Raw genomic sequence first — 230,686 nt, 5'->3', positions numbered from 1 at the left:
TTATTGAGCATCGTTGGATTCTCCATATAGAACCGGATATTCGCTACTTCATCATGCTGCTGACGAATTTCATTGAAGTCAGTGTACTCCCGATAAGCAGCTACTACTTCGTATGTCGATTCATAACGACGGTTCGTAACGGTCTCCAGTCGTCCGTTATTTTCCAATCGATAGGCACTGTCGTACGCGACATTCATTAGCTCGGTTGTTCTTGCTTTCACACGTTGTACGTTTGTATGTGTCTGCTCCATCGCGTTATCCAGCGCCATATTGCGCAGCTCGTTAGTCAGGAACACGCCAACAATCAGAATTGGAATGAAGAGGACTACGATACAGGATAGGATGAGCTTTGTTCTCAGTTTCACATTATTAAGCAGGTGTGAGAACATATGAAACATCTTGCAAGCCCCCTGTCACCAGAACAGAAAATTTGATTGCGTTTACATTCTAGGCGTTTAAACGCTAATTGTACAGGGATTTTATCTCCAATTGTTCGGGTATGAACTGGAACTCCCACATGTTAGAATCGTTGAAACCCCTTACAATTTAAAGGAGCTGACCTTTTTTATGACCCAGAATTATCCATTCCAAAACCCCGACCTGCCACTTGAGCAGCGTGTTAATGATTTGGTTAACCGATTTACACTCGAGGAAAAAATCAATCTAATGTGTCAGTACCAGGACGAGATCACTCATCTTGGCGTCAAAGCATACAAGCATGGAACCGAAGCTGCACATGGTATGGCATGGCTTGGCGAAGCAACTACGTTCCCACAGCCAATTGGTCTTGCTTGTACATGGGACAAAGATTTATTGAAACAAATCGGCAGCGTGATCGGCGATGAAGCACGCGGCTTCTATCACCAGAATCCTTCGCATAACGGTCTGACCTTATGGGCGCCTACTGTCGATATGGAACGTGACCCACGCTGGGGCCGTACCGAAGAGGCTTACGGTGAGGACCCACATCTGACTGGCAAGCTGTCAGCTGCAATCACTCAAGGTATTCAAGGTGACCATCCTTTCTATGTGAAAGCAGTCGCTTCGCTTAAGCATTTTATCGGCAACAACAACGAGATTAACCGCGGAGAATGCTCCGTCAGCCTGGATCCACGCAACAAGCATGAATACTATTTAAAAGCCTTCGAAATTCCATTCAAAGAAGGTGGAGCACTGTCGATGATGACAGCTTACAACTCTGTGAATGGTGTCCCTGCCAACCTTAATACTGACGTAAATACGATCGTCAAGCGGGAATGGGGCATGAACGGTTTTGTTGTCAGTGATGCGGGCGATGTACTTGGCACAGTGAATGATCATAAATACGTGGATACGTATAAGGAAGCTGTAGCCCTGACCATTAAAGCTGGTGTAGACAGTATTACCGATGATCATCCGATCTCGAAGCAAGCTATCCGTGAAGCCCTTGCAGATGGCATGTTAACGGAGAACGACCTGGATATCGCCCTTCGCAATACGTTCCGTGTCCGGTTCCGCCTTGGCGAATTTGATCCTGCATCCCGTAACCCTTATGCGGCGATTGATGATTCCGCAATTATGAAGCCTGAGCATGCCGAGCTTGCACTAGATTCTGTTCGTAAAAGCATCGTGCTGCTTAAAAATGACGGCATCTTGCCCCTGCATTCGGATAAATTGTCCAAGGTTGCAGTTATCGGCCCGCTTGCCGGTATTGTATACCGCGACTGGTATAGCGGCTTGATGCCATATGCGATTACACCATTTGAAGGCATTAAAGCCAAAATGAATGGTCCTGAGCAAACCGTAAGCCTTGCTGCCGCAAGTAATCGGGTTAAGCTGAAATCGCTCAAAAACGGCCGTTACGTTACGCTCACAGATGGTGAGAAAAACCCACTTGCCGCAAATTCACAAGCATCTGACTCAGCAGAAGTGTTCGAGACAACAGATTGGGGTTGGGACAGCCATACGATCGTCGCAGAGAATAATAAGCTCTATTTATCAACGGATGATGAGCAGGTCACTGCATCCTCTGAGCATATTTGGGAGTGGTTCACGAAAGAAGTGTTCCACGTTCGTCCGCAGCAAGATGAGAATGTCGTAACCTTCACTACATGGAATAACCGCCCTGTTACGGTTAACGCGGAGACCGGCGCTCTTGAAGTGCAAGACGGCGATGCTATTATTGCCGAACCCTTCGCAGTTGTAAAAGAAACCGACGGCCTTCAGGAAGCTGTAGAAGCTGCCCGTCAAGCAGAGGTTGCTGTCGTTGTTGTCGGTAACCACCCGCTCATTAACGGCAAAGAAACCATTGACCGTCCTGACTTAACGCTTGCTGCTTACCAAGAAAAATTGATTCGTGAAGTGCATACTGTGAATCCAAATACGGTTGTTGTTATTGTTGGCAGCTATCCATTTGCGATACCTTGGATTCAACAGAACATTCCAGCAATCCTCTATATGTCACACGCAGGTCAAGAGCTTGGCCGCGCACTAGCAGATGTCTTATTCGGCGACTACAATCCTGCAGGACGAGTAAACATGACCTGGTATGAGTCAACCAATCAGCTTGGCGAATTTATGGACTATGATATTATTAAAAGCGAGCGCACTTATCAGTATTTTGCAGGCAAACCACTTTATCCATTTGGTCACGGCTTGTCATACAGCCGCTTTCAATATGAAGCTCTTAACCTTGAACAGTCTGCTGATTCGGTAACGGTAAACTTCCGTGTAGCGAATGTCAGCGATGTTGACGGCGAAGAGGTTGTCCAGCTTTATACGAGAGCGCTTGATTCACGTGTTAAACGTCCGCTCAGACAGCTGCAATCGTTCGAGAGATTGGCTTTGGCTGCTGGTCAATCAACTGAAGTCCGCTTCGAGCTGGACCGTTCCGAGCTGGCATTCTGGGACGTAACACGAAACAAAATGTGCGTCGAGCAAGGCAATTATGCGTTCCTCGTTGGTGCATCCTCCGGCGATATCCGCTTGGAAGGAACATTAAGTGTTGCTGGCGAAACGATCCCACCTCGTGATCTATGCCAAGTAACTGCTGTCGTAAACTATGATGACTATTCCAACGTTATCGTCAGCGACAACACAGAAGGCGGAGACAGTGCTGCAACAACAGCGTCCGGCGCATGGCTTCGTTACGATGATGCCGTGTTTGGCGAAGAAGTCTGCTTCTTCGAAGTAAGAGCGCAGGCAGTTAGCGGTGCAACAATTGAGATTAGATTGGATACGCCAGATGGTCCATTAGCTGGCAGCTGCACGTTGCAAGCTGGGACTGCGAATTGGCAATCGGCAACCTGCTCCATTGAGCAAACGGCCGGTCACCACAGCGTGTATCTGGCTGTACAAGGCGAAGGTGAAACCAAGCTAGGCTGGTTCCGCTTCGGTAAATAATAAGGAGTCCGGAAGTGTGAAAGGCGTGAGCCTTAAGCCTTCCGGGCTTTTTTTATACAAATAAAGCAAATTCGCAAACAGCCGCTTACTCGATTGAGTAAGCGGCTGGTCGTGATTCAATTACAGGTTAACAGTAATCTTTTGTCCGTGAGGCGTAAGCTTCAAGCCTTCTTGGCTTGTTTGTGTGCCTGCGCCTTCAACAGAAGCTGCTTGCTCGATACCACGCAGAACAGCATGCCATGGCTTGCCTGTTCCTTCATAGCTGATCACGATTGTGCTGCCTGTACGAACAGCCGAAGCAGTTGCTTGCGGCTTACCGCTCAGATCATGGATAACAGCAGTAGCTGTTGCACCGTCTTCGAGCTCGAACAGGTGCAGCGTAACGTTATCTGCATAGTCGTAGTCAGGCTTTTGGTTGTCACTGCCAATCGCAAGAAGCGTGTTTGGACGAACAAGCAATGGAATCGAGCTGTAACCGTGATGCTCTTCTACCCATTTGCCGCCTTCAACTGTAGTGCCATCGATCAAGCTTGTCCATTTGCCTGCTGGTACATAGTATTTAACCGTACCTTCAGTATTGAAGATTGGAGCAACAAGCAGGTTTTCACCCAGCATGTATTGACGGTCCAAATAATGAGTAGTTGGGTCTTCAGGGAACTCCAGAACCATCGCACGCATCATTGGCAGACCTTTCTCCGTTGCTTCTACCGCATGATTGAACAGGTATGGCATCAAGCTGCTCTTAAGCTCGGTGAAGTAACGAAGCACATCAACGGACTCTTCGTCGAACAGCCAAGGTACACGGTACGATTCATTGCCGTGCAGACGGCTATGCGAGCTGAGCATACCAAAGGCAACCCAACGTTTGTAGATGTCTGGTGGTGCTGTCCGTTCGAAGCCGCTAATATCATGGCTCCAGAAGCCGAAGCCGGAGAGACCAAGCGACAGACCGCCGCGAAGGGATTCCGCCATCGAGTCATAGTTCGCAGAGCAATCGCCGCCCCAGTGAACGGGGTATTGTTGACCGCCGGCAGTAGCCGAACGTGCAAACAGCATTGCTTCACTTTTACCACGGTTTTCCTCAAGCACTTCAAATACCGCTTTGTTATACAACTGTGTGTAGTAGTTGTGCATCTTCATTGGATCAGAGCCGTCGAAGTAAACAACATCCGTTGGAATCCGCTCGCCGAAGTCTGTTTTGAAGCAATCAACGCCCATGTCCATCAGACGTTTCAGATGGCCTTTGAACCATTTCACGGCATCCGGGTTCGTGAAGTCAACAAGGCCCATGCCCGCTTGCCATTTATCCCATTGCCATACGCTTCCGTCTTTCGTGCGAACGAGGTAGCCGTTCTCCATACCTTCTTGGAACAATGGCGATTTCTGAGCGATATAGGAGTTGATCCATACACAAATACGAAGTCCGCGCTCTTTCAAGCGGCGAAGCATGCCCACTGGATCCGGGAACATATCTGCATCCCACTCGAAGTTACACCATTCATATTCTTTCATCCAGAAGCAGTCGAAGTGGAAGACATGAAGCGGAATATTACGCTCTGCCATTCCTTCGATAAAGCTGTTAACTGTCGCTTCATCGTAATCCGTTGTGAAGGACGTAGTCAGCCAAAGACCAAACGACCATGCTGGCGGCAATGCTGGCTTACCAGTCAGCTTCGTGTAGTTGTCAAGAACGTCCTTCAATGTTTTACCGCCAACGATGAAGTATTCCAGATGTTCGCCCGGTACGCTGAAGCCAACCTTCGATACCACTTCAGAACCAACCTCAAACGATACGCGTTCCGGATGGTTAACGAATACGCCATAGCCTGCGCTGGACAGATAGAATGGTACGTTTTTGTAAGCTTGCTCAGAGCTTGTACCGCCATCCTCATTCCAGGAGTCTACAACTTGACCGTTCTTGATGAACGGGGTGAAGCGCTCGCCAAGTCCGTATACTTGCTCGCCTACACCAAGATCAAGCATTTCGCGGAAGTAAGCTTTTCCTTCGTCTTTCACATAAGCAGCGGCTTTATGCGCTGTGCCTGTCATCTTGCGGCCATTCTGGTGGAACTCCAGGCCCCATGATGGCGATTTGCGAATGCGAGCCTGCAGGCCGCCGCTAGTCAAGGTTGTGTACTGCTCGTCACTTTCGACAGTAACGTTATGGTTAGCATCTTCGTTAATTTCAAACTCTGGGCCAATTTGTTTAACGCCCGCATGATGGATCCAGCGTACTTTGATAACGTCTGGAATTGGAGAGCTGATCTCTGCTGTCAGCAGGGTGCCGTTCAGCGTATCCCCTTTAATATTAATCGGCTTCGTTGCACAGTAAGCTGTCAGCTTGCCGTTCTTTTCTTTCACTTCACGTACATCTACCGGATGCTGCATCTCTACGCCTTCGCGAATTTGCCAATAACCATCTGTAAATTTCATTGAATTGAACCTCCTAAAATGAATTGTGAAGCAATTCATACTTCGTAAGCATTTTTCCCCACTTAGTAGCTTCTCGTACCTTGTAAGCGGTTATGTTATAATAATATTGTCTTATCTTGTTTAACTCTGCCTAAATATTGCCCATTATTATCACGATTTTGACATTTGTCATCCGAATCGTTAGGAGTTCTTATAAATGGATAAATCAAGACTAAAAGAAGCGCGAAAACATGGCAATCCGATCTATCCAGTAAGCTTGTATGACATTACTTGCCCACCGGATGCACCACTGCTTGACCTGCATTGGCATGATGAACTTGAGCTTCTGATGGTGACGGAAGGAACGGCTGTATTTCGCGTCGATATGAATGATTACGAGCTTCAAGCCGGCGAAGCGATCTTCGTAAATTCAGGGGAACTGCATTCAGGGAATGTTGTTGGCGATCAGCCATGCTCCTTCTCTGCTGTGGTGTTTCATTCCAGCTTGTTCAACAGCGGATCAATTGATTATTTATTCGACCGTTATATTTCTCCTGTATTGGAGAGAAGATATGATGTACCTGCTCATCTGCAGCAGGAGCCTGGAGACATGCAAGAATTGTTGAATATGTTGGATCAATTGTTTGAAGTTAATCGCATGAGCCTGGCGGCTCCAGAGCTAATGATTAAAGGATTGCTGTACGGTATTATCTCTAAGCTGATTAACCTCGGAGGAACGGCTGCCCGGGCAAAGCCTGAGCAGGAAGGGTATCGGATTGAAAGACTCAAGACTGTAATCGAATATATCGAGCAGCATTACGCCGATCCTATCCCCTTACAGAAGCTTGCTGAGCTTGCGCGAATGAGCGAATCTTATTTTTGCCGATTTTTCAAACGGATAACAACAAAAAGTCCAATCGAATACATGAATAACTACCGCGTTCAGCTGGCAGCCAATCGCCTGCGGCAGTCCGATGCAAAAATTATGGAGGTTGCCCTTGATGTAGGGTTTAACAGCCTTAGTTATTTCAATACCGTGTTCCGCCAGCGTTACGGCTGTACGCCTCGGCAGTTCCGAAGCCGAACGGAGGGACAGCGGTCATAATTCACTTATTGGTCCAAATAAAAAGAGCCGATCCTGATGGATCGGCATGACCTAATCTATTCCTATTCGATTAATTCAAACAGCGCGCCTTGCACTTCCTTGGAGTTACCACCGATAAATACAGTGAACTCCCCTCCTCCGCACAATAACGAAGCTGCTTATCATGATACTTCAAGTCTTCTTCTGTAATCTGGAAGCTTACTTCCTTCGTCTCGCCTGGTTCAAGATCCAATTTTCTGATCTATTGTCAGCTGTCCAAGCAGCTTGCCTACTTGCACCGCAATATCTTCATCCGTCCGTGGCTTGATTGGTTCCATTGGGCGATAAGCTTGCAGGGAATCCTGCCAGGTTCTCGTCGACAGCCTATTTTCGTTCATTCCAAATACCCCTTCCGGTTGTAAACGCTTAATTCCATAGTAGAAGAGTGTCATGAAATGAACTATCCCTAATATTCGGTTTTAAGAGGGATGATTTTCGGAACATAAAAAGGATCGAAAAGCGATGGGCTCTTCGATCCTTTGATTCTTGAATGGCTGCTTAATTAACAGGCTTGTATTCCGAATTTGCTGTATCCAGCATCGATTTCCAGCTGTTAAATTTCGTTTCTCTTGCCACATGACGATCAAACAATTCCTCATGGATGTTATTGATTTCAGCTTGCGTCGTAGCTTGGAAGTTACCTTTTTCCAGAAACTCCGCAAAACTATCGAAACTCGAATACTTTCTCATAAACGATCCATTAAACAATTTGTCTAATGAAATATTGTTCGGGTCTTCCTGCAGGTTTTTTTGTCCTTGAAGATCCTTCAACAGGTCTTCCATAGACATCGGTTTTTGTTTTCTCAAATAAACACTCCTTTTCGTTTAACCTATCTTTTGGATAAAGATGTCCAAGTCGATTCCAGCCAGCTATCAAAGTCTGCACCCTTGACACCATCATAGGCATCATACACATCAAGTCTCATTTTTCTTAGCTTTTCTTTAAACTCTTCGTAGGAATGACCTTCTGGCAAGCTTTTCTTAATACGAACCAGAATTTTTGCGGTTCCTTTAATCGGATCGCCTTTTTTTTGTGCTGGCAGCTGAACATCCTCACCAAATGCCTTGAGCTTACGATAAGCAGCTTCTTGAACGGTGTACACGGAATCGTTATTCAATCTATGCGTTAGTACATCGATGATTTTCGGATGGCTCGACTGGCCCAGTTCTTCGACTGCATCCAGACGTTCTCTCCAATTAGATCGATTAGCTGCTGCTTTTAATTCATCATAATTCTCAGGCAATTCATTGTTAAATCCACGTTGACTCAAATGATCCCATCCGTTCTTTGAATATTTCACTTTTATAATTACCGGATATTACAACGTTATCCTTAACTTGCGCCGTTGACAACCCAATGTAATTTATCCTTCAGTTCTTTATAGTAACACACAATTCATCATCAGACTTGACTATTTGGTCATTAAACTTTTAAATTTAACAACTTTTCGTTGCTTCGCAATGCCTTTCTTTCCATTATCGCCATCCAAGCAGGCAGAATAAACTTTGCAACGTACATTTTGACAATGTTTGACTGTATCCTCGTGCTCTCTATATGGTAAAATTATCTAATACTATTTGCATAAAGAAAGGGTGGCCGCTTTTGATCGGAATAGATAAAAGCCAAATGATTAGTACGGAAGCTGAACTTCGATCACTTATTGGTTTTCCAAGCGAACTGGTGGAGCATAAGGTTATTCCTGCAATTGATCATAACTGCCGGGACTTTATCAACAAATCCCCTTTTGTAATCCTTTCAACGTCTGATTCTCATGGTAAATGTGATGTCTCGCCTAGAGGGGATGCCCCCGGATTTGTACATGTCCTGGATGACAATCATCTCGTAATCCCGGAACGTCCAGGCAACAAAAGAATCGATACCTTACGCAATATTTTGTCTAATCCTCATATCGGTATGGAGTTTTTGATCCCTGGTCTTGGTGAGACACTTCGAATAAATGGCCGTGCATCTATTACGAAAGATATGGAGCTCCTGAAGCAGATGGCCGTAAAAGAACGAATTCCTCTAATCGGAATTATTGTTGAGGTTGAAGAATGTTATTTGCACTGCGCCAAAGCCTTCTTCCGCTCACAGCTCTGGAAGCCCGAAACATGGTTAGGCAAAGAGCAGCTTCCTTCTCCAGCTAAGATCATTTCCGAGCATGCGAAGATTGACGGAGCAACACCCGAAGTGGTTGCTGCAAGGCTTGACGATGGGTATAAGAATCGGTTGTATTAATAAACAAGCAATCTGATATAGCCCAGCGGCTCATCTGATTGCTTGTTTATTTTATCACTTCTTTCATTCAACAATGATATCTTCTAGTATAACCTCTTCTTGTTCCTTATCTTTTCCCTGTTGTACCGTACTCTCCTCATCAGATCCTTCTCTCGTCATTTCCACTGAACCATGATTATCAGAGGTATGATTATATAAAGAAAGCTGAGGAGTAATAATAAGCTTCGTTGCTTTAGGATCTAATTTCTCAAATGTTTTACTCCAGCTCATATCATATCCCTCTTTATCCCCTGCGCCTCCATTACCTTGACCTGAATAATAATTCCCTAAATCATCTTTCACTTTTATTCCAATATCTACGGCATCCCATTTCATTCTCACCTTCTGGTTAACCACTTGATTGTAATAAATAATAAAAGACATTGGTGTAACCGTTATTTTATCAAGATGAATGGTAACCCCGTCATGCTCAACACTGCGGTCAATCTGTTGTGTGCTGCTTTCGGTTGCCTTTAGCTTCAGAGCAAAATTCCAATTCCCTGTTATTTTCTCTTTACTGTCCTGCTTCCATATATTTTCAATATTCCATTTGATATTTGCGATTTCTCGATTCTTATCGTGACTAAAGCTGGTTCCCGTCATTAAGCCTACGTATTTGTTATTTCCAACTTTAGAAATTTGGTTGCTGCCCGCTACACCATCTGCACCCTTCATATCCAATAAACTGTGCACAACAGGATGAGCCCCTAAATCCTGATTACTCTCTAAAGAATAAGTTAAAAATACGGTTTCGCCGTCAAATACCGCATCATTTATAGTGATTTTAATGCCGTTATTTTCTTCTGCTATGTCCATTGGACTGGAATACTCTTTATAGTGATCAAATAGCCCCGATCTTCCCATATCCAAAAATCTGAAAATATTATCGATTACAGGGATGCTGTTAGCGTAAGCGGGGAACGTCATCCCAAGCAAGGCAGTTGATAAACCGGCTAAGAGGAGAGCTGCCGCAGCATTCCTTGTCCATCGTCTTTTTCTTGGGTGGATGGAGGACATCACTGCTCTTTTAACTTTAGTCCGTTCTAACTCACTAACTTCCATTTCCACAAATTCGTTCTCATCTATGTCCATGTCATTTATTAATTCATAGATATCCTTCATCATAATTGACCTCCAGGATTTACCTTGTTATAAAGTTTCTTCTTCCCTCTATAGATTCGATTGTCTATCGAGGCTCTGGTCAGACCAAGTTTGCTGGATATATCGTCCGTCTTTAAACCCAGAAAAAATTTCATAACAAAGATATTCCGATCAAGCGGCTCTAACAAATTAATGAGTTGGATAAGCTCTTTTTTATTTTCGCTCACAATAAGTTCATCTTCTGCCGACATCCCATGCTGGAGCTCCACATCCGTTGAGGTAAACTCCACTTTCTTACTGGCCCGTCTGTAGTAATCGATAGCTTTAAACTTAGCAACCGCACAAATCCATTTTTTAAAATCAGTGGAGTCTCCATCAAATTTACTCGAATTATTCCATATAGAAAGAAAAATATCGTTGATACATTCCTCTATCATTCCATCGTTATCCAAAGGGGAAAGAACTTTATAGGTTACCCCTTTTATAAGCGGTAAGTATTTATCAATAATGAATTCTAGTGCATCTTCTTTTTTACGCTGCAGCCGCTGGATAAAGTTATCCTCATTCGATCTCAATTACGGTCCTCCTTTATATGTAAAACTAACACTCTATATAACGAAATAAAATGTTGCTTCTCTCACCTCAATTCTATTTTACAGATAAAAAAAGTGCCTCTCGAATAGGAGGCACTTTCTATATTAGAAGCTTTATCCTCACTGCTGCTTAATAATCGCCCGATACAGAAGCGAGATTTAACCATATTTTTATCTATACCGCCCAATCCTTAGTTTAACCCGCTCCAGCAATGGCTGAGCCATCGCTCTTGCCTTCTTGGCTCCTGCACTCAGTATCTCGTCAATCTCATTTCGAGAAGCCATTAGCTTATGGTACTTTTCCCGCGGCTGCTCCAAGTACGCGTTCATGACCTGGTACAATTCTTGCTTGGCATCTCCCCAACTGATACCGCTATGGAATTTGTCTCTTAACTCTTCTACTTGAGCCGCTAATGCAAACTCTTTGTACAACAAGAAAATATTCGACGAATCAGGATCTTTAGGCTCGTGTGGAGCGGTTGAATCTGTTTTGATTCTGCTGATCAATTTCTTCAGATTCGCGGCCGATTCGAACAGCGGGATTGTATTGTTGTAGCTTTTGCTCATTTTCCGGCCGTCCAATCCTGGGATAACCGCTGTTTGATCATCAACGATATAGTTAGGTAATTTAAGAGTGTCTCCATAATTTCTGTTAAAAGCTTCTGCAAGATCTCGCGCGATCTCTACATGTTGGATCTGATCCTTGCCGACCGGCACTACATCGGTTTGGAAGAGCAAAATATCCGCCGCCATCAAAATCGGATACGTGAACAACCCCAAATTAACGCCAGTGTCCATATCGAGTCCCAGTTGTTCGTTTTTATCAACGACAGCTTTATAGGCATGAGCACGATTCATCAGTCCTTTTGGTGCAAGGCAGGATAGGATCCAGCTAAGCTCGAAGATTTCCGGCACATCCGACTGTCTATAAAAAATAACTTTCTCCGGATTCAGACCTAATGCCAGCCATGTCGCGGCAATCCCGTATGATAATTCATTAAATTGCTCACTCTCTTGAATGAACGTAAGTCCATGATAGTCCGCTACAAAATATAAAGCGGTACAATCGCTATTCTGGGCAATCTGCAAAGCAGGCTTGATTGCGGCAATGTAGTTTCCTACATGGACTTGCCCTGTTGGTTTAATTCCTGTTAATACGATCTTGTCGCTCACGTTATCCTATCCCTCCTCGATCTAAATAAAAAAGGGGCTCCCGTCCTGAAAAGGACGAGAAACCCCGTGATACCACCTTAATTAGCCCGAATGTTGATTCGGACTCACTTTAACGTATCGAAACCTAATAGCGGTTTGAATACGCGTCTCTTGTAACGACGAGACTTTCGCCAAAGCCTACTCGACTAGCTTTCGGTTTGGATGCTCAGAAGCCCACTTCGGCATAATCCCTGCACTGATTCGCACCATCCATCAGCTCTCTGGAGTATTCGTTATGCTTACTCTCTTCATCATCGCAATTTGGTATAAAATTGTATTAGTATATTTTTACAACAGAATGCGCCATTTTGTCAAATACTTCCTTATATTGTCTAAGGCTATTACGCTGGTTCTCCTTAACGATGTCGCACATTGTTAAGCATAGTTAAAATAATAGGGATAAAATAATAATCAGTCCCAGAAGCATCTCTGCTTCTGGGACTGTTCTATAAAAAAAGGCGATACAGGTGTTAAACCTGTACCGCCTTTTTCGTTAACACCTTTTCAAAGGCATCATTAAAGTATTGCATTACATACTTCGCTACATGACATTCAAAGGATGCGTAATCCGTCAGTACCTCTGAAGGATTCTGGATAAAATCATAGACCTTATCAGATACGAATTGAGGCTGATCGATAAACAACGTATTCGTTGCTTCAGGAACAACGATTACAGACGAATGCATCAGAAGCTGCGATGATAAAGCAGTTGACGATAAATAGATGGAATCATCGGCACCAACCAAGGCTAGTGTAGGATGAGAGAGTGAGGCAAAATCCTCATTCGTCCCGGCTCCTGCATACAATTCAAGAGCTTCAAAATACGTCTCCGGCTGGACTGTCATATAGGCCGTTACCATCTTCTTAAATAATGAGCTGTCTGGTGGCAGCTTCGAAATCCCCTGCACCATACTTTCCGCAAGTGTAAGCATATCCCCATTACTCGTCAGTTGCTTGCGGCTTTGGATGACCGAATCGACCGTTTCCCTTGGCAAAAAGGCAGGAACTGCAAGTAAGACAAGACTTTTCACCAGATCAGCATGCTGGAGGCTGAACTTAACCGCCAATGTGGCACCAAAGCCATGGCCCATCAGATGAACAGCACCCAGCTCTACTTTGATAATGAACTGGAACAGATCTTGTATAAATAAATCCCAGCTAAGCAGCTCTGTACCTCTCTCTGTGCGGCCATGTCCGCGCAGATCGAGTACAACAACCCGATAATGCTGCTGAATAAAAGGAAGGATTGGCTCCCAAATATCCTGGTTATGTCCCAAATCATGTATAAATACAATGGTTTCCATCTTAGAATTGGCATTATAGATCTGATAGTTAATCGAGATCTCTCGCACTTGGATAAGTGGCATAAAATCCTCCTACGATTATGAACTTCATATGAACCTCACTCTATGATATCTCGATTCTCCCTATACGTCTGTTGACTTTAAGTCACATAGCAGATAATCTCAAAATAGACTACTAGATTCTGGAGGTCCTGGTTATGGATATTCGCCTCGAGTTTGGACAACGAATTAAAGAGTTACGGGCCCGGAGCGGCATGTCGCAAGAGCATCTCGCCTATCGCGCAGGATTGGATCGGAGTTACATAAGCGGAGTTGAACGCGGTGAGCGGAATGTCAGTATTGTGAACATTGAGAAAATAGCCGCCGCGCTCCAAATTACAGTAGCCTATCTGTTCTCAACTGAGCGCTTCTCTCTTACTCAAGCCTATCAACCTAAAGAATTTATAATCCCATTTAAAGATAGAGTTCAATATACGGTTGATCCGGACAAGAAACTACTCTCCTTCCAGGTCAATGGACTAGCTTCCGGCAAGCAGGATGTTGAATACATGTCCTCCATCGTCCTTGGAATTTGTTCAGCTTTCGGTAAAGATGAACTCGATGTTTTGGTTGATCATCGCGGCATGATCACTTCTGATGGCCAGCCTGTTGTCTACTCACCTGAGGTTGCAGAGAGGGCTGTACAGTTCCAGCAAGAGCTTACAGCTTACAGCAAGAAGGTTATTGTCCTATGCAATTCAGAGTTTATGGTTGAGCAATTAAATCATGTAGCGAAATTCAGCGGGATATACGATAAAGCGACTCATCTATTCGAGAAGGACCGGGATATGGTCGGCAAAGCCTATGAAATGCTGGATATTCATGATCATCAATTTATCCAAATGAACAAATAAAACCGCCTGGGTGGCGGTTTTATTTGTTAGGTGTTCTATTAGGTGTTCTATATAGAGGAACTTTGCAGAGGGCGTGGTCGATTCACCATGTAAATACTGAAAAGCACGAATACAAGCCCGATCAAAAGGGTAAAGGTAAACGGTTCATGAAGGAATATCGTTCCGATCAAGATTGCCACAAGAGGAATCAGAAATGTATAAGAAGCTACCTTGCTCGCTTCACCTGAATCCATCAGCTTGTAGAAGACCAGCCAGCCGAGTGCAATAACAAAGATCGAAATAAATAACAGGCTGACGATAAACCCGCCGCTCCATTTCACATCCGACCAGCTTTCTGTCACAGAACCAAGCCCCGTCATGAATAAACCGCCGATCATTAACTGCAAAGTAACTAACCATATATGGTCTACCTTAGCACTGGACTTCTTCACATAAATGGTGCCAAGCGCCCAGCTGAGCGCTGATCCAAGTGCCAGCAGAACACCTGCAATCGAGATATGGCCGGATGCGCCGCTCGCTCCACTGGATATAATCCCCACACCAGCAAACCCCAGTACAAGGCCCGTAACCTTCAACCCGTTCATAAGCTCACCGAGCCATAACCAAGAGAAAATACCTACAAGAACCGGCTGCAAGAATACGATCGCCGAGAACAATCCGGCAGGCAAATATTGAATACCAATGGTTTGCAGACCGTAGTACAATACGACATTGACAATAGCAGATATGACATAAATAAACCATGTTTCCTTAAATCGCAAACGGCGGTATCTTGGAATCGCCGCAACTAGGAGAAGTAAGCCACCCAGTAATGTTCGGACTCCCGAGAACAACACAGGCGGCATAAAATCTAACGCATATTTGGATAATGGCCAATTAATACCCCAGACCATAACCAAAAATATAATAAGAAAAACGGTCTGTTGTTTAGATAATTTTTGCACGCGAACCCTCCCTCTCGGATGTTTACAATAGCAGCGTTAATGCCCCAGTACAAGCGGCGTCAAGAATAGCGTTATAACGGCTGCCAATATCATGGACACACTGGATACAGTACCGGAAATACTCCCCAGCTCAAATGCCTTGGATGTACCCGCTCCATGTGCACTTGTGCCAAGCAGCACACCTTGTGCAACAGCATTACGGATCCGGAACAAACGTATCAATGGCGGACCAATTAAGGAGCCGAAAATGCCCGTAATCATAACCGCAACAGCCGTAATCGTCGGAATACCTCCAATCGACTGCGATACATTCATAGCAATCGGTGTTGTGGCAGAATGAGGAATCAGGCTGTATGTTATTTTCTCATTGAGACCTAATCCCTTTGCGAGCCACAAGGAGGATGCAACTGCCGTCGCAGATCCCGATAATACACTCACGATAATTTGAGCGGCATGTTTCTTTATCAGATCATAATGTTTCGACAGTGGAATAGCAAAAGCTATTGTCGCCGGGCCTAACATATCGGACAGCCAATGTGCACCGGCATTATAATCATCATAACTGGTTCTCGTGACTGTCAGCAGTATGATCAGCACGACTGGYGTAAGTATAATTGGTGATAAGAGCATATGGTTTTTTTGCTTATAAATCCTTTTGGCAGCTACATACACAATAATCGTAATAAGAAGGCTTGCTGCTGCAATTATCATAACCGCGAGCCCTCCTTCCGCTTGGCAACCTGCTGAGCAACCAACCCGCTGCACAGCATGACGATGATTGTCCCTAATCCAATAACCAAAGCAATTTGTACACCTTCATTAAGGATGAGCTGACGGTACCCTATTATTCCAACGGCTGGCGGGATAAAAAAGAGCAGCATTGTAGCGATGAGCCAATCCGAGCCGGATTCTATATATTTGCGGGGAATAATCTTCATTTGCAGCAGCCCAAATAACAGGATCATGCCTAGAATACTTCCAGGGACTGGAATGTGAAGCCATAAGACAAACTGGTTCATGATCCATGAGAATACAATAAAGAACAAAATTTGAATGCTGATTTTCGATAAGAAACGCATAACAGCCAACTCCCTTTAATGGAAGTGTACAGCAGCCATTATCATAGGTAAAATACATTTACAGAATGTTTTTCATTCCATTTATCTATGGATAAGGAGAAGTTTACGAATGGATATCCGACATTTACAATATTTTGTTGAGGTTGCCCGCCTGCAAAGCTTTACGAAGGCAGCTCAATCCCTCTACATCACTCAGCCGACCATTAGCAAAATGATCAAAAACCTCGAAGAGGAGCTTGGCGTCGTCTTGTTCGAGCGTACCGGGAAAAGAATTGCGTTAACCGATGCCGGCTCTATTCTGTTGACGCAAGCGCAGCAAATGGTCCAGTCGTTCAGCAATATGAACTCCAGCTTGTCCGAATTAATGGAGCTGAAGGCTGGCCATATCCGTATTGGCCTGCCTCCGATGGTAGGCGTCAGTTTTTTCCCTCGTATTATCGGGCTGTTCAGAGAGAAATATCCGAAGATCACGATGCAGCTGTTTGAGCATGGGGCTAAGAAAGTCGAGGCAGATGTCGGCTCAGGTGAGCTGGATATCGGAGTTATTCTGCTGCCAGCAAATGAGGAACGGTTTGACAACTTCTGCTTCGTTCGCCAAAGCTTGATGCTTATTGTTCCGATTTCTCATCCACTAGCAGACCGCAAGGACGTTCCTCTGCATGAATTGAAAGATGAACCCTTCCTGTTGTTCCATGAGGAATTCACTCTTCATGACCGAATTATTGCTGAATGCGAGAAGCTTGGTTTCCAGCCCAATGTCGTGTACAAAAGCACACAGTGGGATTTCATCAGCGAGATGGTGGCCGCTAACCTCGGTATTGCAATGCTGCCCGAAGCGATCTGCCGCGAGCTTGATCAAGAGCGTCTGCGGGTCATCCCGCTGACCAATCCAAGTATTCCTTGGCATCTAGCTATGATTTGGCGAAAAGACAGCTATCTTTCATTTGCCGCAAGGGAATGGATTGCTTTCGCGAAAGAGACGCTGGTTTAGTTCATAACACCAAACAGAAAGAGGTTGCCCATAGGGACAACCTCATTTGTTTTATTTAGTTCGGTTACTCCTTGGTCCTGGCGGCATTCCGCCAGGTCCTCCCGGCATTCCGCCAGGTCCTCCCGGCATTCCGCCAGGTCCTCCTGGCATTCCGCCAGGTCCTCCTGGCATTCCGCCAGGTCCTCCTGGCCATTGTCCAGGTCCTCCTGGTCCGCCAGGCCCCCATGGACCACCCGATCCTGGACCAGCCCACGGTCCTCCCCATGGCGGACGCGGCGGCGGCCCCCAGCCCCACCATGGTGGACGAGGTGGCTGCCACCCCCAAGGTTGAGGCTGCCAGCCCCATTGTGGACGAGGCGGCGGGAATCCGCCACCTTGAGGGAAAAATCCCCGATTCGATTTTGTCATTTTGAAATTACTCCTTTTTTTAAAAAAGTAATTTAATGCATGCGTTAGCGTATGTGAATACCCAATGGGATGTATAGGCAAACATAACACCTTCTAAGGATTAGGTGAATATCCTGTAGCAACTTGGTTTATTTGGAGGAACAAAATGATCCCGATATATCCTTATTACAGTCAGGAGACAAAATGTAAGCAAGTCCCCATTACTTTCCCGCCCCAGCATCAGGACCAGCAGCCTGGTCTCGAGTATTTAATGAATCCTACACCTATTTCGGATAACCCCGAATATAAAGGCAGCGGTAAGCTGAAGGGTAAAGTGGCCATCATTACAGGTGGTGACAGCGGGATTGGCCGTGCGGTTGCAATTGGTTTTTCCAAAGAAGGCGCGGATGTGGCGATTGCCTATCTGTACGAAAGAGAGGACGCACTTGCGACGAAGCAAATGGTGGAGACATACGGCGGCCGTTGCTTGCTGATTGAAGGTGATTTGAGGAAGCCTGAGTTCTCCTCGGAAATTGTCCGCCAGACATTGGAGTGCTATGGCTGTCTTGACATATTGGTGCTCAATCAAGGTGTGCAATTCCCGCAATCCTGTATTCTGGACATTACAAATGAACAGCTGGAGGACACGTATCGCACAAATATTTTTCCTCATTTCTATTTAACCAAAGCAGCCCTGCCCCATCTCAAACCGGGAAGCTCCATTATCAGCACGGCATCAGTTACCGCTTATGCGGGTGCGCCCTTACTTGTGGATTACTCCTCCACGAAAGGTGCAATTGTCTCCTTCACCCGCTCCTTGTCGCTCCAGCTTGTAAGCTGCGGCATACGAGTGAATGCCGTAGCTCCCGGTCCAATCTGGACGCCGCTTATCGTATCCAGCTACTCTGCCGAATACGTCAAAACGTTTGGTCTTGAAACACCAATGAAACGTGCCGGTCAGCCATTCGAACTGGCTCCAACTTATATCTATCTCGCCTCTGACGACTCCTCCTACGTTACGGGCCAAGTGCTCCACGTAAACGGCGGAGTAATGACGGAGACATAGGCAAAGAACGTCAAAAAGCCTCCAAATCCACATTGTATTGGGATTGGAGGCTTTTTTATCTTGCATACTATACCGAAGTCATGCCCTTCTTCAGCACCAGACTGGATTTTGTACAATAGAATTCTACCTCAACGCGAAATATGTACTCTACGTTGGATTCCGTACATTCAAATTAACACCTTATAGACATTTCCCAACTAGCAGAGACGATAATACTGGATAGAATCCAACATACCGCCACCATACAGCCTACGCGGTATTTTTCATTGTACGTAATCCAACGTAGACATTAAAGACTACACCAGTTGCTACACGTATTAAATACCTTTTTCCATCGCATCCGCCAAAGCGACAAGCTTATTAACGGTATTCCAATTGCGGACAGTCGTATGACCGCCAAGCTTGTCAGCTTTTACTGCGAGCTTGGAATTACGGACGCTCTGATTAAACAAAAGGTAAAGATTCCGCCCAGCGCTTTCAAATGTCTCCTCTTCCGACTCGAAAGAGCGGAGCTTCTCAATCTGCTCGACGGTCGGCTCCTCATGCATCATCGACACATACAAATATTCGCCTTGCGCACTTGCTGCAGCATCTGCCATTTGCTTCTCCGTGAAGGGGCAGCTGGAAGCAATCGTACGCATCTCATCCGCCGTCCGCATAATCACTCTGATCGACAAGCCAAACACTTTCTCAATTTGCTGCTCGATACGTTGCCGAAGTGCAGCCTCATCCTCTTCAGAGGTGAACAAGATATTGCCGCTCTGAATATAGGTCTGAACATCAGACAATCCTATAGAAACCAGCGCTTCTCTTAAATCGGCCATCTTGATTTTATTTTTACCACCGACATTTATCCCTCGCAGTAAAGCAATATATATGCTCATACAACACCTCATCTTATCTTTAATGACTTTCGGTGAATGATTTCCGTTCAAACTGCTTAGCATGTAAATCTTTGTATACCCCACCCAGTTCGAGCAGCTCGTCATGTTTTCCTTCTTCTACAATCGTCCCATCCTGCACGACCAAAATATGATCCGCTGCCATTATGGTGGACAACCGATGTGCAATAACGATACTCGTCTTATCCTGCAGCAGGACACTCATCGCCTTCTGAATATAATACTCGGATACCGTATCAAGCGAAGAAGTTGCTTCATCCATGACGATAATCGCCGGATTTTTAAGAAGCACCCTTGCTATGGAAATACGCTGCTTCTCACCGCCCGACAGTTTCATCCCCCGATTACCAACAACCGTGTCATATCCCTCAGGAAGCCCCATTATGAAGTCATGAATATATGCCGCCTTGCATGCATTCTCCATCTCTTCCTCCGATGCCCCGTCATTGGCATACATCAGATTCTCTCGTATAGTCCCGTTAAAAAGATAGCTGTCCTGCGTCACTAGTCCAATCTGCGACCGAAGCGACTCCAGCGTCATATCGTATATATCCGTGCTTCCGATCCGAATATTCCCCGAAGACCGTTCATACAGCCGCGGCAGCAGATTCGTTATCGTTGTTTTCCCAGCTCCACTTGGCCCAACAAGTGCTGTCATCGTACCAGCCACAGCGGTGAAGGAGATATGCTGCAGCGCAGGTTTATCTCTTTGATAGGCAAAGCTTACATCCTCAAACACAATGTCTTGCCTAGAAATATCAATCGGCAGCGCTTTAAGCTTGTTCACAATAACCGGCTCCATATCGAAATAATCAAAAATCCGTTCAAATAAAGCAACCGACCGATTAATATCGACATACAAGTTCGTTAGCTGCCCCACCGGACCGTAAATTCGGCCAAGAAGGGCGACAAAGCTGATGATGGCCCCGATCGTAATCTCTCCTTGAATAAAAAGATAACCCCCATATAAGTAGATCAGCATAGGCCCTATCGTTGTAAAAGTAGACAGTACCATCATAAACCAGCGGCCAGCCATCGATTCTCTAATTTGAAGGCGCGTCGATTCGGCATTAACTGCTTTGAAGCCGTCAAATTCCTTCTGTTCCTTCGTGAACAGCTTCATCAGCAGGTATCCGCTAATACTAAGCGTTTCCTGAATGATATGGTTTTGATCGGACATTTTCTCCTGGGTCTGCTTGGCAATGTTCCAGCGGACACGGCCCATTTTCCGAGTTGGCATAATAAAAAGCGGAACAACAAGCATACCCAAAATGGCAAGCTTCCAGTTCATAAAGAACAAGGTGCCAAGCGTTGTCGCCAAGATGAATAAGTTACTTGCAAAATTGACAACCGTGCTGTTGAATACCCCTTGGATCCCGGCGATATCGCTCGTCATTCTCGTAATGACCTCGCCCTGCTTCACATTGGAATAGAACTGCAGCGGCATTTGCTGCAAATGCCGGTACATTTGATTTTTCATATCATAGACAATATTTTGCGAGATATAGGAATTCAGATAGCTTTGCAGCACACCAATTAAGCCTGAGGCTACGGTAGCGGCAAGTGAAATAAGCACCAGCTCCACAAGCAGCCCCATATCTTTATTCGGGAGAGCGTCATCAACAATATGCTGAATAAAGATCGGCGGCAAGAGGCCCAGCCCCGAGGAAACAAGCAGGATTAGCAGCACAACGATCGTCTGTTTCCAATAGGGGATAAAATAACTGGCGATACGAGTAAGCATAGCTTTCGAAATATTTGGCTTAGCCCCATCATCGAACTTCAGCTTGTTAAAACCCATTCCTCCAGGTCCTCCATACATTTTGGACATTGCGGGACCCCTCCGTTCATAAATGTTTCAAAATTTGCTGATGCAGTTCAGAAAGCCGGTCAACGTCTTCCTTCTGCAAATGTGCAAGCGCAGCGCTCAGCGCCTTATACGACGCGGCTTCCTGTTTATATACCTGACATAACTCTTCTCCGGCAGACGTAATAAACAGCAGAATCTCTCTCCGATCCTGCTCGGAGGGCTCACGAAGGACAAGCCCCTTCTCCACAAGCTGGTCGATATAAACGCTGACCCTGCTTTTCGCAAAAACAAGCTTCTCCGTTAATTCCTTTTGCTTCTGACCCGGATTCAAACGAACGGACTCCAGAATGTTGATCTGGTGAACAGTTAAGCCTAAATCAGCGGCGCTTTGAAAGGCCAGCTTTTTTAACTGACGCGCTATTTTAAAAAACGATTGGTATATGTCCATCTCTTTCGCATTTGAATCCAACTGCCACTCCACCTTATTAGTTATGTTTGTAAACAGTTACGTTTGTGAACTAATTATACATAAAAAGAAGAGAGCTTTCCAGCTCCCTTCCGTGCTTCCTAATATAGTGGATATTTCTGACGAAGATCTTCCCGATGAAGGACATGTGAATCCTCACGAATGTAGTGGCAAACATAGGAACGGCGCCATCTGTCCGTGCTTCTATTCTTGTTCGAGGAATGAATAAGCAGCTCGCTGAAGAGGAGGATATCACCCTTTTCCATAATGACCGGTATTTGCTTCGTTGTATCCACGCCTTCTGTCTCCTCGGTCCAATGCTCATGCTCTTCGATATTTTTTACAGCCCCATGCGGCAGGAGTCCCAGCTTATGTGTGCCAGGCATCACCCATAAGCAGCCATTCTCGATATCAACCACATCCTCCATAGCTGTCCACGCGGCGATCATCGTCATGGGATCATTTTTAATATAGTAGTAATCCTGATGAGCGGCCTGTCCGGGGGAACCTGGTTCCTTGTAGAAATACATGCTTTGCACGCAGACCGCTTCTTTCCCCATCAATTGCGCCAGCGCCCCGCGTACGATCGCATGCTTCATCAGTTGTCTAGACATGCTGTCATGCTTATGCGGATTAAAGAGTCGCAGAGAATATTTCTTGCTCTCCTCACATGTCGCCCATTCCGGCATCGGGGATTGGTTTCTTATATCATAGATGTGTCCGTTAAAGGCATCAATCAGATCGCAGGACATGCCTTCTTTCCATAACAAATAACCATTTTCCTTGAAAAATTCAATTTGTTCTTCCGAAAGGGGAGTAAGAGGAGCTGTATAAGTTATATTCACTGTTCATTCTCCTTTATCTTTTATTTGCTCGAGCGATAGCTTTATCGTACTCCCCCTCCTTAGGTCGGAACAATGGCTGCCATTTGCCTTTTTGTATCTGTGATTGATATTCTGCTTTTCGTGGCAGTAGAATATAGACAAGAGGTGATCTCATGCTCGTAACATCAACAGTAGCAGGCTCCGTTGTATACCCGCCTGGCGGAAAATTTGGTCCCCGCATCCAGCCGGATATCCAGCTCGTAATGCTCTACACCGGCGAGATGTCTGTATCCATTGACGGCCGGGAAATTCATGCCCAGCCTGGTCATGTCGTGATTCTTCTGCCCGGTCATGAAGAACAGTTTGTCTTCTCCAAAACCGAAGATACCTGGCACCGCTGGATTGCCGTACATGTACCCGAGTTTGATGAGGAGGCGCGGGAGTCACTCCGATTATTACCCGAATGCCTGCCGCTTACCGAAGACATGAACCGTCTGACGGATCTCATTCTTCGCTTGCAGCGGGATACATCCGCCAGTGACCCTCTCTTACTTCAGCTTGGTCTCGCGGCCTTACATCTGTACCCGGTTGAATCAAAGCGGGTCATGCAGCAGAGGGAGAAGCATCCTGCCATTTACTCTGCATTGTCTTGGATTCAAGAGCATTATGCCGAAGACGTCGCTTTAAAGGATATGGCTGCATCCGCGAACGTATCGCCAGAGCATTTGGTCCGGCTGTTTAAGCAGTATGAGTTGACCACTCCATTTCAATATTTGTGGAGCTACCGCATTAACAAAGCAGTCGAATTGCTGAACAATACAGGTCTTACGATTACCGAAATCGCTTCGCGCTGTGGATTTAAGACTTCCCATCATTTTGCAAGACAGCTTAAAGAGGCAACAGGCCGAACCGCATCTGAGATTCGCCAATTATCATGGAGTGGTCTACGGAAAGCATAAAAAAACACCGGAGTCCGGTGTTAAAGGATCGCTTCCTCTTGCGATTGCAAGGGGGTGAGCACCCCTTCCAAATAGGCTTTATTATGTAGAATGGATGGATGGTTCGGACGATAGGCCCGGGCAATCTCATTATGCTCATAAGCTTTCAACCATTGACCAAGCTTATCGTAACAAACACAAAGCTGTAGGTGAGGCAGCCAGGTGGAACAGGATGTATTTTGCAAGGACCATGCCTCATCCTGTTTGGGAGTATGCAGGGCCGTATTATACCAGTACGCCGCCGTTTCGAAGGCGCCAGATTGAAGATGGTAATAGCCGATTCGGCAGCAGTTCTCAGAGCGGGGACTCCCGTATTGAAAGGAGCGAAGCGCAGATTCCATGGCAGACTCCTGATTCCCTACAGCCGCGTAACAATCTGACAGCTTCCCGCAAGCCGCAATATTATCCTCTACCCAGCCTTTTTTCGTACCAAGGAAAAGATTATAGTATTGGATAGCTTTCTCGTTACGACTGTGATCCTTCAACTCATTTGCATAATAATACAGATCCCTTGGACTGAATTCTTCCCCCTTGGCTAGCCGTGCTCATAAATACGCAGATTTCGCTCACTATCATGTCGTGTGCTGGCATGTGTAACGGCGATATCTGATACAAGCGAAACGCCATATACCTCTAAATACTCATGAACAGCGCCTATCCAACGGAACTGACGGTCTCTTCGAACTAATCGATTGCGGCGAAGCCTGCTCGTTATCATTCCATTCTCGTCCTGCGACAAACAATAGAACATCGATACGGTATCGACCTCAGGGGAAATGGTTGCTTTCAGCTCCAGCAGCTTGATCTGATCCAGCTCCAGCAAAATATCGTCCGCATCCAGCCACAAAATATATTCGGAAGTCGCTTTACCAAACGCAAAGTTACGCGCTGCAGCAAAATCATCTATCCATTCAAAGTCATATACGTTATCCGTATAAGAAGAAGCAATCGATCTGGTCTCATCCGTTGATCCCGTATCTACTACGATGATTTCGTCCGCAATACCTTTTAACGAATCGAGGCAACGAGCCAGAACATCCTCTTCATTCCTCACAATGAGACAAAGACTAATACTTACCATAGCCTCCACACTCTCCTCCTTTAGAGTTATTCCACCATCAATCGACGCCTTTCGATGGACTTGCCCTCTTTTACTTCAGAGATAAAGAATATTACTAATTTATGGAACATATTTTTCATTATTCCATTATTCAGGTATGCGATGAGGTGAAGGAGAAGGATGATCTACAACAAAAAAGCACGGAGCAGATGCTCCGTGCTTCCCCTATTAGTTATTGTAAGGATCAATCGTTTGGATTGTACCGTCTTCGTTATACTTAAGCTCAGTGAATTTCACACTGCGCTTATGATCCACGCCACCTGACAGCGACGCATCATGGTAGAACAAGTACCATTTGTCTTGGAACTCCACAATGGAGTGATGAGTTGTCCAACCCAGTACAGGCGTCAGAATCGTTCCTTTAAAGACAAACGGGCCTTGAGGAGTATCGCCAATCGCATAAACAAGCTTATGCGTCGAACCAGTAGAATAAGATAAGTAGTATTTGTCGTTATATTTGTGCATCCAAGGACCTTCGAAATATCTGCGTTCTTCGTCGCCAGCTAGAAGAGGATTACCTTCCTCGTCAACAATAGAAATCTCGGTAGGTTTATTCTTAAAGGTAAGCATATCGTCGCTCAATTCCGCAACGAGAGGTCCAAGCGCAGGACCATTCACATCCGGATCAGCAGCATCAGCAACAAACTCACCTGTCGTCCACTTCTCCAATTGTCCGCCCCAAAGTCCGCCGAAATAAATATATGCCTTGTTATCTTCATCCACGAGAACAGCCGGATCGATACTAAAGCTGCCTGGAATATAGTTTTCTTCTGCTTTGAAAGGTCCCGCAGGAGTGCTACTCGTCGCTACACCGATACGGAAGATTCCATCCTTGTCTCTAGCAGGGAAATACAAGTAATACGTATTGTTCTTGAAGGCCGCATCTGGCGCCCACATTTGCTTCGAAGCCCAAGGTACATCCTTCACATGAAGAGCTTCACCATGATCAACACATGGGGAATTTACATCGTCCATAGACAGGATGTGGTAATCCTCCATTTGGTATTGATCGCCGTTATCGTTCGTTGGGCCGTCATGATCCAGGTCATGGGAAGGATAGATATAGATTTTACCTTCAAATACATGCGCAGAAGGATCTGCTGTAAAAATATGCGTTACAATCGGTTCATTAGGTTTTGTCATGATCACGTTCTCCTTTTCGCACATAACTGATTCCATTCTAATTTATCTTTTTCATTCTAATCCGAAATCGCTTGCCGTAAACTACATAAATTAAAGAATATAGCGTATAAAATATAGTTTTGCCTATAAAAAAATCCACACAATCTCTAGATACGCGGATTTTGTATATGTTTTACATTAAGAATCTATTTATTACCAACATGTAGAACAATACGTCCTCGACCATGGCCTTTTTCCGACTGCATATGTGCCTGCTCTGCCTCACCGAGAGAAAATACAGCTTGAACCTCTGTTTGAACGATTTTCTTGTCCATCAGTTCCACTATGTCGATTAAATCCTGCTTTGTTGCAATCGCTGAACGAAGAACACGAACACCCTCTTCTTGTCCCCGCTCAAGCGGCGGCTGACCTGCAATCGTCAAGAGAGCACCTCCCCGCTTCACAACCTCCCAGGAACGTTCAAGCGTTTGTCCACCAATCGTATCCAGGACAAAATCCACTTTCTCCTCAATCTGCTTCTCAAAAGGCTCAGTCGTATAATCAATAGCCATATCTACACCGATGGAACGAATATATGCCATATTCGACGGTCCAGCCGTCCCGATTACATGAGCACCTCGCCATTTGGCGAACTGTACAGCGAACAGCCCGACACCTCCCGCCGCTCCATGAATAAGGACACGATCACCCTTTTTCACATCTGCATTCTTAATACCACACCATGCTGTTGTTGCTCCGCCCGATAAAGTCGCTGCTTCCTCAAAACTGATGGATGCCGGCTTAAGTGCAATAGATTCTGCAGGAGCTGTCGTATACTCGGCATAGGTCCCATTCATACTTCTGCCAAACACCTCCTGCCCGACCTGCAGATCGTTCACATCCGGTCCTACCTCCTCAACAATACCTGCAAATGCTGTGCCTGGAATCACTGGGAACTTGACCGGCATCGGGAATAAGCCTTTACGAATCTTCCAGTCGATCGGAAGTACACCTGCGGTTACAATACGAATAAGAACCTCACCTGCTTGTGGTACTGGCCGAGGAGCCTGCTCCAGCCGCAGCACCTCCACACCTCCATGCTCATGGTAGCGGATCGCCTGCATCATTTGGGTCATCTTTAAACATCCTCCCTATTCGAAATATTTGAAGTAACATTAGGATTCGTGTAAAATCAAACTACAGAACTAACACATATTGTGTATACTCAGTATTTTATTGATATAGCGAGTATAGATATTTTGCTTGTTAAAAGTCAAGGAGGATTTATGCCTACATCCGAATCAGTACCTGCAGCAGGCCTCTTATTGGAAACGCTGCTTCGAACTACCCATCAGCTTCATCTTCAATTTGAATCGCATCTAACTGATCTCGATATCCCGGATTATTTATCAGGACCGCGGCTGCGCTTTCTCGTCTCTGTATCGGAATCTGGACAGATCCGAATGAGTGAGATTGCTGCCAAGCTTGGCATTAAACCACGCACGGTTACCCAATTCGTGGATGCTCTTGAGCAAGAGAAGCTTATTGTGCGGATTCCGGATCCGGATGACCGCAGAGCGACCTTTATCAAGCTATCCGAGACTGCTCCGCCACTTATACAAAAAGCCAGACTCGCCATGAGCGAATCTGCCGATATAGTACTGGCTTCTTTATCGCCCGAAGATCGAGGTCAACTGCTGCGCTTGCTGCATCAAATAACCGAGCAAAAAGAAAGGATTCTATAACGATGAGCTTTCAATATACGGATGATGATGTCCGAGTATTGTGCGGCAGATTTGCTTTTGAAGAAGGGGAATCAATCTGGCAGTCCGGCGGTGTAACCATTCTGCGTTATGATCCGGACAAACCCTTCTGTGAGGCGAATGTCAGAACGAATCGCGATCTAATCGTAACCGCAACGAGCAGCCGTGGTGAGATTATCGCTACCTGCACCTGTCCGGACTTTGACCCTGAAGACAAATATTGCGAGCATGTTGCTGCTATGCTGCTGCATCTATTGGAACTGCCAGAGCTGCCCGAAGAGGCTCTTAATCTCGCCCGCATATCTGCAAGCGACCAGCTGTTGTCTAACAGCATTCTAGACTTATTTAATAGCCATGATCGTGAACAGCCTTCGCTCATCAGCCGCACAAGATACGTTAGAGATACTCGAACTCCTGTTGAAGTTCAGTTTACTTGTGTTATCTTCACAAGCGGCTACCGGAATTATCGGATTGGGATAGAGCTTAGAATTGGTCTTGGCAGATTGTATGTCGTACCGGATATCCGGGCTTTCATCGAAGGTATGGCTCTCAATGTTACTCGAACATTCTCCAAGCATTTCACCTTTAACCCGGCAGAGCATTGTTTCAGGACGGAAGATCATGCTGTGCTAAATGAACTTGCCCGAATCAGCAGGAATGAAGCGCTGTACCAGGAGGGTGCACAGCCTTTACCTGGGCGAGCTCGCCTGAAAAATGCCGATCGAATGCTCATGATTCCGCCTGCAGATTGGCCAGCCCTGCTGCCGCTTCTTGCTGCATGCCCATCCGTTCTGATCGATCAGGAGGGCACCATCACCGCCGGCTTGCAGATTAGTGATGAGACCACTCCTATCCGCTTTGGATTTGGCGATCATGACGGGAATGGCTTTCAACTCGAGGTCGAAGGACTTGATCAGATTATTGTTTTGTCCGCCTACAATATGGTTCTCAGCAAAGGCCTGATCATCAAGCTGCCCCCAGATGCCTGTAAACGGCTAGCGGATCTCAAAAATATGCTGGATGCCTCCCGCAGGCAGCATGTCATCATTTCCTCGGAGCAAATTGAACCGTTTATGGAGAAGGTTGTTCCCGAGCTGATGAAGATTGGGCAGGTTCAAGTTACGCGAAGTGTATCGGAGCGGATCGTGCAGACACCTCTGAAGGCTAAGCTGTATCTGGACCGTGTCCGGGAAAGACTTCTAGCCGAAGTAGAGTTCCAATACGGGGACATTAGGATCAATCCTCTGGCGGCAAACACTGATTATAAGAACACGGACCGGATTTTACTAAGAGACGGCGACCGTGAGAATCAGATCCTAGATATCATGGACCAAAGTGGGTTTGTTACAACCGAGCTTGGTTACTACATGCAGGATGAAGACAGTGAATTCGAGTTCCTGCGGCATACCATTCCAAAGCTTGAAAAATTGCTTCAGATTCATGCAACAACGGCCGTTAAGACAAAGATTGTTGTCCCTAACTCGCCTCCTAGCTTAAAAGTTGAAGTCGATGAACGAACTGACTGGCTGGAATTTAAATTCGAATTGACGGGGATATCGGATAACGAAATTCGTAGTGTGCTGCGCTCTATTGTGGAGAAACGCCGCTTTCATCGCCTTCAGGATGGAGCTTTTCTGCCGCTGGAGGGCAAAGAATATGAAGCTATCACAAGAATTATTAATGAAACAGGCTTCTTGCGTTCGGAGCTCAACAACACCACGTTCCGCATCCCGCTTGCACGGGGACTACACCTTGCGGATATGGAAAATGACGGCCGAATTATTCAGCTCGGCAAATCATTCCGTAAGCTGCTTGCCCATATTCGTAATCCGGATCATCTGGAGTTCGAGGTTCCTGCCAGCCTTCAACACGTGCTGAGGGATTACCAGAAATACGGCTTCCAATGGATGAAGACACTTGCTCATTACCGGATGGGCGGCATTCTGGCCGATGATATGGGACTTGGTAAAACCATTCAAAGTATAGCCTTCCTGCTGTCCGTATTACCGGAGATTAGACAATTCGATCAGCCAGCCATCATTGTTACGCCAGCATCACTGATGTACAACTGGTTAAGCGAGCTGAAGCGCTTCGCTCCGGAGATCTCGGTCATTATCGCAGATGGAACACGGCCAGAGAGAGCGGCAAAGCTAAGATCGTTAAAAGGTGTGGATGTCATTATCACTTCCTATCCCCTTCTGCGGCGGGATATTGATCTGTATGTCACACGCTTTTATCATACGGTCGTACTGGATGAAGCTCAGGCGTTTAAGAACCATACGACTCAAACCGCACAAGCGGTAAAAGCCCTTCAAGCCAAACACCGTTTCGGGTTAACCGGAACGCCGCTTGAGAATAAGGTGGAGGAGCTATGGTCGCTCTTTGGAGCCATTTTTCCGGAACTGTTCCCTGCCCGTAAAGTATTTGCAGATATGCCAAGAGAAAGCATCTCCCGCCGTGCACGTCCCTTCCTGCTTCGCCGCTTGAAGTCCGATGTGCTCAAGGAGCTGCCCGATAAAATCGAAACCATGCAGGCCACCAATTTACTGCCGGAGCAGAAGAAGCTCTACGTCTCGTATTTGGCAAAGCTGCGGACGGAAACGGTCAAGCATCTGGACAATGATCGCAGCTTCCATCAGAACCGGATCAAAATATTGGCGGGCATTACTCGACTTCGCCAAATCTGCTGTCATCCTGCACTGTTCGTAACGGACTATGAAGGCAGCTCAGCCAAGTTCGAGCAGCTGTTCGAGATTGTGGAGGAATGCCGAAGCACTGGCAAACGGATGCTGATCTTCTCCCAATTCACACAGATGCTTGGTCTAATCAGCAAGGAGCTTGTCCGGCAAGGTATACCATACTTTTATCTCGACGGCAGTACAAAAGCTTCTGAGCGAGTCGAATTATGCAATCGATTTAACGATGGTGAGAGGGATATCTTCCTCGCTTCTCTGAAAGCTGGCGGCACAGGACTTAATCTAACTGGTGCGGATACGGTCGTCTTATACGATCTGTGGTGGAATCCTGCAGTCGAGCAGCAGGCCGCAGACCGTGCTCACCGAATTGGACAAACCAAGGTTGTTCAGGTTATCCGTCTTGCTGCTCATGGCACGGTTGAAGATAAGATGTACCAGCTTCAGCAGCGGAAGAAAAATATGATCGACGACATCATCCAGCCTGGTGAAGAGCAGCTGTCATCCCTTACCGAATCTGATATTCGGGAAATTCTCGCGATAGGTGCCAATGAACGGGATTTATAAAAGGATCGAAGAAGCCTCCAAGTTCACTTTACTTGGAGGCTTCTTTTGGCATGACGGCTTGYATATCAGCGTAAGTTATAAGGTCAGATCGTAATATATTCCGATAAGAGGGGGAAATTGGGATGCTAAGGGAAGACGTTTGCAGGTATGAACAGCATAGTGATTTCCCCTATTTCATAAGCAGCAATGAGGGCAAAGAAACGATTGTTATGCTGCATGCTGCATTTGCGGACTATACCTTGTTTCAGGAACAGGTTTCTTTTTTGGAAAATAACTACCAGCTTATCCTTATTAATCTGCCTGGGCATGGGGCCGGAGCTTCTGCCAAATCTAAGGTTACGATAAAAGATATACCTGCTGTCATCAGCCGTATTTTGGCGGACAACCGGATCGAAGCCTGTCATCTCCTTGGTGTATCGCTTGGCTCGCTGATCGCACAAGCCTTTGCGGACCGCTATCCGGAGCAAACACGCTCCGTTATTATTGTTGGGGGTTATTCCATACATAAAGCCAATAAGCGGATCAAAAAAGAGCAGCAAGCCGAAGCGCTCAAATGGATTGGCTACATCCTATTCTCCATGACAAAATTTAAACAGTATGTTCTTCGCGTATCCTGTTCAACAGAACAAGGACGTATATTATTTGACCAAGGGATCCGGCACTTCAAGCGGCGGTCATTTGAGGCAATGAGCGGTATGGGCTCCTTCTTTACCGATCGATGGAAACCCATGCCGTATCCGATGCTCCTAATTGTTGGTGAGCATGACCGGGAACTGATTCATGAAGCCTTAAATTTACTTCACCAGCTGGAGCCGCGTTCACAGCTTGTAACGATCCCGGGAGCAGGTCATTGTGCAAATGCAGACGCACCGGAAGCTTTTAACCAAGTTATTGCCGATTATTTATCTACAATCACACTTTCACCATCGGCTGGAAACAGAACCTGATCCATCAATCCCTCAGTTTGCAATGCACGAGAGAGAACCTCTCTTGTCACCAGGCAGTGATTGATTGTATCCATATGAACCGCGATAACTTTGGAATAAGGCGCATAGCGGCAGACGCGAATTACATCTTCAACATTCATCGTAATCGGATCCCCAACGGCAAATTGTGCACCACCCGCGTTGACAATCGACACATCCGGCTGAAAGGCGTCCAGCGCCTGCCTTACCTCATCGCACCAGATCGTGTCACCTGCGATATAAAGGGTCGGATGTCCTTCTGCTTGAAGGACAAATCCGGACACCTTCCCCATTTTTTGTCCGATCTCACCTGTACCATGCTGACCGCTTGTTCTTGAAATCGTGATGCCTTTATATATTGTCGACTGCTCAATCTCCGTAACAGAAGAAAAATGCTGGGCTGTTATGCTGTGAGCATCACCAGGCTGACAAAATATGAGCGTCGACTTAGGCAGTGCTTCTGCCGCGGCAGTATCCCAATGATCCTGATGAAGATGTGTGACGAGAACAGCATCCGGCTTCACCAGCTCTTCCTTAGAGATTGGCAGAGGCACAAGCGGATTGCGCCTCTCATTCGTCGAGTTGTTGATTGGCGGATTCACTCCAGCTTCACTAAACATTGGATCTACGAGCAACCGTACTCCTGCATATTCCAGCCATAGGGTGGCATGTCGAATCAATTGAATGTTCATATTTGTAAAACCTCTCTTCCCTTTAAGTCTATCTTAATTATAAAATAAGGTTCATCTGGCACGAATAACCTCATGAAACAAAAAGGCCTCGATTATTTTCACAATGAAAGGATTTCCTATAACATGTCAAATCAATATGGAATCGATGACATTGATATTCAGATCTTAAATCGTTTAATTGCAGATGCCAGCCAGTCTCACAAAGTGATTGGAGAACATGTGCATTTGACCGGCCAGGCTGTTGGTGCTCGTGTTCGGAAACTCCAGGATCTTGGCATTATTGAAGGCACAACCGTTCGTTGGGATCCTAACAAAATTGGCCTGACCGTTCATGCTTTTGTTACCGTCTTTATGAAATCCAGCACTGCCCATCAAGCCTTCCAGGCCTTCGCTCAGCAAAACAGCAATGTAATAGAGATCCATAGGGTGAGCGGAGAAGGCTGCTATTGGATGCGGGTACGCGTAGGCTCACAGCTGGAGCTGAATGATTTTCTAGATGAGTTATTATCGTTTGGGAACTACAAGCTGAGCTTGTCTATTGGTCAGGTGAAGTAAAAAATGGAGGTTGTTCATAATGAGTACAAGCATTGAAGAACGATTAAGCAATTTAGGAATTATCCTTCCTGAAGCAAGTGATCCCGCTGCAAATTACACAAATTGCGTAATGGCGGGTTCTCTACTTTTTGTAGCTGGTAAAGGCCCATCAGGGAAACCAAAAGGGAAATTAGGACAAGCCTATTCCACAGAGGAAGGCTATCAATTTGCCCGTAGTGCGGGAATTGAAATTCTTGCTGTTGTGAAGCAGGCTTTAGGCAGCTTGGATCGAGTAGCTCAAGTGGTTAAACTGCAAGGGTTCGTTAATGCGGATCCTTCATTCGAACAACATCACCTCGTACTGAATGGCTGTTCCGATCTCATGCGGGAAGTATTCGAGGATAACGGCATTCACAGCCGCTCCGTTATGGGCGCCAATTCCTTACGAGACGATCTGCCTCTTGTTATTGATTCGATATTTGAGATTAAACCTTGATGATGTGCACATCGTTAAGCATAACAAAAGGCTCATTTCACCCATCATTCAGGGGAAATGAGCTTCTCCATTTAATCAAGGACGGTTTTGTATCGGTCCGGCTTATAGCCTGCTTTTTCCGCCATAATAGCGGTCAGGTCTTTGCCCTGCTCACGCAAGTCATCCATGTAGAGGTCCGCCTCAATTCGGCCCCTCGACATAATAAGTGCCCGGTCAATGACCGTTTCAATCTCATCGAGGTGATGAGTCACGATCAGGATTGTTTCATCGCCCTTCAGGTTGCCAATCATCAGCTTCAGGAAGTCGCGTCTTGTAAACATGTCTTTCCCAAGGAACGGCTCATCCATCAGAATATATTTGGCGCCCTTCGCCATACCCGCGCTAATCTCAAGCTTCGATTTCTGTCCTCGCGAAAACGTCCGAATTCTCTTGTTTGGTTCAAGCTCGTAAAATTTCAGCAGCTTATTATAGTACACAAGATCAAATCTTGGATAAAAAGCCGCTAAGAAATCTGCATACTGGAGAGGGGTTAGCTTCGGGATGTAGCTTCCTTCTTCCGTAATAAAAGCAAGCTGGTCGTATTGCTCCTGAACGGGACGACCATTAATGAACATATCGCGGTATTTCACTTCACCAAGCCCCATGATCGCTTTGAGCAAGGTTGTTTTCCCGCTTCCGTTCTCGCCTAATACGCCAACAATCTCTCCGCTAGGAATCGTCAAATCCCGGACATGCAGCACTGGACGTGCATCTCCAAATGATTTCTCTACATATTTTAGCTCCAGCATGCTATTCCTCCTCTCTTGCCTGCAGCTTCAGATGGTAGAACATACGGTTATCATCCGGCTGTGTTTCATAGGGCTGGCCACTTGCCATGTTAAGCGTATTTATCCTGTCATCATTCAAATCCGACACAAGCTCGCCTTCATATAATAGCTGATTGTCATTGTACACCCTGATGAGCAGTTGAATCGGCAGGTAGCTGTCAGCAAAATATTGGTCATCCGGCCTTGGCTCCGTTGACGTATAAACGACGTAAAGCTGACCACTACGGTAAAGCATCGTCATCCGGCTGCGCAAAGTATCATGCCAATTCCTTTCATAATCCACATTCGTCTTGTCAATCAACTGCATGCCGCTATTGAAATCAATGCTCCATACTGCTTTATGAGCACGGATATCATAGTCGGTGACGGACCTATTCTGAAAAACAAGATTCAAAATCTGATCATTGTCAAAGACTTCATATTGGCCGGAATATTGGACATCCGTCTGATCAAGCACGATGTTGCCAAGCTGCTGCCCACTATTTGGATCGTAGCCCCGCACGACAGGATGCCCATTCTCCATAAGTATAAGGGCCAGCTTATCTCCCACTGCCTCGAGCCCCCACACTTCAATAGAACGCCCATCTTTATTCTGGTCAAGACTGTATTCAACAACAGTCCGTGTCGTACCGTCCTCTTCAAAGGAAAGCTCATAAATGCCGTTAGTCCCTGTACTGTCGGCCGTTGTTGGCACGGTAAAATAAACATGATCGCCAATCTTGGCAAGTCCGCTCTCTAATGCGTTTGTATAATTATTATTGCTTTGAAACACAATCCTGGTATTGATGAGAGAAGATTTCCTGCCACTTCCCTGAATGTTCGGATCATCAGAGGTAACGTAGAAGGTATATTCTCCTCTAACCTCATAATCAAGTCCATCCATTCTTTTTTTCAATCCTTGGACGTACTTATAATGATCCGGCAGAACAGGAGGATCGGACACCTCTGTATGCTTGTTTAATTGGCCATTCAAAAGTTCAAAACTTGTACTTGCATACTGATCACTGATCTCACCTGAGAGAATAATCGGCGCAACCGCTGATCGTTCTCCGAGATGATCCTTGATATATAAAGTTCCTGAATTCTTATGCGTATGGTTAAGTAAAGCGAAAACTCCTATCAAAAGCAACGCAGCAAAGCCAACAGGAATCGCAAGATGACGGGATAGTTTTTGAATGGTCACCATCTTAACAAGCTCCTTTGGCCCATTGGATAACGATATGATCAAATGTTCGGTATTGCGAAGTGTCGTTCGTGAACGAGTCTTTGGTATAATTCATGGCCCTTATCCAATCGTCATTCATGTCTGTTGCCAGCTCCCCTTCATAAAGTAGCTTTCCCGCCTGATAAACTTGAATAATAAGCTGCTTAGGCCTGTAGGGGTCAAATAAGATCTGCTCATCCGTCTTGCCATCGAGAATAGAATGGTCATGGACGACATAAAGCTTACCGTTCCGATAGCTGATTGCTTTCATATTGCGTTTGTTGAGTTCGATACTATCGTTATAGCTGATCGTTGTCTCATCCAGCAGCTTTACGCCGTCCGATAGATTGAAGCTCCAAATTGTTTTTTGAATACTGCCGTAATTATTACTCTCGTCAGAAGTACTCCGAAAAGCGATACTTAGTTGGTCTTCATCTATAAAAGCTTCATAGTCTTCATGAAAAGACCTCTTCTTCTCGCCCAAATGGGAACTAGGTATTGTAAAATTATTTGCTGCTGCCTCTCCCAAAAGCTTACCACTCCTGCTGTCATAGCTCCGCACGACGAGCTTCTTATTCTCTTCCAGAATCAAAGCCAACTTGTCGCCTACAGCTTCTAGGCCAAGCACTTGTATCTCGGAAGAAGCCGGCTCTTTATTTTTATCCAGGCTATATGTGGCAAGCGCTTCAGATTCCGGTGCGTCAGCCGGGTTACTCCGGCCATCTATGAAATTCAGTTTGTAAATCCCATTTGTACCGACATAAGTATTCCCTGATGGGACGGTAAAATAGATTTGGTTCCCGATCTTTGCAAGCCCATACTGCACCGAGTTTGTGAACGTGTGACTGTTATGCATCGTTTGATGCTTGTCATTGTACTCCACGAATTCGAGAGTGAAATACGCTGTTTTATAAATGCTTGAATCCCTTTGATCCCAATAGTCAATGGCGAATGGTTCAAAGCCATTCAAATCAAATTTTAAATCCCCCTTCAACTTATCAGGCGTTCGATCATCATACCAAATGTTTTTTGGAGAATCGTAAATTTGAGTATCCGTAGCTATGCTCCCACTGCTGCCAGCCAGTTCGAACGACGACTTATGAAATCCATCCCCCAGTTCCCCGCTAATTGTCACATCCGCTAGCGCCGAACGATCACCTTGATGATCCTTTAAATAAAAAGTTCCTTTATCACGGTCCGCATCGACTTGCATGAATTGGGATCCGATAAGAAGCAACGCAATTACGAGCGCCGGAAGCACCAAGTGCCTTGCTGATTTCTTCCATAATACCTGTATCATCAGGAGATAACTCCTTTCCGGATTAGCCGTATGCTATGCCAGATGAAGAAGCCGTTCATAATAAGCAGAATAATGCTGTACGTATAAAGCTTACCTATTGTCCAATCCGAAGAAGGAGCAGATATCTGAGCATTCACAATATGCCGCATAATCAAGCCCACAGCAAATACGAAGATAATAAACCAATGACGCCTGCTGCGCTCACAGAGGAATGCGTAATATAAGCCGATAGCCGCTGTGAGGAATACGCTGATCGACGCAAACCAGCCGCTAATGCTCCACGGTAATATAAGCTTCAGGAAATTCGAGCGGATAAAAGCCAGAAACAACCCGTTATGCATGACGAACTTGCCATCGGCGTAGCTGCCGATATGATCAACAACAGCGGAATACCCCCATCTTATCGCAACCAGATGAGCCACAAGAAGAAGCAGTAATCCTATGATAAAAGACAGCAGATTGCTCCAGTAATACGATTCTCGTTTCACTGGCAAGGTCAAATACGTATAAATGCTCTTGCTCCCCCAATACGCGTTATACTGCTTCACCAGGAAATAAACGCAGAACGCAGCAATAAATACATATAACGCCGTCTTGCATCCGGACGTATAATACAAGCTTTCAAACCGCGGATGCATCGAATTCTCATTCAAATGCTCAACCGCGGATTGCAGCAGCATATATGGCGTCAGCAGCATCCCCGCTGTCAAAATCAATAAAACAGGCAGCATCGACGCAAATTGAATATTTAAAAGCCGGTAAAATCCTTTCACTTTCCTGCACCTCCTGTATTAATGCACTAATACAATGAATGTATAAAAAGCCTATTCCCAAAGCTCACTAATCAGCTCAACCGTTTTCTTAAACGAAAGGTTCGCTTCCTTAGCTTGTGCTATAAATTCCGCCACCATTTCCTTTGTAAGCTCTGACTCAATACGACCATAGATCTCATCATCCAGATAAATAACACTTCCTAATGTACTGCTCGTTCGAACATAACCCTCATCCTCCATCAGCTTGAACGCTTTCTGGACCGTGTTTGGATTAATGTTCAACTGCATAGCAATATCTCGCCTGGAAGGAAGCTTATCGCCGGACACCGCCCATTTGAGCAAAATACGTCTCTTTACATACAAGGCAATCTGCACGTAGACCGGCATTTTATTATTTAATTGTAAATCCTGAAAAGTCAGCAACTCCATCACCTGCCTCATGCTATGACTGTATTATGCCAGTAATACAAGAAGACCACAAGAGGCAATTGAGAAAAATCCTCTGTTATAAAGTGTTTGCAAGACATAGAGGTTTTGTTACTATTAAACTAAAAACAGACAAAGGAAAATATCACTATGTCTTCTACTTCTCTGGAAACCGTTGCTTATCGTGAAATACGTGAACGAATTATGCGTGCGGAATATATGCCTGGCTCCATGTTGTCCGAGAATGAGCTTGCTGGACTTCTCGGCATGAGCAGGACGCCTATCCGCGCAGCCATCTCCTTGTTAGAACGGGAAGGACTAGTTGGATCTTTCCGGGGACGTGGAGTTATGGTGAAGGAAGTATCCGCCCATGATTTCAGCGGAATGTATGAAGTACTCGTCTCGATGCAGCTGTTCGTACTGGATACCGCTGTGAAACGCCAGCTTAACTTCGATCTGGAAACGCTGAGCCAATACCTCGAGCAGCAGCAGGCAGCTATGGAGCAAAGTGATTTCTACAGTTACTATAACAGCACCCTGCTCTTCACTGAGACCATCCTTCGGACTATTCATAATGAGAGCATGCTGCAAATTATGGAGCTTTACCGGGGAAGATATGTATTCCATACCGTCTCCTACCGCAAAAAATATCCCCAATACCAGCCAAGCCGATCTGTTCAAACGAACCGCCGGATTTATGAGGCGATTAAGACTGGTGACATTGCTGCAGCAAAAGCTGCCGTCACCGAGCAATATTCGGATGTCCATGAGCAGTTTATTCTTGGTGGATTATTGAAATAAACTACTCATAATGATCAAACCGGGAGCCTTATGGCCTCCGGTTTTTTTGAGTTGTATTTACAAATACTTAAGCTCGCTATTACACACAACTTACATACAAGTTGCATACTTAACTTGAAGTTAAGAAGATGACAATCCTAATTCGTGAAGGGAAGATTCCAATGAAGCCAATCCTGTTCGCACATCTGACAGACACCCATGAAGCAAAGGAGATTAGATAAATGACAACTAACATTCAAGAATCTCAAAAGAATCGAGTAGTAAAGCTGGATGGCGCCTATAACATGCGTGATCTTGGCGGTTATGAAACAAAGGACGGACAAGTAACAAAGTGGGGAAGAATTTTCCGGGCCGATGGTCTTCACAAGCTGACAGAAGCCGACCAACGCCATATTCTGGACCAGAATGTAAAGTTGATCGTTGACCTGCGCCATACTCAAGAGCTGGAGAAAGATCCTAACGTGTTCGCAGCTTCCGAAAAAGTCGCTTACCATCATGTCAGCCTGATCAATCCCGCTACACCAGACGTCCTGCATGTCCAAAGCTTGGGTGAGCTCTATGTAGATATGCTGGACAAATCTCAATCTCAACTCCGTCAGGTGTTCGAGCATCTTGCAAACGAAGCTGAAGCTGTTTCACTCTTCCATTGTACTGCAGGCAAAGATCGGACCGGTGTTGTCTCCGCCTTGCTTCTTGATACCGCTCAAGTCCCTCATGAAACGATCATTAACGACTATAGCCTGACAGCAGAGTGTCTCGCACCTATGGTCGACGAAATGCGTCTGAAGCATCTTGGCAACGCAGATGCCGCAGCGATTGAGATGTTCGAACGCTTCATGGGCAGCGCTCCGGATAATATGGTCATGATGCTTGAGCATCTGTACAACCGTTATGGTTCCGCAGAAAAATATTTGCTCACGATTGGTATAACGGAAGAGCAAGTTGCCGTGTTAAAAAGTAAACTACTTGGTTAGTTTGCTGTAAGAATAAAAGCCTGCACCGGACTTGGTGCAGGCTTTTCCTTTTGGACGGTAAGATTTGTTGTTCTGATGCTCTGCGTTGTATTTACTACAGCAGAATAATAGTTGATTGGTGTCGATCTTAGTCTACGTTGTATTCTCTACAGTATATTTCACCTAATTGGTCTGCTAGTAACTCTAGACGGCAGATTATACTGTACACAATACAATGTAGCTAGTTACTCGGATGAATTAACCTCAGTACATTGGAAGGAATCCAGTCTGTGCCTAGTACACAAGAACCGCTCAACCCCAGGATAGAGCTCTCCAAGACTTTCAATATGAAAACCACATGTGCGATAAAATCCTACCGCATCCTTATCCGTCTCAGCCTTTAAAGCAGTCATCTTGTGCAATGACATCACTTCATGGGTTAAAGCACGGCCAATGCCTTTTCCTCGCATCTCTTCATCTACAGCGATATGTGAAATAACTATCTCCTCAGGTTTGATCAGAAGACCAATAATCGCAGCAATACGGCTGCCATCATCGTAAGCATATAACACTCGGTTAGCATCTAGATTGTATAGTTGAACGATCCCGTTCATTTTCTCTTCTGTAGGGTTATATACACATTGAGCAATAACGGAGACAACTTGTTTTGAAAATCCCTTTACCTGTCTAAGTTGAAACATTCCCTATCACCTCTAATTCATTTCACCTTTTATGGGGCTGCTGGGCAGATTAAGCGTTAATTCATTTTCCGAACCCTCTTCTTTCCACAGAACGCTTACAGTTGTTTCATTAAGAAATTGTTTGAGATCTGCTTCGTTTGCGAAGGTGTATGTGATGTAATACTCATATGATTCGTTTTTCTTCAAAATACCGTTCGTATTCCCCTCACTTCCCGAGCTATGTACATATTTCATCGGGAGAGGCTCATTAAACCTAATTTTAATAGATTCAGCGATTTGTTCTCCTATATTAGTCATCTCTAAATAAACTCGCATCATAACCGGATTCTTTAATGAATCACTGACGTGATCTATTTCATTTATACTTTGCCTCTCTCTTATAATTTCGTAATTAAGTGAAGTAGACAGACTAACTCGATCATCCCTTTGATCTTTAAATGAAGTAACATCTGTCTGGTTGCTGCTGCAGCCTGCTAATAGCGATAGCAATAATAAGATGCTAATTAAAACCCCTCTCACGATAACACCCTCTTCGTTTGTAAATATGGTATTTATTACAATTATGCTGATGCCTACGCAAAAAGAAAAGCAAAAGATAACTTTAATCCTGTCTCTTTGCCCCCGTCTTAGGAGAAAAGCATTAATCCGATTAAATATTTTTGATAGATATTACCTAAACTGGTTCCTTCTTACGAACTGTGCCTATATACTTGAATTGTGAGTAATTTCATAATTTTCTCAAAGTTAATCTCATGTAATGTAAGGATTTCCAAAAGCAGAAATTCTTTTTAGGAGGCTTCAGATGGAAAGAACCTTTTCGATTTCCCGCTATCCTGATGTAAAGGCTGTGACGAGCCAGCTCGATCAGCTCATCTCAAAGCCCATTTATTCAATCAAACCGGAAGCATTAAAGCAGTACGAAAAGGATTATTTTGAAGCCAAATGTGCAAAATCGAAGGAAATGATAGACGTTGCCAAGGAGATTATTCCCGGCGGCGTGCAGCATAATTTAGCGTTTAATCATCCGTTCCCCCTCGTATTTACGAAGGCCGAAGGGGCATACCTCTATGATCTTGACGGCAATCGTTATTATGATTTTCTGCAGGCAGGTGGCCCAACGGTACTCGGAAGCAACCCGCCCGAAGTACGCGAGAAGGTCATCGAACTTCTTAATGATTGCGGTCCCTCAACCGGACTATTCCATGAATATGAATATAAATTAGGCAAAAAAATTACCGACAGCATCGATTCCGTCGAAATGTTTCGCATGCTTGGCTCCGGAACGGAAGCCTGTATGGCGGCCATCCGCGTAGCACGTCTTGCAACCAAGAAGAAAAAGATTATTAAAATGGGCGGCGCTTATCACGGCTGGAGCGATCAGCTTGCTTACGGTATTCGGATTCCCGGCTCCAAATGGACACAGGCGCATGGCGTTCCACGTTATATCTTTAAGCATACGCAGGAGTTTTTCCCAAATGATCTTAACGATCTGGAAAGAAAGCTTCGCTTCAACCAGCTTCGCGGCGGAACAGCAGCCGTGCTGATCGAACCAGTTGGCCCGGAGAGCGGCACAAGGCTGGTTGATCTGGATTTTAACAAAGGGGTAGAGAAATTATGCCGCAAATACGGCGCTCTCCTCATTTTCGACGAAGTAGTTACCGCCTTCCGAATCGGCATGTCCGGTGCCCAAGGCTATTATGGCGTATCGCCGGATCTTACGATCTTTGGTAAAGTTGTTGCCGGTGGATATCCAGGAGCGGGCGGTCTTGGCGGCAAGAAGGAATATATGAAATATTTGTCCGCGGGCATCGAGGCTGGCAGTAACCATAAGAAAGCTCTTGTTGGGGGTACAATGGCTGCCAATCCGCTCAGCTGCGTGGCCGGTTATTATACGCTCTGCGGGCTTGAACGAACGAATGCCATCCAAAGATCAGGCCAAATGGCCGATCGGCTGACAGCAGGACTGCAAGCCCTGATCAGCAAATACAAGCTGCCGTTTGTCGCCTATAATCAAGGATCAATCTGCCACCTAGAAACAGTAGGTACGATGCATTTTTCCATCAACTGGTCGAAGCCTTGGCAAATTCCGAAGGTGCTCTCCGAGACGTCTAAGCGAAAAAAAGAAATGGAGCATATGGGAGCGGCATATATGGCCGAAGGCCTTGTGACTCTGGCAGGCAGCCGGCTGTACACAAGCGGAGCATATACAGAAGAAATGATTGATGATGTACTAGACCGCTTCGATAATATCTTTAAAAATGTAGCCTTAATTTAAGGAGTAAGGAGACGACCATGACCGCTGTCCAAGTAGCCAAGCAACGCGTTATTCAAGCAGGAATTAAGCTGATGGAAACAGGATTGATCGCCCGCACATGGGGCAACGTCAGCCATCGCATCGATGGCGGGCAGTTCGTCATTACACCAAGCGGCCGGGATTACCGGTCTCTGAAGCCGGAAGATATTGTGACCGTTCAGATCGCTGATTGCAGCTACAGCGGCACCATCAAGCCTTCTTCTGAGAAGGGCGTTCATGCCGAGGTGTACAAACGTTTTTCAGATATAAATTTCGTCATTCATACTCATCAAGAATACGCTTCTGTTATCAGTGCCTGCGAAGTGGATGCCATCCTCATTGAAGAAGGCCTGCTTGCGGGGAAAGTCCAATTCGGAGCCTATGCCCTCCCAAGCACAAAGAAGCTTCAGCGTAACGTTGCCAAGGCGCTTACTCACTCCGTGAACCAAGCGGTAATTATGAAAAATCACGGTGCGGTCTGTTACGGCGCTGACGATCAAGAAGCTTTCGAAGTGGCACTTGAGCTGGATCAAGCTTGCCGACAATATATCGATGATACTTATAAAAGCTTAAGTGGTGAGCAAGAAGCAAATGCTGTCGAGTTAAGCTGCTTTGCCCTTGGACTTGGTCAATCTGCCTCCATGCAATCGCAGTCTTCAGCAGGCAACCTGCTTTATCACAGTCGTCGAGTGGAAGACGGTTTCATTCTTTTCGATGACTCCGGCTCCGAGATTCAGGTCCGTTACGATGAGCTCGACGGCACAATGCCTGAGGAAGCATGGGTGTATCAGCACATCTATCGATCACATAAACACATTCATCATATCCACTGGAGCGGGAGTCCGGAGGTTATCGCCTTTTCCCAAACGGCTCAGTCTTTAAAGCCGCTTCTGGATGACTTTGCTCAGCTGATTGGAACCTCAGCGAGAAGTGTTGACCTCTCTCCTGCAGAGGCTGCTGCTGCTTTGAAGAGATCCTCGGCTGTCTTAATCCGTGGTATGGGAGCGTTATGCTGCGGCAGCACAGGTGACGATGCCCTAGCGACACTCATGGTTCTTGAGAAAAACTGCAAAGCCCATATCGGAGCCAAGCTGCTTGGCCATGTGAAGCCTATTCATTACTTGGAAAGCCTCTTAATGCGATTCGTTTATTTGAAGAAATATTCGAAGCTGAGCAATCGCTAAGAAAGGTGGAATTTATATTAAAAGAATCGATCATTCACTCATGAAATGGATCATTCTTTTATCGATCGTACCGGTCATCGTATCAACCGAAATGATGTGGCTCTCGCTCGCCCCGATCTCAAGTCTTGCAGAAGATTTCTACGGAGTAGGCAGCATGTCCATCACTTTATGCTCCATGAGCTTTATGATAATGTTCATTCTGTTCTCTTTGCCCGCTTCCTGGGTCATTGATAAATGGGGATACAAAGCCTCTTTGTTAATCGGTGCAGGGATAACGGCAGTGTTCGGGACGCTTCGCGCTCTGTTCGCAGATGATTTCACACTTGTTCTGATCATGCAGTTTATTCTGGCGATCGGTCAGCCTTTTCTTCTTAATATCGCGACAAAGGCAGCCTCCGATTGGTTCCCGCTTAAAGACCGGTCAACGGCGGCAGGCATTCTGACGTTAGCCCAGTATATCGGATTTATTGTTCCAATGGCCATAGCACCTGCGATTGCAGAATCATCAGGCATCCCCACACTCTTCAAGTGGTTTGCCAGCTTCGCGATCATATCTGCCTGTTTGGCCGCTGCCTTCGTGAACAGGAAACCTCCCGCTTCCCTCACCAATGTCTCTCCTGCTAAACAAGAGGTTTTACGATTCGAATCGATTCGACTTCTTACAGCGAACAAAAGCTACGTCCTCATTCTATTAATCAGCTTTATCTCCATTGGAATTTTCAACACCATATTAACGCTTCTTGAAACGATTCTTATCCCGCGCGGATTTACATCTGAAGAAGCCGGCTTGGTTGGAGCCGTATTTATCGTTGCCGGAATCATAGGGGCTGTTGTTCTCCCCATTCTATCGGATCGATACCGGATTCGAGTACCATTCTTTGTTTCCGCTATCGCCATACTGATTCCCTCCTATGTTGGTCTTACCTTCGTTGATCAGCCTGTTCTGGTGTCCATCATCGCCGGAATTGCAGGCTTTATGATTATGGGCGTAGCACCAATCTTGTTCCAGCATGGTTCGGAGGTTGCTTATCCCGTCCAGGAAGGAACATCTCTTGGCATGATTTTATTGATGGGGCAGGTATCCGGCATCGCCTTTGTCTACTTATTCGAAGTGCTAAATGATGCTTTGGGCACGATTGTCTGGCCGATGCTTCTGTTTGTGCTTTTAACCATCATCATGCTTCCTATTACCTTCCGGATTAAGGAATCTCCCTTACCGGTTCCGACGAAGGATATGGGGAACAATCAGCCTATGTAAAGGCAGGTGCAAGCTATAGGTACTTATGTACTCACTTATGATGTAGGAACATCTGGTGTCAAAACATGTCTTTATCATCTTACGGATTCGATTAAGCTTGTCGCGAGTGCTTTGTTTAGCTACGAGCTCACTATCCTGGATAACGGAGGCGCTGAGCAGGATCCGGCCGACTGGTGGAACGCCATGCAGCATACGACCAAGCAAGTTCTTCAGGACAGTTCTATTCCAGCCGAGCAGATTGGAGGTATCTCCTTCTGCGCTCAGATGCAGGGAATGATCCTCGTTAACCGTGAAGGTCAGCCTATTCGCAAAGCGATGAGTTATATGGATACCCGCGCAGCCAAAGAGCATCGAGAAGGTATCATGCACGGTATGAAGATAGCAGGAGTTAATGTCTTTAAGCTTGCCAAGTCGCTTGCGATTACACGCGCTGTCCCGGCTAGTGTGAAGGACCCCATCTGGAAGTACACATGGGTAAAACGTAATGAACCGGAATTGTTCCGCAAGGTGTACAAGTGGCTGGATGTAAAGGAGTATCTCCTCTATAAATGCACGGGTGAATTTGTGATGACTGAGGATAGTGCTTATGCCACTTTGTTATACGATTCGAGAAAAGGAAGAAAGACGTTCAGCAAGCAAATGTGTAAAATGTTTGGCGTCGAGATCAATCATTTCCCAAGGGTCATCAAGTCTACGGATCAGGTTGGAACCTTGTCCGCACAAGCCGCTGCTGATCTTGGACTCTCGCAAGGGACTCCGGTATTTGGCGGAGGCGGAGATGCTGCGCTGATTGGCGTTGGAGCTGGCGCTGTAGCTGAAGGAGATACCCATATCTACCTTGGCACCTCGGGCTGGGTATCCACTGTCGTCAACCGGCAGTTAATTGATACAACCAACATGATTGCATCGATCGTAGGAGCTATCCCTGACCGTTATCATTATTTCTGTGAGCTTGAGACAGCAGGCAAATGCTTGGAATGGGTCAAGAATCATCTTGCCTTGGATGAGATCGGAATCTATCTGGAGAAAAAACAAATCTCCGAAACCCAGGAGACAATGTACCGGAGCTTGTATGACTACATGATGCATGCGATCAAAGACGTGCCTGCCGGAAGTAACGGCGTCATTTTTACACCATGGCTGCACGGGAATCGCTGCCCGTTTGAGGATTCGAACGCACGGGGACTATTTTTCAACATCAGCATTGATACAGGTAAGACCGAGCTGATTCATGCGGTGCTCGAAGGAATCTGTTACCATCTCAGGTGGCAGCTGGAATCACAAGATCGGAAAATCAAGACGTCCAAGACGATCCGCTTTGTTGGGGGCGGCGCATTAGCTCCTCTCACCTGTCAGATTCTTGCCGATATTCTCGGACGAGAAATTGAGACGGTGGACAGCCCGCAAAATGCCGGTGCCATTGGTGCAGCTGTTGTCGCAGCTGTTGGACTTGGCATGATCCCAAGTATACATGAAGCCAAAAGCTTGGTGACTGTCCAAGCAACTTACAAGCCAAACCCACGGAATAAAGCTACCTATGACATCTATTTCGAAGTATTCAAGTCCCTCTACAGCAGGAACAAGAAAGCATTTGGCATCCTAAATAATCTCAGCAGCCATCCGGATGTTTTTCATGCTTCGCTGTGATACAATACTGGAATTGATGGGCTTACAAACTAGGGGGCTTTAAGAACAATTATGCTTATTATTGGTATTGCAGGCGGCACTGGTTCGGGGAAAACCTCGGTGGCACGCTCTGTTATAGAACGCCTTGGCGCAGACAAGGTAACCTTCATCTCGCAAGATAATTATTACAAGGATCATCCCCATTTGACATTCGCTGAGCGCGAAGGGCTGAACTATGATCATCCACTTGTCTTCGACAATGATTTATTGGTCGAGCATTTGAAACAACTGAAGTCTGGAGAAGGCGCCGAGGCTCCTGTCTATGATTTCACGTCGCATTCCCGCTTTAAGGATAAGACAGTAGAGCTTAAGCCATGCAAGATCGTGGTCATAGAAGGTCTTCATGTCCTCTCCGATGAAAATTTGCGGGCGATGCTCGACATTAAAGTATTTGTGGACACCGATCCCGATGTCCGAATCCTGCGCCGTGTATTGCGGGATATCGAAGAACGTGGACGCTCCATTCAATCCATACATGACCAATACCTTAAGACGGTCAAACCGATGCATGAAGCTTTTATCGAACCGTCCAAAAAATATGCCGACATCATCATTCCCGAAGGCGGGAAAAATGAAGTTGGCATCCAAATGTTATCGATTCTGATGGAGAAATACTTCTAAAATAACAAAGGACGCAGCCATGATGGCTGCGTCCTTTGTTTAATTACGCTAATTACCCGGGTAATACTACCCACCTTAAACAAGCTTATGAGCTTGTACTCTTTTACGATAAGACGAGTAATACCAGCCCAGCATCACAATCGCAATAACCGGACATAGGAATAGCAGCTGGTACACATGGTTGTACGCATGTTCCAGAGAGGTGTTGCTCATCTTATGGAGCAGCAATCCACAGATCGCCACCGACAAAGATCCCCCGAAAAATTGAATAAGCTGCATCATCCCCATACCAGAACCAATCAGATGCCTCGGCAGAATGCTGGAGGTCTGATTATTCAGCGAAGCCAGCGTTGCCGAGAAGGCAGGAGAGAAAAGCAAGTACCCGCACATAATAACAAACGGCGATCGTCCTACAAAGGTCATGAATAAGGCAACGACAGCTGTCAGGATCACTGTTCCGATAAACAAGAACCGGATATTGCCGTAACGGTCAAGCCAGCGCCCAACAAACGGTGTAAGCATCGCGGACAGGATTGCTCCTGGTGCAATCAGGAAACCAATCAGGAGCTCTGATTTGTGGAACAAATTCGCGAGAACAAGCGGCATCAGGAACAAATTGCCCAAGTTAATAATCAGCAGACAGAAACCTACAGCAAGCAGGCGGTTATATCCGGGCTGACGGAATACTTCCGGATTAACAAAGGTCCCTTCGCCTTTCGACTTACGAATATGTAGCACATGCAGGACGATCGTCACTACACTTGCTGCAAACCAAATCAAAGACTGCTGGGTTACGGCAAGTAATAATGTCGTTGCGTTGATGACTGTCCATGCCGCCCCGAAATAATCGAATTTTGCAGGCTTTGGATTTTCTTTTGGCAGCAGCTTCAGCAAGATCGGCAGGATGACTAACACGAGGCAAGTAACGACAAACAGACCATTCCATCCAAAATATTCGCTGATCACACCACCTACGATTGGCCCAAGCCCAAACGCCATCGCACTGCCAGCTGCTATCATCGAAATAGCCTTGCCTCTTCTCTCGATCGGGATGTATCGGCTTGCCAATACAAGTCCAAGGCCCGCCATCGCACCCGCTCCAGCCGATTGCAAAATTCTTGCTGTCAGCAGCAGAGCGAAACTATGAGCAAAAATACCTAGAACGGATGATAATCCTAATATGAGCAGCCCTATCGCAACCAGCCTGCGGATCGGAGCAATGTCTGACAAGCGGCTGTAGATGACGGTTGATAAAGCATATCCAATCGAATAACTGGATACAATCCATGATCCGAGATCAGATGAGATACTCAAATCGTTAATAATACTTGGTACTGAGACGTTAAACATTGTCGTATTCATGACAACGACAAACAAGCCCAGCATCCACACGGGCATCACAATTCTGTCATTCAAGCTGTCCACCTAGTTTCCTTACGAAGTCACTTTACTTTACTTTGTTTAGTATAACACAAAAAAAGATGAAGCAAGGATCGGCCCCTTGCCTCATCTTCTATTGCGTTCCCTTAAGAATTCGTTACTTGAGGGGCATGACTCTGACGATAAGCCAAAGGGGTCATCCCCATCTTGCGCTTAAATACCTGGAACAGGTAGTTCGTATTCGTAAAGCCATGATTCACTGCAATTGATTCAACGGTATTTGACGTCTCCACCAGCTCTTCGCAAATACGCTGCAGCCGGAAATCCTCCAAATAACTGCTGAAGGAGCTTACCCCATAACGGTGAAATACTCGCTGCAGCTGTCTTGTGCTGATCTGAATACGGTCCGCAACCTCCTGTAAAGTAAGCGGCCTTGCGTAATTGTCGTAAATATACTGCTGTGCCATCTCGAAGCGATGCGCCTGAATATCTCGGGAAGGCAGCATCTGCTGCCCTTCCCGATCAACAGTCGCTTTTGCCGCACGAAGCAAAATTTGGATTAATGATTGCCGTATCGTGGTGTAAGCGCCAAGTTCTCCGGATCGCCAAGCTATATAAGCCTGCAGAAAACATGTCATCGCATCATGCTGATCCATAAATGGACGAAGAGGAAAATCGATCAACGCCTGCATGCAGGCCTCCGATTCCTTATTCTCCCACTCCGCTCCCCATTCTTCTGTGCTTGACTCATCCGGAAGACGAGTAATATCGACATGCAGGCATAACTCTTCCATTCCGGACCGAGCATCGGCTGTCTGTTGATGAACAACACCGGGACCGGTCAAATAGAACATGCCGCTGTTCAGCTTATAGATGTGGTCGATAAGGGTAACGGTTCCCTTGCCTCGAGGTATAAAATGAAATTCAAACTCCGAATGTTTATGAAATTTGATGACATGCCCCGGCTTGAAGGTAGTCAAATGCCATTTTAACACTCGTATGCCGTAACGTCCCCATCTAAAATGCAGATCAAGCCGTTCTAGCGCATCCATCTTATCTTTCATCACTGCATAAGGATACGGTCTCGCATTTACTTTGCTGTCTGACTCTGCTGCCTGCTCCCGCTCATCCCCGCCGGATGTCATTTCAGTTGAGCTCTTCAAGACGTACAGCTCTCTTCTCTGCAACCGAGCGGTTAGAAGCTTCCATAAGCATCGTCAGCTCTTGTGCCATACGGATGTTATCTACAGCTACTGTATTGCTTTGAATATGCTCTGCCCATTGCTCGAAAGCTTTGTTACGGCCACTTTCCTGCTCTGCTGCGATCCACTCTGATTCGCCGTTTTTATTGCTGCGAACCAAAACTTTGGCATCTGGTGTTCCGTACAGCAGCGAACCTTCTGTACCATGCACCTCAATTGTAAATGGAGAATGCGCATTAACAAAGCCCGCTTCTACAATACCAAGCGCACCATTCGCCGTTGTCAGAATCGATACCGCGTTGTCCTCTACTTTTTTACCGGTTACATAGCCGAATGAAGCTTGAACCTGTACAGGCAATTCGCCCAGGAACAATCTTGTCAGATACATCGGGTGGCATCCCAGATCAATCAGAGCGCCGCCACCGCATTGTTCGAGATTGTAGAAATGCTCAGGAAGCCAGTTGGCAGTTGCACCATTATGCGACAAACGGACACGGACCATGGTAACTTTTCCGATATCGCCAGACTCCAATACCTTCTGAATAGTTGCAGTATACCAATCATTTAATCTTGGCAGTGAAACGGTCAGCTTCACACCTGCTTCTTCGACAGCGTTTACAATTTCATTCACTTCTTTTGTTGTAAGCGCAAGCACTTTTTCTGTGAAAATATGCTTGCCCGCCTGAGCGGCCTTCACCATTACGTCACGGTGGATGTTTGTTGGCGTATCCACGATTACGCCGTCAATATCTTCTCTAGCAAGCAGTTCATCCAGGTTTGCAATAAAAGGAACGCCTAATTTACCCGCAGCTTCTTCGCCTCTTGCTGGGATTTCATCCCATACTGCTACAATTTCCGTATTCGGATGTGCCTGTGCCTCTCTCGTATAATCCCATGCATGTACATGCCAATAGCTCAACATTGCGACTTTAATCATATAACGTCCACTCCTTAAATAAAATGATTGCGATCACTTCATATTCGCGACTTATTTCTAAGGTAGCACACCAATCCCTAAAGGAAAACTAGAACATAAAGACAATCTGACTATAATTTTGCGACATAGACAAGAACATTTCTCTAGACTTATTGACTCCAAATATCGGTCAAACCTATAGTAATGGCATAAACATATTTTACTTATAACGGAGGCTGAACATGAGTAAATTATTGAAAATTGGTATTATTGGTTGCGGCGGTATCGCCAATGGCAAGCATCTTCCTGCTCTTAGCAAAAACAAGAACGTAGAAATCGTTGCTTTCTGTGACATCGTGGAAGAACGCGCTGCAGAAGCACAGCAAAAATACGGCAAAGAGGGCTCCAAAGTATATACGAACTACCACGAGCTTATTGCCGATCCGGCAATTGATGTTGTTCATGTGTTGACGCCTAATGATTCCCATTCCTTTATTACAATAGATTCCCTGGAAGCCGGCAAGCACGTAATGTGTGAGAAGCCAATGGCGAAGACAGCAGCTGAAGCTAGAGAAATGCTGGCCGCTGCAAAACGCACGGGCAAAAAGCTGACAATCGGCTACAACAACCGTTTCCGCCCGGACAGCCAATATTTGAAAACAGTATGTGAACAAGGCGAGCTTGGCGAAATTTACTATGCTCGTGCTCATGCAATCCGTCGCCGTGCGGTTCCGACTTGGGGTGTTTTCCTTGATGAAGAGAAACAAGGTGGTGGCCCACTTATCGATATCGGTACACATGCACTTGATTTGACGCTGTGGATGATGGACAACTATAAGCCGGTATCGGTAACAGGCTCCGTATTCCATAAGCTTGGCTCGAAAGAAAATGCCGCTAATGCTTGGGGACCTTGGGATCCTGCGAAATTTACGGTAGAAGATTCAGCAGTAGGCTTCATTAAGATGGAGAACGGCGCAACGATTACGCTTGAAGCAAGCTGGGCGCTGAATACCCTTGATATTGATGAGGCAAAATGTACGCTTTGCGGTACAGAAGGCGGAGCAGACATGAAGAATGGCCTCCGTATCAACGGCGAAGCGAACAGCCGTTTGTTCGTCAAAGAGGTTGACCTGAACGCTGGCGGCGTAGCATTCTACGACGGCGCATCGGAACGCGATATCGATGTTGAGTGTGCTGCTTGGATCAATGCGATCCTAAATGATACGGATCTGGTTGTTAAAGCCGAGCAAGCCCTTGTTGTAACGGAGATTTTGGAAGCGATTTACGAATCCGCTCGTACAGGCGAGACCGTCTATCTCAATCGCGAAAAAGTAGCGAAATAAATCATATAAAAAAACACGTCCGGAAACGGGCGTGTTTTTTGTATGATTCACTCTTTTAAGCTCTATGCTTATGCATTCGGCAAACTCAATTGCCACGATATACCGAACCGGTCGTTCAGCCAGCCGAACCGTTTGGCGAACGGATATTCACCAAGAGGCATTAATACACTGCCGCTAGTTGAAAGTGCTTCAAACAACCGGTCAACCTCTTCTTCGGAGTCACAGGTTAGAAATATGGAGAATGATGGCGTGAACGTAAATGCATGTTTCACATAACTGTCGATGCACATAAATGACTGACCTTTCAGAGAGAAGCTGGCTTGTATAACACTGCCTTCTTTACCAGGCCCATCGGCGCCGTAACGTGTAATGCTTGTAATCTCCGAATTTTCAATTAATGAAGTGTAAAACGTTATCGCTTCTTCTGCATCGTTACCTTGAAACATGAGGAATGAACTTACAGCCTTCATTGGGCTCAAACTCCTTTAATCGTCATTTTGTTTGCAGCTTCGCAAGCTTATCCGGATTCCGGACAATATAGATTTCCTGTGCTCTGCTATGCTTCAATTGAATAAAGGTCGCAGTAGTTACGATTCCATCCTGCCGTAAAAGAATACCGACCTCACCGCCAAATGTCGCAAGCTCCACAGAAAATCCTCCTTCCTCCTGCTCTGCTTTACGAATTGTGCCAAGCAGGAACTGGGCTACGCGTCCAGCAGATACAATTGGCCGAATAGCTGAAGTAACTTTTCCGCCTCCATCTGAGAATAGGGTGGCATCCTCGTGAAGCAGGGAAAGGACCTCATCCACTTTGCCTTGCGATAGTGCACCAAGAAATTGCTCAATCCATTGCTGCTGGACAGCGCCACGCTTGATCAGCTCTTCTTCTGTTATTCCCATCTTTGCTTTTGCCCTGCTCATGATCTTACGGCAGTTTAGCTCGCTCTTGTCAGTCAACTCAGCGATTGCAGGATAGTCAAAGCACAGCGCTTCGCGAAGAACAAAGACGGCTCGTTCGGCAGGTGTTAGTTTCTCGAGCAGGACCAGCATCGCATAAGAAAGCGTTTCATGACGTTCAGCTTCTTCAAAGCTGCTATCGTCAAAAACCGGTTCCGGCAGCCATGGTCCGATATATAACTCTCGTCTTTTACGTGCGGACCGCAGCTGGTCAATACAATGATTGGTCATCATTTTACACAAGTAGGCCTTAGGCTCTTGTAGCCGCTCCACACTCCTATTCTGCACTTTGACAAACAAATCCTGCACGGCGTCTTCCGCATCTGCAGCCGATCCTGTTAATTGATAAGCAAGGCGGAACAGCAGTTTTTGATACTGCTTATACAGTTCAACCATGTCATAGCTCCTTATGATTTCAGCATACTGGAATAATCCCACACAAAGCTCTTAATTTTGTAAGCAAGCCTGCCCGAGATGATTATATCAAGCCCCCATTTATGCGTCCACAGCAGACCGCGTCCCGGCCCAAGCCCAATGACAAAGGCATCCATAACCGCTTTATGCTTAGGCGCCTCGCCGCCTGTCAAATCTGCCGCAACAATTTTACCTAAACGCTGTGCTTGTGGAATTGCTTCTTTACAGGTCATCTGACTCGTCTTACCGCTCGCCCGCTCCACAATAAATGCATTATCACCAATGGCATAGACACCGTCCATGCTCGGAACCCTGTAGCATTCATCTACAATCACCTGCCCATTACCCGTCAGAGGCAGTCCCATTGTACGAAGAACAGGATTTGGCATAAGACCAAGCGTCCATACGGTGAGGCCCACCGGCAACAAATCACCATCGGATAAAAGAAGGCTGCCTCCCTCCTCCCGAATTGCTTTCCGTTTATGGTGCACCGTAACTCCGCATTCCGAAAGGTCCTGTTCCAGCTTTTGGCTGACTTTGGCTGGTCCCTCCAGAAACAGCTGTTCATGCGCATTAATGAGACGAACCTTGACCTCTAATGGATGGAATCCATATTTGCCAGCTTCCGCCCGCATAGCAAAAGCAAGCTCAGCAGCTGTTTCAACACCAGATATGCCTGCACCTACAACAGCTGCTGTCAGTAATCTCTGCCGTTCTTCCTTGCTCTTCCCTTCAGCCGCTCTTCTCATATTATCCTGCCATAGGTCGTAAATCTGTGAAGCAGCGCTCACACCAGTTAACGCAATTCCCCCATGTTCCGGCTCTAGCCTGCGGGCAACACTCCCGATCGCCATAACAAGAACATCATAGGCAAGCTGCTGCTGGGTCCCTTCATAATCGATATATAAAAGATTTTTATTCTCCGTCTCTACATGCTCTGCCGAACCCTGGATAAATATTGTATCCTCCGGAAGCAGCTGCTCCCAAGGAACGGTAATATTGCTGCCGCTAACGGCAGGACGAAATAGTAGCACCTTCCGTATATGATACGGCTGCTGATCAAGCAAGATCAGTTTAAGCTTTTGCCCATTGCCAATTGCTCTATGAGCTTTCTGAATCGCCTTCATCGCATGAATACCAGCGAATCCTCCTCCAACAACTATGCAGGTCAATTCTTTCATCTGTAACCTCTCCTTTAATACGTTTGCACATGTAACGAGAAGAGGCCGTTTTTTGTGACATTCTTTTGGCAAATGACATTTACTAGCACGAAGTTAACGTTGACGTACATTAAAGAAATCTGAATCTATGTTTAATCAACCTATTGCCGTTTGGGCTATTGCGTTCGCCAGTATTATGGCTGCGTGCAGGCTGGGGTCTTGGTAATGCCTTCTTCGTTGTAACGGCATTGTCGGCCATCGTATCGTTATCCCGTGTCTGAAGCTGGCTCTGAATTAAAGATTCAGCTTGTTTCTGTTATAGTTTAGACACAAGCTGGCTCACGAGTCAGCTTGTTTTTTTATCCGATGGGCTACAATATAGAAATAAGACATTACATGGAATAGAGGTTGCCTATTGAAGAAGATCGTTCTGATCCGTCACGGACAAAGCAATTGGAACGTCGAGAACCGATTTACAGGATGGACCGATGTTGACTTATCATCACAAGGGCTGGATGAAGCAAGAGAGGCGGGGAAAATATTAAAAAAACATGGCTACGTCTTCGACACTGCCTATACTTCCGTCCTGAAACGCGCCATTCGGACATTATGGATTATCCTTCATGAGATGGACCTGTTATGGATTCCGGAGCATAAGACCTGGATGTTAAATGAACGGCATTACGGCGCCCTGCAGGGGCTGAACAAAGCCGAGACAGCTGCGAAATACGGAGAAGACCAGGTATATCTATGGCGCAGATCCGTTGATATCCGCCCTCCCGCGTTGGACAAATCCGATAAGCGTTACGAGGCAGCCGATCCACGTTATAAGGACCTGAAGGACGGAGAAGTTCCTTTAACGGAAAATCTGGAAGATACGGAGGCTCGTGTGCTTAGATACTGGAATGCAGAGATAGCTCCTGTTATCTCCGCTGGAGGCCGCGTTATTATTTCTGCTCACGGCAACACCCTCCGGGCATTAGTGAAATACCTAGATCAAATTCCGCCTGACGGTATAGCAGACCTGAACATTCCAACAGGCATTCCACTTGTCTATGAATTAGATGATGAATTAAAACCGATCCGCCATTATTATTTAGGCTGGGAAGGTCCCTATCCTGAGGGCCAGATTCCAGCACATATGACCCATTAACTATAAATTGGAGCCGGCTGTAAGCCGGCTCCAATTATACTACCCGAATATGAGAATTATGCTATTACCTTCCCAAGAACAGCTTAAAGATTCATACCACCTGAAGCTTCGATACGCTGCGCGTTCACCCAGCCGAGCTCTGGCGTACATAATGAGGCTACAACTCCGCCGATATCATCAACTTCACCAACGCGGCCAAGTGCCGTCAGCGAGCCGAGATGATCACGAATGTCCTGATTATCCCTCACAGCTCCTCCTCCAAAATCTGTCGCTATTGCACCAGGTGCAACCATATTTGCACGGATGCCGCGTTTTCCAAACTCCTTCGCCATATATTTTGTCAGCACCTCAATTGCGCCTTTCATAGCCGCATACGCGCCATAGCCATCTGTTGTAAATCGCGTTAATCCGGTAGACAGATTGACAACTCCACCATGATCAGCAATACGAGAAAGCAGCTTTTGCGTTAAGAAAAAGACTCCTTTGAAATGAACATTCATCAGAGAGTCGAATTGCTCTTCTGTTGTACTTGCAATTGGCGCATTAATGCCAAAACCTGCATTATTAATCAGGAAGTCGAATTGGTTTCGACTCCACTTTTCTTTTAGCAGATCACCTAATCGCTCGGCAAAGCTGTCAAAGGTAGACACATTACCCGCATCAAGCTGCAGCGCAGCCGCTTTACAGCCATTTGCTTCAATTAGTTGTACAACCTCTTCTGCTTCTTCCTTCCGGGAAAGATACGTTACGATAACGTCGATCCCTTTCTTCGATAAAGCGATAGCCGAATTTCGCCCAAGGCCTCGGCTTCCTCCTGTGACAAGTGCGATTTTATGATTCGTTTCCATGATTATAGTCTCTCCTTTTACCCCGAAATTTGAACCCTTGATTATTGTAACCAGTTGTTCTAAAGTGAGATTACTCCTTCGAGTTAACTCTAAGTCAAGCTAAAGGGTGAAAAAAATGAATTATACGATTAATGAGGTCGCAGCCAAGTTTGGACTGTCCGCCCATACGCTCCGTTTTTACGATAAAGAAGGCCTTCTTCCCTTCATCACAAGAACCAAATCCGGTAACCGAACCTTTACGGAGATGGATCTGGATTGGGTCGCTCTGATCTGCTGTCTGAAGGATACAGGCATGCCAATTAAGGAAATCAAGCTGTACAGCGATTGGTGCAAACAGGGACGCGGAACAATTGATGAGCGTAAAAAAATGCTTGCTGACCACCGCAGCGAGGTGCAAAAGCAGATCGAAGAGCTTAACAAAAACCTTGAGCTGATCGATAAGAAGCTGGATTGGTATGAAGATCCTGAAATGCTTCGCAAGATCGACGAACATGTAGAAAAAGCAGCGTTGGAAAAATAATGCTTTGAATTTCCTTTATTCTTCCCCTACAATAGTACTAATATTGCGTATAACCTCGGCAATACGGGCCGAGGGTGTCTACCGGGAACCGTAAACTCTCGATTACCAGCATGCTTATTTCAGCATCGATGGTGATCGGGAGTTTTTTATTTTCTATGCTTTCGAAGTAAGAATTGCTCTACCTCGGCACGAAGTGCCGATAATACCACAATTCTTTAGGCTTATGCTTTCGAAGTAAGAATTGCTCTACCTCGGCACGAAGTGCCGATAATACCACAATTCTTTAGGCATATGCTTTCGAAGTAAGAATTGCTCTACCTCGGTACGAAGTGCCGATAATACCACAATTCTTTTTAGGAGAGAATAGATACATGAAAACAAATGAACGGCTTAAGAGGCGTATCGAGGTCGCGAGCAAACGTGCCGCAGCGGATGTTGTCATCCAAAATGGCAGCATTGTTAATGTATTTACAGGTGAGATCATGACAGGCGATATCGCGATTGTTGATGGTGATATCGCGGGAATTGGCGAGTATACTGATGGTGCAAAGATCGTTGACGCAACTGGTCAATGGATCATTCCAGGCTTAATCGATGGACATGTACATATTGAGAGCTCGATGCTTACTCCTCGGGAGTTCGCTAAAGTCGTCCTGCAACATGGAGTAACAGCAGTCGTTACCGATCCGCATGAAATCGCTAATGTAATGGGCAGCGCAGGTATTCAGTATATGCTTGACCAGTCTGAAGGACTGCCGCTCGACATCTATGTCAATCTGCCGTCCTGCGTCCCTGCAACTCCCTTTGAAACAAGTGGCGCACAGCTGGAAGCTGCGGATCTTCGACCATTCTACCAGCACCCTAAAGTGTTGGGTCTAGCCGAAGTGATGGATTTCCCCGCCCTTGCCGCAGGCAGCCCCGGAATAATTAATAAACTGTCTGACGCTATTGATCATCAAGCCCATATCGACGGTCATGCAGCCGGCATAACACGCGAGCAACTAAATCTGTATATGGCAGCAAGTATTCGTACAGACCATGAATGCATCAATGCTGAAGAAGCCAAACACCGTCTTGATCTGGGCATGTACCTAATGATACGTGAAGGAACCGTCGCGAAGGATTTGGAAGCCATCCTCCCTGTCGTCACGACGAGGAACAGCCGAAGATGTCTATTCGTAACCGATGACAAGTTAATTGATGATCTCCTTACTGAAGGAAGTGTCGATTACAGCATCCGTCTGGCCATTAGTAAAGGTCTAGATCCGATAACCGCTGTCCAAATGGCTACTATAAATACGGCAGAATGCTTTGGCCTTCGTGATCAAGGCGCAATTGCTCCTGGTTACAAAGCCGATCTTGTTATTCTTGATGATTTGCAGCAGCTGGTCATTAATCAAGTATACAAGCAAGGTGTAAAAGTGTATGAGAATGGCAAACTTGATGAAGAAGCTTTTCCCGCTCTGATATCCGATTCTATCAGTAACAGTAAACAGAACGCTGCTGCGCTTCGAAACGGAATAAAACCGCTGCAGCCAGATGCTCTCCACCTCCCTCTTCAGTCCGAGCTTGTCAATGTCATTGGGATTATTCCGAATTCTTTAGTGACCCGTCATTTGAGGGAAGCAGTAGAAAGGGATCATGAACAGCATTTTGTAACATCAGTAAAACAGGATCAGTTAAAGCTTGCTGTGGTGGAACGCCATCATGCAACAGGGAATATCGGACTTGGCATCATAAAAGGGTTCCAATTCCACAAAGGCGCAATAGTTTCCTCTGTTGCCCATGACTCGCACAACATCATTTGTGCCGGGGTTTCCGATGAAGATATGCTTATAGCAATCGAGCATGTCGTTACGATGAACGGAGGCTTAGCGGTAGTTGCCGAGGGCGAGGTACTATCTTCCTTACCATTGCCTGCCTTTGGTCTCCTGTCCGAGCAAAGCTACAACGAAGTCAATGAGCAAATGCTCGGGCTATATGCAGCACTTCGCGAGATTGGCGCCCCAGATACCTTTAATCCTTTTCTAACTTTATCGTTCCTGGCGCTTCCGGTTATTCCAGAGCTTAAGATAACGGACAAAGGCATGTTCGAATTTGCTTCCAAAAATCATATCAGCATGGAATGCTAATAGATTCCTATTCCTTCTAATTGATATAATAAGGAAGAGAGGAGTGGAATCGGATGACTAGATGGGTAGATCAATATATTCGCAGTGAGGAACAAAGAACCCGGGTTACGGAAATCGATAAATTAGCGGCTTGTTTTGCGGAGAGAGCGTCGACGCATGATCGTGAAGGCTCTTTCCCCTTCGATAACTTCGCGGATTTGCGCGAAGCGGGTTACTTGAAATTGACAGTGCCTAAAGCTTTTGGCGGGGATGAGATTTCTCTCTATGATCTCGTTATGCTGCAGGAGCGTTTAGCATACGGAGACGGATCAACAGCTTTGGCTGTTGGCTGGCATATGGGACAGATTATCCATCTTCGGACGACGCAAAAATGGCCGCAGCCTATTTTCGTAGAATTATGTCAGGCTATCGTGAATGAAGGCGCAATGATTAACACCTTCGCCAGCGAAGCTGCTTCAGGCAGTCCAAGCCGGGGAGGCAAACCCGAGACAACGGCAGTTGCAGTTGATGGCGGGTGGCTCATTACTGGCCGCAAAACCTTTAGTACGTTGTCGCCGATCCTCGACCGTTTTGTTGTAACGGCTTATATCCCTACTGAAGACTGTGCCGGTGACTTCCTAGTCACACGCGGGGAGCAAATAAAGCTCATTGAAACCTGGGATACGCTTGGCATGCGTGCTACCGGAAGCCATGATGTTGTACTTGATCAAGTATTTGTCCCTGCTGCTAACCGGCTTATCAGCCAAGGAACAGATGACGGAGGAGGCTGGCTGCTGCATATTCCAGCCTGCTATTTGGGAATCGCATTAGCTGCAAGAGATTTTGCCCTAGAGTTTGCAAACAGGTACCGGCCAAACAACATGGAGAAACCCATCTCTGCTATCCCATCTGTTCAACACTCGATTGGTGAGATGGAAGTTGAGCTTCGAACCGCTCATACGATGCTCTATTCGATCGCCGACCGCTGGGATCAGGAAATAGAAAATAGGCCCGCTTTGAAAGCGGACCTCGGCCTTGCCAAATATGTCGTAACGAATAATGCCATAAAAGTTGTAGATATCGCCATGCGGATTGTTGGCGGTACCAGCTTATCCCGGCAGCTGCCGCTCGAGCGCTATTACCGAGATGTCCGGGCTGGATTACATAACCCTCCGATGGACAATGCTGTGATTCAGAACCTCGCTGCCGCAGCTTTAGGCGAATTCGTAAAATAAGTTGATGTAGAGGCGCTAGAACAGATCGTCATGGTCACGTCTTAGCGCTTCTTCATTTCCTTTAATAAAATATTCATAGTCCCCTAAACGCCTCATCGCCTGTTGATCTGACAGCCACACCCATTCATCAATCTCCGTCTGACAGCGGTGTGCACGGAACGCCGCAAGCTTCGCTTTCTTCTGCCCGCTGACGTTGATCTTGGCAATGTCCTTTTTGAAGTATCCATACACTTCAGGGTATTCCATAGCATCGCCGAATGAAATGAAATACAAAGCTTTCTTCAGCCCTGTTCGATCCAACGCTTCCATCGTCGCTTTGCCAATAGCACAATGATCAGGGTGCCCGCCCCAACGTTCATGGAAGGTGAGAACAACATCGGGATCTACATCTCTAATCAAGCCTGCAATACGATCAGCTAATTGATCAGGATCAGCAAACTCTACAGTTTTATCACGGATATCGAAGAAATGAAGGTGTTGAATGCCAAGGCACTCGCAGGCTTCGCGCAGCTCCAGCTCACGTGCTGCCGCCATCGTCTCCCGGTTCAAATATGGCGGATTGCCCATTCTCCGTCCCATTTCACCCCTTGTTGCGCTGACAAGCGTGATCTCAACTCCAGCACTTGCATACTTAGCCAAGGTACCACCGCAAATAAAAGACTCATCATCGGGATGAGCAAATACAGCAAGAAGCTTTCTTATTTGTGAGCTCATTCGGCAAACGGCTCCTTTCCGATATGTAAAGCGACATTCATCCGCCCTCTGTCATCGTAACCGGCAAGTAATAGACGGCTTTCTTTGTCAAGTTCATAATGCGTGAGTGCTTCCATACGCAGCCAGCCAATCTGATCAAATCGGAAAGCCATCCGGTACGGACCGTCTCCTGCTATTAAGGCCTGCGATAGCTTCACCTTGAAATTGCGTACAAATACATAGGAGGTTGCCTCGCTATGGACGTAAATATCTTCGCCAATAAAAGCCCGAAGCAGCTCTTCAACTTCTAATGGAATAATAGGATTCATCGTTGGATTCCCCCAATTTCTTATTCATTCACTGTTGCCTTAAGCCGATCCAGACAAGCTTTGCATACGCATGCTTTCCCTAATAATTCAGGAGGAATGTTCTCAAATATCGCTTGCGGAAAAGCTTCCTTGCTGCACCAGCATGCTCCGGCAGGCAAACCTGCCAGATTACCGCACTGGTTGCTTCCGTTACAGATTGGACAACGGGCTGTTAATTCTTCAGCCATCTCTTCACCTACTTTTCTTGCTATTCGCTTTAATCATACTGCTTGAACCCTATAATTGCATCCTCTCAAAACAAAATGCCCGAATGGATATACTCCACTCAGGCACTTGGGCATTATTAGCTCCTTACTATTTTACAATACCCTTACTGGCTCCTTTTCACCAAGGGTTCTTAAGTAGTTGGCAATGACCCTTGCCAGCTGCTCAGGTGCTTCCACAAGACTCATATGAGCGACGCCTTCAAACGTATTTTCCTGAATATGCGGGTAGTCATACGTCGACTTTGGCGTCTGCCTCTCATTAACGGAGAATGTATCATCTGGTGAGATCACTTCATCATCCGCACCAGCTACTAGCAGAACCGGGAAGGTTGCTTCATGCAGCATCGCACTCCGGTCCGGCCGCATCATCATGCCTTCCAGTGTATGAATAGCTCCTTTCGCAGACATCCTTAACCCTGCCTGCTTGACCCGTTCAACTTCATCTGGCATATCCTGACGCTTCGATTCCTTGAACAGCTTTGGAATCAGATCGTGCACATAAGGCTCGATCCCATCCTTCATAATGAAGGAAATATCCTGATACCTTTTCCGCTTCACTTCTTCCGTATCCGGGAGGGCAGTAGAATGAATAAGGCCAAATCCGGACAGTTTTTCTGGATATTTATCTGCAAATGCCAATGTGACATAGCCGCCAAGGGAATGGCCAAATACAACTGTTTTATCTATTCCCAGCTTTTCTACTAATCCATTTATATCATCTGCCATCGCTTCCATTGTATATATATTGTCTGGTACCGATGTCTCGCCATGACCTCGCAGCTGCGGCATGATTACACGATAGTGCTCGGTCAATAGCGGACAAACATTATGCCAGTAATGGGAGGAGCCGCAAAAACCGTGAATCAAAATAATCGTTTTTTCGTTTTCTTGACCACATTCTTCATATACCATATCGATGCCGTTAACATGAACTTTATGCTTCTCCATCGATCCCACATCCTTTTCGATTTGGAATTGCTATCATGTTATTACTTAACCAGCCATCGAACGGATGAAACATAATTTATCAGATAATTCTGAATATATTTGATAACTTTTTACCTTATCTCCTTTATTATTGATTATATTAATGAAGAAAAATTTCTTTTCCTAGTAAATCAGACTTTTTTACAGATAAAACTGTTTCATATCCATGCATGCTGGTTAAGTATCTATCAAGCAAGACAAGCAAACAAATAAACAAGCCAACTGAAAGAAAGGTGATTCCGATGTTAGGATGGGCTTTACTCTTCTTCATTTTCGCAATCTTAGCCGGTATATTTGGATTTCTAGGTATCGCATCAGCGCTTGCCGGCATAGCGAAAATTCTATTCGTAGTCTTCATCGTTCTCTTCATTGCATCTCTTATTTTTGGAGGACGAAGACGAGCATAACAGCATTACAAACCATTAATTAAAAATCGAGGAGGAATTACAAATGACAACTCAAACCATGACGACAAGAGTACACACGGTTAAAAACATGCTGGAGGTACAGGAACAGGTTCACCGTTTTCAACGTGACGGCTATGAGAGAGAGAACATCTTTGTACTAACTCACGATAAAGACCGTACAGCACGCATTGCCAACAGAACCGATGCCGAGCAAATCGGGGTCTCCGCCGAAGGAGTCGGAACGGCTATTGCTAACATCTTCCGTTCCACAGGCGATGAGCTTCGCGCTAAGATGAGATCACTTGGGATTTCGAAACAATACGCCGAACATCTGGAAGAACAGATGGACAGGGATAAAATTCTGGTCATTGCCTGGGGCGGCAAGGAATATAAAGATGATGAATTTGACTCCTCCGTCTATTACTACCCAGAATATCGGATTTAATTAGTAATCATCCTATTCCATAGCACTTAACAAACGAAGACCTATCCGTACGGGTAGGTCTTTGAACTATGGTATAGTAAAAGAAGCTGCTGACGAAAGGAGCGCTTAGGATGAGTATCATCATTGTTGACGATAACACGACCAATCAGTTAATTGTGCAAACTATACTAAATAAAGCCGGCTACCGAAACTTACTGACGGCGTCTTCTGCGGTCGAGCTGTATGATTTGCTTGGTATTGGCGACTCAGCACCGTCTTCGGATACTGATGTTGAGTTAATTCTAATGGATTTGATGATGCCTGATATTGACGGCATCGAAGCATGCAAAGCCGTGCTGCAGAACCAACGTTATAAAGATATTCCAGTCATATTTGTAACAGCCGTTGGCGATTCCAACAAAATGGCTGAAGCGCTTGACGCCGGAGCTAGTGACTATGTAATGAAGCCGATCAACCGTATGGAGCTTCTTGCCCGTATCCGTTCTGCCTTGAGATTAAAGCAAGAAATCGATCGTCATAAAGAACGGGACGAGAACATGCGATACAATTTGGAACTAGCCAAGCAGGTACAACTCAGTGTGCTTAGCACAGCCATCGATGACGAGAATATTCGAATCAATGCAGCATACCAGCCTTCCTCCGAGCTTGCCGGCGATTTTTACAACTGGTATCGGATTGATAAGCATCGTTACGGCATCATTTTACTCGATATGATGGGTCATGGCATTTCATCTTCCCTTGTTTGCATGTACATTTCTTCCGTGCTGCGTGATACGATTACACGTATCTCTGATATGGAGCAGGTGATGCATGAGCTTAACCGTTATATGAATCAGTTACATATGCAAGATGAATTAATGAACTACTACTTTACTGCCATTTACTTGGTGCTGGATGTAGAGGAAAAAACGATTGAGTACGTGAATGCCGGCCACCCGCCAGGCATCGCTTTCCTCGATGGCAAGCCTGCCTTGCTCGAGCCATGCTGCAGTGCTATCGGCTTATTTAATAAGCTGAAAGTCAGCAAAGGCAAGCTTTATTATGATCAAGAAGCTGCGATTACTCTATATACGGACGGGTTAACAGATGGTATGGCAAATGGCCAAGAAATATCCACCCAAACACTAATTGACCTCATGAGAAACGAACAACAGCTGGAACCAGGTGAACTAGTAGCCTCCATTCTTCCAACTAACAACTGCATTCAGAAGGACGATATATGTCTTGTAATCCTTCAAACCAAATAAAATTTCTCCTTCCTTGTTTCAATCATTGTCTTAAAGGGTAATCAATAACATGGCCAATGATAAAGGTTGGAGGGATAGCGCATGAAGAATACATTCGTTCTTTGTTATCTTGTAGGAGGGATCCTCCTTGGCGTAGTACCGCTTGCAAATACATCTCTTCCTCATCACGTACAAGAGCTCGATTCAACAGAGACTGGATTAGCCACTGTCTCGCATGCTGACTATGACTTATCAGAATCAGCGATCAAGCTGGAATCCGTAAACGGACTGTCACTTTATGATGATAAAACAACAGTACAGCGTTTGCTCGGCGAGCCTGTACAAGTGTCCCATGATACGCTATTTACGGAATTTGAGACTTATGAATATCCAAATATGAACATCATCTTCTCAGATGGCGTCATACAGGAAATTAAGGTGAGCGGCAGCGCAAACACCATTTGGATTGATGACCAAGAAATCCCGGTTTCGATTGAAGCGTTAATTAAGACGCTTGGCGAGCCTGATTATAAGGCGGATGATGGGATTGTCTATCAACGACAGGAGAACGTGCTGAAGCTGTTCATTGACTATGATACAGGAACGCTCGATTCCATCGCTTATTACCACATTTCTTCTGTATAACCTATAATGATGATCGGAGTGAATCTAATGAAGCACCAGCAATTTCAGATCGAACAAACAGAAACGAACGACAGCTATATTTTATCCCTTAGCGGTGAACTCGACCTTTCGGTCGTAACTCAGTTAAGAGCCGCTTTGGAGCCTGTTATGGAGCGTACAGATCGCGCTTTGGTGCTGAATCTTAAAGACTTAAAATATATCGACAGTACAGGAATAGGCATTATTGTATCCGTACTAAAATATCGTGACGGGATTAACGCCTCTTTATCCGTGCAGGAAATCCCGCCTACCATTCAACGATTATTTGATCTAACTGGCATTTCCGGATATTTAACGGAAGGGACAGAACAACAAACATGATACGATTACAAATCCCTTCCCATGCCGACTATATCGAGATCGTCAGAGTATGTCTTTATGGTATTGCGTCCAAGCTGCCCTTCTCCTATGAGGACATTGAGGATATGAAAGTAGCCGTCTCAGAAGCTTGTACCAATGCGGTGCTTCATGGCCGCTCTCAGAATGATGGCGGCGGCTTAATCGATGTTTGCTTTCAGCCCTCGGAGGCTGGTATGACCGTCATTGTTAAAAATGAAGGGGAACCATTCGAGCATTCCGAAACTATAACTGATGAGAATACTCCACCTCTTCAAGGTATCGAGATTAGCGAACTTCCCGTTGGCGGGCTGGGCATTTATCTAATGGAGGCTCTTATGGATGAAGTAACGGTTCAATCCACGGACAGCGGAACGGAAGTCATCATGACCAAATATATCAGTCAATAACAAAAGGCCGGCGAATACTCGCTGGCCTTTTGCATTTTTCATTAACAATTGTATTCTTACTATCTTTCTAAAGCTTTTTTATAAAAAGACGTTCGCCGTCCGCTAGCTCCTCATAATGCTGCTTCCAAGGAGCAATGAGGTATTCCATGCTGCCCAAAGCCAGAATGCCTTCTGCCGATAAACTGTCATGGAACAACTTATGGACACGATTTTGCAGCTCGGGGTCGAAGTAGATCATCACATTACGGCATAAGATCACATGAAATTCATTAAAGGTGCTGTCCGTAGCCAAATTATGCTGAGCGAATATCATTTGGTCCGCCAAGGAACAATGAAAGGTCGCGTAGTCACGGTCTGTTGTATAATAAGCGGAAAACTCCTTTATTCCGCCGGCATGCAAATAATTTTTCGTAAAAGCCTGCATCCGCTTCAGCGGGAATTTCCCTGCCTTAGCCTGCTCGATAGCCCAGTCACTCATGTCAGTAGCGTAAATTTTAGCCTTTTCCAAAAGGCCCTCCTCTTGTAGTAAGATCGCCATGGAATAAACCTCTTCGCCTGTCGAGCAGCCAGCATGCCATATTCGAATCTCCGGCAGCTTCCTAAGCATCGGAACAGCCTTCTCGCGAAACGAATGGAAGAAGCTTGGATCACGGAACATCTCCGTTACCTTAATAGAGAAGTCATTCACCAGCTTATTCATATAACCAGGCTCATGGAGCACCTTCCCTAGCAGCTCTGTCACAGTAGCAACGCCGTCCATACACATCCTGTTTCGAATGCGACGGCGGATCGAGGAGCGTAAATAATGGCGGAAATCTTGACCATACGCACGATATAACCCCTCAATCAACAATTCAATCTCTATGCTTTCCCATTCACTAACCGGAAGTTCATCCGTCGACATATCTAATGCATCATGATCCATTAATTCCCCACCTGCTTCGTTAACCATACCCGCATCAGTGAGAACAGCTGGTCCATCTGTAACGGTTTGCTAATATAGTCCGAAGCCCCAGCTTCCAGACATTTATCACGGTCTGCCTTCATCGCTTTCGCAGTTAGTGCAATAATCGGCAGCGATTGCAGCTGCGAATCCTTCCGCATCTCTCTCATCGTCTCATAACCGTCCATAAGCGGCATCATAATGTCCATCAACACTAGATCAAAATCGCTCTCGCTGCGTAAAATCTCCAGACACCGCTTGCCGTTGCCAGCTACGGTTACCTGCATATTTTTGCTCTCAAGCGCATGCACAAGTGCGAACACATTACGAGCATCGTCTTCAACCAGCAGTACCTTTTTACCAGCAAACTCGGAAGTTCTGGCCTTCTCCGTAATCTGCAGTGTCAATTCCTGTTCAAGGCCTTCAGATTCAGCGGCCATCAGCTCCGCGGCCGCTACTGCTTCTTGCTGTGCAAGAAGAATAGAATCAAGCTTCTCTTGACTAAGCGGCGGTAAATATACCGTGAAGCAGCTTCCTTTATCTAATGTACTGTTCAACTCAATCGATCCGCCGAGCAGCTTCACAAATTCACTGCAGATGGATAAACCAAGCCCTGTTCCTCCATATAACCGGTTTGTATTGCCGTCAACCTGCTGGAAAGCCTCAAAGATCAGCTTTTGCTTATCCTTCGGTATGCCAATTCCGGTATCGGTAACCGATATAGCCAGCATGTCTTGACTAGTATGCTCAAACCGCAAATGAACAGTGCCTTTATCCGTAAACTTGAAAGCATTGGACAACAGATTTTTAAGAATCTGCTGCAATCTCTGCCCATCCGTATACCAGACATTAGGCAGATCAGCATCCATGTCTATGACAAACGCAATATTCTTTTTCTCCGCAATAGGGTTAAAAGTCAGTTTCATAAGCTCTGGAATCTCAGTCAGGTTAACCTCGTCTACGGTAAGAATCAATTTCCCAGCCTCTATCTTCGACAGATCGAGAATATCGTCAATCAGCTTCAATAGATCCGTGCCGGACGTATGAATTACTTTTGCAAAACCTTCTTCATCCTCGCTTAATGTTCGGTTCTCATTCTCAGCAAGCAGTTGGGACAAGATAAGAATGCTGTTAAGCGGCGTCCGAAGCTCATGAGACATATTCGCAAGGAAATTCGTTTTGTATTGCGAGCTTTTCTGCAATTGCTCAGAATAATCCTCAAGCTCTTCCTTCGCTTTCTCCAGTTCCTTTGTTTTCTGCTCAGCGATCAAATACTGCTCCTCGAGATGTTCGGTTGTCATCCGCATTTCCTCTTGCTGCATTTGGAGTTCTTCCGTTAGTACCTGCGATTCACTAAGCAGCCGCTCTACTTCCATTCTCCCAGCAATATTGTTGACGGCAATCCCGAAATCTTTCTCAATCTCCTCCAGCAGCTTCAAATGAAGGGAAGTGAATGATTCTAACGAGGCAAATTCTATTACTGCCTCCAGTCGGTCTTCATATTCAATCGGCACCATGAGGACACTGCGCGGTTCGAAATCTACTAGCCCAGTCTTAATAAGAGGAGCTTGCTCCTTCGGCTGATTAATAAGGAACACTCGTTTTTCCAATGCACATTGACCAACCAGCCCTTCTCCAAACCGAATAGAAGCTTTACCAGTCTCCTCCCCGGAGCCCGCATAAGAGGCTAATTTCTCCAGCCGTTGCTGCTCCCCTGTCCCTTTGCGAATATAAAATACGCCATAAGTGGCATTCACCATAGGGGCAACCTTCGTGAGGAAGGATTGTGCCAAGACCTCAAGATTATTAATACCTTGCGTCATTGTAGCCATTTCGGCCACCTTGGATTGAATCCAGCTTTGTGCCTCAAGGCTTGATAACAACTGATTAGTCGCATCACCAAGCTCTTTGATTTCATCTTTGGTGTTCACATGAATTCTTGTTGCAAGACTGCCGCCGGATGAAGCAATTTCCGTAATCGTACTGACGACCTGTTTAATTGTCTTCACAATAGAACGTGAAACAAAAGAAACGATCATAAACGAAATAATTGATGCAATCAGCAGCAGAACATAAATGCCGATAGTGAGCAGTCTGTTCTTATTTTCCAAATCAATAATATGCAGCTTCGTGGACTGGACCTCTTGATTGCCGATTTCGTCAAACTTCGTACGCAGGTCATCCATCTGCTGTTTGCCGATATCATTTTGGAAAAAGGCAATAATATCATCTTCCATATCTTGCTTTTTCATCGCAATCGTAGGCTCTCCTGCCTTACTGATCCATTCCTGAATCGTGACTTTAATTTCTTCAAGCTCCTTCTTCGTGCTGGGATTATCAGAAATATAAGCATACAAACTGTTGTAATTGGCTTCCCATTGGGCTTTCCCTTTATTGTAAGGTTTCAGATAACTCTCATCTCCAGTCAGCAGAAAGCCGCGCTGGGAAGTCTCCATACTGATCGCATCATACTGAATGGAAGCAATCAAATTATGAATTTCGACATCTCTGGTCGTAATTGTCTCAACTTCGTTTTGCAGCGCCTCAATACGGTCCGTAACCGTCACAATTGAAACTCCTAAGCAGATGAGAATTAGGAAATACCCGATTGCAATCTTGCTTCGGATATTAAATTTAAAGGCTCGAAGCATATCAATTCTCCTTCTCTTCTTTTCTCTTCTATTAAGTATACCATTATCTCTTTAATCAAACTGTTGTTTCAATGCTATAAATCTAGGGTATTTATGAAACAAAAGAGGATGTGAATTCCATGGATCTCTACATTCAGATCAGTATTATTGTCATTACAGTTGCTATTGTCATTCTCATGTACTTCCTCATTCAGACAATGAAAGTGCTGAAAGCCGCCTTGGAAGAGGTTCGATTAACCGTTGGTGAATTAAGAAGCGATGTATCTCAAATTTCAGTTGATGTCAAAGAAATGATTCATAACACGAATGAAATGACACTTGATGTTCGCACAAAGCTAAGATCACTGGACATCCTGTTCACTACCGTCAATGACGTCGGACAAGCCGTGCATAGCTTCACAACCGTCATGAAAGAATCTGCCGCCAGTTTGGTTACAACCATAAAAGGCAAGGAGCAGCATGAGGTATACGATTCCGTGCCGGTTCATTCACACAAAACCAAAACGATCAGCGCCGTAACTGACGGTATTATGTCTTCCATACGAATTTGGCGAAAGCTCAAGAATAATTAAGTTATAATAGGACTAGCAGAGAGGAAAGAAAATAATGATGAAACCATGGATAAGCTTAACCATTCCCGCAAAAGCCGAATATATCGATGTCGTAAGACTGACCTTGTCAGGGTTAGCTGCCAAAGAAGGCTTTTCCTACGAGGAAATTGAAGATATGAAAGTAGCCGTTACAGAAGCATGCAGCAACGTTGTCCTTCACGCTTACAACGGCAGCGATTTTGGCATTATGGAGATTGTATTTGAAATGGAGCAGGACTCCCTTCAAATCAGGGTGAAAGATTCCGGAAACAGTTTTCTGTTTGAACCAGCCATTATTGCAAATGCTTCCCTACATCACAAACCATTGAGCGATGCAAATGTGGGAGGACTCGGCCTTTTTCTGATGCAGGCTTTGATGGACCATGTGGAGGTCCGCTCAGAGATGGGTACAGAGGTGCTTCTCTCTAAGCGACTTGGTAGGAAAGAGGAGATGGCATGAAATCACATTCATCCTTCCTAAATCAAGAGCAAGCAGCAGAGCTGCTTCAGCGATATAGGGAAACGAGCTGCAATGATGCCGCTACGGCATTATTGCAGCATTATGAGCCGCTTGTTCGAATGGCCGTATCCAAAATTTCACGAAACCGTCCTGATTTATATGAAGATCTATACCAGGTTGGTCAAATGTCGATGCTGCGGTTATTTAAGCAATTTGACAGTGAAAAAGGTATACCTTTTGAAGGCTATGCTATGAAAAGCGTCATTGGCCAGCTTAAAAACTATTTGCGCGATAAATCTTGGTATATACAAGTGCCTAGAAATATGAAGGAAAAGGGCTTGCTCGTTCAGAAGACCATTGATGAACTAACAACTAAGCTTGAGCGCTCACCTAAGATGGATGAAATTGCGGAGCATCTGGGATTAACGATGGAGGAAACGATCGAAGTGTTATCTTCCAGGGAATCTTATCAGTATGTTTCCCTTGATACTCCTCTCTCGAGTGAAGCTGACAGTGCCACCATTGGAGATGTCATCAGCGATCATACGGATGACTACCGCCATGTTGATAATCGTATGGCTTTGAATGAAGCCTTGGAACAGCTGAAGGAGGAGGAGCGCAAGGTGCTTCTCCTCGTCTACCAGCATGGACAATCCCAGCGGGAAATTGCTGATCAGCTTGGGGTTTCACAAATGAGCGTTTCCCGCTTCCAAAAGAGAGCCCTCGATAAGCTAAGGCAGCTGTTTCAACCGCCGCAAAGCGAAGGAGGCTGATCCAGGGGCCGTCTCAAAAGGGATTCGCTCGCTGGAGAAACGTCTCGCATCAGTGTAATTTTTATAAAAATAGCAGTGCTCCCTGCACTGCTATTTTTGTTTAGATCTCTTGCTGCTTTCGRCAAGCCTCGAAGCAGGAACCGACKGAATCYTMGGTTATTCTTTATTTGCCCAAACACACTCTCCGGTTCGTGCATGCTTCGAACCAATAAGGCATGCCCATCTTCACTCTTAAGGATTGGCTTCTTTTTGTTTGAGTATTTCATGAACAGGTTAAAGACAGACGGAGCAATTAAATGATGCTGGAGAAGCGTAGTTGATGCTTACGAAGCAGCTTTCTTTCAGAAAGCTTTTAAGCGTTCGCTTTTGTGAGGGGATTCCAACCTTACTTCATTGATTCAAAGGAATCCCCGAGCAATGGCGATTGGAAGAACATTCGAATGCGCACAGAAAAAAGCTGTCCCGCAGGACAGCTTTTTCTTATGATAACAGTCTAATTGGAGGAAGATCTGAACTTATCTTTCATATCATCTTTTGCAGCGCTTAAAGCATCCATCACATGCTCATTGGATTTTCTCGCGTGATTGGCCAAATCCGAGGTTTCTTCCTTCACACCGGATAATACATCCTTCGTTTTATCGCGTGCTGTGGAAGCAAGATCCTGTGTTCTTTGGCTGAAGGCTTGGAACTTATTCGAGATATCCTCCCTCAGCTTCTCACCTGATTTTGGAGCAAGCAGCAGTGCCCCAACCGCACCTACCGCAGTCCCGACAATTGTACCTACAAGCATTCCGTTACCTGAGTTTTCCTTTGGCATAGATATCTCTCCTTTATTCAGCAGTTGTATTCGAAACCATTTTCGATCTCGTATTATCTATTACACCAATTCGGCTGTTCTGAAACGCATGGTCCCATAAAATTTGTATGCAGATAAGCAAAAAAAGTCGTTGCGTCTTCTATTGTTTATATCATATACTGTTTATATAATAATCAGTGTACACCGTACACAGAAATGAGGAATCTTGTGAATCAAATGGCGATTGAAGTATCCGATTTGCGGAAGAACTTTGGCAAGCAGATTGTGCTTAATGGTATCAATCTCTCGGTACCTGCCGGAACCGTCTTTGCCCTGCTTGGTCCAAACGGTGCTGGAAAAACAACCCTTATTCATATTTTATCTACCTTAATTGCACCGGATGAAGGAAAAGTACGTGTAGGCGGGTATGATGTCCTAACGCAGCAGGATCAGGTAAAACAAACCATTAGCCTTACTGGACAATTCGCCGCCGTAGACGAGGTCTTATCAGCGGAAGAGAATTTAATCATGATCGGCCGGCTTTCCGGCCTAACAACCGCAGAGTCCCGGCAGCGTACAGTTGAGCTTCTCAAGGCATTTGATCTTGTGGACGCGGCCAAGAAAAAGGTGAAAACCTATTCCGGAGGTATGCGGCGAAGACTCGATCTTGCGATAAGCCTTGTTGTCAGCCGCCCTGTTATTTTCCTCGATGAACCCACTACTGGCCTTGATACAATAAGCCGGCGCGCCCTATGGGAAATTATTAAGCAGCTTGCCAAGAATGGCATGACGGTCTTCCTAACTACGCAATATTTAGAAGAAGCGGATCAGCTTGCAGACAGGATCGGAGTTATTAACGGTGGACGGATCGTTGCGGTCGGAAGCTCGGAAGAGCTGAAGTCACATGTCGGCGGAGAAGTTATAGAATTGCTAAATTCCGATGATGAGGTTATTCATACCATCCCTACGAGCGGCAGCATCGAGGATATCAGCCGCATCTTAAATGAACTGGTCCGCTCGGTTCCACTAGGATCGCGTGTCCATATTCGCAGACCAAGTATGGACGATGTATTTGTTGCCTTAACTTCTAATGCAAAGGAGACTATGCACGTATGATCACGACCAACAAGCCGGTTAAGCCGGCATCACTTGCTGTTACAAACCTTGTTTTTATTGGCCGAAGCATCCGACACAGCCTGCGTAATACAGAGGCGCTGCTTATGGCCATCATGCTTCCTGTTATGCTTATGCTGCTCTTTACTTATGTATTTGGAGGAGCTATCGATTCAAGCGGTGACTATGTCAATTACGTTGTTCCCGGCATTATTTTATTATGCGCAGGATTTGGTTCTTCAAGTACAGCTGTAGATGTATCCAATGATATGACCAACGGCATTATCGACCGATTTCGGACAATGCCCATTCGAAGTCTTAGTGTCGTAACTGGCCATGTGGTGGCAAGTCTTATCCGTAATTTGTTCGCCACCGGAGTTGTCTTTGGTGTTGCTCTGCTCGTCGGGTTTAGGCCAACAGGAAGCCTGGTGGACTGGATCCTTGCCATTGCTGTCATTACGTTGTTCATTCTGACCTTCACCTGGCTCTTTGCGGCTATCGGATTAGTTGCCGGCAGTCCATCCGCAGCAAGTGGATATGGCTTTGCGCTCTTGTTCCTCCCCTATTTATCCAGTGCCTTCGTCCCAACGGACACGATGCCTACATGGCTGCGAGGCGTTGCGAACCATCAGCCGATTACACCTGTTATCGAGACAATTCGGGGGCTGCTAACAGGCACGCCACTCAATAATAGTCCATGGTGGGCTGTCGGCTGGTGCCTGCTCATTCTGACCGCAGCCTTCATATGGAGCCTCTCCTCCTTCCGAAAAAAAGCCGGCCGCCGGTAATTCTGTTAAAAAAGACAGCAGCTCGATGAAATTAATCGAGCTGCTGTCTTTTCTATTTCTGTGCTTTGGACGCAAGATAATGCTCAATCCCGTCCATGATACGCTCTAATCCAAAATCAAAATCATCACCAATCGGATTATCCGCTGGATTTTCCTCCGTGTAGACACCTGAAGCTACAATCGGTTGTAAATCTGGATAATCCTCCGCTTTAACAAGAAGCTTGAGTGCCTTGCTATAATTTTGACCGCTGAATGCCCCTGGTGTGGCGCCCCCTTTAATCGCCCGTACCATATCCCTTTGCACCATACCGACTGACCGCGCGTAGCTGCTGATCAGCAGGACCATTGACATTTTCTCATAGTCATTAAGCGGGAAGTCCCGCATCGGACGCAGTGCCAAATCCACATAGAGCAGGTTGTTGGGAGTTACGGGTACACCTGCGATCGGAACCTCTCCATACCATGGATGCTCAACGAACACCTTAATACATCCACGTACATACTGACGAATGCCTTCACGCCAATCCGTTATCTCTTCATTCATCTGCACAGCGGATTTGCAGACGGCCTCCTGCATCAGCAGCAATAGATCATCTTTACTTTCAACATATCGATAAAGAGACATTGCCGTAAAGCCTAAAGAAGCAGCAACCTTGCTCATGGATACTGCCGCAAGACCTTCGTTATCCGCGATAGCGACTGCCTTCTCAACGATTTGGTCAATCGTTAATTCCCGTTTTGGTCCTCTTTGTGATTCTTTCACGAGGCCCCATGCTAACGCAACTCCGCGAGGCAGGCTTTTTAAAACCTCAATCTCATCTTCATTTTGCATCCTATCTTACCTCCATGCCCAACCTCGAATATAATTGTTTACTATGTATACAGTATAACACAATCTAATAAAAAAACGGCCTCAATTACGAGGCCGTTTTTCTTTAATCCATGCCATGCTCTGCCCGAATTTTGTACAAACCCTTCAGGAGCAATTCCGCTGGATCACGATTGATCAGCAGATGCGTATACAACAGATGAAGAGAGAAAGCGCAAACATTATTACCGTCAGAAATAGCCGGGAAGCCCGTTTCAAACACTGGGCCTTTCAACTCTTCGTTCCAAGCAAGTCCTGCGTGAACCTTCTCCTCAGGGAATTCCTCTTCAACAGCCTTAATGCAATGCGGGATTAATACCTTATCGATTAATGCTTTGGCATCGTCTTCGCTTGCAGGTGGTTGAGGAAGCGGTTTGCCCCCTTCGACTTTCATCAATTCATAGAAAAACGAAGCCATCCATTCTGTTGCCTCTTCGTTGCCTGCCTGGAAATTCGCAATTAACTCACGAAGGAAAAAACCGCATACGTAATCGCTGCCCGATTCATCCTTCACTTTGTAAACAAACACGGGACCATAAAGCTCTTGATTCAATACTTGGCCTTGGACGTCCTCAAAATGCTGTCTCAAAGCGACAAAACCGTTATGCTGGACCGCATTGACCAGCTCAGCGAATTGCTTCGCTTCTTCTTCTTGACTGCCTTTAATCTCTTCGTTTGTCGTCTCGTTATTCATTCGCTTCACCCGTATTCATCATATCATTCCACTAATTAATCAGTCTAGTCCATTTCCAACAAAAGAAAGCCGTCCCAAGGGACGGCTCTACTACTATAATTAGTTAACATCATGCTTCTCGCGAAGTTTGGTAAGTGCAATAAGAAGGGTATCAGAAGGATCGCGGTTCAATTGCATCATCTTATACAGGTAATGAATCGGGAAGACGCATTTCTCCGATGGAATGTCCACGAATCCGAGCTCCAGAACTGGCGTATGATTATCATCCAGCCCTCTTTTTCCCGTAATCCTGAGAGGAGCAAACTCCTCGCTGACCGCACCAAGGCAATGAGGGAACAGAACATGATCAATAAATTCTTCTTCCTTCTGTTCGTTCTCATGTGGTCCAGGCAGTTCTTTACCGCCCTTCGTCGTCTTCATCAGCTCATAGAAGAAAGATGCCATCCATTCTCCTGCATCTCGGCCGCCGTCTTGGAACTGTTCAGCTAGTTCGCGAAGGAAGAAGCCGCAGTCATACGACTGTTTGAAATCGTTTGTCACCCGATAAATGAAGATTTGTCCAAATTTCTCATCGTTTACAATAAGGCCTTCTACATTCGGGAAAAACGGTCTTAAAGTTGCGAGACCCTTCTGAAAGATCGTCTTCATTAGGGAGTCCCATACTTCCGTATTATCGTTATTATCCGTATTCGTCATTTCATTATTCATCTTGTAATCACCCTCAAGCATCATATCATTCTGCGCTTTGCACCGTCCAGTGCTATACTTTAACAGTCTTATCCACGGCTTACGAAGAAGGGAAGCTTCTCGATGCCTGCCAGACGCAAATAAGTAAACAGTTGGCCTTTATGATGAATCTCATGATCTTTTGCATTTTGGAGCAAAGCAAAGCCCGGAACCGGATTGCCAAAGAAATCAATCGATTGCGCAAGCTGCTCCGGGGTAAGCGTGCGAAGAATCGCTTCTGTTTGTTCTGTAGCTGCAGCTACACCGGCTCTTAGTTCCTCTGCACTTGCAAATGACTGCTTGCTGCCTGGCGTGTAAACACCATGTTGTACCGTCTTTGCGAACATATCCATCGCACCGGTAATATGTAGGACAAGCTCCGCGACCGTCATGCCTTTTTCCCATGGCTTGAAGGACAATTGCTCCGTTGTTACCTCTGCCAGCATGTCATGCAATACGTTGCGATGGCTCTTCCAGCCCGCAATAAACTCATTGATGTTCGTCATCTTATGATCTCTCCTCTGATTCATTATTATCACTATTTATTATAATGGCTGTAACTTTCAATTTCATCTTTTATGCCTTTTCCCGGTTGCACCAATCCGCGATAAAAGCGATCATAACCTTCGTATAATCTACAAGCTCCCTTATATCCAAGCTTTCGTCAACGGCGTGAGCATTGCTCAGTTCACCTGGACCATAGATAACAGCTGGAATTCCTGCCCGTCCAATCCATCCTGCATCCGTAACAGATTGGCTCATGCCTACATCAGCTGCACACCCAAATATCTGTTCATGATTCGCTTTTAGCGCCTGTATGCCTTCACCTTCTGTATCCAGCTCCAAGGATGGGAATATCTCTCCACGCTCTTCGATCATTGACCGGCCACCCCAGCGGAACATAGGCGGATTGTCCTTTAGCCAAGGATCACCTTGTGCGACACGCAGCAAATGATCCTCCACTTCAGCAGCAACCGATTCATAATCCTCATCCGGGTAAAAATGTACCGTTATCCATAATGAACACTGATCTGCAATAAAGGCAGCATGGCGCCCCCCTTCAATAACTGCGGGGTTTATCGTAGTTGAACCTGCAGCAAACCCCGGATAAGATTTCGTTACCGCCCAATGACGCTCCAGCTCCTGCAGTCCTGTAATCAGCTTGGCCATCTTTTCAATCGCGCTTGCCCCGTGCACACCTCCACCTGCGTGAATCATACGCGAGCGCATGGCGTCATGATAAGTAACCGGACTTTGCACGGTCACCCATCCAGTAATAACACCACCTTGTCCTTGTATAACCAAGTTGCTTGTATCTGCTACAATTGCAAAATCAGCTTCGCATCCCCGCTCCATACAAGCTCTTGTACCAGCCTCACCAGCTTCCTCACCTATAACGGACTGGAATAGTAAATCACCTCTCAGCTCTACTCCCGCTTCCGTTAACAGCTTTATGGCAAATAACATGGCGGCAACCCCGCCCTTCATATCTGCTGTTCCGCGGCCATATACACGTCCATTCTTAATGGTTAATTGGAAAGGATCCACCGACCATTCTGAGCTGTCGCCAACTTCAGCAACGTCCATATGCCCATTAAGCAGTAAGCTTCTATAAGAATGGCTTTGCGTGCCTCTTCTAATAGAAGTAACATTCGGGTCGCCCGGATATAGCTCCCACAAATCTGTTTCGAAGCCATACTGCTTAAGCGAATCTTCTATAAAGCACTGTGCCTGCATCGTATTACGTGCTGGCGGACTTACTGTAGGAAAAGCAATAAGTTCAGCGAGCAAGGCAAGCAGCTCATCCTGTCGCTCATCCACTTGACTCTTCAACTGTTTCAAACTGAAATCTCTCATCTATAGAAGTCTCCTTCAGCCTATTGGCAAATTTATCCTTACTATAGAGGATTCGTTCAAACTCGACAACTTTAACACGATTCAAAAAAATTTACATTGCGTTAACATGAATAGGGTTTTCCGTTTACGTAGCCCAACTACAATGACTCTTGTAAGGAAAAAAACAAAAACGATAGTTTGGAAGGGGAACCTACTTAAATGAAAAAATCTCTAATCGTTACTATGGCACTGACATTGTCCTTATCCCTCGCAGCATGTGGCAACAACTCGAACAACAGTGCAAACAACGGAAACGCAGCCGCTACGAACAATGCTTCAACAAATAACACTGCATCCGCTGATCTGTCCGGCTCGATTCTGGCATCTGGCTCCACAGCGCTTCAACCACTTGTTGACCAAGTATCGAAAGAATTCATGGACAAAAACAGCGGTGTATCGATTCAAGTACAAGGCGGCGGCAGCGGTACTGGCTTGACTCAAGTATCCGAAGGCCAAGCACAAATCGGTAACTCCGACGTATTCGCTGAAGAGAAGCTTGACGCAGGTAAAGCAGCAGAACTGGTTGACCATCAAGTAGCGGTTGTAGCAATGGCTGCTGTTACAAATAAAGACGTAGGCGTAGACAACCTGACGAAACAACAACTGGTTGATATCTTCACTGGTAAAGTTACGAACTGGAAAGATGTTGGCGGCAAAGACGAGAAAATCCAAATCGTTAACCGTCCATCGAGTTCTGGTACTCGCGCAACATTCGAGAAATTCGCACTTGGTACAAAAACAGAAGACCTTGCAGGTTCGATCCAAGAGGATGCTTCCGGTACAGTTAAGAAACTCGTAAGCGAAACTCCTGGCGCAATCGGCTACCTGGCCCTTTCTTACCTGGATGATTCAGTAACCTCCCTGAAATACGAAGGCGTAGACGCTAATGAAGACAACGTAGCAAACGGTTCTTACCCAGTATGGGCTTACGAGCACATGTATACAAAAGGCGAGCCTGATGCAGCGACAAAAGCATTCCTAGACTACATGGTTTCTGAAGAAGTTCAAAACGGCGACGTTGTAGAATTGGGCTACATCCCAGCAAGCAAAATGGAAGTTAAACGCGATGCAGCAGGTGCTGTAACGAAATAACGGATCAGATATAAATAAAGGCAAAGTCAAGAGACGGGCCAGCTCGTCTCTTGACTTCATGCCTATATGTAAACTAAGTAAAGGGTGGTCACGATGAAGAAGTCTAATGATCGAGAAGTAGCCACGCCGCATCTTGCGGAAGAATGGGTTGGCAAAGTATATACATTCATCTGCATCTTGTTTCTTATCATCACCATTTTTTCGATGGTTTACTTCGTCGCTTCAAAGGGACTTAGCACCTTTATCGTAAACGGCGTAAGTGTAAAAGATTTGTTAACAGGATTGAAATGGAAACCAGACAGCGATACGCCAATGTTCGGCGCATTGCCGTTTATTTTCGGATCGTTTAGCACATCAATTCTTGCAGCTATTATCGCTGCTCCGCTCGGATTTTGCGCAGCTGTGTTTATGGTTGAGCTTTCTCCAAAAATTGGCCGTACGTTTATGCAGCCCGTAATCGAACTGCTTGCTGGCATTCCATCCGTAGTATATGGATTTGTTGGTCTTAGCGTTGTCGTTCCATTGTTCCGTGATATTTTCCCTGGTCAAGGTGTCGGGATTGCGGCAGGCTCGCTTGTACTCGCCTTTATGATTTTACCTACTATTACGACAATAGCAACGGATGCGCTGGCCTCGCTGCCGTCGGGCCTCAAAGAAGGTTCCTACGCACTTGGCGCTACCCGTTGGCAAACTATATATCGCATCGTTCTGCCAACTACGCTTCCTGCGCAAATGACAGGTATCGTACTCGGTATTGCTCGGGCATTCGGCGAAGCGTTGGCTGTTCAGATGGTCATCGGCAACGCGCCGCATATCCCTCATTCCTTATTTGAATCAACTTCTACCCTTACAAGTGCCATTACGCTCAGCATGGGCAATACGGCAATGGGATCGGTTCAAAATAATGCATTATGGTCGCTCGCATTAATCCTCATGATGATGACCTTTGTATTCGTCTTTATTATTCGCTGGCTGGAAGGAAGGAAAAAGCTATGAGTGCCAAAACGGCAGATAAAATCGCAACCGGCATTATTATTTTTATAACAGGCTTAATCGCTCTCGCCTTACTTGGCTTGCTGGGCTACATTTTGTTCCGTGGACTTGGTCATATCAGTTGGCACTTCCTTACGTCCCCGCCAGAAACGATTCGTAAAGGCGGCGGTATTGGTCCGCAGTTGTTCAACTCGATCTTCCTGCTCGTCTTGACAATGGTTATTACGGTACCGCTTGGTATCGGTGCAGGTATTTATATGAGCGAATATGCAAAGGCAGGCAAGATCACTTCTGCTATTCGTCTCGTCGTTGAAGTATTGTCTTCTTTCCCTTCGATTATCGTTGGCCTGTTTGGCCTACTTGTTATCGTAAATAAGTTTAACCTTGGCTTCTCCTTACTGTCAGGTGCATTAGCTCTTACCATCTTCAACCTGCCTCTGATGGTCCGTATTACGGAGCAGGGTCTCCGCAGTGTTCCAGTTCAGCAGAAGGAAGCAAGTCTTGCCCTTGGTATTTCCAAATGGAAAACGATTCGTTCGGTACAATTGCCGATCGCATTGCCGATCGTGCTCTCCGGTTCGATTCTGGCAGCAGGCCGGATCTTCGGCGAAGCAGCAGCGCTTCTGTTCACCGCTGGCATGAGCAGCCCGCGTCTTGATTTTTCCGACTGGAACCCGCTCCATTCTAACTCACCGCTTAATCCGATGCGTCCCGCTGAGACATTAGCTGTTCATATCTGGAAGGTCAACTCGGAAGGTCTGGCACCGGATGCAACGCAAATTGCTGCAGGCGCTTCAGCTGTACTTATTATTACTGTACTACTCTTCAACTTAGGCGCTAGAGCGCTTGGACGTTATATGCACAATAAATTTACCGCATCGAAATAAGCTGATGCTTACGAAGTAAGAATCACCACAAATGGCCTAGACTTGGCATTTGGGTGATAATTCTTTTTAGGAGGTCCAATTCATGGGAGAAATCGCCTTATCCTCTAAGAAATTAAATGTTTACTATGGTGAGAAGCATGCCGTACATGATGTCTCGCTTGATTTTGCAGCAAAGGAAGTCACTGCACTGATCGGACCTTCCGGCTGTGGCAAATCGACGTTCCTAAGAAGCTTGAACCGAATGAATGACCTCATTCCTTCCTGCAAGGTTACCGGTGAAATCTTAATAAATGACCGCAATATTAACGGTACGGATACAGATGTCGTTGCGCTTCGCAAAAAAATCGGCATGGTATGGCAGCGTCCGAACCCATTTCACAAATCGATTTATGAAAATATTGCTTTTGGACCACGTTACCATGGCATAAAAAATAAGAAACAGCTCGATGAAATTGTTGAGCAATCGCTTCGGAAAGCTGCAATCTGGGAAGAAACGAAGGACCGTCTTCACAAATCAGCTCTTGCCTTATCCGGCGGCCAGCAGCAGCGTCTATGTATTGCCCGAACCGTCGCTGTTAAGCCAGATGTTATTCTGATGGATGAACCAGCTTCTGCCCTTGACCCGATCTCGACCTCGAAGATCGAGGAGCTGATCTCCGAGCTTAAGCAAGACTACAGTATCGTAATTGTGACACATAACATGCATCAGGCAGCACGCGTATCGGAAAAGACTGCTTTCTTCTTAAATGGTCATGTGGTTGAATACGATCTGACTGAAACAATCTTCACTAATCCGACTCATCAAAGAACGAACGACTATATAACAGGTCGTTTCGGCTAAGTAAAACAGGGACACCCCCATAGTCATTTAAATGACTAATGAGGAGTCCCTGTTTTTCATTTATTGCTTAGTAGCCGAGGACACTCTTCGTTTTTCCGAAAATTTCGTTAGCCATTTGCGAGTAACGGTTGCTGCCGTTTGCTTGCGTTTGTTTTACATAGCTGTCGAAGTTGTCCATCTTCTCTTGGCCTGTGATGAATTTAAGCGTCATCGTGCTTACATAGTCCATTAGCGGCTTCGAGATCAGGTTCAATTGTTCGCTTTCGTCTGCCGTAGCCATGATTGGCGGTGAAAGTGGACGCGCCGTACGGTTGTTCAGAATACGATTATTGAAGTCTTTTTCGCCGTCTGTCATTTTCGATTGTCTCAGCTTTGTAGTACCGCCGTATGCGAATACGCCGCCGCCGAAGCCAAAGTCTGCATTCAGTTTTTTCGTTGCTGTAGGGTTCATACCGTTGTACGTAATATCTGGATTAAGTGTAATATTGCCATTTGCGTCCTTCGAGTAAGTCTCGCCTTCTACACCCCACAGGCTGAGAGTTTGACCCTCATCGGAGTACCAGAGCCAGTCGATGAAACGAAGCATTTTAATAAATTTCTCTTCGCCAAGATCTTTCAGAGCGTTCTCACTGATCATGACGCCGTTCTCAAGACGGGAGTTTTCAACTTGCAGTTGGCCTTTAGGACCGCCTGGAGGCGTGATCATCATCAGCTCTGCACCAGGATCCTCCATCTTCGTTTGGAGGTCAGTAAATACTTGGTAGTTGGCGTTGATCACATAGGTATCGCCTTTGTAGAATTTCGCTTTAGCTGCATCGTCTTCTTGCGTGAACGATTCAGGGTCCATAAGACCTTCTGTTACCAGTTTATTAAAGTACGAAACATAATCCTTGAAGTCTTGTGTATTGTCGGCGAATTCGAATTGTTTCGAATCTTGGTTGAAGCGCATACCGTTTGCTTTACCCCAGCCAGCCGTTACACCGTATTCTACAGCTGCAATATTCAAAGTCGATTCACCTTTGGATTGATCAGAGAATACATATTTTTTGCCTGTAAACTCTTTAACCTTCTTCATTGCTTGGTAGAAATCTTCGTAGGTCCAGTTGGTTTCTTTGGACAGATCAACGCCGGCTTTTTCGAAAATATCTTTGCGGATGACATAAGAGTATCCCCCGCCTGCTGCTTCCCACATACCAGGAAGAACATAATATTTGCCATTCGCTTGCAGCTTCACCTTCAGGTCATCTTCCATACCCCAGTTTTTAACTGCTTTTTGATAGTTAGGCATGTATTGCACATAGTCGCTGATCGGCACGATTTGTCCGCCCGCAACAAATGCAGTTTCATCATAAGTTTTAGGGATAATATATGGAGCATCGCCGCTGTTTACAAGGAGCGATTTTTGGTTCTCGTATTCGGTTCTAGCTACAACAGACAGGTCAAACGAAACGTTTGTTTTCTCCTGGATTGCACTCCAGATTCTCCAGTCTTTCTTGTAAGGATAACCTTCGTTGTCACTGAACATCATGGAGTACTTAACGGGCTCATTTGAATGGAACGTGACGTCCTCGCCAAATGCGTAATCCTCGGCAGGTTTATCCGATGCTGCAGGTGAAGCGCCATTATCCGCTGTTGGCGAAGCCGCGTTATTGCCTGACTTCCCATTGTTGTTTCCACTACATGCTGCCATTACGAACATGATCATAATGACCGATAAAATCAATCCCATTGCTCTACTGAATCTTTTCATGCCGTGCCTCCCTTTTACTATTTATATATAACAGAAGCTGTCTAGCGGCAGTTCCGTTCTATATCGCGTTTACCCTTTCACTGCGCCAATCATCATCCCTTGCACGAAATACTTTTGTACAAATGGATAGATACAAATCATAGGCAGTGAAGTTAATACCATCGCAGCAGATTTAACTGTCGCGGCAATCTGCGTCGTTTGTTCAGCGCTTGCTCCAAGTTCAGCCGGACTAATAGCCGTTTCAATAACTTGCCGTAAATAAAGGGCTACCGGCCATTTTTCTTTCGACTGCAAGTACAGAGAAGCATCAAACCAGCTGTTCCAAATCCCTACGATAACAAACAAGAGCATCGTTGCGAGAATCGGCTTGGATAAAGGAAGCGTAATGCGAAGGAAGATCCCGTAGACATCAAGCCCGTCAACTTTTGCCGATTCCTCCAGTTCATTAGGCAGACTTGAGAAAAAGGTTTTCATCAATATAACGTTAAAGGCGCTAATTGCACCGGGAATCACAAGAGCCCAAATCGTGTTGCGCATATCCAGCGTTTTGGCCACCAGAATGTAGTTCGGGATAAGACCACCGCCGAAATACATCGTGAAGAGGACAAACGGGATAAAAAATTTGTTAAGACGGAGTTTTTCTTTCGAGAGCGGATACGCCATTACAGCTGTCGCGGATACGGCAATAAGCGTACCAACAACTGCATACAGAATCGTGTTGCCGTAGTACTGAAAGAAATCCGGCTTACTCAAGATAACTTTATAAGTAAGTGTCGTGAACTCTACAGGATAGAACGTTACCTTCCCGCCATAGACAGCAGCCTCAGAACTAAAAGACTGCGCAATAAGATAAACAAACGGATACAAGGTAAAGAGTACGACTAGCGTCATAATTAAGGCATTGATGCCATTAAACAATCGAGAACCTGAAGTTACTTTCACGCTTAAGCACTCCTTCCTACCACAGACTTGATTTCGTCGTTTTTTTCGAGATTGTATTCGCTATCGTTACCAGAATTAAGCCGATAACCCCTTCGAACAGACCGACAGCTGTTGCATAGCTGAAGTTAGCGTTCGTAATACCCATCCGGTAAACGTAGGTGGAAATAACGTCCGCCGTTTCATAGGTAAGTGGATTGTACAAGAGCAAGATTTTCTCGAAATTCGAGCCCATTATGCCACCGATATCTAAGACGAGAAGCGTCATAATGGTAGGTAAAATACCTGGGATCGTAACATGCCATGCGAGTCTGGTCCGGCTGGCACCATCAATCCGGGCTGCCTCATACAACTCGGTATTGATACCTGTCATCGCTGCGAGGTATAGAATCGTACCCCAGCCAAGACCCTGCCACATACCGGAAGTCACATAAATGGTAGAGAACCATTGTGGCAGTGAAATAAATGCGATCGGCTCAATGCCGAGGTGTCCAAGCAAAGTGTTGATCGGACCTGAGGCGGACAACATCTCTTTCACCATACCCGCCAAAATAACCATCGATATAAAATGCGGCAAATATGAAACCGTTTGAACGAATTTCTTCAGCTTTAACCGCCGAATTTCATTAATCAACAAGGCAAAAATCAATGTTAATGGGAAACGTACAACCAGATAAGAGATACTTAAGAACAGATTGTTGTAAAATGCCCGCCAAAAGGTTGGATCCTTCATAAACATCCTGAAATATTGTAATCCAACCCATTCCGAACCAAGGAAATTCGGTCCGCCGCGATACTTCCGGAAAGCGATTACATTTCCGATCATAGGCGCATACTTGAAGATGATGAAATAGATCAGAGGAATAATAAGGAATGAATACAGCTTCCATTCTTTTCTGACATGCCTCCAAAGAGGGGATGCGTCCAATGCCTTGTTCGTGCCTTCCATTTATCTCCACTCTCCTCTAGTCCATTTTGTCTACATTGCCCTTAAATATAGCTATATTCAACTATTTAAGTTGCAACAAATAACGGACTATACTATGAATACATGCCATTTTAATGTCATCCTTCGACAAATGTATTCGCTTTCATTGGATTCATTATATCCCTAATTGATTTCTCCCTCTTCGTAAATATAGCTTTTCACTTCTCATATATTGCCTTTTTTGATAGACTTATTGCTTTTCGGTTCACAGGATGCCATTATCTGATAGGTAGCAATCTGACTAACGAGAGGAAGAATGATTGATGATCCCAGTCCTTAACGGTGCCAAAGAAACAGTTTCATACGGTGAACATTCCGGAATTCGAGTTTTCCTCAACAAGGAAGTCGAGAATTATCCGATTCATTGGCACACTGCGGTGGAAGTCATCATGCCGCTGGAAAACATCTACACGGTAATCGTTGATGAAACAAAGCATGTCCTCTATCCAAACGATATTCTAGTTCTGCCTCCAGGAGAGCTTCATGAGATTTTTGCACCGGATTCCGGAACTAGGCTGATCCTGCAATTTGACAGCTCGATGCTTTATGCGTTAAATGGCTTTGATTCTACCTTCCATTTGCTTCGTCCTTACCTGCTCATTACCGCTGAACAGAATAAGGTGCTTCATGGCCTGTTACGACCTATGCTTTTAGAGCTTGTGAACGAATATTACAGCCATACGATGTTGAAGGAGGCTTCTGCCTACGCGAAGCTTATCTCCTTTTTTGTTACGCTGGGACGTAATTTCATGCATGAGGAACGTCGTTTTCCCCGTACAAAAAGCCATAAGCAGCATAAATACATCGATAAGTTTTTGCAGGTGTGCAACTATATGAACGAGCATTGCACTGAAGATATTCACGTTGATGAGCTTGCCGAATTGTCGGGCTTCAGCAAATATCACTTTACCCGTATGTTTAAGCAGTACATGGGATTATCCTATTACGACTACCTGATCCAGCACCGTATTATGCATGCCGAGAAGCTTCTTACTGATCCTCATCTGTCCATTATGGAAGTGGCGATGAGATCCGGCTTTGGCAGCCTGCCAACCTTTAATCGCGTGTTCAAAACGTATAAGAAATGTACGCCTTCGGAGTATAAGGCTTTGCATGGGAGGAATCATTAAAGACGGTATAGGTGCAAGCTGCGCATTCGAATGAGGTGGACGGTATAGGTGCAAGCTGCGCATTCGAATGTTCTTCCGAGCGCCATTGCTCGGGGATTCTTTGGAACAATTCCAATTGGATTGGAATCCCCTCACAAAAGCGAACGTTACACTTCTCCAGAATCATTCGAAATGCTCCGCTGCACTTAACCGTTTTTTTGGGAGAACAAAAAAACAAGTGGTCGTGCTGTATAAACCTGCACGGCCACTTTCGTTATAAGCCAGTATGCTTTACACTCGGGCAATCTGTCTGCTCTTTCTAATGGACACAGCCGCTGCGACAAGGGCGAGAACTAGAACAATGCCTGCTACTAATGGATTGTAAAGGACCGTATCGTTCCAATCTACAACCATTCCGCCAACACCTGCGCCGGCAGCAATCCCAACCTGAGTTACTGAAATGTTCAAGCTGATGATGAGATTCGAGGATTGAGGAGCTCTCTCGATGAAATAGGTTTGTGTAGCCGGACCTAATGTAAACATCGACATGATCCACAAGGACAGGAGTGTAAGAGCGAGCGGGAAGGAATGGATGGCTAAAGGCAGAAGAAGAAGAGCTACGACATGGATCATGACTCCAATCATAATTAATTTGGCACTGCCCCATTTGTCTACAGCTGAGCCTCCAATCCGTGCGCCAACCGCACCTGCAATACCGAGCAGCAGCATCATCATGCCAATTTCAGTTGTACTTCTATGAAGAATTGAACTAAGGAATGAAGCGATATACGTAAACATAACGGAGTTGCCAGCTTCTCTAAACAAAACAAGCAGCAGTGCGAAGAAAATGACCGGATTAGCTAATACACCTAACTGCTGCTTGAAAGGAACCGAGGAATCACCTTCAATCTGCGGCAGCAGAAGAGTGAGGCCAATCAGAACCACAATCCCTCCTGCTCCGAGGACCAGAAAGATCATCTGCCAGTTAAACATATTGGTTAGAGCAACTCCAAGCGGTACACCAAGAATCATAGCGCTGCTGAACCCGAGAATGATCGTCCCCATTGCACTGCCGATTTTTTCAACCGGCACCAGCTTTGCTGCTGCGCTGAATGCCGCCACCATAAAAACACCTGAGCTTACACCTAGGATCATCCGTCCTGCCATTAATACAATAAAACTGGTGCTTACAATTGAAATCAAATTGCCTAATATAAAAACGGCGATTGCCATAAGCATTAGCTTTTTTCTCGGATATTTGACTGTCAGTGTGATAATAATTGGTGTTCCAATGGCAAAAGCGAGCGAATAAGCCGTTATAAGCTGTCCAGCAAGGCTTACCGATATTTGCATTTGATCCGCTAATACATTTAAGATTCCAGCGATCACGAGCTCCGAGGTTGCGGTAAAGAATACCGCTATCATTAAGACATAAATGACCATTCGATTCATAACTGCACTTCCTTTCTTTCCTCTTCATTTGCTTGCTATATTCGGATTATAACGAAGCAACTTACTTTTAGTAAGAACGCAATTTGTTTTGCTATAATCCATCTATTTGGAGTAACTAACCATTTGGTAAGTAACTGTAACACAAAAACCGCAAGAGCACGAAGCTCTTGCGGTTTTAAGGAACCTTCTATTTAAGTACGATTATGCCTTGGATGAGGTGAGTCGCCCCATTTTTGAACCCATTTCTCCATCTCTCTGAGTGCAGCTTGAAAATCTCTGCCCTTCTCCGTCAGCGAGTACTCCACGGATACGGGTACAGTTGGGAACACTTGGCGGAAAACAAGACCATTGTTCTCCAGATGACGAACCGTATTCGTTAAAGATTGGGTCTTCACGACCGATATATTCCGTTGAAGCTGATTAAATCGAAGTGGTCCATTCATCAGCTCCTCAAGCACGAGGAAAGCCCATTTCGCTCCTAAAATCTGCAGAACTTCACAAATGCTTGAGCCTGTATTTTCATTGTTGATTGCTTCATTATTGGCTTCCATGTTTTCCCTCCTACTATCATCAGCTGCCCACACTATCAATGGGTATCGCTTTTCCATTCTTAATGACTTGTATACTATCAGTCTTTTGATTTTTATTAAGCTTGTAAATAAAAAGTTTCTTCAACCGTTCATCGTGGAGATCAGATGTCTCCTGTTCATTCATTATAATTGTAAAGACTTGACCGCGGATCTCCGCATGAATGTCTTCCAGGAATTTCTTCGGCTCACCTTGCTGAATTGTTGCATAGTTCACGATAAAGTATTCTTCTTCACCTACTCGAGAATATAAGAAGATCCCATTCCGGTCTTTGAACTGATCAACAAATGCCCTAACCTCTTTATTCAGATGGTTGAAGTTTACTTCCTCCAATAAGGATGAAGAACGATTGCATCCAGTAAAAATAACGATAACCAATAAAAGAATACAGCCTATCTTGTTCAAATGATCCCTCCATGTACAATGGGATTCGCCGCTATATGCTGACTTTACCACAATTAACCAATTCTGCACACTACTTCTGAACCCATCCTCGCGCACCTTATATATCCGTTTACGCGCGAAAAACCTCACTATTAGTGAGGTTTTTCGCTTTCTATTCCCCTGAAAATGATGATTCTTCAGCAATAGTGAGGATTTCCGCCTTATTCTCACGTCATGCCTCACTAAGAGTGAGGCTGCCCTCATTATCGTCAAAATCCGTTGCTGTAACTGCCTTTTGACGGCGGTTTAGCTCACTAATTAATGAGCTTCCCTCACTCTAAACAGCCAGCCTGCATCAGCGACGACTACTCAGGCTAAGTTACCCCTTAATCGAACCAAGCAGCGCGCCTTTCGCAAAATGCTTCTGAAGGAAAGGATATACTGCCAGGATCGGCAGGGTAGCGACTACGATAACCGCCATCTTCACCGCCTGATCTGGTGGAGGTACGGCCCCGTCAAGACTGGAGCTGTAATCAAAGCCGCTTGCGAGAACAACGATCTGACGCAGCAGCACCTGAATCGGCCACATTTTGCTGTCGTTCAAGTACAAAATCGCATTCAAGTACGTGTTCCAATAGGTTACAGCATAGAAAAGTGAAATGGTCGCAATAGCCGGCATTGACAGCGGGAGCACAATTCGGAACAGGATACCAAAATCGCTGCAGCCGTCAATCTTCGCCGATTCCTCCAGCCCCTCCGGTATGTTCTGGAAGAAATTGCGGAGAATGATCATGTTGAACGCACTAATCGTGAGCGGTAAGATAAGCGCCGCGTACGTATCGATTAAATGAAGTTCTTTTACAACAAGAAAGGTAGGTATAAGTCCCCCATTAAACAACATGGTGAATACGACCATAAACATCAAGCCCTTGCGGCCATCGAGATCTTTGCGGGACAAGCCGTATGCCATCATCGAAGTAACAAGCATACTGAAGGCTGTACCGATTAGGGTTATTCCGATCGATACCGCAATGGAACGGAATATCGTATTCGTCGAGAAGACGAAGCGATAAGCTTCAAAGCTTATATCTGTCGGGAAAATAATAAATTTCTTGACTGCCATCTCCGCGCTTGTCGTTAAAGAGCCGGCCACGACATGGATGAACGGGAGAACGGTGGCTAGCGAAAAGATCGCGAGCAGCGTAAAATTCACGATGCCAAACAGCCGGCTTCCTAATGTGCGATCCTGTATCATGCTGATTCCTCCTGGTCATAGCTTAATAGATTCCTTCTGATCCGAATTTCTTGGAAAGCTTGTTTGCAGAAATGACCATGACAAGCCCAATAACGGATTTAAACAGTCCGATCGCTGTACTATAGCTGAACTTCCCTTGCTTTAATCCCGCCGTGTATACATACGTATCAATAATTTCCGCCACATCCCGGTTCATCGCATTCAGCAGCAAATAGACATGCTCGAAGCCAAGCTCCAATACATCGCCGATCTTCAGAATGAGCAGAACGATGATAACGCTGCGAATGGCTGGAAGCGTAATATGCCAGATTTGTTGGACTCGTCCCGCACCGTCCATACGTGCTGCTTCATACAGCTGCGGGTCGATCGCTGCCATAGCCGCCAAATAAATAATGGTTCCCCAGCCAGCTTCCCGCCAGATGACCTGAATAATGTAAGTTGGACGGAACCATTCCGGGCTAAGCAGAAAATTGATTTTTTCCAATCCGAACTGTTCAAGGACCGCATTTACGATCCCTCCATCCATCGTCAGCATCACATAGCTGATCGATACGATAATGACCCATGACATAAAATGCGGCAAATAGATTAGGGTTTGGAACAATCGTTTGAATGAATTCATCCTTAGCTCATTCAGCATTAAAGCCAGTACAATCGGAATTGGAAAATAAAACAATAAATTAAAGCCAAACAAGATTAACGTGTTACTCAATATGTTTAGAAAATCGGGTTCGGTAAATAAACGGTTGAAATGCTCAAAACCTACCCATTCACTTCCTTTGATCCCCTTGAAAGGTTTAAAGTTCTGGAACGCAATAATCAAACCGAACATTGGCGCATACTTGAAAATCAAAAAATAGAGGAGTCCCGGCAGCACCATGACATACAGCCATATATTGCGGCGAAGACGCCTCGTGATCCCGCTTCCTGTTCTAGGCGCCTGCACTTGCTCCGGGTGAACGATCACTTCCCGCATCCTGCTTCTTCCTCTCTTCATGTGTAGATCGAAGAGGCGGTTGACGGATCAGCCAGCCTCTTCGGCTTTCCCTGCTTGGAACGAATTATTTTTTGTACACCGCATTAAACTCTTCAATAATTTTGTCGCCGCCGCGTTTTTTCCACTCTTCGACCGCTTTATCAAAGCCGGCTTTATCGATTTCACCGTAAATATATTTGTAGGTCGCATCCGTAATGAGAGTTTGCAGCTCTACCCCTTTTTCTGTGTAGGTCGGGGAATCAAGTGCTGCCGTCGGATCCATGATGGCAATTTTCTCATTCTCTTTCGTAAACTCTTCCGCATGAATGCGTCCTGGCAATGTATAGAACCCTTCGTACATGCCATTGGTCTCTGCTTCACCAATCAGACTGTCCTTGAACCCTTTCACTTCACGTTCGATCAGATCGCCATCCTCCGTTACCTTTGCCTTGCCCTCTTCAACGGTATAATGCGTACCTTCAATTCCCCAGAACATGGTGTTCGCAACTTCAGGCGTCATTAATTTGTCATAGAACGCCAGTACTTTCTTTAACGCCTCTTCATCTTTGATTGCAGATTTAGGGAACAGGACAACGTTGTTGTAGCCTGGAATCGCCCAAGTAGCTTGCTCTCCGTTTGGCCCTTTAATAAGCGCTAATGTATCAACATCTGCTGTTGGAACGTTTTTGATCAGGTCTTTATTCAAAGAATCGATGTCCGACATGGAGCCGATGTAAAGGCCAGCCTTGCCGCTTGTGAACAAGCTGATTTGGTCGGTTTTGGATGTTGCTGCAAAATCTTTGTTCATGGCCCCAGCATCACGAATTTGCTTCATCGCGTCCATAGCTGCTGTATATTGTGGGAAGGTGAAGTCTGGCTCCAGCTTTCCATCCTTTTCGCCCCAGTTATTTGGCGTAGCGTACCAGGAGGCAATCGTCTTAAATGCACCATAGACCAAGTCATTCCGATCGGCGAGTCCAATCGTGTTTGCTTTTTTGTCCCCATCTGGATCCTGTTCGGTAAAAGCTTTGGCCATCGCAATCACTTCATCTACCGTCTCGGGCGTCTTAAGTCCAAGATTGTCCGCCCAGTCCTTGCGGTATATAATGCCTTGACGGGCAAGAGGCCTGCCGATATACAGCGAATACAGCTTGCCGTCTACCTTCGTATTGTTCAAGATGAGAGGCTTCAGCTTGTTGAGATTCGGGAATTCGCTTAACAGAGGCCCGATCTCCCAGAACTGACCGTCACGGATCGCACCTTTCATTTGAACGAAAGTCGCTTGGTTTTTCAAATACGTAACTTGCGGGAGACCACCGGTAGCCAAGGTCGTGTTCAGTTTATCTTCATAGGTGTCAGCCGGGAAAAATTGATACGTCAGCTTCGTATTCGTCAGCTTCTCGATCTCATTCTTAATCGTGTCAGGTGGTGTCTGTGCAACGTTAAGCGGGAGCATAATCGTAATCTCTGTTGGCTCCTCCGCTGCTGGTTCCGATACCTCCGGTGACGCTTCCGTACTTGTGGTTGGTGTTGCTTGATTGCCCCCGTTATTCGCTGGACTGTTATTATTGCTGCTGCATGCAGTAAGAACCATGCTGAGGCTCATTACCGTTCCTAATAGAAAAGCAAACCCCTTTTTGTTCATGCTCATTGGCCTCCACCTCGATATTGGATGTGCTGCAGATCAACCATACCTCCCGCCCATTCATTACGGATACAATCATTCGTACACATTAACCGCTCATCTGGCCTGATCTGAAGAAATGATTATGATCCTCTCGAATGACAACAAAAAAATCCGCCTCACAGACACGAGGCGGACTTCTTACCCTTCTATTCAAAATAGGATTTCGTATATTCCTCAATAATCTGCTCGCCGCCGCTACGCCGCCATTTCTCGATCTCTTGATCAAATCCCGCTTCATCCATTTGACCGAGAATATATTGATAGGTCGCATCGCTGATGATCTGGTTCAAATCTTCGCTATGCTCGTCAAAAGCAACGGATTCAAGGTTCACGGTTGGATCCTTGACGATAAACTTCTCATTATCGACGCTCAGCTTCTCAGCTAACGCTAGCAGCGGATCTTCCTGTGCGACCTGCATCAGATTGGAATTACTCAGATCTGCAATCATCAAAGAATACAGCGGGCTGACTTCGTCAATACGCAGCTGTTCATTCTTAACAGGAAGCTGCACTTCTTTGCCTGCCAGTGTATAATGTCTGCCTTCTATTCCATATTTCATCAAGTTTGCGGCATCTGCTTCCATGGTTCGGTCAAAAAAGCCAAGCACCTGCTTCAACTCATCCTCCGTCTTAATCGCGCTCTTCGAGAACAGGAACAGCCCATTGAAATTCGGAATCGACCATACCTTGTAGCCTTCAGGTCCTTCAATCCGGTTCACGACTGTAAAGCGCGCCTCTGGATTAAACTGCTTTGCTTCATTCGATAGCCGCTGTACATCCGTCATACTGCCGATATAAACACCAGCTTTTCCACTAATGAGCATATTTCGCTGAATATCCTTGCTTGTCACGACAAAATCCTGGTTAATGAGCTTCTCATCATACAGCTTCTTCATAAAGTTCATCGTATCTTTATACTGCGTTGTCTCGAACTCAGGAATAATACGATGATCTTGAGCCATCCAGTTATTTGGGGTGCCAAAATAGGAGCTAAGCGTCTTGAAGGCCCCAAATACAAGATCATTCCGATCTGTTAACCCGAAAGTATCATCCTTTCCGTTCTGATCCGGATCTTTGACTGTAAACTGATTCAATACGTTATAGAGCTGGTCAATTGTTTTCGGAGTTTCAAGCTGGAGATTTTCCAGCCAATCCTCCCTTAGAATAACACCTTGCCTGGAAGATGGCCGCTCCGTATACAAGCCATATATTTTACCATCAACAGCCGTTTGGCTTAGTATATTATCATTTAACCTTTTAAGGTTAGGATATTCGTCCAAGTATGGCCCAACCTCCCAGAACATGCCGGAGCGAATCGCGCTCTTTAAAAATATGTAATCGGTATATTTCACAAACGTCGCTTTCTTGAGTGAATTCATCGTTAATGCCGCATTCATCTTATCCGTATAAATCTCGTCGGGAACCCAGTCGATCATGAGCTTTACACCCGTCATTTCTTCAAGCTGCTGAACGAGTGATGAATCCGGACCCTGCGGAAAATGAAGTGGAGCCATAATCGTGATGACTGGCCGGGATTGACTCTTCTCTAATCCTTCTGATCCGGTTTGATTGCTGCATGAACTAAGGAAAATCGCCGCTATCACTATTCCGCAGATTCGCTTCTTTCTGCTGATTACATCCTTTAGAAACATCGAAATTCCCCCTGAATCTGCAATAATGATTACTCTAGGATCTAATGATTATTGTCCAATCGATGGTAAATGACCTACAATGTAGACATATAAAGAGGATAAGGTGTTGGTAATTGATGCGCTCTTTTAGCTTTCTAACCAAAATGACCGTCTTCGGTTTCTTGTTAAGCACATTGCCCGTATTATTCATCGGCATCTTTTCATACGTCACTTCATCAAACGAAATCCAAAAAGATGTAAATAAAGGAAAATATCAACTTCTTGTACAAATTAATGCCAATGTAGATCAAATCCTGACAACTGTCAACCATACTTTAAATCAGGTCATCAACTCCAACGTCTTAAAAAAAGCGATGAACAGCCCTTTAAATGTAAGCGATTTCACTCTATATGACAACTTGCGTGATGAGCTTCTTCATATGCAATCCTTTGATACAAAGCTGGAGGACGTCGTGCTGATCAATAGCCGCCATAACTGGATGATCAAAAATTCCGGTCTATATCGGTTTGATCAATATGCTTACCATGAACAGCTTTCAGCTCTCATTCAATCCAACGAGGATACCGCATGGACGATGAATCCATCCGTCTGGTTCTATAGCGAAGAAAGCGCAGACAGCAACAAATGCGAATATAACATTAGCCTGATCAAAAAACTGCCGGTCACTGAACGCAATCCATACGGGCTCATCATGGCTAACATCCCTTCCTGCAGCTTGCAGACCTTACTGCAATACGATCCCGAGCAATCGGATACAACGATGGTTTTGGACGACAAGCATCGTATCCTGCTTCACCCCGACCATTCAGTGATTGGTCAATCCGTATCGGTTACCGGTTTTACTGATGCAGAGAAGCTGAACGAGCAATCCGGGCAATTCATGTCGCTCATTAACGATCAGAAGTACTCGGTCACATACTATAAATCGCCAACCAACGGCTGGATCTATCTCTCATTCACCTCTATTGCCAGCTTGACGAAGGAATCGCAAAAGATTGGTATCTATACTCTTGTCCTATGCTTATTCATGCTTCTTGTTACGATGCTGCTCGCATGGATTGGCTCCCGCCGGATGTATTCCCCTATTCAAATGCTGCTGAAGCAGATGGACGTTCGCACCCCGGAGATTCGGCAGAACCGTAAGAATGAATTCCAAGCGATAGGCGAACAGATTCAACAGCTCTTTCAATCCAAGACCCAGCTGGAGAGTGAGCTGCAGCAGCATCTTAAGCAGGTTCGTACATTATTCCTAGCCAAAGCGTTCCAAGGTCAGGTTAAAAATAACGATCTTACTGAACAGCTGGAGAGGTTTGGCTACAGCACGCAGCTTCAGGCTTGGGAATCGCTGGCTGTTGTCACCTTCCAGATCGATTCACTGGATGGGACCCGCTATGAGAAACGCGATACAGAGCTGCTGTTATTCGCCATTCATAATATGATTGAAGAACTTATTCCTGCAGGCAACAGGCTTGGTTCAGTGACGATCGATCATACCGTAGCGACTTTATTTGGCAGTGCAACGGTAGAGATAAACGACTTCAAGACCGCCTTATTTGAATTAACCGAGCATTTGCAGCAGCAAATCCAAATGCTGCTGGAGCTAAAAGTCAGCATCGGTATCAGCTTGCCTTTTGATTCAATAGCGCATATCTCACTCGCCTATCAAGAAGGCTTGGATGCGCTGAAGCATCGTCTCAAGTTAGGGGAAGGCATTGTCATTCAGTACGAGAACGTCAACCAAGGCAAGCATTATTTGAATATCAGCTATCCGAGCCATCTAGAGAACGAGCTTGTTGATGCGATCAAAATAGCAGATAAGGATAAATCGAAGGAGCTGCTCCGCTCCTTTCTTGGACCTGTCTTCTCAGATCAGATGTCGCCGCAAGAATATCATCTTCCGCTAGTTCGATTGTTGAATAGTCTATTGATTGTGAAACAAGAATCAGGGATTAGCCTTAATCAGATTCATCCTGGCAAAAGCTCTTTATTTGAGGATCTGCTTCATTTGAATACGGTGCCGGAAATCGAGGAGTGGTTCTGGACGAGAGTAATTCATCCGATGATACAAATCTTCCGGGATCGGCAGGATGCTCAATATCATAATATATCGGAGAAAATCATCGATCTGATTCATCATCATTATGATAGTGATCTTTCGCTCGAGGAATGTGCTTCAAGGCTTAATTATAACGCCAATTACTTGAGCAGCGTTTTCCGCAAAGAGACAAACAGCTCGTTCAGCGAATATCTGGCGACTTACCGGTTCAGCATGGCCAAGAAGTGGCTGAGAGAGACGGATATTTCGATCAAAGACATTGCCGCACGTCTTTGCTACAACAATCCGCAAAACTTCATCCGTTCGTTCCGTAAGCTGGAAGGGATTACGCCTGGGCAGTACAGAGAAAAACATGTTTCATCGTGATAGTTAGAGCAGCGCACTGCGCATTCGAATGTTCTTCCGATCGCCATTGCTCGAGGATTCCTATGAATAAGCTAAATTAGGTAGGAATCCCCCGAGCAAAAGCGAACGCTTGAAAGCTTTCTGAAAGAAAGCTGCATCGTAAGCATTAACTCTGCTTCTACAGAATCATTCGAAATGCTCCGTTTGCCCTTAATCCGATTTTTCAACACATAAATCCAATAAGGTAGAATTATCTCCTTCCTTATTGCTGAGCAAACTGAGCATGCAGATCATCAAACAAACCTTTAAGATTAGCGGCGGCGTTTTCGGAGAACATCAGCTTCAAATTGTCATCCGATCCTTGAGCGGATTCCGAGGAGTATTGATACATGTTTTCCTCATAAGCTAGGATTGCATCATCGATATCGTCGTGTTCCACAATAGCAAGCGCAAGTTTAGCCGCATCAAGCATCGCCAGATTTACGCCTTCTCCTGCGAAAGGAGACATCAGATGGGCAGCGTCTCCAATCAGTGTGACCCCTGGTTTCCGTTCCCACTTCAGACCAACTGGCAGCATATAGATCCGTCTAGGCAGAACCGTATGATCTGCATATCGAATATAATTTTTGAGCATACCGTCCCAATCTTCGAAATGCGTTAGCAGCTGATTTTTCGCTTCCTCAGGCTGGTCGAACGGAATACCGCAAGTATCGATCCACTCCTGCTCAGCCGTAAAGGTTAAGTACACTTTGATTTTTCCGTCCCCGTTTAATTGAGCCAAAATCCCCTTACAATCGTCCAGTGCAAATACTTTGCCTCTCGCATTAAAGGCAGCAAGATCCGGATGTTCATTTGTATCCACATGGAGCTCTACCATACTAAGCCCTGTATAGGTTGCCTTGGCATCCGTCAGAAGTGGTCGAATACGAGAGAAAGCACCATCCGCCCCAATAACAAGATCAGCAAGCTCTGTCTCTCCATTGTCAAAATGAAGCTCATGTCTGCCGTCAGTCAGCGGAATCGCTTCTGTAAACTTATAGCCGTAACGAATCGTTTCCGGATTCAGATCTTTCAGCAGGAGATCACATAGATCGCCGCGGTCAATCTCTGGGCGGCCGCCGTCTCTATCTTCCTCTGCCACTTCATCCATATAAATGTTGCCGGACTTATCAAACAACCGGAAATCTTCACCTTCATAACGGGCAATGGCCTGGAATTGCTCAAGCAGCCCAGCCTCCTTCAGTGCGAACTGTCCAGAATCCTCATGAATATCGAGTGATCCACCACGCTCAGCATTGCCCTCCACACCGCCACGTTCATAAATCGTTGCTGCAATGCCATGCTTCTGCAAAATTAAAGCGAGCGTAAGTCCACCAGGTCCACCACCGATAATTGCGATTTTTTTCTGTGAGTTAATTGTTGTCATAATAATCAGCTCCTATATGAAGTAATGTTAGTTTGTTGTTGCTATATGACTATAATAACCTGCCTACTTAAACCGAATTTAAACGGAAATAAAATGACACGTCCTGTCGTAGGACGTGCCATTTTAATCCTTTATAAAATCAGCAGAAGCGATTGTCTTGTCCCACTCTACTTCCACTTGGTACGAACCCGCTAGTAAATGCACGAATGTCTTCCCATCCGTAAACTCTCCTCCAGGCTCCAAATCAATATAATCTTTAACGGGTACAGAGCCTTCCTCAATGATCTCATGATCAAGGAGCAGCTTGTAGTGAGCTCCTCCAATAACGGTCACCTTTGTGTTGCTTTGATTTTTGAACGTGTAACTAACCTTTGTTTCTGTACCTATGTTTTCGACTTTCACAGTACCGATCAGGTCAGATTCCACTGACGATGATTCATTTTGTGTTGGAGATTTTGAAGGGGTTTCCTTCGAGCAGCCTGTAGCTAAAACCAAAGAAAGCCCCAAAATAAATACGGATATGTATTTGAACATTGTCTGTTGTCACCTCTCAACATAACCAACGTTTCGTTTGCTGTTTAAGTTGCTGGAAATGAACGTAACATATAATAAACGCACCAAGTCTAGGACTCGATGCGTTTGTTTGTTTAATTCCTTTTATAACTTACTATAGGCTTCATCATCAACAGCTTCTAACCAATCCGTCTGTCCCGGAGTAATGGCTAAGTGTACAAACCAGCTGTCTTTTGTCGCGCCATGCCAATGTTTCACATTTGGTTGGATATTCACGACATCACCAGTCTTGATTAATTGCGCTGGTTTACCTTCTTCTTGATACCAGCCCTCACCGCCCGTCACTAACAATACTTGTCCAACTTTATGAGTATGCCAGTTATTGCGAGCTCCTGGAGCAAAGGTTACATTTCCGATTGGTGCATTAAGTGGGGTTGGATCCGTAAAAACCATCTGCAAGAATGCATCCCCGATAAAATAATTTGGATCCACTTTTTGTCCCAAAGGAAAGATTGTACTATTACTTAATTGTTCGTTTGCCATTGAGGCTACCAACTTTCTTCTTTTATTCGATTTATTAAATATCCAATTTACGATTGCTGATCCATTTCACCATCTCAGGATCACGGTGTGAGAAGAACAGGCTCTCGTTCGTATCTAATGCTGTAATTGACTCCATATCTTCTTGGTTTAACTCAAAATCAAAGATATTGAAGTTTTCTTTGATTCTTTCTATACGCACAGACTTCGGAATAACAACAACATCTCTTTGGGTTAACCAGCGTAATACCACCTGGGCAACAGATTTATTGTACTTTTCAGCGATGGATGCCAATACTTCATTCTGGAACAAGTTGTTTTTCCCCTCAGCAAAAGGCGCCCAGGACTCAATTTGAACATTGTTCTCTTTCATGAATTTTGCATTATCAATTTGCTGATTGAAAGGATGTGTTTCAACCTGGTTAACGGCAGGAACAACTTCATTCTGAATAATCAAATCAATCAGGCGGTCGGGATGGAAGTTACTTACGCCAATCGCTCTAATCTTACCTTCACGATATAGCTCCTCCATTGCACGCCAAGAACCGTGTACATCGCCAAATGGCTGATGTATTAAATAAAGATCCAAATAATCCAATTGCAATCTAGCTAATGCTTTTTCGACTGCTTTTTTTGTTTTTTCATAACCCGTATCTTGAACCCACAGCTTCGTGGTAATAAACAGTTCTTCTCTTGCCACGCCACTTCGCTTGATCGCTCTGCCAACTGCTTCTTCATTCATATAAGAGGCTGCTGTATCAATCAGCCGATAGCCTGCCATAATAGCGTCATAAGCGCTTTGTTCACATTCATTTTGATCCGTCATCTGAAAAACACCAAAACCGAGTATAGGCATCTGAACACCATTGTTCAAAATTACATTTTTCATATTATATCCTCCTGTCGATCTTTTTCACCTCTTTATTATGTACCAGATGTCTTAGCCACCGTTATCTTAATCATCTCAAATGCTTGCCTAATCCTCTCGGTTCAAAAAAACAAAGGCGGTTCAGGACTTAAATTCGTCCTAAACCGCCTCTTCATTTATTATGTCCGACGCATGTAAGCACGCACGGTAATTGGAGCAAAGACTGCAACAATGGCAACTGCGCCAAGCAGAGAGATACCAAGATCCCAGCCAACTGTACTCGAGTTCGTTAATTCCCGGACAGCAGACACGACATGCGTAACCGGATTGACGTTTACAAACCATTGCAGCCATTTCGGCATGGTATCAACCGGAACAAATGCATTGGACAGGAAGGTTAATGGGAATAATATAAGCATGGAGATCCCTTGTACGCTGGAAGCCGTACGAGCAATGACACCAAAGAATGCAAAGATCCAGCTAACCGACCAAGATACAAATATAACAAGCAGCGCGGACAAAAGAACATTTTCAAAGCCGCCGTCTGGACGGTAGCCCATGATATAGCCCATAGCGAACGTAAGTACAGTGGCAATCGTATACCGAATGGTATCCGCTAATAAGGCCCCGGCTAGTGGAGCAATACGAGCAATTGGCAGTGATTTAAAGCGGTCAAATACGCCCTTATCCATATCTTCCCGAAGCTGGACACCCGTTACGATAGAGGTTGAAATAACGGTTTGAACAAGAATACCGGGAATAATAACCGGCAAATAGCTCTGTACATCACCGGAAATAGCTCCGCCAAAAATATAGGTAAACATCAGCGTGAATATAATCGGCTGCAGCGTTACATCAAATAACTGCTCTGGGGTGCGGCGAATTTTGAGTACGCCGCGGTACGCCATCGTAAGTGAATTTTTTACGGATTGAATAAAACTCGTATGGTTTTTTAAATGACCTGTTTTTACTGAAGTGCTCATACCGTTACTGCCTCCGCTCTATTTGTATCTTTGGTTTTCTCATCTTCAACGCCATGTCCCGTAATCGTCAGGAATACTTCGTCGAGAGTTGGCTTCTGCACACTAACCTCAGACAATGTAATTCCTTTTTCACGAAGGGCAATTAAGAGGTCTGTAATCAAATCCGCATTCGCCATAGGCGCAGTAATCTTCGCTGCTTCACTCGTCAATGTAGCCGGAACTTTAAGAACCTGTTCCACCGTTTGCCGGGCGTTCTCGATGTCGGATTGATTCTCTACTCTAAGGTGCAAAGATGAAGTTCCCACCGATTGTTTCAATTCATCGCCAGTTCCTTCAGCCACAACTTTGCCGCGGTCAATTACCGCAATCCGGTCCGCCAGCTGGTCGGCTTCTTCGAGATATTGTGTAGTCAGCAAGACCGTTGAACCTGTGTTGACCAAGCGGCGAATGGTATCCCACATTTGCGAGCGTGTACGGGGATCAAGTCCTGTTGTTGGCTCATCAAGGAAAATAAGCGGTGGCTGTGCGATAAGGCTTGCAGCCAGATCCAGACGTCGTCTCATACCGCCGGAGAAGTTTTTTAGCGGACGCTTTGCCGCTTCGGTTAACCCAAATTCCTCAAGCAGTTCTGCCGCTTTCTTCTTCGATTCCGCACGTCCAAGTCCAAGCAGTCTGGAGAAAATAATTAAGTTTTCCGTTGCGCTAAGGGATTCATCTACCGAGGCATATTGCCCTGTGACACCAATTAATTGGCGAACGATTTGCGATTCCTTTACCACGTCATGTCCAAAGATTCGAGCCGAGCCTGCATCCGCCCGAAGCAGCGTTGCCAGCATTCGAATGGTTGTTGTTTTGCCTGCCCCGTTTGGCCCAAGAACTCCATAAATCGTGCCTGCTTTCACATGCATATCAACCCCGTCCACTGCACGGTTGTCGCCAAATATTTTGACGAGCCCTTCTGCTTCAACAGCCCAATCACCATTGTTTGGCTGTTTCGAATTAACTCTATAGTCCATTTCCTGTTTCCTCCCAGAAATTGTTGATGTGATGAGCTTATCGTACATTTTTAAACTGAATTTAAACGATCAACCTTACATTTTATAATCCGCCAAAAATATGTTCTAAGCTTAAACCAAATCGTTTACTACTAAATCAGCCTGCAGATGTATTCCTTAATCGTCCAGAGAATGAAAACTGTCCTAAAAAAAGAAAACCGCCCGAAAGAATCGGGCGGTTAGCCATTAATTCGATAAGCCGGCGTAACGTAATGTCTTCATGACTAGCACAGTTGCCTGCTCCTTAGTTACATGCGCTTGTGGTGCAAGTTTGCTGGTGGATACTCCGTTCATAATGCTGCTTTCTACTAGAAGAGCAATGGAGGTCTCTGCATAGCCGGACACAGCAGAGTGATCAACGAACCGACTTAGAACAGCTGGATCCGCTTGTTTCGCAGCTCCTGAGTACGCAAGAGCCTTCGCTAGAATAACTGCGGTTTCTTCACGGGTAATGGCCGCGGAAGGGTCAAACCATCCGTTCCCTTTCCCGTTTACAAGACCAGCTTTCTGCGCTGCCGCAATATCTGCCGCGTAGGTCGAACCAGTTGGAACATCCTTGAAGGAGGAAGCCGAATCATCAGGCAAAATACCAAGTGCTCTCACGATTAGTGAAGTGAATTCGGCACGAGTCAGCTCACGCGAGCCTCCGAACTTGCCATCTGACTCTGCCTTAACGATCAGCTTGGCTGCCGCCTGCCATACGTCCTTTTGAGCCCAGCTCGCCAATGTATCGGTAAAGGAAACTTCCGTTTTCACCAAACCGTATATGCTGTTGCCTTTCCGCTTCAGTTCAGCCGTTACTGTCCCATCAGCATTCTCCGTGTAAGTAACCGGTACTGACCGCAGTTCATTGGATTCTGGTACGTAGACTACACCAGCCGTCTGATCTTTATTGATAGCTGACCCGTTCAAAGTAAAGGAATGCGAGAGGAAATAATCTCCGAAGTCTTTGATTTCACTAAACGTTCCATTCGTATTTTTGCTTTCAATTGTAAAAATAAGTGGCGTTTCAATTAAAGATATACCTTCCTGTTGTAAAAGCTTCTTCCACACATTAACCGTTTCAACTGCCGGGACTTCAATGGAGATGCGGATATCCGTACCAGCAGGCAATGCTGCTGCCGGAATTCTGAACTCTGCTCCGCTCCAGCGGACAATAATCGTCGAGTCTTTGCCTTTGGCTGCAATTGCTGCAGGTATTTCTTTAGACAGCGTAACTTCGATCTGCTTGCCTTCACCAGTTACAATAATCGGGAATTCTGTAGACGTGGAAGCAGCGATTTCTTTCAGAACCGTTTCACTTGGCAAGCTGACCAGCAGCTTATCTCCGTCTTTCGTAACATCCGTATCCAGCCCTTCATGTGCAGCAGGCTGTGATGAATCAGGTGATGCAATCTTCACTGGTGCTGTCTTCGTTGTCAGCAGATTACTAAAGGCTGATACATATTTCAGCGTTTCTCCTTCTTTTTCAATGGCAAGAACTTCAATAGAATATCCTGTATCAGGCTTGAGGTCCGAGATCGCAAACTCTGTTCCTGCTGTTGTGCCAACATGTGCTTTATTCACATACACTTCATAAGCTGTCGCCTGCTCTGCCGCATTCCATTTAACCTTAATGCTGCGGCTGCCTAGCGATATAGACTGCAAATCAGTTGGCGCGGAAAGGGCATCACTTTCAGGAGTTCCTGTGATCGGAAGATCCTTGGCAAGACGTGTTGTAAGTGTCCGATTGCGGTCGCCGCTTATATCCCAGCTCATCACTCCTGACAAATCGAGCGACTTCGCAAGCGAAGCGATATACATCATCGATGATTCATCATTATAGGTGAGAAATACACCATTTTCCGCATTGTAGAGATAAGATACTTTGGCTTCATCGTTCCAATAATGGATATAACCTTCATGATTCAGGTAGTTGTCTTCAATATCGGTATAATCAAAAATGCCGTTCTCCCATGTACCAAATGGCGTAGCGCCTGTACACGTTTGATACTCACCGCTTGCAGGACAGCCAATCCATCCTTTGCCGTAGAATGGAATGCCTATATTTATCTTATAATTGGGTACCCCGCCATTCAGATGCCCAAGTACGCCTCCAAGCACATTATTACGTTCTGCATAATCCTTCGGATGCTTCTTATCATAATAAAGCGGAGAGTTGTGGTGAGCAAGGTTATCCCAGCTGCCGCTGTAGTCGTAAGTCATAATATTGATAAAATCAAGATAATCGGATGATTGGCCGAGATCCGAATTGGCAACAAAGTTATCGCCTTGCCCTGAAGCTATCGTCTGCAAATAATACTTGCCGTCTTCCGATCCTGCAGCGTCCAGTGCATCCCTTACCGCCTGAGCCATCAGACCAAAGTTTGCCTTGTCCTCAGGACTACGTGAGTTATCATCCTCGCCGCCTTCCACTGGATATTCCCAGTCGATATCGACGCCATCCAGCTTGTAGGTCCGTAGGAACTTCACAACGGAATTGGCAAAAGCGCGCCGTGTCTCTTCTGTACTGGCCATATTCGAGAAGTTATTCGACCACGACCAGCCGCCCACGGAAATAATCAGCTTCAGATGGGGATTAGCTTCCCGGATAGCTGCCCATTCCTGGAACAGATCAAGATCCACTGAAGGATCTCCAACTATGATTTCACCGTCAAAGACATAGTTGGTTTGGGTAGGAACATCAGCATTCTGGCATGCTGCAGTACCGGAGCCAAATCCTCTCCAGCATATATCCGCAAAGGCCAGATTTACATGTGTAATCTGCGATGCATCTACGTCCGATGGATGGAAGTTGCGTCCCGTGCTGCTCGGAGACCAAAGCGTATAATACGAGACAATATTGTAATCAGAGCCTGGAACAACGGTTATCTCTTCACTGTCAGACGAACGCCAAAGCGCGTTTTTTGCAACAACTTTAAAGCTATAAGATTCCCCTTCATTAAGTCCCGTTGCTGCATATCTATTCTCGCTGCTGGAACCAAGAAGTTGTCCGTTGGCGTAGATGTCATAGCCAGTTGCTCCTGCTGTCTCCGCCCAACCAAGTGATGCCACCGTTCTAGTTGTCGTCACTGCCTGAAGCCCTCTTGGTGCAGCGAGCTCTCCCCATGTAATCGTCACAGGATTGCTGTTTGCCGATACCTTCGGAAGGTTCTGAGCTCCAACCTCGAATTTATAGCTGGTACCGTTTGTATTCCCTCCTTCGGGAAGCGTGTACGTCACGGTATTCGAGCCATCCCAGATTCCTTGCTTCCAGCCGCCATTCACATAAAGATCATAACCATTGGCACCAGGGCTGCCCGACCACTTCAGCGTAATGCTGGAATCGGTAACCGCTGTTGTCTGCAAATGACCAGGTGGAGAAAGCGGAGGCTCGGGATATTCGCTTGTATCGGCAGCTGTCGTAAATTCAATCACATTACTCTTATATTCAAGCGACGGCCGGTCGGCAAACCACGTAATATAAACACGGTAGGTCGTTTCCGGCGTTAATGCGCCGATTTCTTGTTTACTCCGGTCTCCCCAAGTCATCCATGCATTGGTATCTGCATTCCAGACATCGATGTCATTCTTATTCGTTTCATCACCAATCATGTCCCATGCAATCTTAACCGAGTTATGCGAGATGATATCCGCTCCATTATCGTCTTTTGCAATACGCAGATTAGCTGGCCCTGTCTTCACAGGAGCATCAGCCCCTTCCTCCGCATGAGCATTTGGGGTAAATGCCAGTATACCGGTCAATATCGAAACCACTAATAGCAAGGGGAGATTCCAAAATGATTTTCTCATCATAGATAAATGCAATGATTTCACCTCTATTGGATTGGATTTGGATTTGTAGTCGGCTCGCTGCTTGACTCCGCTGCAGATCAATCGCTCCATAATGTCGGCAATCTTCCCATTTATCACCACCATGTTAGTTAATCTCATTAAAGTTGTTAATTTCTAGTAAATCTATCATGGAACAGGAAGGGCAAATTGCTAAGGTGGAAATTTCCATTATGAAGGGATATTATAACGTTATAAGGTTTGGAAGAGGGGGAATATATGATGATACAAAAAAAGACGTTTCTCCCTCGACTCGAGAGATAACGTCTTCTTCATAAGGTTTGCCTGTTGGTTACTTCACCCACAACTCAAATAATCCCTCTGTAACCCCAAGGTTGTACATATAATAAAGGCCGAATAAAAAGCTGATTGTACCGGCAGTCTGCATTAGACCGCGGTTCCATCTAAAGTTCGACTTGCTGTATACAAAAGGAATACCTAGTATCGTTGTAAAGATCAGCATGCCTGTAATGGTTCCAACACCAAACACTAGAATATATAACGCACATTCCCATACTGACTCGACGGTAGACAAGGTCAGAATAACCATCGCCGCACTTCCGGCGAGACCGTGTATAAAGCCGATGATCGTCACTTTCACGAGGGAAGATTTCTCATGCTGATGAGAGTGCTGATAGGCGACTTTAACCGAAACAAAGTTTTTGTAGCCCAGATAGACCAGCATGATTCCTACCAGAAATTCAAGAGACATCGCCCATACTTCAGGCAGCTCTCCCTTTAACAGAACGAGCACCATTCCAACAATAAATAAAGTGCAGGTATGACCGATTCCCCAGAAAATACCCGTCAGCGTCGAACGCCATAGCTTCTTCTGGTTGCTTACCATCGTTGAGACCGCAATAATATGGTCGGGTTCAATCGAATGCTTGATCCCGAGTACCAGGCCAAGAAGCAGTACCGTTATTAAACTCCCCATCCAAATAAGCCTCCTAAGCCTTCTTGTCTATCTCTCTATAACCATTTTGTTCCATTCGAACTCTATCATAAACTTGTTTAAGAGGAATGCCAAGAGAATTTGCAATCCGTTTACAATCTTCATACTCTGGCGCCCACTGGACAACTTCTCCCCGATAGAGACCTTTCTTCACGGTAACGGAGCCCCATTCGGTCATGACAGACTCAAATACCCGCTCCAGCCGATGAACCGTTAACGGATAATACCGAATGCCAAGCGTTGTTGTCTCACGGAACAAAATGTCCTTCATAGCCTCCACTTTATCCTGAGCGCATAACAGTTGCAGCATGGTTCCGGGTCTATTCTTCTTCATATAGATTGGCGTATAAAAAACATCGTTAGCGCCTTCCTCAAACAGCAAGTCCATCACGTAGCCAAGCCACTCGCCCGGAATATCATCCAGGTTTACTTCCATTTTGAGCATTCCATTGTCTTCATGCTCATACGCCGGCTGATTTATCATTTCCGCCCGACTCCTATTCTAAAGAGAGCTACTCGCCAATCACGACACGCAAAACATTAGGGTGATCCGGGAACGTTTTGGTCCCTGCACCGTAACCGATTGCCTCAACCTTGAACGAAGGCATTGGTCCAAAGCTCTCGGCAAGAACAGCTGCAATAGCTGCTCCGGTAGGCGTCGTCAGCTCCGCCCTGATCGTAGACTGCTCGATCGGAATTCCTTTCAGCATTTCGAGAGTTGCCGGAGCTGGCACTGGATAAATCCCATGGTCAATCCGGATTTTACCAACTCCAACCGGTACAGGAGCACATTTCACCGTTGTAATCTGCAGCTGATGAAGCAGAATAGCAGCACCAACGATATCCACAATGGAATCAACAGCTCCTACCTCGTGAAAATGAACCTGTTCCAGCGGAAGACCATGGATCTTCCCTTCGGCTTGGCCGATTTTCTTGAATATCTGAAGTGCCGTCTGCTTGACCGCATCAGCTAAAGTTGACTTCTCGATAAGCTGGACGATGTCCTTGTATGCGCGATGATCATGGTGATGGTGGCCGTGATCATTCGAATGACTGTGCGAATGGCTGTGATGATCGTGATCGTGTGTGTGGCCGTGTTCGTGCGAATGGCTGTGACTATGGCTATGCTCATGATTGTGCTCTTGGTGATGCTCGTGACTATGTCCGTGTCCGTGATCATGCCCATGATCGTGAGTGTGATCATGTTTATGGCTATGCCCCTGATCGTGTTCATGGCTATGTCCGTGATCGTGATCATGACTGTGGCTATGCCTCTCTTGCTTCAGCTCGACATCAAACTTAAGCGCTTTGATACCGTTTTTCATCACATGTTTCCAGGTAAGAGCGTACTCATCGCTGATTTGGAGCTTTTTCAGTTCTGCCTGCAATAAAGCGGAATCACCACCTGCATCAAGAAGAGCGCCGATAAACATATCTCCGCTAATGCCGGAGAAGCAATCAATATATAAGGTTTTCATTACTGAGCGACTCCTTTATTTATAAGCTGATGGATAAGAGCAGCATTATAGCCGCCGCCAAATCCGTTATCTATGTTGACTACACTGATGCCGGAGGCGCATGAATTCAGCATCGTAAGAAGAGCCGATAATCCGTTAAAGCTGGCACCATAGCCCACACTGGTCGGTACCGCAATAACCGGATGTGCAACTAACCCGCCTACTACGCTGGGCAGCGCGCCTTCCATTCCAGCCACAACAACCGAAACAGCTGCCTGCTGAATCTCTTCCGCATGATGCAGCAGGCGATGTATGCCTGCCACACCAACATCGTAGAAGCGGCGCACTTCACTTCCAAGCACTTCAGCCGTTACGGCTGCTTCTTCCGCAACAGCTAGATCCGACGTACCGGCTGCCACAACGGCAATATATCCTTTAAGCTTGCTCTTCTTATTGTCGGCATGCTTCCAGAATAGCAGCCTAGCTACAGGATCATACCTATAATCCGTGCATACACTCTGAATCTGCTCAGCCTTTTCCTGCGATATCCGGGTAATAAGCACCTCATGGTTTTGCGCTTGTAAAGCCTTCGCAATCCCAATAATCTGGTCTGCCGATTTGCCCTCTCCATACACAATTTCAGGGAAGCCCTGGCGTTTCTTGCGGTGATGATCAACCTTCGCAAAGCCTAGATTCTCGAAAGTCGCCAGCTGTTTAGCTGCATCCTCTACGCTAAGCTTGCCACCCTGTACCTGTCTCAGCACATCTTCTAGCATCTATTCACCTCTTAAGCCGCATCAGATCTTTAGAACAATGCTGCTATACTCGCTGCCAATTTCTCATACCGGTTATAAATAGTTTTATAAATCCAGCTGTTCTCAAGATTCGGAAACACAGCCTCTCCCATAGGGATATTGTGCTTAATTGAAGTCAAATCTTTCTCTTCCCCAATGGCAACAAGTCCAAGCCAAGCGGCACCCCATGCTGCGCTGTGGTGATTCTCGGACACATAAATCTCCGCTTCAAAAATATCAGCCATCATCTGCAGCCAGATTGGTGATCGTGCTAAGCCGCCGTTGACATATATCTTTTGGGGAGGACCCGCCAGCTGCTCAAGCGCTCGGCCGATTTGATACAGATTAAACGTAATGCCTTCCAGCACGGCCCGTACATAATGAGCTTTGGTATGTGCAATCGTCATGCCGTAGAAATTACCTCTTGCCCGTTGATTCCACAGCGGTGCTCTCTCACCGTTAATATACGGAAGGAATAGAAGCCCCTCAGCTCCCGGAACAGATTGTCCTGCTTCTTCAAGAAAGCTTTCGTAGCTGCCTTGATCATTGAGCAATTGCTTCAGCCACTGCAGAGCAATACCGCCGTTATTGGTAGGACCGCCAATAATGTAGGAGTCCTGCGTGAAGGAATAACAGAACGTCTCGCCCTTGCTGCTTACTTTCGCCTGATTGGTCACTTGTCGGATCGCTCCACTTGTTCCAACCGATACCACAACTTCACCTGGAAGCAAAGCGCCTATACCCAGATTGGACAACTGACCGTCGGCTGCACCAATGGCAACAGGCAGAGAAGGAGCAATACCCATCTCTTCTGCGATTTCTGCTTTCATTCCCCCTAACAGGGTGGTTGGCGCTACAATCTCTGACAGCTGACTTGCCGAAATGCCTGTGAGCTCCAGTAACTCTGCATCCCATGCCATTGCAGAAGGGTTAAATAATCCCGTAGCGGATGCCATCGAGTAGTCAATGACTCTTTTGCCAAACCAGCAATAGATCAGATATTCCTTGATAGACATGAAGAAAGCAGCATTCTGATAGGGCTCAAATCCAGTCTCTTTCATCCACAGCAGCTTCAGGAAAGGTGTCATCGGATGAATCGGTGTACCCGTCTTCGCATAAAAGCGCTGACGGTCTCCCTCCGATAAGCGTTCCACTTGATCCGTCCCTCGGCTGTCTGACCAAATAAAGGCAGGCGACAACGGAAGGCCATCTTCGCTTACAGGTAAAAGGGAATGCATAGCCGCAGAGAAGCCTATTGCAGTCAGCTCATCTGCTTCTATTCCTGCTTTGTGAATAGCTTGCTTAACAGCTAATACCGACAATCTCTCTATAGCTGCAGCATCCTGCTGAACCCATCCTACCTGCGGATATTCGGATTGAATGAGCTCCTCAGATTCTGCAACAAGATTGCCAATTCGATTAAAAATACAGGCTTTTACACTTGTCGTACCAACATCAAGCCCGATTACGTATTTAGACATTCGATAAACCTTCCTTTTCTACGGCCAGTTCCATTTATAAATGTAATGATCGATTCATACTACCGCTTCGATAGCCAAGCATATCAAGCGTAACGTATTTATAACCAAAAGCTTGAAGCTGCAAAGTGATAGCCTCATGATGTGTAAGAACAAGCGGCATATCGCTTGGCTCTACTTCTATTCTAGCAATCTCTTCATGCGTACGCACGCGCACTTGGCGAATATGGAGCGACTTCAGGTAAGCTTCAGCACGTTCCACCTTCTGGAGCTTCTCATTGGTAATTATCTCGCCATAAGCGATCCGCGATGACAAACAGGCAAAGGAAGGCTTATCCCAAGTCGGTAGACCAAAGGCATTCGACAGCTCTCTAATCTCTTGTTTATATAAATCAGCCTCTAGCAGAGGACCTCTAACTCCTCTTTCCTTTGCTGCAATCATTCCCGGACGATGTTCATTTTTGTCATCTGCAATAACCCCATAAACGAGATTGGAAAAAGATCTTTGCTCCAATAGAGGAGTCAGATGATCAAATAAGCTGCTTTTGCAAAAATAACACCGGTTCTTGTTGTTCTCCGCATATCCCGGTATAGCAAGCTCTGAAGTCGAAATCACTTCATGCTGCACTCCGATCAACGCTGCTAATTGCTTCGCTTCCTCAAGCTCGCTGGTCGGATAGGACTCCGAATCTGCTGTCACAGCCAAAACATTCCCTGCTCCAAGTGTTTCCACGGCCGCTTTAAGCAAAAAGGTGCTATCGACCCCACCGGAGAAGGCAACTACAACAGATCCCATCTCGCGAAGGATCTCCTGCAAGGCAACATATTTTTCATTAGGCACTTCCATTCCCCTCTCTAGATCGTCATGCTGCCGAAACCGCCATCTACCCGCACTAACGTTCCTGTTACAAAGCCAGAAGCCTTCTCTGAAGCCAGCCACACTGCTGCACCTTGCAGCTCCTCAGGCGTTCCAAACCGGTTCATCGGCGTGTGCTTCATAATGGATGCTACACGCTCTTCACTTAGGATTTTACGATTTTGTTCAGCAGGGAAGAACCCTGGAATAATGGCATTCACCCGAATTCCTTGCTCGGCAAATTCACGCGCGAGGAACTGCGTTACACTGTTAAGTCCTGCTTTGGACACCGAATAAGTAAATACTCTGGATAACGGTGTAGTCGAGGATACTGAAGAAATATTAATGATACTGCCTGTTCTTTGCTGCTCAATCATACGCTTCGCAAAAATCTGGCAGGTAAGGACAATTCCCTTCAGATTAACCTCCATAATGTCGTCCCACTCTTCCATCTCAAGCTCGAAGAATGGGGTTGCGCTGTTCTTGCCTGGTGCATTCAGAAGAATGTCGCAGCCGCCTCTCCATGCTTCAATCTCAGACTGCAGCTGAATCAAGGACTCCTTGGAAATAACATCTGCCTGGAAGGCCTTCGCGCGGCCGCCGCTGCTAATAATGTCATCAACAACTTGCTGCGCTTTATCCAAGTTACGGCCAACTATGGCAACATGAGCGCCATGTTCAGCAAGTCCCGCTGCCATCGATGAACCAAGCACACTGTTTCCTCCAATAACTACTGCTGTTTTCCCCGTCAAATCGAATAAACTTGTCATTATATTTTTCTCCCCTGTGAGTTATGATTTAGAACAAGTTACCGCTCTTGTCAAAAGAAAGCTCATACAAATCTTCCACAACTTCCATCCGCGGATGCTGCTTTACATATTCCAGAAGTGCCTCGGACACTTCGATCTCGCCAATCTCCAGCGTGTTTTTAATCCTTACCATCTTCACTTGATCAAAGTACAAAATATTGCAAGTCTTAATCGATGCTTGAATCGTTTCACGGTCATTTGGAAGTGTCGTGGCAATTTTGGTCGGTGCGACTACGGTTGATGTCAAACCATTCGCATACGTTTTTTCCAAGTCCATTTTGTCGACTAATCGCTGCGTCGTGAAATCTGCTGTTCCTACGCCGTTTGCATTCCCTTCGGTCTGATGGGTCAGATCAAGCACCGCCATCTTGTTAACATCAGGACCTCCATGCGCATAAGGAGTTGGATAGCGGCCTGTAATATTCGGATCCATACCATCACCACTAATGTTCTTTCCGATTTGATCAATAACAAGAACGTCCAGCTGTTCGAAAAACAGCTTTGGCAGCAGCTCTTTCGCCATAGCAAGATATTGCGGCTCGCGCTCTACAATCTCATCCGGCGTTAGAGTGTCAACAAAAGTGACTTTATCGAAGGCATTCTCAATCGAAGCCACACCAAACAATACCGGTTTATGCTCCATAATCAGCTTTGCCATAGCTGGAACATTCTCTGCCATATATTTGAAGCCAAGCTGATGGCAGGCTTCTGCGCCTCTTTGCTTGCCAAGGCCAATGCTGATCATCTTCATGATGCCGCTTTCAACATTGCCCCGGAAAGCTGTATGCGGTTTGACTCGATTAATGACGACAATGCCATCAGCTGCAGCTGCGAATTTATCAATATAGACAGGCAGCCCATTCGGAAGTTCGCCAAGCTGCACCACTTCCATGGATGAACGGATTTCACATTTCACCGATTCCTCTGTAACCCCAAGATGAGCGAGCACCTCGCGTTGTCCCTCTGCTGTCGCACCGCCATGACTTCCCATACTTGGAACGATAAACGGCTTAGCTCCTGCATCCTTTAAAAACTGTACGGTAATAGCCGTAATTTCAACCAATCGGTCCAGACCTCGGCTGCCTACAGCAATTGCAACTTCCATCCCAGGTTTTACACGGCTTGCAATTTGTTCACGCTGAAGCTTCGGAAGCAGTTCACTTGCAAGGTCTTCAATTTTCGTATCATCGAAATTCACTTTCACCTTGGCCATGCGAGGAATCGGAATATCTTTTACAAGATCCTGCAAAATTCCCATCTGTAATCGCTCCTTTATCACTCTTGAATAATTTGTTTGTTTATTAAACGAATTAATTGTATTATTAATGTATCAAGCCCCTTCCCCATTGTCAATTCTGGATTTATGCTATGACTGGTCTTATGCTTACGAAGTAAGAATCGTCACAAAAATCGTGTACCGATTCTTTTAGGAGGAAACAATATAGATGATTACCGGCGATGCTTCTTATATAAAAAAAATGAACCGTGCTTTAATTCTTAAAGAGATTTTAAAGGAAGGCATGCTGTCGAGGGCAGATGTATCCAAAGCCACTGCACTTACAAGAGCAACTGTATCCGGACAAGTCGCGGACCTGCTTGATGAGCAGCTAGTCGTGGAAAAGGATATGGAATATAACCTTGTCGGTCGCAAGCCTATCATGCTCTCAATAAATGCTGAGGCTGGCTATGCGATTGGCGTAGATCTGGAATTTGACCAAATCTCATTTGCGATCTCCAACCTTCAAGGAACTCTGGTTGCTGCCAATACGATTACATTAGAAACAACAGCCTATCCCGACATTCTATCCTTGTTAATTACTCATATCAAGCAATACCAAGAGCAGTTCGCTTCCAGCAGATACGGCATTGTTAGTGTCGTCATAGCCATCCATGGACTTGTATCCACCGAAGAAGTGATTCACTATATTCCTTCCTTCGACTGGCATCATGTTCCGTTAAAAAATGATCTGGAGAAAGCTCTTTCCATAGAAGTAAAGCTTGAGAACAATGCCAATCTTAGTGCTTTTGCTGAGCGTGTATTTTTCCATCATGAAACTGCCGATCTGCTGTCCGTGACGCTGTACTCTGGAATTGGCCTTGGCATGATGAATAATCATACCTTCTTCCGCGGACAAGATGGCTTCGCTGGCGAGATTGGCCATATGATTGTTATGCCTGGCGGTCTGCCTTGCAATTGCGGCAATCAAGGCTGCTGGGAGAAGTACGCTTCCGAGTCGAGTGTGATTCAACTATTACGCGCCAAGAAGCCTGGCGAAGACGTCACTTATGAGCAAATAAAGAGATGGGTTCAGGACAAGGATGTGGTCGTGCTGGAGGTTATGGAGCAGTTCATGTACTACCTCTCCATCGGATTAAATAACATTATTAATATTTATAATCCTGAAGTTGTTGTGCTGGACAGTGAATTATTGCGTAATGATCCACATTCGTTGCAGACAATCAGGCAAAATCTGAACTCCAGAATCAGCCACTACCGGGAAATGAAGATTTCATCGATCGGCAAAAAATCCTGTGTTCTTGGTGCTTGCGCATTAGCCATTCAAAACTTCCTTCAGGTTCCGGTGTTAAATCTCCCTTATAACGGGTAATAAAAAAAGCGGTACAGAGAATTCATCTCTGTACCGCTTTTGTGTTCCTTATTCGTGGAAGTTCGTGCCGTCTGTAACAGGCTTCACATAGCCTGCACGGATGACGAAGTCGCCAAAGTGCTCGCCATTGTTGCGTTCAGCTGCATAGCGGTGAATGATCGGTGTAAGAGTATCCATAATTTCGTCTTCGCCGATGTTCTCTTTGTACATCTTGCTCAGGCGGTCGCCTGAGAAGCCTGCACCCATGTACATGTTGTACTTGCCTGGCGATTTACCGATGAACGAAATTTCGCCAAGTGCTGGACGCGCGCAGCCGTTCGGACAGCCCGTCATACGAATATTAATTTCTTTGTCCCGGAGACCTGCTTCCGCAAGAACTGGCTCCAGTCTGTCAATCAGGGAAGGCAGGTAGCGTTCAGCCTCTGCCATTGCCAGACCGCAAGTTGGCAATGCCACACAGGACAAGGCGCTGCGGCGAAGAGCCGAATATTGAGTGCCTTCTGCAATACCGTATTCCTTCAGCAAAGCAACGATTTTTGTTTTCTTCTGAGTAGTTACGTTAGCAATAACCAAGTTCTGGTTAGCCGTCAGACGGAAATCACCAGTATGGATCTTCGCGATTTCACGAAGTGCCGTTCTCAGCTTGTTGTCTTCTGTATCAACTACACGGCCGGCTTGAACGTACAGGTTCAAATTCCACTTGCCGTCTTTGCCTTTAATCCAGCCATAACGGTCGCCCGTATGCTCGAAATGGAATTCACGAGCAGGAGCAAGCTCCCAGCCCAAACGATCTTGAAGCTCGTCAATGAACCAAGGCATGCCATGACGGTCGATCGTATATTTGAAACGAGCGTATTTACGCACCGAACGGTTACCATAGTCGCGTTGGATCGTTACAACTTTCTCAGCCAGATCCAATACTTGATCTGGAGTAACGAAGCCAATCACTTTAGCAAGCTGCGGGTAAGTCGCTGTATCGCCATGTGTCATACCCATGCCGCCGCCAACACTTACGTTAAAGCCTGCAAGTTTGCCGTCTTCACCAACGATTGCAATAAAGCCAAGATCCTGCGAATACACATCAACATCATTGGATGGAGGTACAGCTATACCAATCTTGAACTTACGCGGCAGGTAGACTGGACCATAAATGGGCTCTACTTCTACGCCTTCTTGCTCCGTGCTGTCGACTACCTTCTCGCCATCCAGCCAAATTTCATGGTAGGCAGGTGTCTTAGGCGCCAGATGCGACGTCAACTGCTGCGACCAGTAGAATACTTCGCTATGAAGCTCCGATTGATAAGGATTCGGATTACACATGACGTTACGGCTAACGTCACCACAAGCTGCAAGTGTTGTCAGCATAGCTTGGTGGATTTCTTGAATCGTATGTTTCAAATTCCACTTCAATACGCCGTGTAGTTGGAATGCTTGACGCGTAGTCAGCTTAAGGCTGCCCGTCCCATATTTATCAGCCAGGCTGTCCATAACAAGCCATTGCTCTGGCGTTGCTACACCACCTGGTGTTACAACACGAAGCATGAATTGGAAATAAGGCTCCAGCTTTTGCTTTTGACGCTCATTACGATAGTCGCGGTCGTCCTGCATATAGCTGCCATGGAATTTCAACAAACGGTTATCCAGCTCGGGCAAACCGCCCGTAATACGGTTAGACAGGGAATCTGTCAACGAACCGCGCAAATAGTTACTTTCCAGTTTCAGGTGTTCTACGTCGCTCGGCGGTCCGCCGATAGGCTCGACTTTATGGTTCTTTGCCATTGCTATTGTTCGCTCCTTTACCCATATAATGGGTAGATACTCATCTATTGAGTTTTCTTCGAGCGACCGAAGTCAATCGGAGAAAACTCTGATATCTATTTGCGCTATTGTTCAAGCGCTTAGTATACGTCTCGTTGGTAACGTCCTTGCTCTTGCAGCTGGGACAGATAAGCTGCCGCTTCTTCCGGAGATTTACCGCCATACTGGCCGATAATCGTAAGGAGTGCGGTTTGCACATCATGTGCCATATGCTTCTCGTCTCCGCATACATAAACATGTGCGCCATTTTCCAGCCATTTGTACAGCTCTTCACCGTTTTGAAGCATGCGATGTTGTACATAAACCTTCTCGTCCGAATCACGGGAGAATGCTACATCCAGCTTCGACAATACGCCGTCTTTCAGCATACGCTGCCAGTCCGTCTGGTACAGGAAGTCTGTTACAAAATGTCTGTCGCCATAGAACAGCCAAGTTTGGCCGCCAGCGCCCGATTCCTCACGCTCTTCCAAGAATGCACGGAACGGTGCAACACCTGTGCCTGGACCCACCATAATAACCGGTGTATCCGTGTTAACAGGAGGCTTGAAGTTCGGATTCTGCTGAATAAAGATCGGCAGCTTGTCGCCAGGCTGCAGACGCTCAGAAGTATATACCGAGCAAACGCCTTTACGGTCACGGCCATGAGCTTCGTATTCCACTTTGCGGATTGTCAGATGAACTTCTTCCGGATGAGCGTTCACGCTGCTTGCAATGGAATATAAGCGAGGAGGCAGCTTGCGAAGCAAGTTAGCAAGATCCCCTGCTTGAATTGTCCAAGGCGCATAGTCACGAAGCAAATCAAGCAGATCCCGCCCGTTTGTATAAGCTCTCAGATCTTCTTTATTTTCTGGCTTAACTAAGTCTGCCAGCTTGCTGTTACCAGAGAAGGCAACCGCTTTTTCAAGCAGAGGTTTCGTTAATACCGTAATTTCATAATGATGAAGAAGCGCCTCACGGAGCGTCGAAGTTTCGCCTGCTTTGCCCGTTACAACCTTCTCATCCGAGTTCCAACCAAGGAATGAAATAATCTCTTCTACTAAAGATGGATCATTCTGTGGATATACACCAACCGCATCGCCAGGCTCATAAGTAAGACCGGAGCCTTCCAGTGACAGCTCAAGATGGCGAGTCTCGCGATCCGAGCCTCTGCCGTTCAGGTTCAGTGTCTCCAGAACCTCAGCCATAAACGGATTAGCACGTGTATATTCCGATTCTACTGCTGCCTGTGATACGGCTGCTGCTCCTTGTGGAGCTGCCGATACTGCAGAAGCTGTACTTACTGCGCCGTTAACTGAAGCAATCCAAGCAGCGGCTGCATCTTCGAAGTCAACGTCGCAATCGACGCGATCAACGATACGCTCAGCACCAAGCTCAGCGAGTCTGGTGTCAAAGTCTGCACCTGTTTTACAGAAGAATTCATACGATGTGTCGCCAAGCGCCAGGACAGAGAACTTCGTTCCTTCCAGCTTAGGCGCACGTTTGCCATTCAAGAACTCATAGAACGTCAGCGCGTTATCCGGCGGATCTCCTTCGCCATGTGTACTAGCCACAATAAACAGATAACTAACTTCTTTTAATTTGTTTGTTTTGAATTGGTTCATCGCCGACAGCGTTACCTCGAAGCCTTGGCCTTTCAGCTTCTCACCCAAACGACCAGCCAGTCTTTGCGAATTGCCGGTTTGCGATCCGAACAAAATCGTCGCTTCCTTTGGACCTTCCGGAATTACTGCTGCTGCAGGAGCTTCAGCAGTTACAATTGGCGCTTCTGCCGTTGCCGCTGCAACATTGCCTGCAGCATAAAAACTTAAATATCCGCTTAACCAATTTTTCTGAGCTTCCGTTAAAGTTGGGAGCAGCTTGTTAATTAATTCCGCCTGCTCACTTGTAAACGGACTGTTCGTCACAAGAAGTTGCAACTCTATCCACCTCACATCAATCTATAAAATCCGACTTCGATACTGTGTTTTATACTATCTTTATACTAACGCAGGCTTACCTCAGGTTCAATGTATAAGTCGAAATTTGTCTATAAGATATTTTGTAAAATTAATCATTTTTTTTTATAAAGCTGTGTATTGGAATCCAATCGGCTTATTCTTTGCCTAATTATGGTTATACGATGCATGTTCTCCTCATCCGAGGCTAAGTCAGCAGATCATAAATGATCGCCACGCGAAAAACCCGCTAAACACATTGTTGTGTCTAGCGGGTTTTTATTATTTTGCGAAGCTATGACTGCCAATCGTCACGACGACATCCAGGCTGGACCAGAATGCCCCTTTTGTAACACGTGGATTAAAGAAATAAACAGCGTCTTCAATGTTGTTTTTCCCATTCAGCGCATCCTTGGCTGCCCGAAGGGCACTAGCAGTTGGCTTTGTTTGATCAAGTAGACCGTTATGAGCTGGAGGAAACTGCTTTCCGGAATAAATCACATCATGTATCGTTTTTGGGAATTTCGGGTCTTTCACGCGGTTCAGAATGACATTGGCAATCGCCAGCTGTCCTTCATAAGAAGTTTTTCCTGCCTCCACCACCGAAATCTTGGCAAGCAGCGTCAAATCCGATTGGGAATAGGCTGCAACCTGATTATCAAGAAACGATGGGATGATAACTTTAAGCTTTGCTCCTGGCTTAACCTGATCCTTGCTGCCCAGTCCGTTGCGCTTCAGTAGGGTCGATGCGCCGATGCCGTATTCCTCGCTGATCTCCGCCACTCCGTACTCTTCCGTTACTGCGGCACGCTCCACTTCAGTAAGTTCAGCCGTGTTGGAGTCGTTGTTCCAGGATAGATCGGCATGGAGCACTTCAGCCAGCTGACGAAGTGGTACGTACAGTCGGCCGTCCTCAATGAATGGAACTGCATCCATCCGATAACGGGTGTCATTGAAATAAACAACCGGCACACCATTTCCGAAAACAACTTCATCATTTAATTCCGTATCTAAAGTTAATTCTTCATTTTCATTGTCCCAGCTTACGTTTGCACCAAGCATTGTAGCGATACTTGCTGCAGGCACATACATTCTGTTCTTCTGAACGATAACCGAATCGGACAACTTCACTTTCTTGTCATTCACCTTAATCGATGCGTTTGCTTCTGCCGCATATGCTGCTCCAGAAGAGACAACGGACACCGTTCCGATACTGAGCAATATGAGCGCCAATCCTATTATGCACTTCATAAGCTTACTATGTATGATCATATATACCTCCCTATAAATTTATGTAGGTATAAAGCCCGATACGTTCATGCTTTTGGGTAATTGTACCACAGAGAAATATAAAGTTTGGATTAACATTTTCACAGAAATGAAGATATTCGCTATTAATTCTTTCATTTTTCTCATAAAAGAGCAGATTGTTTCTCATTTATTATCGATTTATACTGAACATATATTGTTTGGTCGTGAAGAACACGCCGTTTTGATAACCGTCCCCCATGAGGTGGGATGATGTCAAAACGGCGTTTTTTTGTGGTAACGGCACGAACAACGATACGAATGAGATTCTAATTTTTTAAAGGATGTGTTGTGCAATTATGAAATTCGACCATGCTTATGAAGAATGGATGAAATCCATGATTCAACAAGAAGAGAATCATCGAAGACGAGAATTACTTGAAAAAGGGCTTGACCATGGCACAGTTGAGTTTCTCCGTTCAGTCTGGTTCCCAGCCGTCCGCAACTTTAATCATTTATATCCGGAGTGGGAGGTTCGCGATTTCCATAACGGATACCGCTATCTTGATCTGGCGTATATGCCCGGCGGGGAAATGAAAGGCGGTATTGAAATTCAAGGCTATGGACCTCACGCAAGAGATTTGGATGTGAGGCGCTTCAAAGATCTGTGTTGGCGGCACTGCCTATTAACGCTTGATGACTGGATCTTTTTGTCGATTGCTTATTTATCCATCACAGATGAACCAAAGCGCTGTCAGCAGCTCGTGCTTTCCTTTATCGGAAAGTTTATTGCAACAGATGTGCCAGAGTCATTAGGCTGGCTTGAGGCGGAAACTATTCGCTATGCAACACGTTTACTGCGTCCTTTCATGCCATCGGAGCTCGCTTCTCATCTTCGGATTTCCGACCAGCATGCACGCCGGGTTCTACACAGCTTAGTTGAACACCAACTTCTCATCGTAGCCAGCGGCAAGCAGCGTTACCGTACATTTGCCCTACCCGCACAATTTCAAACAACTAAATGAAACTCTAACGAATCTACAACACGCTATTTGCTCAAAACTGATGGTGCCGGAGTTGTAACGAATCCTGGTATCGCTATTCCCCTCAAAAGTGCATCATTTTGTCTTCAACTAGCCAAATAGCGTTAACAGGATTCGTTAGATTCTTGAAGTAGCTGTTATTCGAGGAATATGCATCTGACGATTCGTTAGCGAGGTGGGTGGCTGGGTGAATGGTTTGTCAGAGGACAAGCAGGTGACGATCCACTAGAGGATAGAAGCCTCAATAAACAAAGACCCCCGGACATCCGGAGGTCTTCTTTCTAATAAAGACTATTTCTTAGGCAAGCCATTAGCATCTCTAATAAGCGAGAAGTATTGATCTGCCAATACCACTTGATACGAAGAATCAAGTCCAGCTGTGATGTTAGCCAAATCTGTAGGCGTCATGCCCCATGCGAGAATACCAAGGGATACGAAGAGCGGCGATTTGCCATCCCATTTCGCTTTTGCATCAGCAAGCGCTTTTTTCGCATCATTTACTGAGCCTACACCTAGAATGTTGGAAGTCGGAAGACCGTCAACGATATCTACTTTAGTGAAGTTATCCCAGCCGATGAAGATGCCCTTCGCATCATACTGATCGCGGTAAGCTGCATTGTTCGCTTTGCTGAGCGGCAGGTTTTCACCGTTCAAGCGGTTAAGCACATATGGAATTTCCATTCCAGTCTTCTTCATGTAATCTTTTGTATTCTTCAGGAATTCCGTGAGCGATTTCTCCGGCCATGCAGCCGGGTAGAAGTAACCTGCTCCGGAAGGTCCGGCAATAATCTGATCATTCGCTGTTGCTGTGCCGTAGAAGTAGTTCAGCATAGCTGGAGCAGCATCGTAGAGCAGCGGACTGGATGTCCAGTTGATTGGCACCTGGCCGCGTTTCGGGTCATCCCACAGGATCCGCAGCTTATGCTCGTTGTATTGAAGGTTGTCGCCTTCGCTGAACGTATACGTTACATAAATTTTATTATCCAGTTTCACCGGCTTTGGAGCTTTAGGCTTCGCAAAATTTGGTTTCGTTCCGGAGAATACGGTCAAGTTACTGAACCAGTCAGCTGCAAGAACGTACACGCCATGATTCGAAGCAACCTCTACCCCGCTGAATTCACCTTGGAAGTCATTGCTGAACCATCCAAGATACGGTGTACCAGGCTTCACATCGGATAAAATTTTCTCAAACAGCTCTTTTTCAGCCGGATCATTCGAATCCAGCCAGAATACCATTGCTTTGTTTGCTACGGCATAATCACGCAGGTAACCATAAGGCTCCTTCGTCTGAGAAGAGAACGGCTGGTCATTAGTGGCACTCACCTTGTACTCATTCCACATCTCGGCAGACATTGTAAGCTCCTTCGTGCCCGCAGGCGGAGTGAACTTATACGTGAAGTAGTTGCCGCCATCAGCAAAACGGTGACCGCCGCTTCCCGACGACACTTGGGAGCCTTGCGGGTCGTACAGGTAAGGCTTCTCATCAGCAGTACCCGGCAGGAAATGAGCGATCGTTTCTCCGTCAGCCTTCACCGTAATTTCATGAACGGCTGCTCCCCAGCCATCCTGGGTGAACGCATCTCCGAATTTCACATACACATCAGGCTTCGCTACAAATTGGGACAAGTCCATATCATACACCTGACGGTTTTTCGCATCGCGCTCTTCCGTTTTCTCCTGTGCTACAACCTTATATGTATCAGGCTGATTCGCAGGTGGACGTGCCGATACTTCAGGGCTGAGGCCCACGAGCATCCGGTGAGTCGTTTCTTTCCACAGATTCTCGTATTGCCATGTATAAGCATCTACCCGGTCTTTAAATTTCCCTTGAAGATCCTCGATCACCTTAAAGCCATACGGTGCAGCTTGCAGCTTCACAGCCAGCTCAGGACTTACAGCTACACCGTCACGAAGACCAGCCAGAGTTGTGGCCACGTTCACGGAATCCGGTACATTAGGGTCATAAATGATAATACCTTTAACTTCATTTTTATACTGCTTCAAAATATCATAATAATCATCTCGTACTTTATAATCGACGTTCAGATCATTCAACCATTTGAACTTACCCTCTTCCTTGTTTTCCAGAAGGTAGATTCGAGTTTCCTTCCTGTTCACGATGCCCTGCAAAGTGGAGAACAACAGCTTCACATCACCTGGTGCATCATAAATATCCGCTACCTCTAGCTGCTTGCCTTGCTTGAAGGATGGAAGCGCTTGATTATTTGGCCATGAAATGGCGGATCCTTGCGCCGCCGGCTGGGGCGTTGCATAAGATCCCGCCGAGAAAGACAGCGTACTGACAACAACTAAACTGATTGCCGTTAATTTTCGAATCATGTTCCCACACCTCTTATTATGAATTAGTGATGATGCATGCCTTTCGAAACSCTGACTCCCCACCTCCCAATGATTTAGCATAGAGTCCTTAACTCACAAGACATATTATATATATTATATATGTCATTTCAACTACTTCGACAAAATTTCCCAAATAAATAGTTCTAATTTAAGCCCTCCAAGGTCTTTAGTCGCATACTGCCATCCAAACAGCAAAACAAGAAAAAGGCCTCCGAAGAGGCCTTTTTACAGCACGATTAATCTTCAATTGCAGCTTTTCTGGCATTAATACTATGAATGACTTTAGGATCAAATTTCGGACGCCGGTCGTACGTGTACAACCCATTCACTTCCTGCTCCACATCATAAAGCTGCGTATAACAGAACCCAAACATCATTGGATGATCAAGTAAAGCATCCGTCAATCCCGCATACCGCGTAAGGAATTCATCTTCCGATTTCGGTCTGTCGCCGTAACCCCAAGACTTCTCATCCTTCTGATCCGGATTCCACCAAATGCCGCCATACTCGCTGACGAAATAAGGCTGTCCTTCGTACTTCTGCCGGTTCGGGAATGTATTAAATACTTCGCCACCGGCCTTCATCGGTTCGTATCTAGCCCGGAAAGTCTCCGGATTCTGATCATAGTCATGTATGTCAAATATATCCGTTATGACATGAAAATTACCACTTGTATCGATAACAGGGCGTGTCGGATCCATCCGCTTCGTCACCTCATAAACGATACGCAGAACATCATTGTTTTGCTTGGCACCATCCCGGTCCCATGTTTCATTAAACGGACACCAGCCGATAAGTGCAGGGTGATTAAAGTCCCGCTCCATTCCTTCGAGCCATTCCGGCAGGAACCGGGCTAAGCCTTCAGCTGCCGTAATATCAAGGCCCCAGTTAGCATGCTCGCCCCACACCAAATAGCCCAGCTTATCCGCCCAATACAGGAAACGAGGTTCGAACATTTTCTCATGGAGCCTTGCACCATTAAAGCCAAGACCCATCGATATTTCGATATCTTTGCGCAGATCATTATCAGACGGGGCGGTATAGACGCCATCTGGATAAAAACCCTGATCCAGCACAAGGCGCTGGAACACAGATTTACCGTTAATTCGAACCGCCATGCCATCCAGCTTAATCGTACGAAGACCAAAGTAAGACTGGACCGTATCACTCACTTGTCCTTGCTTCGCCAAGTTGATTTCCAGATCATACAGCTGTGGATGACCTGGCTCCCACAAGTGAATCTCAGACAAAGGAAGTGACAGCTTGACAGTCGCTCCAGACACCACGCTGGTGGCAGCACCAACCGCTCTTCCTTCATACAAGGCTGTAGCCGTTAACGTTGCTCCAGCACCCTCACCTCCGATCTTCACTTCTAGATGCGCACAATCGTTCTCCGGATCCGTTACAATCTTCATACCTGCCAAATAAGACTGAGGCACCTGCTCAAGCCAAACGGTCTGCCAGATTCCTGTCGTACGTGTATAATCACAGCCATGCGAATAGAATCTTTCACTTTGCTTTCCGCGAGGCTGCAGCCCGGAACGAACATCATCTTCTGCACAAACCGTAATCACATTACTTCCAGCTGTAACGGCTGGCGTAATATCAAAGTGGAAAGAAGAATAGCCTCCACGATGTGTGCCCACAGATACTCCGTTAACCCACACTTCCGTTTCATAATCCACAGCACCAAAGTGCAGCAGAATCTTGCCATTCAGCCAGCTGCCTGGTACAGAGATTTCTCTTCGATACCAGACAGCTGGCATGAAGTCCTTATATTCCACTCCGGAGAGCTTGCTTTCTGGGCAAAAGGGAACCGTTATCTTATCAGACAACACATGTGCGGATTGCTCATATCCGCGTTCTTTGCCACTTTTGCCATGATCGATTTCGAATTGCCATTCCCCATTCAAGTTGATCCAATTAGGCCGGACCCACTGAGGACGCGGGTATTCGGGACGCGGAAAATCAAGTTTCATACGTTAGTAAGCTCCTTTGCTCTTAGCCTTTAATCGAACCAACATAGACACCTTTTACAAAATATTTCTGTAGGAATGGATAGACCATCAAAATTGGAAGTGTTGAGAACACAATTGTGCAATACTTCACTAATTCACGGAATGCCGTAGCACTTGAAGCACTGTCGATGATAACGCCGCCGGCGCTGCCCTGTGAGGTTGCCGTAGAGTCATTCGCTACCAGAATCTCCTTCAGCAGCAGCTGCAGCGGGAATTGATCCCGATCTTTAAGCAAAACCATCGCATTAAACCAGGAATTCCAGTTGCCAACCAAATAGTATAAGAAGATAACGGCCAAGGTAGCTTTGGACAGTGGAATAATTACATTGATTAACAGCTTAATCTGACTTGCACCGTCAATAATTGCCGCTTCCTCGAGCTCCGTAGGAATGGATTGAAAGCCCGTCCGGAGCACAATCATATTCCACGTACTAAGCGCGGTTGGCAGAATCATAGCCCATAAATTGTTGTACAGGCCGATATCTTTCATCAATAAGAACCAAGGAATTAATCCCCCGCCAAAAAACATCGTAATCGTAATGATGATCATAATATATTTCTTGAAATATAAATCCCGTCTCGATAAAACAAACGCGCCCATAATCGTCATAATCATATTAACGAGTGTGCCAAGGCCTACATACAGGATTGTATTCTTGTATCCAACCAATAGACTGTTATCTTTGAAAATCAGCTTATAGCCGTCAATCGTAAACCCAAGTGGATTTAACAATATTCCTTTGTGTGCAACCAGCCTCGCCGGATCACTGACAGAAGCAAATAGGATATGGACGATTGGATACAGACAACACAAGGTTAAGAGAGCAAGTAAGAAATATATGATAATATCAAATACTCTGCTGCCAACGGAATAATATTTCATCGTACATGTATCCCCCTTCCTACCATAAGCTCACGTCAGATTTGCGGCTTGCTATTTTGTTCGTCACCCATAGAAGAGCAAAGTTAACCAGGGAACTGACTAAACCAACAGCGGTGGAATAGCTTAAGCTCGCTTCTCGTAAGCCTCTGCGGTAGACATAGGATGCAATAACATCCGCCTTGTCATAGGTTAATGGATTGTAGAGGAGAATGATCTTCTCATAACTCGAGGCCATTATGCCGCCTACGGCAAAGATAAACAGGATAACGATAACTGGACTGATCTGAGGGAGCGTAATATGCCACATTTTCCCTAGCCTCCCAATGCCGTCAATATCAGCTGCCTCATACAAGGTAGAATCGATCGAGCTCATCGCAGCCAGATAGATAATACTGGACCAGCCGATGGTCTGCCAAATATCGGAGAAGGTGTAGATCGGCCTGAAGAAGGAGGAATAGCCAAGCAGAGACGTATAGTCCTTGCCCGTAATCAACTGCAGCAGCTGAGTAACGACCCCTTCGTCTTCTGTAAAAATATGAATCATCCCGCACACAACAACAAGTGAGATAAAATGCGGCATATACGTGATCGTCTGAACCAGCTTCTTAAATTTACCGTCACGCACTTCATTTAACATCAAGGCGAGTATGATTGGAGCAGTAAACCCAAACGCAAGGCCCCAAACATTGAGGAGCAGCGTATTTTTCACAACTCTCCAGAAATATGGCCCTTCAAAGAAATCAATAAAATGCTTCAGCCCGACCCAATCGCTGTCCGCGAATCCAAGTAACGGCTTAAAGTCCTTAAAGGCAATCAAGAGACCCCACATAGGTCCGTAACAAAAAATAGCAAACCATGCAATGACCGGCACGGCCAGCAAATAAGCAAACCAGTTTTTTCTAACATCCTTCTTAATAATGAGACTTGTCTTCATGCACCCACCACCTTATTTCCAGGTATGGGCAAAGCCATTCGCGAAAATCCGCGAGCAGCCCTGCCCATTCACCCTCCTGAATTAACCGTTCGTTATCTTTGGTTATAACGATCAAGCGCTGCCTGATGGATGCTCAGGAACTCATCCAGTCCCATCTTCTTCGCTTCGCTCAGGAATTTATCGTACGCGCTTACCGGAAGCTGGCCCGAAATAATCTTCGCAAAATACTCGCCACGCAGCGTGGACAGCTGATTGCCAAGCTCGGCTTCACGGGATGCCTCATCTTGTGTAAATGTAATTGGCGGCATAGCTACGCTTGTGTCCATATTTTCCGTCCAGTACTTACGAATATCGCCCGAATAGCTGCCCTCTGCAACGATAAGCGGGTTAGAGTTATGCTCATCGCGGATATCAGGCCAGGAATGCATACGGTATTTCACAAGAGTAGTCGCAACTGGTTGACCATCTGGATCTTTGTAGATGTTGCTCTCTGGTTGGAAATAAGGCTTTCCGCTGTCATCAACCAAATGAGTCTTGCCGTACTCGCCGTAGTTCAGAATCTCCCAGCCTTTTTTGCTGTAGGCAAAATCAAGCCATGCCATTGCAGCTTCCACATCATCTGCTTGTGTTGTAATCGCAGCTGATCTGCCGGTTCTTTTAAAGTTTTTATAAGTGGTGGCTGCTTTATCGCCAGCGTTCAGCACGGGGTTCAAAGCACCTACGAAATCAATATTGTTTTGCTGCTTCCAGTAGCTCCACATCGTATCCGGGGAGTCCATCATAACAGCTGTTTTATTCGAAATGGCGCTTGCCATACGTTGGTTAAAGTCAGCAGTTGCCCAGTCACGATTCAGCAGCCCTTCTTTATTCCATTGCTGCATAGTTGTCAGGTAATCTTTCGCTTTGGGTTGTGCCGGACCCCATTGAACCTTGCCGTCAGCATCCATAAACGTCCAATCCCAAACGCCAAATGCACCGTTAATAATACCCGTAAAGATTTGGCCGTACGTAGAACCGTAGTTAAGCGGCTCGCTGTATCCAACTTCCTTTGCTTTTGTCAGGAAAGCATGCCATTCATCCATCGTAGTTGGAATTTCCATACCTGTCTTCTCGAGCGCTTCCTTCTTAATCAGCATGCCGAACCACATCCACTCAGAATATGGAGCAATGCCGTAAAAGCCGAGCAGCTTACCGCTGTCTGTTACCGTTGTTTTTCTTCTTGTCTCATCCGAGTTGCGCCATTCCGAATAGTTAGGTGTGTTCTTCTCCATCAAATCGGTCAAATCAAGGTAAGCACCATCTTTGAGGCCCGCTTCCATCCCACCTGGGTAACGTTCTGGCTCAATAATAATGTCAGGCAGCTCACCGGAGGAAATCATAAGGGTAAAGGCGTCTGCTTCCTGTCCTACTGGCGGCGTAATGAAGTTCACTTTAATGCCGGTCAGCTTCTCAACTTGCTTCTGCACAACCTGATTATTCATATCCGGGATATTCGAATCAGCCGGCAGCCATACGTCCAGCGTAACGTCCTTTTTATAAGGATAAGCCTCATAATGGCTTGGAATTTTCTCATCGTAAAGGTCACCGAGGTAAGTATCATTCATCGTGTTGTTGACTTCATCCATCTGCTCTTGAGTTGGCGTTTTATTCCCACGAATCGTCTGACTAATATCGGAGAAGGCTGCCGTTTCGGCTGGTGTCCCATTATCCGAGCTTTCTGTAGCAGCCGGCTCGGATGACTCCTTCGGATCATTATTGTTGCTGCATGCACCTAGAACAGAAACTGACATTGCGGACACAAGTAACAGGTTAAGCAAACGGTTTTTCATTTTACCCATTTTTATCCCCCTGCTTTCGCTTTTTAATAGGAGTGCCAATTTAAATTGTCAACGTTTTCATATTAAAATATTAGAACTAATAAAACTTAGAAATAGCAGACTTCGCTTAAATCAAGGACTTTAGATCGATTCCAATTCACAATAAAAGTAATTAGTTACAAAATTACTGTATCAATTAACAAAAAAATAATCCTTACTCGCCTGACGGAGCTTCCAAAGCTTGCTCATCTCCAAACGGAATGCCAAAGTCTGGTGTGCCGTCCGGATGCCAATCGAATTTCTGAATACGGGTTGCACGGAACTTCGTTTCAACTCCCACAGCAGGAAGGGCATGGAATACGATCCAATCTTCCGCGTCATCTGGAGACTTCGTAAAGCTGTTGTGCCCTGTAGCATACACGCTATTTTCCACGCTCTTGCGGAAAACAGGCTTCATCGATTTCGTCCAAGAGGACTGCAGCATAGGATCAGCCTTCTCATCCATCGTTAACATCCCTAACGCATAATCTTCCGACCATGTCGTACTGGCTGAATAGATGAGGAACACTCGTCCGTTCCGTTTCAAAATAACCGGACCTTCGTTAATGGCCATACCACCTTGCTTCTCCCAGTCCAAAGTTGGAGCGGTAAGTAAAGTCTGCTCTCCTTCTAACGTCCACGGATTTGTCATTCTCATGATATAAATCGCTGATCCATAATCCGGGAAATGCCCATAACCGGCATACAAGAAGTAGAGCTGGTCATGCATGATCAGCACGGAACCATCAAGGCCTGGAACAGGAGTATCAAGAGCGCTCTTCCATACCCACTCGCCTTCAAGCGGATCAGCCTCCGTATTCTCGAGTACACAAACTCTTCGTGAATCATCGCCGCCGCCATCATTAGCCGTATAGTAGATGTACCATTTGCTATCCAGATAATGAATTTCCGGTGCCCAAAGGTTGGAGCTATACCGTCCGCCTTGCTCCGGTGTCCAAATCGTTTTTTTGCGCCCCTCTGCAAGTCCTGTCAAACTAGCTGATTGTGTAAGTTCCAGACAGCCCCCTCGTGTACACATGAAGTAATAATAGCCGTCAGTATGCTTCAGCACCCACGGATCGGCAGCGCTTGCAACCACGGGGTTGAAGAAGTTTTTACGTTGTGTCATTTGCTCTCTCCTTTTTCTTGCTCCCTCATTTCATCTTACATTTTCTATTATCTAGGAGATTACCCTTTACCAACAATTACGAAAGCGCTTTACTTTTTATTCAAAAAAAGGAATAGCCAAATCGATTTCGTCGGTCGAAAAAAGCCATCTCAGAAGAGACGGCTTAATCGTTAAGCTCTATTTGATGTGTTTTTACGCCATTCAAGTGGCGTAACACCTACTGATTTGATAAAAAATTCATAGAAGCGGCTGGAGGAAGTGAACCCTACCTCGGTTGAGATCGATTCAATCGCCTTATCGGTCTGCTGCAGCAGCCGCTTTGCTTCCTGCACGCGAAGATTAATGATATATTGCTTGGGAGAAATGCCGATTGCTTCTGTAAACTTTTTCCGCAGATTGCTTTCTGACAGAAAATATCTTGATGCAAGCTCATGCACCGTTAAGCTGCTGTAGAACCTGGAGTGAATCTCCTTTAATACCTCTTGCATGATCGTCTGATCCGTCTTGTTCCCAGTTGACTGCGCCGTGTTTGTCTTATACCGCTGGAATAAGACCAGTGCCGTCTCGAAAGCAATCCGCATAATATTCTGGGAATCAATGCTCACATGATCGGATTTCCACTCATTCTCCAGCTGTAGAATACTCATCTCCGCCCAACGTGTGTCTTCTTCACTAAGTTTAATACTATGAATGCGGTTAGACTCATAACCGGAATGAAAGAGATACTGGCATTGAACCGGAAGCTCATTTTGAAAAAAATGAATCGAAACCCCTCGCCAAGGCACGGTACAAACAAAACCGTGATGAAGACCAGGCGGAATTAAAATAAGGCTGCCCGCCGTTACTTTCATATTTTGTTCAGGAGAGCTGTAATACCCTTCCCCTTCCAATATGAGCGTTAACTCATCATAATCATGTGAATGCGAAATAAAAATCCCGTCTCCGTCAATGGCATGAAAGGTATGCGGCTTAAAACGGTCAATGCTTTTAATAAAACTTTCATTGCACGGTCCCATCTTCCATCCCCCTTTAGGTTCCTTCATGAAGTCTTCTCAGCGTACAATTTAGTCAATCATCATTGCTATCTACACTTATACCATTACGCAATTTCGAAAAAAAAGAAAGTACTTCATTAATTAGAAGTATAGACAAAAATAAAGGACTATCCCATATGTCATTTAAAAATGACCATAGAATAGCCCATTGTTAAACTGATTTTTACGAAAGAACGTTCTCTACTTCCTTCAGCACCTTCAAGTACGCCATTTAGCCACTATTGATTCATTGAACGGAACTAACTTTTTAATCCGGTTAGAGTGATTCCCTCTACGAAATACTTTTGACCTATTAAGTAGAAGATAACACCTGGAGCAAAAGATAAGCATGTGGCGGCCATGGTAAGCGACCAATCACTTTTTAATTGGCCTCTAAAGTTGGTTAGTCCAAGTGCAATCGTATATTTATCACTCGAGTTAATGTAAATCATCTGTTGAAGCAAATCGTTCCATAACCCTATGAAGATAAACAACGCGACGACAATCATAGCAGGCCGGATAGCCGGCATAATAATGCTGAACAAAATGCGGAAGTACCCGGCACCGTCGATCGTTGCCGCTTGATCGAGTTCTCTTGGAATGGACATAATGAATTGACGGATCAAAAAGATATTAAAAGCGCCGCCGCCACAAAAATAAGGCAGAATCAATGGCCAGTAGCTGTCATGAATTCCTAGTCCACGCGTCCAACCGATGTAAAGCGGAATGAGCGTTACCATAGCAGGCAGAAGCATGGATCCCACACATAGTGCCCAGATCACCGTTTTCCCCCGAAATCTCAACCTTGCAAAAGCATATCCACACAATGTAGCCGTAAAGGTTCCTGCCAGACAGGAGGGAACGATAATCACCATCGTATTCCACAGGTATTTCCAGAACTTAAATATCTCTAGTGTCTTCTCATAGTTGGAAAACAACCAATTTTGCGGTAATAGAGAAGGGGGATATTTATAGATCTCGGCATTCGTCATGAGAGACGTGCGGAAAATCCACCAGATTGGAAAGAGCGCTAAAATGGTAAATACAAGGACGACGACAATCGTTAAAATGTTCATCATTCGGTCCCTGCGTTTTTTGCTTTTTAGTCTGCCCCCGTATGCTGCTACACTCATTTGTCGTCCCCTCCTTCACTATAAATCCATTTGCCCGACGTCTTAAACAATATGGCAGTAAAGGCCGCAAGAATAGCGAAAATAATGAAAGTAGTTGCGCAGGCATAGCCTAATTTGTAATTGACAAATGCCTGATCATACATGAGATAAGTCATGAATCGGGATGAATTACCTGGACCGCCATTCGTCAAAGAAAGTGCTGGTGTAACGACTTGAAGGTTTGCGATCAGACTCATCAATAGATTGTAGAAGATAATCGGTGTCATGCACGGTAATGTGATATGACGGAAGCGTTGCCAGCCGTTCGCTCCATCCATTTCAGCTGCTTCATGGTAAACTACGGGAACGTTTTGAAGTCCAGCCAAAAAGATAACGATCAAGTTACCTGCCAGCCAAACTGATATTAATGAGAGTGAAGGAACGACATAGCTGGAATCGGCGATAAAGAGAATTTTTTTCAGCCCGAGTTCGGAGAGAAGATAGTTGAAGAAGCCAAAATTCCCCTCATAAAGCCAAGACCATCCTACGTAGATCGCTGCAGCAGGCAAAACATACGGCACGTAGAATACCGCTCTGAAAAAACCTCTTGCGGGAATTTTACGATTCAGCAGCAGTGCAATAAACAGCGAATAGATCATGCTGCCGATTACCGATAAAATCGCAAAATAAATCGTCGCGATAATGGAATCTTTAATATAAGGATCCGTGGTAAATAGCTTGACATAATTATTAAAACCGATGAATTCGGGGTTTTTCAAGCCAGTCCAATTGGTCAAGCTAATGCCTAGCACTCCTACAAGAGGCAAATACGTCAGAAAGATTAATCCTAGGAAGGCTGGAATCAAACAAATATAAGCTACGCGTGCCTCGGCTGAAAAAATACGGGAACGGCGCTTTTGCGGTTTATTAATAGTTTCCATTTCTCGCTCCCCACCTCATGTTTAAAGGATGACCGCCGCTTGTGTTGTGCATGGCGGTCATCCTTCCAATCTTTATTATTGATTGCCTGTATGAGCGGCCTTCAAAGCATCAAGATTTTTGGAGATGGCGTCCTTAGCGGTCGTTTTACCCGTCCATACATCCCCCAGAACGGATCCTAGCAAGGTGTTAAATTCCGTTGTATTATTCGTATAGAACCAGGAAGCAGGTCTTGCTGCGGAAGATTGTGCATAATCAACTACGGCAGACTTATATTCTTCGTACGGTGGGAAGTTAGGATTTTCGAGCCATTTGTGGGTTAGTGTTTCGTCTGTATACCACTTCTCCAGCGTTGGCATCCAAATACCCGATGAGATGAGTGCCCAGTTATTTTCTTCAGAATTGTACCATTTCAGCCATTCCATTGCTTCTGCTGGATGCTTGGATTGAGAGAATACAACATTGGCGCCGCCTGTATTTAGAGTAACTTTATCCTTCATGTAAGGCAGTACAGCTACGCCGTAGTTTAGACCAGCTTCCTTCGCCGTATTTAAGCTAGTTCCCACGTTCCATGCACCATTCGTTGCCATAGCGACTGTACCTGCAATAATGGTACGTTGAATGCCATCATCGGTCTGTCCGACGGACAAAGGAGCAACATGATCTTTTAAGTACAGATCAGCAACTTTCTGAATGGCTTCGATGCTGGCGTCTTCCCCAACCCGAACCTCTGTACCGTCATTGGCATAAAAACCTCCGCCGTTACTAAGCGTCCAAGTTTCCAACTGCCACGGGAGATTTTCTACAGATGCACCGTACTGAACGATGCTTTGGGAATCGAAGCCATCCTCACCAGGATGTTTTCCTTTTTTATCGTTCGTCAATTTCTTGGCCGTCTCTACGAATTCGTCCCATGTCCATGCTTTATCGAGTGCGGATGGTGGATAAGGAACGTTCGCTTTGTCAAACATGTCTTTGTTATAGTAGAGTAGGAGGATTTCATTTGCAGCAGCGTATGCTACGGTCTTGCCTTCATATTTGTAAGCCAAGCTATCCAGCGGCTTGCTGTCACTTCCTTCATACATAGAGCTTACATCGTTAAGCATGCCTTGAGAGGACCATTGGATAACGCCATCCTCTTTTAACATGCCTGTATCGGGTAGTTGATCTGCTGTTGCAAGCGTATTCAATTTTGTCATGTAGCTTTCCCATGGAATCGCTTGCACTTCCACTTGAATTCTGTCTTGGGAGGCATTAAATTTGTCTGCCACCGATTGTGTGGTATTCCCCTCTTCCGCACTTCCCCACATCGAGTAGATAATTTTAACCTTTTCAGCTTTGGAAGACGACGTTGCAGGTGCTTTGGTAGCATCTGTTCCGGGTGATGCAGTATTTGTCTCGTTATTTCCGCTGTTTCCATTGTTTCCGCAACCAACGACACTCATTACCAATGCAGCCGATACAAGACCTACCCCAAGTTTCCTTCCCGTTTTCATTGACCCCGATCTCCCTTCAAAATTCGCTTTAATTTATATGTCTAACCGTTTGACTCAAACGCTCAAAATCTCTACGCTTTAGAGTTAAACGTTTAACATCGAACCCACTCATATTGTGCCATTTTTAATGATAGAACGAAACCGATTATTTCAACCTGTTCTTTTCATATTTCAACCATTGAAAAGGCTTACAAAACAATTGTATCAGTTTCACTTAACCACTCCGCTTGTTTTTGGGTAAAAGTTAAACGTTTAGCAAAATTCCAATCTCGTCTGGACTAAGCAAGCTATTAAGGATATCTTATTCCAATTTTTATAACTTTTCAACCATTTAAACAAAATCTACTAATTAAATCCGACATCCTTTCTATATACTCTTCCCTATGGAATAACAGAGCAAAGAACACATTCTGCAGACGAGTTGCCGCTGCAGTAATGTGTTCTTTATTTTACGCTTTGAGCATTCTGAGAATGACCGTAATTGCCTCTGCACGGGTTGCAGGTGCATTTGGAGCAAATTGATTATGTTTATTTCCTTTCATAATACCGAGCTCAACTGCTGTCTTCACAGAAGGGATAGCCCATGCCGGTATCTTATCCAGATCAGCGAACTTTAACTTAATAGTGGAGCTTGTTTCTTTAGCAAGTGCACGTACAATGATGGCTGACATTTCTGAGCGAGTAATCCATTTGCTTGCCCCAAATGTATTATCCGCATAGCCGGTAATCAGCTTTGCTTCAACCGCTGTTTGCACATAAGCTCTCGCCCATACAGGAATCTCTTTACTATCTTTAAAGGTCAGACCTTTACCGTCACTTGTCTGGAGCTTCAAAGCCCGAACGATCATCGTTGCAAATTCTGCCCTGGTTACTTCCAGATTAGGCTTAAAGGTTGCATCCGAATAGCCGGTCACGAAGCCCAGACTAACAGCTTCATAGATCGAAGCTTCTGCCCAATGTCCCTTAACATCTTTGAAAGTCAGCAAATTGGGATCATCAATAACCGTTGCCGTTACTTTAGGCTCTAATTCAACCATGTCCAGCTTCGAATCAACAAGCTTTATATTGCTAAGCTTAATAGAGGTTGTCCCAAATCCAATACGTTTAAAGGTTATCGTGGACAGCTCCACGTCCCCTTTCTCACCAGCAATCTCTCCCATCTTCGTATGAGCAATCCGGAGCGTATTTGAGCTGAGGATAGGGTCTACGGAGAACCCTTTAATCACCGTTTCCGCTTTGCTGAATGCAAGAATTTTCTCATCATAGGATAACTCAAAATCATAAGCGTACATATCCGTCAGTCCATGTCCCAGAATAGCCAGCTTTACATCTTTACCCGAATAACTAACCTTTAAGTCGAACGTGGCATTTGCCTCTTTAGCCATAGCAGTCCCCTGCGAAACTCCAATAACCAGGATGACGATCGATAACAGCATAACTAACTTTCGTTTCAACATGCGTATCATCCCTTCATAAACGATGGAGGAAGGCGCTTAAAGCGCCTTCCCTCTTAAGTCCACGTTACCGATTGTTTATTGCTGTAACCAATTCCCTACGATCATACGTGCTACTGCTGCCAATTCAAGAATCGTAATCTCATGATTATCGAACAAATCTGCCTTCTCTACGATATCCCAACCAGGTTGATCTTTCTTAACACCGTAATATTTAGCGATGATCGATAGATCCTGAATCGTAATGGATGTCGCTCCAGGCACAAGAGTAACAATCTTCGAAGCGAATGATGATATAGCTTCATTTAATGTTACTACCGCTGCATCAACCATCGACTGTGAGGTCCCATTGCTGCTCTTCACGTTGTTCGCTGCTACAATGGCTGCTTGAAGATTCGTGATTGCAGCTGCTGGATATTGACCAATTTTGTCACCAGCTGTTGCTTTCGTAAGTTTAGCTTGAGCAGCAGCAATCGCTTGATTTAAGGCTCCCAAGTCAACGGAAGGCGTAGTCGTTGGATTCACGCTGGCTCGGAATGTGCTCAGTGCTGTCGTTAATGTAGACACAGCCAAGTCCACATCGGATTGCGTTACCGTAGTACGATCACGAACAATAATTGCAGCATCAATCGCAGCTTGAAGTGCCGCCTTCGTACCCGTTGGATATTGGCCCGGCGCTGATCCTTCTACTGCAGAGCTTAATGCTTGCTCAGTATCTGTAATGGCTGTATTCAATGCCGCTTTATTGATAAGGATAATCGAACCGCTAAAGACGGTTACTGCATGATCCAACGCTTCAAACGCATTTACAACGTCAGTTTGTGTTGCTGCTCCATTTTGCACCACTACTGATGCACTATTAATTGCAGCTTGTAAGATTGCTTTTGAACCGATTGGATATTGACCCTCTTGGTTTCCTTCAACTGCTGCATCAAGGAGTTCTTGTGCTGCTGCAATCGAAGCAATCAATGTCGTCTTATCCGCCTGCACAACTTGTATGTCTACCGCAGCCAGAGAGGTGTCGAGTAACGTATAATGGCTCTCGTCTCCGACCATTTCCTGCTTGGTTACGGCAACATTTGTGGTTCCGGCAGTTGCATCCGCCTTGGCATTGCCGTGAAGAACAAATAATTCGCCGTCACCTGATAAGAAGGTTCCGGTAATTCCCATAATAATCAAGATGTCTCCTGTCTCTGGTTTCACAGCTGTCTCAAGAACTTGGAGTCCATCCCGCGAGGAAGTAATGGAGCCTTCATCCAAGACGTTCACACCATCATTTAGTGAAGTAGCAAACGTAATCATAGCCGGATCATACTTCAACTCCACGCTTATCATATTAAAGTCATGAGTCAATCCGGCAACGCCAACCGGAAGGTTAATCGATTGACCCACAACCACTGGTGATGAAGGACCGCTAATGGTGGCCACGGCATCCCTTATCTCCCCTTCCGGAATCACAACTTCCTTATCAGGGCTGGCATTTAGAGAACCAGTTTGCATATACCGGACAAAATACGTGCCGGCACTGAGGCCTGTAACCTCCGCTCCCGTAATTGCCGTATACTGTTCCGCACCTTCCTTCTTGTACTCCATTGCCGATGTCACGCCAATCAGCTTACCGTCATTTCCGTTGAATATGGTCGGCATAACTCCAGCTGGCGTTGTAGGTGCCGGCTGATTCTGATTAGTCACCGCTTGGGAAACTTCCCATTCCCATAAGCCAACGCCATTTCCATTCCGGGCTTTCTTTGTCATCGTGACACGCAGAGATTTAACCTCCAGAGCCGGATCAAATCCATATAGATTTGAGGAACCTACTGGAGTAGTAAGCGCTGTAATGCCTGTGGTAATGGTCCCTGCCGTTACCCAATCATTCGTTTGGCTATTCATTGGGATGTAGGAATAGGTTAACTTTGTAGGTGCTTCTATGCCGCCATTATCCGTCCACAGCATCAAATTTGAGCCTTCGATTGTTGCACCCTGAGGCCAATCATATTGCACCCATTCTTCAGAGCTTGTATTGCCCCACGAACCCCAATGTGGGTTGCTAGTTGAAGTTTTTAACCCGTCATTTGCTGCAGGAAGACTTTCCCAAGACGAAGTGAAGCTGGCGGAGAGGCTGGCTGCATACGCCATATTCTTATCGCGCGGACTCAAGAGCCGCAGATCTGCCAGCAGCTTTTCAATGGCTTGAGCAACGTCCTCTTCTGTAGCTTCCTTATTACTCATCACAGCGGAAGCGCCAGCCTTCGCATCAGCAATCGGTGCAAGACCTTGATCGACGAAGTTCGCAGCTTTTAATGAATTTGCAAAGTTAATAACCTGAACCAGCTTCGACTTGTCTGTCCCTCCCGTATATCCATTTACCTTCCATTCCAAAATACCGATCCCAACGGTGACAGGTTTCATGTCAAGCCTAGCGCCGGTAATATAGGCAGGCTCAAAAGTAGTCGTGTTGTATTTATTCAAAGCATTCCCAAGTCCTGTTACTCCTCTTGGCGTGTACCAATTTCCATCTGCATCACGAAGCTGAAGCTTCATATCCGTAGGTTGGAAATTCCCGCCACCGTCACGGAAGACATATACATCCATCGAAGAGGCAAGGAATGGCTCATCCCACTGATACATGACCCATGCTGGTTCTCCTTCTCTTCCCCAGTTGTGCCATGCACTGTTAGCAGCACCTTTGGATGCCGAGAAATCCGATGAGCTTTTTGGTTCGTTACCGTTATTCATCGCCTCAGGATATCCATCACCACCAGAGAAACTGGCTGAAGGTTTCGCCGATAGAGCGTTGTTCTGTGCTGGTGCTTTCACGACATATACCGTGGCACGTACCTTCAATTCGCTGTCTACGATATTACCCTCGACTACGAATTCACCTGCTTTCGCGTAGCTGGCTGGGTCAATCTCATTCCAATTGATCACGCTTGTCTTATATCCGTCATCCAACAGAATATCCATCTGTGCAGGAAGTGTTGGAGCCGTGTTTATTTGCGTCACAACGCTGAGTGCCTTGTAGGCGCCATCGGCGTCTTTCGAGATATTAATCGTTACATCCTTGCTGGACGTCTTGCCTTCATCAGCTGCTGTAAAGGTAAGCACATAGGTGCCTGCCTTACTTATGCGGGCATATGCATTTGCTTTGTCGCCGCTAACAAAAGTAACATCCGCTGATCCATCCGGTTTTTGCTTCACCGTCCACCCATACGTCCATACGGGATCAGATACCGCGCTGTACACCGGATCAGGAGTCGCCTTGCCGGATAATACGAGAATACTGCTATTCGAAGCATCCTGGACCGCAGTCACTTCACCAATGACTGGAGGCTGTTTTTCAGGTGGAGCAGCTAGCGAGAAGGTCAGTTCGTTTGAAGTGCTCTCTTGCCCGTCAGCAGCGGTGAGTCTGACCGTATAAGAGCCTTCTTTGGTACCATTTGCTCGTGTGACTGTTGACTTAGGATTGGTAAAGCTCAGCTTGCCGCCTTCCGGAGTGCTGACAACTTCCCATTGGTAGGTCAACGTTCCATTTGGTGCGCCGTCATCGGTTACACTTCCGTTCATCACAAATGGAATCATCGCCTGTGGGTTTTGCGTCGTCAACTCTGCAGTAACCTTCGGCGCTTGATTTTCACCCGTATCTGCTTTTTCAATGGTCAATACAGCCGTTTGCGCACTGTTCATTTCGAACATTGCCGTACCTTTATTGTTCTGTACATAGAACTGTCCAGCATCTTGATTATCAAGCTTCATTGTATAATAACCGTTCTCTAAACCTGCCCCATCGAAATCAATCTTTGAAGCGTGCTCGCTTTTAGCAAGATTCGAGAGCTGCAAATGAAAGGCCTTGCCGTCTCTTTGTATCTCTGCACTTTCAATTTTGTCACTTTCCGAGACTAGGAATATTTTTTCATCAATAAGGTTGATACGTTTGCCAAAACCGTCCTTTGGTGTGATATGGTAAGTGCCGCCTACGTCAGTGACCAAAGCACCATACCCGAAAAGACCAAATACCGGATCGGTGACAATATCAGAACTGATACGCAGCAATGAGCCATAGAGTCCTTCTTCTGATTCGCCGGAAAAGTCCTGCCAACCGTTGTTCATAACGCGCGTACCGCCATCATTTACGTTTTTGGTACCCGTTCCACCCTTCTGGGCGTTATATCTCCAAGCGATGCCGCCTACGGACTGTGCCGAAATCTGTCCCATATTGACGGCATTGAAATTTGAAATTTTCGCTGCGTAGTTACGCTGTTGTGCGACAGCAGTCTGTTCCCCAGATCTTCCATCATCCTCATAGCGGAGCCAGTCGTCCATAATGGATCCTGCCAAAGAAGCGGTATATTGGAAGTTCCACCAGCCTTCGCCGGCGCGGAATACCGGTACGGAATAATAGTACCAGGCAGGCTGAATGCCTCGCATTGCACGAGTCTTCAAGTCATCCATTCCCATACTTTTCAACGCTGCGGCAGCCCGCGCGTCTTCAGGGTAGTAGGTGCGCAGCGCTTTGGCTGCAGAATAAGCCCCTTCTTCGCCAGTATTGTCATATTCAAATTCTGACCCGTAAGGATAAGAGGCGTTTGTCACGTTCCGTCCTTTGGTTTGAGCGAACTTCTTCTTCAGATTCTCATATTCCGTCAGCATTCCCTCTTCTTTAAGTGCCTCGATCATATCTGGTATCTGCTGCTCACCATAGAATCCGGTTGCTCCGCTGGAGACACGGTTATAGTAGATGCCGTAAGCCTTTTCCAGATAGTATTGCGGCGTTTCACGATACTCTACCAAATTCGGATATGCCTTTTGGATCCGATACATGTTGAAATAGCCAGTAGATTCCATCATCTCGGAAAACGTCCGTACATAAGGTTTTTCTGAATTCGTATAAACCCCTGAATCTTTCAGGTAATTCGCAACCGTAAAGCTGTTCTGCGTATCTTTCATATACTTTTCCCACATAAAGTCGATCAAGTAGTTTTCAATGGATCGAATTTCATCAGGATTTGGATCAAGAACATTCTTCATGGTCATGAAGTTGATGTTATCGTGGCTCCAGTCATCTCCCCAATGGCTGGTCGTCGTGTCAAGGCCGGTTGTAAGATACCAGTCACGGTAGATGCCGTAGGTAGGACTATTCGGGTCCTTATCCTGCGTTTTATCTACCATAAATTCGGAGTGAGCTTGCGAGGTTTGATCAAGCTCTGCAAGAATATTAAATTCAAACTGAGTAAACTTATCCGTTTGTTCCGTACCGGACTTCAGCTTATAATTCACACGTACGCTGTTATTGCCTATATTGCCAAACTTAAGCGAATAGATATGATGCTGTTCACCGTTAACAACCTTGGTTTCCACAAACTGTACGGATTCTGAATATCCCGGATTCCCGTCAGGCAGTCCGCGTCCGGCGCGGGTATTGTTGACCATGGCGCTTCTGGTCTGGCCTGCCTTGATAGTCGGGATATGCGCGGCATCAAACGGATCATTCTCGTCAACAGACTGAATATCTACTGACTGTACGTCGATGAGGCTGTCGTCGTAATGCAGATCCAGCTTGACAGGCATATTGATCGCAGCCTGGAAGCCGGGCAGCGCTACAGCATCAATCATGCCTGATTTGTACAAATTGGAGCGAAGGTTAGCCTCACGTTCTTCCATAGAAGTAGAAGCATTATTTGGACTTTGAGCATTTTCTTGCGGATCGTTGTTGCCTGCGCGTACCGCTGAAAATTTAAACTTATATGTTTTTTGCTCATCCGGCGCCAAAACCAAGCTGGTGGCATCAGTAAAATAGCCACGGCCGGTTTTCTGTATATCTTTGGAGTGAATATATAGAACATTCAGCCCCGGGAACCAGCCACCGCTGTCACCAACCCAGTTGGAGTAAAGACTTCCATTGCGAAGTTCACCCGTGTCACCCAACCAATAATCAACATATTCAATGCGTGCGCCACTTTCCGGTACTGGGGCAAACATCATGAAATTCCCTTCACCGCTTGTTCGGATCGCATAGGAATATCCACTATCGGCGCCGGCAAAATTATGTACCGTAACCCGGTTGTCATAGGTATCTGATACTGATTGATATTTATTATTCCAAGGCATCGGCAAGCCGATATCACCAAATTCCATGTACTTGCTGCTTTTGTTTTTTAACGTGATTTCCCATAGCATCGAACCATCATTGGTATCCATATCAAATACAGACTTCACGTCAAAACCTTTCATCACCCGAGCAGCTGTGGAATCTAGATTCTGTCCGATAAAGTCGACTTCTACTTTCTTGCCGTCTGCTGAAGCCTGCTTCGTAAAGTATTGGTTAGTAGGATTGATGGTCGTATACTTGGTTGATCCGCCAGCTGCCAATGTTTTATTTGTATCCACTTCTACAAAGCCAGTCCTGTCGTTAGGGAATTGCTCGCTGTCACCGGTACGGTAAGAAAAAATCATTTCACCCATCCATTGGTGCTGGACGTCGTTTTGTGGCGACGTATTGTTGGGCAAAACAAAATTGATAGGTTTGCCGCTTTTGTTTGTTGGGTTGTTTTGGATAAATAATTCTTCAATCTGCCCTAAATCACCGACCTTGGCAGAAAGACTAGCATTGGAAATACTATTCGTTGCTGCGGCTGCCGAAGGCACCGCGTTAACCCCCAAGGGCAGCACTTCGAAAAATAACACAAATGCAGTAGCCAGTGACATCAACTTTTTAGTCGTCGTTTTCATCTTAACCTCCTGTTTACTTTTCGTAGTCTTATCCTGGTGATTGCCTCCAATTAAACGTTTAGATTATAAGTTTTATGGCAATGACTTTCCGCATCTCATCCCATAAATCCCTACTCCTTCCTCTAATCTCCTCAACGGAAAGCGCTTACTTAATTGTATCACCCATGATTTATATTGAAAAACTAATATTCCAACCTATATTTATGGAATTTCAACTTTCCCCTAAGGGTTTGAAAATTTTAGAGAAGTGTGCTATTTTAATACAAAAGTTTGTGATTGGCTTCACTATAACAAAATTTCACAATATAAGACCTCACTTTAGTAAATCGTTTAAATTTCTTAGCCTCCTTGTGATATTTCACATACAATTATCTTGAAATTAGTGCCAACAACTACTTATTATATAAATGAAGGCGTCATCATTATGGATCAAAGTGAGGGATATCCTATGTCCGAGCTAATCATGCACTTTGTAACTCCGCCTATTCCTTATTTTATTGACAGTGGGAAACATACTTTCATGCCGGGTGAACGACATGTATGTCGTTATTCTATTAATGTATTCGATATCATTATAGTCACCAAGGGAAAGCTGTTCATTGGTGAAAATAAGAATGAGTGGATCATACATAAAGATGAAGCGATTATTTTAAGGCCCGATGCGTATCACTATAGCACTACTCCCTGTGAAGAGGAGACAGAAATTACCTGGATTCATTTTCAAACGTTTGGTGCCTGGGATGAAATGAAAGGTATAAATGAATGCCTGGAGAACCAAATGACGCTATTTGAAAAACATAAACAGAAAGCCTATCTCCATCACTGTGAATTAAGCTCTATCTTTATTCCAAAAAAATTAAAGCTGTCCAGCAAATCAATGAATGATCTCAATGAGTTTTATTCCTTAGATAATGATCCACGTTCACTCCGTAATTGGCGGAAACAAACGGCTTTCCAGAACTTTATGCAAAATATTAATTTTGATTCAGGGATAGCAACAAATTCAACGGCCATCCATCTTGCCGAAAAAATCGAATTGTTTATTCGTCAGAATTATACCTCCAAGATCACGAACCCCGTACTAAAGGCCGAATTTAATTACCATCCTAACTATTTAGCCAAATGCATGTTAAAGGTGTATGGTTTAACTCCCATTGATTACTTACTGCAATATCGAATAGAGCAAGCAAAAAAGCTGCTCATTCAAACGGACTGGTCCATTGCGCGTATTGCTGATGAAGTCGGTTTTAGCAATCCTGCCTATTTCTCTTCCGTCTTCACCAATAAACAAGGAACTGCACCAGCAAATTTTCGAAAAAAAGAATTTCGGAAGCCTGAAATATCTTAGAAAAAAACAAAAACGGAAGCTGGTAATCACACCCCAGTTTCCGTTTTTATTTATTTCTAGAATAAAAGCTGTTAAATTTTAATCTCTGTACTTTTAAATTGACCATCGATAAATAATATACGCTTAACTGTTTCTCCTGCTTTTGAAACGAATGTGAGTCCTTTTTCCAACATCACATATCTAGTTGGATATGCGGCATAACTAGTAATCTCCCAGCCCTTCTCTGCCTGCTCAATAAAACCATTTACGCAGTTTAGTTCCCCTTGACTATCTGTATACAGGTATGTTGTCGAACCAAACCCAAGCATATAAGCAACAAGCTCTTCCCCCATATCCCAGTCGTCGCCTTCAATATTAGAAAAAAGACTGCTGAATAGCGGGTCACTCGATTTTTTGAAAATAGATTGCCCGAAGCGATTTCTGGAAAGCTCCGGCATATTTAAATTAGGAGCTGCAATGCTATACGTAGAAGCTGCCTCACCAGGCTTTAGTTTACGAATTGTCGAATAAACATTCCAATCATAACAATTAAACACAGCCATTGTTGCTCGATAACCAGCCTTCAGTAATCTCGTATCTCCTAGCGTTTCATAAGAGGAACGAGCGGCACCCGCTACTAAGCCTCCCCATAACGAATGCGTCATAAAAGATAAAGCTTCCCACCAACGGTCCGGGGCATTAGCTCTATAGTCATTACTAAATCCAATATTCGCAATAATCAATGGGGCATATAATTCAGCTTCATCCGTGAGCTTAGCTAGACATAGCGCTTCACACGTAGGTCCAAACCCCGCATTATCATAAAAATGCTCAGTCACGGCTCCCTGAAAGCCTTGTGAACCTTGTTTTAGTCCTTCTACAAATTGTAACCATAACTTGTGCAGCTTATCGTGCCAATAGTCTAACTCATTTTTTTTCAGATCCTCCAGCAAATCAGCAATATAAAGAATAAATACACCAACCAGCTGGGATTCTTCTTTTTCACGTTTATTACGATGACAATCTGGATCCAGCCTCATACACATGACTTGAGCAGCCCAAGTTAAATAAGTTTCTGGTGTTGCATAAGACAATAATGACTGTTCAAATCTAGACAATAAATAATACACATGACCAATATAATCGAAATCATAAATGCGGTAGAAGGAACCCATGCCGTAAAGTGGTCTGGGAAGCATAAAATCTCCATCCTCAAACCAATGATGTTTTAAATCTAGGAATGCGGAAGCTTCCACTTTATTAACTTGTGTCGATACAGGAGGAGATAAAAGATTTTTCATCAAAATGAATGATAATTTACCAAGGGATTCCCCTTGGTTTGATAAGGGCATAAAGGCATACGGGCGAGTTGATTCTTGAGTAGGATTAAAACTATGGTTACATAACCAATCTGCTCTTTTCTCCAGTAAGTTATGAATAGGTTCAAGTACATTTCCAATTAATACATCACATTTCCCATTAGCGAGTGTAGCCTCTAACTTAATCTCTCCCGCTGACTTTAGTGGTATAGCAACACGTAAACGTTTAGATTTTTCTTTAGAAACAAGCTTAAATTCATTTGTAATGTCGGTTTCCTTAAGGGTACCTGCTTCGTCCACTACACTTACAATTTTTACCGAAATTAAAGTTTCCTCCTCCGGCAAATTCACTTCAGCAAAAAACGTTCCCTCTGTAGTCGTTACGTGCGAATAAGTCCAATGTGGATGTCCATACTTCTGTGCCTTTGTATAAAATTCCTCTTGGTCTTTAAATGGTGTAAATACAAATGACCACTTTCTTTCTTCTGAAGGTTCAAGTGTAAGTGATGAGTAATCCCCCCCATAGATCCAATCATGTTCTGCAGACTGCTCCATAGAGCTTCCATCCTCAACAAACGACAACCGGTGATAGAGCATTCCATCCAATGATGGTGATACCTGTTCTAAAAAACGATTGACATAACTGCAATACGTTCCAAAAGCGGTAACACGATCGCCTGTGCTATAGATCGCAAGATGCGGAGCCTCATTGCTTCTACGCATAGCTGCAAACTTGGAGAAATCCCCGCCTAAATGAGGAAACACTGCACAAGAATGCTTCATATTTCTCAAGACATCTTCATCTCGGAACATGATATAGGCAAGAGAAAACCAGCTATGAAATCCATTCACTTTTACAGAGTCATAGGTCGGATTTGAACAACGAATGTTCCATAGCAATTCTCCATTATTATTTAGCAGATATTCATATTCAACTTTAAATTTATCATGCGAGAAAGTAACAATAGCCGATTTATCATCCATAAAATGAATATGTGGTTTCAAGTTAACGCTTTCAATTCCTTCATCGTCAACGATAGCACTCCACTGTCCGAAACGCTTATCCTGACTGGAGTAGCCAGCATCCTTTACATATTGTGCATCAATTACCCAGTTCATCTTTTCTGAATCATCTGTCAGAAATATAGACTCTACATTACCTTGTGGAGATATCTGTATTTCAAAAGTATCATTACGAAGCAGCTTCAAGTTCTCACTCCCAGTGTCATAATCTAAACGTTTAAATGTTAATTTAATAGTAGCACACCACAATAAGTCCCAGCAAGCATTTTATGCCAATGACCAAATACATTGATAAACGTGCATTTTCACCTCCTTCACTCAATAGATATAGTAGACATATACAGAAAATTTCATAGCTAATCCGTTCTGAAATTAAGTTAATCGATTTACCTTTTGTGCAATAAAAAAGAGACCGCTTTGTTAGAATGATACAGTCTCTTACCGAACTATTATTTAATAGGTAACCCTCTAGGCCTAGGCCCAGCCACGGATTCCCGCTCAATTAGTTTACATAGAGGAGTTTCCTCCATCTTGTCATCTTTTCCGTTAATCCTATTATAGAGAGCCTTCATTGCTAATATCCCCATATCATGTAACGGTAAATCCATTGTTGTTATTCTGGGACTTAGATAAGCGCTGAACTCTCGGTTATCAAATCCTATAATGGAGAGATCCCTTGGAACAACAATCCCTAGTTCAGATGCGGCTCGCACCGCACCAGCAGCCATCAAATCATTCATAATAAGAATAGCCGTCGGCGGGTCCTGTAACTTCAAAAGCTCACCTGCCAGATGATAACCTGAATCTAAACCCCAGTCGCCTACTTTAATAAACTGTGGATCAAAAGGTAACTGAAATTCTGTCAATGCTTTATAATAACCGTTAAAACGCAGCCTGGATGGGATCGAATCCATTAAACCACTTATGATCGCAATACGTGAATGACCTTTGTCCACTAGATACTTAATTGCATCATAAGAAGCCTGCTCATCATTATATTGGATAGAACACTCATTCTGTGCATAACAATAGGTATATACAATGGGCTTTTCATACGTATTGATCAAACCCGTTAAATCCCGTGGATGTACACCAATATAAATGATTCCCTCTACTTGTTTGGATAAGAGGGTTGATACTGCATCTTGCGCAAGCTTTTGATAATGCTCGGTGTTCGCATAATCATAACCCACCTTTTTCTGTAAACGGAGATTGGTTAATAAAATATGCATGTCGTTCTTTTCTGCATATTCATTAATTCCATCAATAATTTCAGGTACATTAAAGACCGTTACGTCTTCTGCAATAACTCCAATGGTATTTGTTCTTTTACTCTTTAGACTTTTTGCGATATCATTTGGCCTGTAATTAAGTTCTTCGATTACTTTTAAGACCCGCTCTTTCGTCTTAGGCCTTACATTACGGGTGCCATTCAATACATAGGAAACGGTTGCCGTGGATACATTTGCCCGCAATGCAATCTCTTTAATCCCGATTTTTTCCATGATCTTCACCCTTTGTTTAAACGTTTCACATTCTATTGTTATATCATTTACAAAGCCTACATACAAGCCATTCACTTTATAGTAGTAACTGCAGTTAGGATCATGTTCTCCAAATTCCGGATCTCCATTTCAGAATCTGATAAACCAATTAGGCAGCAAGAGGATAACTCCTCTCCTTTTAGCAAATACAAGGCCTCTCCATCCGTTATTTTCTGTGACATCCGGTTCGGCCGGGTCCTGCATGGTTCTATAGCAAACATAAAGCTATCGTCGATCTGTTTAGCTATAAGTGATCTAGGGAAATCGAATAGAGGCCTAATGACATATCCTGCATGAGTATTTTCCGTATTTATAATCATTTCACCGGTTAATCCTCTGCTTAAATTCATCTTACTCAGATAGGGGATAACTTTATCGAATTCATATAAACCATCTACCGGCCTTGGGACATACTGATAACATCTCATAGGGTAAGCCTCTTTATTTGAAGGAATATGAAATGGATCCTCCTCAAGCGGCGCTGAATCCCTTATTAATAATTCATGCTGACTAGCTGGCAGAACATATCGGCCTCCTTGATGAATATAAGAACCCGACAATTGTATATGATATCCATCATCTAGAACCTGCATATAGCGGCTTTTATTGATTACCGATTCTTCCCGTAAAATTAACGAACTCCCCCATACCGTACTCATTTGAATTCGTTTTTCAAATAACAGCTCTCCGTGCCGGTTTATTACCGGGACCTTTCCTTCAATCCTTACGGATTGCTCATCCCAATTAACTTGAATACTTTCTGGTTCAGTAACAGAGTACGATCCCGAGCCGTGCAAGGTAAATCCTTCACCAGGCGTGCCGAATAATTCTGGACCAATTGCAGCTACCGCTCCATAAAAGCCTTTCATCCAGCCTGTTCCATTCGATTCATTAAGATCCACGTTTGATGGATGGAATAGATATTCCTCGCTTCTATCCCAGCTCATCTTTTGTGCCCCTAAGTATAGCTCTCCAATGTCCAACCCTCTTTCAGGGAGTACTGTGAAATGCATTTTGCCATTCGATATGTCAATGATAGTAATGAATGATCCATTCTTATCTTTCATCATACGTGTACGAATATAACCGCTATGAGGTAAGTTAATGATCTGATTATGTTTTTCTTCTAATAACCATTTATTGATCATCATTTCATGGTCTCTCCTTCTTTGTCATATCGAATCCTAAAGCTAAACGTTTAGATAATTATATGATGAGAGAACAGGTGAATGCAATGACTGAAAAGTAAAAATGAGAAGAGCCCACCAGTCATATCGGCTAGAGGACTCTTCTTATTAACGGAGGCCATGATTGTACATCTACTCTATCGATCACCTTCTACGGAAATAAACGAGCTCATTTTTACAATCAGCCCTCGTCCGGCGCGACCTTCACAAGCATTTTCCCTACATTTGTACCTTTGAAGAGCTCCAGGAATGCTTCTGGAATCCGGTCGAAGCCTTCAATGATGGTCTCCTCATATTTCAGCTTGCCTTCCGACAACCATTGACCGAGCTGTTTGGCGCCTTCTTCTAGACGATCAGCATAATCGTTAAGTACAAATCCTTTAATCATGGAACGGGTCTTAATAAGCTTCGTCAATATACTTGGACGTAGATCCGCACCTTCCTCCATGTTATAAGCAGAGATGGCTCCACAAAGTGGAATTCTTGCATAGTCATTCAGCAGGCTCATGACCGCATCTGTCACATCACCGCCAACATTATCGAAATACACATCAACGCCATTAGGACATGCCTCGGCAATTGCAGCTTTCAAGTCACCAGCTGTCTTGTAATTAACAGCTGCATCAAAGCCAAACTTGTCAGTCAGCAGCTTAACCTTCTCATCAGACCCAGCAATACCAACAACCCGTGCTCCTTGAATTTTGGCAATTTGCCCAACGATGGATCCAACTGCTCCTGCTGCACCGGAGACAACTACCGTCTCACCAGCTTTAGGCTTGCCGATATCCATTAACCCGAAATAGGCAGTTAAACCTGTCATACCGATGACGCTTAAATAAGCGGAAAGCGGAGCCAAATTCTCATCAATCCGGCGAACAGCCGCTGCATCAATCACGTTATACAGCTTCCAACCTAAATATCCCATAACTTTATCGCTGGGTTTATAAGCGTCCGAACGAGATTCCGTAACTTCCCCTACGATACCTCCAACAATCGCTTCCCCAAGCTCATATGGCGGGATATACGATTTGGAGCCATTCATTCTTCCCCGCATATAAGGATCGACGGAGAAATATAAGGAACGAACCACAATCTGCCCTTCCGCAGGTGCTTCTACTTGTGCTTCCTTGAATTCAAACGTTTCATTTGTTGGCCATCCTTGCGGACGGGAACGTAAAGTAATGATTTTGTTCATCAACTGTATCCACTCATTTCTTTGTTTTCTGTGATGGTTATATCCTCTAATCAAAGAAAGCGACTTGAATTAACTCCTTCGCTTTCTTCAGCTTGCGGACATCTAATTGCTGAAGCAGCATCAACATATCACTCAAAACAGTTGCCTCCTTGGATGATTCCTCACGCTGCTCTGTCTCATCAGCAGGATCTTCAACCCAAGAAACTTCCGACGTATCTTTCATACATTGCACAAGAAATTTCAACTGCTCTTCATTATACTTCCCGAGAAATTTCCGTACATTGCGCTCGATGTGGGAATGCAGCTGCTTATGGACTTCATATATGCTTTGGCCAAGCGGGGTAAGCGAAAACCAAACCTCTTTCTTGTTATCCGGCAAATATTCACTGCGCATTACCTCTTGTTCAACAAGCCTGCGTGTAATTTTTGATATGCTGCCCTTAGGTATGCCAAAATGCTTCGAGATCGTAATTCCGTTTACCGGCTGCATCTCACCAACCGCCTCTATCACATGTAACATGATAACGGTAGCCTCTTTCAAAATTTCAATAACTTTGGCATCGCTCGTTTGGGCTATCATCCAGCGTTTTTCATCGTCCTCACCTTCAGACTGAAACTTCTTTTGTATGACTCCTATCTGAATGAACATTTCATTCAGCAGGACTTCTTTCTCTGTATGTGCAGCAGCAGTTCCTGCGGTTTCGGAGGAATAGGTCATAGAACGCTCTCCTTTTTAATCATCTGCTTGTAGTATACCAATGTACGTAATCCAAATAAATATTTACAGAAACATTATTGACTACTTCAAAACAAAATATCTGCTCTAGAACAAAAAAAGGGCTCTCCCATAAGTCATTAAAATGACGAAAGGAAGGCCCCCTTTTATTTGGGTTAAACGGCAAACTACGCATTCGAATGTTCTTCCGATCGCCATTACTCGGGGATTCCTTTGAATCAATGAAGTAAGGTTGGAATCCCCGAGCAAAAGCGAACGCTGACGCTTCTCCAGAATCATTCGAATTGCTCCGTTTGCCATTAACCCGTTTATTAAATTCTTACACAGCCTTATGATGATCTCTTCTCATTCTGGATTACTGCCGCAAGCAGAGCGAGTGTAAGCCCCTGCCCCCATCCTTGCGCCCACTTCCTGTTGATACTCAGATAACCGTCGATGTCCTTCATTACAGCTGTTCCGCCTGACACATTCAGAACCCGTCCACTGCCCGTAATATTATTCAATACGCCATCCAATGCCTTCTGTACGTACTTGCCATGCAGTGGATTGTTCTGCATCACCATAGCAGCAGCAATACCTGCAGTAGCGGATACCTCACCATAAGCTTCCGGGTAAACGAGAACTGTCCCCCATAGCCCATCCTCTTTCTGCAGCTTCTTAATTGCAGCAAGCTGGTCTCGCAAAGAACTCCAAATATGCATCATCGGAGGATACAGATAACCTTCCGGCACTCCCCTTGCCGCTTGCGACATCGTATAAGCAGCCCAAGCATTCGCTCGTGCCCAGTACATGCCGGACATATGATCCTTATGAATATGGGTATAGCCGTGGTACCACAAACCGGTATCCTCATCCTGCAAGTAATTAATATGCCAGTAAAATTGATGCAGAGCGTCCTCAATAAGATGCTTCTTATCCAGCATCACGCCTACACGAAGCATGAAATACGCAGCCATAAACAAGGTATCCGCCCAGCACTGCTCTGGAAAATCATTTTGGGCAGAAACCGTATGCTGAAGCACCCGGTCTCCGAATCGAAGGGCTTTATTTTCAAGATAGTCTATCTTGCTCATAATAATATCCAGATACTTCTGGTCCTGCGTTTGTTCATATAGGGTGATCAGCATATGCCCCATAGCACAGGTATTAACTGTCCAGCCAGGTAAGCCAGCTTCTATATATTCATCGACCCAAGCAGCCATTCGCTCCAGATAAGCCGTTTCCCCTGTTACTTCGAATGCCCGACTGACCCCGTAAAAGGCTACTCCACCCGGCCAATCCCAAGTCAAATCCATCCCAAATGTATAATCCACCACTTGTCCAGTGATCTGCTTCAAATCTATTGCTGTCGCGTCAATTTTCATCGTATCCAATCCTCCATTATCCAAAGCCCAGAGCCCCCGCCGGAAGCAGGGGCTCTGACAGCTGATCGTTAGAAATTACTTGAATTGGCCCGCGTCAATCGCTTTTTGTTTTTCATCCAAAATTTCTTGGTATCCGGCATCCAGATATGTTTTCTTCGCATCTTCATACACTTTATCGAACTGATCTTCAGGAGCCAGAACAACCTTCACATACAGCTCTTGGAAGAGAGAGTTCAAATCGGCTTTGTACTCATTTACTTTCTCGAGAACAACGCTGAACAACGCATCTGGTGTACGGAATTCTGCGTATTTGTCATAGTTAGTTAACACTTCTTCGGCCAGATTCTCGTAGCCAGGAGGCGACCAGTTCTGCAGGTAGGCTTTACGTGTTACCGCCGGATCTGCATATTGAGCAGCTTCAGTTACAAGAGCCCAGTAGTCTTTGTTATTGTTTTGCGACAGAACGGATTCCCCTTTGAAGTCTGCATTCTTAACAGCTAGGCCGGATCCATCAAGTGTATAATTCTGGCCTTCTACACCGTTTTGCAGGTAGAACAGATTCTCCGGCTTGCTCATCCATTCGAGGTACATCCATACAGCAGCACGTTCCTCAGCAGAAGATTCGTAGTTGATACCCATAATAAAGCCAAATGGCCAGTAAGCGCGTCCTTGCGGTTTTTTGCCATCCGGCACTCCAGCCGTTCCTGGGAGAACTGCGAACTGTGCATCCGGATTGTTTTTCAGCGTAGCTGTAAGAACATCTGTATTGCTAGCAAGGTAAAAGCCGTATGTGCCTGTTTTACCTGCTACGAATTCCGCTTTAATCTTGCCGTCATCATTACGCAGATAGAATTCCTTGTCTACCAAGCCGGCATTGTACTGATGGTTAAGGTTACGCAGGTAGCCTTCTGTATCTTTGGTCGTCAGATCTGCTACACCAAGATCGGAGTAGAGAGCGCGGTATTTCGGATCAACCGGCCAATCACGGAAAGCATAGTTGTAGGTGTAGTTATTTTGCAAAAGGGATCCGCCGCTTACACCAAGTCCAGTAGCTTTCCATTTCTCTAGCATTTCATTATATTTCTCAAGGGAGGTCAGATCCTCCACTTTCATGCCAACCTTTTCAACCCAGTCTTTACGAATCAGGGTTACGAAGTTATCCACTGCTGGACGAGCTGCAAAGAAGAATACATTTTTGCCGTCTACCGCACCATACTGTTTAATGGTTTCACCCATGTTGTTCCAGTACGTAGGAGCGTAGTTCGCGATTTCATCATAATCCAGCTCCTGCATAACATCTTCACCATAGTAGGCAAGTGCTTGAGGCATGTCATAATGGAAAATAATATCCGGAGCTTTGTGCGATGCCAGAAGCTGCTCGTAGTCTGTTACTTCACTGCTTCTAGTAATCGGTACGAATTTCACTTCGATGTTGTTTTTGTCACCAAATTCCTTCTGAATCCAGCGAGTATAGTAATTATCTGTTACGTTCCAGCCTTCGAATGCGCGTTCATAGACCGGAATTTGAAGCGTTACTTTTTCAGGGAAGCCTTTGGAGTAATCCGGGTATTTGCTTTCTGCCGTATCGCTTGGTGCATTACTAGCAGCATTACTTGCAGATGGAGAAGGTTCAGAGCTATTCCCATTGTTGTTACCCGTGCAGCCCGCCATTAGACCAGCTACTACAAATAACGAGATTAAAGTGGATGCAAAGCCTTTTTTGCTCATTGCTTGTTCCCCCAATTCATTATTTTCAATGCGAGGTTATTCCTTAACAGCTCCAAGCATAACGCCCTGGACAAAATACTTCTGGATAAACGGATACACACAAATAATCGGAAGTGTTGCAAATACAACGCATGATGCTTTCAGCACTTCGGGATTACTAAGCGATACTTGTGTCGATTCCAGCTGGAAGCTTTCGCTCGCCTGAATGACCAGGTAATACAGTTTGAGCTGCAGAGGTCTCAGATCCACATTCTGCTTGATATAGAACAACGCATCCTGATACGTATTCCAGCGTCCAACCGCATAAAAGAGAGATAACGTTGCAATGATTGGTTTGGACAGCGGGATCACGATACTGATGAGAATCCGGAAATGTCCAGCACCATCAATCCGTGCCGACTCCTCGAGACTATCCGGTATACTGCTGGTAAGCGCCGTCTTCATAATAAGCAGGTTAAATGCGCTAAACGCCGGCGGCAAAATAATGGACCAGATCGTATCCAGCAGACCTAAGTTGTTAATCAGCATATACTCGGGAATGATGCCCCCGCTGAAGTACAGAGTGAACATAAAGATAAAGGTCAAAAATGTACGTCCCTTGAGCTGCTTACGGGATAAAGGATAAGCTGCACATATGGTGAGGATCATCCCAAGCACGGTAAATAACACCGTAACGAGGACCGACACGTACAGGGAGCGAAGAATACTATGATCTGCGAAAATTTTCTTATAAGCACCAAGGGTGAACCCTTCAGGCCAGATGAATACTTTGTTCGCAATAACAAATGCGTCCTCACTTAATGACTTCGATACCACATGCAGGAACGGCAATAAGCAGGCCAGCGAGGCGATGATCAGAGAGAGGTGGATCAGCACATCCCAAATGTCAAAACGCCTTTTGCGATGAACCGCAAGTGTGCTGCTAGATGTTTTCATGACTCTCACCTTCTTTCTATAGCAATCCGTCTTCGCCAAGCTTCTTCGCAATACGGTCGGCAGCGAGTACCAGTACAAGCCCGATGACCGCCTGGAATAACCCAAGCGCCGTTGCCCGGCTGAAGTTCCCGCTCTCGATCCCCCACCGGTACACCAATACAGGAATCGTAACCGTGTACTCTGTTGTAGCTTTGTTCTGCAGAGCAAATACCCGTTCGAACGAGCCTTCCATAACCTTGCCTAGGTTCATAATAAGTAACGTTACAATGGTCACACGAATTGATGGCAAGGTAACATTCCATACCTTCCGCCATCGCCCAGCACCGTCAACGATTGCTGCTTCGTACATTTCCGGGTTAATGCTGCTGATAGAAGCAAGGTAGATGATGGTTCCCCATCCCATACTCTGCCAGACACCAATAGCCAGATAACTGATCAGCCAGTTGGAGTCATCCTGCAGGAACGGAATCCGGTCGCCGCCCATCATAGCAATGAGATTATTGATCGCGCCGTTACTCTCGCTGAGCAGCTGATAAGCAATTGCACCGATAATAATCCAGGACAGAAAATGCGGCAGGTACAGCAAGGTCTGGTTAATACGTTTGAACCTTACACCTCTGACCTCATTAAGCAGCAGTGCAAGCACAATCGGCATAGTAAAGCTAAATAACAGGTCAAGACTGTTAAGCAGTATCGTGTTGCGAACGGCACGGCCAAAGTCATGCTTGGCGAATATTTCTCTAAATATTTCAAAGCCTGCCCACTCGCTGCCCCAGAACCCTTTTGCAATCTTATAGTTTTTAAATGCAAGGATGAGCCCGGACATCGGTGCATATTTGAAGACCAGTACAAAAGACAACGGGATTAATAGAAGCAAATAAAGCTGCCAGTCCCGCCGGAGATAATGCATCATTCCGCGTTTGTTTAATTGAATGCTTTTTAAAGCAGTCTCACTCTGGTGTGAAGCGCTTTCAATTTTCACATTCTCACCCCCTCAGCGATTAACTTCCCCCCGTCTATTGTTCGCACCATACATGGTCGAGGCTGTCATCATCATACCCTCGCCTCTTTTCAGTGGTAAATCTTGAGTATTGATTCTCTCCGTCATTTTTGATTGTAAACGCTTCATTATTGCCGTTATATTGCGGATAATGATCAATTCTGATAGGTATGAGCAAAAATAAAAGCTGTCCTGCAATGGCATGACAGCTCTGTTCCTTCTTATTGCGTGTTCCCTTACGATGTCTTGGTTCTCGACGTCTTATAGCTGCTTGGAGGCATTCCTTCGTACTTACGGAAAAACCGGTTAAAGCTTTGAACATTAAAGTAGCCAACTTCCGTTGCAATCTGAGTTATCGTCATTTTGGATTCCATGAGCAGCTGCTTCGCCTTCTCGATCCGTAATTGATTCGTATAATCAATCATGCTTTTGCCTGTTAATTCATAAACGATCTTCCGCATATAGGAATAACTGATGCCAATCTCCTTCGCCATCTCTTCGAACACAATCTCCTTGCAGAAATTTTGTTCCAGATATCCAATGATTCGGTCACCATGATTGGCTTCTCCCGTACGGCGTGCAAGATGCTGAACAATCTCGGTAAAGAAATCACGGATATAATTTTCAAGCTCATCAAGAGTGTCCATGGAAGCAATAGCCGAGTAAATATTGCCCCGCCCTGCAAAAATCCTGGACGTACTTATATGGTTCTCCCGAAGATGCTTGACCGTTACACCAATCAGTTGATTGTAGATAAACAAGATATTGTCATAAGAGATGTATTCATCCGAGTGGATCTCCCTGCTGATACTTTCCAGCTCCATTAAGATACTGTCGAGATCGGCTCGATCAAGAAAATTGACGATCCGCCGCTCACTGTTAGTCGGATATATATATTTCCTGCTGCGCTCTTCTTCCTGCTTCCAATAAAAGATGCAGCCGCTGCCTTTGGTCATACGGTGCTTGATTGCTTCTGTGGCTTCCGCCACTCGTTCAGGAATCATAACGCTAAATTCCGTCTGACTGCTTACACCTGTCGTCACGGAATGACCAAGCAAATCCAGTGCAGTATCTCTTATCTGTATAAGCGCTCCTTTTATTCCGTTCGCCCCGTTCTCCTGCTCATCTTGCCCATAATTGATAATAAAAACGAAAAAGCCATCGTTTTGATAGATGCCTCGGGCATGTACACCATCCGGGAACAAGCTCTCACATTTGGAAAGCAGCAGATAGCGATGATAACTCCGTGTCTCCGGGTTATTTTTGCTTACATACCTTCTGAAACGATCTATGGAGACAATCGCTACAACGTAATAACGTTCAGGGAACATCTCCGCAATTGGTTTCTTCACTTCACCACGCAGCAAATGATGGATCGACAAGCTGCGTGTATCCTGCTCGCGTTCTTGCAGCAAGGCGTGCAGCCCCTCCTCTTCCTCCTGCATCCGCTTAAAAGCTGACTCCAGGAATGCGAGTTCGTTCTTGTTCGAACCAACAAGATTACTGCGCTCACGTATCGTTAGGACCAGCTTCCGGAACGGCTGGGATAACCATGTTGCGAGTAAGACGGCAAGAATGGTCCCCGCAAATATAATAATTCCCATTATGAGAATAATACTCCGCTGCAGGCTGTAAGTCTTTGTCATCAGCTCATCCATTGAATAGATGTTCACATTCCACCAGCCAAGCTGCTCCGAGCGTGACCAGGTATAAAGCAGCCGCTCTCCTTCGAGCACATGGAAGGCATAGCCCTCTCTCACTTGATTTCGCAATATTTCCTGGATAAAAGGCTGCTTACTGCCATCAGTCAGCAGCAATGACTTATCATTATGAGAGATAATGGTGCCATCGGATTTCAGGAGCATAAAGCCTTCAGCACCAGGCTCCGATGAGCTGAGGTAATCCCCAATCTGACTCTCACGCAAATTAACGACAATCGTTCCTCTTGTTGTCGTTGACAGACGGTTCAACGGCAGAACATAGGATACCACTTTGATCCCGGAATCCAGTTGACGAGGGTACCATACTCCGCCAATCCCTCTCCGTCCCTCTAGTGCCTTCTCCAGCCAATCAACCGGTTCATAGCGGTCGAGTGTCGTAATTCCTCTGTCGCTTGATACCACATAATTGGCACCCTCAAGCAGGAAGTACGTGGAATATACGCCGTCCACCCGATGGTTCAGACTTACCAGTTCATTCAATATTTTAAGCGCGCTGACTACATCAATATAATCCGAGTTAAGCTCCGAGTAAGTTTTGAAGCTGCGGATCCGATCGAAAATATTCGTCCCAGCCAACTGTACCGCATCCTGAGCCAGATTATTCATCGCATTCTCATTAAGCTCGCGGTTCGCATTAAGTCCTGCAAGTGAGGTATCCGCTATAGCGCTTTCCGAATACCCTAATATCCGTGTCCCGCTATACCAGGTCAGAATGGCAGTCGGAATGGCCATGACACAGATCAGGATCAGGATCAGCTGCAGCATCATCGGAAATCGTTTCATTCAAGCCCTTCCTCTCATCATTGATTATTATCGCAATGAAGTTACACAAGCTGAATGGACTCATTTTTTGTAAGCGCTTTAAATATATTATTCTAGGAGACCCGAACAAGTAGTATGATTGGATAATTATACACTATAAAGAATCGCTGGGTCCATTTCCCTATTTGTAATACTTGAAACGAATATATAAAAAAACCATCCCTCCATCGTCAGTAGATAATGGAAGAATGGTCATAGCTTGATTAACGATTATAATTGTCATGCGGCATCTCGTTTGCTATTCCAGTGCCGGAATTTTAACGATTACGGTAGTTCCGCATCCCCTCCGGCTAACGATCTCTACTACCCCGTAGCTTTCTCCAAACAACAGCCTTATTCGGTTATTTATATTCGGCAGACCGATGCTTTTCCCGGATCCTCTATCCGAATTTTCCGAATTCAGCTTCTCTCTTAGTTGCACAAGCTTCTCCTCGTCCATTCCTCTACCCGAGTCCGTTATCGTAAAGGCTACATCTCCATTGGCATCGAAATGGCCGATGACCTTAAGCTCTCCTTCGGCATCCACTCTCTCAAGCCCGTGGTAAACGGCGTTCTCCACAATGGGCTGCAAAATCATTTTTGGTGTCTGCAGGTTCAGCAGCTTCTCGTCTATCCGCACTTCCATCGCAAACTTGTTCTCATATCGAATGGATATAATATTCAGATAGGCCTTAATGCATTCGATTTCCTCGCTGATCCGTACCAGTTCATCCTCTTTCACGCTGTACCTGAAAATCTTGGACATACATGAGGTAATTTGGGCGATTTCCTTACTGCCGTATTCCAACCCGATGCCGCTGATGCAATTCAAAGTATTGTAGAGGAAATGCGGATTGATCTGGCTTTGCAGAGCGGAAAATTCTGCCTGCTTCTTGTTGAGCTCCGATTCGTATAATCGTGCTTGCGTGGTAATAACATGACTGGACATATTCTCCATTTTATCAATCATCCGATTGATATCGTAAGCCAACACCCCAACTTCATTCGTGGAACGCACCTTTACTCTAAAACCGGCCTCCCGCTTGCCGATTTTCCTCATATCCGCTACAAGACCCATAACCGGCCGCGTCAAATTGTTCAGGAAGAAATAGCCGAGAATAAAGAGACTTAGAATGATTCCGATCCCAGCTATAATGCTGTTATGCTTAATAGGGTTCATGTCGGCCGTCAATTCATGAACTGGAATAATGCTGACGATGCTCCACCCTTCTGCTTGTTCCAGACCTTTCTCCTGAACGATAACCTTCTCCCCGTTAATCCTCGTTTTCACTCCGTTTGTCAAGCTGTCCCGGTTCGCCGAAAGGATATCCTCGAATAAAACGCCGCGGAAGCTTGCCTGGTTGGAAGCTATTACTTCGTTGCTGCTGTTCAGAATATACAAGGTGGAGTGAGGCGTAAGCTCCGTATTTTCAATCAACTCCTGCAGCTTTCCGATATTGACCATAATGGAACAAAAGCCGGTTCTTTGGGAAAAATGAACGCCGCCTATCGATTCGATAATGGGTGCCACATAAAAGAAATATTCATTCCCGGATTTCTCGTCTTTTAATAAATCTGTAAACCTTCCTTTTTTTAAGGCTTCGCTGTCGTTTTTATACTTATTGATAAACTCGTTATACGGATTCAAGAAAAAGATATCGCCAGTTTTCGTATCGATGCTGTAAACTTTTCTGCCTTCATTATCATTAATGACAATGCCATTTACATAGGAATTAAAGGATCTCATATATTCCATCAGATCGATGACGTAATTGCCGATATCAATATCTCTCGTGTAATCATTATCTGCCGTTGTAAATTCCTGAATCTTTCTATTATCCACAGCTATATTGGTGCTGACTTTTATATCGTTGAACACCGAATCGATCTTTTGGCGCGTCTGCTCTATGATTTTGTTGCCGTAATTGGCAGCCCTTGTCTGGGTCAGATTATAAAAGCTGAAATAGAAATAAGCCTCCATAAAGGTAAAGATGATGACCGTAAATAACACGATAAGGAAGATCTGATGCTTAAGCTTCAGTCTGCTGATCTTCAAGCTGCCCACTCCGATACGTTAATATAAAAATCAGCATTTTCTGTACTTTGCGGGGGTTATTCCGCACTGCTTCTTGAATACTTTATTGAAATAATAATAATCCATGATTCCTACCTTTACTGCCACTTCCTCTACGGACATATCCGTATACTTCAACAGCTCGCAGGCTTTGTTTATCCTCAATTCCGTGACATACTCCGAGAAGGTTTTCCCCAAATTTTTCTTGAACAGCTGGCAGCAATAGACCTGGTTAAGGAAAAACTTTGCGGATAAATCTTTTAGGTACAGCTTACATGAATAGTGGCTATCGATATATTTCACCATTTGAGCGAAATAAGAGCCGATATCGCCTTCACTTGCGCATTGACGGTTAAGCTGCCTGATATAGAGAAGGACATCATATAAAAATCCGCATAAGGACTCAAAGTTCTCAAAGCGTTCCTTCAGCTCGGAATAATTGAGGAAGCCCAGCTCCATGTCTTTCAGCTCTTCGTAAAAGGAAGCCAATAACACGCCGACCACCTGATTCCATAAATAAACAACCTCCCCCATACCCGCATTATTTTTGCTGAAATCGTTTTTGAGCCTCCTCATGGTATCTTCCAATGTTTCGAATTGTTTCTCCTGAATAATCACAGAAATGCTATCTATAAATGGCTTGACTGTATTCAGCTTTTGTTCGTATTCGAATAGCCCCTTTTCATCCTCATTCAAAAAAACCTTTGAGGCCGCTAGATCGGATTCCTTGATCAGCTTGGAGAGATCCTTGTGATGACTCGAGATGCTGCTGATTCCCGCAGCTTTAATGTCCGATCCCGCCAAACCTGCCAAATCAAGCTCCTTCAATTTCGCCATTTGGCCGCTTTTTAGGATGTATAACGTTTTCCTTGATCCCAGCTCTATTTCCAACGTATGTTCGGTTTCAAACCTCTTTTTGCCGCAGATTTGATCACGATTCGAATAAAGAATAAGCGCACGATAATAGTCATTATCCGAAGATGAATCAAAAAAAGGAGTTAAACGGCTCAATTCATGTTCATCCGCCGACATTAACGCCTCCAAGATAAGGTTATTTCGTTGGCCTCTTTTGTTAGCAAAATGAACAGCCAGCTTATTAATTAAAGATTCCGCCATCTCGATATCGATCGGCTTCAAGAAATAATCCAGCGCCCCGTATCTTATAGCCTCCTGCGCATAGGCAAACTCGGCGTAACCGCTTATAACTACAAAGTCGGCATCCTTGCCCTTTTCTCTTGTCATCCTCATCAGCTCTAGCCCGGAAATTTCAGGCATTCTAATGTCCGTAACAATCAGGTCGGGACTTTCCTCGCATATAAACTCAAATGCTTTATGAACGCTTGTGAACTGACCCGTTATTTCAAATCCGTGTTTACTCCAGTCAAAGGCATTTCTTATCCCTTTAATCGCCCATGGCTCATCATCTACAATAATGACACTATACATAAGTACCTCCCGATAGGTTCTTCTCGTCATAATCGCGGAAACTCTGGTAACCAGGAACGAATCGCAGTTATTAGCTAGATATAGACAAAGGCCTATGGACCCTTAAGTCCATAGGCTTGTCAGCAAGCCAACCCATTATATCACTTCTTGTTTGCCTGCATCGCTTCGTAAATTTTCACATTCTCTTCCATAACAGCCTTGCCGCCTGCCGCCATATACTCGTCCACAAGCTTGTCGTATAAGCTGTCGAAATCAGATGGCTTACATACAATCAGCTTATCGGTCATTTGATTGCTCATATCCCCAAGCGTCTTGCCGAACTTAATGTTGGCATCATTTGGCGTATCGTAGAAGAAGCCGGTGTAACCGTCCGTCGTATTGATTTTGTAGGACTGCTCCGCTGTCTCTTCTAATCCGGGATAAGAAGCGGATAGGGCTTTAATATTTTTCTCTTGATCGCCAAGCTCAACTCCGTTTACCACCAGGGTATAGTCGAGATTTTGCGGGCTCATTTGCATATTGTCGCCGGTTTGTGCAATCACCTGAGGGATTCCGTCAACCGTTTTGTGGTTAACTCCTTCTTCCCCGTATTGCAGGAAAAATAACACGTCGGGGTTTGCCATCCAGTTTAAGTACTTGATCGCCAGCTCCGCATTTTTGCTGGACTTCGGAATAAACACATTTAAGCCATTTTCGTTGTAAGTCATTTTTTTGTATTTGCCTTCATCATTTTTAAACGTATCGATCGGAACAAAGTTAGCATCAGGCACATTGGCTTTTAACGGCCCGCTTATATTTTGTCTGAACGCATAATCCCAGTTAGCGCTGAAAAATCCGACCTTGCCGTTTGTCACATCTGCGTCCGCCTGCTTCGCCGTTTTGTCCAGCGCAAAGTCGGGGCTGATCAATTTTTCGTTATACAGCTTATTGAGGAATTTTAGCGAATCCTTGTTTCCGGGCTTTAACCAGTTCGAAGAGGTTACAAAATCCTCCTCCGACTGCTCGCCCCAGAAGGACTCGGCCAAATTACCAGAGCCGTAATTCATCCCCGTCGCCGCCAATCCCCAAGGAATAACGCCGTCTACGCCTCCGGGATTTTTGTCTCGGAATGCAACAAGAGTATTATATAATTCATCTCTGTTCGTCGGAACCGGCAGCCCTAATTTATCCAGCCAGTCCTTCCGGATGAAGCTGCCGATCCAAGCCAGCGAAGTTCGTTTTGCGGGGATCGCCATCTGCTTTCCGTTAAACTTCCCGTAAGTGAGAACGTTCTCGCCTAGATAACTTTTCAAATCCTGGCCGTACTTCTCAATCAAATCCTCCAACGGCATAATACCGTTAATCTTGGCGTACCGGGATACGGTTGCGCTGTCATAAGTAAAGGAAATGTCCGGCGCCTCGTCCGCTGCCATCATGACGTTCAGCTTATCGATCTCCTGCGATCTGGGAACCGACACAAACTTGACGACCGCATTGTTTGGCTTGCCGAAATTTTCGTTAATATACCTGGTCCAGGTATTGTTGTTCAAATCCGGCTGACCTTGTATCCCTCTGTCAAATACCTCTACCGTAAGCGTAACCGGCGAGCCTGAAGGGGCTTTCGTCTCCGTAGAAGAGGATTGGTTCTCTTTATTATTGTTGTTATCGTTGCCGCAGCCTGCCAATCCACCGGCTAACAGCGTAAGAACGGGCAGTAAAACCAACATTTTTTTGTTCATGTTTTCAACCTCACCTTTTCCCATAATGTACTTGCCGCATTTCTTTAACCTTTGATTGCTCCGGTCATTACGCCATCAACAAAATATTTCTGAAGCTTAGGGTAGACCAGCAAGATCGGAACGGTAGCGAACATAACGCTTGCTGCCTTCAAGGATTCGGGTACGATAAAGGCCCCCGTGCTGCCTTCGCCTTGCTGCGTATCCAACTGCTGATTAGCGCTAATAATCTGATAAAGCTTTAATTGCATCGGATACAGGTTCTTGTCCGTGATATAAAACAGCGCGTCTTGGAAGCCATTCCATCTATCAACCGCGTAAAAGAGGCTTAACGTTGCGATAGAGGGCATAGACAACGGAAGAACAACCCTGACAAGAATTCCCCATTCGTTGCAGCCGTCGATTGATGCCGCTTCCTCCAAGCTTTCCGGAAGGGAAGAGAAGAAGGTTTTAAGGATGATCATGTTAAAAACACTCAAGGCGCCGGGCAAAATCAGACTGCTCATCGTATTCATCATGTCCAGGTTTTTCACCAGAATATAGCTCGGAATCAGGCCTCCGCTGAAATACATGGTGAATACGATAACGGTAAGCAAAAAATTCCTGCCCATCAATCTCTTCTTCGTAAGCGGATAGGCGGCGCATATGGTCAAAAACATGCAGCATGCGGTAAACAATATGGTGAGTACAATCGTATAGCCAAGAGTATAAAGCATATCGACATCGCTTAAGATCGTTTTATAGGTTTCGAGCGTGAATTCTACAGGCCAAAGGGATACCTTCTGCGAAACAATAGCATTATTCGAGCTTAGCGAAAGCGCTATCATATACAAGAATGGAACGAGACAGGTTATTGAAACCGCCGTGATGAATAAAATAATCAGAATATCTACGAGATTCGTTTTTGACTTGTTCAACTAACTCACGCCCTTTACCAAATTCCTTGCTCGCCGATTTTTTTGGAAATATAATTCGCCGACACGAGAAAGATCAGCCCTACAACCGATTGGAACAATCCAACAGCCGTTGCCTGAGAAAAATCGCCGGACCCGATCCCGACCCGGTAAACATAAGTGCTGATCACATCGGAGTAGTCACTGACGAGCGAATTTCCCATAACGAATGGCCGGTCAAACCCGATCGAGACCATTCTCCCGATCTGCAGAATGAGCAGGATAATGATGGTTGGCTTGATCCCCGGCAAAGTAATATGCCAGATTTTGCGCAGCCTGCTGCATCCGTCCATACCCGCAGCCTCGTACAAATCCTTGTTTATTCCGATAATAGCAGCCAAATAAAGGATGGTCCCCCAGCCTGCGCTCTGCCATATTCCAACGGCCACATACATGATCAACCAGTTTGTTTTGTCAGATAGAAACTCAATTTTGCCAAGACCAATGCCGGATAATATCGTATTGGCCATGCCACCGGACGAGAACATTAGGTATACCATGCCTCCGATGATAACCCAAGATAAAAAATGCGGCAGGTACAGAACGGTTTGCATTAGTTTTTTGAATCGAGTATACATGAGCTCATTTAACAAAACCGCCAGTATGATGGGAGCCGGAAAACCTGCGGCCAAGTCCAGAAGATTCAACAAAAGCGTATTTTTCAAAGCTCGGTAGAAGCTGTCCTGCTGGAAAATAAATTGGAAGACGTCAAGACCAACCCACTCGCTGCCGCTGATGCCCTGAAAAATGTTGTAATCCTGGAAAGCCATCAATACGCCGTAGATTGGCGCATATCGGAATATCACGAAGTACGCCATGGGCAGCAGCAAGAGGGCATATAACAAATAATCTCGTTTGAAGTTTTGAACGATTCGGTTTTTTCTCCTTATTTTGATGCGCTGGCTATCGCTGCCTAAAACCGCTTTCACGTTTATCAACCCCTCTTTCCGTATAAGGTGAGCTTATGTAAAAAATTATACATGCTGGAATTTTTAATAAAATGTAATTTATTAAGTGAGGTTTTGTAATATATTAAAAATATGCGCCAGCAAAAATAAGAAAAGCACTAAGCAACCATACGGAATAACTCCGTAGTTCGGTTGCTTAGTGCTTTTGGTTATTAGATCAAATTCAGTTTAAATGGCGTATTCACTGCAAGCGGGTAGTCCTGACCTTTCCACAGTAAAATGCCTCCAGGCTGATCCGTAACAATCTCAAGCGTATCTTGAGACAACTCAATGGAGACTATTCCTCTATTGACCGGAACTGTACCCTTTATCCACTCTAAACCGCCAAGCTGCGGCTCTACAACATAGCTCTCGTAACCCGGCGATGTTGGATACACGCCAAGATAATACCGTCCTAATACATAGATTGGACTTGCTCCCCATGCATGGCATAAGCTTTTGCCGTAACGATCATCGTACATACTAAGCCGCTCAGGACCGGTGATCTCCGGGTTATATTCCTCCCAGAAGGTCGTAGCATCCAGCTTCATCATGCCGCCCCAATAATCCTGTATCTGCCTAGATACATAATCCAATTGACCAATCCGGCTCATCACAGACAACTCGTAAAACTTGAAGTAAGGCGTGTTGATCTGAGGAATTTCATCATTAAGAAGCACATTTGTGATGATGCTCTCCTGCTGCTTCGAATCGGCCAAATTCCATAACAAAGCAAAAATATTAGCATGCCGCGTAACATTACGTTTGCCTGATTCGAAGCTGTCCATGTAGGCTCCACGCTCTTCGTCCCAGAAGTATTCATTAATCCGGGCCTTTAAATGCTCGTAAAGCTCCAAATAACGTTTTTCTCCAGCGCCAATCCGTTCTCCGCAAGCCCATACCGCCTTAAGACTTTCCGCATAGAGCATTTGCACGGCACTTACTGCGCCCGTCTTATCGATTTCCGCCCAGTCGATGAATACCCAGTCTCCCTCTCTTCCGCGGATGAAGCCGTCTTCATCTGTTCGCGAAATACAATACTCCATCATGGACTTCATTCGAGGATAGATAAAGGTAATAAAATCTACATCTTTTGTCGTTTCATAATAATCATAAACACTCATCAACCAGTAGAAAGAGTAGTCGACAATGGTGTTGATATGCCTCACGATTGGATCTTTTCCCCGCAACGCAATAATCGTCCGCTTCGTAATAGCCGGATCAAAATACAAATAGTTATTGATCAGATAACTCTGGTAAGCGTCTCCCGACCATACCCAACGGTCCCGCTTGATCCCGTCAAGGAAGAACTCGCGGCTGTTGAGATGCAACGTATACTCCGCCGTCTCCCAGATCCGGTTGATCAGATCATTCGAGCACGTAAAGCTTCCTTTTTGCTCAAGCGGCAAATATTCGTACCTAGCTGTTAATTTGAACTGTTCTTTCTTTGCCCCTTGTACAAATAAATACCGGAACGCGCGGGGATGACAATGATACGAAGTACTTGCTGACGGGATTGTATCAATAATAATGCTATGCTCTGTATCCAAAGCTTCTTCTATCGATTCCCCATAAAAAAGCTGAATGTCCTTAGTGGCTTGGACGTTCTCGAACTGCAGCGCAGCGAAGGTTTCTTTCCCATAGTCGAACAGAATCCCTTCTTCTCCCTGCTCAATAGATAGAGGGAGGATCTCCTCATACTGGAATGCAAAAATAGCAGGATCATCCTCTTTCTTCAGATACAGCCCGTTACATCCAGCTGGCGGCCAATCGATGCTGTAATCATTCGCCTCCCAAGACGAATTACTTGCACTCTGTTGTCCATCTATGAAGATTGAAGGTAAACCATCCGTACGTGCCACCATAATCTCGATATTATGACTGCCGGTTGAGAGGCTGATCGGTTTTTCAAAAGGATACCTTTTTCCATCTACCCAAATGACTCCACTGCCATGTGCATACACTGTCATCACTTCAGGAGTATCGCATTGTACTTCTTTACGGAAACGTACATTATGATAACAGTCGTCCAGCCGCCAGAAAGCTGGCCATTGATGATACCTTTCTTCCCGGCGGGTATTCAGCAGCAAATGATGATAAATCTCAAAATCTCCCGGATACCATATCCATTCAGGGCTTTGAAGCATCTCGAACTCATCCTTTCAGTACCTCGGCAAGCAGCAGAGGCCATATGCTGTAGTATGGTTTCATTATATCGGCTGTACAATCTGGACTGCCCGCTGAAAAGGACATTTTACCCCTGTAATCATGACATTACGATCATAGACACGTTATACTACATGTATATCAGATGCGAGGAATGAGCCGACCGATGAACCGCTCCTATCAGGTATTTGAGGGTCAACATTTTCTGCAAGAAAACCTGCATATGCTGGTCAACCGATTTACGGAAGATTTTATGGTCCCCTATCATGCTCATGATTTCATTGAATTTAGTTATGTAGCAGAAGGAAGCGGCTTCCACCATATCGGACAGGACACGTTTCCCATACATAAAGGAATGCTCTTCGTTATTCCGATTGGAGCAGCTCATGTGTTTCGGCCTGCCTCAACTCAGCGGACCAGCAAACCACCCATCGTCTATAATTGTCTGTTTGATCAACATCTGCTAGGACAGCTGTCGGCTTTTCTAGAGCAGCCTGTTCAGGAGCATCTTACTTTTCTTGTGAGTAATGCCACTTCCTACTACTCTGTCTTTGACCGGGATGGGGCCATCGAGGGGATCATGCTGAAGCTGTATCAGGAAATGTCCGAGAATAGGATAGGTTCCAAAACGATGCTGTATGCCTTGTTGAATCAGCTGATGATTACGGTTTACAGGCTGAAGTTTGAAGGAACGGAGAAGCGTCTGCCTGAATCAGAGGGCTTTCATCTTGTCATGGATTATATGGAGCAAAACTTTTATAGAGCCGTAACACTGTCCGAGCTGTCCGGCATATCGGGATGGAGCTCGAGGCAGCTTCAGCGGCTCTTTACGAAGTATACGGAACAAACCTTTGGCGTTTTCCTTCAAAGCCTACGTATTCGGAAAAGCTGTGAGCTGCTGCGAAGCAGCAGTCAGAAGATTGCCATTATTGCCGAGCTTGTTGGTTATACCAGTATCGATTCGTTTAATATCGCTTTTAAAAAGAATGTTGGTTTGACTCCTACTGATTACCGGAAGTCATCTTCGTAAATTAAACCATTAAACGTGTGACTGCGTATTCGAATGTTCTTCCGATCGCTGTTGCTCGGGGATTCCTTGAACTAGAAGGATTAAGGTTGGAATCCCCGAGCAAAGGCGAGCACTTCGTTTCTCCAGAATCATTCGAAATACTTCGTCTAGGTTTAAAAGCTAATTTAGACAGAAGATCCTAAAGACAAAGTTCGCCGTGCTGGTATACCCGCCCGGCTAGATTAGATTATAAAAGCGGCAGCCATTGGGCTGCCGCTTTCTGTTTAGTTATTTAGCTTAATGATTTGCACGTCGTAACCTGCGAGCTCTGTTTGGCCGCCTTGAACAGGGATGTCGGTCAGCAGGTTGATACCCGAATGTTGGCCAAGATCAACTGTAACAGAATCTGCTTTGTGATTTAGCACAAACAAGTAATCCTGGCCGTCTTTGGTGCGAATAGTTGTTTCCACACCTTCTGGAGTAGTAGGAACGAGAGGTTCAATACCTCGCGCTGCACATAGCTGAGGCAGCCACTCTTGCAGGAACGCTGCTTCCGGACTTGTTGCCAAGTACCAGGCTTCGCCTGCACCAAACTTGTTGACGGTAAGGGCCGGCATGCCACGATAGAAGTCATCCCCGTATACGGCTTTTACTTCGGCGCCTTCGGAGTGAATGAGATCGCAGATCATCCCGCACTCATATTCCGTCTTCGAGCCAAGCGTGTTATCTGATAGAACAATTCGGTTACGCTGGCTAGGAAGCAAAGCATCGATTTCTTCTGCCCAAATACCAAACAGCTTCCGTAGCTCGCCAGGATAACCACCCAGTGTAACGAGGTCTGTCTCATTAACAATACCGCTGAAGTAGGTCGAAATGACCGAACCACCCGCTTCAACAAATTTCTCCAGCTTATCTGCTACACCCTGCTTCACCATGTACATCACCGGTGCGATAACAAGATCGTAACCGCTGAGATCCGCTTCTACGCTGACTACCTCAGCCGCGATTCCTGCACGGTAAAGAGCATCGTAGAACTTATGTGCTTCGTCTACATATTTGAGGGCAATCGTTGGGCCGCTGGACATTTCAATCGCCCACCAGTTTTCCCAGTCGAACAGAATCGCAACTTTTGCCTTCACTCTGGAGTCGAGGAGCGTATCGCCAAGCTTTCCAAGCTCTGCCCCAAGCTCTGCACATTCGCGGAATACGCGCGTATGCTCATGTCCAACATGTTCAATTACAGCTCCATGATATTTCTCGCACGCCCCAACCGAACGGCGCAGCTGGAAGAACAGAATGGTATCTGCACCACGAGCCACCGCTTGATAGCTCCACAATCTCATAACGCCAGGACGCTTGAGCGAGTTGTAAGGCTGCCAGTTCTGCTGGCTTGGTGTCTGCTCCATCAGCATAAAGGGCTGACCATCCTTCAGACCGCGCATCAAATCATGCATCATTGCTGTGTAGCTGTGGGGTGTATCGAATCGTGGGTAGTTGTCCCATGATACGACATCCATATGTTTGGCCCATTTATGATAATCAAGCTTCTTAAAGGCACCCATTAGATTAGTTGTAACTGGAATGTCTGGCGTCTGCTTCTTGACCGCTTCATACTCCAGCTTGTAGCAGTCGAGCAGGCTGTCGGAATGGAAACGCATGTAATCAAGTGAAAGCCCTTGGAAGTTCGTATCTGTACGGCCGTTTGCACCGTACCATTCTTCACTACGGCCGCTCGGAAGTACGATATCTTCCCAATCATAGAAAATATGACCCCAAAACGCTGTATTCCAAGCACGGTTTACCGCTTCAATTGTACCGTAACGTTCCTTCAGCCATACACGGAAGGCAGCTTCACAATTGTCACAGTAGCAATTGCCTGCCCCGCCGTATTCATTATTGATATGCCAAATAAGCAATGCTGGATGGTCCTTATAACGCTCTGCCAGCTTCTCCGCCATTCGCACTGAATACTTGCGGAACGTTGGACTGTTCGGGCAAGAGTTATGTCTTCCACCAAACTTACGTTTATTGCCGTTAAAATCAACTTGCAGGACATCCGGATATTTACGTGCCATCCAAGCAGGATGCGCAGCAGTGCTAGTCGCAAGACAGACACCAACTCCGTCAGCATGAAGCTTGTCCATCATCTCATCGAGCCAGGTAAAATCATAGGTTTCCTCATCAGGCTGGTTTTTCGCCCATGCGAAAACGTTCAGCGTAGCCACATCGATACCAGCAAGCTTAAACATACGTAAATCCTCGTCCCAGACCTCCTTCTCCCATTGATCCGGATTATAATCTCCGCCGTACCATATCTTAGGTTTCTTTGTATTAATCATCTTGTCACACCTCTTCGTATATGATAAAACTGCATTAGATACTTATATTGTAAGCGTTATAATTACTATATCCCATATAAAATAATCGATATCACATATAAAAATATGGAGGTCAGATATGATGCGACGTGTCGTTCCCGCATTCCCCTTAGAACCATTGCCTTTACAGCTGGAAACCATCGGATTTAATCCCGATCAAGAGACTTTGGACAGACCTGACGGATATCCCTATTTCCACTGGCTTCATACCATTTATGGAGAAGGAGAATTGCAGGCGAACGGTCAGACCTGGAGAATGATCGAGCGGTCTGGCGTCCTTCTTGCACCTGGCACCCCTCATCGTTATGAAGCAAGAAATGGACTGTGGCAGACTGGTTATATTACGTTTCACGGGAGTATGGCTGCAAGCTTTGTCCCGTCGTTTGGATGGAGCGGCGCTGAACATTTTCAATGGGAAGCTGGCAATGATCGGATTTCCAACCAGTTGAACGACATGCTGACATTTGCTGAAACCGGAAGCGATCCTTCCGGCTGGCAGTCTTCGGCAGAACTGTACCAATTCCTCACACTGCTTCGTACGGATGCCCGTACAGATAATCGACCTTCAATGTCCAAACGATTGGAGCGGAATCAAATCCTGCTGGAGTGGCTGGAAAAGGAATTCGCCAATCCGGAGATCGGATTGGCGGATATGGCAGCGCAGCTTGGCATCGGAGAGCGGCAGCTGAATGAAAGATTCCGCGAGCTGTTTGGCCAAACCGCTTACTCGTATCTGATTCAGCTTAGAATCCGCAAGGCGAAGGAATGGCTGCCTTCCCGGCCGGACTGGACCGTACGCCGCATAGCTGAAGCGGTTGGCTTCCGAGATGCGAGTCACTTCGTCTCTACCTTTCGCCAGAAGGAAGGCATGACACCCGAGACTTATCGAAAATTATATAGACCTTAATGAAGGGGCTCCCTCACAGGATTCAACTACAAACGGTAGATTTCCGCTCTTCGTGTCCTGCAGAGATATATTAGACATAAAAGCGGTCACGATATTCCTGTGGTGTACAGCCTTCATTTTTCTTGAATTGATAGGTAAAGTAAGCAGGTGTTTGAAATCCTACCCGTTCAGCCACCTCGTAAATTTTAATAGTTGGATTCTGAAGCAGCTCCTTCGCTTTTTTCATCCTCAGGTTTTTAACAAAATCAGAGATCGTTAGTCCCGTTTCTTTCTTGAATAACACGCTCAGATGTCCTGCGCTGATATGAAACTGTTCTGCAAGCTGTTTCACTGTCATGCTGATCGGCAGCTGCTCTTCCATATAGGAAACGATACGACTGATCAGGTGATGCTGCTGGAGCGACCGCTCTTTCCTCACAAGCATACTAGCTGAGCGGATATAATCGATAACGATGTCCTTCATCGTATCAATCGTTTTGCAATCCAGAAGTCTATGCCAAGCACGTTTGTTCAGAAAGCTGATCTCTTCTGTATCCTGCCATACTTTACGCGACAGCTCCCCGAGAAGGCTTATACTAAGAGACTGAATATAGGCCATGTTATGTCCGCTGTTTTCCAAGTCCTTAAATGTCTGTCCTACCTTATCTACTAATGGAAGGGGGTCATCGCATTCTGCAAGCATTAATAAGTCGGGCAGCATGTTTTCTTGCATTCGATAGTCCTCGAATGCCTTTCGCTCTGTATTTCCCACATACGTGATAGATCCGTTACTGCTTTGACGGACATCCGCAATCGTAAATTTCACTTCCCTGAAAATCTGATTCATTTCCCGCCATTCATATCCCCAACGGCTGATGCCAACTGAAACCAATACTCCATAGCTGTTATTCATATATTCTTGTACGAATCTCATTTGTTTATCGATATTGCTTCTTTTATCTATCGACGGATTTATAAGAATAGCCACAACCTGGTCAGGTCTAGTCTTGGAGACCAGAACATTACCCAAATCCTTTAGCCCCACTGAAACCGATTGCAGAAGTGCTGAACCAAGCATATGCCTGCTCTGTGCATCGCTGCCAGAAGAATCCGAGTAGTTATCGATTATAGCTGTAATCAGTTGTATTCCTTCAGATGGCTGGTTTGGCAGATTAAGCAGCTGGCACCAGGAGTGTAAAGATTCCTCCTCCATCGGCTCTTCCTCCAGAATATCGAAAATAAACGTATCCTTTAGCATTTCCTGACTATCCGAGACAATCTCCTTGAGTTTAATAGTCTGTTCATTGATTTGAGTTATACTCTCTAGCGTTTGCCGAAACGCGGTCAGCTTACGTTCAATTTCCGATAATTTGAGAGGCTTCAGTACATAGCCCTTTGCCCCTACTTCAATTGCTTCTTGTGCAAATTCGAACTCATTGTATCCGCTTATAACCAAAATTTGAATATCTGGATGAATCAATTTGGCTTCGGCAGCGAGCTCAATCCCGTTCATACCGGGCATAGATACATCGGTAATCAATACATCGACTGGACCCGCTTCAAGAATAGGAATAGCTTCTTCACCCGACTCCGCTGTAAGCGGGATCAAGTACCCAAGTTTAGCCCAAGGGATATGCCTTACCAATCCTTGAACATGTGACGGTTCATCGTCTACGATAAGTACTTGCAGCATAATTATCCCTCCCGTTGAATATGCGGTTTATGTGTATAGACAGGCATCTCAATCCTAATAATCGTTCCTGTCTCAGCGTTACTCTCTACGTGTAATTGTCCGGCGTGGCCAAAATACAAATGAAGACGCTCTCTAATATTTAAAAGTCCAAATCCGTTTCCTTTTCCCGCTTTTTCACCATTCTTAATTAGGGTCAGAGTCTCGGTATCCATCCCTATACCATTGTCTCTTACTTCGTATTGGACATGATTATTTAACCGTTTGATACGAATGGCAATATAAGCATTAGGCCGGGTAAAGATCTTTCCGTGTATATATGCATTCTCCACAATAGGTTGCAAAATCAGTTTAATGGAGTAGAGCTCTGTTACATCCTCATCAATCTCCCAATCGATTCGGACACGACCGGGATAACGCAGCTGTTGTATATCCAGATAAGCCCTCACATGTTCCAACTCTTTATGGATTAGCGTCACATTAGATGTGTTATCTAGGGCGAACCGGTAAAAAGTCGTTAACGCTTCAATGGTCTCTACCTGAGTCTGATCTCCTTGGTCGAGAGCGCGCCACTGAAGCAAACTAAGCGAATTATATATAAAATGAGGATTGATTTGGGCTTGGAGTGCCCGGAATGATGATTCCTTCTCCTGTAATTTGGCACTACTAAGCATATCAATAACTGATCCAAGCTTTCCCGTCATCTGGTTAAACATCATTTCCAGTTCCCCAAGCTCATCCCTGCTTCTGCTCTGCACAGATACGTCAAAGTCCCCCTCAGCAATATCGCTCATCCGGTGGCCCAGCTTGCGAATACGGAAAACAACATTTTTCAGTACGATCATTACAAGGAACATAGAGAAGAACAGGAAAAACACCGTGATAGCAACAATGCTGTAGACAATTAAGGCGGACTGCTTTTCCATTTGACGCATCTGGATAAGCGCGGCGACCTTCCATTCGCCATTAATGTGACGGACCGTAAAGTATTCGCCATTATTAGTAAGGCTCTCTGCTACTTCACTACTTGCCCATAGCTTGGAAAGTGAAGTCGCTTCAACTGGCTTCCCAATCAATGAACGGTCTGAGGCCGCAATAATCCGGTCATTCTCATCTAATAAATACAGGCTGCCTGAGCCTTTGAAGGGGCGGTCCATCAATTCGCCAAACACGCTGTTATAATCCAGCAGCATATAGATAGCGCCATAGGTATAGCCCGTAGCATTCGTAATCTTTCGGGAGACTGCGAGCTGTGCATGTTCCCCGGGGGCATCTGACCATTGTAAAGCAAAAGGTGAAGCCATTACACCTTCATACCAGGACTTCTCGTCAGTATGATTTAAAGGCCGGTCAGACGGCTTCCATAACAGTCCTCCGTCTTCCGTGAGAGTCTCATTGTCATGATAAATCCGAAAATTTTCAATACCAGGCAAATAGCGGCTCATTACCTGAAAGGAACGATCAATATAATTGACCGATTCCAGCTGTTCCGACCAATTGGTATAGGTTCGGCTCAGTCTGGAAATAAGCTCTCCGTCCGTTCCCGTCCGATTCGCAAGAAGATCGTAACTTTGCTTGCGGAACTCAACGCTCTGCGTCGTCTGACGAACGGCTTCGTTAATCGTGACGATATAATTGTCCCTGACGTTCTGAAGAGCCAGGTACCCTGCGCCGATTCCCAAAATAATGGTAGGTATTACCACGATAAGCCCGTATAGCAAAACAATTTTGCCGCGCAGACTCATCGTTCGGGTCAATCGGATCGTATTTCTCTCAATCCAGCGTCGCATCAGGCATTCTCCCATTCTTCGCCCGGTATCGTTATTTTTCCGGGAAACTGCAAAGGGAGCATCCCAATAAAGGGCTGCTCCTTGATATGCGTTTCTCTCTTTTTATTTATTGCTCATCGTTTTGTATAACTCATTCCACTCTGTCTTAAGCTCGCTCCAATGTCCACGCTTTTCAAGCGCAGAAGTGAATTCCGTCCATGCTTTCTCGAATTGTGCATCGTCCTTCGCCATAAGCAGTTTTGCACGGTACTCTTTATACACGGTAGTTAGCTCAGGTGCGTATTTTTCCCAAACGCCGCCTGATTTTGCTTTTACCATATCATAATTTTCCGCAACACGAGTAGCTCCCATCTTGGCAATCTCTTGCGAGAACTCTCCTGTTTTTACACCGCCGGCATGAGTCTGTTCATTGGTCCACCAAGCATACCATTCATTGCTGTAGTTCGAAGTCATATACAGTTCTGGCGTCACTTGCGCTTTCTTAGCCTGGTCGCCCGAATTGCGCAGCGCTTTGTAGCTCTCATCTATAAATGCCCACTTGCCGTACGGCTGATCTACCCATCCCCAATATTTTCCTGCCGGTCCTTCATTGATGACCATATTCTGCTCTGGCTTCGGTGTTAAAGTATAATCATAAAATTTAAGAATCGCATCAAGGTTTTTCGTATTCTTGCTAATATAAGTATCATAGCCTGGATAAGGATTGATCACTTGAGTAGTACCCAGCCCATTCACACCTTCAATTTGCGGGAAAGGAATCGGTTTGTAGAACCAGCCTGGTGCTGTTGGACCATCCAGCTGTTCCCATAAGGAAGCATCAAAATCCCAGAAGCTTCCGATGTTCATCGCATATCGGCCATTTTTATTTTTTTCAATATAGCGCTCACTTTTATCCGTTAATGCCTCAGGATCAATAAGTTTCTCCTGGTATAAACGGTTCATCCATTTGTAAGCTTCTTTGAAGCCTGGATTATCATACATAAAGATAAAGTTGTCACCCTCTTGCTTCACCGGAGCAACCCCGCCTGCTGTTGCAACCGTCACGCCAAATGCAGCCAGAACCGCATTTTCATCGTTCTTATCCGTAAGAATACCCAGCGGCAGCAGGCTCTTGCCTGACTCATCCTTAAGCTCTGCGGCTTTCTTCAGATAAGTTTCTACACCATCAAGGGTAGTCAAATCATTCTCCGTCATTCCAACCTTCTCGAGAACGTCAGTCCGGATAAACCATGCACTGGATGACCACCCCGGCCATGGTTCAGACGGATTAATATCGAAGTAAGAAGGAAGTGACCAAATATGTCCGTCCGCATCTTTCATCTGCTCCAGATATTCCTTCGGAATGGCCGCCAGGCTTGGATATTTATCCGGCATGTTAAAGTACTGCTCAAGAGGCTGAATAAGATTTGAGCGCTTCATCGCATCATCAATTACCTGATTACGGCTGAAAATAGCTGCATCATCAAAGCCGCCTGTATTAAGCTTCAGATTAAGCGCTGTCAAAACATCGCCCTGTGTCGCTTCGAGTTGGACGTCGACTCCTGGCTCTTCTGATTTCCAATATTGCTGAACTAGGCTGTCATTATTAATCGTTGCCGTCCAGCCCAGCCAAAGCTTGAACTTATCCGAACTGTCGGTCGTTTTCGTATTTGTTGAATTAGCTGCTGTACTCGAGTTATTCTGAGTTGTATTGCTGTTACTAGAGCATCCCGCCGTTATGCTTAATGTGGCGGCTAGGGTTAGAGCTGCGATACTGCTTTTTTTAAATTTCATGCTTACTTTCTCCCCTTTTTATTCGAGTCTATCATCAAATTGGTATATGGTAGATCAATTATACCCGAGAGTGATTCAGCCTTTGACCGATCCGATCAAAACGCCTTTGGCAAAATATTTCTGCAGGAATGGATAAATCGCAAGAATCGGAAGCGCACTGATCATAACCGTAGCCATTTTGACCGACATTAGCGTAATATTATCCATCGAGCTTCGTGCCAGCACTTCCTGATTTTGGTTAGAGCTCATGATCGCGGATAAATCTTGCGCTGTCAGCAGTTGCTGCAGGAAGGTTTGAACCGGAATCAGGTTCTGGCTCGTCACATAGAAGGCGCCCGAGAACCAGTCGTTCCAATGACCAACTGCCGTAAAGAGTCCAAGAGCGGCAAGCATCGGTTTTGAGAGCGGTACGATAATTTGAATCAAAATCCGAACGGGCCCAGCTCCGTCCAATTCAGCTGACTCGAACAATGCTTCAGGAATACCTTGTATAAACTTCTGCATGACGAACATATTCCAAGCTGAGAAAAGTCCAGGGATGACGTACACCCAAAACGTATTGGTAAGTCCGAGTTTAAACAATTGAATATAGAAGGGAATTAATCCGCCGCTGAACAGCATCGTCAAGAGAATATAAGTCAGGATGCCATTTCGGAACGGAAGACGTTTATACGATAATCCGTACGCAGCTGCAAGAGTAATGGCTAGACCGCCAATTGTCCCAATAACCGTTCTTGCAATGGTGATCAGATAAGCATGGCGGATGACCTGATTTCCAAGGACAATCTCATAGTTGATCCAGGTAAAGGACCGCGGCCAGAGATAAACGCCACCTTTTGCAGCATCTGCCCCAGTATTAAGCGAAATAGCTAACATATAAACAAATGGATAAATAATGGAAACGCACATGACTACTAGAAGGATTACGATAATCCACTGTCCGATCCGTTCAAGCATAGTTGCTCTCATTTGTCACCACAGCCCCTCTCCGTTGATTTTCTTGGAGAATGTGTTCGTCGACACGACGAGCAGGAGACTAATGATCGATGATACCAGACCAACTGCAGTGGCCATACCGAAATATCCTTGCTGCAGACCATTACGTAGGACATAGGTATCGAGAACATCCGCAACTTCCTGATTGGCTGAATTCATCATAGGATAGATCTGATCCATCCCTACCGTGATTAGACTTGGGATGCTCAGGATGAGTACAATCGATATCGTTGGCAAAATACCCGGAATCGTAATATGCCGCATCTGCGCAAATTTCCCTGCCCCTTCGACCTTTGCCGCTTCATATAGTTGCGGATCAATGGTGGATATCGCTGCCAGGTAGAGAATCGTGTTCCAGCCCACCTCTTTCCATAAACCACTGGATACGATCATCGGACGGAACCACTCATTCGTACCAAGAAAGAAGATCGGTTCTCCGCCTGCACGTCCAATGAGGTCATTAACTAGTCCGCCATCTAACGTCAGGAAGGATTGCAGAATGTAAGCCACCACGATCCAGGAGAAGAAATGCGGCAAGTAGCTGACCGACTGGACAATTTTTTTGAAAAAGGGATGCGTAATCTCATTAATCATAAGGGCGAGGAGAATCGGCATCGGGAAACCAAAGACAAATTTCAGAACCGAAATATAAAGGGTATTCTGAACCACCGTCCAGAATTGCGGCTCATGGACAAACGAGAAATTGTCAAATCCAGCCCAGCTGCTATCCCACATTGAGGTGCCGATTGAGAAGTTCTTAAACGCAATCTGAATACCCAGCATCGGGATATAGTTGAATAGAAACAGCAGCACAACTGCCGGTAAAATCATCAGGTACTGCCAGCGGTATTTATACATTTTTGCAATCATATGTGTCCCCTCCTTATCTACACCTTCATTCTAACGATGGATCGAGAAGGAGAAAACGTAACAACGATTAGATTTCTATCGATTTGATAAGATGTTTGCCAGGCAATAAAAAAACAAGCAGCGATAAATCACTGCTGTCAGCTGCAGTTGAGTCCGGTCTGATCCATTGGCAAGGATAATCGCATTCTTTGATCGAAATAAACAAGAAAGAGGCTGTACCTAAGTCGTTTAGACTTTCGGAACAGCCTCTTTTTCTTACTCAGAAACTTTTTCATCGCGGTAGAAGATCACCACGTTGCCACTAACTAGCCAAATAGTGTTACCATGATTCGTTAAATTAATGAAGCCTCTGTTTTCCTAAAAATTAAGCATCTCTCGCTTCGTTAGCATAGCGACGACAACTGTACTGGTTCTCTCTCTCTGCCCCGAAATTCTATATTATAGCTAAGTGTGCTGTTCCTTTAGCAAACGAGTCCCCTTTTGAGACAACCCCTTTTCTTTTCGCAGAACAAGCAAACCCCAGCCCAGCAGGCCGCCTGCTCCATTCAGGATAAGATCATCTACATCAAATCTGCCCATCGCGAATAAGAGCTGCGAGCATTCCAGCCCTAAACTTAAGCTAAAAGAAAGGACGAATGCAACAAGGAAAGAGGAGAGAGTACGATTGGACCACAATCTGATGAAAATACCGCAAGGCATAAAGATCACAATATTCCCTATTAAATTAATCTGATCATTAAAGTCAGACAGCCTGTGAATGTTCTGCTCGATTGATTTGAACGGTGTAAAATTAGCCCGCTGTAAGCCATATTCCATATAATCGGGATATTCGATCGTTCTGTGAAGCTGCTGCCATAGAAAAGTAAGATTAACCGTACCATATTTGAACAATATCACTTTGAGCAAAATGTATAGATACAATAAAAACAACGTTGATGCAAAAACCATGATCATTCCTTTAGTATTCTTCATCCTGTTTCATAACCTTTCTATCCTAGGGATCCTGATAAAGGAATCCGTTTTGTCTTACCCTAGGTTAGAACGAATTGCTTAAATAATAGGTAGGGCAAACCTAAAGTTTTTCTTAAAACCGGTTAGATCTGCCCCTATCCAACACTCATGCCCCGGCGTCCGTTGTACGGAATGCAAGATAATCCAGCTTTCTTGACCCCACGAGTGACTTATGTTGCACGATATACTGTATAAAGTGCAATACAGGTCTACTATGCTGCTCAAATTCGATTGATATGCTGCATAATGTACAACGTAGCTGCGTGCGTGTTGCGGGAGTTGCAAAAAAGAGGCTGAACCCATCAGGGTTCAGCCTCTTCGTCAGCTTGCAGCTCAAGAAATAGACTGTTCAGGATATAATCTTAATGCCATTGAAGATTGCCTGATGGAGAGCGAAGGTGTCAGAACAATACGTTCAGGCTGTTCTCCCGGCTGTCCGATTTGGCGGATTAGCAGTTGCACGGCTGTCTGCCCCATCTGCTCGATTGGCTGGGCAATCGTTGTAAGCGGCGGATCCGTCACGGAAGCGAGCACCGTATCGTCGAAGCCGACAATCGAGCAGTCCTGCGGAATACGAAGTCCCATTTCTTTGGCCGCTCGGAGCGCACCAATCGCAAGCATATCGTTGCAGCAGAATATAGCGGTTGGACGATCGTCCATTTGCAGCAGCTCCTGCGCCTTGTTCTTCCCCTCTTTGATACCGGAGCTTAGAACAAATGCCGGATCGATTGTGATCCCTGCTGCTTCGGCGGTATGCCTGAACCCGCGTACCCGTTCTCTACTGCTGCTGATTGAATCCTGTTCCGCCAATACGGCGAGATGGCGATGTCCAAGCGAGATCAGATGCTCAGCCGCTGCGGCACCGCCCGCATAGTCATCCACAACAACGGATGGAACGACGACCGATGGAAACTCCCTCGCAAGCAGAGCAACAGGAACTCCTCCCTGCAGCAACGGCTTCAATACAGACAGCTCCTTCAGACCAGTGCCGATGATAACGCCATCTACGTTTTTCTGCTGCAGCAGTGCGGCATAGTGCTCAACCTTCTCGTCCTTGTTATCCGTGCTGCAAATAAAGACGCTGTATCCGTGACGCTGTCCTTCATCCTCGACTGCTCTCGCAATCTCGGCGAAAAAGGGATTCGAGATGTCCGGGACAAGCAAACCAAGTGCATACGTCTTCTTACCCGTTAGGGCAGAAGCGATCATGCTTGGCTTGTAGCCCATACGCATGATGATCTGCCTGATCTCTTCCCGGCGTTCCTCACTGATCTTCCCTTTACCATTGATGACAAGGGATACAGTAGCAATCGATACGCCAGCTTCCTTTGCTACATCATATATGGTCGCTTTCATGATTGATGGTCTCCATTCGCACGTAACATATTTAAGTTCATTATGCGCGCAAAGGGGAGCGCTTTCAATGATTATCTGGGAACTGCTGGGGAAGGCATCAGCCACGCATGAGCTGGATCATTATAGAACTTCCATATACGGGTTGGTCCGGCCATTACATTCAGATAATAGACGTCATAACCCGGTGGCGCCGAAACCGGATGATACCCTTTTGGTACAAGCACCGCCTCACCGTCAGCAACAGCCAGCGTCTCATCAAGCGAGCGATCATCCGTATAGACCCGTTGTACCGCAAAGCCCTGACTCGGATTGGTACGATAATAATACGTTTCCTCAAGGAATGACTCCTCCGGAAGGAAATCCCGGTCATGCTTGTGCGGCGGATAGCTCGACCAATGTCCGCCAGGCGTAAATACTTCGACAACAAGCAGACTGTCAGCAGGCTCCGTCTCCGGCAAAATATTTTGAACGAGACGCGCCATATTGCCGTTGCCCCGATTCTCCACGCTAACTTGGTCTGGCGAGATTAGACGGGCTTCATGCCCACCCTTGCCAGGCGCAAGGCATACCGCAAGCTCAAGCTCCGTAAGCGCCGTTATATTCCAGCTGTCGCCGTTTGGCACATAGACGGAGTATGGTGGTATTTTCTCAAATACACTCATTCTCTCGCCGATGTTATCCCAGCTCCTGGTGCTCGTGGAGACATCTGCTTTGCCGCTCAATAGCACGAGGCAAGCTTCCTGATCCCCCGTTTCACGATGCAGCGATTGCCCCGGGGCTAGCTTGAACACTTCAAAACCAACATACTCCCAGCCAGCAGACTGCGGCGTAATGGATAACACGCTGCCGTCAGCACCAGGTGCCTGCACAGGCTTTACGATTAATTCACTCATAGCATTCAGCCTCCTTTATAGGTTCGAATAATCAAATCAGTTCGCTTAGCTTAACTGGTCTTCCCAGCTTGGCAGACTGCTTCGCAGCCAGCGCAATTAGCTCGGCTTGAAGTCCATCATTACCTTCAACCTGGAGTGGATGGTTATGCAATACACTGCCGATGAACATCCTTGTTTCCTCGACATACGCCTCGTTATAACGCTCGAGGAAGAAGTGAAGCGGTTTATCACGGACTACACCCATCTCATCGCTAACGGTAACCGTATTCGGGTAATCATTCTCCGCCGAAGCGGCACCTCGAGAGCCAAACACCTCAACACGCTGATCATAACCGTATACAGCACGGCGGCTGTTATCAATGATGGCCAATGCACCACTTGTAAAGGTAAGCGTCGTTACAGCCGTATCGTAGTCACCCAATTCACCGATTACCGGATCAATGAGGACCGCTCCTTGTGTGTACACCGTCTCAACCTCACTGCCCGATATAAAACGAGCCATATCAAAATCATGAATCGCCATATCCATGAAGATGCCGCCGGATACCTTAATGTATTCCGGGCTAGGCGGATTCGGATCCCGTGACGTGATCTTCACCAGATGCGGAACGCCAACGCGATTTTGTGCAACAAGCTCCCGCAGACGTTTGAAATTATGGTCAAAGCGCCGATTAAATCCGATTTGCAGCTTTACTCCAGCCTTATCGACTGCAACGAGCGCTTCCTTGGTCTTGCTCACATCCATGCTGACCGGCTTCTCGCAAAATACATGCTTGCCCGCTTCTGCTGCTTGAATAATGAGCGGAACATGGGTATCCGTCGACGAACAAATAAAGACGGCGTCAATATCCGGATGTCCAATAAGTTCCGAGCTGTCCGTCGTAACCATGCTAATACCGCGTTCGCTTGCCCATGCCTTCAGCTCTTCATTTGCGTAAAGATCACTAATGGCTACAATCTCTGCTTCCGCCATGCGGAGCAGGTTATCGGCATGAATTTTGCCGATACGCCCCGCGCCGATAATACCTACTCTAACCTTGCTCATTTCGCTGCTCCCCCTGTAAGCCCGCTTACCAGCGAGCTGTCACCATTTTTTTACGAGTATAGAATTCGACTCCATCCGTACCATTGGCATGAAGATCGCCATAGAAGGATTCCTTCCAGCCAGAGAACGGGAAGAAGGCCATCGGCGCAGGAACGCCAAGATTGATCCCAAGCATACCAGCGTCTATGGTTTCACGGAACTGACGGACATTGCTGCCATCCTTCGTGAAGAGACAAGCGCCATTCGCAAATGTGGACTGATTAGCAATTTCAATAGCTTCATCAAGGGAAGCAGCACGCATAATTGACAGCACCGGTGCGAAAATCTCATCTTTCCAAATTTTCATCTCGCAGCTTACGTTATCGAAGATGGTTGGTCCTACAAAATAGCCGTTCTCGCTTGCAGCAGCATCCTTGCGGCCATCGCGCAGCAGCGTTGCACCTTCCTGCTCGCCCGATTCGATATAGCCGAGGGTACGCTGTTTATGGGAATCACGGATGACTGGTCCAAGGAATACGCCATCTTCCAATCCGTTGCCGATTGTAATCGCGTCCGCCGCCTGCTGCAGCCTCTCAATAAGCGGATCCGCTACATCGCCAACCGCAATAACAACTGCACAAGCCATACAGCGTTCGCCCGCTGAACCAAAGGCTGCACTGACAATCTGTGTGACGGAAGCATCAAGGTCAGCATCCGGCATAACGATGGAGTGATTTTTGGCGCCAGCCAGCGCCTGCACCCGTTTGCCGTTAGCTGTTCCTGTTTTGTACACATATTCAGCAACTGGCTGGGAACCAACGAAGGAGATCGCAGCCACATCTTTATTTTCCAGTAAGCCATTTACGACATCATGGGCACCATGAACGATGCTCAGTACACCTGCCGGCAAGCCTGCTTCTTCGAAGAGCTCAGCAAGTCGTGCTGCAAGCAACGGTGTCCGTTCGGAAGGCTTCAGGACAAAGGCATTGCCACAAGCAATAGCAAGCGGGAACATCCAGCAAGGAACCATCATCGGGAAGTTAAACGGCGTAATGCCGCCAACTACCCCGATTGGATAGCGGTACATGCCGGATTCCAGATTCGAAGCGATATCCGGAAGCTGCTTGCCCATCATCAGATTCGGAGCACCAGCCGCGAACTCTACGCACTCAATACCGCGCTGTACCTCGCCGTAAGCTTCCGTGTAGCTTTTGCCGTTCTCCAGTGTAATGAGGCGAGCCAGCTCCTCCCAATTTTCAACGAGCAGCTGTTGATATTTGAACAGTACACGTGCACGGCGCGGCACCGGCGTTTTGCTCCAGCTGCCGAAAGCTGCTTTTGCTGCAGCAACTGCTTCATCAAGATCCTCTCTCGAAGAGATCGGCACATAAGCGAGCACTTCTTCAGTTGCCGGATTATAGACAGGCTCTGTTTTACCGGAACGGGAAGGTACCCACTGCCCGCCGATTAGATTATTTAAAGTTTGGACACTTGTATTTGTGTTTGTATTCGTTGAATTCGTCATAAGTCGTTCCCCGCTTTCTAATAAGTGTGGTTATTTAGTTGCTAGCAGCTGTAATTTCGCCCTTGAGACAAGCTTCAATATAGGCATGGACTTGTGGTGCCTTCGGCATTGCATCCGAGCAGCTATGACTGGAGATGACGATGCAGGCTGCAGCGCTGCCGAACTCCATGCTGGCGCTGATGTCCCAGCCCTGCATTAATCCATAAAGGAATCCCGCCGCATAAGAGTCGCCTGCTCCAAACGTCTTCACAACTTTAGCAGGGAAGCTTCTTGCCCGATGCGAGGAGCCGTCCTTCGTATACGCGATAGAGCCGTCCTTGCCATGTTTGATAATGACGATATCAGCGGAATGATTGAACCATTTGGCTGCTGTAATATGATCGTCCCGCTCCGGATTATTCCCAAGACGTTCCATCATATCGAACTCTTCCCGCGTTCCGATAATAATGTCGCACTTCTCTGCTGCCAGATTGTAATAGACAGCTGTTTCTTCATCCGAAGTCCATGTATAAGGCCGATAATCGAGATCAAAGGCAATGACTGCTCCATGCTTCTTGGCGTAATCCAATGCTTGAAATACAGCCTCACGCGATGGGCTTTGGGCAAGCGCCGTGCCGGAGATCAAGAGCAGCTTCGCCTCAGCAATAAGCTCCTCCCGTACTTCTCCCGCTTCCAGCAGCAAATCAGCCACATTGTCTCTGTACATGAGAATACTGCAATCCGTAGGGCTTTTGATTTCCGTAAAAGCAAGACCCGTTACAGCCCCGGTTCGGTCAACCGTTACGCCGGAGGCATCAATGCCTTCTTTGTTTAGATAGCCGGTGATAAACCGTCCCATCTGATCATTCGCAACTTTACCGATAAAAGCGCTTTTGAGTCCAAGACGGGACATGCCGATACAAATATTCGCAGGTGAACCACCGACATATTTGGTAAAGGTAACGGTCTCCTCCATTGGACGGTTAATCTCATTAGCGTTCAGATCGATACAAAGACGGCCAACTGCAACGAAATCAAGAGGTTTCGCGGTATCAAATTGGATAGCTTTACTCATTGACCTTCGCTCCCTTCCGAGCATTCTCGTTAATCAGCGTATCTATATGTTGCAGCGCGTTAAACGCATATTCGTATGGCGGGTGAATCGCAGGATCCTGCTCACCTTCGAGCATCGCCCATCCGTTATATCCTCTGTCCACCAGCTCGGCGATAATAGGGGTAAAATCAATACAGCCGTCGCCAGGAACGGTGAACACGCCTTTTCGGATACAGGTTACAAAATCAGCTGCTTCCGAACGGGCTTCAGCCAGAACGGATGGCCGGATATCTTTTAGATGGATATAAGCAATCCGGTCGTAATGCTTGCGAAGCACCTGAAGCGGATCAGCGCCACCGTAGTAGGCATGCCCGGTATCATAGAGCAGGGAGACAAGCGATGGATCCGTCAGCTCCATTAGGCGGTCGATTTCCTCAGGGGATTCTACAACCGTCCCGCCGTGATGATGGTAAACAAGCTTCATGCCGAATTCGCGGGCGATGCTTCCCGCAGCGTTCAAGCCTTCCGCGAGGGAGCGCCAGCCGTCCTCGTCCAGACGAAGCACCTCCTTCTCATTTGGTGTACGGCGTGGATCAAAGTGGAGCGAGCCGCCAACCTCAGCTGTGCTGATAACCTTACTGCCCATTTCACTTAAAAATTCACAATGCGCTCGATAAGCTGCAAGTTCCTGCTCACGATAAGAGGGATCGGACAGCAGAACCGATTTCCATTGCGATACCAGTTGAATGCCGCGAGATGCAAGCTCCTGCTTTAGTACAGCAAGATCCTGCGGATATTTACGCCCCATCTCTGTGCCGGTTAATCCGAGTCTTTGAATATCATCCAAAATCGTTTCATAGGTCGTATCCGCTCCATGCTCACGTACATCCTCTCCCACCCAATTGATGGGATGTACTCCAATCTGAAAAGGTCTATTGTTAGACATGCTTTTATCCTCCTCGCTGAATTGGACTTTCGCCTATAGTTGTCTAGCTTTACCTGTCTCTTCTGCCATCTCGCGATGCGCTGCCTCAACCTTCGGACTAACCGATACGGCCGGCACATCAACACGCCACCACGATTCGTATCCAGCTGTATTCGTGCCAGGTACAACCTTCATCTCGATCAGCGTCGATACTGTCTCCTCACGAGCCAGCAGAATTGCCTCGCGAAGCTGTTCAGCTGTGTGAACGGTATAAGCTCGAGCTCCAAGGCTGCGTGCATGAGCAGCAAAATCCATCGGCATATAACTGCCGCTAAGCTTGCCGTCAACTGGATTACGGAACCGGAATTCATTCCCGAAGCCGTCGCTGCCATGACCTCTTTGCAGATTATGAATACATTGGAAGCCACTGTTGTCGAACAACAGCACCGTCATCTTTACACCTTCCTGCAGGCTGGTCACGAGCTCGGAATGCAGCATCAGATAACTTCCATCCCCTACAACGGCGTAGACATCTCTATCCGGCTCCGCTAGTGCTGCACCAAATGCACCGCTGACCTCATAGCCCATACAGGAGAAACCGTATTCCATGTGGTATGTCTTTGGTTCAACCGGCCGCCACAGCCGGTGAAGGTCGCCGGGAAGGCTTCCTGCCGCTGCGACGATAACATCAGACGGCTGAAGAGTTTCGTTAATGACGCCAAGCGCCAGCGTCTGGGATAATCCCGCTTCATGCTCAAGTGCGTATAACCGGTCAACCTCATGATCCCATTCCGCCTTAAGCGAGGGCAGCTCTCCAGCTGCGTAACCGCTTGCATAGTTCACCTCAGCCAGCGCCTTATGAAGCGCTTCGATGGCTTCTTTTGCATCGGCTGTTACCGCTATGCCGTCCAGCTTCACGGAATCAAACCTGCTCACGTTTATATTAATGAACTGCACTTCTTCATTGCCGAATGCCGACTTGGATGAAGTCGTAAAATCCGAGTAACGGGTACCAATGCCAATAATGACGTCAGCTTCTTGTGCTAAACGGTTGGCCGCCAGCGTTCCCGTAACGCCTACACCACCCATATTCAAGGGATGATTCCAAGGGAGCACACTCTTGCCAGCCTGCGTCTCGGCAACCGGAATGCCAAATGCCGACGCAAATGCGGCAAGCTGCTCAGTTGCTTCGCTGTAATGTACACCACCGCCAGCGATAAGAAGCGGCTTCCGCTTGCCAACGAGAAGCTCGACTGCACGCCGGATCGCATCTGCTGCAGCAGGTCGGCGTTCAATGATATGCACTCGTTTCGCAAAGAACGATTCCGGATAATCATACGTCTCCGCCTGTACGTCCTGCGGCAGTGCCAGTGTAACAGCCCCCGTCTCAGCAGGATCCGTTAGTATCCGCATCGCAGACAGCGCCGCCGTCATCAGCTGCTCCGGACGGACAATACGGTCCCAATACCGGCTCACAGGCTTAAAAGCATCAACGGCTGATATCGTATAATCGCTTGGATTCTCCAGCTGCTGCAGTACTGGATCGGGCTGACGGCAGGCAAAGTTATCTCCGGGAAGGAGCAAAAGCGGGATCCGATTTACCGTTGCCGTACCAGCTGCTGTCACCATGTTCAGCGCGCCAGGTCCGATCGAGGATGTGCAGGCGAATATTTGCTTCCTTCCGCTCTGCTTGGCGAACGCCGTTGCGGCATGTGCCATTCCCTGCTCGTTTTTCCCCTGAATGAACGTCAAGCTTCCGGGGCTCCGCTCCAGAGCCTCACCGATTCCCGTCACGTTGCCGTGCCCGAAAATACCCATAACGCCTTTGACAAACTTGGTCTCCGTCCCGTCAACCGACACGTACTGGTTGTCTAGAAACCGAAGCAATGCTTGTGCCATCGACAATTTGATCGTCTTCATCCTTTTCCCGCCTTCACTATTGGATTAAGCGCTTTACCTAGTAAAAAAAAGAACTCTATTAAGAGCTTATGTTTTCTACCTCTACAGAAATGACATTCTTTATGCGACGCATTTCCTCATATACGGATGTCGTTGGGTATAGATCCCCGGACGACAGGACGAGCCGTATTTCCTTCCGGCCATCGCCTATGTCTTTGATCGTTGTATGTTTAATCTGATGATCTGACCGGATGCTTGCAAGCATCCCGTTCAGCTCAGCTGCGCGGTCGAAGGTCATACATACCGATACGTCACGCTCCCGCAGCTTGGACGGTCCAAGTGCACGAACAGCGAGCGGTACTAGATTAACAGCCATTATGATAATACCGGCGGCAGTGAAAGCTTCCTTATAAAAGCCTGCACCTGCCGCTATGCCCAGAGCCGAAGCGGACCATACCATTGCGGCTGTCGTCAGGCCGGAGATTACATCATTATTCCGCCTCAGTATGACTCCCGCTCCAATAAAACCGACACCACTTACGATTTGTGCCGCCAGCCGCATGGGATCCATATTGGTCATACCCGGATTGGAAAGCGAAGCTGCCGCATCAATGGATACCATCGTAATCAGGCAGCTTGCGACCGAGATGACCATACTCGTCTTTATACCTAGCGGTTTATGCCGAAGCTGGCGGTCAACACCAATTAATAGACCAAGTGCTAATGCAGCGCCAAGCTTTAGTGCAAACAACGATGTTCACCCCCTCTAAAGATGTATTCTCCTTATATGGGAAATTTTCCTGCACTGTTTAGCAAACTGACTTCAACACCAGCAAGCATCATAATGCCGATACCGTGATTGTCATTGACGACGGTGCGCAAATCGTACATATAGTAATCTGGTGAGAAGGAGTACCGGGAACCGCTGCATACGCCGTGAACATTACCTGACCGGTCAATCGCATTTTCAGTTAAACCTCTCCACGCTTTCCTTGCCGCAGCCGCGTAATCACGATCACCTGGCAGCCAGCCGAAACGAATGCCGCGGGCAAAAGCATAAGCAAACATCGCCGTGCAGGATGCTTCCTCATAAGCGTCTGGCTCGTTCAGCACCTGTCTCCATAATCCCGAGCTGCTCTGCAGATCGGCAACTCCAGAACACATGGATCGGAAGAAGTCCAGCAGCGCTTCACGATTCGAATGATCCTCCGGTAAACGCTCGAGCAGCTCGGAGAGTGAGAACAACACCCATCCGTTTCCGCGGCCCCAAGGCACTCTTGTCGCTTGACCGTATTTGAAATCATAAACATGTGACATAATCCGCTCTTCTTCTATAAACAGATAACGCCGGAACAGCAGAAACTGTCTGGCCGCCTCATCTATCGCTTCCTGATTTCCACTAACGATGGCATACCGTGTAAGGAACGGCCCGCTCATGTATAGATCATCCGCCCACAGCGTGTTGTCGAAATATTCGCCTTCGCTAAGACGATAGAATGCCCCGTCTTCTCTCCGCTCCAGCCTCTTCAGCATAAAGTCTGCGATAGGATCAGCAATACGCAGGAACATATCGTCATCCTCCTGCAAATATGCTTCCAGCATCGCGGAGCCAAACGAACCGCAGTTGTCCAGCATCCGCGTCAGCACCAGCTGGTGATTGACGCTTGGAAAGCCGTACTCCTTGCGATCCCAAAGTGCATAATCATACATATCTGTGCAGGTCCGGATATGGGAAAGCGCATAGTCTGACCATTCCTTACGGTTCAATACCCGCGCCGTGCGCAGCAATCCATACATCGTGACACCAAGCGGATAATCCCAACGTCCAAAGTTAGTCGCTGTGCCTGTTGTCCACTTATTACTAAGCATCGCATTCTCATAAAACGGACGAAGACGAGTCTGCGGCATATTCAGCTCCCAATACGTGCTGCCAGTAGGCTGCCCGTTGAGGTCAATGGCAGGAAATAGTGTGGATACCTGGCAGACCGCCGATGCGTCAAGCTCGGTATTTACAGCAATTGGTCCAGCATACAACCATTCGCCGCTGTATCCATGGATATGCATAGGCTGTTTCAATGCGAGAGGTTTGTCATCTGCTGAAGCATTCAGTTCAAAGCCCCAGCCCTGCGATCCACTCAGCGTGCGGATTAATAGATTCCCGCTGCTATAATCTGCCTTCACGTTTTCCCGGAAAGCGCCCGCTTCCGTAAGATTCAGTACTAGCTTGCCATCGATCCACACCGAAGCCGGTCCACACACATGCCCTTGCAGTACAAGGGACTCTTTCCTCCATACCGGCAGTCTCGTCCAGCCATAGCCGGCTACCGCTGCCTCCGGTCTGCCGTATTGGCGCTCCAGATTTGGCAATGCCGCCTCCTCTGCCTCCCATTTCGTACGTGGAAGCCAGCTTAAGCCTGTCTCCTCCTCCGAATGCAGCTCTTCTGGGAAAGCCCCTTCACCATAACATGGCTTTTTCACTGGTTCCGAGAATACCCATCCGGCACTGCCGTCCCGATCTGTAAATGGAGCAATTACATTCAGAATCCGTACCTTTGCTTCATCTGCCCCAAATCGGCAGCCAAAGCCTGCAGGCGTTCGTCTCGCTTCGATTAGAATCCGGTTCCAACCTTTTGCCAGAAGCATCGGAATAACAACACGAGCATCCGGTTTCATTTCCTCCACAGCTGAAGTACGGAATAATTCCTTGTCATTCATATACAGTTTAATAGGGCCAATAGGCTCTAAATTACAATCTATCGAACGCTCATTATCACTCCATACAAGCCCGTACACATAAACATAATCGCCGTTTGCTGCTTGCGGCCATCTGGAAGATAGATTCATGTCGTACAAGCCTTCTTCATTTTGTAAAATACCTTGATGCGAGAATGCGCGATAAGCAAACGGGATTGGTGGATTCGCACCAATATAGCGGCTGGCCAGCAGCTCCAGAATACGGCGATCCTCATCGCCAAACGCATACCTTGCGCTGTCCCTAGACTCTACATATACGGTCATTGTCCGTTCCTCCCACCTGCAGGTGACAGCCGAATATTGAATGTCCGGTCATAAGGCGTCAGTACGTTAACAACTAGTGTCTGGCAATCCGATGGGTATGAGGCTCCCCGAATCGATTTCATTCCGTGCTCCTGTGCTCCGCCATCCAGCTCAATCCAGTCGTCACCGGCTGAGAATCTTACTGTACCGTCCTGCCAGAATTCAGTCCCCGTCTCAGCAGGTGCCCGTTCGCCTCCGCTGAACTGCCCATCCTTCCCGAAAATGAAGGAAATTTGGGTCATCAGCACATCCGGCTTGTCGCATTTTACGCGAAGCTTCCACCCGTCTTCGGCTTCAGTCAACTCTATTTGTACTTGATGCTGCTGCAAATGAGTCACTTCACGAAGCTGATGCGGAAGCAAATACCACGGACTAACCTGAGCTCCTGCGGATTCAGGCAGCCGTTCCCTCGCAATCGGACCGTAATAACCCTTCGCTTCTGTTCCCGACAGCAGGTAACCGTTGCCCAATTGCTCCAGGTCGTTCATCTTGATAAAGCCTGGCTCAAACGTGCTGCTCACCTGTACACCAAGCAGCTTCGCCTCCCCATGGCGCAGCGCAAAGAAGGAATTGGTCTCCGTCATGACTGTCACGCTTGTTTTCCCTTCTCGCTGCCTTGCAACCGGAGCGCCAAACTCGGTATGAAGCCTGCTGTGATAGATTTGTCCGCCATGTCCAGCCGACTCCATCTGGCTTAGATAATCTTTTCGATTGAATTGACCGTTGATGACAATCCGATAACAGTCCGGCAGGCTGCAAGGCTCAACCTTTGAATCACGCAGCTTGGGATGAAGCAGAAAACCTAATAGAGCATTGTTCGGAATCGCTCCAGGATGATCAAGCGCCTCAGCACCAAGTCTAACTAGAGCGGCAAAAAGATGATCCTTATCATGTTCGGCCATTAGGCTGGATACCAGCAAATAGCCTGACATATCGTACTTATGTCCAAAATCCTGTCGTCCGGAATAATCCGTGACAACTTCCCCATCTGGATGGATTAGATAAGCCATCATTCGCAGATTGCGACGAACCGGCTCGAGCAGCTCCGGATGGCCAAGCAGCTCAGCGGTATGGTATAACATCACATCGCTTACGCCGTTGTAAATTCCGTTACTGCGTTCTGTCCATTCCCCATCCTCCGTACAATCGATCCCTTCTGCCAGCCAGGCATCTGCCCGGGCAATCAGATCCTTATTGCCTGTCAGCCTATGCAGGAAGCCAAGAGCAGCTGTAAGCACCCAGCGGTGATTAGGTGTATGGCAGCCGCCAGTTAACAGCGCTGGCACCGACTGCTCCAGAAACCGCCGGATATTCATTCGAGCCGTCTCCAGAGCTGCCCATTCGTGCTTCTCCAGCAGCTCATAGAGCTGGGCAAGTCCTACAACCGCGAAGGCTGTATCCGGCGGCGAATGCATATTCGTCCAGCCCGGTGAGACAGTACCGTCAGCATGCTGATGGCGGACGATAAACGCGGCCGAGAGCTCCAGACGGTACAGCAGCGATTCGTCATGATAATAACGGGAATCTGTATTTACGAGAGCACATCCCCAGATTGCCATTACAGCTAATGTTCCTGTATGGGTCGGCCAAGCGATTCCGCTGTCCGGATCAGCCACCCCGCCATAGAAGCGGCTTTGACTGTCCATAATCTGATTATCCGTCCCACGTTTGACCCAGCCATCATTAACGGCTACCAGCTTTTCGTACATTGTAATCATCCCTCCAAAGGTTCTTTAAGCCGGCAAGGCCGCTAGCTTAGCAAGCAGCAGCTCATGGCTCTGCTCAATTTCCTCCGGCGTACATACTGCCTTGAGCTCATATACCTTAACAGGAGCCGCTGCAATAATCGGAAGAAAACGGTCGAAGTATTCCATATCACCACTATGCACATAAGGGCACCAGTGATCCGAAAGGCCAACTGTCTCATGAATATGAACACCAACCACATTATCTTTGATCGCTTCCATATCCCGCGCATTATCGTACAGTCCCATTCGTTCCATCATCATGCCATGGCCAAAATCGTACCATAGCCCAACCCTTGCGCCCTGCAGCCGGTCAAATATCGACTTCGCTTCGCGCAATGTCGGCATCTGGTAGCAGCGCGAACGGGTTTCAATGCCAATCGATACATCCCAGCCCTTAGCATCAATGCGTTCACAGACTTCCTCAAGACTGTCTCCGATCCGGCGCAAGTAATGGCGTGCAGCAGATTCCCTGCGCTCGATCATTTCACTCCATAGCTTTGTATAAGCAGCAGATTCAAGACCTTGCTCGTTATATATCTTCTTCAGTGCATTATCGATGTTATAGTCGAATGGCACCTCACCCGGATGAACAACAACTGCTTTCGCCCCGTACCGGTTCGCATACTCCGCAGATCGAATTAGCAGCTCGATGGAGCGCTGGCGCTTCTCCTCATCATCGAAGCCCAGCAAGACAGAATCGGTTCCGTAATCGGGATCCGCAACATGCGGGAATGTATTATGAACGCTCGATACGCCAATTTCTCCGTGTTCTATCATTGGCTCTATCGTCGCCAGAAGCTCATTTGACACATTATAATTCAGTTCGACGAAGCGGAAGCCAAGCTCCCGGATCTCTTCAATCATTCCTCTGCCTGTTTGATGCCGCTTAATATTCCAGCAGGTTGAGAACGAATATTGCCCTTTGTTCTTCCCCATTACTTAAGCCCTCCAGATTTATAGCGGCGAACTGCCGCGTCTTTGCTACCCTTTAACCGCTCCAAGCATAACGCCGCTGACGAAATACCGCTGCAGCCAAGGGTAGACGATTAGAATTGGTACTGTTGCAAAGATAACGCTCGCTGCTTTCAAGCTCTCAGGCTGCAGCATTTGTCCTCCGCTTGCACCTTCCGCCTGCATCAGTTCGCTGACCATGTTGTTGTTAACCAGCTGATACAGCTTCAGTTGAAGCGGATACATCTCCGGACTCGTAATATACATCAGCGTATCGGTAAAGCCGTTCCAGCGGCCTACCGCATAGAACAGACTAAGCGTAGCGATAACTGGCATCGACAGCGGTATGATAATGCTGACCAGAGTACGGAAATAAGAGCTTCCGTCGATCTCAGCTGATTCCTCGAGCGAGTCGGGAATACCTTGAAAGAACGTAATTAAGATAATCAGATAGAATGGACTGATTAGTCCAGGCAGCACAAGTGCCCAAATCGAATCCAGCAAGTGCAAATTGCGCACCAGCATATATTCCGGAATAATCCCTCCGCTGAAGAACATCGTGATCACAATAATAAACATCACGACCTTACGGCCCTTTAATTTGGTTTTTGAAAGTGGATAAGCTGCCGCAATGGACATCAGCATACAAAATACAGTGAACAATACCGTCAGCATGACGGTGAAACCAAGCGAACGGATCATCGAGCTGTCAGTGAATACCTGCTTGTAAGCACCCCAGTTGATTTCCACCGGCAGAATACTAACCTCGCCGGACATAATGGCACGTGCCGAGCTTAAGGAAATCGCTATTATATGAATAAACGGAGCCAGACATAGCAGCACGAATAGAAGTATCAAGATCGTATTGATGACATCAAATGACCGGCTGGCTTGTTGATCTCTCATGTCTTACCGCTCCTTTCTCGTTTTCGATCGCATCATTCTAAATAATACTTTGGTCCGCCAATTTCTTGGAGGTATAGTTCGCTCCAAGCACGAAGACAAGTCCAACAACAGCCTGGAATAAGCCGACAACTGTAGCAATCGTATATTGCCCGGATTCTATGCCAATACGGTATACAAAGGTGCTAAGCACATCCGCATAATCCCGAACGGCTGTGTTGCCGATAATGTAGGGACGTTCAAAGCCAATCGCAATCATGTGGCCCAGGTTGATAATAAGGAGAGTTACGATTGTTGGCTTCAGCGATGGAAGTGTAATACTGAAAATTTTTCTGAGCCGGCCTGCGCCATCCACATCTGCTGCTTCAAACAGTTCTCTATTAATGCCTGTAAGAGCCGCCAAATAAATGATCGTTCCCCATCCGGCACTTTGCCAGACCCCAACAACCAGATAAGTGATCAACCAGTCCTTCTTATCCGTCAGAAACGGAATCGCATCGAGGCCAAAGGACGTTAGAATATTGTTAATCATGCCGGACTGTGTGCCAAATACCTGATACACGATCCCGCCGATAATAACCCAGGAAATAAAATGCGGAATGTACAAAATCGTTTGCGACAGCTTTTTGAACCATACTATCTTCAGCTCATAGAGCATAATGGCCAGAAACAGTGGAGCCGGGAACGATACAATTAAATCCAAAAAGTTAAGCATCAATGTATTACGTAATACTTTGAAAAAGTCCGGCATCGCGAACACTTCTTTAAATCCGTCGAACCCGATCCATTCACTGCCGTTAATCCCTTGAAAGAAGTTGAAATCTTTAAATGCAATTAGGATGCCGTACATCGGACCGTATTTGAAAATAATAAAGTAACTGACCGGAAAAATAAGTAGGGCATACAGCTGCCAATATCTGCGTAAATACGCGGTTCCTTTCAATACCATCCACCCCTGTCCGCTTACGGTGATGCCAAGAGACGAGAACCAAAAGGTAAGCTCATCGTCTCCAAGCTGCTTAATTTGGAATTACCCTTATTTCTTCATCGCCTCATAAGCTTTTGTACGTTCATCCAAAATGGCTTGACCGCCGTTTGCCATATAATCTTTTATCGCTGCTTCATACGTGCTTTCGAATTGGTCTGGCTTAGCCATCGCTGTTTTAACGATGATTTCTTTGTACTTATCTTGAAGAGCTGTACCGTATTTGGCTTGTGCTTCAATCGGGCGGTCGAACAAGACTGGCTTGATTGTGTCGGTTCTTGAAATGGACAATGCTTTACGTGTTTCCTCTTGGTTAGCCTCAGGCATGCCAACGACATAAGCCTCGACGTTTTTGTCTGCATCGCCAAGCTGCTTGCCGTTCGAAATAATAGCCATATCGCCAAAGTTATAGATGCGGTTTTTAATCTCATCTGTTGCATCTGTCTTCATGATCGGAACACCGTTCTCCAGCGTATAGTTCTCGCCTTCAACACCGTTCTGCATGTCAAACAGGTTGCCTTCCGAAGCCATCCAATCGAGGTACTTAATCGCCTCAACAGCATGACCGCTGCTCTTAGGAACCATCAGGAACAGGCCGATTGGCGCATATTCCGGTTTTGGATGCTTGCCTTCCGCATTGGAATAGACATCAACCGCAGAGATTTTAGCGCCTGGAATATTCTTTTGGAGCGTAGAGTACAAGCCGTCCGCATAGAACGGATTCATATCATCTTCACTAAAGAATCCGACCAGACCTTTAGCTGCATCTTCATTCAGCTTCTTCTTGTCTTCATCAAGACTGAAATCAGCACTCATCAGCCCGTCGTTATACAGCTTGTTCATGAACTGCAAAGCTTCCTTGAAGCCTGGCAGCAATGTCGGATAGTCATTCGAACCAAGCTGCTGCGTTAGTGTATAACGTTGCTCTTCTGTCAGCGGCTGAATGAAAGACCAGATAAGCGGATCATATTGGGCTGGAGCAAGCGCCATACCAAGTGGAATCACTTTGCCGCCGGTTTGACCCGGGTCTTTTTCCTTAAATGCTTTCAACGTTGTGTACAATTCATCTGTTGTTGTTGGCACAGGCAAACTCAGTTTATCAAGCCAGTCCTGACGGATGAACGAGGAGTATTTACCTAAGTGGGAGCGTTTAGCCGGAAGAGCAAACTGCTTGCCTTCAAATTGGCCGTATGCAAGTGTTTCATCGCCCAAAAACTTTTTCAGGTTAGGACCGTATTGATCAAGCAGCTCGCCAAGATCCGTCAGACCGCCTTGTTGTGCGTAACGATAGAAGGTTCCCGTATCATACGTAAATACAATATCCGGAACATCGCTGCCGCTGGCCATCAGAACATTCAGCTTTTGAACCTCTTCTGAACGAGGGACCGGTACGAATTGTACATTGATGTTGTTTGGCGTACCGAATTTGTCCTGTACGAATGTCGTTAAATAGTTCTTTGTAATCGTAGAGCCTGCAGGAGAATTACCCCGGTCGAACACTTCAACTTTAAGTGAAGATGCTTTGCCGGAAGCCTTGTCGCCTCCAGTTGATTCGTTTGCTTTCTCATTGCCATTGTTGCTGCTGCATGCGCTGATCAGCATCGTGCTTACGAGTGTAGCTGTTAATAGAGTGCTGGCTGTTTTTCTTCCTCTTTTCGTTTGTTCCATTTGAACCCAACCCCTCTTTATTAAGGTTTGCTTCCTGCACCCGGTGTTGTTATTGAACACGCTTACAAGCTTTACTGTTGGTCCGTGTTTGGGAAGTGGCCTCAGTATGACACGACCTGCAATATCGTGACAATAAACCAGTTTCGGCTGAGCAAACCGTTCCTCCAATCCGTTGCCCTATAAGGCTTTTGAAGCTTAGAATAAATCATTTTCCCGATATAAACCGTATAGCAAAAAGCACGTAATAAAGCCTTTTCCCGCGATAAACCATACGATTAACTGTGAAAAAGAACGAAAGCGGCGGTCCGAATGAAATACCTTATCCGGGCCACCGCTGTCATCATACATAGATCATTATTGTCATCATTCTGTAGTAGCTTCATCACGATTGCCCTGTGCGCCCAATGTCAAAGTGGAAGGGCGCATCTTTAGCTTGCGGAATTCACCTGGTGTTACACCGGTCAACCGTTTGAACACCCGTCCGAATGTTATTGAGTTAGCATAACCAACCTGAAGGGCAATATTTTGTACCGTCTCTTCTGTCTCAACGAGTAGACGCTCAGCTTGCTGCATCCGAAGCTGCACAAGAAAATCGACAAACTTCATATCGTACTCCAGCTTGAACAGATGGCTGGCATATTTGCCGGATATTTCGAACCGGTCACTCAAATGCTTAAGAGACAGATCCGGATCGGCGAAGTTCTCTTGAATATAAGCTCTTATCTCGGTAATCATCGTTTTATAGCCTTTAGCCTGGCTCATCGCTACATACGTATCGTAGACTTGAACGAGGTAATCAGACAACAGCTCTTTCATCTCTGGAAGTGCTGATGTTCCTCTCAGGTTTACAAGCAATTCAGAAATTCGGGTACCATCCAGACATTCATTCAAAGAGTCCGACAGCTCCTTCAGCTCCCGGCTGAGCATCTGCAGGAAGAGCTGGATAAACGATAAAATATCTTCATCCTTCATTACATCTGTTTCAAAATGCTTAAATAGCTGCTCAAACGTATCCCGCCAGCTTTCATTCGTTAAGCGGAATTCCTGTACACAATTCGTACACTGCTGCATGTAATTGAACATTCCGCGCGGCTGATCCTGCGGAATATCTCCACTATAGGTAATCGCATGATGCCCGATGGCGAATTGATACTCCATTCCGTTTAACGCGTCACGGTAGGAACGTCCGATTCCACCCCAGTCATTCACAATGGAGCCGATACCAATCGAAAGGTTGAAGCGCAAATGCTCCCCTACCCATTCCCGTGCAACCAACGCCGTTTTACGAAGCTGGTCCTGAACTTGGGGCCCGGTGTCGTCAGTAGCAAACACAAAAGTGATCCGATCCGATGCGGACCATTCTCCCCATCCCTGCAAGCCTTCACTATTCGCTAGCTCCTGCATCACATTACCCAGCGCGAATTTTAATACATTCTGCTCATGAAGCGTATTGTCCGCCTGAAAATCATCGTACCGGTTCAGTCTGACGACCATAACCGCATATTGTCCCACATTTGGCAGCAGATTCAGCCTCCGCAGCCGTTCCATCATTTTATCGCCGCGCTGCCCGCTAATGAGCTCATTAAATAGCTGCCTGCGCCCAAGCACAATACTTTCTTGCTGTTCCTTCTCATGATCAAGGGACTGAACAATTAAATTCTCAAGTGCTCGATCGATCATCGTCAGATCGTCCATCTTGACCACTGATCCGTCGCTCCCCCTGAGTTGCAGCGCTTGAATTCGGTTCATCATCAGCCTGATTGGTTTATAATTTCGCCGCGTAACCCAAATAATATAAACAATGGCGACAACGAAGGTCAGAACCGCGATAATAACCCATACATACGATACAACCGATACCCAGCTCCGCAAATGACCAGCTTGAAGACCACTTTCAAACGTCCAGCCCAGCGACCCTGAGGTGAGCGTTGTCAGCACTTTTCCACTAGGAGCAGTGCCATCTCCCGGATAAATCGGCTGCTTGGCAGCATCGATGATCCTCATGAACGAAACCTGATGATTCGTCATACTTCCAATCAGTTGCTCCACATTATACAAATTGATGTTGACGACCAGTATGCCGTCTTTACCAAATGGAAGCGGCGTCTGCTTGTACATAGAAATAACCCGTACCGGCTTCAGCCCGTCATATTCCCGGAACTCCCGGCTTGCCGACCATCCCTGGTAGTCACGGTTATGATTAGCCTCTTGAATAAATTCACGGTCACCAAACTCCGATAAATCGGTCTGGCCACTAGAAGTAAGCACGGAATTGTCCGACTGCCTGTACAAATAAATGGATTCGACCAGGTCATTATCCTCAATCATCGACCGCAGACTATGAACGACATTATATTTAATCGTTGTAGACTCAGATGTACCATTCAAATATGCCGCATAGCTCTTGTTCGCCTCGGCTTCCTTCAGTACATTAAACTCTACTTCACGGATAGACCGTTCCACACTGTTTACGACATATCCGGTCGTAATTTTATCTGCCTTCGCCGTCTCTGAACGGGATATTTCATTAACGGCAATGAACGATAAGAAAATGATCATCGATACGGTCAACACCAATATCGGAAAATAAGAAACGAGCAGCCTTAAATACCAATTGTTAAGCTTTAGCATGTTCAACCTCCTGCCAAACCTGACTCTATATGAAAGCGTTATCACAATGATTAGCATAAATGAGTTAAGCGGTTTACTTGTGCCTATATTGTAGCATGCCTCCTCATGATTCGAAACACTTTAGGCGGCAAAAGTTTTAAGATCATTGTTGAATTTATCGAGGTTGTCTTATGTATCCAACGGAAGCGCATGATGATATGAACTTTGTTATGTATACTTAAAGTGAAAGAATTAAGCAGGTATGCAGCTAAAGGAGATCTGAAGGATGAAGGTTGACCATATAACAATTCCGCCGGGCTTCTGGGCGGGCTTAAACCAATTAGAAATAGCGCCTCAAGATATAGCTCGCCAAGCACAGTTACCTCTTACCATGATTACGGAAGCACACGAGGTCACTGTAGATCAATATTTCAGAATCTGGCAAGCATACTCCGATCTTATTGGTGATACAGCAATCGGAATGATTAAGCTTGCTGCTGCCTTCGAAACTTCACAATATCCGCCTACTGTATTAGCGACCTACCATGCCCGTAACTATCGCGACGCACTGAATCGGATGGCAAGGTACAAACAAATGTGCCCTCCGGAAAGTCTGCGAATAACGGATGAGGGACACTATTGTACGATTGATCTGGAGTGGGTCTGCAGTGAACAGTCAGTACCGCCAGTGCTTATTGGAACAACGCTGGCCTTTCTGCTGGAGTTGGGGCGACGGGGCACGGGACAGCCTTTAACAGCACGTTCCGTAGAGTTTTCACAATCGATGGGAGACGTAAAAGCGCTTGAAGCTTACTTCGGATGTCCTGTTCGGATTAATGCATCCTCTAACCGTATTACACTGTACCAAAAAGATCTGGACTGCTCCTTTATCTCGTATAACAAGGAATTGCTGGAGATCCTCACCCCTGTACTGGACCAATCATTGGATGATCAGCGCAGTCGTTCATTAGCTGATAAGGTCAAGTGGATTATGAAACGCAGCCTGTCCGGCGGGCGATTTGATGTTCAGGCTGTAGCGAGCGAATTACGTATGAGCGATCGCACCTTGCAGCGTCGTCTAACGGAAGAAGGAACAAGCTACAAGCAGCTTTTGACACAGGCTCGGCATGAACAGGCTCGAAAATATTTGGCAGACTCTTCGCTTGAAATCAAAGAGGTAGCCTTCTTGATTGGATATGAGGATCAAAACTCGTTCTACCGAGCTTTCCGTCTATGGGAAGGCGATACGCCTTCGAATTGGCGTTCCAAATATCTAGCGGAAATCTTAATTCCAATCATTTGGCGGGATTAACAAGAACATTGGCGCTGCATGCTAGTTACCAGACGGTCTATCCCAAGTATCCTTATCTCTAACAAATGCAAAGGAGATAGACATCATGGATATGGGATTAAAGAACAAAACGGCTTTAATAACCGGATCGACTAAAGGAATTGGTAAAGCAATTGCCATAGAACTTGCCAGAGAAGGCGTTAATGTGTTGATTAATGGACGAAATAGGGAAGAAGTAGAACAAACCGTAGCAGAAATAAAAGCGGAGTTTCCGGATACCTCTCCTCAGCATGCTGCAGCCGACCTTATAGATTTACAGCAAAGGGAGGCTTTATTCGCGAAATTTCCAAAAGTAGATATTCTGATTAATAATGTAGGCATTTATGAAATCATGCCATATGAAATTATAGATGATGAGGTGTGGGAGAAATACTTCCGAACGAATGTCCTTGCGGCAAACGGATTATGTAAATTTTATTTACCGAAAATGTTGGAGAACAATTATGGCAGGCTCCTCTTTATTGCAAGTGAAGARGCTATTATGCCTTCCGGACAGATGCCTCAATACGCCATGACCAAATCCATGCTGTTATCCTTAGCAAAGAGTTTATCTAAGCTAACAGCAGGAACGGAAGTCACTTCTAATACAATCATGCCTGGACCAACTCTCTCAGAAAAGGTATACCAGATTATTGAGCGTTTATATCCCGATGATATGGTCTTTTCGGAGAAAGAGAAACACTTTATTGCCGCTAATTTACCTCAATCCGAGATTCAACGGTTTATCAAGCCATTTGAAATTGGCCGGCTGGCTGCGTTTGTATGCAGTCCTTATGCCTCTGCCTTTAAGGGCTCTCCGATTCGGATGGACGGCGGCATGGTGCCGACCATTTTTTAGTTTCACAAATAAACATGTCATATTTATTTATATGACATGTTTATTTGTGTTTTCTGAAAATGACCAACGATTGGTGTGGCATTAACCTCTAACTCTTTTAAATGATCAGAGCCTCCGTGAAGATTAGATGAAAAATTATTTCTAGCATTGCTTTCAGTTGTATATAGATTTATAAAGAGGATAAGAGCAAATTTATTTGCTACTTCAATAAACCCTATAGGAGATGATTGAATGGATTCTACAGTTTCTACTAACGCAGGGAAATGTCCGGTCATGCATGGCAGCGCTACTAGCCACAAATCTAGTGGTACTTCAAATAGAGACTGGTGGCCTAACCAGTTGAACCTGAATATACTCCATCAGCATGACAGAAAATCGAATCCTATGGGCGAAGATTTTAATTATGCTGAACAATTCCAAAAGCTGGACTACCAAGCTTTAAAACAAGATCTCGTTGCATTAATGACAGATAGCCAGGAATGGTGGCCTGCTGACTTTGGTCATTACGGTCCATTCTTTATCCGCATGGCTTGGCACTCTGCAGGTACATATCGCACAGGTGACGGCCGCGGCGGTGCCGGAAGCGGCACGCAGCGTTTTGCCCCGCTCAACAGTTGGCCAGACAATGGTAACCTGGATAAAGCACGCCGGCTTCTTTGGCCGATTAAGCAAAAGTATGGCAATAAAATCTCTTGGGCTGACTTGATGATTCTAACCGGTAATGTCGCTATTGAATCGATGGGCGGCAAAACATTTGGCTTCGGTGGCGGACGTGTTGACGTCTGGCATCCTGAAGAAGACATCTATTGGGGTAATGAGAAGGAATGGCTCGGAGATAAGCGTTACACCGGCGATCGGGAGCTGGAGAATCCGCTTGCTGCCGTACAAATGGGTCTTATCTATGTAAACCCGGAAGGCCCTAACGGTAATCCAGATCCGGCTGGAAGCGCACGTGATATTCGCGAAACGTTCGCCCGTATGGGCATGAACGATGAAGAAACCGTTGCACTCGTTGCCGGTGGCCACACTTTCGGCAAGGCGCATGGCGCAGGTGATGCTGCTCTGGTTGGTCCAGATCCTGAAGCTGCTCCTATCGAAGCACAAGGCCTCGGCTGGCTGAGCACACATGGCTCTGGCAAAGGACGCGACGCCATCACGAGTGGTGTTGAAGGTGCGTGGACAGCTAATCCAACGCAATGGGATAACGGCTTCTTCGATCTGTTGTTCGGCTATGAGTGGGAGCTGACGAAGAGCCCAGCAGGTGCACATATCTGGGCTGCGATCGATCAAGCTCCAGAGCATCTTGCACCAGATGCAGAAGATGCATCCGTTCGTGTTAAAACGATGATGACCACGGCCGATATGGCCTTGCGAGTAGATCCAGCATACGAGAAAATCTCCCGCCGTTATCATGAGAATCCGGAAGAGTTCGCGGATGCGTTCGCTCGTGCATGGTTCAAGCTGACACATCGAGACATGGGTCCTCGTGCAAGATATTTGGGTCCTGAAGTTCCGGCAGAAGAGCTGATCTGGCAAGATGTAATTCCAGCTGTCGATTATACGTTAACAGATGAAGAGGCAGCTGAATTAAAGGAGAAAATCCTTGATTCGGGTCTTACAATCAGCGAGTTGGTTACAACAGCTTGGGCTTCGGCCAGCACCTTCCGTGGCTCGGATAAACGCGGCGGCGCTAATGGTGCCCGTATCGCTCTTGCTCCGCAGAGAGATTGGGAAGTGAATCAGCCGCAGCAGCTTACCAAAGTGCTTACAATTCTTGAGGGCATTCAAGAGGAACTGGATAAGAAAGTAAGCCTTGCCGACCTGATCGTTCTTGGCGGCAGCGCAGCAGTTGAGAAAGCTGCACAAGAAGCAGGCTTTAATGTTACCGTACCTTTCACTGCTGGCCGCGGCGATGCTACGCAAGAGCAGACCGATTTGGAAAGCTTTGCAGTGCTCGAGCCTGCTGCTGACGGCTTCCGCAACTATCAGAAGAAGCAGTATAGTGTAAGCGCTGAAGAGCTTCTGGTAGACAAGGCTCAACTGCTTGGCCTAACTGCTCCGGAAATGACTGCCCTTGTTGGTGGCTTGCGTGTTCTGGGTGCTAACCATGGCGGCACCAAACATGGCGTATTCACGGATCGTATAGGCACACTGACGAACGACTTCTTTGTCAACCTGCTGGATATGAATATTGCATGGGAGCCAAGAGAAGGCGGCATATACTACGGACGTAACCGTACAACAGGCCAAGTCGACTGCACAGCAACACGAGTTGACCTCGTATTTGGCTCCAACTCCGTTCTGCGTGCAGTTGCCGAAGTGTATGCACAAGACGATAACCAAGAGAAGTTTGTGCGCGACTTTGTCGCTGCATGGGTGAAAGTAATGAATGCAGATCGTTATGATCTGGTGCTGAACTAATCCTATTTTCTAAATAAAAAGCTAGTGCCACATAAAAAGGCAGCCTCTTACGTCTCATCGACGCATAGGCTGCCTTTCTTCTTCATTAGTTATCCTTTTAAATCGATACTGCCGCCCAGGTGGGGCTGCACGCTTTGTGCCATCATTTGCACCAGCTGCTGTGACTGCTGTGCTGAGTGATCCTGTGCCATCTTAAGCACGCTGATACCAACATCAGTCTTAAGCTTGCTCTGCGACATGGCAACAGATAAAGCCGGAATGTCCATGATCTTCCTCCCACATCAGAAAATAATAGCCTTCCTCTGTTGTATCGGATCATGGATGGTCATTCGTTAAACTTTAGCTCCAGCCTCCTCGAGACCCTTAACAGGAACAGGAAGACCTAAATTCCCCCGAAGCGTGCTGCTCTCGTATTCCGTGCGGAATAAGCCTCGCCGCTGCAGCTCGGGAACGACGAGCTCGATAATATCCTCGAATCCACCCGGGAAGTAAGGCGACATTATATTGAAGCCATCGGCGCCATCGTTCAGGAACCACTCTTCCAGTTGGTCAGCAATCTGCGATGGTGTTCCGACGATTTCACGGTGTCCACGCGCGCCGGCAATCCGTTCATATACGGCGCGAATCGTTGTTAAATTCTCACGTTCTGCAATTTCGCGGATAATATTATAGCGTATGCGCGGATTCGTCTTATCCTCAATTGTCCCGAATTCAGGCAGCGGCCCATCCACATCGTATCCGGACAAGTCGGTATTGGTAAAAGCAGATAGATAAGCCAAGCCGACCTCCGGCAGTATGTAGCTGTTCAGCTCCTTCTGCTTCGCCAGCGCCTCCTCTTCCGTCTTCGCAACCGTAATAAAGACGCCTGGCATGATTTTTAACTCCTCCTTATCACGACCATATTTAGCTAAACGCCCTTTTACATCCCGATAGAAGGCTTGAGCATCCTCCAATGTCTGCCAAGCCGTAAATATGACCTCCGCCGTCTTCGCAGCAAGCTCTTTCCCCGCTTCCGAGGATCCTGCCTGCACGATAACCGGATTGCCATGAGGATTTGATGGCGAATCCAGTGTGCCCGTTACTTTGAACCATTTTCCTTCATGAGTGACAGGATGCACCTTATCTACATCGAGAAAACGTCCATTCTCCTTGTCGATAACAAGCGCATCCGGTTCAATAGACTGCCATAGCTTTTGTACCAATTCAACGAATTCTTCTGCACGTTCATAACGGCTGGCATGCTCCAGATGCTTCTCTTTGCCAAATAAAACGGACTCTTTATCATTCGCGGAAGTCACCACATTCCAGGCTGCACGGCCGTTCGAGAGATGATTAATGGAACCAAATTTACGTGCGACATGGAAGGGTTCGTTATAGGTCGTCGTCAAAGTAGCGACTAACCCGATTTTTTCCGTCACAGCCGCAAGTGCAGAGATGATAACAACCGGATCCAGCTTGAGTGCAGAACTCGAATGCTGATTAAGATTTGAACCAAATCCGTCTGCAAAAAAAATCGTATCAAACTTGGCACGTTCCGCCGTCTTGGCGATCTCCGCTAAATAAGCTAGATCAAAGGTACGGTCTGCACCTGAGGCAGTATGCCTCCAGCTTGCCACATGATGGCCAGGCAGCATAACAAAAGCTCCAAGTTTCATTTGTCTCAACGTCATCTTCACCACTCCATATCTTCTTTTTATATTGGATTATTTTTTGGCATAAGAATTAAATTCGTTTGTGTAGAAGTCCTCTGCTTTCACTTGCCCTTTCTTCAGATCGCCATTAGCGACCAGCCAGTCAATCCAAACCTGATATTCATCAGGAGTAATGACACCACCAGCTTGAGCGATCCCTGTACTTTTCCAATATTTCAGATTATCAGTTGGTTCGTTGGCGTCTCGATTCTTAATAATGGTCTCAAATCGCTTGATGACTTCTTCACGCGGGGTCGTACGAGCCCACTCAATGGCCTTGGCCACACCATCAACAAATTGCTTGACAGTGTCAGGATTGTTCTTGATGTACTCCTCCCTGAAGAAGTAATCACCAGCCGTAAACTCGGAGTTGAAGACATCAATGTCCTTAAAGAGTTCGACGATACCGCCCTTATCGAGAGCTCGGTCTCTTGCAATGCCGCTTAATAAAACAACATCGATCTGCTTACTGCGAAGAATTTGTTCCGCATTGGCAGATGGGATCGTTACCAGTGTCACTTGTTCGATTTCCTTCTCCGTTAAGCCGCCTTTGCGCAAATAGTCCTTCGTCACAAATTCCAGATGTGCGCCAAGCGTGTTTACGCCTACTTTTTTGCCGATAAAATCCTTGGGTGATTTGATCGTGCTTCCTTCAAGCACATAGGCGCCGATATACGTGTTCTTATCGCTGCCATATGAGCCAATAACCGATTTGATTTTGACGTTTTGCGAAATGGATTTAATAATTGCTCCGTTAAACGCCGATCCAAAATCAATTTGTTTAGTCGCTGTTAATTGAATACTTTCTGGACCGCCGGTGCTGCTTCCGATCGATTCCAGCTTTAAGTCCCCGAGATATCCCAAATCCTTCGCCAATTCCGGGAACGATACACTTCCAGGTGCACCATTGTACTGGAGTACCTTGTCTTCTTCACCCGACTTTGCCTTGTTGGAAGAGCAGCCTGCAAGTATCACACTAATAAGCCCCAAAGTAACCAACAGTACATGTACGTATTTATAACGTCTCTTCATAAGACAACCCCCTTATATAAATCTTCCTATTATTGATGAGTCTGCTGCTTCTGCTTTTTGTCCGGATTAACAGGAATAGACAATGGCTCGATTATCCGTTCACCTGCTGCTTCCATCTGGAAAATTTACGCTCTATAAAACTTAACCCTTGATTGATTAATAATCCAAGTAAGGCGATCGTAAGGATGCCAGCAAACATTTCAGGGATCTGGAAGTTATATTGAGAATAAGTAATCAGGTAACCTAGACCTTCCTTCGCGCCTACCATCTCAGCGGCAATCAAGACAAGAATCGCTCCAGTTCCCGCCATCCGAATTCCGGTAAAGATAGTCGGTACCGATGCTGGCAGAATAACCTTGAGAAACAGCTTAAACGATGAAATGTTCATAGACCTGGCCGATTTGATCAACAAAGGATCAACATTCCCTACAGCTGCGATGGTATTCAGTAGGATTGGCCATGTGCAGGCGAAGAGGACAATAGCAATCTTGGACGTCTCTCCGATTCCCAGTACTAACATGAACACAGGCAGCAAGGCTAAGGCCGCAGTATTGCGGAACAATTCAAGCACTGGGTTCAGCAGTTCTCTTGCGAGAGGATACCAGCCAATAGCGAGACCTAGTGGGATCGCAATAAGAAGAGCTAAGGAAAAGCCACTTAAGGAACGAATCATACTCGCTGCAAAGTGATGAAATAATTCCCCGGATAAAATCAAATCCCACAACGCCCGAATAACATCAGAAAACGGGGGAAAGAAAGCTGGATCAACGATGCCGGTGCTTGGCGCAATCTCCCATAGCAAGGCTAATAAGACAAGTACAATGGACTGTTTGAGCAGCTTTCGAAAGTTAAAGGACCAGCCAATTCGAATACTTCTACTTTGCAAAGTAGCAGGAACTGCTTTAATGTTCTCCATTCAACGATCTCCTCTCCTTAATCAATTAGATATAAGCGCCTTGATACTCCAGTTCGTGAAGCAAGCTCCATACTTCATGTCGCGCCTTCACAAATTCCGGATGTGAGCGGATATCCGCATCATCCAGCCGGTGCTTCAACGGAATGTCTACAATCTTCTTCACTGTACCTGGCCCCGGAGTCAGTACCACGACGCGTTCACCCAAGTACACTGCCTCATCGATTCCATGGGTGATGAAAATAATCGTTTTCTTCGTTTTCTGCCAAATTCGTAATAGTTCACTTTGCAAGGTTTCACGAGTCTGTGCATCCAGCGCAGCAAAAGGTTCATCCATTAATAGTACATCCGGGTTAAAAGCAAGACTGCGAGCAATAGCTACACGCTGCTTCATTCCGCCAGACAACTCATGTGGATATCGGTTGGCAAACGCACTCAGCCCAACTAATGCAAGAAAATGCTCAGCTAATTCCTTACGCTCATGCTTAGGGACTCCCTTTGCTTCTAATCCAAACTCAATATTGCCACGTGCCGTCTTCCAAGGGAATAAAGCATATTGCTGAAAAACAATCCCTCGATCAAGACCTGGACCGGTAATTTCTCTACCGTCCATGTAAATACGTCCACTCGTTGGACGGGCTAAACCACTGATCAAGTCAAGCAGGGTCGATTTGCCGCAGCCGCTTGGACCAACTAATGTGATGAACTCACCTTCCTTAACGGTAAAGCTTAAATCTTTTACTGCTGTAAATTGCTGTGTCGCCCCTTTTTGTTTCGGATCGCGCACGATGAAGCTTTTCGCTACACTCTCAAACCTGATTTTTTCACTCGCAGGCATTTCTCTCACCCTTTCTCTATTGGCCCATCAGAAAACAAAAAAGCGCAGATGGCCTCAACAAATGTTGGCCTTCTGCGCTTCCAGTTACCCCGGTCAGCGGTATGATGTTTAATACCAAGTAAATTCATGTGATTAATATAGCATGGAATTCCCAAATGTCAACATAGTCCATTTAGTCCAATTTTTGAATCAATTTATCCGTCTCTCCTCGTAATAGAGCGATCTCATGCTTATAGGGCGGATTAACATATTTTTTTGGTCCAATTGATGGGGTTTCAAGATGCTTTGGAATGGCCGTTAGCTGCGGATGGTGAACCACATATCGAAGAGCATCAAGTCCAATATACCCATAACCGATATTCTCATGCCGGTCTTTGCGGGAACCTTGGATGTTTTTTGAGTCATTCACATGAATGGCCTTCAACCGGTCGAGGCCAATCATTCGATCGAATTCATCAAGCACTCCATCGAAATCATCCTTCACATTATAGCCTGCATCATGAATATGGCAGGTATCCAGACAGATTGATAAACGCTCATTATGAGTAACCCGGTCTATAATCGCGGCAAGCTCCTGAAAGGAAGTTCCGCATTCACTTCCCTTACCAGCCATCGTCTCCAGAGATACCTGAACATCCCTTTTATCCGTTAACACTTCGTTTAATCCATCTGCTATCCGGGCGATGCCTGCTTCCACACCTGCCCCCACATGAGAACCAGGGTGTAGAACGATTTGTGTGGATCCGAGTGCTTCCGTTCTTACGATCTCGGATTGGAGAAACGTAATTCCATGCTCAAAAACCTGTAAAGATCTTGTGTTTCCCAAATTAATAATAAAGGGAGCATGAACGACAATATTTGATATACCATGCTCTTTCATATGAGCCTGTCCCGCTTCTATATTAAGCGCCTCTATAGGCTTACGCCGTGTATTGTGCGGAGCACCTGAGTAGATCAGGAAAGTTGAAGCACCATATGATGCCGCCTCTTCACTGGCTTGAAGAAGCATCTTCTTCCCTGTCATCGAAACATGAGATCCTATGAGTAAAGACAGCTCAAGCACTCCCTTGTCCTGCAAATATAGCTCCCATTATATTTTGGTCAGAGAACCTTTTTTATTCGTTTTTTATAAAAGCTACACGTTCTTCGCTTCTTCTAACTCCTTCACGATTTGCGGGAACTGCTTGTCTAGCGCGGATTAAACCCCGCTGTCGTCTCCAGTGCGGTGTACAAACTGATCAATCCGCTTAGCGGTAAAGCCCTTGATGTTGCAGGCGGCAGCACGGCTGACGGAACAAACGTGCAAATCTGGCAGGATTATAACAACGCCGCACAAACGTGGCAGTTCATACGGAAGTAAGATTCAAATTATGCAAAGAAACGCAGCCAACAAAGGCTGCGTTTTTTGTGGAATAACTCTCTATTCATACATGGCAATGACTGCCTTCGCTTGCTGTACAACTTTTTCAATCAAATATTCGGGTTGGACCAGCTTCATCGCCCCTCCATAACCAAGCACATACTCCACTGCTTCCTGCTCTGTATTAAAGCTGAGAGTAAGAGATACCATTTCGTCTTCGACAGGTAAATGCTCGTCGATCTTCTCGACAAATCTGTCTGTCAAAGTTAAGCGGCCAATGATAGAGGAATGTGCAAGAACCTTCACTTCCAAGGTAGGGAGCGATTCTGCAAAATTCAGCTTGCTTTGCTTCCAATACTCAGCCAAATCAAACCGTGCTGGTCTGGTAAATTCCTCTGCTGTCACTTCCGCCTTCATGATTCTGGACACCTTGAAATTTCGATAGTCTCCTTCGTCATTCATGGCGATCAAGTACCAGGAGCTGCCCTTCGCCACCAGACCCAAAGGGCAGATAACTCTTTGTGAGTGGGTACCATCGGTTTTCTGATAATCGATGGTAAGCTTGGTATCCTCCCACAATGCTTTTTGAATGGTGAGCAAGGCTTTATTCTTATCTTCGGAGGGCTTCCATGTTCCCGTATCCATATAAACTTTGTCCATGTAATGCCGTGCTTCGCTCTTGCTGGAATCAGGTAAGGAAGCCAGTAATTTCTGCCGGATATCCAACCCTGTGTTAACACCCAAATCCTTCATCATTTGTTCCGAAGGAAGCAGGAATAACGCCTTTGTGTCCTCCAGCTTTAGACCACTCAAATAACTCTTGAAGTGATCCATCAGCCTCCATCCCCCTGTTTTCCCACGGTCAGCTGCAACAGGTACACCGGAAATACTTAGCGCATCCATATCCCGTAAAATCGTTCGCTCCGATACCTCGAGTTTTCTGGCAAGCTCTTTTGTTGTCATCATCTCATGATTCTGAAGCAAAATCATGATACTAAGCAGTCGGTCTGCCCTCATTTATGTTCACCTTCACTCAAAGAAGATATTTTATATATGACAAAAGATGTCGTCATTATAGTCTACAATATTCTTAGATTTAACTAAAGCTAATACTTACGAAGTAAACTTTTGAGGAGGATAAATGATGAAGTCTTTGCTTGGGAAAATCGCTTTAGTGGCTGGGGCAACACGAGGAGCCGGGCGCGGTATTGCGATCGAATTAGGAGCAGCCGGAGCAACGGTATATGTCACTGGACGTACAACACGGTCGGAACGTTCTGAATACAACCGGGCCGAAACAATTGAAGAAACAGCAGAGCTTGTTACGAAGGCAGGCGGACAAGGAATTGCCTTACAGGTGGACCATTTGGTGCCGGAACAGGTGGCGGCCCTGGTGAAGCGAATCGAACAAGAACAGGGCCGGCTTGATATTCTGGTCAATGATATATGGGGGGGTGAGAATCTCGCGGAATGGCATGTACCGGTGTGGGAGCATTCACTGGATAAAGGTCTGCGTATGCTGAGACTCGCCATCGATACCCATCTCATTACGAGTCACTATGCTCTTCCCCTTATCATCAAGAACAAGAATGGACTTATTGTGGAGATGACGGATGGAACTGCCGAATACAATCAACAAAATTACAGAGTATCCATGTTCTATGATCAAGCGAAAACCTCGGTCATTCGTATGGCTTGGGCACTTGCTCAAGAGGTTAAGTCCTTTGATTGCACGGCAGTCGCAATGACCCCTGGCTGGCTTCGTTCCGAGATTATGCTGGAGCATTTCAAGGTGAAGGAAGATAACTGGCAGGATGCTGCTTCAATAGAACCTCATTTTCTTATTTCAGAATCTCCCCGTTACGTAGGGCGTGCGATTGCTGCACTTGCAGGGGATCCCGATATGAACCGTTGGAATGGACAATCCCTTTCAAGCGGTCAACTTGCTCAGGTGTATGGCTTCACCGATCTGGATGGTTCCCGGCCTAATTGCTGGCCTTACCTCGTTGAGGTTATGGATGCGGGTATGCCGGCAGACATTAGCGGTTATAGATAAAAGGTTTCAGCTTAGAAAAACCGCCTTCTCCCAGGAGAAAGCGGTTTTGGTTTTTATAAAATTAACTCCGGCTTAAAAAGGCAGCTACTTCAGCTAGGCGGGAGGCATAACCCCACTCATTATCATACCAAGCGGCCACAGATAACAGCCCGCCCTGTACATGTGTGAGCGGCAGGTCAATGATCGAAGAATGGGAGTCGCCTACAATACGTGAGGAAGCCCATTGTCCTTCCAGCACATCAAGAACCCCTTTGAGTGGCTCTTTCTGTGCAGCTTGCCGGAACATATCATTAATCTCTTCTGCTGTACACGGCTTCTCAGTCACCAGATTGAGCTCAGCAATACTGCCGGTACGTGTCGGGATTCGGTAGGCTTTGCCCGTAATCTGCAGATCGGGCCAAATGAACTTAAGCGCCTTCGCCGCACCTGAAGAAGAAGGAATGATATTTTCCGCAGCTGCCCATGAATCCCGGCGGTCCCTCATCGGTTGATCCGTCAGCGATTGCGTATTCGTATAGGAATGAACGGTCGAGAATAACCCATACTGGATGCCATAGTTTTCACGCACCAGCTTAACGACAGGAGCAAGTGCATTGGTAGTGCAGCTCGCCATACTGATGATTTTATGCTTTTCCGGGTCAAAGCTGTCCAGGTTTATTCCTTTCAACAGAACAGCATCACAATCTTCGAGCGATTTGCTTGGTCCGCTCACGAGCACTCGCTTTGCTCCACGCTCTAGGTGAAGCTGTGCAACTTGTCTCGTCACTGCCCGGCCAGTACAGTCGATGACAAGTTCAACGCCAAGCTCACTCCAATTCGGAATTTCCTGCGATGAGTTAAGATAGAGAATGGAACGATCGCCAATCTTAATCGTCCCTTCTGTACCTGTTACGGACTCCGGCCAACGCTTGTAATTCGTGTCTACCTCGAATAGCGCTGCAAGCGTCGCTTCGTCTTTAATATCCGAGATCGACACCGGCACGAACAGCTGATCCTGCAAAGCTACGCGAAGCAGCTGTCTTCCGATACGACCAAAACCAAATATAGCGATATTATTCATTCATTTCTCCTCACGCGTATGGATACGCTTCGTTATTTTAATTAAATGGATATCGGGACGTTATTCTTTCAACCAGGCGTTGGCAAGCAAAATCGCTCCACGTGCTGCTGAAGTATCTGCCAAGGCATTCAGCATGACGAAATCATGTATCGTTCCTTGGAATCGCGCTTGCGTTACCCGTACACCCGCCTCGCGAAGCTTATTCGCATAAGCTTCGCCTTCATCACGAAGGACATCGGCTTCTGCTGTTATAATCAGTGCTGGCGGCAAGCCCGTAAGCTGCTCGGTTGTCGCACGTAGTGGAGATGCATAAATTTCGTCTCGCTCGCTCGGCTTGGTCGTATATTGATCCCAGAACCAGGCCATGGCATCCCGACGGAGGTAGTAACCAGTTGCAAATTCGGAATAGGATTCGGTGTCATTCCCTGCATCCGTAACCGGATAGAAGAGCAGCTGCTTATGGATTTCTGGACCTTTCCGCTCTTTGGCAAGCAGCGTAATGGCCGCCGTCATATTGCCTCCGACGCTATCCCCTGCAATATAGAGCCGGCTTGTATCCAAGCCATTCTCTTCACCATTCTGCGCAATCCATTGCAGCGTTGCATAGATTTCTTCAATGGCCGTTGGGTACTTCGCTTCCGGCGACAAACTGTAATTCGGAAAAACGACCGCCGCTTCGGCACCAACCGCTAGTTCTCGGATAAGACGATCGTGGGTATGATTGTTACCAAACACCCAACCGGCACCATGGATATATAAAATAGCAGGCAGCTTCTTCGTTGCATTAGGAGAACGAAGAATGCGGATCGATACCTGCCCATTTGGACCGCCTTCAATCATCAGATCGGTAATAACGACAGGCGGTTTCGGAATATCTCCGGCTTGAAGCTCATCCACCGTTTCTCGGCCCTTATCCGGACCAAGTTGGAACAAATACGGTGGTTTTGCCGTATCCTGCGTCAATTTCAATGCCTCCGGCTCCAGCACAACCTTCTTGTTTACGGTTTTCTCTGTCATTTCACGCACTCCTCACATCAATTGATTTCATCCAAAATGGACCTGCTTATACTTCACCGTTATATGGCGAGATGAATCTTGTTCGCATAAATGGAACATTTTACTACCAATATTTTATAGGAATATCCATTCCAAATAAAGTGATCAATTTACTATCTTAGTGGTTAATTTTTGGTAAATTTTATCACAATATCTTCATTAGCATACAAAAAACCGGCAAACTGAGTGGATCAGTGTGCCGGTTTTTTGTCATTAACCTAGTTTATCTGCAAATAAGCAAACGACGGCAGCAGCTATCACGAGATTCAAGATGGCTGGAAATACTTTGCCAAATGGATGCTTGACTCTGAGATGCGAAAGAATGGCAATAAGCATCATAATACCTACTAATATAGCTGACCACACCGCAATCTCGCCGTACCAGTAACCGATAATAAGTCCAATACATGCAGCAATTTGAACGATACCTGTGATGACGCGGAACCATTGTGGCAGTTTGATCGAATCAAATAATTCAACCTGATGTCCCGCTCCTGCAAGCTTGCTTCCGCCAAAGAAAGCCATGGAGAAAAGCAGCCAGCTTTGAAGAATGATAGCTAGTATATGCATTTCAAAACCTCTCCCTTATTTGTTCATTTTAACCGACACCATTTAGTGTCCTTTTCTGTCTTTATAATATAACACCATTTGGTGTCCTGTAAAGCCTTTTTTAAAGTTATTTTTGGCTCGAAGCCAAATAAAAAGGCCGCCTCTCGCGTCTCGTGATCGCAAAGGCAGCCTTGCTTTACAGCTTATAATCCGGTGTATAAAATTCCTCAAGAAACTGATAGAACAACTGCTCCGTCGGAAGCAATTTACGCTGTGTTGGGCAGATGATGCCGATGCTTCGTGTCACAGTGGGATCCGCTATCGGAATTTTTACCGTTGATTGCGGGATGCTCTCCACCAAGGTGACTTCAGGCATAAGCGCTATCCCGAGTCCTGCTGACACTAACCCTTTTAACGCATCGATATCATCACCTTCAAAGGCAATATGAGGCGTAAATCCGAGTTCACTGCAGGCATTCATGACAATTTTCCGGAAGATAGTCCCTTCAGGCAGTGTGACAAAGGATTCATCCTTTATCTCAGACAACTGAATACTTGGTCGATGAGCGAGCGGATGATGAATAGGCAGAAGCGTCACAATCCGTTCTGTAAACAGCAGCTTCTGCTTAATATGCTTATCTTCACTAGGCAGCGGGGCGATCATAGCCAGATTAAATTCACCTTCAATGACACCGTCAACCAAATCAGCATAGAGGGCTTGTCTCATCTGAAATTTAGCTTCTGGATACCGTTTTCGAAAGGCATATATGGCCTTAGGCAAAACATGAGCCGCCAAGCTGATCGGAAAAGCAATTCGAACGACCCCTTTTTCCGGATCCAGATATTCCTTCACTTCTCTTTCAGCCTCGCTCATCATGTTCATCATCTGCTCTACGCGCTGCAGGAAGATCTTCCCTATCGGAGTCAGCTTTACTCTCCGTCCGTTACGAATAAACAGATCTACCCCTAATTCACTTTCCAATTGGGCTAATTGCCTGCTGACTGAGGATTGCGCAACATGAAGAACATTCGCGGCTTCTGTGACATGTTCTCTTCTTGCAACTTCCATAAAATATCTCATTTGTCTAAATTCCACTCAAATCCACGATCCTTTATGCGTAAAACGCATCAACTTTATCTTATCTGAATATTGTTGCGATTAAATATTTGATATTAATATTAAACTACTAAATCAAAAAAGAAAAATGTTATACATCCATATTAGGGAGTGTTGTCGTCATGAGTATCATACAGGAAGTGGAACAAGCAAACACAGGAATTGCACACGACTATATCGACCAGCTATTTGAAACGGTTCAAAAACGTAATCCGGGTGAAACCGAATTTCATCAAGCAGTAAAGGAAGTATTCCTTTCCTTAATTCCTGTGCTCTCCCAGAATCCGAAATATATCGAGCACGCCGTTCTTGATCGTTTAGTCGAGCCGGATCGGTTAATTTCGTTTAGAGTACCTTGGACTGACGACAATGGCAACGTTAAAGTGAACCGTGGTTTCCGTGTTCAATTCAACAATGCCATCGGCCCTTATAAAGGCGGCTTACGCTTCCACCCTTCTGTAAACGCTAGTATCATCAAATTCCTCGGATTCGAGCAAATCTTCAAAAACTCGTTAACGGGGCAAGCAATTGGCGGCGGTAAAGGTGGAGCTGACTTTGATCCAAAAGGAAAATCAGATCTTGAAATTATGCGCTTCTGCCAAAGCTTTATGACTGAGCTCAGCAAGCACATCGGTCCGGATACTGACGTTCCAGCGGGCGATATTGGTGTTGGCGCTAGAGAAATCGGCTACATGTTTGGACAATACAAAAAGCTGGTTGGCGCCTACGAAGCAGGTGTTCTGACAGGTAAAGGACTCGGTTACGGCGGAAGCCTTGCTCGTAAAGAAGCTACTGGTTATGGCTGCGTGTACTTTGTTGATGAGATGCTCAAAAGCAAAGGATACAGCTTCAATAGAAGCACCGTTGTTGTATCTGGTTCAGGCAACGTATCGATCTATGCGATGGAGAAAGCGCTCCAATTGGGCGCAAAAGTCGTAGCTTGCAGTGATTCCAGTGGTTACATTTATCATGAAGCCGGCATTAACCTCGATACAGTTAAACGTTTGAAAGAGGTAGAGAACCGCAGAATTAAAGACTACGTACTTGAGCATACCGATGCTATTTACGTAGAAGGCTGCTCTGGCATCTGGACAATTGCTTGTGATATTGCTCTGCCATGTGCAACACAAAACGAAATCGACAAAGAATCTGCTGAGATTCTTGTAAGCAATGGTGTCAAAGCCGTTGGTGAAGGTGCTAATATGCCTTCCACATTGGAAGCGATCGATGTGTTCCTCGACAACAAAGTCCTCTTCGCTCCAGCGAAAGCGGCAAACGCAGGCGGGGTTTCTGTTTCCGCTTTGGAAATGGCTCAGAACAGCCAACGACTGTCTTGGACATTCGAAGAGGTTGATGCTAAGCTGCATCAGATTATGCATAGCATTTACATCGAAAGCGTAAAAGCTTCTGAAGTATACGGCGTTCCTGGCAACTTGGTTATCGGTGCTAACATCGCCGGATTTGTTAAAGTCGCGGATGCGATGATTGCTCAAGGCGTATAAGGATTCAGATATATAAATTAAAAAAACCTCTTCTCCGTAGATCGGGAGAAGAGGTTTTTTTGTATGTAAATCCATACAATCAGACCATTGTTTGATGTTGAAGCCCATTTCCTTGCCACAACAACGATTTGTGGATGCTTGTACGGAGGATCTTCTGCCTGCGTGTTTCGTCTGAATCCGTGTAAAAATAAGCATCGCCGGCGATGCTGAGCAAAGCCTCCTTTGCTGCTTGGGATGCATGTTGCTCGTGCTGTATAAGGTAATGACAGATCTGATAACAATAATTCTCATACCGCCGCAATATAGAGATCTTAACATGCCGATCCATAGAGAAACTTTCTCCCTTCTCCTCCTGTACAATCTATACAATAGGATAGGGAAAATTATTTAATTAAAAATGGGGGAAAACATTAAGTTTTTCTTAAATGGGAGAGTTTAGTTGAAAAAAGCTCCCTTACAGCAACAGGGTTACTATACCTGCCTACCGTAGGGGAGCTATCGATTCATCATTTAACCTGTGATAATCCGTGTTACAAACCAATATAGTCCGATTACTGCAACGAACGAAGAGGCTGCGTAATTAGCGTACTTATACGCTTTGTAGCGGCCAACCCAAATGAGCAGCGGAAGCAGTACGGCCAGAACAGCCAATTGGCCGATTTCAACGCCTACGTTAAACGAGAACAGGGTTAATAGGAAACGGTCACTCATTGCGCCACGCAGCACCTCGGCGAAGCCAAAGCCATGAATCAATCCAAAGCCCATGGCAATGATCCAGCGGCGCTTCACCTTTTTGAGCCAAATATTTTCGACCGCCACATAGGCGATGCTTAGCGCAATGGCTGGCTCGACGAATGCTGCGGGCAAATTCACGACCTCAAGAGCCGAGAGCGCGATCGTTAAGCTGTGTCCTATCGTAAAGGCTGTAAGCACCTTCACGTAATCCCGCTTGCGCTGCTTAGCGATGACAAGCGCTGCAATGAAGAGCAGATGATCGATTCCGCTCAAAATATGCTCGACACCAATCCGTATATACTCCCACATCGACATGAGCCAGTTCGGCACCTCGACCGTCGTTTTAGACGAATCCCCTGCCGACGCGCCGATTATCTCGGTCACCGTCTTGTTGCCGCTGTTAAACACTATATCCTTGGAAGAGCCCGCCTCACGGATGGTCGCGAAGTTCTGATGTGCCGGATCGGTATCAAAGAAAAAATTGTATTTAATCATATACTCAGAGGCACCGCTCGGGAGCTCATATGTAAGCTTCATGAACAAGCATAAGCCGTTGTTTCTATTTTTTGTTGCAATTTCTCCGATCTTTGGCTCTAGAGTTTCACCGCCTGCCTTTAAGACAAGCGAATCCGCGATCAGAGGGCGTAAATCTTCTTCCGTCCACGATACTTCTCCTTCTGACGGAGAAGATTTGTCTGGATCGATAATGAACACTCCGCTAGAGCGCATATCCATCCACTGAGACACTTCTGTAATATCCAAATACAAGTCGTATTCAAGCTGCCCGTCATTCACGTTGATGTCGGAATATCCATATGTGTTCATATGCGCGTACGCATGCGGAGCAATGCCGAACAGGAACAGACAGACGGCCAAAAGCGCAGTCGCCTTTTTCATGAGATTCACAAGCCTCCTTGGACAAGCGATAAAGGTTGGTAAAACCCGAGCCAGCGCTAAGGAGACTGGATCCCCCTGCGCCGGCTCGGCGAAAACTACCCGTTATTTCAATTGTTCCAATATTTCATAGATCACTTTAGCACTTTCCAAACGAGTTGCATTCGCTTGCGGAGCGAATTGCCCGTTCTCGCGGCCAGTCATGATACCAAGTGCGTTCGCTTTATCAATCGCTTCTTGTGCCCATGTGCTAATCTTGCCCGCATCCTTGTACAAAACGTCTCCCGATTCTGCGACAGCGGTACCTTTCTTGTACTCGAGAGCACGAATGATCAGGACAGCCATTTCTTCGCGGCTGATTCGTTTGTCCGGCTCGAAGCTGTCAGCAGTGATGCCTGTTACGATTCCCGCCTGAACGGCAGCGTCTACGGCATCCGCATACCAGCCTCCCGCTCTAACGTCCTTGAACTTCGAAACCGTTGAAGCAGAAGCAGTAAGACCAAGCGCCCTTGCGAGCAAGGTTACGAATTCCGCGCGTGTCGTAGGCTGGTTGGCGCCAAACTTGTTATCGCTGATGCCATTTACGATACCCCGGAACGAAAGCTCCTGTACGTAATTGTAAGCCCAATTGCTTGAAGACACGTCACTGTAAGGCTTGTTGTATTCCATAACGATATACTTACCCGGTCGTTCAACAGAAGCTGTAAAGCTGCCGTTCGTATATTCGCCTCCGATCCAGACGGCATTGCCGCTCTCGTCGATACGGTAAATGCCCGCGAGCTTGACGTTGTTAATCGAATCTGCCTTTAATTCGATCTTGACCGGACTCGGCAGCGTGCCAATAGTAGTCAGACTGCCGGATTTGTTACGTTCGCTGAACGAAAGCTGCAAGGCGGCACCTTTCGCATTCATGTTCGCCTTCCGTTCCGCTCCCGCAGACTCTTCTGCTTGATCAATCGACGTCTGCACGATTTTGTCCAGCTTAACAATCAACTCACTTCCATCGCCCAGCTTGCCGCCAAGAGACTGCAGAACCGCAGCTGGTATGATGACTAAACCGTTGTTACCGGTTTCGATTTTCACATCACGGCTGCCAATTTTGGCAAGCGTATCTCCGCTAAGTGCAATCGCGCTAGCTCCTGTTGCAGGCTTCAATGTAACATCTCCCGTTGCAGGGATCGCATTTGGAGAAATAACCGTTACATCCGTACTTGGGTCAGGATTAGACGGAGTTGTCGGAGTTGTCGGAGTTGTTGGCGTCGTCGGAGGTACGGACGTGCTGCCGGTCGAGAAGCTCCAAATAGTTGATGTCGCACTGTCCCCGTTCTTATCCGTGGCAATCGCATACCAATTATAGACCGTGTTGCTCGAGCGAGCCGGCCAGCTTGCGGTTGCTGTGCCGCCGCTTGCCACATTGGTCTGACTGCCAATCTCCTTACTTCCGTAGACGTTCACTCCGATAAAATCAGTGGCAACCTGCTTACTCGGATCTTGAGTCTTATAAGGCAATAAGAAGTCGTCTTTGCCTTCCTCCTCGAAGAAGTTGCTGTCATTCATATAAGCCGAGTAAGTCGAGACATGGATTTGATTAGCAGCCAGATTGAACTCCAAGAATCTCATGTAGCCTTGGCCGCCTTGCGGACCGGATTGGTAATCCGCCAGCATCTCGATAACGACGCGGTCACTGTTTTCAACATGCTTGACGTTATAGGCAACGCCATGCAAGTGTCCGCAAAGCACCATACGAACATTGTCATTCTTCGCTACAATTTCGTTCCAGATCATCTCGCCTTGACCGGAATAAGCACCTGTCGGAGAAATGTACTCGTGGGTACCGATGATCACGTAGCGATCCGGATACTTCTTAAGCACCTCGTTTGCCCATTCCACCGTATTGTCCTGAATGTTCCAGCCAAGATACATGATCAGGAAATCTTGGCCCTTAACTGAAATCAAGTCATAATGGTCACGGTTGTTGTTCAGATCGTCGCCATAATACGGCTGGTCCTTGAACCGTTCGCGGCCAAAATACTTCCAATACTCCGTGTAATTGGATTCGTCATGATTGACGTCATGGTTGCCGGTTACGACGCCATATGGAACGCCGGCATCCTCCAGACGCTTCATGCTGTCGCTGGCAACCTTCCATTCATCCGGACGGTTGAAGTCATCGACCAAGTCACCTGTATGAATGAGATACGAGATTTTCTTCTCATCCTTCATATCCGCCACGTATTTCATTTCTTTGTCGTAAATCTCCGGATAAGAATCAGAATAATATTGCGTGTCACTCGCCCATGCGAAGCTGAAGTCGACTCCGTCTTCTGCAGCCGGTACGAGATCCTGTACAAGCACATGAATCGTTTTATCTTTTACCATGTCCGCAGCGCTGACTGTCGCCTTCAGTTCGAAGTCTTCAGCTCCAACGCCTGATGTGGCTCTTACCCATTTGCTCGTGTTGTAGTTCCAGGTATATAACGTTACTTGACGATCCGGCAGTGAATGTCCATTCCAGACAACTTCGACATTCGCGATATCGACAGGCTCTTGATCGAGCTTGAAGTCATAGCGCTGATAAGGGAACAAGCCGTCCGCGTCGGTGACAAAATAAGTTCCATCAACACTCTTGACCTGATTGATCGCTTCTGCGGAGACAGCCGTTTCGCCGGCCGGGCTCAGCTCGAGCGGAGGTTCACGGTCTGTCGAATTGGAGAAGCCTTCGATATCCGTACGATTGCTGTAGTTGTAACGGTATGCCTCACGGAAGCTGACATCCATCGCATCTCCGTTCGGATCACTTACCTTTACGCTAAGCTGTGCATTTGTTCCAACATTCGTTGCGTTATCCGCTGGCGTTGGCTCAAAGGAATGACTTGGTATCTCGCTGCCGACACTGAACGTTGCGGAGCGATCCACTTCATTACCAGCCTTGTCTGTTACCTTAACGCGGAATACGTGCTCGCCGGCAGACAGATCAGATGCTTTCACTTGAGTCGGCAGTGTCACGGCTGCACCGTCCAAGGTTGCAATCGTCGTACCTATACCGGAGGTCGCATCCGTTGCTTTAACATTCAGTTCAATATTGCCGCTGTACGTTTCGCCATCTTTAATCGAGAACTCGTCGAACACCGGGAGTGTGTTATCGATGATTGCGGATACGCTTGCTTTCGTTCCTGCTTCCGCGTCGGACACCTCGAATGTATGCTCGCCATCAGACAGCGTTTTCGTATCAAGCGTGGACGCTTCGCTGTAGAACAGCGCTTCAGGCAGGTTAACGGTAAGCTCAAGATATTCGAAGTATCCGGCGCTGTCGCCGACCTTTTGTCGTTTTGCCGGATCAACGGCCGTAAATTGGTCTTTGTCGAGCACCTTGCCTCTAGCCGTTACAGCTGCTTGCTCGCCATTGCCGAGTAAAAGCTTGATGTTCTCAATTTTATAATCATCGTTATTGCCTTCCTTGCCTAGTGGATCCAGCTTGTTACCTGCTGTTACAAGCAGCACATTATTACCCGGCTTCAGCAGACTCTTTGATACCGTTGCGACATGAGGAGCTAAATAGGTCACGTTAGGGAACGTGGAAACCAGTTGTCCATTTACGTAAAGCCCGTCATTAAAGCTCTTCTCCATATTGTCAGCATTAAACGTCAGATAGACATCATCATTTAATGCTTTCTCACTTGCGAGGATCTGTCCGTCCACCTTCAAACTTAACGTACGTCCTGCATCAAGAGCATTCCCTTGAATGCGTGTACTGCCTTTCAAGAAGCTGCCCGGAGCAAAATCGAGCCACAGCTTGCTCTTTGGTTCAAATGTCACCTTGTAGAGCTCAGCACCACCGTCCGTCGAACGAGATACGTTCTGGCCGTCCGTCGCTTCGATGAAATATTCGATCGAGCCTGCTCCGAGAATTTTATCCATCGCTATTGTGCCGCTGTATTCATTTGAATTTGTCGACGAGCGAAGCAGGTTAGCCTCCTGGTAAGCGGAATCGCCTGTTCTTTTGAATAAAAGCGTCGCCCGGTCCACTTTGACGTCGTCGGTAATGCTTGCTGTAACGGTCAAGCTGCCAAAAGGCTGGTTGCCTGATGGGGCTGCATAGGAGATTACCGGCTTTGCAGTATCCTCGGGAATCTCAGCGGTTATTTCAGGCACCTGTCCTTCGACAATTACGCCCGGTGTAGCCGTTTGACCAGCAGAGCGCTCGAACATCCGATTTAGAAACTGCGGGTTCGGATCTCCTTTCGGATATTCGTATACCACACTTTTTCCATCATCGTTCACTTCATCCTTAGCAACGTTATACCAAGCCTGTGAAATCGCGCCGCCCCAATGGCCGACCCAATCCGCCGCATCCGGAGCGATTAGGATACGTCCCTCGCTGGTATTGTCCATCCCGATCGAGTAAAGAGATGTCACTTGCGAGCTGGTCAGGTTCACGGTCGAGCCTGTAACCAAACTCCAATGTGTATTAAAATCTGCCAGCGACTTGTCCAAACTCAAGTCGGATTTCACCCAAATGACCACCGTTTGCTTCGAAGGCAGGATAAAGTCTTCCGTCAAATCCCACTTAATGGTGGCGCCATGGGAGAATTCGTAGTAGATCGTATAGTCCTTCAGATTAACGCTGCGATCCGTGTTGTTGTACATTTCGATGTACTCATACATGTCGCTGCCCTTATCATCCGGCACGAGCTCCGTGATGAGCAGCGAAGGTGCAGCATCCGTAACTGAGTGGAACACTTTGATTTCATAGGGATCGCCGGAGAAAGGACTCTTTCTCGTATGAATACCGTCAGTTGCCTCGATATAGTAATAGAGGTACTCGGCTTCCGCATCAAATGCTTCCTTAGGGATGACGGCGTTATAGCGGCCTTCTGCTCCCGCGGTCATATTGACGGAGGTATAATCCGTATCCTTATCCGTCTTGAAGTAAAGCTTCGCACCTTGAATAGCGCCAGCCGCACTCGTAATAACGGCGGAGATCGGAAGATCCTTCTCCAAAGTAGAGCCCGCAGCCAGTGCATGCTCGATATGAGGTGAAAGCTGATCAGCAACTAAAGAACCTGGAGTTGGGGCTACCTTGCTGCCTACCTTCTCCATAAGCTTAGTCGTTTGGCCATCCACCTTATAGATGACGGAAGTATTGTTCAAATCATCGCAATTGGTCGCCGCATCAGCCGGGCAACCGTCATTGTACTTCGCAGATACGACCGTTTCGACTGCTTCACCGGTCTTCTTCACGATCGATATCGTATGCTCATTCGCGTTGATAAGATTTCCGGACGGATGATTAAACGAGACAATATCGCTGTCTGTAAGTGATACATTGTAGGCTCCGTTAAACTTGTCCAGCGAGCCGTTCTGTTCGTCACTGTAATAAGCGCGTACGACCATCGTCTGGTTTGGCTGGATGGTCTTACTGTCTTTGAACGTCCACTCGTATGCTAATGTTGAACCATTAAAATACTGGATTTGGTAGTCTTGCAGTGCGATTGGCTCACTGCTGTTGTTGTAAATTTCGAAGTATTCCCAAGCGTTCACATCCCCGCTTCCGATATTCGGGGTATTGAACACGATTTCGGAAATTAGCAGAACAGGAGGTTGCTCAGGCTGACCAGGTTCCTCAGGCTGTTCAGGCTGTGCGATCTGAAGCTCGTAGAAGCTGTCGGCCGCCGACGGACTTCTTGTTGTACCTGCCGAGTTCACAGCTTCGATATAGTAGTCGATCTTGCTTGTCCCTTGCATCGCGCTTTCCGGGATTACGCCGGTAAGAACGGCATCCTTAACGCTGAACGGGACAGACGTATACGCAGGTTCTTCCGCTTTTTTATAATAGAGCTTCGCAGAAAGCAAAGTACCCTCGCTGCTCACGTCAGCCGTTACGGAATAATCTTGCGGCTGGATCGGTGCCGTCTGCGGAACGTGGCTCAATACAGGAGGTACCGTCGCTGGAACACCTGTATCCGCAACCGGTTGACCTGTAACCAAACTTCCCGGCGTTGGTGCTTGCTTTGATGCCAGCTTCGTCATCACGGTTGTTCCAGAAAGTGGATTATAAGCAAATACGATGCTTTTGCCATTGCTGTCGTCGATGTTGTTGGAGGAGTTGATCAACGGTGCTCCAGTCGAATCAACGTCGTTATATCTCGCAGATACAACCGTTTCGTTGTTTGCTGTCCGTTTCACGGTTACCGTTTGCGTACCCGTGTTCGGGAGATTGCCTCCGCCGGACTGATCCATATAGGTGACTTGAGTCTCGGGCAGCTCGGTATGGTAAACCAAATTAAACGACGCAAGCGTGTCATGGTCTGCTGCGGTCGTAGGATCGGTGGCATTGCTTTGCCCTTTTACAACAATCGTCTGATGAGGCTCAAGCATACGGCCAGCTTCAATGGGATAATCATAATGAGCACCGCCGTTATAGCTGTCGCGAGTAATAAAGTAATCATTGAGAGAAATCGCAGAGCCGCTGTTATTGTACAGCTCGACATATTCCCAAGCGTTATCGTCAGTACCACTACCGCCCGGAGGCGTATAGTTCGGAGAGTTTGCTACTATTTCCGTAATCAATAACTCCGGTTCGTCCTGTAATGCCTCTGCATTAGCCATTCCAGACGCGCCGATCGGCAATCCTGTTACGATAAGTACTGCCGTCATCGTTCCCGCTATGAACCGCCTCCGCACTTGTTTGAACAACCTGTTCATTCCTCACACTCCCGCTTCTATCAAGATTGCTGTTGCCTAATTCACAGACATCTTAATCTAGCAAAGATGGAATGCCTATTCACATTTCATTCGATAGCTTACAGCTCTTTAGAAGATCAGCGGAATTCTCGAAAAGTCAGTAATTCATGCATAGTTTCTTAAATAGGGTCTATCGTTTTTTTGACATTGCGATAACATTATCTTAATTCAGGACTCACTTAATGGAAGTAAAATGAATAAATGGACAAATACAACTGGAAAGTGGGATTCCTTTCATGAGAATGTCTACGCGGAAAGGGCCTTCTAACAGCTTCAAGAAGTTAGGTTCGAATTCAACCCAATTCTCTGCCCTATCTCGCTTGGAATGTATAAACCGGCTAAAGAATATTAACGGCGTTTTGAGTGTAGATTGGAGCAATCGGCTGTCTGCCAACCGAAGCTGTCATGTCGTGCTTTTTCATTTTCGATTTCCAAAAGAAGCTTGCGCTAGTGATGAACAGCAATATATCCTTCACAACCTCGCCGAATCGCTCCATATTCGGATAAGTGAGCAATTTAACGACACAGATACGTTCCAGATCGAGAAAGATAGTATTGTCACGGTCTTCTATGGAACCACTCGCGAGAAAATTGCCTCGTTCATCAATACGATGAAACCGATGCTGCAATGGGAGAAGCTCCGCTGCCATATCACCATAACCGTCGGCATGCATTCCGTTCGTTATAATGAGCTTGGTGCCGCCTATGAGCAAGTACAAGAGATGGCCAAGCAAGCGAACTTGACCGAGGAAACTCAAGTGATTGACAAGCTGAAGACAACTCCCCCACTTCTATTAAGTCCTAAGCACGAGCAGACACTTAGCTCATTTTTGCAATCGGGCAATGCCGAAGGTGCTATGCAGATGGTGTCCCAATTGATTGACCATTTTGTCGAAAGCAGAGCTGCCTTTCAAGCCTACCAACACCTCGCTAACCTTACGGCGGCCAAGGTGTGGGTTAATCTAGAACCGCTGCACTTGGAAGCCGAAGCAGTCGAGAAGGTCTACACCATTATCAAGAAGTTGTATGAATGTGGAACTGTTCAGGACTATTTGGATACATTCACGGAGCTTTTCGAACAGGTCGCCGCCTTTATCAAAGATTCTCAAAAATATCAGGATCCGATCGCGGCCCTTGTCATGGATATTTTACACACCCGTTACTCTCAAGATTTGTCGCTCGCCTATTTGTCCCAGCTGCTGACCATGTCTCCTGCTTATTTGTCCGTTTATATTAAAGAGAAGACCGGTGCGAACTTCAGCGACCATTTGAACGAGATTCGCATCCGCAAGGCAAAGGAGCTGCTCATCGTCACCGAGATGTCCATTCAAGACATCAGCATGCAGGTCGGATACACTAACATAACGTCCTTTAACCGGATGTTTAAGAAGCAGATCGGAATGTCGCCTGGTGAATACCGCAAGCAGCAAATTTCTCAAATTCATCAGGTAAAATAAAAAAGGGTAGTCTCTCAGGTGGTTTACCTAAACTGGTACCCTTTTCAAGGACACTTGAAAAAGAGGAAGGTTAGGCAGCAGCAGCAACCAACAATAGATGATTCCTGTATTGAACAGGGGTCATCTTTTTTAATCCCCATTGATAACGGTGATTATTGTAGTAGGTAATGTAACGATCTATCTCGTGTTTCAACTCACTGATTGAAGAACAATTACGGCTAATGACATGATCTTTCATATGACCAAAGAAAGATTCTTGGGGAGCATTGTCCCAACAGTTCCCTCGCCTTGACATGGATTGACCAAGGCCCTTTTGCTTGAGTAGTTTCTGGTATTTAGGGCTTGTGTAATGCCCACCTTGATCGGAATGGATAAAGGCATTCTTGTGAAGTTTAAGACGGCGCTGYTTCATGAGGACCTCTATGGTCTCTGTAGCTAAGGGTAGTGCAAGGCTTGTTGAGAGGTTGTGGGCGAGGAGCTCGCCTGTGGAWGCATCCAAAACCGTGGATAAATAAGCGGTCTCCGTACGACCATACGGTAGGTATGTAATGTCGGTGAGCAGCACAAAACCAGGGATCTCTTGCTTGAAATCCCGTTGTAATTTATTGGGCACGACACGATGTTCTTGTGTTGCCTTAGCCATAAGTCTGTACGGATTAGGCCTTCTATGCG

At 45.9% G+C, this 230,686-nt stretch carries 192 protein-coding genes, 2 pseudogenes, 1 riboswitch and 1 other annotated feature (1 of these 196 cut by a window edge); of the genes and pseudogenes, 53 read left to right on the top strand and 141 right to left on the bottom strand.

What is annotated here, in order from left to right; translation table 11 throughout:
• Positions 1 to 398, bottom strand: the start of a protein-coding gene (locus AB4Y93_RS05080; RefSeq protein WP_441889629.1) for a sensor histidine kinase. Its footprint begins 1,393 nt before the window's first position; only the first 398 of its 1,791 coding nucleotides appear in the window; the start codon lies at positions 396 to 398; the stop codon falls past the left edge of the window.
• 169 nt (positions 399 to 567) lie between these two features.
• On the opposite strand from AB4Y93_RS05080, the gene AB4Y93_RS05075 reads away from it, so the two are divergent.
• Positions 568 to 3,381 (top strand): glycoside hydrolase family 3 C-terminal domain-containing protein, encoded by a 2,814-nt coding sequence (locus tag AB4Y93_RS05075; protein ID WP_441889627.1) that lies wholly within the window; start codon positions 568 to 570, stop codon positions 3,379 to 3,381.
• Between the two features lie 120 nt (positions 3,382 to 3,501).
• Here AB4Y93_RS05075 and yicI read toward each other — a convergent pair whose 3' ends face one another.
• The gene (yicI, locus tag AB4Y93_RS05070; protein ID WP_441889625.1) at positions 3,502 to 5,814 is read right to left on the bottom strand and encodes an alpha-xylosidase; all 2,313 of its coding nucleotides are present in this window, start codon (positions 5,812 to 5,814) and stop codon (positions 3,502 to 3,504) included.
• A 196-nt stretch (positions 5,815 to 6,010) separates the two neighbouring features.
• Here yicI and AB4Y93_RS05065 point away from each other — a divergent pair, with 196 nt between their 5' ends.
• Positions 6,011 to 6,898, top strand: a complete 888-nt coding sequence (locus AB4Y93_RS05065) for a helix-turn-helix domain-containing protein (protein WP_441889623.1) — start codon at positions 6,011 to 6,013, stop codon at positions 6,896 to 6,898.
• 70 nt (positions 6,899 to 6,968) lie between these two features.
• Here AB4Y93_RS05065 and AB4Y93_RS05060 read toward each other — a convergent pair whose 3' ends face one another.
• The 4 genes from AB4Y93_RS05060 to AB4Y93_RS05045 form a co-directional block, all read right to left on the bottom strand.
• Positions 6,969 to 7,130: a fibronectin type III-like domain-contianing protein gene (locus tag AB4Y93_RS05060; protein WP_441889621.1), complete on the bottom strand. Its 162-nt coding sequence runs from the start codon at positions 7,128 to 7,130 to the stop codon at positions 6,969 to 6,971.
• On the bottom strand, positions 7,120 to 7,275 hold the full coding sequence (locus AB4Y93_RS05055) for a hypothetical protein (protein ID WP_441889619.1): 156 nt from the start codon (positions 7,273 to 7,275) through the stop codon (positions 7,120 to 7,122). Before AB4Y93_RS05055 ends, AB4Y93_RS05060 begins: the two co-directional genes overlap by 11 nt.
• Positions 7,276 to 7,435: 160 nt before the next feature.
• Positions 7,436 to 7,726 carry a hypothetical protein gene (locus tag AB4Y93_RS05050; protein ID WP_441890503.1) on the bottom strand — a complete coding sequence of 97 codons (291 nt, stop codon included), beginning with the start codon at positions 7,724 to 7,726 and terminating at the stop codon, positions 7,436 to 7,438.
• 41 nt (positions 7,727 to 7,767) lie between these two features.
• The gene (locus AB4Y93_RS05045) at positions 7,768 to 8,208 is read right to left on the bottom strand and encodes a HEAT repeat domain-containing protein (RefSeq protein ID WP_441889617.1); all 441 of its coding nucleotides are present in this window, start codon (positions 8,206 to 8,208) and stop codon (positions 7,768 to 7,770) included.
• Between the two features lie 356 nt (positions 8,209 to 8,564).
• On the opposite strand from AB4Y93_RS05045, the gene AB4Y93_RS05040 reads away from it, so the two are divergent.
• Positions 8,565 to 9,176 (top strand): pyridoxamine 5'-phosphate oxidase family protein, encoded by a 612-nt coding sequence (locus AB4Y93_RS05040; RefSeq protein ID WP_441890501.1) that lies wholly within the window; start codon positions 8,565 to 8,567, stop codon positions 9,174 to 9,176.
• Positions 9,177 to 9,239: 63 nt separating this feature from the next.
• Here AB4Y93_RS05040 and AB4Y93_RS05035 read toward each other — a convergent pair whose 3' ends face one another.
• The 4 genes from AB4Y93_RS05035 to AB4Y93_RS05020 form a co-directional block, all read right to left on the bottom strand.
• Entirely contained in the window at positions 9,240 to 10,340 is a 1,101-nt protein-coding gene (locus tag AB4Y93_RS05035) for a DUF4179 domain-containing protein (protein ID WP_441889615.1), read from the bottom strand.
• Positions 10,337 to 10,891 carry a sigma-70 family RNA polymerase sigma factor gene (locus AB4Y93_RS05030; protein WP_441889613.1) on the bottom strand — a complete coding sequence of 185 codons (555 nt, stop codon included), beginning with the start codon at positions 10,889 to 10,891 and terminating at the stop codon, positions 10,337 to 10,339. Before AB4Y93_RS05030 ends, AB4Y93_RS05035 begins: the two co-directional genes overlap by 4 nt.
• A gap of 189 nt (positions 10,892 to 11,080) precedes the next feature.
• Positions 11,081 to 12,082: a tryptophan--tRNA ligase gene (locus tag AB4Y93_RS05025; RefSeq protein ID WP_441889611.1), complete on the bottom strand. Its 1,002-nt coding sequence runs from the start codon at positions 12,080 to 12,082 to the stop codon at positions 11,081 to 11,083.
• 47 nt (positions 12,083 to 12,129) lie between these two features.
• Positions 12,130 to 12,385 (bottom strand) — a binding site (T-box leader).
• Between the two features lie 206 nt (positions 12,386 to 12,591).
• Entirely contained in the window at positions 12,592 to 13,488 is an 897-nt protein-coding gene (locus AB4Y93_RS05020; protein ID WP_441889609.1) for an alpha/beta fold hydrolase, read from the bottom strand.
• Positions 13,489 to 13,622: 134 nt separating this feature from the next.
• On the opposite strand from AB4Y93_RS05020, the gene AB4Y93_RS05015 reads away from it, so the two are divergent.
• The gene (locus AB4Y93_RS05015) at positions 13,623 to 14,318 is read left to right on the top strand and encodes a helix-turn-helix domain-containing protein (protein ID WP_441889607.1); all 696 of its coding nucleotides are present in this window, start codon (positions 13,623 to 13,625) and stop codon (positions 14,316 to 14,318) included.
• Positions 14,319 to 14,365: 47 nt separating this feature from the next.
• Here AB4Y93_RS05015 and AB4Y93_RS05010 read toward each other — a convergent pair whose 3' ends face one another.
• Genes AB4Y93_RS05010 through AB4Y93_RS05000 form a run of 3 tightly spaced genes read right to left on the bottom strand, consistent with a single transcriptional unit; the run spans position 14,366 to position 16,341 of the window.
• Positions 14,366 to 15,262, bottom strand: coding sequence for a DMT family transporter (locus AB4Y93_RS05010; protein ID WP_441889605.1), 897 nt, complete (start codon positions 15,260 to 15,262; stop codon positions 14,366 to 14,368).
• A gap of 36 nt (positions 15,263 to 15,298) precedes the next feature.
• On the bottom strand, positions 15,299 to 15,973 hold the full coding sequence (locus AB4Y93_RS05005; protein WP_441889603.1) for an LrgB family protein: 675 nt from the start codon (positions 15,971 to 15,973) through the stop codon (positions 15,299 to 15,301).
• Positions 15,970 to 16,341 carry a CidA/LrgA family protein gene (locus AB4Y93_RS05000; RefSeq protein ID WP_441889601.1) on the bottom strand — a complete coding sequence of 124 codons (372 nt, stop codon included), beginning with the start codon at positions 16,339 to 16,341 and terminating at the stop codon, positions 15,970 to 15,972. The genes AB4Y93_RS05005 and AB4Y93_RS05000 overlap by 4 nt, the downstream gene beginning before the upstream one ends.
• A 109-nt stretch (positions 16,342 to 16,450) precedes the next feature.
• On the opposite strand from AB4Y93_RS05000, the gene cidR reads away from it, so the two are divergent.
• Complete coding sequence (gene cidR / locus AB4Y93_RS04995) at positions 16,451 to 17,332, top strand: cidABC operon transcriptional activator CidR (protein ID WP_441889599.1); 882 nt, start codon at positions 16,451 to 16,453, stop codon at positions 17,330 to 17,332.
• 51 nt (positions 17,333 to 17,383) lie between these two features.
• On the opposite strand, the gene AB4Y93_RS04990 is transcribed toward cidR, so the two are convergent.
• Entirely contained in the window at positions 17,384 to 17,740 is a 357-nt protein-coding gene (locus tag AB4Y93_RS04990) for a hypothetical protein (protein WP_441889597.1), read from the bottom strand.
• Positions 17,741 to 17,885: 145 nt separating this feature from the next.
• Between AB4Y93_RS04990 and AB4Y93_RS04985 the strand changes: the two genes are divergently transcribed.
• Positions 17,886 to 18,785: an SDR family oxidoreductase gene (locus AB4Y93_RS04985; RefSeq protein WP_441889595.1), complete on the top strand. Its 900-nt coding sequence runs from the start codon at positions 17,886 to 17,888 to the stop codon at positions 18,783 to 18,785.
• 317 nt (positions 18,786 to 19,102) lie between these two features.
• Here AB4Y93_RS04985 and AB4Y93_RS04980 read toward each other — a convergent pair whose 3' ends face one another.
• The 4 genes from AB4Y93_RS04980 to AB4Y93_RS04965 all read right to left on the bottom strand — a co-directional run bounded on the left by AB4Y93_RS04980 (position 19,103) and on the right by AB4Y93_RS04965 (position 22,808).
• Positions 19,103 to 19,669: a DUF1697 domain-containing protein gene (locus AB4Y93_RS04980; RefSeq protein WP_441889593.1), complete on the bottom strand. Its 567-nt coding sequence runs from the start codon at positions 19,667 to 19,669 to the stop codon at positions 19,103 to 19,105.
• Between the two features lie 19 nt (positions 19,670 to 19,688).
• The gene (locus AB4Y93_RS04975; protein WP_441889591.1) at positions 19,689 to 21,518 is read right to left on the bottom strand and encodes an ABC transporter ATP-binding protein; all 1,830 of its coding nucleotides are present in this window, start codon (positions 21,516 to 21,518) and stop codon (positions 19,689 to 19,691) included.
• Between the two features lie 16 nt (positions 21,519 to 21,534).
• Positions 21,535 to 21,966, bottom strand: a complete 432-nt coding sequence (locus tag AB4Y93_RS04970; protein ID WP_441889589.1) for a MarR family winged helix-turn-helix transcriptional regulator — start codon at positions 21,964 to 21,966, stop codon at positions 21,535 to 21,537.
• Positions 21,967 to 22,064: 98 nt separating this feature from the next.
• A complete protein-coding gene (locus AB4Y93_RS04965; RefSeq protein ID WP_441889587.1) occupies positions 22,065 to 22,808 on the bottom strand; it encodes a phytanoyl-CoA dioxygenase family protein in 744 nt (247 codons plus the stop codon).
• 152 nt (positions 22,809 to 22,960) lie between these two features.
• Here AB4Y93_RS04965 and AB4Y93_RS04960 point away from each other — a divergent pair, with 152 nt between their 5' ends.
• Entirely contained in the window at positions 22,961 to 23,746 is a 786-nt protein-coding gene (locus tag AB4Y93_RS04960; protein ID WP_441889585.1) for a helix-turn-helix domain-containing protein, read from the top strand.
• Between the two features lie 20 nt (positions 23,747 to 23,766).
• Here AB4Y93_RS04960 and AB4Y93_RS04955 read toward each other — a convergent pair.
• The 3 genes and pseudogenes from AB4Y93_RS04955 to AB4Y93_RS04945 form a co-directional block, all read right to left on the bottom strand.
• Positions 23,767 to 24,866: pseudogene (locus tag AB4Y93_RS04955) on the bottom strand (tetratricopeptide repeat-containing glycosyltransferase family 2 protein).
• Between the two features lie 207 nt (positions 24,867 to 25,073).
• The gene (locus tag AB4Y93_RS04950; protein WP_441889583.1) at positions 25,074 to 26,048 is read right to left on the bottom strand and encodes a glycoside hydrolase family 43 protein; all 975 of its coding nucleotides are present in this window, start codon (positions 26,046 to 26,048) and stop codon (positions 25,074 to 25,076) included.
• A 185-nt stretch (positions 26,049 to 26,233) separates the two neighbouring features.
• Positions 26,234 to 27,163, bottom strand: a complete 930-nt coding sequence (locus AB4Y93_RS04945; RefSeq protein ID WP_441889581.1) for an NADP-dependent oxidoreductase — start codon at positions 27,161 to 27,163, stop codon at positions 26,234 to 26,236.
• Positions 27,164 to 27,313: 150 nt separating this feature from the next.
• On the opposite strand from AB4Y93_RS04945, the gene AB4Y93_RS04940 reads away from it, so the two are divergent.
• The 3 genes from AB4Y93_RS04940 (at position 27,314) to AB4Y93_RS04930 (ending at position 31,997) form a co-directional block, all read left to right on the top strand.
• Positions 27,314 to 27,772, top strand: coding sequence for a MarR family winged helix-turn-helix transcriptional regulator (locus tag AB4Y93_RS04940; protein WP_441889579.1), 459 nt, complete (start codon positions 27,314 to 27,316; stop codon positions 27,770 to 27,772).
• 2 nt (positions 27,773 to 27,774) lie between these two features.
• Positions 27,775 to 31,050, top strand: a complete 3,276-nt coding sequence (locus AB4Y93_RS04935; protein ID WP_441889577.1) for an SNF2 helicase associated domain-containing protein — start codon at positions 27,775 to 27,777, stop codon at positions 31,048 to 31,050.
• 122 nt (positions 31,051 to 31,172) lie between these two features.
• Positions 31,173 to 31,997 (top strand): alpha/beta fold hydrolase, encoded by an 825-nt coding sequence (locus AB4Y93_RS04930; RefSeq protein ID WP_441889575.1) that lies wholly within the window; start codon positions 31,173 to 31,175, stop codon positions 31,995 to 31,997.
• Here AB4Y93_RS04930 and AB4Y93_RS04925 read toward each other — a convergent pair.
• A complete protein-coding gene (locus AB4Y93_RS04925; protein WP_441889573.1) occupies positions 31,949 to 32,707 on the bottom strand; it encodes an MBL fold metallo-hydrolase in 759 nt (252 codons plus the stop codon). The genes AB4Y93_RS04930 and AB4Y93_RS04925 overlap by 49 nt on opposite strands.
• Positions 32,708 to 32,830: 123 nt before the next feature.
• On the opposite strand from AB4Y93_RS04925, the gene AB4Y93_RS04920 reads away from it, so the two are divergent.
• Both AB4Y93_RS04920 and AB4Y93_RS04915 read left to right on the top strand, forming a co-directional pair.
• Positions 32,831 to 33,262, top strand: a complete 432-nt coding sequence (locus tag AB4Y93_RS04920; RefSeq protein WP_441889571.1) for an Lrp/AsnC family transcriptional regulator — start codon at positions 32,831 to 32,833, stop codon at positions 33,260 to 33,262.
• Positions 33,263 to 33,281: 19 nt separating this feature from the next.
• On the top strand, positions 33,282 to 33,737 hold the full coding sequence (locus AB4Y93_RS04915) for a RidA family protein (RefSeq protein WP_441889569.1): 456 nt from the start codon (positions 33,282 to 33,284) through the stop codon (positions 33,735 to 33,737).
• A gap of 71 nt (positions 33,738 to 33,808) precedes the next feature.
• Here the strand turns inward: AB4Y93_RS04915 and AB4Y93_RS04910 are convergent, their stop codons facing one another.
• The 5 genes from AB4Y93_RS04910 to AB4Y93_RS04890 are packed head-to-tail and all read right to left on the bottom strand — an operon-like array spanning position 33,809 to position 38,270.
• Positions 33,809 to 34,525: an ATP-binding cassette domain-containing protein gene (locus AB4Y93_RS04910; protein ID WP_441889567.1), complete on the bottom strand. Its 717-nt coding sequence runs from the start codon at positions 34,523 to 34,525 to the stop codon at positions 33,809 to 33,811.
• 1 nt (position 34,526) lies between these two features.
• A complete protein-coding gene (locus AB4Y93_RS04905; RefSeq protein WP_441889565.1) occupies positions 34,527 to 35,750 on the bottom strand; it encodes a hypothetical protein in 1,224 nt (407 codons plus the stop codon).
• 1 nt (position 35,751) lies between these two features.
• Entirely contained in the window at positions 35,752 to 37,068 is a 1,317-nt protein-coding gene (locus AB4Y93_RS04900; protein WP_441889563.1) for a hypothetical protein, read from the bottom strand.
• Positions 37,068 to 37,841 (bottom strand): hypothetical protein, encoded by a 774-nt coding sequence (locus tag AB4Y93_RS04895; RefSeq protein WP_441889561.1) that lies wholly within the window; start codon positions 37,839 to 37,841, stop codon positions 37,068 to 37,070. The genes AB4Y93_RS04900 and AB4Y93_RS04895 overlap by 1 nt, the downstream gene beginning before the upstream one ends.
• A gap of 51 nt (positions 37,842 to 37,892) precedes the next feature.
• Complete coding sequence (locus AB4Y93_RS04890; RefSeq protein WP_243865422.1) at positions 37,893 to 38,270, bottom strand: GntR family transcriptional regulator; 378 nt, start codon at positions 38,268 to 38,270, stop codon at positions 37,893 to 37,895.
• Between the two features lie 147 nt (positions 38,271 to 38,417).
• Here AB4Y93_RS04890 and AB4Y93_RS04885 point away from each other — a divergent pair, with 147 nt between their 5' ends.
• Together AB4Y93_RS04885 and AB4Y93_RS04880 are read left to right on the top strand one after the other, a co-directional pair.
• The gene (locus tag AB4Y93_RS04885) at positions 38,418 to 39,068 is read left to right on the top strand and encodes a GntR family transcriptional regulator (protein WP_441889558.1); all 651 of its coding nucleotides are present in this window, start codon (positions 38,418 to 38,420) and stop codon (positions 39,066 to 39,068) included.
• Positions 39,069 to 39,289: 221 nt separating this feature from the next.
• Positions 39,290 to 40,042: a tyrosine-protein phosphatase gene (locus tag AB4Y93_RS04880; RefSeq protein WP_441889556.1), complete on the top strand. Its 753-nt coding sequence runs from the start codon at positions 39,290 to 39,292 to the stop codon at positions 40,040 to 40,042.
• 224 nt (positions 40,043 to 40,266) lie between these two features.
• Here AB4Y93_RS04880 and AB4Y93_RS04875 read toward each other — a convergent pair whose 3' ends face one another.
• Together AB4Y93_RS04875 and AB4Y93_RS04870 are read right to left on the bottom strand one after the other, a co-directional pair.
• Entirely contained in the window at positions 40,267 to 40,722 is a 456-nt protein-coding gene (locus AB4Y93_RS04875) for a GNAT family N-acetyltransferase (protein WP_441889554.1), read from the bottom strand.
• Positions 40,723 to 40,734: 12 nt separating this feature from the next.
• Complete coding sequence (locus AB4Y93_RS04870) at positions 40,735 to 41,241, bottom strand: hypothetical protein (RefSeq protein ID WP_441889552.1); 507 nt, start codon at positions 41,239 to 41,241, stop codon at positions 40,735 to 40,737.
• Positions 41,242 to 41,524: 283 nt separating this feature from the next.
• Between AB4Y93_RS04870 and AB4Y93_RS04865 the strand changes: the two genes are divergently transcribed.
• The 5 genes from AB4Y93_RS04865 to udk are packed head-to-tail and all read left to right on the top strand — an operon-like array spanning position 41,525 to position 47,764.
• A complete protein-coding gene (locus AB4Y93_RS04865; RefSeq protein WP_441889550.1) occupies positions 41,525 to 42,997 on the top strand; it encodes an aspartate aminotransferase family protein in 1,473 nt (490 codons plus the stop codon).
• 17 nt (positions 42,998 to 43,014) lie between these two features.
• Positions 43,015 to 44,199, top strand: coding sequence for a class II aldolase/adducin family protein (locus AB4Y93_RS04860; RefSeq protein WP_441889548.1), 1,185 nt, complete (start codon positions 43,015 to 43,017; stop codon positions 44,197 to 44,199).
• Positions 44,200 to 44,239: 40 nt separating this feature from the next.
• Entirely contained in the window at positions 44,240 to 45,457 is a 1,218-nt protein-coding gene (locus tag AB4Y93_RS04855) for an MFS transporter (RefSeq protein ID WP_441889546.1), read from the top strand.
• A 6-nt stretch (positions 45,458 to 45,463) separates the two neighbouring features.
• Entirely contained in the window at positions 45,464 to 47,104 is a 1,641-nt protein-coding gene (locus AB4Y93_RS04850; RefSeq protein WP_441889544.1) for a xylulokinase, read from the top strand.
• A gap of 51 nt (positions 47,105 to 47,155) precedes the next feature.
• Positions 47,156 to 47,764, top strand: coding sequence for a uridine kinase (udk, locus tag AB4Y93_RS04845; RefSeq protein ID WP_441889542.1), 609 nt, complete (start codon positions 47,156 to 47,158; stop codon positions 47,762 to 47,764).
• Between the two features lie 75 nt (positions 47,765 to 47,839).
• Here udk and AB4Y93_RS04840 read toward each other — a convergent pair whose 3' ends face one another.
• The 3 genes from AB4Y93_RS04840 to AB4Y93_RS04830 form a co-directional block, all read right to left on the bottom strand.
• On the bottom strand, positions 47,840 to 49,189 hold the full coding sequence (locus AB4Y93_RS04840; protein WP_441889540.1) for an MFS transporter: 1,350 nt from the start codon (positions 49,187 to 49,189) through the stop codon (positions 47,840 to 47,842).
• A 101-nt stretch (positions 49,190 to 49,290) separates the two neighbouring features.
• Positions 49,291 to 50,307 carry a helix-turn-helix domain-containing protein gene (locus AB4Y93_RS04835; protein WP_441889538.1) on the bottom strand — a complete coding sequence of 339 codons (1,017 nt, stop codon included), beginning with the start codon at positions 50,305 to 50,307 and terminating at the stop codon, positions 49,291 to 49,293.
• Positions 50,291 to 51,283: a Gfo/Idh/MocA family protein gene (locus AB4Y93_RS04830; protein WP_441889536.1), complete on the bottom strand. Its 993-nt coding sequence runs from the start codon at positions 51,281 to 51,283 to the stop codon at positions 50,291 to 50,293. Before AB4Y93_RS04830 ends, AB4Y93_RS04835 begins: the two co-directional genes overlap by 17 nt.
• A 221-nt stretch (positions 51,284 to 51,504) precedes the next feature.
• Between AB4Y93_RS04830 and AB4Y93_RS04825 the strand changes: the two genes are divergently transcribed.
• Positions 51,505 to 52,605 (top strand): Gfo/Idh/MocA family protein, encoded by a 1,101-nt coding sequence (locus AB4Y93_RS04825; protein ID WP_441889534.1) that lies wholly within the window; start codon positions 51,505 to 51,507, stop codon positions 52,603 to 52,605.
• 68 nt (positions 52,606 to 52,673) lie between these two features.
• On the opposite strand, the gene AB4Y93_RS04820 is transcribed toward AB4Y93_RS04825, so the two are convergent.
• The 3 genes from AB4Y93_RS04820 to AB4Y93_RS04810 are packed head-to-tail and all read right to left on the bottom strand — an operon-like array spanning position 52,674 to position 55,157.
• On the bottom strand, positions 52,674 to 53,075 hold the full coding sequence (locus tag AB4Y93_RS04820; protein ID WP_441889532.1) for a VOC family protein: 402 nt from the start codon (positions 53,073 to 53,075) through the stop codon (positions 52,674 to 52,676).
• A gap of 22 nt (positions 53,076 to 53,097) precedes the next feature.
• Positions 53,098 to 53,958: an RNA polymerase sigma factor SigJ gene (sigJ, locus tag AB4Y93_RS04815; RefSeq protein ID WP_441889529.1), complete on the bottom strand. Its 861-nt coding sequence runs from the start codon at positions 53,956 to 53,958 to the stop codon at positions 53,098 to 53,100.
• 11 nt (positions 53,959 to 53,969) lie between these two features.
• On the bottom strand, positions 53,970 to 55,157 hold the full coding sequence (locus AB4Y93_RS04810) for an NAD(P)/FAD-dependent oxidoreductase (RefSeq protein ID WP_441889527.1): 1,188 nt from the start codon (positions 55,155 to 55,157) through the stop codon (positions 53,970 to 53,972).
• Positions 55,158 to 55,551: 394 nt separating this feature from the next.
• Between AB4Y93_RS04810 and gpmA the strand changes: the two genes are divergently transcribed.
• The gene (gene gpmA, locus AB4Y93_RS04805) at positions 55,552 to 56,289 is read left to right on the top strand and encodes a 2,3-diphosphoglycerate-dependent phosphoglycerate mutase (protein WP_441889525.1); all 738 of its coding nucleotides are present in this window, start codon (positions 55,552 to 55,554) and stop codon (positions 56,287 to 56,289) included.
• Between the two features lie 83 nt (positions 56,290 to 56,372).
• Here gpmA and AB4Y93_RS04800 read toward each other — a convergent pair whose 3' ends face one another.
• Complete coding sequence (locus tag AB4Y93_RS04800) at positions 56,373 to 57,137, bottom strand: SDR family oxidoreductase (RefSeq protein ID WP_441889523.1); 765 nt, start codon at positions 57,135 to 57,137, stop codon at positions 56,373 to 56,375.
• 115 nt (positions 57,138 to 57,252) lie between these two features.
• Between AB4Y93_RS04800 and AB4Y93_RS04795 the strand changes: the two genes are divergently transcribed.
• The 3 genes from AB4Y93_RS04795 to AB4Y93_RS04785 all read left to right on the top strand — a co-directional run bounded on the left by AB4Y93_RS04795 (position 57,253) and on the right by AB4Y93_RS04785 (position 61,003).
• On the top strand, positions 57,253 to 57,657 hold the full coding sequence (locus tag AB4Y93_RS04795; protein WP_441889521.1) for a MerR family transcriptional regulator: 405 nt from the start codon (positions 57,253 to 57,255) through the stop codon (positions 57,655 to 57,657).
• A gap of 27 nt (positions 57,658 to 57,684) precedes the next feature.
• Positions 57,685 to 57,782: riboswitch (purine riboswitch) on the top strand.
• Between the two features lie 246 nt (positions 57,783 to 58,028).
• The gene (ade, locus tag AB4Y93_RS04790; protein ID WP_441889519.1) at positions 58,029 to 59,789 is read left to right on the top strand and encodes an adenine deaminase; all 1,761 of its coding nucleotides are present in this window, start codon (positions 58,029 to 58,031) and stop codon (positions 59,787 to 59,789) included.
• A gap of 53 nt (positions 59,790 to 59,842) precedes the next feature.
• Positions 59,843 to 61,003, top strand: coding sequence for an acyl-CoA dehydrogenase family protein (locus tag AB4Y93_RS04785; protein WP_441889517.1), 1,161 nt, complete (start codon positions 59,843 to 59,845; stop codon positions 61,001 to 61,003).
• Positions 61,004 to 61,018: 15 nt separating this feature from the next.
• Here AB4Y93_RS04785 and AB4Y93_RS04780 read toward each other — a convergent pair whose 3' ends face one another.
• The 4 genes from AB4Y93_RS04780 to AB4Y93_RS04765 all read right to left on the bottom strand — a co-directional run bounded on the left by AB4Y93_RS04780 (position 61,019) and on the right by AB4Y93_RS04765 (position 63,239).
• Entirely contained in the window at positions 61,019 to 61,717 is a 699-nt protein-coding gene (locus AB4Y93_RS04780; protein WP_441889515.1) for a PIG-L family deacetylase, read from the bottom strand.
• Complete coding sequence (locus tag AB4Y93_RS04775; RefSeq protein ID WP_441889513.1) at positions 61,714 to 62,025, bottom strand: DUF1806 family protein; 312 nt, start codon at positions 62,023 to 62,025, stop codon at positions 61,714 to 61,716. Before AB4Y93_RS04775 ends, AB4Y93_RS04780 begins: the two co-directional genes overlap by 4 nt.
• 20 nt (positions 62,026 to 62,045) lie before the next feature.
• A complete protein-coding gene (locus tag AB4Y93_RS04770) occupies positions 62,046 to 62,252 on the bottom strand; it encodes a cysteine-rich CWC family protein (protein ID WP_441889511.1) in 207 nt (68 codons plus the stop codon).
• 132 nt (positions 62,253 to 62,384) lie between these two features.
• Complete coding sequence (locus AB4Y93_RS04765) at positions 62,385 to 63,239, bottom strand: alpha/beta fold hydrolase (RefSeq protein ID WP_441889509.1); 855 nt, start codon at positions 63,237 to 63,239, stop codon at positions 62,385 to 62,387.
• A 209-nt stretch (positions 63,240 to 63,448) separates the two neighbouring features.
• On the opposite strand from AB4Y93_RS04765, the gene AB4Y93_RS04760 reads away from it, so the two are divergent.
• The 6 genes from AB4Y93_RS04760 (at position 63,449) to rsbW (AB4Y93_RS04735) (ending at position 66,786) form a co-directional block, all read left to right on the top strand.
• Positions 63,449 to 63,685: a DUF1328 domain-containing protein gene (locus AB4Y93_RS04760; RefSeq protein ID WP_441889507.1), complete on the top strand. Its 237-nt coding sequence runs from the start codon at positions 63,449 to 63,451 to the stop codon at positions 63,683 to 63,685.
• 43 nt (positions 63,686 to 63,728) lie between these two features.
• Positions 63,729 to 64,130, top strand: coding sequence for a general stress protein (locus AB4Y93_RS04755; RefSeq protein WP_167279843.1), 402 nt, complete (start codon positions 63,729 to 63,731; stop codon positions 64,128 to 64,130).
• Positions 64,131 to 64,240: 110 nt separating this feature from the next.
• Positions 64,241 to 65,377 (top strand): PP2C family protein-serine/threonine phosphatase, encoded by a 1,137-nt coding sequence (locus AB4Y93_RS04750; RefSeq protein ID WP_441889505.1) that lies wholly within the window; start codon positions 64,241 to 64,243, stop codon positions 65,375 to 65,377.
• 81 nt (positions 65,378 to 65,458) lie between these two features.
• Positions 65,459 to 66,001: a hypothetical protein gene (locus tag AB4Y93_RS04745; protein WP_441889503.1), complete on the top strand. Its 543-nt coding sequence runs from the start codon at positions 65,459 to 65,461 to the stop codon at positions 65,999 to 66,001.
• Positions 66,002 to 66,028: 27 nt separating this feature from the next.
• Positions 66,029 to 66,361, top strand: a complete 333-nt coding sequence (locus tag AB4Y93_RS04740) for an STAS domain-containing protein (protein ID WP_441889501.1) — start codon at positions 66,029 to 66,031, stop codon at positions 66,359 to 66,361.
• Complete coding sequence (gene rsbW / locus AB4Y93_RS04735; protein WP_441889499.1) at positions 66,358 to 66,786, top strand: anti-sigma B factor RsbW; 429 nt, start codon at positions 66,358 to 66,360, stop codon at positions 66,784 to 66,786. The genes AB4Y93_RS04740 and rsbW (AB4Y93_RS04735) overlap by 4 nt, the downstream gene beginning before the upstream one ends.
• Positions 66,787 to 66,853: 67 nt before the next feature.
• On the opposite strand, the gene AB4Y93_RS04730 is transcribed toward rsbW (AB4Y93_RS04735), so the two are convergent.
• Together AB4Y93_RS04730 and AB4Y93_RS04725 are read right to left on the bottom strand one after the other, a co-directional pair.
• Complete coding sequence (locus tag AB4Y93_RS04730; RefSeq protein WP_441889497.1) at positions 66,854 to 67,711, bottom strand: CheR family methyltransferase; 858 nt, start codon at positions 67,709 to 67,711, stop codon at positions 66,854 to 66,856.
• Positions 67,711 to 70,296 (bottom strand): CHASE3 domain-containing protein, encoded by a 2,586-nt coding sequence (locus AB4Y93_RS04725; RefSeq protein ID WP_441889495.1) that lies wholly within the window; start codon positions 70,294 to 70,296, stop codon positions 67,711 to 67,713. Before AB4Y93_RS04725 ends, AB4Y93_RS04730 begins: the two co-directional genes overlap by 1 nt.
• A 203-nt stretch (positions 70,297 to 70,499) precedes the next feature.
• Between AB4Y93_RS04725 and AB4Y93_RS04720 the strand changes: the two genes are divergently transcribed.
• Genes AB4Y93_RS04720 through AB4Y93_RS04710 form a run of 3 tightly spaced genes read left to right on the top strand, consistent with a single transcriptional unit; the run spans position 70,500 to position 72,203 of the window.
• Positions 70,500 to 70,952 (top strand): DUF948 domain-containing protein, encoded by a 453-nt coding sequence (locus AB4Y93_RS04720; protein ID WP_441889494.1) that lies wholly within the window; start codon positions 70,500 to 70,502, stop codon positions 70,950 to 70,952.
• A 37-nt stretch (positions 70,953 to 70,989) separates the two neighbouring features.
• A complete protein-coding gene (gene rsbW, locus AB4Y93_RS04715; RefSeq protein WP_441890499.1) occupies positions 70,990 to 71,430 on the top strand; it encodes an anti-sigma B factor RsbW in 441 nt (146 codons plus the stop codon).
• Positions 71,427 to 72,203: a sigma-70 family RNA polymerase sigma factor gene (locus tag AB4Y93_RS04710; protein WP_441889492.1), complete on the top strand. Its 777-nt coding sequence runs from the start codon at positions 71,427 to 71,429 to the stop codon at positions 72,201 to 72,203. Before rsbW (AB4Y93_RS04715) ends, AB4Y93_RS04710 begins: the two co-directional genes overlap by 4 nt.
• A 101-nt stretch (positions 72,204 to 72,304) precedes the next feature.
• Here AB4Y93_RS04710 and AB4Y93_RS04705 read toward each other — a convergent pair.
• Together AB4Y93_RS04705 and AB4Y93_RS04700 are read right to left on the bottom strand one after the other, a co-directional pair.
• Positions 72,305 to 72,475, bottom strand: a pseudogene (locus AB4Y93_RS04705) (transposase); the annotation flags it as partial.
• Between the two features lie 221 nt (positions 72,476 to 72,696).
• On the bottom strand, positions 72,697 to 73,020 hold the full coding sequence (locus AB4Y93_RS04700; protein WP_441889490.1) for a YtxH domain-containing protein: 324 nt from the start codon (positions 73,018 to 73,020) through the stop codon (positions 72,697 to 72,699).
• A gap of 207 nt (positions 73,021 to 73,227) precedes the next feature.
• On the opposite strand from AB4Y93_RS04700, the gene AB4Y93_RS04695 reads away from it, so the two are divergent.
• Both AB4Y93_RS04695 and AB4Y93_RS04690 read left to right on the top strand, forming a co-directional pair.
• Complete coding sequence (locus AB4Y93_RS04695) at positions 73,228 to 74,115, top strand: ATP-binding cassette domain-containing protein (RefSeq protein WP_441889488.1); 888 nt, start codon at positions 73,228 to 73,230, stop codon at positions 74,113 to 74,115.
• The gene (locus AB4Y93_RS04690) at positions 74,112 to 74,900 is read left to right on the top strand and encodes an ABC transporter permease (protein WP_441889486.1); all 789 of its coding nucleotides are present in this window, start codon (positions 74,112 to 74,114) and stop codon (positions 74,898 to 74,900) included. Before AB4Y93_RS04695 ends, AB4Y93_RS04690 begins: the two co-directional genes overlap by 4 nt.
• 52 nt (positions 74,901 to 74,952) lie before the next feature.
• On the opposite strand, the gene AB4Y93_RS04685 is transcribed toward AB4Y93_RS04690, so the two are convergent.
• The 5 genes from AB4Y93_RS04685 to AB4Y93_RS04665 all read right to left on the bottom strand — a co-directional run bounded on the left by AB4Y93_RS04685 (position 74,953) and on the right by AB4Y93_RS04665 (position 79,045).
• Complete coding sequence (locus AB4Y93_RS04685; protein ID WP_441889484.1) at positions 74,953 to 75,732, bottom strand: TetR/AcrR family transcriptional regulator; 780 nt, start codon at positions 75,730 to 75,732, stop codon at positions 74,953 to 74,955.
• A 103-nt stretch (positions 75,733 to 75,835) separates the two neighbouring features.
• Positions 75,836 to 76,462 (bottom strand): hypothetical protein, encoded by a 627-nt coding sequence (locus tag AB4Y93_RS04680; RefSeq protein WP_441889482.1) that lies wholly within the window; start codon positions 76,460 to 76,462, stop codon positions 75,836 to 75,838.
• 99 nt (positions 76,463 to 76,561) lie between these two features.
• Positions 76,562 to 77,170 carry a hypothetical protein gene (locus AB4Y93_RS04675; RefSeq protein WP_441889480.1) on the bottom strand — a complete coding sequence of 203 codons (609 nt, stop codon included), beginning with the start codon at positions 77,168 to 77,170 and terminating at the stop codon, positions 76,562 to 76,564.
• Between the two features lie 68 nt (positions 77,171 to 77,238).
• Positions 77,239 to 77,694 carry a DinB family protein gene (locus tag AB4Y93_RS04670; protein WP_441889478.1) on the bottom strand — a complete coding sequence of 152 codons (456 nt, stop codon included), beginning with the start codon at positions 77,692 to 77,694 and terminating at the stop codon, positions 77,239 to 77,241.
• Between the two features lie 70 nt (positions 77,695 to 77,764).
• Positions 77,765 to 79,045 carry an acetylornithine deacetylase gene (locus tag AB4Y93_RS04665; protein ID WP_441889476.1) on the bottom strand — a complete coding sequence of 427 codons (1,281 nt, stop codon included), beginning with the start codon at positions 79,043 to 79,045 and terminating at the stop codon, positions 77,765 to 77,767.
• A gap of 198 nt (positions 79,046 to 79,243) precedes the next feature.
• Here AB4Y93_RS04665 and AB4Y93_RS04660 point away from each other — a divergent pair, with 198 nt between their 5' ends.
• From AB4Y93_RS04660 to pstB, 4 genes are all read left to right on the top strand, one after another.
• The gene (locus AB4Y93_RS04660; RefSeq protein ID WP_441889474.1) at positions 79,244 to 80,176 is read left to right on the top strand and encodes a phosphate ABC transporter substrate-binding protein; all 933 of its coding nucleotides are present in this window, start codon (positions 79,244 to 79,246) and stop codon (positions 80,174 to 80,176) included.
• A 93-nt stretch (positions 80,177 to 80,269) separates the two neighbouring features.
• The gene (gene pstC / locus AB4Y93_RS04655; protein ID WP_441889472.1) at positions 80,270 to 81,172 is read left to right on the top strand and encodes a phosphate ABC transporter permease subunit PstC; all 903 of its coding nucleotides are present in this window, start codon (positions 80,270 to 80,272) and stop codon (positions 81,170 to 81,172) included.
• Complete coding sequence (gene pstA / locus AB4Y93_RS04650) at positions 81,169 to 82,056, top strand: phosphate ABC transporter permease PstA (RefSeq protein WP_441889470.1); 888 nt, start codon at positions 81,169 to 81,171, stop codon at positions 82,054 to 82,056. Before pstC ends, pstA begins: the two co-directional genes overlap by 4 nt.
• Before the next feature lie 82 nt (positions 82,057 to 82,138).
• Positions 82,139 to 82,897 carry a phosphate ABC transporter ATP-binding protein PstB gene (gene pstB, locus AB4Y93_RS04645; RefSeq protein ID WP_441889468.1) on the top strand — a complete coding sequence of 253 codons (759 nt, stop codon included), beginning with the start codon at positions 82,139 to 82,141 and terminating at the stop codon, positions 82,895 to 82,897.
• 67 nt (positions 82,898 to 82,964) lie between these two features.
• Here pstB and AB4Y93_RS04640 read toward each other — a convergent pair whose 3' ends face one another.
• The 3 genes from AB4Y93_RS04640 to AB4Y93_RS04630 form a co-directional block, all read right to left on the bottom strand.
• Positions 82,965 to 84,647, bottom strand: a complete 1,683-nt coding sequence (locus AB4Y93_RS04640) for an ABC transporter substrate-binding protein (RefSeq protein WP_441889466.1) — start codon at positions 84,645 to 84,647, stop codon at positions 82,965 to 82,967.
• Positions 84,648 to 84,716: 69 nt separating this feature from the next.
• Positions 84,717 to 85,538 carry a carbohydrate ABC transporter permease gene (locus AB4Y93_RS04635; protein ID WP_441890497.1) on the bottom strand — a complete coding sequence of 274 codons (822 nt, stop codon included), beginning with the start codon at positions 85,536 to 85,538 and terminating at the stop codon, positions 84,717 to 84,719.
• Positions 85,539 to 85,605: 67 nt separating this feature from the next.
• Positions 85,606 to 86,535, bottom strand: coding sequence for an ABC transporter permease (locus AB4Y93_RS04630; protein WP_441889464.1), 930 nt, complete (start codon positions 86,533 to 86,535; stop codon positions 85,606 to 85,608).
• 302 nt (positions 86,536 to 86,837) lie between these two features.
• On the opposite strand from AB4Y93_RS04630, the gene AB4Y93_RS04625 reads away from it, so the two are divergent.
• Positions 86,838 to 87,704 (top strand): AraC family transcriptional regulator, encoded by an 867-nt coding sequence (locus tag AB4Y93_RS04625; RefSeq protein WP_441890495.1) that lies wholly within the window; start codon positions 86,838 to 86,840, stop codon positions 87,702 to 87,704.
• A gap of 270 nt (positions 87,705 to 87,974) precedes the next feature.
• On the opposite strand, the gene AB4Y93_RS04620 is transcribed toward AB4Y93_RS04625, so the two are convergent.
• The 7 genes from AB4Y93_RS04620 to AB4Y93_RS04590 form a co-directional block, all read right to left on the bottom strand.
• Complete coding sequence (locus AB4Y93_RS04620; RefSeq protein ID WP_441889462.1) at positions 87,975 to 89,135, bottom strand: MFS transporter; 1,161 nt, start codon at positions 89,133 to 89,135, stop codon at positions 87,975 to 87,977.
• A gap of 191 nt (positions 89,136 to 89,326) precedes the next feature.
• Positions 89,327 to 89,686, bottom strand: a complete 360-nt coding sequence (locus AB4Y93_RS04615) for a winged helix-turn-helix transcriptional regulator (RefSeq protein WP_441889460.1) — start codon at positions 89,684 to 89,686, stop codon at positions 89,327 to 89,329.
• A gap of 19 nt (positions 89,687 to 89,705) precedes the next feature.
• Positions 89,706 to 90,128 (bottom strand): hypothetical protein, encoded by a 423-nt coding sequence (locus AB4Y93_RS04610; protein WP_441889458.1) that lies wholly within the window; start codon positions 90,126 to 90,128, stop codon positions 89,706 to 89,708.
• Positions 90,129 to 90,486: 358 nt separating this feature from the next.
• Positions 90,487 to 91,362: a carbohydrate ABC transporter permease gene (locus AB4Y93_RS04605; RefSeq protein WP_167279815.1), complete on the bottom strand. Its 876-nt coding sequence runs from the start codon at positions 91,360 to 91,362 to the stop codon at positions 90,487 to 90,489.
• Positions 91,363 to 91,384: 22 nt separating this feature from the next.
• The gene (locus tag AB4Y93_RS04600) at positions 91,385 to 92,338 is read right to left on the bottom strand and encodes an ABC transporter permease (protein WP_441889455.1); all 954 of its coding nucleotides are present in this window, start codon (positions 92,336 to 92,338) and stop codon (positions 91,385 to 91,387) included.
• A gap of 85 nt (positions 92,339 to 92,423) precedes the next feature.
• A complete protein-coding gene (locus AB4Y93_RS04595) occupies positions 92,424 to 93,983 on the bottom strand; it encodes an extracellular solute-binding protein (RefSeq protein ID WP_441889453.1) in 1,560 nt (519 codons plus the stop codon).
• A 188-nt stretch (positions 93,984 to 94,171) separates the two neighbouring features.
• Positions 94,172 to 95,677, bottom strand: coding sequence for an extracellular solute-binding protein (locus tag AB4Y93_RS04590; RefSeq protein ID WP_441889451.1), 1,506 nt, complete (start codon positions 95,675 to 95,677; stop codon positions 94,172 to 94,174).
• A gap of 116 nt (positions 95,678 to 95,793) precedes the next feature.
• Here AB4Y93_RS04590 and AB4Y93_RS04585 point away from each other — a divergent pair, with 116 nt between their 5' ends.
• Positions 95,794 to 98,100 carry a helix-turn-helix domain-containing protein gene (locus AB4Y93_RS04585; RefSeq protein ID WP_441889449.1) on the top strand — a complete coding sequence of 769 codons (2,307 nt, stop codon included), beginning with the start codon at positions 95,794 to 95,796 and terminating at the stop codon, positions 98,098 to 98,100.
• Between the two features lie 241 nt (positions 98,101 to 98,341).
• Here the strand turns inward: AB4Y93_RS04585 and AB4Y93_RS04580 are convergent, their stop codons facing one another.
• The 15 genes from AB4Y93_RS04580 to AB4Y93_RS04510 form a co-directional block, all read right to left on the bottom strand.
• Entirely contained in the window at positions 98,342 to 99,505 is a 1,164-nt protein-coding gene (locus AB4Y93_RS04580) for an FAD-dependent oxidoreductase (protein ID WP_441889447.1), read from the bottom strand.
• 123 nt (positions 99,506 to 99,628) lie between these two features.
• A complete protein-coding gene (locus tag AB4Y93_RS04575; protein ID WP_441889445.1) occupies positions 99,629 to 100,039 on the bottom strand; it encodes a hypothetical protein in 411 nt (136 codons plus the stop codon).
• A 123-nt stretch (positions 100,040 to 100,162) separates the two neighbouring features.
• On the bottom strand, positions 100,163 to 100,561 hold the full coding sequence (locus tag AB4Y93_RS04570) for a cupin domain-containing protein (RefSeq protein WP_441889443.1): 399 nt from the start codon (positions 100,559 to 100,561) through the stop codon (positions 100,163 to 100,165).
• A gap of 34 nt (positions 100,562 to 100,595) precedes the next feature.
• Entirely contained in the window at positions 100,596 to 101,447 is an 852-nt protein-coding gene (locus AB4Y93_RS04565) for an aldo/keto reductase (RefSeq protein ID WP_441889441.1), read from the bottom strand.
• Positions 101,448 to 101,605: 158 nt separating this feature from the next.
• Positions 101,606 to 102,409 carry an ABC transporter permease gene (locus tag AB4Y93_RS04560; protein ID WP_441889439.1) on the bottom strand — a complete coding sequence of 268 codons (804 nt, stop codon included), beginning with the start codon at positions 102,407 to 102,409 and terminating at the stop codon, positions 101,606 to 101,608.
• Positions 102,406 to 103,425 (bottom strand): ATP-binding cassette domain-containing protein, encoded by a 1,020-nt coding sequence (locus AB4Y93_RS04555; RefSeq protein ID WP_441889437.1) that lies wholly within the window; start codon positions 103,423 to 103,425, stop codon positions 102,406 to 102,408. Before AB4Y93_RS04555 ends, AB4Y93_RS04560 begins: the two co-directional genes overlap by 4 nt.
• Positions 103,426 to 103,650: 225 nt before the next feature.
• Positions 103,651 to 107,382, bottom strand: coding sequence for a glycosyl hydrolase family 18 protein (locus AB4Y93_RS04550; RefSeq protein ID WP_441889435.1), 3,732 nt, complete (start codon positions 107,380 to 107,382; stop codon positions 103,651 to 103,653).
• A gap of 205 nt (positions 107,383 to 107,587) precedes the next feature.
• Entirely contained in the window at positions 107,588 to 108,232 is a 645-nt protein-coding gene (locus AB4Y93_RS04545; protein ID WP_441889433.1) for a HupE/UreJ family protein, read from the bottom strand.
• Between the two features lie 13 nt (positions 108,233 to 108,245).
• Positions 108,246 to 108,734 (bottom strand): nickel insertion protein, encoded by a 489-nt coding sequence (gene larC, locus AB4Y93_RS04540; RefSeq protein WP_441889431.1) that lies wholly within the window; start codon positions 108,732 to 108,734, stop codon positions 108,246 to 108,248.
• A 28-nt stretch (positions 108,735 to 108,762) separates the two neighbouring features.
• Positions 108,763 to 109,728 (bottom strand): LarC family nickel insertion protein, encoded by a 966-nt coding sequence (locus AB4Y93_RS04535; protein WP_441889429.1) that lies wholly within the window; start codon positions 109,726 to 109,728, stop codon positions 108,763 to 108,765.
• Positions 109,728 to 110,483, bottom strand: a complete 756-nt coding sequence (larB, locus tag AB4Y93_RS04530) for a nickel pincer cofactor biosynthesis protein LarB (protein ID WP_441889427.1) — start codon at positions 110,481 to 110,483, stop codon at positions 109,728 to 109,730. The genes AB4Y93_RS04535 and larB overlap by 1 nt, the downstream gene beginning before the upstream one ends.
• A 29-nt stretch (positions 110,484 to 110,512) precedes the next feature.
• A complete protein-coding gene (locus tag AB4Y93_RS04525; RefSeq protein WP_441889425.1) occupies positions 110,513 to 111,982 on the bottom strand; it encodes a gluconokinase in 1,470 nt (489 codons plus the stop codon).
• Between the two features lie 34 nt (positions 111,983 to 112,016).
• A complete protein-coding gene (gene larE / locus AB4Y93_RS04520) occupies positions 112,017 to 112,820 on the bottom strand; it encodes an ATP-dependent sacrificial sulfur transferase LarE (RefSeq protein ID WP_441889423.1) in 804 nt (267 codons plus the stop codon).
• A gap of 14 nt (positions 112,821 to 112,834) precedes the next feature.
• Positions 112,835 to 113,605 carry an SDR family oxidoreductase gene (locus AB4Y93_RS04515; RefSeq protein ID WP_441889421.1) on the bottom strand — a complete coding sequence of 257 codons (771 nt, stop codon included), beginning with the start codon at positions 113,603 to 113,605 and terminating at the stop codon, positions 112,835 to 112,837.
• A gap of 28 nt (positions 113,606 to 113,633) precedes the next feature.
• Entirely contained in the window at positions 113,634 to 114,902 is a 1,269-nt protein-coding gene (locus AB4Y93_RS04510; RefSeq protein WP_441889419.1) for a lactate racemase domain-containing protein, read from the bottom strand.
• 187 nt (positions 114,903 to 115,089) lie between these two features.
• Here AB4Y93_RS04510 and AB4Y93_RS04505 point away from each other — a divergent pair, with 187 nt between their 5' ends.
• Complete coding sequence (locus AB4Y93_RS04505; RefSeq protein ID WP_441889417.1) at positions 115,090 to 116,253, top strand: ROK family protein; 1,164 nt, start codon at positions 115,090 to 115,092, stop codon at positions 116,251 to 116,253.
• 48 nt (positions 116,254 to 116,301) lie between these two features.
• Here the strand turns inward: AB4Y93_RS04505 and cysI are convergent, their stop codons facing one another.
• From cysI to AB4Y93_RS04490, 3 genes are all read right to left on the bottom strand, one after another.
• Positions 116,302 to 118,032, bottom strand: a complete 1,731-nt coding sequence (gene cysI, locus AB4Y93_RS04500) for an assimilatory sulfite reductase (NADPH) hemoprotein subunit (RefSeq protein ID WP_441889415.1) — start codon at positions 118,030 to 118,032, stop codon at positions 116,302 to 116,304.
• Between the two features lie 119 nt (positions 118,033 to 118,151).
• Complete coding sequence (locus tag AB4Y93_RS04495; RefSeq protein ID WP_441889413.1) at positions 118,152 to 119,987, bottom strand: assimilatory sulfite reductase (NADPH) flavoprotein subunit; 1,836 nt, start codon at positions 119,985 to 119,987, stop codon at positions 118,152 to 118,154.
• 300 nt (positions 119,988 to 120,287) lie between these two features.
• A complete protein-coding gene (locus tag AB4Y93_RS04490; protein WP_441889411.1) occupies positions 120,288 to 121,277 on the bottom strand; it encodes a cell wall hydrolase in 990 nt (329 codons plus the stop codon).
• A 335-nt stretch (positions 121,278 to 121,612) separates the two neighbouring features.
• Here AB4Y93_RS04490 and AB4Y93_RS04485 point away from each other — a divergent pair, with 335 nt between their 5' ends.
• On the top strand, positions 121,613 to 122,278 hold the full coding sequence (locus AB4Y93_RS04485) for a transcriptional regulator (protein WP_441889409.1): 666 nt from the start codon (positions 121,613 to 121,615) through the stop codon (positions 122,276 to 122,278).
• A gap of 309 nt (positions 122,279 to 122,587) precedes the next feature.
• Here the strand turns inward: AB4Y93_RS04485 and AB4Y93_RS04480 are convergent, their stop codons facing one another.
• The 12 genes from AB4Y93_RS04480 to AB4Y93_RS04425 form a co-directional block, all read right to left on the bottom strand.
• Positions 122,588 to 124,636 carry a GxGYxYP domain-containing protein gene (locus tag AB4Y93_RS04480; protein WP_441889407.1) on the bottom strand — a complete coding sequence of 683 codons (2,049 nt, stop codon included), beginning with the start codon at positions 124,634 to 124,636 and terminating at the stop codon, positions 122,588 to 122,590.
• A 257-nt stretch (positions 124,637 to 124,893) separates the two neighbouring features.
• Positions 124,894 to 126,636, bottom strand: a complete 1,743-nt coding sequence (locus AB4Y93_RS04475; RefSeq protein ID WP_441889405.1) for a glycoside hydrolase family 2 protein — start codon at positions 126,634 to 126,636, stop codon at positions 124,894 to 124,896.
• 22 nt (positions 126,637 to 126,658) lie between these two features.
• Entirely contained in the window at positions 126,659 to 127,558 is a 900-nt protein-coding gene (locus AB4Y93_RS04470; protein ID WP_441889403.1) for a carbohydrate ABC transporter permease, read from the bottom strand.
• Between the two features lie 19 nt (positions 127,559 to 127,577).
• Complete coding sequence (locus tag AB4Y93_RS04465) at positions 127,578 to 128,492, bottom strand: ABC transporter permease (RefSeq protein ID WP_441889401.1); 915 nt, start codon at positions 128,490 to 128,492, stop codon at positions 127,578 to 127,580.
• A 92-nt stretch (positions 128,493 to 128,584) separates the two neighbouring features.
• Positions 128,585 to 130,330: an extracellular solute-binding protein gene (locus AB4Y93_RS04460; protein WP_441889399.1), complete on the bottom strand. Its 1,746-nt coding sequence runs from the start codon at positions 130,328 to 130,330 to the stop codon at positions 128,585 to 128,587.
• A 193-nt stretch (positions 130,331 to 130,523) separates the two neighbouring features.
• A complete protein-coding gene (locus AB4Y93_RS04455) occupies positions 130,524 to 131,477 on the bottom strand; it encodes a glycoside hydrolase family 43 protein (RefSeq protein ID WP_441889397.1) in 954 nt (317 codons plus the stop codon).
• Positions 131,478 to 131,647: 170 nt separating this feature from the next.
• The gene (locus AB4Y93_RS04450) at positions 131,648 to 132,493 is read right to left on the bottom strand and encodes an AraC family transcriptional regulator (protein WP_441889395.1); all 846 of its coding nucleotides are present in this window, start codon (positions 132,491 to 132,493) and stop codon (positions 131,648 to 131,650) included.
• A 278-nt stretch (positions 132,494 to 132,771) separates the two neighbouring features.
• Positions 132,772 to 133,644 carry a carbohydrate ABC transporter permease gene (locus AB4Y93_RS04445; protein WP_167279787.1) on the bottom strand — a complete coding sequence of 291 codons (873 nt, stop codon included), beginning with the start codon at positions 133,642 to 133,644 and terminating at the stop codon, positions 132,772 to 132,774.
• Positions 133,641 to 134,564, bottom strand: coding sequence for a carbohydrate ABC transporter permease (locus tag AB4Y93_RS04440; protein WP_441889392.1), 924 nt, complete (start codon positions 134,562 to 134,564; stop codon positions 133,641 to 133,643). Before AB4Y93_RS04440 ends, AB4Y93_RS04445 begins: the two co-directional genes overlap by 4 nt.
• A gap of 75 nt (positions 134,565 to 134,639) precedes the next feature.
• The gene (locus tag AB4Y93_RS04435) at positions 134,640 to 136,058 is read right to left on the bottom strand and encodes an ABC transporter substrate-binding protein (RefSeq protein ID WP_441889390.1); all 1,419 of its coding nucleotides are present in this window, start codon (positions 136,056 to 136,058) and stop codon (positions 134,640 to 134,642) included.
• A gap of 449 nt (positions 136,059 to 136,507) precedes the next feature.
• Positions 136,508 to 137,515 carry an S-layer homology domain-containing protein gene (locus AB4Y93_RS04430; protein ID WP_441889388.1) on the bottom strand — a complete coding sequence of 336 codons (1,008 nt, stop codon included), beginning with the start codon at positions 137,513 to 137,515 and terminating at the stop codon, positions 136,508 to 136,510.
• 75 nt (positions 137,516 to 137,590) lie between these two features.
• Complete coding sequence (locus AB4Y93_RS04425) at positions 137,591 to 144,238, bottom strand: DUF5695 domain-containing protein (protein ID WP_441889386.1); 6,648 nt, start codon at positions 144,236 to 144,238, stop codon at positions 137,591 to 137,593.
• A 424-nt stretch (positions 144,239 to 144,662) separates the two neighbouring features.
• Here AB4Y93_RS04425 and AB4Y93_RS04420 point away from each other — a divergent pair, with 424 nt between their 5' ends.
• Positions 144,663 to 145,586: a helix-turn-helix domain-containing protein gene (locus AB4Y93_RS04420; protein WP_441889384.1), complete on the top strand. Its 924-nt coding sequence runs from the start codon at positions 144,663 to 144,665 to the stop codon at positions 145,584 to 145,586.
• Positions 145,587 to 145,657: 71 nt separating this feature from the next.
• On the opposite strand, the gene AB4Y93_RS04415 is transcribed toward AB4Y93_RS04420, so the two are convergent.
• The 16 genes from AB4Y93_RS04415 to AB4Y93_RS04340 form a co-directional block, all read right to left on the bottom strand.
• A complete protein-coding gene (locus AB4Y93_RS04415) occupies positions 145,658 to 148,093 on the bottom strand; it encodes a hypothetical protein (RefSeq protein WP_441889382.1) in 2,436 nt (811 codons plus the stop codon).
• Between the two features lie 263 nt (positions 148,094 to 148,356).
• Complete coding sequence (locus tag AB4Y93_RS04410; RefSeq protein WP_441889380.1) at positions 148,357 to 149,412, bottom strand: LacI family DNA-binding transcriptional regulator; 1,056 nt, start codon at positions 149,410 to 149,412, stop codon at positions 148,357 to 148,359.
• A gap of 71 nt (positions 149,413 to 149,483) precedes the next feature.
• On the bottom strand, positions 149,484 to 150,602 hold the full coding sequence (locus tag AB4Y93_RS04405) for a DUF4432 family protein (protein ID WP_441889378.1): 1,119 nt from the start codon (positions 150,600 to 150,602) through the stop codon (positions 149,484 to 149,486).
• Positions 150,603 to 150,819: 217 nt separating this feature from the next.
• Positions 150,820 to 151,833 (bottom strand): NADP-dependent oxidoreductase, encoded by a 1,014-nt coding sequence (locus AB4Y93_RS04400; protein WP_441889376.1) that lies wholly within the window; start codon positions 151,831 to 151,833, stop codon positions 150,820 to 150,822.
• A gap of 46 nt (positions 151,834 to 151,879) precedes the next feature.
• Positions 151,880 to 152,551 (bottom strand): winged helix DNA-binding protein, encoded by a 672-nt coding sequence (locus tag AB4Y93_RS04395; protein ID WP_441889374.1) that lies wholly within the window; start codon positions 152,549 to 152,551, stop codon positions 151,880 to 151,882.
• A gap of 347 nt (positions 152,552 to 152,898) precedes the next feature.
• A complete protein-coding gene (locus AB4Y93_RS04390; protein ID WP_441889372.1) occupies positions 152,899 to 153,933 on the bottom strand; it encodes a glycoside hydrolase family 88/105 protein in 1,035 nt (344 codons plus the stop codon).
• A 75-nt stretch (positions 153,934 to 154,008) separates the two neighbouring features.
• A complete protein-coding gene (locus tag AB4Y93_RS04385) occupies positions 154,009 to 155,661 on the bottom strand; it encodes an ABC transporter substrate-binding protein (protein WP_441889370.1) in 1,653 nt (550 codons plus the stop codon).
• Positions 155,662 to 155,697: 36 nt separating this feature from the next.
• Positions 155,698 to 156,597, bottom strand: a complete 900-nt coding sequence (locus AB4Y93_RS04380) for a carbohydrate ABC transporter permease (RefSeq protein ID WP_441889368.1) — start codon at positions 156,595 to 156,597, stop codon at positions 155,698 to 155,700.
• A gap of 16 nt (positions 156,598 to 156,613) precedes the next feature.
• Positions 156,614 to 157,579 carry an ABC transporter permease gene (locus AB4Y93_RS04375; RefSeq protein WP_441889366.1) on the bottom strand — a complete coding sequence of 322 codons (966 nt, stop codon included), beginning with the start codon at positions 157,577 to 157,579 and terminating at the stop codon, positions 156,614 to 156,616.
• 254 nt (positions 157,580 to 157,833) lie between these two features.
• On the bottom strand, positions 157,834 to 160,101 hold the full coding sequence (locus tag AB4Y93_RS04370; RefSeq protein ID WP_441889364.1) for an AraC family transcriptional regulator: 2,268 nt from the start codon (positions 160,099 to 160,101) through the stop codon (positions 157,834 to 157,836).
• A 277-nt stretch (positions 160,102 to 160,378) separates the two neighbouring features.
• Entirely contained in the window at positions 160,379 to 162,184 is a 1,806-nt protein-coding gene (locus AB4Y93_RS04365; protein WP_441889362.1) for a sensor histidine kinase, read from the bottom strand.
• Between the two features lie 21 nt (positions 162,185 to 162,205).
• Positions 162,206 to 163,639, bottom strand: coding sequence for a response regulator transcription factor (locus tag AB4Y93_RS04360; RefSeq protein ID WP_441889360.1), 1,434 nt, complete (start codon positions 163,637 to 163,639; stop codon positions 162,206 to 162,208).
• A 140-nt stretch (positions 163,640 to 163,779) separates the two neighbouring features.
• Entirely contained in the window at positions 163,780 to 165,357 is a 1,578-nt protein-coding gene (locus AB4Y93_RS04355; RefSeq protein WP_441889358.1) for an extracellular solute-binding protein, read from the bottom strand.
• 44 nt (positions 165,358 to 165,401) lie between these two features.
• On the bottom strand, positions 165,402 to 166,271 hold the full coding sequence (locus tag AB4Y93_RS04350) for a carbohydrate ABC transporter permease (RefSeq protein WP_441889356.1): 870 nt from the start codon (positions 166,269 to 166,271) through the stop codon (positions 165,402 to 165,404).
• A gap of 14 nt (positions 166,272 to 166,285) precedes the next feature.
• Positions 166,286 to 167,236 carry an ABC transporter permease gene (locus AB4Y93_RS04345; protein WP_441889354.1) on the bottom strand — a complete coding sequence of 317 codons (951 nt, stop codon included), beginning with the start codon at positions 167,234 to 167,236 and terminating at the stop codon, positions 166,286 to 166,288.
• A 191-nt stretch (positions 167,237 to 167,427) separates the two neighbouring features.
• Positions 167,428 to 169,401 (bottom strand): alpha-L-rhamnosidase-related protein, encoded by a 1,974-nt coding sequence (locus AB4Y93_RS04340; protein ID WP_441889351.1) that lies wholly within the window; start codon positions 169,399 to 169,401, stop codon positions 167,428 to 167,430.
• A gap of 173 nt (positions 169,402 to 169,574) precedes the next feature.
• On the opposite strand from AB4Y93_RS04340, the gene AB4Y93_RS04335 reads away from it, so the two are divergent.
• Positions 169,575 to 170,450, top strand: a complete 876-nt coding sequence (locus tag AB4Y93_RS04335; protein WP_441889349.1) for a helix-turn-helix domain-containing protein — start codon at positions 169,575 to 169,577, stop codon at positions 170,448 to 170,450.
• Between the two features lie 263 nt (positions 170,451 to 170,713).
• On the opposite strand, the gene AB4Y93_RS04330 is transcribed toward AB4Y93_RS04335, so the two are convergent.
• Complete coding sequence (locus tag AB4Y93_RS04330; RefSeq protein WP_441889347.1) at positions 170,714 to 172,768, bottom strand: beta-galactosidase; 2,055 nt, start codon at positions 172,766 to 172,768, stop codon at positions 170,714 to 170,716.
• Positions 172,769 to 172,886: 118 nt separating this feature from the next.
• Here AB4Y93_RS04330 and AB4Y93_RS04325 point away from each other — a divergent pair, with 118 nt between their 5' ends.
• Complete coding sequence (locus AB4Y93_RS04325; RefSeq protein WP_441889345.1) at positions 172,887 to 173,714, top strand: AraC family transcriptional regulator; 828 nt, start codon at positions 172,887 to 172,889, stop codon at positions 173,712 to 173,714.
• 70 nt (positions 173,715 to 173,784) lie between these two features.
• Here AB4Y93_RS04325 and AB4Y93_RS04320 read toward each other — a convergent pair whose 3' ends face one another.
• The 21 genes from AB4Y93_RS04320 to AB4Y93_RS04220 all read right to left on the bottom strand — a co-directional run bounded on the left by AB4Y93_RS04320 (position 173,785) and on the right by AB4Y93_RS04220 (position 202,421).
• On the bottom strand, positions 173,785 to 175,386 hold the full coding sequence (locus tag AB4Y93_RS04320) for a response regulator transcription factor (protein ID WP_441889343.1): 1,602 nt from the start codon (positions 175,384 to 175,386) through the stop codon (positions 173,785 to 173,787).
• A gap of 2 nt (positions 175,387 to 175,388) precedes the next feature.
• Positions 175,389 to 177,173 carry a cache domain-containing sensor histidine kinase gene (locus tag AB4Y93_RS04315; protein ID WP_441889341.1) on the bottom strand — a complete coding sequence of 595 codons (1,785 nt, stop codon included), beginning with the start codon at positions 177,171 to 177,173 and terminating at the stop codon, positions 175,389 to 175,391.
• Between the two features lie 102 nt (positions 177,174 to 177,275).
• Entirely contained in the window at positions 177,276 to 178,946 is a 1,671-nt protein-coding gene (locus AB4Y93_RS04310) for a hypothetical protein (protein ID WP_441889339.1), read from the bottom strand.
• Between the two features lie 75 nt (positions 178,947 to 179,021).
• Entirely contained in the window at positions 179,022 to 179,915 is an 894-nt protein-coding gene (locus AB4Y93_RS04305; RefSeq protein ID WP_441889337.1) for a carbohydrate ABC transporter permease, read from the bottom strand.
• 3 nt (positions 179,916 to 179,918) lie between these two features.
• The gene (locus AB4Y93_RS04300) at positions 179,919 to 180,812 is read right to left on the bottom strand and encodes an ABC transporter permease (RefSeq protein ID WP_441889335.1); all 894 of its coding nucleotides are present in this window, start codon (positions 180,810 to 180,812) and stop codon (positions 179,919 to 179,921) included.
• Positions 180,813 to 181,256: 444 nt separating this feature from the next.
• On the bottom strand, positions 181,257 to 181,784 hold the full coding sequence (locus tag AB4Y93_RS04295; protein WP_441889333.1) for a VanZ family protein: 528 nt from the start codon (positions 181,782 to 181,784) through the stop codon (positions 181,257 to 181,259).
• 372 nt (positions 181,785 to 182,156) lie between these two features.
• Positions 182,157 to 183,179 carry a LacI family DNA-binding transcriptional regulator gene (locus tag AB4Y93_RS04290; RefSeq protein ID WP_441889331.1) on the bottom strand — a complete coding sequence of 341 codons (1,023 nt, stop codon included), beginning with the start codon at positions 183,177 to 183,179 and terminating at the stop codon, positions 182,157 to 182,159.
• A gap of 71 nt (positions 183,180 to 183,250) precedes the next feature.
• Complete coding sequence (gene iolB, locus AB4Y93_RS04285) at positions 183,251 to 184,072, bottom strand: 5-deoxy-glucuronate isomerase (RefSeq protein WP_441889329.1); 822 nt, start codon at positions 184,070 to 184,072, stop codon at positions 183,251 to 183,253.
• Positions 184,073 to 184,103: 31 nt separating this feature from the next.
• Positions 184,104 to 185,117, bottom strand: a complete 1,014-nt coding sequence (gene iolG / locus AB4Y93_RS04280) for an inositol 2-dehydrogenase (RefSeq protein WP_441889327.1) — start codon at positions 185,115 to 185,117, stop codon at positions 184,104 to 184,106.
• A 25-nt stretch (positions 185,118 to 185,142) separates the two neighbouring features.
• Positions 185,143 to 186,621: a CoA-acylating methylmalonate-semialdehyde dehydrogenase gene (locus AB4Y93_RS04275; RefSeq protein ID WP_441889325.1), complete on the bottom strand. Its 1,479-nt coding sequence runs from the start codon at positions 186,619 to 186,621 to the stop codon at positions 185,143 to 185,145.
• Positions 186,622 to 186,655: 34 nt separating this feature from the next.
• Positions 186,656 to 187,675 (bottom strand): 5-dehydro-2-deoxygluconokinase, encoded by a 1,020-nt coding sequence (gene iolC, locus AB4Y93_RS04270; protein ID WP_441889323.1) that lies wholly within the window; start codon positions 187,673 to 187,675, stop codon positions 186,656 to 186,658.
• Positions 187,668 to 188,600, bottom strand: a complete 933-nt coding sequence (iolE, locus tag AB4Y93_RS04265) for a myo-inosose-2 dehydratase (protein WP_441889321.1) — start codon at positions 188,598 to 188,600, stop codon at positions 187,668 to 187,670. The genes iolC and iolE overlap by 8 nt, the downstream gene beginning before the upstream one ends.
• 33 nt (positions 188,601 to 188,633) lie before the next feature.
• Complete coding sequence (gene iolD / locus AB4Y93_RS04260; RefSeq protein WP_441889319.1) at positions 188,634 to 190,499, bottom strand: 3D-(3,5/4)-trihydroxycyclohexane-1,2-dione acylhydrolase (decyclizing); 1,866 nt, start codon at positions 190,497 to 190,499, stop codon at positions 188,634 to 188,636.
• Between the two features lie 58 nt (positions 190,500 to 190,557).
• Positions 190,558 to 191,229: an MgtC/SapB family protein gene (locus AB4Y93_RS04255; protein ID WP_441889317.1), complete on the bottom strand. Its 672-nt coding sequence runs from the start codon at positions 191,227 to 191,229 to the stop codon at positions 190,558 to 190,560.
• A 32-nt stretch (positions 191,230 to 191,261) separates the two neighbouring features.
• On the bottom strand, positions 191,262 to 193,496 hold the full coding sequence (locus tag AB4Y93_RS04250) for a glycoside hydrolase family 88/105 protein (RefSeq protein WP_441889315.1): 2,235 nt from the start codon (positions 193,494 to 193,496) through the stop codon (positions 191,262 to 191,264).
• Positions 193,493 to 195,244, bottom strand: a complete 1,752-nt coding sequence (locus AB4Y93_RS04245) for a hypothetical protein (protein ID WP_441889313.1) — start codon at positions 195,242 to 195,244, stop codon at positions 193,493 to 193,495. Before AB4Y93_RS04245 ends, AB4Y93_RS04250 begins: the two co-directional genes overlap by 4 nt.
• A gap of 24 nt (positions 195,245 to 195,268) precedes the next feature.
• A complete protein-coding gene (locus tag AB4Y93_RS04240; protein WP_441889311.1) occupies positions 195,269 to 196,219 on the bottom strand; it encodes a sugar phosphate isomerase/epimerase family protein in 951 nt (316 codons plus the stop codon).
• 45 nt (positions 196,220 to 196,264) lie between these two features.
• The gene (locus AB4Y93_RS04235; protein WP_441889309.1) at positions 196,265 to 197,140 is read right to left on the bottom strand and encodes a carbohydrate ABC transporter permease; all 876 of its coding nucleotides are present in this window, start codon (positions 197,138 to 197,140) and stop codon (positions 196,265 to 196,267) included.
• A gap of 37 nt (positions 197,141 to 197,177) precedes the next feature.
• Positions 197,178 to 198,080, bottom strand: a complete 903-nt coding sequence (locus AB4Y93_RS04230; protein ID WP_441889307.1) for an ABC transporter permease — start codon at positions 198,078 to 198,080, stop codon at positions 197,178 to 197,180.
• Positions 198,081 to 198,173: 93 nt separating this feature from the next.
• Positions 198,174 to 199,790, bottom strand: a complete 1,617-nt coding sequence (locus tag AB4Y93_RS04225) for an extracellular solute-binding protein (RefSeq protein WP_441889305.1) — start codon at positions 199,788 to 199,790, stop codon at positions 198,174 to 198,176.
• A 363-nt stretch (positions 199,791 to 200,153) separates the two neighbouring features.
• Positions 200,154 to 202,421 (bottom strand): helix-turn-helix domain-containing protein, encoded by a 2,268-nt coding sequence (locus AB4Y93_RS04220; RefSeq protein ID WP_441889303.1) that lies wholly within the window; start codon positions 202,419 to 202,421, stop codon positions 200,154 to 200,156.
• Positions 202,422 to 202,686: 265 nt separating this feature from the next.
• On the opposite strand from AB4Y93_RS04220, the gene AB4Y93_RS04215 reads away from it, so the two are divergent.
• The 3 genes from AB4Y93_RS04215 to katG all read left to right on the top strand — a co-directional run bounded on the left by AB4Y93_RS04215 (position 202,687) and on the right by katG (position 207,010).
• Positions 202,687 to 203,712, top strand: a complete 1,026-nt coding sequence (locus tag AB4Y93_RS04215) for a helix-turn-helix domain-containing protein (protein ID WP_441889301.1) — start codon at positions 202,687 to 202,689, stop codon at positions 203,710 to 203,712.
• An 85-nt stretch (positions 203,713 to 203,797) separates the two neighbouring features.
• Positions 203,798 to 204,589 carry an SDR family NAD(P)-dependent oxidoreductase gene (locus AB4Y93_RS04210; RefSeq protein WP_441889299.1) on the top strand — a complete coding sequence of 264 codons (792 nt, stop codon included), beginning with the start codon at positions 203,798 to 203,800 and terminating at the stop codon, positions 204,587 to 204,589.
• Between the two features lie 231 nt (positions 204,590 to 204,820).
• Positions 204,821 to 207,010, top strand: coding sequence for a catalase/peroxidase HPI (gene katG, locus AB4Y93_RS04205; protein ID WP_441889296.1), 2,190 nt, complete (start codon positions 204,821 to 204,823; stop codon positions 207,008 to 207,010).
• A gap of 89 nt (positions 207,011 to 207,099) precedes the next feature.
• On the opposite strand, the gene AB4Y93_RS04200 is transcribed toward katG, so the two are convergent.
• The 6 genes from AB4Y93_RS04200 to AB4Y93_RS04175 form a co-directional block, all read right to left on the bottom strand.
• The gene (locus AB4Y93_RS04200) at positions 207,100 to 207,276 is read right to left on the bottom strand and encodes a YjfB family protein (protein ID WP_441889294.1); all 177 of its coding nucleotides are present in this window, start codon (positions 207,274 to 207,276) and stop codon (positions 207,100 to 207,102) included.
• 66 nt (positions 207,277 to 207,342) lie between these two features.
• A complete protein-coding gene (locus AB4Y93_RS04195; protein WP_441889292.1) occupies positions 207,343 to 208,680 on the bottom strand; it encodes an LLM class flavin-dependent oxidoreductase in 1,338 nt (445 codons plus the stop codon).
• 33 nt (positions 208,681 to 208,713) lie between these two features.
• On the bottom strand, positions 208,714 to 209,733 hold the full coding sequence (locus tag AB4Y93_RS04190; protein ID WP_441889290.1) for an ABC transporter substrate-binding protein: 1,020 nt from the start codon (positions 209,731 to 209,733) through the stop codon (positions 208,714 to 208,716).
• A 91-nt stretch (positions 209,734 to 209,824) separates the two neighbouring features.
• Complete coding sequence (locus tag AB4Y93_RS04185) at positions 209,825 to 210,649, bottom strand: ABC transporter permease (protein WP_441889288.1); 825 nt, start codon at positions 210,647 to 210,649, stop codon at positions 209,825 to 209,827.
• A gap of 25 nt (positions 210,650 to 210,674) precedes the next feature.
• Positions 210,675 to 211,484 carry an ABC transporter ATP-binding protein gene (locus AB4Y93_RS04180; protein ID WP_441889286.1) on the bottom strand — a complete coding sequence of 270 codons (810 nt, stop codon included), beginning with the start codon at positions 211,482 to 211,484 and terminating at the stop codon, positions 210,675 to 210,677.
• A gap of 172 nt (positions 211,485 to 211,656) precedes the next feature.
• A complete protein-coding gene (locus tag AB4Y93_RS04175) occupies positions 211,657 to 212,538 on the bottom strand; it encodes a deoxyribonuclease IV (RefSeq protein WP_441890493.1) in 882 nt (293 codons plus the stop codon).
• A 171-nt stretch (positions 212,539 to 212,709) separates the two neighbouring features.
• On the opposite strand from AB4Y93_RS04175, the gene AB4Y93_RS04170 reads away from it, so the two are divergent.
• The gene (locus AB4Y93_RS04170) at positions 212,710 to 212,844 is read left to right on the top strand and encodes an RICIN domain-containing protein (RefSeq protein WP_441889284.1); all 135 of its coding nucleotides are present in this window, start codon (positions 212,710 to 212,712) and stop codon (positions 212,842 to 212,844) included.
• 60 nt (positions 212,845 to 212,904) lie between these two features.
• On the opposite strand, the gene AB4Y93_RS04165 is transcribed toward AB4Y93_RS04170, so the two are convergent.
• A complete protein-coding gene (locus AB4Y93_RS04165) occupies positions 212,905 to 213,861 on the bottom strand; it encodes a helix-turn-helix transcriptional regulator (protein ID WP_441889282.1) in 957 nt (318 codons plus the stop codon).
• 127 nt (positions 213,862 to 213,988) lie between these two features.
• On the opposite strand from AB4Y93_RS04165, the gene AB4Y93_RS04160 reads away from it, so the two are divergent.
• Positions 213,989 to 214,900 carry an SDR family oxidoreductase gene (locus AB4Y93_RS04160; protein ID WP_441890491.1) on the top strand — a complete coding sequence of 304 codons (912 nt, stop codon included), beginning with the start codon at positions 213,989 to 213,991 and terminating at the stop codon, positions 214,898 to 214,900.
• 61 nt (positions 214,901 to 214,961) lie between these two features.
• Here the strand turns inward: AB4Y93_RS04160 and AB4Y93_RS04155 are convergent, their stop codons facing one another.
• The 4 genes from AB4Y93_RS04155 to AB4Y93_RS04140 form a co-directional block, all read right to left on the bottom strand.
• Positions 214,962 to 215,960: a type I glyceraldehyde-3-phosphate dehydrogenase gene (locus AB4Y93_RS04155; protein ID WP_441889280.1), complete on the bottom strand. Its 999-nt coding sequence runs from the start codon at positions 215,958 to 215,960 to the stop codon at positions 214,962 to 214,964.
• A 60-nt stretch (positions 215,961 to 216,020) separates the two neighbouring features.
• Positions 216,021 to 216,977, bottom strand: a complete 957-nt coding sequence (locus AB4Y93_RS04150; RefSeq protein WP_441889278.1) for an alpha/beta hydrolase — start codon at positions 216,975 to 216,977, stop codon at positions 216,021 to 216,023.
• 252 nt (positions 216,978 to 217,229) lie between these two features.
• Entirely contained in the window at positions 217,230 to 217,586 is a 357-nt protein-coding gene (locus tag AB4Y93_RS04145) for a DoxX family protein (RefSeq protein WP_441889276.1), read from the bottom strand.
• A gap of 175 nt (positions 217,587 to 217,761) precedes the next feature.
• Entirely contained in the window at positions 217,762 to 218,661 is a 900-nt protein-coding gene (locus AB4Y93_RS04140; RefSeq protein WP_441889274.1) for a LysR family transcriptional regulator, read from the bottom strand.
• A 143-nt stretch (positions 218,662 to 218,804) separates the two neighbouring features.
• On the opposite strand from AB4Y93_RS04140, the gene gdhA reads away from it, so the two are divergent.
• Entirely contained in the window at positions 218,805 to 220,184 is a 1,380-nt protein-coding gene (gene gdhA / locus AB4Y93_RS04135) for an NADP-specific glutamate dehydrogenase (RefSeq protein ID WP_441889272.1), read from the top strand.
• Positions 220,185 to 220,694: 510 nt separating this feature from the next.
• Here the strand turns inward: gdhA and AB4Y93_RS04130 are convergent.
• Positions 220,695 to 221,816: a HupE/UreJ family protein gene (locus AB4Y93_RS04130; protein ID WP_441889270.1), complete on the bottom strand. Its 1,122-nt coding sequence runs from the start codon at positions 221,814 to 221,816 to the stop codon at positions 220,695 to 220,697.
• A 102-nt stretch (positions 221,817 to 221,918) separates the two neighbouring features.
• A complete protein-coding gene (locus AB4Y93_RS04125; protein ID WP_441889268.1) occupies positions 221,919 to 228,518 on the bottom strand; it encodes a lamin tail domain-containing protein in 6,600 nt (2,199 codons plus the stop codon).
• A gap of 275 nt (positions 228,519 to 228,793) precedes the next feature.
• Here AB4Y93_RS04125 and AB4Y93_RS04120 point away from each other — a divergent pair, with 275 nt between their 5' ends.
• Positions 228,794 to 230,014 (top strand): helix-turn-helix domain-containing protein, encoded by a 1,221-nt coding sequence (locus AB4Y93_RS04120; RefSeq protein ID WP_441889266.1) that lies wholly within the window; start codon positions 228,794 to 228,796, stop codon positions 230,012 to 230,014.
• 70 nt (positions 230,015 to 230,084) lie between these two features.
• Here AB4Y93_RS04120 and AB4Y93_RS04115 read toward each other — a convergent pair.
• On the bottom strand, positions 230,085 to 230,686 hold a 602-nt coding region (locus AB4Y93_RS04115), incomplete at its 5' end, for an IS3 family transposase (protein WP_441889264.1).

It is taken from the genome of Paenibacillus sp. YAF4_2 (assembly GCF_052113225.1).
Taxonomy (GTDB): domain Bacteria; phylum Bacillota; class Bacilli; order Paenibacillales; family Paenibacillaceae; genus Pristimantibacillus.
This window is presented reverse-complemented; position numbering and strand designations above follow the sequence as displayed.

Excerpts from the sequence above, each read along its gene's own strand:
- AB4Y93_RS05075 (WP_441889627.1), top strand. The coding sequence starts at position 568 with ATGACCCAGAATTATCCATTCCAAAACCCCGACCTGCCACTTGAGCAG.
- yicI (WP_441889625.1), bottom strand. The coding sequence starts at position 5,814 with ATGAAATTTACAGATGGTTATTGGCAAATTCGCGAAGGCGTAGAGATG.
- AB4Y93_RS05065 (WP_441889623.1), top strand. The coding sequence starts at position 6,011 with ATGGATAAATCAAGACTAAAAGAAGCGCGAAAACATGGCAATCCGATC.
- AB4Y93_RS05055 (WP_441889619.1), bottom strand. The coding sequence starts at position 7,275 with ATGAACGAAAATAGGCTGTCGACGAGAACCTGGCAGGATTCCCTGCAA.
- AB4Y93_RS05050 (WP_441890503.1), bottom strand. The coding sequence starts at position 7,726 with ATGTCTATGGAAGACCTGTTGAAGGATCTTCAAGGACAAAAAAACCTG.
- AB4Y93_RS05040 (WP_441890501.1), top strand. The coding sequence starts at position 8,565 with ATGATTAGTACGGAAGCTGAACTTCGATCACTTATTGGTTTTCCAAGC.
- AB4Y93_RS05035 (WP_441889615.1), bottom strand. The coding sequence starts at position 10,340 with ATGATGAAGGATATCTATGAATTAATAAATGACATGGACATAGATGAG.
- AB4Y93_RS05020 (WP_441889609.1), bottom strand. The coding sequence starts at position 13,488 with ATGCCACTTATCCAAGTGCGAGAGATCTCGATTAACTATCAGATCTAT.
- AB4Y93_RS05015 (WP_441889607.1), top strand. The coding sequence starts at position 13,623 with ATGGATATTCGCCTCGAGTTTGGACAACGAATTAAAGAGTTACGGGCC.
- AB4Y93_RS05000 (WP_441889601.1), bottom strand. The coding sequence starts at position 16,341 with ATGCGTTTCTTATCGAAAATCAGCATTCAAATTTTGTTCTTTATTGTA.
- cidR (WP_441889599.1), top strand. The coding sequence starts at position 16,451 with ATGGATATCCGACATTTACAATATTTTGTTGAGGTTGCCCGCCTGCAA.
- AB4Y93_RS04990 (WP_441889597.1), bottom strand. The coding sequence starts at position 17,740 with ATGACAAAATCGAATCGGGGATTTTTCCCTCAAGGTGGCGGATTCCCG.
- AB4Y93_RS04985 (WP_441889595.1), top strand. The coding sequence starts at position 17,886 with ATGATCCCGATATATCCTTATTACAGTCAGGAGACAAAATGTAAGCAA.
- AB4Y93_RS04980 (WP_441889593.1), bottom strand. The coding sequence starts at position 19,669 with ATGAGCATATATATTGCTTTACTGCGAGGGATAAATGTCGGTGGTAAA.
- AB4Y93_RS04975 (WP_441889591.1), bottom strand. The coding sequence starts at position 21,518 with ATGTCCAAAATGTATGGAGGACCTGGAGGAATGGGTTTTAACAAGCTG.
- AB4Y93_RS04960 (WP_441889585.1), top strand. The coding sequence starts at position 22,961 with ATGCTCGTAACATCAACAGTAGCAGGCTCCGTTGTATACCCGCCTGGC.
- AB4Y93_RS04950 (WP_441889583.1), bottom strand. The coding sequence starts at position 26,048 with ATGACAAAACCTAATGAACCGATTGTAACGCATATTTTTACAGCAGAT.
- AB4Y93_RS04945 (WP_441889581.1), bottom strand. The coding sequence starts at position 27,163 with ATGACCCAAATGATGCAGGCGATCCGCTACCATGAGCATGGAGGTGTG.
- AB4Y93_RS04940 (WP_441889579.1), top strand. The coding sequence starts at position 27,314 with ATGCCTACATCCGAATCAGTACCTGCAGCAGGCCTCTTATTGGAAACG.
- AB4Y93_RS04935 (WP_441889577.1), top strand. The coding sequence starts at position 27,775 with ATGAGCTTTCAATATACGGATGATGATGTCCGAGTATTGTGCGGCAGA.
- AB4Y93_RS04930 (WP_441889575.1), top strand. The coding sequence starts at position 31,173 with ATGCTAAGGGAAGACGTTTGCAGGTATGAACAGCATAGTGATTTCCCC.
- AB4Y93_RS04925 (WP_441889573.1), bottom strand. The coding sequence starts at position 32,707 with ATGAACATTCAATTGATTCGACATGCCACCCTATGGCTGGAATATGCA.
- AB4Y93_RS04920 (WP_441889571.1), top strand. The coding sequence starts at position 32,831 with ATGTCAAATCAATATGGAATCGATGACATTGATATTCAGATCTTAAAT.
- AB4Y93_RS04915 (WP_441889569.1), top strand. The coding sequence starts at position 33,282 with ATGAGTACAAGCATTGAAGAACGATTAAGCAATTTAGGAATTATCCTT.
- AB4Y93_RS04910 (WP_441889567.1), bottom strand. The coding sequence starts at position 34,525 with ATGCTGGAGCTAAAATATGTAGAGAAATCATTTGGAGATGCACGTCCA.
- AB4Y93_RS04905 (WP_441889565.1), bottom strand. The coding sequence starts at position 35,750 with ATGGTGACCATTCAAAAACTATCCCGTCATCTTGCGATTCCTGTTGGC.
- AB4Y93_RS04900 (WP_441889563.1), bottom strand. The coding sequence starts at position 37,068 with ATGATACAGGTATTATGGAAGAAATCAGCAAGGCACTTGGTGCTTCCG.
- AB4Y93_RS04890 (WP_243865422.1), bottom strand. The coding sequence starts at position 38,270 with ATGGAGTTGCTGACTTTTCAGGATTTACAATTAAATAATAAAATGCCG.
- AB4Y93_RS04885 (WP_441889558.1), top strand. The coding sequence starts at position 38,418 with ATGTCTTCTACTTCTCTGGAAACCGTTGCTTATCGTGAAATACGTGAA.
- AB4Y93_RS04880 (WP_441889556.1), top strand. The coding sequence starts at position 39,290 with ATGACAACTAACATTCAAGAATCTCAAAAGAATCGAGTAGTAAAGCTG.
- AB4Y93_RS04875 (WP_441889554.1), bottom strand. The coding sequence starts at position 40,722 with ATGTTTCAACTTAGACAGGTAAAGGGATTTTCAAAACAAGTTGTCTCC.
- AB4Y93_RS04865 (WP_441889550.1), top strand. The coding sequence starts at position 41,525 with ATGGAAAGAACCTTTTCGATTTCCCGCTATCCTGATGTAAAGGCTGTG.
- AB4Y93_RS04860 (WP_441889548.1), top strand. The coding sequence starts at position 43,015 with ATGACCGCTGTCCAAGTAGCCAAGCAACGCGTTATTCAAGCAGGAATT.
- AB4Y93_RS04855 (WP_441889546.1), top strand. The coding sequence starts at position 44,240 with ATGAAATGGATCATTCTTTTATCGATCGTACCGGTCATCGTATCAACC.
- udk (WP_441889542.1), top strand. The coding sequence starts at position 47,156 with ATGCTTATTATTGGTATTGCAGGCGGCACTGGTTCGGGGAAAACCTCG.
- AB4Y93_RS04830 (WP_441889536.1), bottom strand. The coding sequence starts at position 51,283 with ATGATTAAAGTCGCAATGTTGAGCTATTGGCATGTACATGCATGGGAT.
- AB4Y93_RS04825 (WP_441889534.1), top strand. The coding sequence starts at position 51,505 with ATGAGTAAATTATTGAAAATTGGTATTATTGGTTGCGGCGGTATCGCC.
- AB4Y93_RS04820 (WP_441889532.1), bottom strand. The coding sequence starts at position 53,075 with ATGAAGGCTGTAAGTTCATTCCTCATGTTTCAAGGTAACGATGCAGAA.
- sigJ (WP_441889529.1), bottom strand. The coding sequence starts at position 53,958 with ATGGTTGAACTGTATAAGCAGTATCAAAAACTGCTGTTCCGCCTTGCT.
- AB4Y93_RS04810 (WP_441889527.1), bottom strand. The coding sequence starts at position 55,157 with ATGAAAGAATTGACCTGCATAGTTGTTGGAGGAGGATTCGCTGGTATT.
- AB4Y93_RS04800 (WP_441889523.1), bottom strand. The coding sequence starts at position 57,137 with ATGGAAACGAATCATAAAATCGCACTTGTCACAGGAGGAAGCCGAGGC.
- AB4Y93_RS04795 (WP_441889521.1), top strand. The coding sequence starts at position 57,253 with ATGAATTATACGATTAATGAGGTCGCAGCCAAGTTTGGACTGTCCGCC.
- ade (WP_441889519.1), top strand. The coding sequence starts at position 58,029 with ATGAAAACAAATGAACGGCTTAAGAGGCGTATCGAGGTCGCGAGCAAA.
- AB4Y93_RS04785 (WP_441889517.1), top strand. The coding sequence starts at position 59,843 with ATGACTAGATGGGTAGATCAATATATTCGCAGTGAGGAACAAAGAACC.
- AB4Y93_RS04780 (WP_441889515.1), bottom strand. The coding sequence starts at position 61,717 with ATGAGCTCACAAATAAGAAAGCTTCTTGCTGTATTTGCTCATCCCGAT.
- AB4Y93_RS04775 (WP_441889513.1), bottom strand. The coding sequence starts at position 62,025 with ATGAATCCTATTATTCCATTAGAAGTTGAAGAGCTGCTTCGGGCTTTT.
- AB4Y93_RS04770 (WP_441889511.1), bottom strand. The coding sequence starts at position 62,252 with ATGGCTGAAGAATTAACAGCCCGTTGTCCAATCTGTAACGGAAGCAAC.
- AB4Y93_RS04765 (WP_441889509.1), bottom strand. The coding sequence starts at position 63,239 with ATGGAGAAGCATAAAGTTCATGTTAACGGCATCGATATGGTATATGAA.
- AB4Y93_RS04760 (WP_441889507.1), top strand. The coding sequence starts at position 63,449 with ATGCTGGTTAAGTATCTATCAAGCAAGACAAGCAAACAAATAAACAAG.
- AB4Y93_RS04755 (WP_167279843.1), top strand. The coding sequence starts at position 63,729 with ATGACAACTCAAACCATGACGACAAGAGTACACACGGTTAAAAACATG.
- AB4Y93_RS04750 (WP_441889505.1), top strand. The coding sequence starts at position 64,241 with ATGAGTATCATCATTGTTGACGATAACACGACCAATCAGTTAATTGTG.
- AB4Y93_RS04745 (WP_441889503.1), top strand. The coding sequence starts at position 65,459 with ATGAAGAATACATTCGTTCTTTGTTATCTTGTAGGAGGGATCCTCCTT.
- AB4Y93_RS04740 (WP_441889501.1), top strand. The coding sequence starts at position 66,029 with ATGAAGCACCAGCAATTTCAGATCGAACAAACAGAAACGAACGACAGC.
- rsbW (WP_441889499.1), top strand. The coding sequence starts at position 66,358 with ATGATACGATTACAAATCCCTTCCCATGCCGACTATATCGAGATCGTC.
- AB4Y93_RS04730 (WP_441889497.1), bottom strand. The coding sequence starts at position 67,711 with ATGGATCATGATGCATTAGATATGTCGACGGATGAACTTCCGGTTAGT.
- AB4Y93_RS04720 (WP_441889494.1), top strand. The coding sequence starts at position 70,500 with ATGGATCTCTACATTCAGATCAGTATTATTGTCATTACAGTTGCTATT.
- rsbW (WP_441890499.1), top strand. The coding sequence starts at position 70,990 with ATGAAACCATGGATAAGCTTAACCATTCCCGCAAAAGCCGAATATATC.
- AB4Y93_RS04710 (WP_441889492.1), top strand. The coding sequence starts at position 71,427 with ATGAAATCACATTCATCCTTCCTAAATCAAGAGCAAGCAGCAGAGCTG.
- AB4Y93_RS04700 (WP_441889490.1), bottom strand. The coding sequence starts at position 73,020 with ATGCCAAAGGAAAACTCAGGTAACGGAATGCTTGTAGGTACAATTGTC.
- AB4Y93_RS04690 (WP_441889486.1), top strand. The coding sequence starts at position 74,112 with ATGATCACGACCAACAAGCCGGTTAAGCCGGCATCACTTGCTGTTACA.
- AB4Y93_RS04685 (WP_441889484.1), bottom strand. The coding sequence starts at position 75,732 with ATGCAAAATGAAGATGAGATTGAGGTTTTAAAAAGCCTGCCTCGCGGA.
- AB4Y93_RS04680 (WP_441889482.1), bottom strand. The coding sequence starts at position 76,462 with ATGAATAACGAGACGACAAACGAAGAGATTAAAGGCAGTCAAGAAGAA.
- AB4Y93_RS04675 (WP_441889480.1), bottom strand. The coding sequence starts at position 77,170 with ATGAATAATGAAATGACGAATACGGATAATAACGATAATACGGAAGTA.
- AB4Y93_RS04670 (WP_441889478.1), bottom strand. The coding sequence starts at position 77,694 with ATGACGAACATCAATGAGTTTATTGCGGGCTGGAAGAGCCATCGCAAC.
- AB4Y93_RS04665 (WP_441889476.1), bottom strand. The coding sequence starts at position 79,045 with ATGAGAGATTTCAGTTTGAAACAGTTGAAGAGTCAAGTGGATGAGCGA.
- AB4Y93_RS04660 (WP_441889474.1), top strand. The coding sequence starts at position 79,244 with ATGAAAAAATCTCTAATCGTTACTATGGCACTGACATTGTCCTTATCC.
- pstC (WP_441889472.1), top strand. The coding sequence starts at position 80,270 with ATGAAGAAGTCTAATGATCGAGAAGTAGCCACGCCGCATCTTGCGGAA.
- pstA (WP_441889470.1), top strand. The coding sequence starts at position 81,169 with ATGAGTGCCAAAACGGCAGATAAAATCGCAACCGGCATTATTATTTTT.
- pstB (WP_441889468.1), top strand. The coding sequence starts at position 82,139 with ATGGGAGAAATCGCCTTATCCTCTAAGAAATTAAATGTTTACTATGGT.
- AB4Y93_RS04640 (WP_441889466.1), bottom strand. The coding sequence starts at position 84,647 with ATGAAAAGATTCAGTAGAGCAATGGGATTGATTTTATCGGTCATTATG.
- AB4Y93_RS04635 (WP_441890497.1), bottom strand. The coding sequence starts at position 85,538 with ATGACGCTAGTCGTACTCTTTACCTTGTATCCGTTTGTTTATCTTATT.
- AB4Y93_RS04630 (WP_441889464.1), bottom strand. The coding sequence starts at position 86,535 with ATGGAAGGCACGAACAAGGCATTGGACGCATCCCCTCTTTGGAGGCAT.
- AB4Y93_RS04625 (WP_441890495.1), top strand. The coding sequence starts at position 86,838 with ATGATCCCAGTCCTTAACGGTGCCAAAGAAACAGTTTCATACGGTGAA.
- AB4Y93_RS04620 (WP_441889462.1), bottom strand. The coding sequence starts at position 89,135 with ATGAATCGAATGGTCATTTATGTCTTAATGATAGCGGTATTCTTTACC.
- AB4Y93_RS04615 (WP_441889460.1), bottom strand. The coding sequence starts at position 89,686 with ATGGAAGCCAATAATGAAGCAATCAACAATGAAAATACAGGCTCAAGC.
- AB4Y93_RS04605 (WP_167279815.1), bottom strand. The coding sequence starts at position 91,362 with ATGATACAGGATCGCACATTAGGAAGCCGGCTGTTTGGCATCGTGAAT.
- AB4Y93_RS04600 (WP_441889455.1), bottom strand. The coding sequence starts at position 92,338 with ATGCGGGAAGTGATCGTTCACCCGGAGCAAGTGCAGGCGCCTAGAACA.
- AB4Y93_RS04595 (WP_441889453.1), bottom strand. The coding sequence starts at position 93,983 with ATGAACAAAAAGGGGTTTGCTTTTCTATTAGGAACGGTAATGAGCCTC.
- AB4Y93_RS04590 (WP_441889451.1), bottom strand. The coding sequence starts at position 95,677 with ATGTTTCTAAAGGATGTAATCAGCAGAAAGAAGCGAATCTGCGGAATA.
- AB4Y93_RS04585 (WP_441889449.1), top strand. The coding sequence starts at position 95,794 with ATGCGCTCTTTTAGCTTTCTAACCAAAATGACCGTCTTCGGTTTCTTG.
- AB4Y93_RS04580 (WP_441889447.1), bottom strand. The coding sequence starts at position 99,505 with ATGACAACAATTAACTCACAGAAAAAAATCGCAATTATCGGTGGTGGA.
- AB4Y93_RS04575 (WP_441889445.1), bottom strand. The coding sequence starts at position 100,039 with ATGTTCAAATACATATCCGTATTTATTTTGGGGCTTTCTTTGGTTTTA.
- AB4Y93_RS04570 (WP_441889443.1), bottom strand. The coding sequence starts at position 100,561 with ATGGCAAACGAACAATTAAGTAATAGTACAATCTTTCCTTTGGGACAA.
- AB4Y93_RS04565 (WP_441889441.1), bottom strand. The coding sequence starts at position 101,447 with ATGAAAAATGTAATTTTGAACAATGGTGTTCAGATGCCTATACTCGGT.
- AB4Y93_RS04560 (WP_441889439.1), bottom strand. The coding sequence starts at position 102,409 with ATGAGCACTTCAGTAAAAACAGGTCATTTAAAAAACCATACGAGTTTT.
- AB4Y93_RS04555 (WP_441889437.1), bottom strand. The coding sequence starts at position 103,425 with ATGGACTATAGAGTTAATTCGAAACAGCCAAACAATGGTGATTGGGCT.
- AB4Y93_RS04550 (WP_441889435.1), bottom strand. The coding sequence starts at position 107,382 with ATGGTGGTGATAAATGGGAAGATTGCCGACATTATGGAGCGATTGATC.
- AB4Y93_RS04545 (WP_441889433.1), bottom strand. The coding sequence starts at position 108,232 with ATGGGGAGTTTAATAACGGTACTGCTTCTTGGCCTGGTACTCGGGATC.
- larC (WP_441889431.1), bottom strand. The coding sequence starts at position 108,734 with ATGATAAATCAGCCGGCGTATGAGCATGAAGACAATGGAATGCTCAAA.
- AB4Y93_RS04535 (WP_441889429.1), bottom strand. The coding sequence starts at position 109,728 with ATGAAAACCTTATATATTGATTGCTTCTCCGGCATTAGCGGAGATATG.
- larB (WP_441889427.1), bottom strand. The coding sequence starts at position 110,483 with ATGCTAGAAGATGTGCTGAGACAGGTACAGGGTGGCAAGCTTAGCGTA.
- AB4Y93_RS04525 (WP_441889425.1), bottom strand. The coding sequence starts at position 111,982 with ATGTCTAAATACGTAATCGGGCTTGATGTTGGTACGACAAGTGTAAAA.
- AB4Y93_RS04515 (WP_441889421.1), bottom strand. The coding sequence starts at position 113,605 with ATGACAAGTTTATTCGATTTGACGGGGAAAACAGCAGTAGTTATTGGA.
- AB4Y93_RS04510 (WP_441889419.1), bottom strand. The coding sequence starts at position 114,902 with ATGGGAATTTTGCAGGATCTTGTAAAAGATATTCCGATTCCTCGCATG.
- AB4Y93_RS04505 (WP_441889417.1), top strand. The coding sequence starts at position 115,090 with ATGATTACCGGCGATGCTTCTTATATAAAAAAAATGAACCGTGCTTTA.
- cysI (WP_441889415.1), bottom strand. The coding sequence starts at position 118,032 with ATGGCAAAGAACCATAAAGTCGAGCCTATCGGCGGACCGCCGAGCGAC.
- AB4Y93_RS04490 (WP_441889411.1), bottom strand. The coding sequence starts at position 121,277 with ATGATCATACATAGTAAGCTTATGAAGTGCATAATAGGATTGGCGCTC.
- AB4Y93_RS04485 (WP_441889409.1), top strand. The coding sequence starts at position 121,613 with ATGAAATTCGACCATGCTTATGAAGAATGGATGAAATCCATGATTCAA.
- AB4Y93_RS04480 (WP_441889407.1), bottom strand. The coding sequence starts at position 124,636 with ATGATTCGAAAATTAACGGCAATCAGTTTAGTTGTTGTCAGTACGCTG.
- AB4Y93_RS04475 (WP_441889405.1), bottom strand. The coding sequence starts at position 126,636 with ATGAAACTTGATTTTCCGCGTCCCGAATACCCGCGTCCTCAGTGGGTC.
- AB4Y93_RS04470 (WP_441889403.1), bottom strand. The coding sequence starts at position 127,558 with ATGAAATATTATTCCGTTGGCAGCAGAGTATTTGATATTATCATATAT.
- AB4Y93_RS04465 (WP_441889401.1), bottom strand. The coding sequence starts at position 128,492 with ATGAAGACAAGTCTCATTATTAAGAAGGATGTTAGAAAAAACTGGTTT.
- AB4Y93_RS04460 (WP_441889399.1), bottom strand. The coding sequence starts at position 130,330 with ATGGGTAAAATGAAAAACCGTTTGCTTAACCTGTTACTTGTGTCCGCA.
- AB4Y93_RS04455 (WP_441889397.1), bottom strand. The coding sequence starts at position 131,477 with ATGACACAACGTAAAAACTTCTTCAACCCCGTGGTTGCAAGCGCTGCC.
- AB4Y93_RS04450 (WP_441889395.1), bottom strand. The coding sequence starts at position 132,493 with ATGGGACCGTGCAATGAAAGTTTTATTAAAAGCATTGACCGTTTTAAG.
- AB4Y93_RS04445 (WP_167279787.1), bottom strand. The coding sequence starts at position 133,644 with ATGAGTGTAGCAGCATACGGGGGCAGACTAAAAAGCAAAAAACGCAGG.
- AB4Y93_RS04440 (WP_441889392.1), bottom strand. The coding sequence starts at position 134,564 with ATGGAAACTATTAATAAACCGCAAAAGCGCCGTTCCCGTATTTTTTCA.
- AB4Y93_RS04435 (WP_441889390.1), bottom strand. The coding sequence starts at position 136,058 with ATGAAAACGGGAAGGAAACTTGGGGTAGGTCTTGTATCGGCTGCATTG.
- AB4Y93_RS04430 (WP_441889388.1), bottom strand. The coding sequence starts at position 137,515 with ATGTTGAAACGAAAGTTAGTTATGCTGTTATCGATCGTCATCCTGGTT.
- AB4Y93_RS04425 (WP_441889386.1), bottom strand. The coding sequence starts at position 144,238 with ATGAAAACGACGACTAAAAAGTTGATGTCACTGGCTACTGCATTTGTG.
- AB4Y93_RS04420 (WP_441889384.1), top strand. The coding sequence starts at position 144,663 with ATGGATCAAAGTGAGGGATATCCTATGTCCGAGCTAATCATGCACTTT.
- AB4Y93_RS04410 (WP_441889380.1), bottom strand. The coding sequence starts at position 149,412 with ATGGAAAAAATCGGGATTAAAGAGATTGCATTGCGGGCAAATGTATCC.
- AB4Y93_RS04405 (WP_441889378.1), bottom strand. The coding sequence starts at position 150,602 with ATGATGATCAATAAATGGTTATTAGAAGAAAAACATAATCAGATCATT.
- AB4Y93_RS04400 (WP_441889376.1), bottom strand. The coding sequence starts at position 151,833 with ATGAACAAAATCATTACTTTACGTTCCCGTCCGCAAGGATGGCCAACA.
- AB4Y93_RS04395 (WP_441889374.1), bottom strand. The coding sequence starts at position 152,551 with ATGACCTATTCCTCCGAAACCGCAGGAACTGCTGCTGCACATACAGAG.
- AB4Y93_RS04390 (WP_441889372.1), bottom strand. The coding sequence starts at position 153,933 with ATGAAAATTGACGCGACAGCAATAGATTTGAAGCAGATCACTGGACAA.
- AB4Y93_RS04385 (WP_441889370.1), bottom strand. The coding sequence starts at position 155,661 with ATGAGCAAAAAAGGCTTTGCATCCACTTTAATCTCGTTATTTGTAGTA.
- AB4Y93_RS04380 (WP_441889368.1), bottom strand. The coding sequence starts at position 156,597 with ATGAAAACATCTAGCAGCACACTTGCGGTTCATCGCAAAAGGCGTTTT.
- AB4Y93_RS04370 (WP_441889364.1), bottom strand. The coding sequence starts at position 160,101 with ATGAAACGATTTCCGATGATGCTGCAGCTGATCCTGATCCTGATCTGT.
- AB4Y93_RS04360 (WP_441889360.1), bottom strand. The coding sequence starts at position 163,639 with ATGTATAGTGTCATTATTGTAGATGATGAGCCATGGGCGATTAAAGGG.
- AB4Y93_RS04355 (WP_441889358.1), bottom strand. The coding sequence starts at position 165,357 with ATGAACAAAAAAATGTTGGTTTTACTGCCCGTTCTTACGCTGTTAGCC.
- AB4Y93_RS04340 (WP_441889351.1), bottom strand. The coding sequence starts at position 169,401 with ATGCTTCAAAGCCCTGAATGGATATGGTATCCGGGAGATTTTGAGATT.
- AB4Y93_RS04335 (WP_441889349.1), top strand. The coding sequence starts at position 169,575 with ATGAGCCGACCGATGAACCGCTCCTATCAGGTATTTGAGGGTCAACAT.
- AB4Y93_RS04330 (WP_441889347.1), bottom strand. The coding sequence starts at position 172,768 with ATGATTAATACAAAGAAACCTAAGATATGGTACGGCGGAGATTATAAT.
- AB4Y93_RS04325 (WP_441889345.1), top strand. The coding sequence starts at position 172,887 with ATGATGCGACGTGTCGTTCCCGCATTCCCCTTAGAACCATTGCCTTTA.
- AB4Y93_RS04320 (WP_441889343.1), bottom strand. The coding sequence starts at position 175,386 with ATGCTGCAAGTACTTATCGTAGACGATGAACCGTCACATGTTCAAGGA.
- AB4Y93_RS04315 (WP_441889341.1), bottom strand. The coding sequence starts at position 177,173 with ATGCGACGCTGGATTGAGAGAAATACGATCCGATTGACCCGAACGATG.
- AB4Y93_RS04310 (WP_441889339.1), bottom strand. The coding sequence starts at position 178,946 with ATGAAATTTAAAAAAAGCAGTATCGCAGCTCTAACCCTAGCCGCCACA.
- AB4Y93_RS04305 (WP_441889337.1), bottom strand. The coding sequence starts at position 179,915 with ATGAGAGCAACTATGCTTGAACGGATCGGACAGTGGATTATCGTAATC.
- AB4Y93_RS04300 (WP_441889335.1), bottom strand. The coding sequence starts at position 180,812 with ATGATTGCAAAAATGTATAAATACCGCTGGCAGTACCTGATGATTTTA.
- AB4Y93_RS04295 (WP_441889333.1), bottom strand. The coding sequence starts at position 181,784 with ATGAAGAATACTAAAGGAATGATCATGGTTTTTGCATCAACGTTGTTT.
- AB4Y93_RS04290 (WP_441889331.1), bottom strand. The coding sequence starts at position 183,179 with ATGAAAGCGACCATATATGATGTAGCAAAGGAAGCTGGCGTATCGATT.
- iolB (WP_441889329.1), bottom strand. The coding sequence starts at position 184,072 with ATGAGTGAATTAATCGTAAAGCCTGTGCAGGCACCTGGTGCTGACGGC.
- iolG (WP_441889327.1), bottom strand. The coding sequence starts at position 185,117 with ATGAGCAAGGTTAGAGTAGGTATTATCGGCGCGGGGCGTATCGGCAAA.
- AB4Y93_RS04275 (WP_441889325.1), bottom strand. The coding sequence starts at position 186,621 with ATGACGAATTCAACGAATACAAACACAAATACAAGTGTCCAAACTTTA.
- iolC (WP_441889323.1), bottom strand. The coding sequence starts at position 187,675 with ATGAGTAAAGCTATCCAATTTGATACCGCGAAACCTCTTGATTTCGTT.
- iolE (WP_441889321.1), bottom strand. The coding sequence starts at position 188,600 with ATGTCTAACAATAGACCTTTTCAGATTGGAGTACATCCCATCAATTGG.
- iolD (WP_441889319.1), bottom strand. The coding sequence starts at position 190,499 with ATGAAGACGATCAAATTGTCGATGGCACAAGCATTGCTTCGGTTTCTA.
- AB4Y93_RS04250 (WP_441889315.1), bottom strand. The coding sequence starts at position 193,496 with ATGACCGTATATGTAGAGTCTAGGGACAGCGCAAGGTATGCGTTTGGC.
- AB4Y93_RS04245 (WP_441889313.1), bottom strand. The coding sequence starts at position 195,244 with ATGTACGAAAAGCTGGTAGCCGTTAATGATGGCTGGGTCAAACGTGGG.
- AB4Y93_RS04240 (WP_441889311.1), bottom strand. The coding sequence starts at position 196,219 with ATGGGGAAGAACAAAGGGCAATATTCGTTCTCAACCTGCTGGAATATT.
- AB4Y93_RS04235 (WP_441889309.1), bottom strand. The coding sequence starts at position 197,140 with ATGAGAGATCAACAAGCCAGCCGGTCATTTGATGTCATCAATACGATC.
- AB4Y93_RS04225 (WP_441889305.1), bottom strand. The coding sequence starts at position 199,790 with ATGGAACAAACGAAAAGAGGAAGAAAAACAGCCAGCACTCTATTAACA.
- AB4Y93_RS04220 (WP_441889303.1), bottom strand. The coding sequence starts at position 202,421 with ATGCTAAAGCTTAACAATTGGTATTTAAGGCTGCTCGTTTCTTATTTT.
- AB4Y93_RS04215 (WP_441889301.1), top strand. The coding sequence starts at position 202,687 with ATGAAGGTTGACCATATAACAATTCCGCCGGGCTTCTGGGCGGGCTTA.
- katG (WP_441889296.1), top strand. The coding sequence starts at position 204,821 with ATGGATTCTACAGTTTCTACTAACGCAGGGAAATGTCCGGTCATGCAT.
- AB4Y93_RS04200 (WP_441889294.1), bottom strand. The coding sequence starts at position 207,276 with ATGGACATTCCGGCTTTATCTGTTGCCATGTCGCAGAGCAAGCTTAAG.
- AB4Y93_RS04195 (WP_441889292.1), bottom strand. The coding sequence starts at position 208,680 with ATGACGTTGAGACAAATGAAACTTGGAGCTTTTGTTATGCTGCCTGGC.
- AB4Y93_RS04190 (WP_441889290.1), bottom strand. The coding sequence starts at position 209,733 with ATGAAGAGACGTTATAAATACGTACATGTACTGTTGGTTACTTTGGGG.
- AB4Y93_RS04185 (WP_441889288.1), bottom strand. The coding sequence starts at position 210,649 with ATGGAGAACATTAAAGCAGTTCCTGCTACTTTGCAAAGTAGAAGTATT.
- AB4Y93_RS04180 (WP_441889286.1), bottom strand. The coding sequence starts at position 211,484 with ATGCCTGCGAGTGAAAAAATCAGGTTTGAGAGTGTAGCGAAAAGCTTC.
- AB4Y93_RS04165 (WP_441889282.1), bottom strand. The coding sequence starts at position 213,861 with ATGAGGGCAGACCGACTGCTTAGTATCATGATTTTGCTTCAGAATCAT.
- AB4Y93_RS04160 (WP_441890491.1), top strand. The coding sequence starts at position 213,989 with ATGAAGTCTTTGCTTGGGAAAATCGCTTTAGTGGCTGGGGCAACACGA.
- AB4Y93_RS04155 (WP_441889280.1), bottom strand. The coding sequence starts at position 215,960 with ATGAATAATATCGCTATATTTGGTTTTGGTCGTATCGGAAGACAGCTG.
- AB4Y93_RS04150 (WP_441889278.1), bottom strand. The coding sequence starts at position 216,977 with ATGACAGAGAAAACCGTAAACAAGAAGGTTGTGCTGGAGCCGGAGGCA.
- AB4Y93_RS04145 (WP_441889276.1), bottom strand. The coding sequence starts at position 217,586 with ATGCATATACTAGCTATCATTCTTCAAAGCTGGCTGCTTTTCTCCATG.
- gdhA (WP_441889272.1), top strand. The coding sequence starts at position 218,805 with ATGAGTATCATACAGGAAGTGGAACAAGCAAACACAGGAATTGCACAC.
- AB4Y93_RS04130 (WP_441889270.1), bottom strand. The coding sequence starts at position 221,816 with ATGAAAAAGGCGACTGCGCTTTTGGCCGTCTGTCTGTTCCTGTTCGGC.
- AB4Y93_RS04125 (WP_441889268.1), bottom strand. The coding sequence starts at position 228,518 with ATGAACAGGTTGTTCAAACAAGTGCGGAGGCGGTTCATAGCGGGAACG.
- AB4Y93_RS04120 (WP_441889266.1), top strand. The coding sequence starts at position 228,794 with ATGAGAATGTCTACGCGGAAAGGGCCTTCTAACAGCTTCAAGAAGTTA.